Genomic DNA, 227,849 nt, shown 5'->3' with positions numbered 1-227,849 from the left:
CAGGAATCTAGCCCCGCCACCCGCAAAGTGGCCTGCTCACTCCTGCGGCCGGGCCTGCACGCCTGAAAAGTGCCCCCGGCGCCGCGAACCCGCCCACGGAGCCCCGCCCCTATCGCGCCTCCACCGCCTCGTACGCCTGCCACATCGCCGCGTACCGGCCGCCGGCGGCGATGAGCTCGTCGTGCGGACCCACCTCCGCTAGGCGTCCGCCCGACAGCACCCCGATGCGATCCGCGGCCCGGGCCGTCTGCAACCGGTGCGCGATCACGATCGTCGTGCGCCCCGACGCCACCCGCTGCATGGCCCGCGTCACGTGCGCCTCCGTCAGCAGATCGAGGTTCGATGTCGCCTCGTCGAGCAGCAGCACCGCCGGGTCAACCAGCTCGGCCCGCGCCAGGGCGATCAGCTGCTTGTGGCCCGCCGCCAATGATCGTCCACGCTCGGTCAGGCGGTGGTCGTAGCCGCCGGGAAGGTCGCGCACGAACTCGTCCGCTCCGACCGCGGTCGCCGCCGCGATCACTTCGTCGCGCGTGGCGTCGACCCGGCCGAACGCGATGTTGTCGTGCACCGTTCCACTGAACAGGAACGCCTCCTGCGGCACGTAGCCGAGCTGGGTGCGGAAGGCGTGCAGGTCGAGATCGCGCAGATCGTGCCCGTCGATCGTGACGGCCCCCTCGTCGGGGTCGTAGAAGCGAGCGAGCAGCTTCATGATCGTCGACTTGCCGGCGCCCGTCTCGCCGACCAGCGCGACGGTTTCACCTGCTGCGATGTCGAGCGTGATGCCGTGGATCGCCTCGGGCGGCTTGACCCGGATCGGGCCGGTCGCCATCAGAGAACGAGGATCCGCGGGCCCCCGCCGCTCGACCACCCGCTCCGCCGCCTGCGGGTACGAGAACCGCACTCCGTCCAGCCGGAGGGCTCCCGTGAGGCGGCCCGGCGTCACGGCGGCCTCACGCTCCGGGGTCAGCGTGTCGAGTGCCATCAGGTCGCCGATGCGCGCGACCGACACACGCGTCTGCTGCCAGGCGTCGAAGACCTGCGACAGCTGCTGGATTGGCGAGAAGAACATCGTGATGTAGAGCAGGAACGCGATCAGGTCGCCGGGGGTCAATTGGCCGTCGGCGATCAGCACAGCCCCCACACCGAGCACGATCACGTCAGCGACGCCCGATAAGAACTGCACGAAGGGGAAATAGAGGGCGACCAGGCGCTGCGCGGCCATCCTCGACTCCAAGAACCTCCGCCCGAGCGCATGGAAGCGCGTGACAGTGGCGGCCTCGTGCACGAACGCCTGCGACTCACGAATGCCCGACAGGCTCTCCTGGAAGTCGGCGTTGACGATGGCGATGCGCTCGCGGGCCACGTCGTAGAGCTTCGTCGACCGCGAACGGAACACCACCGTCGCGGCGGCCAGCGGAACGACGACGCTGAGGGTAACGAGGCCGAGCTCGGCGTCGATCAGCACGAGCGCGACGCCGACGCCGACGAAGGTGACGATCGAGACCAGGGCGGAGAGCAGTCCGTTCTGAATGAGCCCTTCGAACTGATCGACGTCGGTCGTCATCCGCGTCATCACGCGACCGGCCATCTCGCGTTCGTAGAAGTCGAGAGACAGCCGCTGCAGCTGCGCGAAGATGCGCACGCGCAGGCTGAGCATGATGCGCTGCGCGGCGCGACCACTGACCAGCGTCTGGGCCATCCCGTTGGCGAGATCGGCGAGAGTCACGACGAGGAACGCGCCGGCTGCGACGAACAGCACCGTCTCGGATCCTTGCTGAACCCCCGAGTCGATCCCGGTCTTGACCAGGTACGGCCCGATCAGCCCAGCAATCGCGTCGAGAATGACGAAGACGAGCGCCAGCAGCAGCGGCTTGCGGAATTCCCGCAGCAGCGTGCCGAGCGAGAACGATCGATCTTGGAGGGTCTCGCGTTCGAGGTCGAGGGTCGGCACGTCGCGGACCGGGCCTAGGGCCTTCACCTTGGCGAGCAGCTCCGGTGTGGCCTGGCCGAACGTGTTCAAATCGGCGCCTGACGCCGCGCGAGACGCCGGTTTGGGCACGCTCGCGGCCGAGACGCCTGCGGCAGCAGTAGCGCCAGCAGCAGCAGCACCTGCCCCGGCCCCGGCCGCAACGCCAGCGAGCGCGTCGATCTCGTCGTCGTCATCCCCGAGCCCGCTGATCAAGGCTCGGTACAGCGCGCTCGACTCCTGCAGCTCGTCGTGGGTGCCCTCCGCCGCGACCCGCCCGTGCTCGAGCACGACGATCCGGTCGGCCAGATGCAGCGTCGACTCGCGGTGGGCGATCAGCAACACCGTTCGCCCGGTGAGCTCATCGCGCAGAGCGTCGTGGATTGACTGCTCGGTGGTCGCGTCGATCGCGCTGGTTGCGTCGTCGAGAATCAGAATCCGAGGATCCGCCACCACCGCCCTCGCCAACGCGATCCTCTGGCGCTGACCGCCCGAGAGGCTCAGCCCGCGCTCGCCGACGACGGTGTCGAATCCGCGCGGTAACTCGTCGATGAATCCTGCGGCGTGAGCGACCTCCGCCGCATGACGGATCTCGGCGTCGCTCGCCTCCGGCCTCCCGTAGGCGATGTTCGCCCGGATCGTGTCAGAAAACAGGAAGCTCTCTTCGAAGACCATGCCGATCGACGATCGCAGTGACGCCAGTGAGACGGTGCGGACGTCGTAGCCGTCGACGCTCACGGCGCCGGACTCGGGATCATGGAACCGAGCGACGAGCGACGCCACCGTCGACTTGCCGCTGCCACTCGGGCCGACGAGCGCGACGCGTTCGCCGGCACGGAGGTGCAGCGAGAAGTCGTCGAGGGCGGGGCGCCCGGACTGGTACGAGAACGTGACACCGCTGAAGGCGATGTCGCCGGTGACGGGGGTGAGGTCTGTCGGATCCTCGGGGTCGGTGATCGTCGGCTCGCGGTCGAGGAGCTGGAAGATGCGCTCGATGCCCACCTGCGCCTGCTGGCCGATCGCCAGCACTCCGGCGAGCTGCCTCGCGGGTGCCATGAGCGCGGCGATGTACGAGGTGAAGGCGAGGAACGTGCCGATCGTCAGCTGGCCCTGAAGGGCGAGCCAGCCGCCGAGCGCCAGGATCGCGACCTGGGCGAGCGTCGGAATCGCCTCGAGCACCGGCTGGAACCGGGACTGTATGCGCACCGACCGCATCTGCGCCCCGTAGACACCCGTCGCGACGCGCGACATCGTCTCGACCTCGTGCTTCTCGCGACCGAACGCCTTGACGACCCGCACCCCGCCGACCGCCTCGTCGACGATTTGGGCGACTTCGCCCTCGCGCTGCTGGGCGTCCCAGGTGGCGGGGAGCACCTTGGCGCGCATGCGGTAGCCGACGATCACGAGCGCCGGAAGCATCACCAGGCTGATCACGGCCAGCAGCGGCGACAGCGTGAACATCACGACGAGCGACAGCACCATCAACATGACGTTGCCGCTCATGATCGGCAGCATCATCAGGAGGCTCTGCACGAGGGCAGCGTCTCCATTGGCGCGGCTGACGAGCTGACCCGTCGACATGCGGTCGAGCGAGGCCTGGTCAAGACGCTGCAGGTGATCGTGCATATCGTTGCGCAGGTCGTTCTGCACCTCGAGTGCGACCTTGCCACCCCGATAGCGCCGCAGATACGTGAAGAAGAACGTTGCGAGCGCGAGCGCGAGCATCAGCGCGAGCCACGGGCCGAGCGGCGAGGTCTTCTCGACGATGACGTCGTCGACGATCTCGCGGGCGACGAGAGGCACCAGCACCTGGCAGAGGCTTCCGAGCACAGCGGCTGCCAGCGAGATGACGAGGCTCCTGCGGTGACGGAGGAGGTAACGCCAGAGACGGTGGATCCAGCCCTCCGGGGGCTGGGTGGTTGCGGCGGGCGGGGTCGTCGGGGCGCTTGAGTTGGCCGGGGCGCTTGAGTTCGCTGGGGTGCTCACGCGTTCTCTTTCGTGCGTCGCTCTTCGATGGCCAGATCGACGGCGTCGCCCAGGGAGGCCAGGGCGGCAATTAGGGCTTCGGGTGCGTCGGCCCGGTCGGCCAGCAGTTCGAGCTGGCGCGCCATCCGCCCCTCCATCCGCTCGAACACATCGCGGCCGTCGTCGGTCAGCGCCAGCGAGCTCGCGCGGGCGTCGCCCACCACGGCGTCTCTGCGGATCAGGCCCCGCCGGTGCAGCGAGTCGACCGTTGCGCTGATCGCGGGTTTGCCGATCTCGAGGCGTTGCGACAGGCGGGACGCACGCTCCTCACCGCCGTCGATCGTGGCGAGCACGCGGTAGTCGGCGAAGCTGAGGTCGTCGCTTGCGCGCTCCACGATGCGGGAGGCCCGGGCCAGAGCGCGAACGGCCCGGACGAGATCGGTGGGCGCGCCCGGGGTGGAGGCTGCGGGGGAGGTCGTGGGGGGAAGCACGCGCTCACTCTACGCCGATGGTTCGAGTGGCGAACTATCTAGGTGTGGGTGGGATGGGGCGCTGAGCGCTCATCAGGAGATGGGGTGCGTTGCCGCGGCGCTTGGGCGTGATTGCGGCGTGGGGGGCCCTGCATTCCTGTTCTGTGCATGGGTACGGGCGGCGCGGGTGGGGCGCATGCGGGTGCGTCACGGGCGCGGTGCGCGTGCGGTGGGCTAGCCATGCTCGCGAATCAGGAGACGTGGCGCGGTACTGCGGGAGATTGGCGTGAATGCGGCCTGGAGTGCCCTGCATTCCTGTTCTGTGCACGGGTACGGGCGGCGCGGGTGGGGTGCATGCGGGTGCGGGTGCGGGTGAGGGCGCATGCGGGTGCGGCAGGTGCGAGTTCAGGGCAGTGGTGGCCTTGCGGCGCTCGCGAATCAGGAGATGGGCGCGTTGCCGCGGCGGATCGGCGTCTGCGCGGCGCGGCGAGGCCTGCATTCCTGTTTTGCGAGCGCAGACGAGCGCAGCCACCACCCACGACGCCACCACCCACGACACCACCCCTCACGACACAACCCCTCACGCGACGAGGCGTGCCACCGTCTTCACGATGACGACACCCAGCAGTGCGAACCCCGTGAACGCCTGGACACCCGTCAGGATCCGCGCCCGAAGCGTCCGCGACCTCGGCCCGGAGGCGGTGACGGCGAATGCCGTCCGCAGCGACAGCACGAGGTAGTCGCCGAAAGAAGGGGCCCACGACGGGTCGATGTAGCGTCCCGGCCCGGTGAAGTCGAAGTCGGCGGTGGGCAGCTCCTCGATCGGGCGATACCGCCGAACGAACGGCCCGCCGCGGTCAACCAACCAGAAGACGAGCGCGAAAGCCAAGATCTGAGCGACACCGACCTGGGCTGCGGCGATCAGGAGACGGATGAGCCCCGAGGATCCCGGCTCACCGAACACGATCATGACGTCGACGCCGGCTCCGACGTTTGCCGACACCAGCAGCGCCGCGATGATCTGGGCCACGACGCCTGACCACCGCGCCGGGCGTTCGATCTGCATCCAGTGCGCGATCGCGACCGACAGTGTGCCGACCACGAGCAGCCCGGCGATCGGCAGGCGGTGATCCACAGGGAACGTCTCGGGCACGGCCAGGTAGAGGAGCACCGCGACGCCGAGGGCCACCAGGGGCGGAGCCGTCGGCTCCGCTGGGGATCGGCGTCGATTGGGGCTCACGACGAGTCAGTGTAGGTGGCGGACGGCGTCGGGCTCGGGAAGCCGCCCCGCCCGAGCGGTGCCCGTCAGGGGGCGGGAACGAAGACGAGGCTGCCGTTGTGGCCGCCGAACCCGAAGCTGTTCGAGAGGACGGGCCCCGGCTGCCACGGTCGAGCCTCGACGGGGATGTCAAGGTCGATCTCGGGATCCTGGTGCTCGAGGTTCGCTGTCGGGGGGATGGTCTTCGTGGCGATCGTCAGCGCGACGGCGACCGCCTCGACGGCGCCCGCGGCTCCGAACGAGTGGCCCGTCACGCCTTTGATGCTTGTGACGACGGGTCGGGTGGTGCCGAAGACGCGGCTGACGGCCTCGCTTTCGGCCTTGTCGTTGAGACCGGTCGACGTGCCGTGGGCGTTGATGTGCGCGACCTGCTCGGGCGCGATGCCGGCGTCGTCGAGGGCGAGGCGCATGGTGCGCTCGGCGCCGGTGCCGCCGGGTGCGGGAGCGGTCACGTGATACGCGTCGGCGGTCGATGCGGCACCGTCGATCGTCATGTAGATGCGGGCACCGCGCGCGACGGCGTCGTCGTAGGGCTCGAGGACGAGCATGCCGGCCGCCTCCGACGCGGCAAGCCCGTCGCGATCGCGGTCGAAGGGGCGCGCGATTCCGGTCTTTGAGAGGGCGCGCATGTTGGCGAACCCGGCGATGCAGACGGGAGTGAGGCTGGAGTCGGACCCGCCGGCGACGACGAGGTCGGCGGTGCCCTGGGCGATCATCCGCGCTCCGGCCGCGATGCCGTCGGTGCCGGCGGCGCAGGCGGTCGTGATGGTCGTGGCGACACCGCGAAGGCCGTAGCGGATGCTGATGGCACCGGCCGGCGCATTCGGCATGACCATCGGTACGGTGTGCGGCGAGACGAGACGCTCGCCTTTCTTGTCGAGGAGCAGAATCTGCTCGGCCAGCGTCTGAACGCCGCCCATGCCGGTGCCCAGAGAGACGGCGGCCCGATCGTGATCGATGGTGTCGATGAGCTCAGCAGTGTCGGTGGTGGAGGGATTCGACGCCTCCGGGTCGACCTTGACGAGGCCGGCATCGCGGAGGGCCTCATCGGCCGCGACGACCGCCATGCGCGTGACGATGTCGGAGTTCTTCGCGTTTTTGTGACTCATGAGACGGCGGGCATCGAGCTCCGTCTCGTCGACGCGACGCACGGCCAACGGAGCCACCGGTTCGAACAGGCTCTTCCAGAACGCATCGACGCCGATGCCGCCGGGGGTGACGACACCGATTCCGGTAACGGCGACTCTTCGATTCTGGACCGGCTTCATGCGTGTGGCTCTCCTTCACTGGTGACTGCGATCTCGTCGGGTCGCTCACTATTCAACACGGTCGGCCTCCGTCGCCGAGAGCGGAGTCGTCCAAGATTCGGCGCAGGGATTTGTATCGTCGGCGAGTGGTCAGGTGCCCTCGAAGCGCGATGACAGGCCCTGGGGGTGCAAGATGTTTCTATGCACGTGTCACTCTCCGGTCTGCGAACCCGCTGATGGTCGCCTCGTTCGTCAAAGCGGTCGGCGCCCTCGTCGTCGGGGCACCCGTCGCGGTGCTGCTGGGGCTGACGGCCCGATCGGTCGCAAAACAGGAAGACGCCGCCGTGCCGGTGGTCGTCGCCTCCGAATCGCCGATCGTGATCACCGTGTTCAGCAACTGGCTCGACAAGCGCAGCCATGAGCACCTCGCGCCGACCTCCTTCAAACCCGGCTACTCGGCCTACGACCTCCGCGTCGAGAACCGCAGCGGCCAGCCCGTCAGGGGAGTGCACGTCGAACTCGTCGAGACGGACGGCTCCGTGATCGGAGCTTCCAAGATCGGCGAAGTCGCAGCGAAGGGCAGCTCCGTGTTCACCGCGAGCAAGCCCTGGAAGCGCGCCCTCGACGCCGATCGCTCGCAGCCCACCCCGACCCTGCGCGCCGTCGTGACCTGGCGCGGGCCGAGTGGCCGCCTCCGCGCCGCCCTGCCTCTTCCCATGCGTCGCGTGCTCGGTGAGAAGCCCGCCGACATCCGCCGCCGCCACCGCGAGAAGGCGATCATTACCGGGCATGTGATGAGCTGATTTCTGCCTCACCGTGCTCGGCATGGCAGTTCCAGCGGGCCTCAGGCATTGTTCTATTGCCACATCAGGCTGCGCCTCTGCCTCACCGTGCTCGGCATGGCAGTTCCAGCGGGCCTCAGGCGTTGTTCTATTGCCTCGCCCGGCTGCGCCTCTGCCTCGCCGGGCTCGGCATAAGGGTTCCAGGGGGCCTCAGGCGTTGTTCTATTGCCACATCAGGCTGCGCCGCCGAGGGACGGCTACTTCCGGCGCAGCGAGGCCAACCAGGTCAAGCTCAGAATGAGGATTACAGCGACCCCGACCAGCCACGGCGCCGCAGCACCGGTCAGCAGATCTATGGCCGCGCCTGCCGCCAAGACGCCGGCCGCGACGATGGCGAGAGCGATCGGGACGATGAACGCCGGCCGACGAGAACGTCTCCGTGAATCTGACACATGCTCATTGTGGCGGGGTCACAGGAGTGTCGGTAGACGGCAGAAGAGAGGACATGCGGCGCGGTCGGGCGGGTGCTAGCGCCAGGCTGAGGATCCGAGGTGGGCGGGGTGGGAGGGCGCCGGTTCCTGCGCCGTGGAGGCCCCGCGGGAGCGCGGCGCTGAGGTTCGCGCGTCAGGAACCCTGCTTTGAATCGTCCCAAGGGTGGCCAGGTCTCGTGAGGTCGCGAGCACATTTCCTGACTCATGAGCACCAGGCGACACCGACGGGCCAAGCCTCACCCGCACATGTCAGCGCAGGCGCGCCCCAAGAGACCGGATCAGCTCGACGGCCCTGACCCGCACGACGTCGGCGGGCTCGGGCGCACCGTTGTCGACCCACTCGTGGATCGCCGAGCGCACCGCTCCGCTGCAGGTCGTAAGCAGCACTTCCGCCTCTGCCCGCGATACGGCAGCACCCGCACTGCCCATCTCGAGAATGGTCGTGGTCGCGTTGACGAGCCCGTCGATCATTCGCGTCATCTGGATCATGTGCCTCGAGAACAGCTGCGGGTACCGCCGAAGCACCTCAAGGCGCTGATCGTGCAAGGCCTGCCCCTGGATCGACGGTCGAATCAGACCGATCAACAGCATCACGGTCGACTCGATCGGGTCGGCTCCGTCGGTGGCGCGGACGTGCTCGGCGATGTCGTCGGGGGTGAGTTCGGCATCGTGGATGCCGAGGATCGCGTCCTCTTTGGTGTCGAAGTAGTTGAAGAATGTGCGCGACGACACGTCGGCCAATGCGCTGATCTCGTCGACGGTCGCTCGTTCTAGCCCGTTACGGAGCACGAGGTCGACGGCAGCCGTCTCGAGTCGGCGTCGCGTCTCTTCACGTTTGCGATCGCGCAGGCCCGGTTTCACCGAAATCATGCCCACCATCTTGCCGTGTCTGCATTTTTTCGCAACTGAAAGACTGCAGTCGTGCAGACGAGCCGGGAACGGCTTCAGGATCCGGCGCCCACCCCGCTCGGAACAGCGTCGGGCGCGGTGCGAGCCCTGCGCGCGGCCCGCGCCCACCGAGCAGCCGTCGGCCAGTGCCTACCGAGCAGCCGCCGACCCGCGCCCACCGAGCAGCCGTCGGCCAGTGCCTACCGGGCAGCCGCTGTCGGCGCAAACGCCGCAGCCGACGCGACGTTCAGCTCGCCGAGCCCGGTGACCGCGTCGTAGCCCGTGCGCGTGACGAGGCTCGTGTCTTTGTCGAGGGTGACGGCGTAGGTGGCGTTCCAGCTGGAGTAGGCGAGGGTCGTGGCCCGGCCGCGCGGGGCGATGTCGCGGAAGGCCGCGGGCGTCGTCTTCGCAACCGAGTAGAGCGTCGGGTTGGCGAAGCCGATCTGCGCGCCTGTCCGCTGCTGGATAACCGCCATCTGCGCCGCGACGAGGGGAGCTGCCAACGAGGTGCCGCCCGAGACGCCCATGTCGAACGCGCCGGTCGAGAGGGTCCGCTCGTTCGTGATCGAGCGGTAGCCGATCAGGAACCCGGTGAAAGGATCCGCGAGCGCGGCCACGTCGGGCGAGGTGCGCTGGCCGTGCGCCACCGACGACGGGACGCTCGACGCCTGGTAGCTCGGCTGGGTGAACGACGCGATCCGGCTCGGGCCGCCGCCGGCTCCACCGACGAAGAGCGTGCCGGGCAGCTTCTTCTTGTAGTAGAGGGTGCCGTTCTTCTTCGAGACGGCGTTCAACCGGTTGCCCCAGCCGACGGAGAAGATGCGCGAGCTCGTCTTCGACAGGCCGATGCTGGTGCCGCCCACGGCGGTGACCCAGGGTGAGGAGGCCGGGAAGTCGGGGGCGGTGTAGGTGAGGTTCGCCTTCTCGTCTCCGTCGTCACCCGACGAGAAGTAGAGGCCGATGCCCTGGCCCGCGGCCTGCAGCTGCAGGTTCACCTCGCCGTTGATGTAGGCGGTCGATCCTGCACCGGTGGGCTCGCCGACGTTGCCGTAGCTGTTGCTCACGATGGTCGCGAGGCCGCGGTCGAGCACCTTCGACAGTGCGAGGTCGAGGCCGCCGGCGCAGTTGAAACCGCCCGCGTAGGCGATGTTCGCCTTCGGTGCCAGCGCATGGACCGCCAGGACGTCGAGCGTTTGCTCGCCCTGCCAGCCGCTCGGCAGCCCGCACGCGGTCTTGTCGCTGAACGAGGCCTTCGGAGCCGAGTAGTCGGTGTACTGGCCGGAGGTGAAGGCCGCCTCGCCCGTCTTCTTCGCGTAGCTGGCGACGTCGGTCTTGATGGTCGGCGAGGCGTAGGCGTCGATGATCGCGACGGTCTGGCCCGCGCCGTCGGAGGAGCCGGTGCCGTAGGCCCTGCGGATCTGCTTCGGCGAATAGCCGCAGTTCGCAGTGGCGACGCCGGTCTTGCCGTAGGTCGTCGGGAACTTCACGTAGCGCTGCCCGATGTAGGAGGAGCAGGGGGTCGTGACGGTAACCGCTTTGGGCGTCGCGAGGGTCTCGCGGAGCGACGACAGGGTCTCGGTCGGGGCGATCCCGGTGCCGGTTTTGGTGCCGGCGCCCGTTTCGGTGCCGGCGGCGCCCGTGCGGTTGACGCTCGAGGGTCGGGTGCGCAGGCGCCCCTGATCGAGGCTGAGTCCGGCGATGCCGCTCGCCTCGGGGGCGCTGAGCGTCGGGGTGGTCGAGGGGGCGAGCAGGTTGACGCCATCCACCCGGTAGGTCGCCAAAGTCGTGTTGAAGGCCTTGTTGATCGCGGTGACCGATCCGCGGAACACGATGTACTGCCGGCTCTTCGGCGATCCCGTGATCGTCAGCTTCTTCGCCTTGAGGGCCTTCACCTTCGCGTCGAAGACGGTCTGCGTGGGCGCGTAGCTGTCGATCCACTGCTGCGGAGTGACGTACTGGCGGTACGAAGGGCTCCGAGGATCCGAGACTGCCGCGGCCAGCGCCTTCGCCCCGGCCCGGTCGCGGAGTGCGAGGTAGAGCTGCCCCTCGACGATGGTGGTCTTCGACGCGGTGCCGGCGAGGTTCGCCTTCTTCGCCCAGGTCGGCACGGCCGACGAGAACGGCACGGACGTGGCGGCCGAAGCCGAGCCGGCGAGACCGAGACCGGCGACAGTCGCGACGGCCGCGGTGATGGCGACGGCGGTGCGGAATGCGCGATGCCGCGACGAGTTGGTGATCACAGACGGGTCCTTCCCCCAGAACAGGCGGAGCGGAGCCCCGAGGTCAATCTAGGGGCAGTCCGGGCGAACCACACGACCCCCGCTCGGGGAAGAGGGCGCGCTCTCCTCCCCGTGGATGAAAAAGGCGCCGCCGGGCGGTGGGGCACGCCGTGCGGCTCTACCGTCGAACAATGCAGACACCCAGCCGCGTTCTCGGACGCACGACGACTCGGATCCTCGTGGTCGTCCGGCAGCTCGTCGCGCCGCTCGCGGGAGCGCTCTTCTTCGTCCTGTGGTTCGTGGCGGAGTACAACCGCCACGGCGACCACCCGTCGCCCGAGCTCTTCGCCCTCCTCGCCGTCGTGATCGCGCTATCGGTGTGGATGCCGGTCGTCGCGATGGGGTTTGCCGTCGTGGTCGGCGTGCTCCAACTGGTGGGCCTCGTCGCCGCGCCGAATGAGAACACCTGGCCCGCCGAAGCTGCCGTCGCCTTCGCGGTCTTCTTCATCGCCGTGTTTCACCGGGGCCTGACGCGCTCGCTGGCGCTGCCGGCGCTCGCCGTCTGCAGCATTCTGTTCGGAGTGGTCACGGGCGTGCCGACCGATGCGCGACCGTCGGCCTGGGGATCGTGGACGGGCTCGACCGGTCATCCCCGGCAAGACGCCCTGCTGCTCGCGCTCGGTGGTTTCGGGGTCGGGGTGGCGGCCTGGCTGCTCGGGGTGCTGGCGGCGTGGATCCTCAGCCTGGTCGGGCGCGACGTCGAGCGCACCGGCGACGAGCTCGATCGCATCGACGTCGAGCTGCGGCTGTCGGAGGATCGGGCTCGCATCTCGCGCGACGTACACGACGCCTTGGCGCACTCGCTCGCCGTGATCGTGTCTCAGGCGCAGGGTGCTGCCGCCCTCAGTGCCACACGGCCCGCCGTCGCGGGGGAGGCGCTCGCGACCGTCACCGACGTCGCACGGACGGCTCTCGTCGACGTGCGCAGCCTCGTCGAGCGGATCACGGGCGACGACGACACCACCGCACCCCGGGTCTCCCTCGACGACGTGCCCGCGCTGGTCGAGTCGACGCGTCAGGTGGGCATGGGTATCACCCTCGCGGAGACCGGCGATGCGGCCGCGCCGCTGACCGAGGCGCAGGAGGTGGCGGTCTACCGCATCGTGCAGGAGAGCCTGACGAATGCCCTCAAGCACGCAGGATCCGACGCGGCCGTGCGGGTAGACGTGGCGCGCGACGACACCGGGCTCCGCCTCGAGGTCGAGTCGTCCGGTGCCGGCCCCCTCGTGGCGTCCACGGGTCGCGGGATCGGCATCGCCGGGATGACGGAGCGCGCCCGCCTCGCCGGCGGCTGGCTGAGCGCGGTGCGCGAATCAGGAACCGGGTCGTTTGTCGTCACGGCCTTCGTGCCCGCGGCGCGCGGGGGAGAGCAGAATGCCTGAGTTGCGCACAAGCCCCCCGTCCACACGAGTGCTCGTCGTCGACGATCAACGTCTCTTCTCGTCGGGAATGGCGATGCTGCTGGAGGCCCAGCCCGACCTGGTCTGCGTGGGCACCGCCGCGGACGGACGCGAAGCCGTCGAGGCCGTCCGGCGTGAGCGGCCCGACGTGGTGCTCATGGACCTGCGGATGCCCGTGCTCGGTGGCATCGATGCGACGCGCCGGATCCTTGAAGAGGCCCCTGTCGACGGCCCGCCCCAGATCATCGCGCTGACCACCATCCGCCGCGACGAGGCCGTCTTCGCCGCGCTCGCCGCGGGGGCCTACGCGTTCCTGACGAAGGACGCCGCGCCGGAGGTCGTCCTCGGCACCATCCGGGCGGCTGCCGTCGGGGCGCCCGCCCCCACCGACGACGAAGCGGTCGAGATCGTGCGCCAGTTCGCTGCAGCGCGCGGCGTCCACGAGTCGTTCGATCCGCTCCGCGAGCTCACCGCCCGCGAGACGGAGATCTTTCACCTCGTCGCACGGGGTCTCAGCAACCTCGAGATCGCTGCGCACCAGTTCGTCAGCGAGGCGACCGTTAAATCGCACGTGCGGTCGGTGCTCGCGAAGCTCGGCCTTCGAGGACGCATTCAGGTCGTCGTCTTCGCCTACGAACACGCCCTCGTGCAGAACGGAATGACCCCGTGAAGAATCCTCTCCGACTGTTCGGCGACCAGTGGATCGCCAAAACTGTCGTGCTCGCGGTCGTCCTGGCCGGCACAGCGGGCATCGCCGTCCGCAATCTGCCCGAGCCGGCAGATCAGACCCTTCCTGCACTCGCCTCGCCCGACGTGGCGAACTGGACCATGCCGCTCGATCGGTACATCGAGGTCAACGACTTCTCGCACAACTATGCCGAGTTGCTGCTCACCTCCGAGTGCATGGCGAAGCGCGGGGTGGACTGGTCGATTCCCTGGCAGGATCCCTCCAGCCTCGCTGCGCAATTCGCCGGACCCGAAGCAGACGTGTTCCGGCCCACCGACGCGACTGCTGCCGCGTCGCGCGCCTACCGGGCCGTGCGGTCGGATGGCTACTCGGCCTATCTCTGGTCGGAGTTCTTCTCCGGCGCAGGATCCCGCCTCTCCGACAGCGAATCGACCGTCGAGAGCGAGTGCCTGTCGAAGATCCGCCGCACAGTGCTGCCCTCCGCCGAGTCCGATGGCCGGGCGCAAGCCGCCTCGGATTTGGCCATCAGGCTCGGCACCGAGGCGTACAGGGGCGCGATTCAGGATCCAGAAGTGGTTGCCACCCTGCCCGCCTGGCGGTCGTGTCTCGCTGCCGCCGGTGTGCCGACGAGAACCGTCGAGCGGCTCCCGCCGGCCACCGACGGCGTGATCACCGCCGCCCTCCGCCGGGTGTTCGGCCCAGACGAGACCGGCGCCGTCATCACCACGCGCGAGACGCGAACCGCCACGGCCGACGTCGCGTGCCAGACGTCGTCGGGCTACCGGACTGCGCTCTACGCCGCCGAGACCGCGCGGCAGCGGAAGGTGACGGCCTCGGATCTCGCTGTCCTCCGGGCGGCACCGGTTGATCAGCGAGAGGTGCAGCACGAGGTCGACCGGATCGTTCGCGAGCACCTGCCGAAGGAGCCGGCGCACTGGTGACCAGACGGCGCCCACCCCGAGGGGTGAGCGCCGTCTGTGTGAGGTTGCGTCGAGCTGCTTATGCGGCGAACGACAGTTCGCGCAGCTGCACGTCGTGCGCCTGCACGATCGTGCGGCTGGGCTCGTCGCGCCAGGCACGGCCGGGAACAACCCAGCCCTCGGCGCCGGTCGCCGACACCTGAGCACCGGGCGTGACGTGCATGCCGAGCTCGGTGCGGGGAAGGCGGACGAGGAACTCGCGGGCGAAGCCGTCGACGACGACGAACTCCACGAGGTTGTCGTGAGTGAGGGAGGGGGCCGTGGTGACGGTCCCGTCGATTCGGATGAGTGTGATGGTGCTGTTCACGATGCGTTCTTTCGATGCTGGGTGGCGACGTGCCCTCGCGTGCCGAGCCAGCGGATCCTGGTGAAGAATCGGGCCCGGGGAGGGTGGTGTCGCACACGCCGAGTGTCGGCGTGCTGGTGACTTCGCGCTTCGACTTCGCAAGAAGACGACTTCATAGGTCGGTGACTTGCTGTGCCTGTCGCGAGGACGGGGTGGATTCGGTGGAATGCGTCTCGGGAGAGGCGGTACGAATCAGTGGGTGCGAGCGAGATAGATAGTCTCGACTCAGAACACCGACGGCAACGATACCAGGGGTACACCTGCTAATCAAATCTGGAATGCCACCAAAGCGGGGGGTGTTCGATAGAGGCATGACTGACGAAACAGTTCCCACGATCACCCTGAACAACGGCAACACGATCCCGCAGCTCGGGTTCGGCGTGTACCAGATCGACCCCGCCGAGACGAAAGAGGCCACGCTCAAGGCGCTCGAGGTCGGCTACCGTCACATCGACACTGCCGAGATGTACGGCAACGAGAAAGAGGTCGGCGAGGCGGTCGCCGCGTCGGGCATCGCTCGAGAAGACATCTTCGTCACCTCCAAGCTGAACAACGGCTTCCACGACCACGACGACGCCCTCAAGGCCTTCGACGGAACTCTGGAGGCGCTCGGCTTCGACTACATCGACCTGTTCCTCATTCACTGGCCCCTGCCCAAGGTGGGCGACTACGTCGAGACCTGGAAGGCGCTCGAAGAGATCTATGCCTCGGGTCGCGCCCGTGCCATCGGTGTCTCGAACTTCCAGGAGCACCACCTGCGTCGCCTTGCGCAGGAGGCCACTGTGACCCCGGCCGTCAACCAGATCGAGGTGCACCCGTTCCTCACGCAGGAGCCCCTGCGAGCCTTCGGCGCCGAGCACGGCATCGCCACCGAGGCCTGGTCGCCCATCGCCCAGGGCAAGGTGCTCGACGACGAGACCATCGTCCGCATCGCCGAGCGCGTGGGCAAGTCGCCCGCGCAGGTGACCCTCCGCTGGCACATCCAGCGCGGCGACATCGTCTTCCCGAAGTCGGTGACCGCCTCGCGCGTCAAGGAGAACTTCGAGCTGTTCGACTTCGAGCTGACCGACGGCGACATGACCGACATCTCCATGCGCAACAAAGACGAGCGCACCGGCCCCAACCCGGACGAGTTCAACTACATCCCCAGCTAGTCACTCCATCTAGCTCGAACGCCCCGTCGACTTCGGTCGGCGGGGCGTTCTCGTGTGTGCGGGGCGTGTTCGTCCGGTCCGACAGAACCAAGGATCCGACGGCTCGGCTGACCGGGCCGGCTCACGTCTCCGTGCGCTCTGATACCCGGGCGGGCGGCTGCGACGCCGCTTTCGCTCTTCAGGAAAGAGAGCTCGCGGACGCCGTGGGCACTGGGCAGTGGAGCCCGCCCGCGCCTGGAATCCTGATGCGCGAACCGCTTCTCGCCTCGGGCCTTCAGAATGTCGGCGGCAGGGGGAATACTGACCAAACCACCACGTTCGATCCTTGACGCGTTCAGCGCCACGCGTCTCTCTCCCCCCTCTTCACCGCGCCCGCCACGATCACTGGAATGCTCTTGACGAACGACACTGTCTCCACGCCGGCCGCCTCGCGCGGCACCTCACCTGGCGCCCCCTCCGCCGGTGCCACCACACCTGCCGGGGGCACTGCGCCCGCCGGAGGCGCCTCTTCCGCCCCTGCCGACGACAGCGCCCGCAACCGCCTCGTCATCGGGCTGCTCATCGTCTCTGCCTTCGTGGTCATCCTCAACGAGACGATCATGAGCGTCGCCCTGCCGACCCTGATCATCGACCTGAAGGTCACGGCCGCGACCGCCCAGTGGCTCACGACCGGCTTCCTCCTCACGATGGCCGTAGTCATCCCGGTGACAGGTTTCCTGCTTCAGAGATTCCACACCAGGCAGGTCTTCCTGCTGGCGATGTCCCTGTTCAGCGTCGGCACCCTCATCGCGGCGATCGCGCCCGGGTTCTCCGTGCTGCTGATCGCCCGCGTCGTCCAGGCGAGTGGCACCGCGATCATGCTGCCGCTGCTCATGACCACGGCCATGACCCTGGTTGCGCCCGCAGCTCGCGGTCGCACCATGGGCAACATCTCGATCGTCATCTCGGTTGCGCCGGCCATCGGCCCGACTATCTCCGGCATCATTCTCAGCGCGCTCAGCTGGCGCTTCATGTTCATCATCGTGCTGCCGATCGCGGTCGCCGCCTTGATCCTCGGTGCCGTCAAGATGAAGAACGTCACCGTTCCTCGCAAGGTGCCCCTCGACGTCCTCTCGGTAATACTGTCGGCCTTCGCTTTCGCCGGTCTGCTCTACGGTCTCGCGGGCGTCGGTGAAGCGGCTTCCGGTTCGCCGCAGCCGGTTCCTCCGCTCGTGCCCGTCGTCGTCGGCGTCGTAGCTCTCGCTCTGTTCATCCTTCGTCAGACGCGTCTCGCACGCGTATCGTCGCCCCTTCTCGACCTGCGCACGTTCCTGACGCGAAACTTCTCGATTTCCATCGCGATGATCGCCGTCTCGAGCATCGCGCTGTTCGGCACGCTCATCATCCTGCCCATCTACATGCAGTCGGTCCTCGGCCTCACGACGCTCACGACCGGCCTGCTGCTGCTGCCGGGCGGGCTCATCATGGGTGTCCTCTCGCCCTTCGTCGGTCGTTTCTACGATCGATTCGGTCCGTCGACCCTGCTCATCGTCGGCTCGATCCTGGTCAGCGGAGCGCTCTGGACGATGGCGATGTTCTTGCACGCGGGCACTCCGGCGTTCATGATCCCGGTCACGCACGTGATCTTGAGCATCGGGCTGGCCATGACGTTCACGCCGCTGTTCTCGTCGTCGCTCGGCTCGCTCAAGCCCGAGCTCTACTCGCACGGGAGCGCGATCCTGAATACCGTTCAGCAGGTGATGGCCGGCGTCGGCACAGCTCTTTTCGTCACCCTGCTCTCGACAGGAGCCGCCTCCAAGATCGCCTCGGGTGCGAGCGAGGTCGACGCCACCGCGGCCGGAGTCCAGATGGCGTTCCTCGCCGGGGCATTCGTGTCGCTGCTGGCCATCGTCGCGAGCTTCTTCGTGCGCAAGCCGCCGGTGGTCGAGGGCGCTCCGACACCGATGGCGCACTGACGCCACTCCTCAGGGGCTAGCGTCGCCCGTATGGAATTTACGTTCGACGCTGTGATTCTCGCGGGCGGTCGGGCTTCCCGTCTCGGCGGCATCGACAAGACGGCGCTCGTTGTCGATGGCTCGACATTGCTCGAACGTGCCGTCCAGGCCGCTGCGGGGGCGGAGCAAATCGTCGTCGTCAGCGCGCGACCCGGGCAGGTCGCGCAATCGGGCGTTCTCTCCGTCAGGGAAGAGCCACCATTTTCCGGCCCGGCAGCTGGCCTCGCCGCGGGGCTCGCTGCCCTGTCGCTTGATCCGCACGGCTCCTCGTTGCGGTCGTCGACGTGGGTGCTGGTTCTCGCGGCTGACGTTCCAAGGGCCGTGGAAGCCGTGGTCACTCTTCGCGAAGGGGTTGTCGAACGATCCGGGCAGGACGACCCGGACGGATATGCGGCGGTCGACGATTCCGGTCACAGGCAGCCACTGCTCGCGCTGTACCGGACAGGCAGCCTCCGCGCTGTGGTTCGTGAGCACGAGGCCGCGGGTGATCTCGACGGGCTCTCGCTGCGGCGGCTCCTCGGCCCTCTCCGGGTCGTGGACGTGCCCGTGGCGACAGCCCTGAGCGCTGACGTGGACTCACCGGACGACGCGCGGCGACTCGGTGTCAACCCTGTGGAAAACGCCGACGGCGATCTCGGGTGGGCTGATTGACTAGCTCCATGACCGACCACGACGTTCTCACCACCTGGGTCGCGAGGCTCTCCAAAGCCCTCCGGCTCCCCGCCGACTTTGAGCTCGATCTCGACGAGGTGCTCGACCTCGCTCGCGATGCGGCCCACGGCGTCGCGCGGCCTGCCGCCCCGGTGACGACGTTCCTCGTGGGTTATGCGGCCGGGCTGCAGGGCGGGGGCGCCACCGACGTGACCACCGCGGTCGGCGTCGCCACCCAGCTCGCGACCGACGAGGCCGGCACCGCCTCGCGATGAGTCAGACGCTTCCCGGCTGGCTCGCTGCCCGTGCACTGGCCTACGAGGCCGGTGCCGGTCAGCCGATGCGCGTCGAAACCATCTCCCTGGCTACTGCCGTCGGCCGCACCTTGGCAGACGATCTCTTCGCTCCGACCGACGTTCCCGCGCACGACGGCTCGGCCATGGACGGCTGGGCCGTCTCCGGAGACGGGCCGTGGGCGATAGGAGCACCCATCGTGGCGGGCGACGTGCCCGCAGGAGTTCCTCTGGTGCGGGGCGCGGCTCGGCCGGTGACGACGGGAGCCCCGGTTCCCGTCGGGGCCACTCGGGTCGTTCGAGCCGAAGACGGAGAGGTCGACAGTGGCGGCCGACTCGTGCTCCGCGCCACGCTTGGGGGCGGTGCACCGCGACGACGCCACATCCGGCCGGCGGGGGAGGAGGTCCGGGCGGGCGAGCTCCTGTTCACGGCCGGAACGATCCTCTCGCCGCCCCGCGCGGCACTCGCCGCCGCCGCCGGGGTCGACAGCGTCGAGGTGGCGGAGGCGCCCGTGGTCGCCGTGCGAGTGCTGGGCGACGAGATCGTGGGGTCGGGGTCACCCCGGGCAGGGCAGGTGCGCGATGTCTTCACTCACGTGTTTCCGGGGATCCTTCGCTCGGTCGGGGCTGATCCTCGAAGCGCCGAACGCGTTCCCGACGACCTCTCGTCGACGGTCGCGGCATTGGATGTCGAGGCGAAGCTCGTTGTGACGACGGGCGGCACTGCGGCGGGCAGCACAGATCACATTCGTGCCGCCCTGAGTGCACTCGGCGCCGAGTTCGTCATCGATCGCACAGCCATGCGGCCGGGGCACCCGGTTCTGCTGGCGAAGCAGGCCGACCGCCTCTACCTCTGTCTTCCCGGTAACCCCATGGCAGCGATGGTCTGCCTCGTGAGTCTCGGGCTCCCTCTCGTCGCGAGCCTCCTCGGGCGGCCGCTGCCGGCAACCGGTCGAGTCGCAACCGGGGTCGACATCGACAACAACCGCGACGACGACCTCGTTCTCGCCTACGCGATGGGGGAGGGCGGGGCTGTGCCGGCCTCTCAGCAGTCATCCGCCATGCTGCGGGGTCTGACCGAATCCGAGGGGCTCATGGTGGCCCCTCCGGGCGGTTCTCGACGCGGAGACATGCTCGACACCGTGCGACTGCCCTGGTGATCCTCTCCTTCGAATGATAGGCCTGCACTTATGAACCGCATCACGTCACGTGCCCCGGTCACTCGGGTGACCGTCGGCAAGGCCCCGACGCTGACCATCGACACACTTGCCGTCGAAGAGCCGCTCGAGATTCGCGTCGGCGGTACCGCTCTCGCCATCACGATGCGGACTCCCGGCAACGACTTCGATCTGGCGGCCGGATTCCTGGTCTCCGAGGGGGTCATCGCGCGAGGCGACGAGTTCATGCGGGCCATGTACTGCGCCGGCGCGACCGACGAGGGGCTCAACACCTACAACGTGCTCGACGTGATCCTGGCTCCGGGAGTCGCGCCACCCGATCCGAGTCTCCAGCGAGCCTTCTACACCACCAGCTCCTGCGGGCTCTGCGGCAAAGCCTCTATCGATGCCGTGCGGACGAGCTCCCAGCATGCTGTCGAACACGACGAACTCGTCGTCGATCCTGCCGTTCTCGCGACGTTCCCCGACGCCCTGAGAGAGGCGCAGGCCGTGTTCGAGAAGACCGGTGGGCTGCACGCGGCCGCGCTCTTCGACGGCGCCACCGGCGAGATGCTCGTGATCCGCGAAGACGTCGGGCGGCACAACGCCGTCGACAAGGTGGTCGGCTGGGCAGTGAAAGAAGACCGCCTGCCGCTCACCGGCACCGTGCTCATGGTGTCGGGTCGGGCTAGCTTCGAGCTGACCCAGAAGGCGTCCATGGCGGGGATCCCCGTGATGGCCGCTGTGTCGGCTCCCTCCTCGCTTGCCATCGACCTGGCGACGGAGCTCGGTGTCACGATCGTCGGGTTTCTGCGGGGGCAGAGCATGGTCGTGTACTCGCGCCCGGATCGGATCCTGGGCGCTGTTCCCTCCCCGTCGGCCCCCGAGCCCTCGCCTGACGGGCGGGCCACACTGCAACTCACGAACGAACTGACGATCTCCGAGAAGACTGCGAGCGCGCGATGACCGAAAAGCCTCCCGTCCACGATGTGAACGACGACGACCTCACCGTGGGGCCGCCCCGCGAGTGGGCGGCCGGTGTGCCGGGCGTCTTGCATTCGATGGAGCCCGCGATCAAGCAGCTCGGCCTCGCCCGCACCGTCAAGCTGATGACGTCGTTGAATCAGAAAGACGGCTTCGACTGCATGAGCTGCGCATGGCCCGACCCGGATCACCGCAAGGTCGCGGAGTTCTGCGAGAACGGCGCCAAGGCGGTCACCTGGGAGGCCAACCCGGTGCTCGTGCCACGCACGTTCTGGGCCGAGCACCCGATCAGCGACCTCCTCGATAAGAGCGAGTACTGGCTGGGCATGCAGGGGCGCCTCACCGAACCGGTCTACAAGCGAGAGGGCTCTGAGTTCTACGAGCCGGTCACGTGGGAGCGCGCGTTCGAGATCATCGGGTCGAAGCTCAACTCGCTCGACTCTCCCGACGAAGCGTCTTTCTACACGTCTGGCCGCACCTCCAACGAGGCGGCGTTCATTTACCAGCTCTTCGTGCGTGCTTTCGGCACGAACAACCTGCCCGACTGCTCGAACATGTGTCACGAATCGACCGGTATGGCGATGTCCGAGACCGTCGGCATCGGCAAGTCGACGATCGCGTACGACGACTTCGAGAACACCGACCTCATCATCGTGATGGGGCAGAACCCGGGCACGAACCACCCGCGGATGCTGACCGCCCTCGAAGACGCAAAGAAGAACGGCGCCAAGATCGTCGCGGTCAACCCTCTGCCCGAGGCCGGCCTGCGTCGATACAAGAACCCCCAGCGTGTTCGCGGCGTCGTCGGGCACGGCACCGAGATCGCCGACCAGTTTCTGCAGATTCGCCTGGGGGGCGACATGGCGTTGCTCCAGGCCGTGTCGAAAAGGGTGCTCGCGGCCGAAGACGCTGCACCGGGCACCGTGCTCGACCACGCCTTCCTCGAGGAGCACTGCGCGGGGCTCGCGGAGTTCCGCGCGCACGTCGCCGAGATCGACGACGACGAGGTGCTGCTGGCGACGGGTTTGAGCACGGCCGAGATCGACGAACTCGCCGAGCGCTACATCTCGGCCGATCGGGTCATCATCACCTGGGCGATGGGTATCACCCAGCACCGCAAAGCCGTCGACACGATCAAAGAGATCATCAACCTGCTCCTGCTGCGGGGCAACATGGGCAAGCCCGGAGCGGGTGCGTCGCCGATCCGAGGTCACAGCAACGTGCAGGGTGACCGCACGATGGGCATCTGGGAGCAGATGTCCGACACCTTCCTCGACGCTGTGCAGCAGGAGTTTCACTTCGACCCGCCGCGCAAGCACGGGGTCGACGCGCTCAAAGGCATCAAGGCGATGCAGAAGGGCGACATCAAATTCTGGATGGGCATGGGCGGCAACCTCGTCGCCGCCATCTCCGACACGCAGGCCGCTGAGAAGGCATTCCGCGGCACCGAGATGACCGTGCAGGTCTCGACGAAGCTCAACCGATCGCACGCGGTCGTCGGGGCGGAGGCACTTATCCTGCCCACGATGGGGCGGACCGAGATCGACATTCAGAAGGCCGGTCCGCAGTTCGTCTCGGTCGAAGACACGGTCTGCTCGGTTCACGGCAGCCACGGGCAGGTGCCTCCGGTCGCACCGGGCCTCCTCTCCGAGATCGCCATCGTCGCTCGGCTCGCGAAAGCGACGCTCGGCGACAGCGTTCCCGTCGACTGGACGGCAATGGAAGACGACTACGACGTCATCCGCGATCACATCAGCCGGGTCGTCCCCGGGTTCGACGATTACAGCGCGCGGGCCGGAAGCCGCGAGGGGTTCGTTCTGCCGAACGGGCCGCGCGACTCCCGCACCTTCGATACCGCGACGGGCAAGGCCATGATCACGGTCAACGACCTCGAGCACGTCGAACGGCCCGAGGGGCGACTCCTTCTGCAGACCCTGCGCTCTCACGACCAGTACAACACCACCATCTACAGCCTCAACGATCGCTACCGCGGCATCAAGAAGGGTCGCGAGGTGGTCTTCATCAATCCCGACGACCTCGACGAACTCGGTCTCGTCGACGGGCAGTCGGTCGACGTCTTCACCGACTGGACTGACGACGTCGAGCGCGCCCTGCGGGGTTATCGCGTGGTGTCGTATCCGACGGCGAAGGGATGCGCCGCCGCCTACTTCCCCGAGGCGAATTTGCTCGTGCCCCTCGACAGCGCATCGATCGCCAGCAATACGCCCGTGTCGAAGGCCGTGCTGGTGAGAGTCGTGCCGGCTGCGGTTCCGGCGGTGGTGTGAGCGGCGGTAGTTGTTTCGGCGGTGACGGCGCCGGTGTGGTCGGCGGCAGGTGATGGGTGCGGTGTCGGGCCAATACCCTGGGAGCATGAGCACACCGACCGCCGGCACCATGACGGAGGACTACGTCAAGGTCATCTGGAAGGCCCACGAGTGGTCCGGTAAAGGGCTCACGACAAACGAGCTCGCTTCGACTTTGGGTGTCGTCGCGTCAAGTGTCTCCGGCAACCTGAAGAAACTCGCCCGCGAGGGGTACCTCGAGTACGAGCCCTACGGTCGCGCCACGCTCAGCCCGACCGGCCGTGCTCTGGCCATTCAGGTGGTCCGGCGTCACCGGCTCATCGAGACCTACCTCGTAGAACATCACGGCTACGGCTGGGACGAAGTGCACGACGAAGCCGAGATCCTGGAGCACGCCGTCTCGGATCGCCTCCTCGCCAAGATCGACGCCGAGCTCGGTTTTCCTGACCACGACCCCCACGGCGATCCGATTCCTCGCGCTGACGGAACAATCACCCACCCGCGCGGTCGGCGCCTGACCGAAATCGGCGACGGATCGTGTGCGGGGGTCGTGCGCGTCAGCGACCACGATCCTGCACTGCTGCGCTTTCTCGGAGGGCTCGCCATCACGGTCGGGTCGCACGTCCGCCTCGCAGAGCGGCACGCTTTCGCCGGGAGTCTCGGGCTCGAGATCCTCCAGGCGGGCGACCTGACCGTCGTCGCGACGACCGAGCTCGCGACCGTCGCGGCCGAGGCGATCTGGGTGACGAGCGAGGCCGAGGGGCACGCGCACTAGCCAGCGCTCTCGCGAGGTGGCTTGATCGACGGGTGCGCGGCGGTGGGGCGCAGTTTCGGCCATCTCGCGAGCGGCGCGGGGTGCACGGCGCCGAGCCTGGTGGCGTCGGGGCCCGCGGGAGCGCGGTGCTCGGGTGCCCGCGAGTCAGGAACCCTGATTCGTTCCGTCGTCGATGCACCCGGCTCAGGAAAACCAGGGGGACCTCAGCGCGATCGGCTCAGCGCGGCACTCCCGCGGGCCCTGGCGTCTGCCCTCGCAGCGCCCTGCCCACCGTGCGGGCATCAGGAAGTCTGCATCCGCTCGGCCGCGTAGCGGGGTGAGCGCTGCCGGGCGCGCCTGCATGCCTAAAATGCGCACCCGCACCCGCAGCCGCACCGTGCACTGCGAGCCCGGCGTCCTGCAACCCCGAGCCCGCGCTGCTAGCGCGCCGAACCCGCCAGCTCCCGCTCGCCCGGGCCCGCCGCGATCGACGACTGCCGCCGGAACGGCGCCGTGATCGTCGGCAGGATGTCGCGCCGCTGCAGCCACAGCGCCACGAGCGCGACCGCGATGTGCACGGCGCTCAGCACGTAGCGCCCGGTCTCGCCGGTGACGACGAACTGCAGGGCGAACAGGGCGACCAGCGCGATGGCGGCCCACCGGTGGAAGCGCAGCGCGACGATGATCGCGACCCCCATCACGGTCTGAGACGCGGTCAGGACGAACTCCTCGACCTGGCGCCCGTCGAGGGGGAGGTCGGTGCCGCCGCCACCCAGGAGGTGGGCGATGGGGAGCGATCCGACGAGGAGGGTCCACTGGTTGATCTTCGAGGCGATCAGCGTTCCGATGGCGGCGGCACCCTGGCCGCGCAGGGCGAACAGCACCGCGACGATGAACTCCGGCGCCTCGGTGGCCAACGGTGCGAGCCACTGCACGAGGAAGTAGCTGTCGATGCCGAGCGACGATCCCGACTGCACGAGGGCATCGGCGAAGGGTTCCGCCGACGAGAGGATCACGGCCGCCGCGACGACGAACATCGCCACGAACGTGATCTTGCGAAGGCGCGCGGGCAGGCCTGCGATGTGCGCTGCCGTTCCGACGAACTCGTCGTCGTCGTCATCGTTCGCGGCGTTGCCGGCCCGCCACAGGTAGGCGGCGAAGATGGCGATCAGGATGATGCCGAACCACAGGGCGATCTGACCGGTAAGGGGGATCACGAACGCGATGACGGCCACGATCGCGAGCACACCGACATCGAGACGCGAGGATCCCGGCAGGTCGAGTGCCCGGGGAACCGCGCGGCCGGATGCTCCTCGAGCCGCGGCGGCGCGGCGGGCGATGAAGAGCGCGACGAATACGACGAGCGGCCAACCGAAGCCGAGGAGCAGACGGTTCGAGCCGGTCATGTTCGCGGCGGCGAACTGCTCGTAGGCCGGATCGGAGCCGGATCGGAACGCGTAGTACAGGTCGACGGCGTATTCGGGCAGCACGGCGATGAGAGCGAGGATCGCAATGGCGAGCGCCCCCGAGATGTCTTTCTGCGCGGCCTCGGCAGCCCAGGCGAGCAAGAACGACGCCGCGACGACGGCGGCCCCGAACACGACCAGATCGACGACGGGGTTCGGCGCGAAACCGGTGATGCGGAACACCACGGCGGGCACGGCGATGGCGAGGCAGAGCAGGATCCGACGCACCAGTGGCGCAGGAAGAGAACGAGTGATCATGGCGGGCTTTCGGTCGCGGCCGAGCGCTTCCGGGCAGGGAGGAGCTTCGGCCTGAATGGCCGAAGGTCTCGTTCGCCTCGCTCAGCCGCCGGGAGCGGCTGTCACGAGGAGGTACGCCGGGCTGGTCGTCGTGACCGCCAGTATGTCGACGCACCGTTGGAGGAACTACTCCCCTTCGATTCGTCCACCCTGGCATGGGGTGTCGCCGTCGCACCAGCTTTTCGGATCGCCGAAATCGACATCACGCGTCGGCTAATTCGTGACCGCGGGAATACGAGCGCGGTCAGCCGAATTGGGCGGTTTGTATCTGTTTGCCACCAAAGGAGAAAACATGTCCGATTCCTCGATCCTCGTCCTCGTGGGCAGCCTCCGCGCTGCCAGCACCAACCGCCAGCTCGCCGAAGCGGCCGCCCAGGTCGCTCCCGAGGGCGTCACGCTGACGATCCACGAGGGCCTCGGCCACATCCCCTTCTACAACGAAGACATCGACGTCGAGGGTGCCGTGCCGGAGGGAGCCGCCAAGCTGCGCGCGGCCATCGGTGCGTCGGACGGGATCCTCGTGGTCACCCCCGAGCACAACGGCACCATCCCGGCCAGCCTGAAGAACGCCATCGACTGGGCGTCGCGCCCCTACGGCGAGTCGAACCTCGTGGGCAAGCCCACGGCAGTGATCGGCTCCGCGTTCGGCCAGTTCGGCGGAGTGTGGGCGCAGGACGAGACCCGCAAGGCCTTCGGCATCACCGGTGCCAAGGTGCTCGACGACGTCAAGCTCGCGATCCCCGGCTCGGTCGTCCGCTTCGCTGAGACGCACCCGAAGGACGACGCCGAGGTCGTCGGCCAGCTGAGCGACGTCGTTGAGAAGCTCGTCGCCGCTACCTCCGAGGCCGCAGCTGCTTAGAGCTGCGCTTGTAGCGCAGTTCGAACGCTGAACCCCCGCGGGGCGGCGTGCGTGGTGGTTCCCCGACCACCTGCTCGCCGACCGCGGGGGTTTCGACGTCTCGACGTGTGTGGCGCGCACGATGCATAGCAGGCGTATCGACGCCTCATAGAAAGCCGAAAGCCGCGCCAGCGATCCTCGAAGTCCGCCAACCCGGAGGACTATCCATGACCGCACACGCCGGACCTCTCACCGGAAGCACCGCGACCAGACCGTCGCCCGGTGCCGCCGGAGAACGCCGACTCGCCGCCCGAGTGCTCCTCGGCAGCCGCGCCGACCCCGCCTGGGTGAGGCCGAGCCTCTGGGGGCTCCTCGTCGCCACGGGCCTCCTCTACATCGTCGGGCTGTCGGCCAGCGGCACGGCGAACTCGTTCTACGCCGCCGCCGTGCAGGCGGGGAGTCAGAGCTGGAAAGCTCTCTTCTTCGGATCCTTGGATTCGTCGAACTTCATCACCGTCGACAAGCCGCCGGCGTCGCTGTGGGTGATGGGCATCTCGGCTCGGATCTTCGGCTTCAACGCGTGGAGCCTCCTCGTTCCGCAGGCGTTGATGGGCGTGGGCAGTGTCGCGCTGGTCTTCGCCATCGTGCGGCGCAGCCTCGCCGCGCTCGGCCCGCGCCTCTCGGCCGCCGGTGCCCTCGTCGGTGGCCTCGCGCTCGCCTGCACCCCGGCCGCCGCGCTGATGTTCCGCTTCGACAACCCCGACGCGCTCCTCGTCCTGCTCATGACGCTGGCCGCCTACTTCGTGGTGCGCGCTCTGCCCAGGGCGAGCTGGAAGTGGCTGGCCGCAGCCGGGCTCGTGCTGGGCTTCGCCTTCTTGACAAAGATGCTGCAGGGCCTTCTCGTGGCCCCGGCCTTCGTGCTCGTCTATCTACTCGCAGGTAACACAACGATCTGGAGGCGCCTTCTGCACGTGCTCGGCGCGCTCGTCGGAGTCGTCGTCGGTGCCGGCTGGTGGGTCGCGATCGTCGCCATCTGGCCGGCCGACTCCCGCCCCTATATTGGCGGCTCGACCAACAACTCTGTGCTGGAGCTCGCCTTCGGCTACAACGGGCTCGGCCGCTTCTTCGGCTCGGGGTCGGGTAACGGCGGCGGTGGCGGCGCCGGAGGGGGAACCGCAGGCGGATCCTTCGGCGGTTCGACCGGCCTCACCCGCCTCTTCTCGAGCGAGATGGGACTCGAGATCTCGTGGCTGCTGCCTGCCGCACTGCTGTTGCTCGTGCTGGGTCTCTTCATTGCCGGCCGTCGAACTCGCCTCGACCCACTCCGCGCCGGCCTCGTGATGTGGGGCGGCTGGCTGATCGTCACCGCTCTCGTCTTCAGCTTCACCAGCGGCACGATCCACCCGTACTACACGGTCGCTCTGGCACCGGCGATCGCTGGACTCATCGGCATCGGCGGCGCCCTCCTCTGGCGCATGCGCACCACCTGGCTCGGACGCCTCGGCCTGGCAGTCGCCATCGCCGGAACGGGCGCGTGGTCGTTCCACCTCCTCTCGGAGAACGCGACCTGGATGCCCTGGCTCAAGTGGGTCGTGCTCATCGGCTCGGTGCTCGCGGCAATCGGCTTCGTGATCGGTTCGATCGCGGCCTTCCGTCGCATGACCCTCGCGGCCGTGCTGGTCGGCACTCTGTTCGCCTTCGGGGGATCGGGAGCGTATGCCGTGGCGACGGCGTCGGTCGGGCACTCGGGGTCGATTCCGAGCGTGGGATCGTCGTCGAGCTCGTCCGGTATGGGTGGCGGCGGCGGCATGGGCGGTGGCACGGGTGGCCCTGGCGGTGGTGGAACCCCGCCGTCCGGCACCGGCGGGTTCGGCGGCAGCGGGAGCGGCGAGATGCCCTCGGGCGGCTCCGGTTCGGGTGACGCGCCCACCGGCGAGATGCCGAGCGGCACTGCGCCGGGCGGCACCGCGCCGGGCGGATCGGACTCGAGCTCTGCCGGCACATCGGATGACTCGGCGTCGGGCGGATCCTCGTCTTCGTCGTCTTCCTCCTCTGCAGGAATGGGTGGCACGACCTCCTCCACTGCTCTCGACACCCTCCTGAAGAAGAGCACCGCGCGCTGGGCGGCAGCGGTCAACAACGACCAGTCGGCGGCGACGCTCGAGCTCTCGAGCGGCACCGCGGTGATGGCGATCGGCGGCTGGAGCGACGACCCGACGCCGACCCTCGCCGAGTTCAAGGCCTACGTGGCCGCGGGCGACATCGGCTACTACGTGTCGAGTGGCTCCGGAGGCGGGATGGGCGGCGGCTCATCGTCGACCTCCTCGGCGATCAAGACCTGGGTGGAGGCGAACTTCACCGCGACGACCGTGGGCGGGAGCACGGTGTACGACCTGTCCTCTGCGAAGTAGCTCACGCGGGCGAGCGGCCGCAGGATGCGAGGGCGTCCAGCGGCCGCTCTGTGCGTGCGGTCCGCTTTTCAGGCAACGAGGCGCGCGTGGGGCGATTGGCGCGGGTGTGGGGCGTGGCGGGGCCTGGATGCCTGAGTTGCGGGCGCGGTTGGGTTAGCGGCGACGGGCCGGATCCTGCGTGAGGTTCGCTTTTCAGGCGACGAGGCGCGTCTGGGGCGATTGGTACGGGGGGTGAGACCACGCGGGGCTTGGATGCCTGAGTTGCGGGCGGGGGTGGGGTGTGCGGCGATGGGCCGGATCCTGCGTGCGGTCCGCTTTTCAGGTGATGGGGCGCGTGACGGGCGATTTGCGCGGGTGTGGGGCTTGGCCGGGCCTGCATGCCTGAGTTGCGGGCGGGGGTGGGGTGTGCGGCGATGGGCCGGATCCTGCGTGCGGTCCGCTTTTCAGGCAGCGAGGCGCGTGACGGGTGATTTGCGCGGGCACAGGGCTTGGCCGGGCCTGCATGCCTGAGTTGCGGGCGGGGTGGGGGTGTGCGGGGTGGTGCAGGATCCTGCGTGCGGTCCGCTTTTGAGGCAACGGGGCGCGCGTGGGGCGATTCGCGCGGGTGCGGAGCCTCGCGGGGCCTGGACGCCTGAGTTGCGCACAGGGGAACAGAACCGGGAGTTCCTGAGGTGCTCAAACTGGCCAAGCGCTCCCGCGGGCCCTAGCGTCGGGTGGCTCTGCGGTGCGATCGCTCCGGCGCTGGTCGTACTTCAGGCGTTCTGTCGCTGCCTCGCCCCGCACCCCGCGTGCTCACGCCCACGCGCGACTGGTCTCCTGTTCTGCGAACGCGAACGCGAACGCGAACGCGAACGCGCACGCGACCGCGAACCCGCAGCACCCACCTACGCCGCCACCACCTGCTCCTCCTCGCGCATGACCACGCGCTCGTTCGCAATGCGCGTGCGGCGACGGCTCAGGAGGTGGGTGAGCAGCGTCAGGCCGAGGCCGACGGCGGCCCAGATGCCGAGGCGGAGGATGTCCCACCCGAAGGACTGGCCGGGGAAGTACTGCATGGTCTGCGCGGCGTCGAGCCAGGCGGCGCCGTTCCAGAAGCCGTGTAGAGCGGCGAAGAACGCGGGCATGAGGTGCACGGCGAAGATTCCGCCCGAAGAGGTGAAGTTGAACATGACGAAGAGCATGGTGAGGGCGGCGGTCGTCCAGTGGCGGAACACCGGGTGCAGGCCGACGCCGATCAGCACGATCGCCAGCGAGTAGAGCCAGCCGGCGAGCCAGGTGCCCCAGACGTGGCCGTCGACCACGTGGTAGACGGGTCCGGCGATGATCAGGGCGATGGCGGCGACGACGCCGGAGAGGACGGCGGCGGTCACGAGCGACCAGCGGATGCCGAGACGTGAGGCGAAGGCGGCGACTGCGGCAGCCGTGGCGTACGAGCCGACGCTGAGTCCGACGAGGAGGAAGAAGAGTCCCTGTCCGGTCGAGTCGTTGGCGGACGACGGCACGACGTCGACGACGGTGAACGGCAGCTTCGACTCGTAGGCGATCGGCAGGAACACCTTCTGAGCGACGTTGGCGCTCGTCTCGGACGCGGCCGACGAGACGAGGAGCGACGCGCTGCTGGCGGTGGGCTCGTACGCCGCGGTGATCTCGCGGTTGGTGATGAGCTGGCGAGCGACCGCGTCCGACGGGACGGTGCGAACGCTGAGCTGGCCGTCGGCCCCGTCGCTGAGCGTCTGCGCGAAGACCTTGACCTCGGCGCTGGTGCCCACGACTGCCACGGGGAGCTCGTGCGGCGTCGGCTGGTGGAAGGCGCCGAGGTAGGCGAGCGTCATTCCGAGGCCCAGGAAGAGCGGCACGAGGATCGCGGTGCCGAACGCCTTGAAGACGGAGACGGGCGTGCCCAAGAACATTCGCGGACCAGCGGGCGTCTCGCGGCCCGACGAGGACGACGGCAGCCGGTGGCTGTGGTCGTCACGACGCGGGGACTGGCGGATCGCGACCTCCTGGAGCGAGTGCGTATGCGTAGACATGCTGCCTTTCAAAGACGGGGGGAGTTATTGTTGCAGTATGCAACACAGAAAGACATTACACCCGATCGTTAAGCTCGACGACGTGACCACGAAACGCGACGACCGAATGCAGGCCGTCTACGCCGAACTGCAGGCCATCTCCCGCCGGGCGGCCGCGCGAAGCCGCCGCACGGCCGAGCCGCTCACCGTCGTGCAGCACACGCTCCTCAACTTCATCGCGGTCACCCCCGACTGCCGCGCCGTCGACATCGCGTCGGCCATGCGCCTCAACCGCTCCACCGTCTCGCGCCAGATCGGCGACCTCCAAGAGCTCGGGCTCGTCGAGGTCGGCGTCCAACCCATCACGAGTCAGGCGCGCGGCCAGCTGCTGCTCCTCTCCGACCGCGGGCGTGAATTGCTGCAGCGGTCGATTCGGGCCAACCATGCAGAGCTCGAGCGGCGCCTCGCCGACTGGAGCGACGACGACATCGACCGTCTCGCCGACGGGCTCGAGCGATTCAACGCCGTCGACGAGTAGGAGCTCGTTCTCATCGACTGCAGGCCCCGCGTCGAACCGGCCGGCCGTGACCAGGTGACCCCGTCGGATCCTTCGCTCGGTGCTCTCCCTGCCGCTCTCGGTACCCTCGGTCGGATGCAGACGCCGTGGACCTTCCGTGTCTCCGGCCTCCTGCGCCTCGCCGCGGCCGGCGTGGCCATCGCCGCGCTCGTCGCCAACTTCGAGTACGTCCTCGGGTTCTCGACCTTCGCGACCGCGAACTACTTCAGCTACTTCACGCAGCAGAGCAACATGGCGAACGTGGCCGTGCTGGTGGTCTCGGGCATCCTCACCTTCCGGGGCCGGAGCGACCCACCGTGGTTCGCCGCGGTGCACGCCATCGTCACCACCTACGTGATCGTCTCGGGAGTCGTCTTCGCCGTGCTCGTCACGCAGTCGGCCTCGCACCACTACGCGCTGGCGTTCCCCACCTCGAGCCAGGTGCTCCACTTCTGGATCTCCGCCTACGTGCTGCTCGACTGGATCCTCGCTCCGGGTCGCACGCCCGTCCGCTGGCGCACCCTCGCTCTGGTGCTGATCTTTCCGCTGATCTGGGGTCTTTACACGCTCGAGCGCGGCCGCGAGGTGCGCTGGTACCCGTACTTCTTCCTCGACCCGACGCAGGTGAGCCCCGAGCAGTTCCGGCTCTACAACGCCCTCGTGCTCGCGATCTTCGTCGGCGTGCTGACGGCGCTCATCGGCCTGAGCCATGTTCGGCCCGGGCACCTGGCGAGGCGGCGCCGCGTGTTCGCCTCGGGTGGCGACACGAACGCAGGATCCGACGGCTCACCCGAGCGGGCGGCCGCACCTCACGAGCTCGGGGTCGGCGACGGGGTGGGCGACGCGTCGTCTGCCACCCGGTCGAGATAGGGCGCGAGATCGGCCACCGCCGCAGCGACCGCTTCGGCATCGCTCAGCTTCTCGGCCGCCACCGCCGACTCGCCGCCGATCAGCGCAACCAGGATCGGGTAGCCCGTCGCCGGCTCGAGGTTGACCCACAGGCGATAGGTCGCGTCGTCGTCGAGGATCGCCCACACGGTGTCGTCGGTCGACCAGACGCGCTCGTCGAAGCGCAGCCAGAGCACATCCTGCACGCCCATGCCGAGCCGGTCGATGGCGCTGCGACGCACCGCCGACTGCTCCGGGACGAAGACGATGCGCTGCTTCTTGAACACGCCCAGCGGGATCGTCGACACGACCCGGTCGGCCGAGAGCGACTCGCCCGTCACCAGGCGGAGACCGACGCCCTCGTTGGCGTACGTGATCTGAGTGACGTTGCTGCCCCGCAGCACGTCGAGATCGGTCAGCAGCCCGGAGACGTAGGCGGCGAATCCCTTCGTGACGAGCTGGGCGTCGACCGGTGCGGCCCCGACGGAGAGTGCGCGAGACGACAGCACGTCGGCATCGGCGCCAAAACGCGCGGGGAGCGCCTCCGCGAGAACCCAGGCCAGACGGTCGGCATCGGAGACTCCCGACGCGTCGGGCGCACTCGACAGCTTCGACCGAGCACCGGAACCGTCGAGTGCGCCATCGACGCTGACCTCGGCGCTCTGACGGTCGGCCCAGGCGCGGGCCGAAGCGAGAGTGGCGGCGACGGTGGCGGTGGTCGGGAATCGGGTACGCGCGGATCCTCGAAGTGCTGTCGTCTCGGCCTCGAACGGCACCGTCACAACGCCAGCGCTCGTGAGCAGACTCTCCAGGTCGGCGGCTCCGTCGCCGAACAGCATCGAGACGCCGGTCTGCACCTCGATCGGCCAGTCATCGCCCTGGGACGAGGCGATCCGGCCGCCGACTCGCTGCCGCGCCTCGATCACAACCACGTCGAAACCCTGATCGGCGAGCGTGCGAGCGGCAGTCGCGCCCGCGATGCCCGCGCCGATCACGGCGATGCGCTCGCCCGGAGCCGCTACGGTGGCGACCTCGGCGGCCACGGCGACACCCGACAGGCGAGCACCCGTGAGGGTGCCGGGCGACGTCTCGGCCACGGCCTCGCCCGCGAAGAACACCTTGTCGTCGAGCGATGCTCGCAGGGTCTCGCGGTCGGCGGAGGTGGATTCGGTCGTCAGGACGCTGTTCGAGCCGTACGCGTAGGGGTCGTCGCCCCACGAACTGCGCCGGAATGCGGCCGGCGTCACACCGGAGGCGGTCGTCGTGGTGGGCGTCGGCGTACCGGTCGGCGCCGGACTGCTCGCCGTCGGAGCCGGAGACGGACTCGAGCAGGCCGACAGCGCCAGCACCCCGGCTCCGGTAAGGGATCCGGTCACGAAGACGCGGCGGCTGATCGGCATGGTCGTGCCATTGTGGCAGGATCCGGCCCACGTCACCGGGGAGGGCGTCCCGGTCGGTCTAGAGCCGCGGATCATACAACGGATTTATCGGGTAGAATGGTAAGACTGCCGAGACGACACGCAAAGAGAACAGAGGCACGACTAGATGATTTTCGAAGTAGGGGAGACCGTCGTGTATCCCCACCACGGCGCCGCCACCATCACCGCGGTCAAGACCCGCACCATCAAGGGCGCTGAGAAGAAATACATCACCCTGAACGTCCACGCCAGCGATCTCATGATCGAGTTGCCGGTCGATAACGTCGACCTGGTCGGCGTCCGCGACGTCATCGATGCCAAGGGTGTTGAGGCGGTGTTCGACGTACTCCGCAGCGATCACGTCGAAGAGCCCGGCAACTGGTCGCGTCGCTTCAAGGCGAACACCGAGAAGATGGGCAGCGGAAGCGTCTACAGCGTCAGCGAGGTCGTCCGCGACCTCTGGCGCCGCGACCAAGACAGCGGAGTGTCCGCCGGTGAGAAGCGCATGCTCCTCAAGGCGCGTCAGGTGCTGATCAGCGAGCTCGCTCTCGCCCAGAAATCCACCGACGAGGAGGCCTCGGCCGTCCTCGACGAGGTGCTCGCGACCGTCACGGTCTAGCGACTCCTCCTCCTTTTCGCAGTTGCTGCAGGCAGGCCTTCGGGTCTGCCTGCGGTGGTTAACGGGTGAGTGTGCGTGCATTTGTGCGCCTTTCAGGAATGCAGGCGCGGGGCAGCGCGGGTGCGGGGATCCCGGGGCTGAGCGCGCCCGGATGCCTGATGTGTGAGCGGGGTTGCGCAGGATCCTGGTCTGCCGCGGCAGGCGAACGCCACCGGACGCGCTCGCGGGTGCGCGTTTCAGGAATGCAGGCGCGCGGAGGCCGCAGGCATGGGGATCGCGGGGCGGAGCGCGCCCGGATGCCTGAAGTGTGAGCGGTGGCGAGCGGCACTGGGTGATGAATTCAGGAATGCAGGCGCGGGGGAAAGCAGGCATGGGGATCGCGGGGCGGAACACGCCCGGGTGCCTGACGTGTGAGCGGGGGCGCGCAGGATCCTGGTCTGCCGCAGGGAGGACGTGCAACGCAGCAGGCTGTAGGTGCATGCGTCAGGAATGCGAGCGCGATGGGGCGCCAGCACGGGGATCGCGGGGCGGAACGCGCCTGGATGCCTGATGTGTGAGCGGTGGCGTGCGGCGCGAGGTAATGAATTCAGAGAAGCAGGCGCGGGGAGACGCAGGAGTGGCGATCCCTAGGCGGAACGCGCCCGGATGCCTGATGTGTGAGCGGGGTTGCGCAGGATCCTTGTCTGCCGCGGGATGCGAACGCAGCCTGACGCGCTCGTGGTTGCGCGTTTCAGGAATGCAGGCGCGGGGAGTGCGGGCGCGGGGCTCGCGGGGCGGAGCGCGCCCGGATGCCTGACGTGTGAGCGGGGGCGCGCAGGATCCTGGTCTGCCGCAGCGAGGACGTGCAACGCAGCACGCTATAGGTGCATGCGTCAGGAATGCAAGCGGGACGGGGCGCCAGTATGGGGATCGCGGGGCGAAGTGGGCCCAGATGCCTGAAGCGTGGGCGGGGGTGCGGCGCGCTGGCTGCGCCCGTCAGGAATGCAGGCGCGCGACTTTGCGCCCATGGGATCGCGGGGCGAAACGGGCTCAGATGCCTGACGTGTGAGCAGGGGTGTGCGGCGCTAGGTGATGGATTCAGGAATGCGAGCGCGACGGGGCGCCAGCACGGGGATCACGGGGCGGAGCGCGCCTGGATGCCTGAAGTGTGGGCGGGGGGCGCAGGATCCTTGTCTGCCGCGGCACGCAAACGCCGCCGGACGCGATCGCAGGTGCGCCCATCAGGAATCCAGGCGCGCACGAGCGCGGGCCAGCGGGTGCGCGAGCCGGATCGTGCCCAACCGCCTGAGAAGTGACCCGCGCAGCCCCTTGACGCGCAAGTACAACGTTGTACAAACTGGGCGTTACAACGATGTACTGAAGGAGAACCAATGCCCAACGCCCGCCTCGCCCTCGACCCGTCCTTCGTGGTGGCTCCCGTCTCGCGCCGCACCTTCGGCACCTTCGTCGAACACCTCGGTCGCTGCGTGTACGGCGGCATCCACGATCCGGGTCACCCCACCGCCGACGCCGACGGGTTCCGCGGCGACGTGATCGACTTCGTGCGCGAGCTCGGCATCTCGACCGTGCGCTACCCGGGCGGCAACTTCGTCTCGGGCTACCGCTGGGAAGACGGCATCGGCCCGGTCGCCGACCGCCCCGTGCGCAAAGACTTGGCCTGGCACTCCACGGAGCCGAACCTGGTCGGCGTCGACGAGTTCATGCGCTGGGCCAAGAAGGCGGGTGTCGAGCCCATGATGGCGGTGAACCTCGGCACGCGCGGCGTTCAGGAGGCCATCGATCTGCTCGACTACACGAACGGTGCCGGCGGGTCGTTCCACTCCGACCTGCGCAAGAAGAACGGCTCGGCCGACCCCTACGACATCAAGATGTGGTGCCTCGGCAACGAGATGGACGGTCCATGGCAGATCGGCCACAAGACTGCCCGCGAGTACGGGCGCCTCGCCTCCGAGACGGCCCGCGCCATGCGCCTCATCGACAACGACCTCACGCTGGTCGCCTGCGGAAGCTCGGGCGCCGACATGCCCACGTTCGGCACCTGGGAGCGCGAGGTGCTCGAAGAGACCTACGACGAGGTCGACCTGATTTCGATGCACGCCTATTACTGGGAGAAAGATGGCGACCTCGCCAGCTTCCTCGCGGCGGGTGTCGAGATGGACCACTTCATCGACGACGTCGTTGCCAGCGTCGACCACGTGCGCGCAGCCCAGAAGAAGACCAAGCGCATCAACATCTCGTTCGACGAGTGGAACGTCTGGTACCTCGACGGCGAAGCGTCGAAGAACCCGACCGACTGGCCGGTCGCCCCGGTGCTGCTCGAAGACCAGTACAACGTCGCCGACGCGGTCGTGGTGGGCGGCCTGCTCATCTCGCTGCTGAAGCACTCTGACCGCGTGGCCAGTGCGAGCCTTGCGCAGCTCGTCAACGTGATCGCTCCGATCATGACCGAGACCGGTGGGCGCAGCTGGAAGCAGACCACGTTCCACCCGTTCGCGCAGGCGTCGAGCTTCGCGCGGGGCGACGTGCTGCGCGTCGAACTGCAGTCACCGGTTCACGAGACAGCGAAGTACGGGGCTGTTCCTGCCCTCGACGCCGTCGCCACCCACGACCCGGAGACCGGCGACGTGACCGTGTTCGCGATCAACCGATCGCTCACCGAAGAGCTCACCGTCGACGTCGACACCCGGGCCTTCGGTGGAGTGCGCCTCGTCCAGGCCACGACGCTGCACGACGCCGACCCCTACAAGACCGTCACGGTCGACAACGCCGACAGTGTCGCTCCGGTGGCGAACGACAAGACGAGCTGGGACGGCTCGGTGCTCAGCGTCGTGCTGCCGCCGCTGAGCTGGAACGTCGTGCGCCTGGCCAAGCAGTAGGAGTAGCGCAACGCCGCCGCGACCACACCGACGAGGAGGAGCCATGCCCATGCCCGCGACCATGAACGACGTGGCCCGCCTCGCCGGCGTCTCGCTCAAGACCGTGTCGAACTACTTCAACGACTACCCCTCGATGCGCCCCGAGACCCGGGCGCGCATCGGGGCAGCCGTCGACGAGCTCGGCTATCGGGTCAACCTGTCGGCGAGACGACTGCGCACCAGGCGAACGGGCATGATCTCTCTCATCGTTCCCGAGCTCGATCAGGCCTTCTTCGCCGAGCTCGCGCAGGAGGTGATCGCGGTGGCTCGCGAGCACGACCTGACGGTGCTAGTCGAGACGACGGGCGGCGATCGCGGCCGTGAACTCCAGGCGATCAGCGGGGAGCGCCGCCATCTGATCGACGGGGCGATCATCGACCCGCTGGCCATCGGCCCGAGCGATGCGCCGCAGCTCGCCGGAGAACCACTCGTCATCATCGGTGAGCGCCAGTTCGAGGGGCTCGCCGATCACGTGCTGATCGCGGATGAGGGGGTGGCGAAGCGCGCCACGGAACATCTGCTCGAGATCGGCAGGCGCAGGATCCTGGTGCTCGGCCCCGGGGGAGCGGTCGCGACCCACACGTCCGCTCTGCGCCTGCGGGGGTTCCAGGCCGCGATGGCCGAGGCCGGCCTCCCGCTGGTCGACGCACTCCTGGCGCCGACGGACGCGTGGAGTCGCGACGCGGGAGCCGCCGCGGCGGTGGCAGCACTCGAGGCTGGGGCGGGGGATCCTGCGGTGCGGTTCGACGCCGTTCTCGGCTTCAACGACGCGCTCGCGCTCGGGGCGCAGTGGGCGCTGCTGCAACGCGGTGTCGACGTGCCCGGAGACGTCGCCGTGATCGGCATCGACGACACCCGCGACGCCCGATTCGCCCACCCGACCCTCACGACGATGTCGCCGGGAAGCTCGCAGATCGCCCGGCGTGCGGTCGAATTGCTCGTGGCGAGGATCAAGGATCCGTCACCCGCGCTCGGATTCGCCTCGATCGTGGCCGATTACGAGCTCGTGGTCCGCCAGTCGACCGGCGTCGCTCGGCCGCCGCGACCTCTACCCTGAAGACCGAACCCTGACGAAAGACGACATTCGATGACGAATTCCCCGCTCTCCGGCGAGCAGACCACCATCACCCACGGCCCGTACAGCGCGACGATCGCCGCGGTCGGAGCGGCACTGCGCGTGCTCACGCACGACGGACGCGACCTGGTCGTGCCGTTCGAGGCGGACGAGATTCGTCCGGTGTTCCGCGGGGCGATCCTGGTGCCGTGGCCGAATCGCGTGGTCGACGGCACTTACACGTTCGATGGCGTCGACTACCAGCTGCCGCTAACCGAGCCGGCCCGCGGGCATGCGCTGCACGGCTTCCTGGCGTGGGCGCGCTACACGGTGATCGACCGGAGCGAATCGTCGGTCACGCTGACCGCCGACGTGGTGGCGAACGACGGTTACCCCTGGCCGATCACGATCGAGGTCATCTACGCGCTCGGCGACGATGGCCTGACGACGACGGTCGCTGCGACGAACACCGGCTCGTCCGACGCCCCGTATGGCACGGCGCCGCACCCATACCTCCGCGCGGGCGAGGGGCACGTCGACGACTGGACGCTCGAGCTGCCCGCCTCGCAAGTTGTCACGGTAACGGAAGAGCGCCTGCTGCCGGTCGCGGTCGAGCCGGTCGACGGCCCCGGGGCCGGTTCGCCACTGGGCGTCTTCGACTTCCGGGCACCCCGGGTGATCGGCGAGACGTTCATCGACCACGCGTTCACCGGGCTGACGCGAGACGACTCGGGTGTCGCGCGAGTGGTGCTGCGGGCTCCGGGCGAGGGAGGTGCGGGCGTGGGCTCGGGCGTATCGATGACCTGGGGCACCGAGCTGCCGTGGGTGCAGGTGCACACGGCCGACCGCCCGGAGGCCGCACTCAACCGCGTGGGCCTCGCCGTCGAGCCGATGACGTGCCCGCCCGACGCCTTCTCGACCGGTGACGACGTGGTGCGCCTCGCTCCGGGTGCGACGCACCGGGCCGCCTGGACGATCGCGGCGCTGTAGGGGGTTGCCCGCCGCGCTGACGCGCGCAGTTCAGGAATCGGAGCGGCGGGTGGGCGCGGATCCTTGTGTTTTGGGGTGACTCGGGACAGTGTTCCTGAGTCGTGCGCACCGACGGGAGCGCTCCCGCGGGCCCTCGCGCCGCACGTGCCCCGCGCCGTGCCTCCGCGCGTTCCGGCGCCGCACGTGCCCCGCGCCGCCCTGCCGCTCGTCCGGAAGGAATCTAGGCGCGCTCCGGCCTGCCCACGCGCGAGAACGCGCTCATCACGCCCACTTGCCTGAGTTGCGCGCTCGTCGCATTGCCCACGCGCGCCGCAACGCCAGACGCCGCCCGGGTCGTGCCCGAGCGGCGTCTGGTGTTCGTGGTGCGGGGTCTAGTTGTCGAAGACGCCGAGGCCCTTCGTGCCGGACTTCACGCCGATCGCCGCCGCGACATCATCGGGAATGCCCACCGCGACACCCAGCGCCGACTTGATCGCCGCGATCATGCTGGCGATCGGCAGGACCGCGGTGGTCTCGACGTTGTTCCAGCGCGATCCCTTGGCCTTGGCGAGAGCCTGGACCGAGTCGTACCGGGTCACCGTGCGGTTGTCGCCGCCACCCCAGCCGACCAGGGTCGACTGGGCGCCCGTCAGGCGCTGGTTGAAGAGATTGCCGGTGATGACCAGGTTCATGTTGTCGACCGGGATGTTCGTCACGCCGTCCAGGGCGTAGATCTGGAAGAGTCCGCCGGATCCGAACACGTTGTTCGAGACCGTGACGTTCTTCGTGATCCAGGTGAGAGTCGGGTCGGGAAGAGGGCGCCTCCGGTCATGGCCCGTGAGAGCCGTGTTCGCCTGGCGACGCTCGTCTTGAGCGAGCTTCACGCCGAACAGCCGGTTGCCACCAATGTCGTTGTTATAGATCTGCACGTTGGCCGTGTTGTAGACGATCACACCGATCTTGTTGCCGTTCAACTCGTTGTTCGCGACGATCACGTGGTCCGAGAGCTCGACGAGGATCCCGTCGACCGTGTTGTCGGTGGAACGACTGTTGACGACTGTGGCGTCGTACACCGACTCGTCGAGCCAGATGCCGTTTCCGACGTTGTCGCTCGCGTCGACGTTCGAGATATCGACGCCACGCGACCGGGTCACTTTGATTCCGCCGGCCACGGGCTGAGCGTTGAACTCCTGATCGTTGTTGTCGAGAACCAGGGAGTTCTGAACCTTGAGCCCGTACGCCGAGTTCGCACCGATGCCGAGAAGACCACTGCCGGTCACCGTGAGGTGATCGAGGGTCGTGTTGTCGCTCTCGACGTTGATGCCGATCATCGCGTTGTCTTCGACGGTGAGGTTGCGTGCCGTGATGCCGGTGTTGCTGAGTCGGACAGCACCGCGCTGAAGGTACGAGGTTCCATACCGGCGGACTCCAAAGCCCTGCAACACCGTGTTCGGCGACTGAACGACGAGCGCCTGCTGCTGATTGCTGATGCGCACCGAGTGGCCGGCCGGGTTGGAGCCCAGGACGATCTGACCGGAGCCGGCGTCGGGATAGAAGGTTCCGGCCGTCACAGCGGAGGCCGAGCCGACCTGCGTGAGCTCGGTGCCGTCGAGGAAGACCTGGTCCGGTCGCGCGGCGAGAGGCTTAGCGGAATTAACGAACCACGGGTTGTCGGAGATGCCGTCGATCTGCGACGACGGGAAGTAGCTCCACGGCGTCGTCCAGCGGGAGCCCGAGGCGTTCCAGTCGGTGACCTGCTTCGAACCGTCGAGCCAGACGGTCTCGCCGGGGTACGACTGGATGGTCAGGGTCTTCGACCGGGGCACCGTGACGGACTCGTTATAGACGCCCGCGCGGAGGACGATCGTCGCTCCGTTGCTTGCCTTCGCGACGGCAGCGGCCAGGGTGCGAACGGGGGCGTTCGAGTTGCCGTTGGCCGAGTCGTTGCCGGAGGGCGAAACCAGGATGGCGCCGGCTGGAACGACATAGCGGGTGCTGCCGACGGTCGCCGAACCTCGATCGCCGGAGGTCACCGGGGTGGAGACCGGCGGCGTGACCGGCTGCGCGGGGGTGGCCGGGGGTGTCGTGGGTGACGGGGTCGGCGCTGGCACTGGCGCGGGCGCCGGGGTGTTCGCGTTCGTTGCGGGGTTCTGTGTCAGCGACAGGTTGTCGAGGGTGGTGCTGGCCGCGTTGGTGTTGCTGCCGCTGGCGTACTCCCAGAAGGCGAGGCTCCCGGCGCCCGAGATGCGCGACGACGACGAATCCGTCAGAGACAGCTGCCACCCGGGCGCAACGGCTCCTGAGGGGTAGGCGCGGGCCCGGATCGCGACCTTGGCTGAGCCCGTCACCTGGAATTCGGCCGCGATGTCAGCACCAGGGGCGTATGTGCCGGGAAGTGTGAAGCGGCCCAGATTGACCTCGACCGTCTTGTTGAGTCGTGAGACAGCGAGAACGGCTGAGCCGGTCTTGCTGATCTCGACCCGGCCGCGATACGTGGAGTCGTCGCTCTGGCGCCGGATCTCAAAGGCGGTGTAGACCGTCGCTGACGCGGCGGGAAGACCGATGGTGGCCCGCACTCCGGTGTCGAGAGAGTTCGCCTGCTTGAGAGCGAGACGAGCGGAAGCGCCCGGCTTGAGCCCGGTGATCCGGCCCTCGCCCGAGGCGACCGCTGCGCTGGCGCCGGCGCCGAGACTGGCGGTCCAGGAACCGCCCTTGGCGGCGGAGCCCCAGCCGCTCGAGACGGTTCGTGCGAATGAGTCAGAGACGACGGTGGCGGGGGCCGCGGTCGCGAACTGGGCGGGAAGAGTGGCGGCGAGGAGCACACCGGCGGAGAGACCGGCGACGGCGGGGAGAGAGAATCGCCGCCGTCTCACAGCGTGGCGAGGCGCAGAGGAAGTCACCCTTGGGTGGTCCTTTCTTCGGAGGAGCGTCAGCGGGTGTCCCCAGAATGGGGGCCACAAGGGAACAATGCGTGTAACCCTATCCGTGCTGAAAGCTTCCTGGAACAGGCAATTTGCCAAAAGCCCCCGACAGAGTGTGGACGCTTTGGGGGACAGACCATACGTTTGCTCACGTTCGGGACTCGCTTAGAGTTGCGAAATGACTTCTCTCTCCGGCACCGTGGCTCGCAAACGGGCCACGACCGACGAGAGACCGAGGACGGCCGATGAGAGCCGGGACGAGGCTTCGACGCAATCGCCGCCCCTGTTTTCGAGGGGGATCGCGGCCGTCGCACTCATCCTGCTGGCGATGCGAATCACCCTGCCGCAGGGTGTCGAGGTCGGCTTCGTTGTCGCGGCCCTTCTCGCTCCCCTCTGGCTGCGGACAGTGCGCTACTACCGCTTCATGCCGCTGCTGCTCATTGTCGGAACGCTCGCTGCGGGTGCCGGAATCTGGCTGCAGATCGCGAACAGGGGCGACCACGCGGTGGATAGCGGCATCGCGACGAGCACCACGGTGCTCCTGATCGGTGCCCTGCTGTCGATCGGCCTCGTCCTGTGGGCCCGCACCGTCTTGTCGTTGCCGATGGTGGCGCTCTTCTTCGGAGTGGGGCTCCTGCTCGGAGTGGACCCCTCTGCGGCGCAGTTCGCGACGAACCCCTACAAGTTCGGCTTTGCTTTGCCCTTGGCGGTCATCGGACTTGCCGTCGCGAAACTCTCGCGCCGCTGGTGGGTGGAGCTTCTCGTCGTCCTGGTCTTGACCGGTCTGGCAGCGACCAATGACGCTCGATCGATTTTCGGGCTGCTGCTTTTGGCCGTCGTGCTTCTCGTCGCCCAGATTCCGTTCTTCCGAGCGGGCCACGGTGGTTCGGCCTTCCTGGTGTCGCTCGGGGTCGTCGTGGTCGGTATCGTCGTCTACATCGCCGGTCAGGCGCTTGTGCTCTCCGGAATCCTCGGTGAGTCGACGACGCGGAGGTCTCTCGCGCAGTACGACGCGTCCGGCTCCGTTCTGCTCGGAGGACGGCCGGAGCTCGGAGCGACCCTGGCGCTGATGACGCATTCGCCCTGGGGCTTCGGGGCTGGAATCGCCCCGAACCCCTCGGATATTCGGGTGGCGCAGCAGGGTATGAGCGCGATTGGTTACGACCCGAACAACGGCTACGTCACGCGGTTCATGTTCGGCGGCCACATCGAGTTGCACTCGGTGTTCGGCGATCTGTGGGCGCAGACGGGTGTTTTGGGACTAGCCCTGGTAGCCATAGCGGTGCTGGTGCTGGTGTACGGAATCACCAGGAACATCGCCGACGGGACGGCCGCCGCAGTCCTGCTCTATGTGGTCGCGAACTCCCTCTTCGACCTCTTCTTCAGCCCCTTCTACAGCGCCCAGCAGCTCTTCATGCTCGCGCTCGGGCTTGTCGCTGTCCCTGTGTCACGGGGAGCCTTCCGAACGGACCGCGGTCAGCGGGCGTATTCGAGAACGTCGTCCATGGGGCCCTCGAGGCGTGCTTTCGCGCGGAAGCCCGCCTTCTCCAGGGCCGCGTCGTCGAAGGCGGCGGACTTTCGGGCGTAGTCGCTCGGCCGGACGACCCAGACGCGCTTCACGTCGCTCAGCCGCTTCGAGCTGGCGTAGAGTCGTGCCGAGACGCCGCGCAGGCTGGCGTCCGTCGTCGGGGCGACGATGAGCGTGAGGTCACGCAGCCCGACGAAGTCGTCGGGGTAGCCCACAGCGATATTGCGAGTCGTCCGCTCGACTGTGGCCGCCGTCGTCGTGTCGAGCGGCGCGAAGTACACGCCGTCGCCGGGCTGCGCGTGGGATCCGATCCAGGCCGCTGTCGCTGACCAGTCCGTGCCGCTCTTGCCGGTTTCCTGGCGCTGCGAGAGGTAGATCGGAAGGGCCAGGAGGGCGACGAGCGCAACCGCGCCGAGCCGCAACCAGCGCCGGCCGAGAGAGGTGATGCCGACTCCGAGGAGAAGGGCGGCTGCTGGCGCGCAGAAGGTGAAGTATCGCGGGTTGTAAAGCGGTGAGACGGCCAGGGAGTAGGCGGCGACGATCGCGGTGGGAAGCAGCAGCCAGGTCAGCGCGACGACCACAGCGAGGCGATCGCGTCGCCGAACCAAAGCCACGACGGCGACCACGATGAGTGCCCAGCCGACCACTGCGAGAGCGAGCGCCGCGAGCGACCACAGCGACTGACCGTCGCTAGACGCCCCCACGCGCGTGGGTGTCTCGCCGAGGAACCACTGGTTGACGATCGCGCGGCGGATGAGAGCCGAGGCCGACACCGCGTTGTCGCCGAGCTGCCCGCGCTGGCCGAGAGAGGCCACCACGACGGGGGAGGCGATCGCGACCCCGAGCACCGCGCTGATCAACCACGCGGCGGCACGACGCACGCTGGCCGCCCGGGCGGCGAGGAGGGCTGCCACGGTGACGGCGTGGGCGACGACGAGCAGTGCGACGTAGATATTGAGTGCGCAGCCGGCGGCGACGAGGATCCCGTACCCGGCCCAGGCACGTGTCTTTCGTTCGCCTCGCAGTGCGACGACCAGGGCGACCGTCGCCCAGACCGCGATGGCGGCGCTGAGCCCAAACGACCGCGCCTCGATGCCCATCCAGGTGATCCGGGGCAGGACGATGGCGACGACGGCTGCTGTCAAGGCGGCATCCGGACGCCCGAGTCGTCGTGCCAGCGACCACACGCCGACGACGGTGGCCCCCGCGGCCAAGGCGCTCGGCAGTCGCAGCGCGAAGGCGCTCCAGCCGAATGCCCCTCCCCAGAAGTGGATGAGGAAGTAGTAGACGGCATGCACCGCGTCGATGTTGTGGACCAGCTGCCACAACTCGCCGGTGCTGCGTCTCGCGGCGGAGATCGTGGCTGCCTCGTCGGTCCAGAGCGACACGTTCCACGAACCCAGGAGCGCGACCACGGTCGCCACGACGAAGAGCGCGACGGCAATACCGGCGGGAGACAAGCGGAAGCGGCCGGTCGCGGTCGCCGAGTCGGCTCTTCGGGAAGCGACGCGCTGTGATGACGTGGTCAAGGTCCGGCGATAATAGCAGTCGGTCGCCGTAGCGCCCTTCGACCCGAGAGGACCAGGCATGAGCGTCTCCCGTCGCGCCGTCATCACCACAGCCAGCATCGTCGTGGGGGTCGCCCTCGTCGTCGTGCTCCTCGTCGTCTTGCTCACGAGTGCCGGCAACACACCCGTTGCCGGGCCCACGAACAGTGCGACTGCGACGTATTCCGACGCTCCGACCTCGAGAGCCAGCGCGACACCGGGCGCCGGCTCGGCGACGATCGAGCCGACGGAGAAGCCGGCCGCCGGCACTCAGAGCGTCCCCGGGTCGACGCCCTCGGCCACGGCCGAGCCCGGAACCTCCTCGGGTCTCGCGCAGGAGCCCGTCGATCTCGGCACACCGGCGAAGCTGACCTCGCAGGTGGGCGTGTCTCTCGACGGTGTTGCATCCGTCTCGGGCAAGGGAGATGGAGTCGGCGAGGTCTCCGGCCCGTCCGTCCGCTTCACCGTCTCCATCGACAACGGCTCGTCGAAGACGCTCGATCTGACGTCGACCGTCGTGAACGTCACCTACGGTTCTGACGACACCCCCTCGAACGAGCTCGTGTCGCAACGCAAGGCCTTCCCGAACTCGATCGCCGCTGGCAAGACGGCGACTGCGACGTACACGTTCCCGGTGCCAACCAAGGAGCAGGGTGACGTGCGGATCACCGTCGATTACGGGACGTCCGTTCCGGCCGTGGTTTTCCAGGGTGAGGCCGCCAAATAGGCTCGTCCGAGCCTGGACCGGAGCTGTCGGATCCTCGTTTTCCGTTCTGCGAACCGTTCCACCCCTATTTGGGGGTATGTAACCCGAGCGGGGGTCACCTATAGTCGGTTTACTGCTGTGAACCCGAAACTCGCGGCAGTCGTGAACCCGAAACTCACGCAGATCACACGTGGGAAACCCGACCCCACGGCTTACCCGAAGTGTTAGAGGCCTCCATGGAGCAATCCGTGTCGCCGCGCCTGCGCGTTGCCAGCATCGCCGCCGCCGCCGTCATCGTCCTGAGCAGTTTCGCCTTGGCAGCCCCCGCGCACGCGGATACGGCGCCCACGAACCCGGCGGATCCGAAGACTCCGACCACCGTGACCGCGGATTCCCTGCCGACGCCGCAGATCAACGGCGTCGTGTGGTCGCAGACCATCGTCGGCAACACCGTCTACGCGGGCGGTAACTTCACGACGGCACAGCCAGCGGGGTCCGCGTCGGGCGCGAACACGGTCTCTCGCCCGTATCTGCTCTCGTACAACCTGACCACCGGTATGCTCAACTCCGCCTTCGCTCCCGTGCTCAACGGCCAGGTGCGTGCGGTGACTGCCTCGCCGGACGGCTCCCGCCTCTACGTCGGCGGTGCGTTCACCACCGTGAACGGGGCGAACGCGTACCGGGTCGTAGCACTCGACCCCACGAGCGGCGCAGTTCTGCCGGGCTTCGCGCCGACGATCAACTCGACCGTCAACGCGATTGCGGTAAACGGCTCGTCCGTCTACATCGGCGGCGTCTTCTCGAGCGTCAACAAGGAGACCCACAACAAGGTGGCGGCTTTGACCACCGCCGGCAAGAACATCCCGTTCACGGCTTCCGCCGATGGCGGCGACGTGAACGCCCTCGCTGTGTCGCCGGACGGGCAGAAGATCGTGGTCGGTGGGGCCTTCACGACGCTGAACGGCTCGTCCAACCCCGGATTCGGCCTCGGCGCGGTCGACACCACCGGTGCGCTTCAGCCGTTCGCCGTGAACAACGTCGTCCGGAATGCCGGAACGCAGGCCGCGATCACGTCTCTCGCAAGCGATGCGAGCGGCGTCTACGGCTCCGGGTACACCTTCGGGCCGGGCACTCTCGAGGGCTCGTTCCGCGCCGACTGGGCGACGGGCAGCCTGAACTGGGTCGAGGACTGCCACGGCGACACCTACAGCGTCGCCGTGACCGACAACGCCGAGTACATCGCGGGCCACCCGCACTACTGCGGCAACATCGGCGGGTTCCCCCAGACCGATCCCGACTGGACCTTCCACCGCGCCATCGCCTTCTCGAAAGAGGCCACTCAGACGGCCACCGCCGACCCCTACGGCTACTACAACTGGGCCGGCAACCCAGCCCCGTCGCTGCTGAACTGGTACCCCGAGTTCAACACCGGAACCTTCACCGGTAAGACGCAGGGCCCCTGGAGCGTCGCGGCGAACTCGAAGTACGTCGTCTATGGCGGCGAGTTCACGACGGTCAACGGCGTGCGTCAGCAGGGCCTCGCCCGCTTCGCAGTGCCCTCGGTCGCGCCCAAGAAGATGGGCCCGCAGGCGAGCGGCGCGAAATTCGTGCCGAGCGGCGTCTCTCTCACCTCAGGGACCGTCCGTTTGAGCTGGCCCGCCAACTCCGACCCCGATAACTCGACCCTCTCGTACGAGCTTTACCGCGACAACAATCAGGCCACTCCCATCTACAAGGTCAAGGCCGACTCGTCGGTCTGGAACAAGCCCGCCATGGGCTTCACCGACACCGGTCTCACTCCGGGGCAGTCCTACAGCTACAGGCTGCGAGCGACTGATCCCGATGGCAACACGGTCATCGGCGACGGCGTCTCGGTCACCGTCACCGCGAAAGCCGCATCGACGTACACGAACACCGTCCTCGCGCAAGGTGCGTCGTCGTTCTGGCGGTTCGACGAGGCGAGCGGCACAACGGTCTTCGATGCCGCCGGCTACAACGACATGACGGCAGGATCCGGAGTGTCTCGCGGCGCAGCGGGAGCAACCGTCGACGGTGACACCGCGTCGACCTTCGATGGCACGGGCAACGGTCTCGCCGCGACCCGGACGGCCGTCGCAGGGCCCCAGACGTTCTCGGTCGAGGCGTGGGTGAAGACCACGTCGACCGACGGCGGCAAGATCGTCGGCTTCGGCAACTCGCCCACCGGCACATCGTCGTCGTACGACCGCCACCTCTACATGGACCAGTCCGGCAAGGTGAACTTCGGCGTCTACAACGGCAACACGCAGACCCTCACGAGCCCCTCGGCCCTGAATGACGGCGCGTGGCACCAGCTGGTCGGCACGCTCAGCAGCTCGGGAATGCAGCTCTTCGTCGACGGCAAGCGCGTCGGCACCCGCAGCGACGTGACGAACGCCCAGGACTACAGCGGCTACTGGAGAGTCGGCGGCGACTCGTCGTGGTCCGGAGCGAACTTCCTCAACGGCTCGATCGACGACGTGTCGGTCTACCCGACGGCTCTGACGCAGACGCAGGCGAACAACCAGTACGTCGCGGCCGGCTACGCCTCGCAGCTCAACTCGGCTCCGAGCGACAACTACGGCAGCCGGGTCTTCACCGACGACCCGTACCTCTACTACCGCCTCGGTGACGCCGCAGGCGCCTCCATGGCCAAGGACTCGAGCCTCTCGGGTGCATCCGGCAGCTATGCCGGTGGCGTGACGCAGGGCACGAAGGGCGCTCTCTCGGGAGTCTCCGACACGGCGGCGACGTTCGACGGCTCGAGCGGTCAGGTCAACAGCTCGCAGTCGTTCAACGACCCCGAGGTCTACACAATCGAATCGTGGTTCAAGACGACCACGACGTCGGGCGGCAAGATTGTCGGCTTCGGCTCCAGCCAGACGGGACAGTCGGGTTCGTACGACCGGCACATCTACATGCAGGACAACGGTCAGCTCGTCTTCGGCACCTACACGGGTCAGACGAACACGATCACGACCCCGGGCTCCTACAACGACGGCACCTGGCACCAGGTCGTCGCATCGCAGTCGTCGGACGGCCTCAAGCTGTACGTCGACGGCGTGCTCCAGGGCACGAACCCGACCCCGAACGCCCAGGCTTACACGGGGTACTGGAAGATCGGCGGCGACACCACGTGGGGCTCCTCGAGCGCCTACTTCGCCGGATCCATCGACGAGGTTTCCATCTACAGTCGGGCCCTCTCGGCCGCCACGGTGAGCGACCACTACGCACTGGGTGCCGGCACCTTCAACGTCGCACCGACGTCGTCGTTCACCTCCTCGGTGAAAGACCTCTCGGCCTCGTTCGACGCCTCGGCCTCGGCTGACACCGACGGAACCGTGGCGAGCTACGCCTGGGACTTCGGCGACAACGGCTCGGGCACCGGCAAGACGCCTGCGCACACCTATGACAAAGCCGGCACGTACACGGTCACCCTCACGGTGACCGACGACAAGGGAGCGGTCGGAACGTCGACCGGTCAGGTGACGGTGACGGCGCCGCGGGTCAACGTATCGCCCACGGCCTCGTTCACCTCGACGACCACCGACCTCTCGGCAGCGTTCGACGCGTCGGCGTCCTCCGACTCCGACGGGTCAGTCGCCTCCTCTGCCTGGGACTTCGGTGACGGGCAGACGGGCACGGGGAAGACCGTGACCCACGCCTACACCCAGGCGGGCACCTACTCGGTCAAGTTGACCGTGACCGACAACGAGGGGCTGTCGTCGACGTCGACCTCCTCGGTCACCGTCACGGCTCCGCGCGTCAACGCCCCGCCGACGGCTGCATTCACGGCGACCACGACGAACCTCGGCGTGAGCGTGAGTGGTGCCGCCTCCACCGACTCGGATGGCAGCATCTCGTCGTACGCCTGGGACTTCGGCGACGGATCGTCGGCGACCACGGCGACCGCCAGCCACACGTACATCGCGGCGGGCACCTACACCGTCACCCTGACGGTGAAAGACAACGAGGGGGCCAGCGGAACGACTAGCAAGACCGTCACGGTTGCTCCGCCAGCCAACGTGCCGCCGACCGCTGCGTTCTCCACGAGCTCGAACGCTCTCGTCCTCTCGGCGGATGCCGCGACGTCGAGTGACTCCGACGGCACCGTGGCCTCCTACGCCTGGGACTTCGGCGACACCAAGACCGCCACGGGCAAGACGGCGACGCACACCTACCAGTCGGCCGGCACCTACACGGTGACGCTGACGGTGACCGACAATCAGGGCGCCACCGGCGTCTCTACGAAGACCGTGACTGTGGACAGGGCGCCGAATGTCGCGCCGACAGCCTCGTTCACGTCGTCGGCCTCGGGTCTCGGTCTCAGCGTCGACGGGTCCACGTCGAGCGATCCCGACGGCACGGTCGTCTCGTACGGCTGGAGCTTCGGCGACGGCACGGCGACGTCGACCACCACGACGCCGAAGACAAGTCACACGTACACGGCGTCCGGCACGTACGCGGTCAAGCTGACCGTGACGGACGACTCCGGAGCCACTGCCGTGCAGACGCAGAACGTGACGATCACGGCCCCGGCAGTCAACCAGCCGCCGGTCGCGGCCTTCACCTCGACGGTGACCGATCTCATGGTCGCACTCGACGGCAGCGGGTCGACCGACGCCGACGGCAGCATCGCCTCGTACGCATGGAACTTCGGTGACGGCGCGACGGACACCGGAAAGACGACGAGTCACACCTACTCGACGGCCGGCACCTACACGGTCTCGCTCAAGGTGACGGACGACAAGGGCGCCACCACCACGAAGACCGCCACGGTCACCGTGACGGCTCCCGCGGCAGTTCCGTTCGCTCTCGATGCCTTCGGCCGCACGGTCAGCAACGGCTTCGGTACCGCCGACGTGGGTGGCGCATGGACCCGGATCGGGTCGGCTTCGGCTCTCTCAGTCTCGGGTGGCGCCGGCAAGGTGTCGCTCAGCGGACCCGGTGCGCAAGCCGGTGCCGAGCTCGCCTCCGTCAAGCAGACCGACACGGACTACCGACTGCAGTTCAGTCTCGACAAGGCGGCGACCGGCGGAGGAACGTACATCTCGGCCATCGGGCGCAAGATCTCGACGAACAACGAGTACCGGGCGGCAGTGCGACTGCTGAGCAACGGCACGGCGACGGTCGGCCTGAGCGCCTTCCCGAACTCGGCCACGGCGATCGCCCTCACGAAGGACACACCCGTCCCGGTGACGGTCTCGGCGGGAAGCTCGCTGAGCATGCGGGTGCAGGTCACGGGAACCAGTCCGACCCTGGTCCGCGCCAAAGTGTGGGCCACGGGCACCGCGGAGCCGACCGCCTGGACGGTCAGCGCCACCGATTCGTCGGCAACTCTGCAGACCGCCGGTGACGTCGGGGTCCTCGCCTACGAATCCGGGAGCGCCACGAACGGTGCTCAGGTGGTGAGCTTCCAGCAGGTGAGCGGCTTCAAGCCGTGAGTTCGACCGTCTCCAGTCGCCGGGGCCGGGGGAAGGGCAGCGCGTTCATCGTGCAGCAGTCCTTTCCCCGGCCTCGGCCGACGACGAACCCGTACCTGGTGATGCTCGGTGACGCGGTGTCGGCGCAGCCGGGTGTGACCCTCCGCACCTTCTCCTGGAAGTCGGCCCTGCTGACTCGCAGCGACGTCTTCCACGTGCACTGGCCCGAGATTCTCGTCTCGGGCCAGAGCCCGGTGAAGAAGCTCGTCCGACAGGCGCTCACTGTGGCGCTGGTGGCCAAGCTGGCCGTGACGCGCACCCCCATCGTCCGCACGCTGCACAATCTCGAGCGCCCGTCGGGCATCTCGCGCCGCGAGGTCGCGCTGCTGGCATTGATCGAGCGGCGGACCACCCTCTGGATCCGCTTGAACGACGAGACCCCGACCCCCTCGGGGCACGCATCCGAGCTCATCCCGCACGGCCACTACCGCGACTGGTTCGAGCGGTTCGACAAACCAGACGCCCTTCCCGGCCGCATCGGCTTCGTCGGGCTCATCCGCCGCTACAAGGGCGTAGAGCGACTCGTCGAGGTGTTCCGCTCGGTGCCCGGTGCGGCCAGCCTCCACGTGGCCGGCAAGCCGAGCACCGAAGAGCTGGCCGACCATCTGCGGGGTCTCGCCGACGACGACAGGCGCATCAGCCTCGATCTGCGGTTCCTCGACGAGGCCGATCTGGTCGAGAGCGTGCGCCGCTCCGAGCTCGTCGTCCTGCCCTATCGCGAGATGCACAACTCCGGGGGCGTCCTCACGGCCCTGTCGCTGGATCGCCCCGTACTCGTGCCCCAGAACGCGGTGACCGAGCGTCTCGCCGCCGAGGTCGGCCCCGGCTGGGTCCACCGCTACGAGGGCGACCTGTCGACCGACGACATCGTCACGGCGCTTCAGGATCCACGCCCCGCCGACTCCCACCCCGATCTCGCCGCGCGGGATTGGCGCGATGCGGGCGAGCGACACGTCGCGGCGTACCGCCGTGCGGTGGCGGTTCTCCGTTCCGGCCGTCGTTCGGGCGTCGAACAGTGACAAAGACCGACACCCCGGTCCGCTCCGGCGGAATGCGCCAGGTCGGCTCCACCGCGATGATCAAGATCTTCGTGATGGGCCTCTCCGGCGTTCTCGGTATTCTCACGAGCCGGGTCATCCTGCAGTCATTCGGCACAGAGGCGTACGCCCAGTACGGGCTGCTGTCGAGCTTCCCGACGTTGCTCCCCTTCGCCGACCTGGGAATCGCGGCCGTCGTCATCAACGAGGTGGCCGGCTCGAGGTCGCCTCGAACGGACGACGTGGTCCGGCGGACGATCGTGACCGCGCTCCGGATCCTGATGGTCTCGGGCGGCATCATGATCGTCGTCGCGACCGTCATCACCGTCTTCGGCTGGTGGCCGACCTTGCTCGGCTCGGGCCTAATGCCCGGCGGCAATCTGACGGCCGGCCTCTGTCTCGTGATCTTCGGAATCGCGGTGCCGCTCACGGTCGGTCAGCGGATCCTGGTCGGGTTAAAAAAGACCAACGTGCAGGTGGCGAGCCAGGCGATCGTCGCCCCGTTCATGCTGCTCGTCATCGGCGCCCTTGCCCTGCTGATGATTCCGGCCGGAACGTTTCTGTCGGTCGTCTCCTACATCGGCAACGCCCTCCTGTCGGTCCTGTGCCTCTGGATCGCCGCTCGAGCGCTGTCCCCCCAGATCGGGCAGGCGTTCCGTCTGATCTTCCGCGTCCGCGCCTATCGCGGCGTCGCGGTCCTCGGCCTCGCCTGGCCCATGCTCGTGCAGACACTCGCGCAGCCGATCGCGTTCCAGACCGACCGCATCCTGCTGAGCCACGTCGGCACATCGCAGGATCTCGCCGAGTACAACCTCTCGTCGCAGCTGTTCGGCCTGGTGCTCCAGACCATCGCCGCGGCCGGCGTCGCGCTGTGGCCGATCTATGCGGGCCACCGGGCTGCGGGCCGGATCGCGTCGCCGACGAAGCCGACGTTCTGGTTCCTCGGAGGTGGGCTCGTCGTCGGGGGAGCGCTGGCGCTTCTCTCGCCGTGGCTCGTTCACTTCATCGCGGGCGGCAGGATCCAGCTCTCGCCGATCCTGCTGGTGTCGTTCGTCGCCTACGTCGCCCTGCAGGCCGCGAAGTATCCGATCGGCATGTACATGACCGACAAGGCGGGCCTCAAGTTCCAGGTCGTGCCGAGCCTCGCGATGATCCCGCTCAACCTCGGTGTGTCGTGGCTGCTCATCGCGCCGTTCGGCGCTGCCGGGCCGATCATCGGCTCGGCCCTGACCGTGCTGCTGCTGCAGATCATCCCGAACCTCTGGTACGTCTCGAAGGACCTCGCCCGGCGGCGAGCCGAGCAGCGCGCCGCTCCCGTCGACGAGACGTCAGAGGCCGCGACGCGCTAATTCGGCGTCGACGAGCCGGAGCCCGGCGCGATGCGCCCGCCATCCGACGACGAGAGTCTGCGGCGAGGTGAGGAACTGGCGCCTGCCGCCCTGGAGCAGGATCTCCCAGGCGACCTTTCGCGAGACGGCCTGCCACGCCCGCAGGTCGGCGTCGGAGAGGTGCTTCGTCGCGTAGAGCAGCCGGTTGCGGATGTTGTGGAAGTAGTAGGTGGCGCTCTTGGCTTCGCCCGACTCGACGTGGCCTCCGCCCTTCTGCGTTCCTCCCTCGGCGTGGACGACGGTGACGTCGTCGAGCACGGCGAGGCGCCCGCCCGCGTCAATGACGCGCTGCGACAGGTCGACGTCTTCCCAGTACAGGAAGTAGTCCTCATCGAAGCCGCCCGCGCGTCGCCAGAGGTCGTCGGAGACCACGAGGCACGCGCCGCTCAGCCAGGGGCGCAGTCGCGCCTGCCGGTCGGTGCGTCGACGGGACGACCGGATCCTGCCGTCATCGAGGTAGAGGTCGGAGCCCCCGAACCACAGGGACCCGTCGGGGCGCAGGATCCGCGGAGCCGCCATCGTCTCGGGGTCGTCCCGCACCGCAGCGTGCAGCGCCCCGAGTGCGCGCTCGTCGACGACCGCGTCGGGGTTGACGAGCAGATGAAAGCGCGCGCCGAGCTCCGCCGCCCGTGCCACGCCCCGGTTCATCCCTCCGCCGAAGCCGTGGTTGCTCGCGGGCGTCAGGAGGTCCCAGCCCTCCTCCTCGGCGAGCTCGGTCATCACGTCGCGTTCCGCGGTCGTTGAGAAGTTGTCGACCACGACGACCCTCACCCCGTCGACCGCTCGGCTGAGCGGAGCGAGGTTGACGCGAAGCAGGTCGCTCGAACCGTAGTTCACGACCACGATGGACAGATCCTCGAACGAGCTCATGGGGTTCCTCCGCTGGTGCGGCCGAGACCGCGATAATGGGCAGTGTGACGACCGTTTCCAGCACGCCCTCTTCGAGCACGACCACTCCGACGCTCACGATCGCGGTGCTGACGTTCCGGCGCCCGGACGACCTGGGCGCGATCCTGCCGGCTCTCGTCGAGCAGGCCGCTTCGGTATCGGGGCAGGCGACGGCTCGCGTGCTCGTGGTCGACAATGATCCGGCTGCTTCCGCTCGCGATGCCGTCACGCTGGCTGGGGACGCTGCCGATCAGCGGGGCGTGCGCATCGACTACGTCTCCGAGACCGAGCCCGGTATCGCCGTCGCCCGCAACCGTGCTCTCGCCGAATCGAGTGAGTTCGACCTGCTGGTGTTCATCGACGACGACGAGCGTCCGTCGGCGACCTGGCTCGTCGATCTCCTCGCGCTTCAGCGAGAACGGGATGCTGCCGCCGTCGTCGGTCCGGTGGTGTCGGCCTTCGCCCACGAGCCCGATCCGTGGATCACGGCCGGCGAGTTCTTCGTCCGGCGTCGTCTTCCGACCGGGACCGCGGTCGAGGTCGCGGCGACGAACAACCTGCTCCTCGATCTCGCGTTCATCCGGCGCGAAGGTCTCCGGTTCGATGCCGAGCTGGCGGTCCACGGCGGCGAAGACACGCTCTTCACGCGACAGATCGTCGCGCGAGGCGGCCTCATGCTCTGGTGCGCGGAGGCGCTGGTCACCGACGTCGTACCGCCGTCGCGGCTCACCCGGCGCTGGGTGGTGCTGCGCGCCTTCTCGAGTGGAAACGGGTGGAGCCTGACGTCGGTGATGTTGGCGCCGGGGGCACTGGCACGAGGTCGGGTGCGAGCTCGACTGACGGCGCGCGGGCTCGTCCGGATTCTCGGCGGGGTCGCCAGGATCCTTCGCGGTACTCTTCTCGGTTCCGTCGCCCAGCGGGCCAAGGGCGTCCGCACTCTGGCTCGCGGCGCAGGGATGCTCGGCGGCGCCTGGGGCTACCGGTACCAGGAGTACCGCCGGGCGAAGTAGCGGGGTCGTCGTCACTCGGCCACCGGCCTGGTCAGCGACCCACGCTCGGTGCGGAGGCGGCCGACGTCGCGGGCGTCAGCGAAGGGGAGCCGGAAGGCGTCGAGTTACGGCGTCCGTCGAGTCTCGCCTCGGTGAGCACGATGCCGATCACGCTCGCCTTAACTCCGTCGAGAGCGGCCAAGCCCTCGTGGAGGTGTCGACGGTTGGTCGTCTGGCCCTGCACGGTCACGAGGGTGCCGTCCGTGAGGTGGGAGAGCGTGAGGGCGTCCGCGAAGTCGAGCACCGATGCGGTCTGCACGATGACGAAGTCATACGCGGCGGTCGCAGTCTGGACGAGTTGAGCCATTGCCGTCGAACCGAGTGCGAAGTGCGGGTTGGAATGGCCGCTTCCCGCGACCAGCAGATCGACGCCGTCCGCCCACGGGCGAGTGGCGTCAGCCAACGAGGCAGCCCCATCAAGGACGTCGGTGAGGCCGAATCCGGCGCCTTCGGCGGTGAGGTGGTCCAGCGACGGTGCTCGGAGGTTGGCGTCGATCACGAGCACTCGAAGAGATCGTTCGGACGTCGCCAGGGCGAGATCGAGAGCGACTTTGGGGCCCTGCTCGCCGTGCGACGCCGGGGTCAGCGTGACCGAGCGGACTGCGCGCCCATTGCCCGTGAAACGCAGGGTGGCGCCGATGCGACGGAAGTCTTCAGCCTGGGCGCTCTCTGGGTCGTCCCGAAGCGCGACGCGCCCGTGAGGACCTCGGCGCACGGCGCCGACGACCGGGACTTCCGAGATCGACTCGATGTCGTCAGCCGTGCGGAGGCGGGTGTCGAAGAGGAGCCGACCGATCGAGTAGAGGATGCCGAGCGCGAAACCGATCGCGGCGGCGGTGATCGTGATCAAGTGGCGGTTCGGGCCGGCGGGGCTCTGCGGCACGAGTGCGGGAGCGACGATGGAGATCGCGATGGGCGACCGTCCGGTCGTCGACGTCGGAGCGAGGTCGGTCGCGACAGTGCGGAGCGAGCGGGCGACGGCGTTGGCGATGTTCGTTGCGTTCTGGGCCGAGCCGTCGGTGACCGAGATGTTGACGAAGACGGTGTTGAGCGGTGTCTGCGCCGTGATCTGCCGAGCGAGGCGGGTCGGTGTCGTGTCGAGGTTCAGGTCGGCGATGACCGGCGTCAGCACGGCCGACGTCGTGGCGAGACCCGCGTACGACTGCACGACGTTCTGAGCGAACGTGGAGCCCTGAGAGAGGTCGCTGCCGTTCGAGTTGGTGCTCGACGCCACGAAGAGGCTGGTCTCGGCCCGGTACGAGTCGGCGAGAGTGGCGGCATAGCCGATTCCGATGAGCCCGCCAACGATCGTCAGCGCGACGATGACGATCCAGCTTTTGCGGAGTGCTTTCCAGTAGTCGTTCGGGTCCATCGACAGAGATTCCGTTCCTGATCAGGGTGGGCCGACATCAATGGGCGGAAGATTCGGGCTTCCGGGCCTTCGGCGACCGCGGCGAGTGCGGGCAACAGCACGGACCGCGACGGTTCCGCTCAGCCTACGGGGTGGCGGGGAGTACCCGCGAGCACGAGGCGAGCTCCGTGGTGCCCCCAGTCTGCGGGGCTGGTGACCAATCCGCCTTCTCGTCGGGTGGCCGACCTGATGCCGGCAGTAGAGCCCGGACGCGTGCGCCGCTAGTCTGAGCGGTGGATCACGGCACCCGAATTCCGAGATCATCCTCATCGGCCCGAATCTGGTGACTCATGTCCGCTGCACCCCGTACGACTCCCCGTGAGACGTGGATCGACATCGCCAAGGGCGTGGCGATCATTCTCGTCGCGCTCTTCCACTCGATCATCTTTCCCGCCGAGATCCACCTCGCCGGCCCGTGGGAGACCCCGGCGACGCTGCTCGATACCTTCCGGATGCCGCTCTTCTTCTTCACGGCGGGGATGTTCGCCCAGAAGGCCATCTCGCGCGACTTCTCGACGCTGTTCTGGTCTCGGATCGCCCGGCTCGTCTGGCTGTTCCTGCTCTGGTGCACGATCTGGTTCGTCGCGTTCCAGTTCATCCCCCTTGTCGGCGAGGGTCAATCAGCTCCGTCGGTCTCGTCGCTCCTGCTGTCGCTGGTCTGGCCGAACGAGAGCACCTGGTTCATCTACGGCCTGGCGATCTACTTCGCCCTGGCCTGGCTGATCAAGCCGCTGCCGCTCGTCGCCCAGCTCGCCATCGCACTCGTGATCGTCGAGCTCTTCGGAACGAAGCTGATCGACTCCCCGAACGGGGCACTCGACAAGATGGGCATGTACTTCCTGTACTTCCTCCTGGCCACGAAGGTGTCAGGGCGAGTTCGAGCGTGGGCTCCACGCGTCACCTGGAAGTTCACCGTCCTGGCTTTCGCCCTCTACGGTCTCACCGCGGTCACGAGTGCCAAGTTCGATTTCCTGACCTTTCCGATCGTGCGAGTCGTCGTCAGCATCCTGGCCATCGCGGCAGGCTGCTCGCTCGCGGTGCTCCTCTCGCGGCTACCGGCCTTCGACTGGCTGCGGCGGCTGGGACAGAACACCCTGCAGGTCTACCTCGTGCACTTCTACCCGATCCTGATCGGGGTTGCTGTGCTGGCGCCGTTCTCGGGGATCCTCAGCCCTCTGGCCCCGATCGTGCCGCTCGTCTTCACCGCGGTGGCGATCCTCGTCTCGCTCCTAGTTCATCGTCTGACCCGTCGCATCACCTGGCTCTGGGGGCTACCGACGCCGCTGGCGCGAGTCGCTGAGCGTGTCCGGTCGACGCCGACCGGGGTGGCAGCAGCCCCCACCGCCACGCAGCCCTAGCCCTCCTCGACGTCCGAGAACAGGATCCGCACGCCACCGGTCGCGAGCTCGAACACACTGGGGAACAGCGCGCCAGCCTCTTCGGTCGCCACAGCAGCACTGGCCGAGTCGTAGTCGGCGAAATAGAGGTCGACCGAACGGTAGGCCGGCGTCTCGCTTCCGTCCTCCTTGGGCCAGACCTTGCTGGTCTCGACCTTCGTGATGCCGGGGAGTGCCTTCGCCTTGGTGAGCGAGTCGGCGTAACCGGCCTCGAACGCCTCGGGGTCGGTGGGGTTGTCGTAGATGAAGGTGATTTTCGTGGGCATGAGACTCCAATCGATTGTCGTGACCGCGGATGTCTACACAAGTACACCGGCAACTGCGGTGGCGTCCAGGGAATCGTCACGAAGGATTCGCGGCACCAGACCCGCCCTCTCGAACAGAGCGCACGTGGCGTCGGCCTGCCGAACGCTCGTCTCGACCACGAGGGTTCCGCCCGGCGCGAGCCACCGGCTAGCGCCCTCGGCCACCCGCGCCTGCAGTGCCGTGCCATCGGGTCCGCCGTCGAGGGCGATGGCTGCCTCGTGCAGCCGCGCTTCCTGCGGCATGAACGCGATCTCGCCGGTCGGCACGTACGGGGCATTGGCGACGATCACGTCGAAGAGTCCGGCGTGCTCGGGCGGCACCGCGTCGTAGAGGTCTCCGACGAAGGCTCGGCTCGGGTCGCCGAGGTTGAGCCTCGCGCACTCCACGGCGCGCGGGTCGAGGTCGCTCGCCAGCACGATCGCGTCGGGGCGCGCTCTCTCGAGAGCGGTGGCGAGGGCTGCCGACCCGCAGCAGAGCTCGAGGATCCGCGGAGCCGCGATCGATGCCACGGTCTCGAGGCCGGTCTGGAGCAGCAGCACCGTCCGCAGCCGAGGCACGAACACGCCGTCGGTCACGCGCACGCGGATTCCGGCGAACTCGGCCCAGCCGAGCACGTACTCGAGTGGGCGCCCGGCGACGCGCTCGGTGACGAGGAGTCGCAGCTCGGCCTGGTCTGCGGCCGCCTCGACGAGTAGCTCTGCCTCGTCTTCGGCGAAGACGCAGCCCGCCAGGCGGAGTTCGTCGACGACCGTCCGCACCGTGGCGGGGAAGCGAGCGATCAGGCGCCGTCACCCGCAGCCGACGCCGCAGCGGCATCGGCGGCAGCCTGCATCTCGGCGACGACGATCTTGGTCATGCCCATCATCGCCACCATGGCCGCCTGCGCGCGCACCGGATCGGGGTCGCCCATCAGCGCACCCATCTGCTTCGGAATGATCTGCCATGCCAGGCCGAATCGGTCGCGAAGCCACCCGCACCGGCTCTCCGCACCGTCGGCGGTGAGGGCTTCCCAGAAGTGGTCGACCTCGGCCTGGTCGGCGCACGAGACCATGAACGACACGGCGTCGGTGAAGGCGACCTCGGGCCCGTTGATGAGGGTGAAGCGTTGGTTGGCGATCTCGATCGTGCCCGCGAGCAGTGTGCCCTCGGCGTACGGCCCCGTCGTGCCATAGCGGCTCTCGTCGACGATCGTGGATCCGGTGAAGATCGACGCGTAGTACCGCAGGGCCTCCTCGGCATTGCCGGGAAAGAGAAGTGCGGGGTTGATGGTCGTCATGGCGACCTCCTTCGTCACGGCAAGACTGCCACTCCCCGGGCCGGTGGCGCGAGGCCCGGTTACGATTCGAGCATGGCTGACGACGACCGGGGCGCTCTCGACGCGAGGGCCTATGGCCGAGCGGCCTCGGGCGACGAGCGCACAGCAGCCCAGCGCGAGTGGCTCGAGCGGCGCGCAGCCCGGCGGGAGGCAGCGGAGCGGACGGCTCGTCTGAGCGCGAGTGTCGCGGATCCTTCGGTCTTGGAGGCGCAGGACCCCATGGGGCTGAGCGATCGCGCCGACGCCCCCTCCGATCCCGACTCGGCGCCTGTCGAGGTGTCGCGTCGCCGCTTCTCGCGCGGCGTGGTCGCGGGCGTCGCCGCCCTCGCGCTGCTCGTCGGCGCGGGTGTCGGGGTGGGTGCCGCGCTGATGTTCGGAAATGGTTCAGCTGCGATCAACAACGACTCGGCCACAGAATCGGGCTCGACGTCCGACCTGCTGCCGGCGACTGGCGATCCGGCCGAGACTTCGCGTCTCGCCGCCGGAGATGCGGCTGTCGGCTCCGACAGTCTGCAGACGACGCTGGAGGCCGCCGATGCGCTACTCGCGCGTCGCGCTACCGCGGCCGACAAATACCCGCTGTCATTCGACGCCAACGACGTCTTCGAGACGACGTCGACTCGTCTGGTCACGGCAGCGGGAACGAGTGCCGACGTCTTCGTGGCCCGTGCCGCACAACCCGACGGAGGGTTCTGCCTCCTCATCTCCGGGCGGGTCCGCTCCGCGCAAGACAGCTCCGCCTCGGCAAGCTGCGCCACCCGGAGCGACTTCGCCCAGGGCGGGCTGACGTACATGACCCACGACTACACGATCTCGTGGTTCGGCGGACAGGTCAGCGTGACGGTCGGCCCGCAGTAGCGGTAGCTAGTCGAACTCGGGCCGGGCGAGGATCCGCGCCCACCATGTTCCCGGTGCGACCGCGGGCGCGTCCCTCTCGTCGAGCGCCCGGCGCAGACGACGCACGCGCTCCTCGCGGGGGATCGGCTCGGGAGTGGCCGGCGGCGCGAGAGTCTCACCGCGCTGGAGGGCCGCCAGTCGCGCGCGGGCCTCGTCGCGAGTCATCGGGGGAGCCACAGGTGGCCGATCGCCGAGGTAGAACACGCGAAAGGCCTCCAGGAACGCCTCCGTGTCGGCCAGGGAGCGGTTGAGCCCGGTTGCGTTGCGTCCGCTCGGGTCGATGATGAGCACGCGGCCGTCGGGAGTCTCGACGAGGCGCTCGGCGTCGGGGCTCCATACGTGGCCCACGATCAAGACGGACGCGCCGTCGACGGTCTGCCGGTCGGTTGGATCCTCGTAGAGTTCGATCCCGAACCGTGCGTCGCTCACCATCTGCGGAGCGTAGCGCGCTCGTGCCCGGCTGCGCTGGGCAGCACGCAGCACGCAGCACGCCGCTCGCCGGACGACGCGAGACGCTCGCGATTCGTGAGATGGCCTAATCGCCGGGCGCGGGGCGAGATCGCGGTAGATCGCGCCATCTCGCGGTGGTCGATGGCGGTGGGCGCGGATCCTGCGCTAGTCGATACGGACGAACCTCGGCCCGTCGTAGTCGTCGCGGTTGACCCGTGCGGTGAAGTCGGCGAGCGAGCGCACCCAGTGGCCGCGCTCACCGTAGAGCGCCTGGTAGACGACGACCGGCTGTTCGGTCTCGGTGTCGCGGGCCACGAGGATCACCTCGTAGTCGTTGCCCTTGAAGTGGCGGTAGCGGCCGGGGTGCACGTCGGTCATCTCACTGAGGGTAGCCGTGTGCCGAGTGCCGCCGAATGCCCTGCGCGGCCGGGTCGAGAGCGCATTCGGCGCCACTCGGCGAGCCAGGCGCTCTGCCAGACGGCGGATTACATGACAGCTGACGGATCCTCCCCTCTAGACTCGGGCGCTGTGGCGAACATCTTCGACGTGGCGACCGAGGCGGGTGTCTCGCACCAGACGGTCTCGCGGGTCGTCAACGGTGATCCGACCGTGCGACCGGCGACGAAAGCCCGCGTCGACGCGGCCGTATCGAAACTGAACTACCGGCCGAGCGCCGCCGCCCGAGCGCTGGCGAGCCGCAAGACGCGCACGCTCGGGCTCATCTCGACCGGCGGCCCTCTCTTCGGCCCGTCGAGCATCATGCAGGGCTTTGACGGCGCTGCCCGGCAAGCCGGTTACCAGGTGTCGATCGCCAGCCTGCCCACCGACGACGTCACCACGTTCGCGGCCGGGATGCGGAGCGCCGTCGATGCGCTCCTCGGCCAGAACGTCGAGGCGATCGTGCTCATCGCTCCCGACACCGCGGGAATCGACGCCATCCGGGCCGTCGACGTCGGCCGGCCGCTGGTCGCCGCCGACTCGACCGCGAGTGAGGGCCTGGTCTCCGTCTCGCTCGACCAGTACGCCGGAGCCGTTCTCGCCACCCGCCACCTCGTCGAGCTCGGCCACCGTCGCATTGTGCACGTCGGCGGGCTCTCGACCTGGACCGACGCCCGCGAGCGCGAGCGCGGCTGGCGCGATGTCGTCACCGCGGCCGGAGTCGAGCCGCTCCCGGTCGTTCGCGGCGACTGGTCGCCCGAGAGCGGCTATCGCATCGGCCTCGATCTCGCCGACCGTGCCAAACGCGGCGAGATCACCGCTGTCTTCTGCGCCAACGACCAGATGGCGCTCGGCATTCTGCACGCTTTGTCGGAGCGCAGGATCCGAGTGCCCGACCAGGTCAGCATCGTCGGCTTCGACGACGTGCCCGAGGCCGCTCACTACATCCCGCCGCTCACCACGGTGCGGCAGGACTTCGCGGCGCTCGGCCGGCAGATCATGTCGACGGTCGAGGCGCTGCTCGTGCCCCAGGGTGCGCCGCCGGTGGTGCAGGCCGCTCCGGCCCCCGCGCCGGCGCTCGTCGTCCGTGAGTCGACCGGCCCCGCTCCGGCCTAGCGTCGTTGCCCCGTCGCAAGCCTGTCGCGAGTGCGTCGCGAGTGACGCCAATTGCCGTCGGGCGCGACGCTCGGCCGGCATTTTGCGGCACTCGCGTTTCGGCCTCCCCAAGTGAGCGCTCACATGGCAGAATGGCTGTGCCCCTTTGACGAAGACAAGGATGTCTCCATGACCTCTCCCGCCCCGACCGACTCCGCTCGACTGATCAGCGACGGCCGCGCAACCCTCGGTATCGAGTTCGGCTCGACCCGCATCAAGGCCTGCCTGATCGGCGGCGATTTCGCCACGATCGCCTCGGGCAGCTTCGAATGGGAGAACGAGTTCGTCGACGGTCGCTGGAGCTACTCGATCGAGGCCGTCCGTGCCGGCCTGCAGGCCTCCTACGCCGCCCTCATCGCCGACGTGCAGGCGAAGTTCGACGTGGTCCCGACGACGTTCGCGGCCATCGGCATCTCGGCCATGATGCACGGCTACATCGCGCTCGACGCGGGCGGCGAGCTGCTGGTGCCCTTCCGCACCTGGCGCAACTCGTCGACCGGACCCGCCGCGGCCGAGCTCAGCGATGCGCTCGGGTTCAACATCCCGTTGCGCTGGTCGATCGCGCACCTCTATCAGGCGGTGCTCGACGACGAGCCCCACGTCTCCGAGATCGCCTCGCTCACCACTCTCGCGGGATACGTGCACCACCTGCTGACCGGCCGCAACGCGCTCGGCGTCGGCGACGCGTCCGGCATGTTTCCGATCGACCCCGCGACGTCGAGCTACGACGCCTCCATGCGCCAGATCGCCCAGGAGCGTCTCGACGCGCGCACCTCCGGCCTCGACCTCGCCGCGCTGCTTCCCGAGGTCCTGCCCGCCGGAGCCGACGCCGGCACCCTCACCGACGCGGGCGCCGCCCTGCTCGACCCCACCGGCATGCTTCGGTCGGGCATCCCGTTCTGCCCGCCCGAGGGCGACGCCGGCACCGGCATGGTCGCGACCAACTCGGTCGCGAAGCGCACCGGCAACGTCAGCGTCGGCACAAGCATCTTCGCGATGGTCGTGCTCGACGAGCCGCTCCGGGCCGTGCACGCCGAGCTCGACGTGGTCACGACGCCGGTCGGCGATGCGGTCGCCATGGTCCACTGCAATAACGGTGCGAGCGAGTTGGCGTCGTGGGCGCGGGTGTTCGGGCGATTCAGCGAGGCGTCGGGCGCGGCCACGCCCATGGACGACGTCTACACGACCCTCTTCGCCGAGGCTCTCGAGGGCGACGCCGACGCCGGTGGCCTGCTGTCGTTCAACTACCTCGCCGGTGAGCCCGTGACCGACGTCGAAGACGGCCGACCCCTGTTCGTCCGCACTCCCGGAAGCAGCTTCACTCTCGCCAACCTCATCCGCTCCGAGGTGTTCGGCGCTTTCGCGACGCTCAGCATCGGCATGGAGATCCTCGCCGACGAAGACGTGCGGGTCGATCGCCTCCTCGCCCACGGCGGCCTGTTCCGCACTCCCGGCGCCTCACAGCAGCTGCTGGCCGCGGCCCTCGGCGTGCCGATCACCGTCGAGACCACCGCGAGCGAGGGCGGCGCGTGGGGTATCGCCGTGCTCGCCGCCTACCTCGAGCGCGCGTCCGAGACCACGCTCGCCGAGTTCCTCGACGGCGAGGTCTTCGGCGGCAGCGAGGCCGTGACCGTCGAGCCGACACCGGCCGACGAGGCGGGCTTCGCCGCCTACCTGGAGCGCTACCGCACCGCGCTTCCGCTGCAGCGAGCAGCAGCGGCCGCCACCCCCACTCGTTCGAACCCGACCACCCCGAAAGAAGGCGCCGCCTCATGACCGAACCCCAAGGATCCTTCTCTCCCGCCGTCGAGCAGGCGATCCAGACGACACGAGAGCAGGTCGCGACGCTGCACTCCGAGCTGACGAAGTACGGCCTCGTCATCTGGACCGGCGGCAACGTCTCCGGCCGGGTGCCGGGCGCCGACCTCTTCGTGATCAAGCCGAGCGGTGTCGACTATGACGACCTCGCCCCCGAGAACCAGATCCTCTGCGACCTCGACGGCAACGTCATCGCCGGAAGCCCCGGCAGCGAGAAGTCACCGTCGTCCGACACCGCCGCCCACGCCTACGTCTACCGACACATGCCCGAGGTCGGGGGAGTGGTGCACACGCACTCGACCTACGCCACCGCCTGGGCCGCCCGGGGCGAAGAGATCCCCTGCGTGATCACGGCTATGGCCGACGAGTTCGGCGGGCCCATTCCGGTCGGGCCGTTCGCAATCATCGGCGACGAGTCGATCGGCGAGGGCATCGTCGCCAAGCTGACCGGCCACCGGTCGCGCGCCGTGCTCATGCAGAACCACGGTGTCTTCACCATCGGCAAGGACGCCCGCGACGCCGTCAAGGCCGCCGTCATGGCTGAAGACGTTGCCCGCACCGTGCATCTCTCCCGCCAGCTCGGCGAGCTCATTCCCATCCCGCAGGAGAGCATCGACGCTCTCTTCGACCGCTACCAGAACGTCTACGGCCAAGCGCCTGAAGGAGCCAAGAAATGACCCTGAACACCTCTCTCGACCAGTACGAGGTCTGGTTCCTCACCGGGTCGCAGGGCCTCTACGGCGAAGAGACGCTCCGCCAGGTCGCCGACCAGTCGCGCGAGATCGCTGATGCCCTCGGCGCGGCCGCCGGGGTTCCGGTCAAGGTCGTCTGGAAGCCCGTGCTAACTGACTCCGACGCGATCCGCAAGCTCGCCCTCGAGGTCAATGCCCGCGATGAGGTCATCGGCGTCACCGCCTGGATGCACACCTTCAGCCCCGCCAAGATGTGGATCGCCGGCCTCGACGCGCTCCGCAAGCCGCTGCTGCACTTCCACACGCAGGCGAACGTCGAGCTGCCCTGGGCCGAGATCGACTTCGACTTCATGAACCTCAACCAGGCCGCGCACGGCGACCGGGAGTTCGGCTACATCCAGTCGCGTCTCGGCGTCGCGCGCAAGACCGTCGTCGGCCATGTCTCGGATCCTCGTGTCGTCTCTCAGATCTCGACCTGGATGCGTGCCGCCGCCGGCTGGGCCGCGACCCGCTCGATGAAGCTCGCGCGCTTCGGCGACAACATGCGCAACGTCGCCGTCACCGAGGGCGACAAGACCGAGGCCGAGCACGTGTTCGGCGTCTCGGTGAACACGTGGGGCGTCAACGAGCTCGCCGCTGCGGTTGATGCCGCCACCGACGCCGATGTCGACGCGCTCGTGCAGGTCTACGTCGACTCGTACGACGTAGTGCCGGCGCTGCTCCCGGGCGGAGAGCGTCATCAGTCTCTCCGCGACGGCGCGGCCATCGAGCTCGGCCTCCGGTCGTTCCTCGAGGCCGGCGACTTCTCGGCGTTCACCACCAACTTCGAAGACCTCGGCTCGCTGAAGCAGCTGCCGGGTCTCGCCGTGCAGCGCCTCATGGCCGAGGGCTACGGCTTCGGCGCCGAGGGCGACTGGAAGACGGCCGTGCTGGTACGCGCCGCCAACGTGATGGGTGCCGGCCTCCCCGGCGGCGCCTCGCTCATGGAGGATTACACCTACAACCTCGTGCCCGGCGCCGAGAAGATCCTCGGGGCGCACATGCTCGAGGTCTCGCCGTCGCTCACCTCGTCGAAGCCGTCGCTCGAGATCCACGCCCTCGGCATCGGCGGCAAAGACGACCCGGTGCGCCTGGTCTTCACCGCCGACTCCGGCCCGGCCGTTGTGGTGGCGCTCAGCGACATGCGCGACCGCTTCCGCCTCACCGCGAACGTCGTCGACGTCGTCGCCCCCGACGCCGACCTGCCGAACCTCCCGGTCGGACGTGCCGTCTGGGAGCCCCGCCCCTCGTTCGCGGTCTCGGCCGAGGCATGGCTCACCGCCGGTGCCGCGCACCACACGGTCATGTCGAACGCCGTCGGGCTCGAGGCTTTCGAAGACTTTGCGCTCATGGCCGGCACAGAGCTGTTGATCATCGACGAGTCGACGACGCTGCGCGAGTTCCGCCGCGAGGTGCAGTGGAACGCGGCGTACTTCCGCCTGGCTCGCGGCCTGTAGCTCGCCTCTGCGCCTGACGCCACCTTTCGGGCACGGCACCGTCTTTCGGCGGTGTCGTGCCCGTTTTCTGGTGTCGGGGCCGACTGGCGGTGTCGGGGCTGCTGCCGGCCTGCGGCGGCCGCGACATCGACGCCGAGCCCGGCGAGACGGGCCCAGGGCAGCCCGCCCCGAACCCGACCGCAGCCGCAAGCACCTACACTCGGATGGTGCTTCTCGCTCGCGCCTCCCGATCGCCCCTGCTGATCTGGATCGTCTTCGCGGCGGTGCATATCGCCGTGTTCGTCGGCACGCTGCCCTTCACGTTCCGGGGCACGGCCGGCGGCGACGTGTCGGTGTACCAGGGCTGGATGCATCACGCGATCTTCACGGGCGACTGGCCCGTCTTCGACCACGACTGGGTGTACCCGGCCGGGGCGTTGGTACCCATGCTGATCCCGGCGGTGCTCGGGTTCGGGCTGTACCAGGTCGTGTGGCTCGTGCTCATGGCGGTCGTGAACGGTGTCGCGCTGTGGCTGCTGCTCGACAAGTCGAAGCGGCGCCACGACCTCACTGCTCCGTGGTTCTGGGTGGCGACGATCGCGATCCTGGCACCGGTCGCGCTCATGCGGCTGGAGGGGCTCGTCGGGCCGGCGGTCGTGGTGGCGCTTCTCGTCGTCACCGCTCGGCCTCGAGTGGCAGGGTTTCTGCTGGCCGCGGCCACCTGGATCAAGGTGTGGCCCGCCGCGGTCGTGCTCGCGATGGTCATCGCCTCGTCGAAACGGTGGATCGCTCTCGTCACCGGGATCCTGACCAGCGCGGTCGTCGTCGGTGTGGTCCTCGCCGCGGGAGGAGCCCGTTACCTCACGAGCTTCGTCGGCGAACAGGGCTCACGCGGCTTGCAGATCGAGGCGCCGTTCGCGGCCCCGTGGCTGTGGATGACGGTCGCCGGCGTTCCCGGCGCCCACATCTACCACGACCACAAGCTGGTCACCGAGGAGGTCACCGGCCCGGGCGACTCCTGGCTCATCTCGAACGGCACGCTCATCATGGTCGTGGTCATGGCGGCCCTGCTCGTCCTGCTCGCGCTTGCCACGCGTCGTCTCTCGGCGTTCGCGAAGCCGCTGGGCCGGGAGCTCGATCTCGTTCTGCTCGGTGCGCTCGGTCTTGCCGCGGCCTTCATCGTCTTCAACAAGGTCGGATCGCCGCAGTACGTCCTGTGGCTCACCCCGATCGTCGCCGTCGGGCTGATGACGAAGCGATCGGAGTGGCGTTTTCCCGGTGCGGTTCTCGTCATCGTCTGCGTGCTAACGACGCTCGTCTACCCGGTGCTGTACGACGATCTGCTCGCCGGGGGTGTCGGCACGGCGCTGTTGCTCACCCTTCGCAACCTGCTGCTGATCGTGATCTTCGTGTGGGCGACGTATCGTCTCGCGCGGGCCGCGTTCGTGCCCGTCACCCTGCCGCTGTCGACGCGGCCGTTCGGGTCCGAGGTACGGACCACGAGCTACTAGACGCTGAGCCTCAGGCGGCGTCAGCCGCCGGATCCTGCTCGTCGTCGACCTGCGAAGCCTGGCCCTGCGAGCCCTGACCCTGCGAAGCCTCGCCCTGCCCCGCGACGACCACGCGGACGGCCTCGAGGGCCCGCTCCAGTTCGTGTCGCAGGTCGCGCACGCTCTCGAGCCCGACCGACAGCCGGATGGTGCCCGGTGTGATGCCGCGGCCGAGGCGCTCTTCTTCGGTCAGGTGCCCGTGGATCGTCGACCCGGTGTGGATCGCGAGCGTCCGCACGTCGCCCAGGTGCGTCATCTTGCTGATCAGCTCGAGCGAATCGATGAATGCCTTCGACCCCTCGATGCCGCCCACGAGATCGAACGTGACCACGGCGCCCTGGCCCTGCGGAAGATAGCGCTGGGCCCTGGCGTAGTACGGGCTGCCGACGAGACCCGGGTAGTCGACGTTCGTGACGAGATCGTGGTGCTCGAGCCACTGCGCGAGCGCCAGAGAGTTCGCCACGTGGCGGTCCATGCGCAGCGAGAGCGTCTCGATGCCCTGCAGCAGCATGAACGCGCTGGTGGCGGGCAGCGTGGGGCCGTAGTCGAGGGCCGTGACGCTGCGGAGGTAGGTCAAGAAGGCCAAGGATCCGAAGCGGTCGACAAACGAGGCGACCCCCCGGGCACTCGGGCTCGCGATCTGCGGAAAGCGCGACGCCTGCGACACCCAGTCGAACGTGCCCGAGTCGACGACGACGCCGCCGAGAACGGCCCCGTGGCCGGACAGCCACTTCGAGGTGGAGTGGATCACGAGGTCGGCGCCGTGTTCGATCGGACGGTTGAGGTAGGGCGTCGCGACGGTGTTGTCGACGATGAGCGGGAAGCCGCCCTCGTGCGCGATGCGCGAGAGACGTTCCAGGTCGACGACGTCGTTCTTCGGGTTGGGGATCGTCTCGGTGAACAGCGCCTTGGTAGTCGGCCGGATCGCGTTCTGCCAGACCTCGTCGGGAGCGTCGGCGTCGATCAACTCGATCTCGATGCCCTGGCGGGCGAAGCTGTTCGAGAAGAGGGTGCGGGTGCCCTCGTAGAGGCTGGCGGTCGCGAGCACGTGGTCGCCCGAGACGGCAAGGGCGTTGAGCGTGAGGGCGATCGCCGCGGTGCCGCTCGCGGTGAGGAGGGCGCCGGCGCCGCCCTCGAGGTCGGCCAGGCGCCTCGCCACAGCCGCGTTGGTGGGGTTGTCGGTGCGGGCGTAGGCCGCCGCGCGCACCGACCCGTCGAAGCGTCCGCGACCGTCGTCGAACGAGTCGAAGACGAACCCGGCCGACTGGTACATCGGGGGGAGCCGAGCGCCGAAGTCGCTGTCGAGTGCGGTGCCCGCGTGGATCTGCCGGGTCTCGAAGTCGAAGGTCGGGCTGGTCATGGGCTACTCGGCTCTCTGGCGTGGGTCGGCGTGCTGGTGGGCTTGTCGCGTCTTGGCAGGCTAGCCGAACCGCCTCGGGAGCTCACGGGAGGCGTCACACGCGTACACAATCGGCCTCGCGCGGGCCCCATCTGCAAATTGGAAGGAAAAACCCACGGCCGGGAGCCGGTTCATGCCGATCGGCGGGGGTCTGCCCTGCGTTTCTCCTTCCAATTCGAAGGAGAGGCGTCAGGCGCCAGCGAACTCGGGGAGCTCGCGGATCCGCCGGTGGAAGTCGCCGAGTGCCTCCTCCAGGAAGAGGTGCACCCCCAGGGTGGCGGCTTCGGCGTCACGGGCGGCGGCACCCTCGACGGCGCAACGGAAGGCGGTGTCGATCGTCTCAGCCGGGAGGAACTCGGAGAACAGCCCGAACATGCGCTCGAGGTGCGGGCGGAGTCGCGCCAGCGTCCGGTCGAGAGGACCGTTGTCTAGCGTGTCGAGGAACACCCGGAAGAATCCCTCGAACACGGCGCCGGTGAAGACCGTCTCGCGGTCGATGACCCGGGGGTCGGTGCGGGTGCTGCCGAGTTGCGCGACCCAGGTCTGGAGTCGGTGGATGCTCTCGTCCGAGAGGATGGGCGTGGCGAAGCGGACGGCGAAGAGGTAGAGGGCCGACGCGGTGTCTTGCGTGTCGAGATACCGCCGGAGGTCGAGGGGCGTGACCCGCGTGTAGAGATTCGGCACCGCTTCGACGAGGCCGACGTGCTTCAGGCGCAGGAGGGCTGTTCGGACGGTCGCGCGCGAGAGGCCGAGCCGGGCCGCGAGCTCCTGATCGTGCAGGCGCTGGCCGGGTTCGAGGCGGCCCCGGACGATGTCGTCGCGGAGGCGCTCGAAGACGTCATCGGTCAGGAGGCGACGCGGGGACGGCGCGGCGGGGTCAGCGGAGGGTACCGGCATTGCGGTCCTTCTCGTACTCGTCGGCGTCGTCGTACCCGGAGACCCGGGCCATGAAGCTCGTCATCGGCCCGTCGAGGAACACGCGCATGTCTGACTCGAAGCCCTCGACGTCGTGGTCGCGGCATCGACGGATCAACCCGACGAAGAAGGCGTGGATGGGGGCGGCGTCCATCGAATCCTTGAAGCGGTTGACCCCGAGTGCGAGCAGGGGGTCGTGAGCGCGGATGCTCTCGAGGAGCACCTGGTTGTCGCAGTGCTTCAGTACTGCGGCGACGAAGCGGTCGACCGGGGTCGGGCCGGGCGGGAAGTCGGCCGGTACAGCGTGAGCGAGCTCGGCATTGATCGCCTCGACTTCGGGCAGGTGGCCTGCGGGAAATCGGAGAATGCCCCAGTACATTCCGCGCGTGACCATGGCTGACCAGACGGCCGCACTCTCGGCGTACAGGCGCGGCGAAATCACGGCGACCTTCGTGAACCGGTTGGGCGCCATCTCGACCAGGCCGATGTCGGCCAGTTGATCGAGGGCCTCCCGAATGGGTGCGCGGCTGGTGCCGAGCCAGGCGGTCAACTCGTCGTCGCGGAGGCGCTCACCGGGCAGCAGGGTTCCGTCGAGAATGGCGGTGCTGATCGTGACGAGGACTTGCTCGCGCAGCAGGGTCCGCGAGATCTTGTCGTCGGCCATGGCGTCCTTCAGTCGAATGCCCTCAGAGCCGACGTCGTCGGGCGGGATGGACGTGGGCGTTCCAGACAGTACATGCGGCGCCGATCGGCGTGTTCTCGCGGCGCCCGACGGTGCAGACGCGATGGCTTACCGGTGCAAAGAGAAAGGCGGGAGTCTCTTACCCGAATAAAAGAGCTCCCGCCACCGCCGGATCAGTGGCGTCCTCCGATGGTAATCAGATTACCGTACCACTGCAACATACCTGGCTAAACATTCTGCTCGGTATGTGAGCGTTCACACCTTTTCTGCGACGGTCGCGAGCAGCAGGATCGGCCGGTGATCCGACTTGCCCTGGGGCAGAGAGAGCACGCCGGCGATCTGCATCCCCATCGTCGTGGCGAAGTCGAAGTGGCCGCTGAAGCCCGACCGCGCGTAGGTCGGTTCATCGGTGATCGAGAGCTCGTACCCGGTCTTCTGGAGATGCTTCCGCAGCCCCTTGCGAAACCAGGGGTAGTTGAAGTCGCCGACCATCACCGTCGGCACGCCGTCGGCGAGCTCCTTGAGCTTCTCGTGAGCCAGGCCGATCTGCTTGCGGCGCAGGCCGTTCGACGCGGTGAGTGGCGCGGCATGAAAGTCGGCCACCACGATCTCTTCGCCGGTGTGCAGATCGCGCAGTCGTGCGGCAAGAAGGCGCTCGTGGGCCGGCGCCATGACGCGGTCGTGCATCGACTTCATCAGGGCGAAGAGACTCGTGCCGAGCAGTTCGAAGCGGCTCTCGCGGTAGTAGAGGGCAAGCCCCAGGCGGTTCGTCTTCGTCGACGCGGCAAGTTTCAGGCCGAGGATCTCGTCGGGGATGTCGGTGCTGTCGCACTCCTGCAGGCAGAGCACATCCATCGAGTGAGCCTCGACGAGTGCTGTCAGCTCACCGATCGCGAGGTGCTCGCGGAGGTTGTAGCTGACGATTCTCAAATCGGGTTCCATTCCGACATTCTCGCCTCTCACGAGGGGTGTGGCGTTCAGGAACCCGCCGCGTTCACAGGAACGTCATCCGGTGTGACTCACCGTGCCGTGCCCGGACCGGCCATTTCGAGCACGACCCCGCATTTGTCCGCGAAGGCGACCTGCATGAGTTCGTCGGCATCCGGATCCTGCCCGAACGCCGCGGGCAGCTCGATGCCGAGCAGCACGCTGAAGAGCATTCCCTGCGAGAGGAACACCTCGACCTCCGCCGGGGTGAACTTCGCCTCGTCGCGCAGGAAGCGGTAGATGTCGACGAAGCCCCGTCGAGCGGCGGCACCGATGACGGGATCGTTGCCCGACACGAACGCGTGCAGCAGAGTGCGGTGGACCCCGCGCGTGCCCAAGAGGTCGACGTAGCCGCTGCCGAGTCGTGCCTGCATCGGGCGATCGTCGTCGCCCGCGGGGGACTCCAGGATCCGGCGGAACGTCTGCAATAGCAGCCCCAGGGCGCGGTCGAGCACCTCGAGGAACAGCCTCTCTTTCGTGCCGAACATGCGCACGACGTAGGGCTGGCTGATGCCGGCGGCCTGCGCGACCTGGTCGGTGGTCGTTCCGTGGAAGCCGCGATCGCCGAAAAGCCCGGTTGCGACGTCGAGGATCTGCTCGCGGCGATCCGCGGCAGACATGCGCGTCTCAGTCGTGGGGGCTGCCGACGTCGAATTCATACTTGACAGGTTATCAGTCGATTACTTAGTGTCTAGGCATCAGCCGATTAGTAATCATCCGATTACAACCTCCCGGCCTATAGCTCCCCAGGAGAACGTCGTGACCACTCTGCCCGGCACCCGCCGCATTCCCCTCTGGCTCGCGCTCGTCGCCGCCTCCCTGCCGATGTTCATGGCCACCCTCGACAACCTCGTGGTGACCAGCGCCCTGCCCGCCATTCACGAAAAGCTCGGCTCCTCGGTCGAGAGCCTGCAGTGGATCACAAACGCCTACACGCTCTCGTTCGCTGCTCTCATGCTCCTGGCCGTCAGCCTCGGCGACCGGTTCGGTCGACGGCACCTCTTCGTCGGAGGCATCGTCGTCTTCACCGTGGCGTCGGCGCTCGCCGCTCTCAGCACCTCCTCCGAAATGCTCATCGCCTGGCGCGCCCTCGAAGGGGCCGGAGCCGCCGCCGTCATGCCGCTCTCGCTCACCCTCCTCGTCGGTTCCGTGTCCGACAAGGCGCGGCCGGTGGCCATCGGCATCTGGAGCGGCGTCTCGGGCCTCGGAGTCGCCCTCGGCCCGTTGATCGGCGGTGCCGTGGTCGAGAGCTGGAGCTGGGAGTCGATCTTCTGGCTGAACGTGCCGATCGGCATCATCGCCGTGCCACTCGCCCTCTACGCGCTGCCGAACACGGTGGGGGAGCGGGTTCGAGCCGACGTCGTGGGTGTGCTGCTCGCGGGTGCCGGGATCCTCGGGGTCGTCTACGGGGTCGTCCGCGGCAACGACGCGGGCTGGTCGAGCACCGAGGTGCTGGCAGCCCTCATCGCCGGCGCCGCACTGCTCATCGGCTTCGTGGTGTGGGAGTCGAGGGTCGAGGCTCCGCTGCTTCCGCTCCGCCTCTTCCGCGACCGTAGCTTCACCCTCGCGAACCTGGTGGCCATGACCTTCAGCTTCGGGGCCTTCGGCGCGGTCTTCATCCTGATCCAGTTCTTGCAGGTGGTGCAGGGCAAGTCGCCGCTCGAGGCCGGAATCGCGACGATGCCCTGGACCCTGGCGCCGATGGTGGTCGCCCCGCTGACCGGAATCATCGCACCGCGCGTCGGCACGCGGCTCTTGATCGTGGTGGGGCTGCTGTTCCTCTCGGCGGGCCTCTTCGAGATCGGTCTCACGATGAACGCCGACGTCGCCTACCTCACCCTCTTGCCTGGATTCGTGCTCGCCGGAATCGGCATGGGCCTCGTCTTCGCGCCCATCTCGACGGCCGTGCTCGTCAACATGGCCCCGGCCGATCACGCCAAGGCCACCGGAACGAACTCTACACTGCGCGAGATCGGCGTGGCGCTCGGCATCGCGGTGCTCACCGCGGTGTTCGTCGGGGCGGGCGGGGAGCTGACCCCGACCGGCTATGTGTCGGCGGCTGTGCCTGCCGTGCTGGTCGGCGCGAGCGTGCTACTCGGATCGGCGCTGCTGGCGGCGCTGCTGCCCTCGGGCATCGTGCGTCGGGAGCAGGCGCCGGTCGAGGTCGGGGTGGCCGCGGATCCTGAGTTGGTCTCTGCCCGCTAGGGCCTAGCGACTCCGAACGGACTACCAGGCCTGCCGCGGAGGGTCGGGTAGTCCGTTCGGCGTCTGCGTGGGGGAGCGCCTCGACAGGAGGCGGCAGAATAGTCGGGTGAGTAATGCCGCACAGAACCCCGCCCCCGCCGCCTCCGGCTCGTTGCTTCGGGTCGAGCACGTCGAGTGGAACGATCCCCGCGCCGAACGCCTCCGCGCCGACATGGACGCCGAGATGAGCATCCGGTACGCCGGCCGCGACGCCGGGAAAACACCCGAGCAGGAGGCCGCGCTGCACCGGGCGCTGTCGGTCGATCCGGCCGGCGTCTTCGTCACCATCCTGATCAGCGACGCCGACGGTGTTCCTGTCGGGCACGCTGCGCTCCGTGATCTGCGCGGCGACTGGGAGATGAAGCGAGTCATCGTCGACTCGTCACGCCGCGGCTCCGGCATCGGCGCGCGCCTCATGGCCGAACTCGAGGCGGCCGCGCGGGCCGGTGGGGCGTCGCGCATCATCCTGCAGACCGGCGACATGCAGCCCGACGCCGTGCGGCTGTACGAGCGCTCCGGGTACACACCGATCCCCACCTACGACCCTTACATCACGACGATCCCGTTCAGCATCTGCTTCGAGAAGGTGCTGTAGCTCCGCCCTCTCTTGCTTCTGTTTGCAAAATCGAAGGAGATCCGCGTTCGCAACCCCGCCGGATCCTTGATTTTGCGTCTCTGCGTGCGTGTTTCTCCTTCGAATTTGCAGCCGCAGCCGCAGCAGGGGCTCAGGATCCGCGCCCGGCGTTCGCGCATCAGGAGTTCAGTCGCGTGCGCCACGTACTTTCACGTGAGCGCGCTCGCCCTGCGCCTGCATGCCTGAAGTGTGAGCGGCGGTCGCGCGTCAGGAGTGTGGGCGCGTGCGCCTCGTACTTTCACGTGAGTGTGCGGGCCCTGCGCCTGCATGCCTGAAGCGCGAGCGGCGTTCGCGCATCAGGAGTGTGGGCGCGCACCCCACGGAGTCCCGCACCGCCACGCACGCCCGCGCCTGCATGCCTGAAAACCGGGCAGGCCACGAGGATCCGCGCCCGGCGTTCGCACGTCAGGAGTTGAGTCGCGGGTGCTCCACACTCTCGCCCCGGCGCGCTCGCCCTGCGCCTGCATGCCTGATGAGTGCGCGGCGTTCGTGGGTCAGGAGTGTGAGCGCGAGCGCCACGTACTTCCGCGTGGGCGTGCTGGCCTGCGCCTGCATGCCTGACGAGTGCGCGGCGTTCGTGGGTCAGGAGTGTGAGCGCGAGCGCCACGTACTTCCGCGTGAGCGTGCGGGCTCCTCGCCTGCATGCCTGAAAACCGGGCAGGCCACGAGGATCCGCGCCCGACGTTTGCGCATCAGGAGTATGGGCGCGCACCCCACGGAGTCCCGCACCGCCACGCACGCCCGCGCCTGCATGCCTGAAAACCGGGCACGCACCCGCGCGCGCGCACCCGCACCCGCACCCGCACGCACGCGCACGCAACCGCACCCCTACCCCAGCGCCGGCAACGCCTCCCGCGCCAACCACGCGTCGAACAGCCCCGCGAGCGGCTCGCCCGCCGTGGCCGACGCCAGCGCCACGAAGTCGCTCGTGGTCGCGGTGCCGTGGCGGTGGGTGTCTGTCCAGGCGCGCAGGATCGCGAAGAAACGGGAGTCGCCGACGACCCCGCGCAGAGCGGCGAGCGTCAGGGCACCGCGCTTGTAGACGCGGTCGTCAAACATGAGTGCTGGGCCGGGGTCGCCCACCACGATGTCCTGGGGCAGGCGCGACAGGCGCGCGTGAGTGGACGCAGCGAGCGACGCCGCCGTCGCGCGCCCCGACTCCTCCGACCAGAGCCACTCGGCGTAGCAGGCGAAGCCCTCGTTGAGCCAGATCTCGCCCCAGGAGGCGACGCCGACGCTGTTGCCGAACCACTGGTGGGCGAGCTCGTGCGCGATGAGGCGGTCGGAGCCGGAGCGGCCGTCGGCGTGGTTCGCGCCGAAGATGGCGAGGCCCTGGGCTTCGAGCGGGATCTCGAGCTCGTCGTCGGTGACCACGACCGTGTAGGAGGGGAACGGGTAGGGCCCGAAGCGCGACGTGAAGAGCGTCATCATGTCGCCGACGGGGCCGAAATCGTGGCCGATCCTCGAGCGGAGAGCGGGCGGCCCGGCGAGTACACCCGGAACTCCGCCCCACGTCACCGGCACGAGCTCGTAGCGACCGATCTGCACGGTCGCGAGGTAGGTGGAGGTGGGCTCGTCTTGCCGGTACTCCCACGTGGTCTTGCCGGAGCGCGTCGTGCGCCCCTGCAGTTCGCCGTTACAGACGGCGATGTACGACTGCTCGGTGGTGATCCGGATCCTGAAGGTGGCCTTGTCGGCGGGGTCGTCGTTGCAGGGGAACCAGGTGGGCGCGCCGCTCGGCTGCGACGCCACGATGACGCCGTCGGTGAGCTCCTCCCAGCCGACAGTGCCCCAGGTGCTCGAGCGGGGCGCGGGGGCTCCGGCGTAGTCGACGGTGACCACGAACTCTTCCCCCGCGGCAATAGGCGAGGTGGGCACGACGGCGAGCTTCGCGGTCGTCTGCGAGTGGCGAGCCCGCGAGCCGTCGATCTTGACCTTGGAGGCGCGCAGGCGCACGAAGTCGAAGGTGACGCGTCGCAGGTCGGTCAGGGCCACGGCGCGAATGGTGGCTGTTGCCTCGAGCCGGTTCGTGGCGACCCTGTATGACAGGTCGAGGTCGTACGAGATCGTCCGATACCCCGGGTTTCCGCTGTCAGGAAGGTAGGTGTGCGAAAGGCTCACTGGGTGGCTGCGTGGTAGTCGGCGAAGCGGACCTCGCGCCACGGGCCGATCGGGTTGCCCGACCAGCGGCTGCCCACGGGCACACCCTCGCCGCGCATCACGAGGGAGGCCGGGCCGACGGTGGCGTCGGCTCCGATGCGGGCGGCGGGCAGCACGACGCTGTGCGGCCCGAGGGTCGCTCCGGCGTCGAGGGTGACGGTGTCCATGCTCATGATTCGATCATGAAAGAGGTGCGTCTGCACAACGCAGCCGCGATTCACGGTGCTTCCGTCGCCGAGGCGCACGAGGTCGGCCTCGGGAAGCCAGTAGCTGTCAGTCCAGACGCCCCTGCCGATCGAGGCTCCGAGCGATCGCAGCCACCAGACGAGAGCGGGTGTGCCCGCGGCGGGCTGGGCGAACCAGGGGGCAGCGCACAGCTCGACGAACACGTCGGCCACCTCGCTCCGCCACACAAAACTCGACCAGAGCGGCTTCTCGGAGACGCGGATGCGGCCGACGAGAGCCCATTTCGCCGCGGTCGCGATCAGAGCGGCGACGGCCCCGGTCGCGAGCATGACCGCACCCGAGAGCGCGACGGTCCAGCCGACCCCGAGGGCGTCGACCAGGCCCAGCAGCGCGAAGAGGAGTGCCAGGCCGACGAGGCAGGTGAGGATCACGGGAACCACGCGGCCGAGCTCCCACAGCACGCGCGCGGCCCGGATGCGAGCGGGCGGCCGGAACGTGCGCGCCTCGTCGACGACGGCGACGGTGCGGCGGAGGCGGACGGCGGGTGAGCCGAGCCACGACGAACCGGCCTTCGACTTGCGGGGCGCCGCCGAGAGCACGGCGACCAGGCCGTCTTTCGGCACCCGGTGCCCTGGGCCGGTCATGCCCGAGTTGCCGAGGAACGCGCGCTCGCCGATCTCGGCGCGGGCGACCCGCAGGTAGCCGCCGCCGAGTTCGTACGAGGCGACGAGGGTGTCGTCGGCCAAGAAGGCCCCGTCGCGGATCGTCGTCATCGCGGGCAGCAGCAGCACGGTCGAGGCCTCGACGTCGCGGCCGACCCGGGCGCCGAGCAGTCGCAGCCAGACGGGCGTGAACAGGCTCGAATAGAGCGGGAAGAGGAACGTGCGGGCGAGGTCGAGCAGCCGCTCGGTGCTCCAGACCTGCCAGCCGACGCGCGAGCGCACCGGGAACGACCCCTCCGAGATGCCGAGACCGAGCAGCCGCACGAGCCCGACGACGAGCACCGCGGCCGTGAAGCCGGCGAGCAGCGTGGCTGGCACGAGCCAGGCGAGAGCGCGCCAGAAGGCATCGGAGAGAGACGAGGATCCGGCGACACCAATTGCCAACACAGCCCCGCCGGCCGCGAGTGACGCCACCGGCAACAACGACAGCACGAGTGATGACAGCCCGTACGCGGCGAACCAGCGCTTCGGCGCGGACGGCCGGTCGGCGGGCCACCAGGCACGGTTCTTGCCGACGCGGGCTGCGGGGGAGCCGGCCCACTCCTGGCCGGAGGGCACGCGGCCGAAGACGGCGGAGCCGGGCGCCACCGAGGCGTTCTTGCCGATGCGCGTGCCGGGCAGCAGGGTGGAGCGCATTCCGACGGTCGACCCGGCACCGATCCTGATGGCGCCGATCCGCACGACGTCGCCGTCGATCCAGTAGCCCGAGAGGTCGACCTCGGGTTCGATGGAGGCGCCCCGGCCGACACGCAGCAGGCCGGTGACGGGTGGCAGTGCGTGCAGGTCGACGTCGGGCGCGATCCTCGCGCCGAGGGCTCTCGCGTAGTAGCTGATCCACGGCGCTCCGGCGAGGCCGACGGCGCCGATCTGATGCGCGACCTGCTCGGCCAGCCACAACCGCAGGTGCACGCCGCCGCCGCGCGGGTGATCGCCCGCCTGCACTCCGCGCAGCAGCAGCCTCGCCGCGATGACCGAGATCGCCATGCGCCCGAGCGGGGTGACGAACACGAGCAGCAGCACCGCGACGACGATCCAGCTCACGCCAGGCGGCCAGGCGAATCCGGCGGGGTCGGACGAGCGCAGCACGGTCGACGCGGTCAGCGCATACGTGAGCCAGCGGATGCCGCTCAGAATGTGCAGCGGAAGACCAAGCACCGTCTGCACCCACTGCATGCGCAGGGGCGTCGGCGCAGGCCGGTGGTAGTCGTCGTTCACGGCCGCGCTCCCGCCGCGCTGAGCGAGCTCGTCGGCCATCGCGCCGAACCGGGGCAGCGCGTAGATCTCGGCGACGGTGAACTCCGGATCGCGCTCGCGAATGCGGGCGACGAGCTGCGCGGCAGCCAAGGATCCGCCCCCGAGGTCGAAGAAGTTCACGTCACGGTCGGTCACGTCGAGCCCCAGCACGGCCTGCCAGTCGGCGGCCAGCAGCTGCTCGTCGGGCGTCAACCCCCCGCTCGACCCGTCGGTGGCTCCGGCCGTGCCTGTTGCCGTCGTGCCCGTCGCCGGCAGCGGCCACGGCAGCGCGTCGCGGTCGATCTTGCCGGACGTCTTGGTCGGGAGGTCACCCTCGACCAGGGCGAGCAACGGCACGAGGGCCCCGGGCAGCTCGTCGCGCAGGCGGTCGAGAGCTGCCGTGCGGTCGAACCCCGTGGGATCCTGAACCGCGAGATACCCGACGAGTATCCGATTGCCGGCGTCGGTGGTGCGCACGGCCGCGGCCGCTCCGCCCACACCCGAAAGGGCGAGTAGCGCGGCTTCGATCTCGCCGAGCTCGATGCGGCGACCGCCGACCTTGACCTGATCGTCGGCGCGACCCTGGAACACCAGACCCGCTCGCTCGAACCGGACCAGGTCGCCGGAGCGGTAGGCGCGCTCCCAGCCGAGCGCCTCGTGGCGGGCGTACTTCTCGGCGTCCTTCGTCGGGTCGAGGTAACGAGCGAGCCCGACCCCGCCGATGATCAGCTCGCCGACCTCGCCCTCCGCGACGGGCCTGCCGTCGATGTCGACGACCGCGGCGTCCCAGCCGTCCAGGGGTAGGCCGATGCGCACGACCTCGCCCGGCAGCACGAGCGAGCCGGTCGTGACGACGGTGGCCTCGGTCGGGCCGTAGGTGTTCCAGACCTCGCGACCGTCGCCGGCGACCCGGTCCACGATGTCGGGCGGCAACGCCTCGCCGCCGAAGATCAGCAGCCGCACGCTCTCGAGCGCCTCGGCGGGCCAGAGCCCGGCGAGCGTCGGCACGGTCGAGACAACGGTGATTCCGTGCAGCACGAGCCAGGGCCCGAGGTCGGCTCCGGTGCGGACGAGCGAGCGCGGCGCGGGCACGAGGCAGGCGCCGCTCCGCCAGGCGAGCCACATCTCTTCGCAGGAGGCGTCGAAGGCGACGCTCAACCCGGCGAGCACACGGTCGCCCGGTCCGAGCGGGTCGACGCCGTCGCCCGCGAGGAACATGCGGGCCTCGGCGTCCGCGAACGCGGCGGCCGACCGATGGCTCGCCGCGACACCCTTGGGGGTTCCGGTCGAGCCCGAGGTGAAGATGATCCACGCGTCATCGTCGGGCGTCGGTGCCTGCGCGGCAAGCGCCGGATCGGTCACGTCGGCCGTGCTGCGGTGCGGGGGGTCCTGCGCGAAGATCGCCGCGGGGCGAGCCCCTCCCGGTATCTCCGCGCCCTGACCGGTCGGTTCGAACCGGCCCCCGGCGCCGATCACTCCGACCACGCCGGCCTCGCCGAAGACGAGAGTGGCGCGTTCCTCCGGGTCGTCGGCATCGACCGGCACGTAGGCGGCACCGGCCGTCAGCACCGCGAGGATCGCGATGTACAGGAAACGGTCGCCCGACGGCATGCGCACGCCGACCCGGTCGCCTCGCACGACTCCGGCCGCCGTCAGCACGCCGGCCGCGGCCCGCACCTGGGCCGCGAGCTCGCGGTAGCTCAGAGCGCCGCGGTCGTCTTCGAGCGCCGATGCTTCGGGAAAAGCAGCGACGGTCTGCCGCAGCACGGCGATCAGGGTGCGGGTCGGTGGGGTGCGCGCGGTGCCCAGCAGAAGACCCGGGCCGCCTTCGAAGGTGTTCATCGGTGTCGCACCCTAGTGGTCGCGGGTGTCTCGCTCGTGAACCAGACCGCGCCCACCAGCCCGTGAGGCAACACGAGGTCGACCACACGGGGGTCGACCGAGAACGACGCCATCGACTGTGTGAGTCCGTCGCCGGACGCTTTGAGCTGCGCCTCCTTACGCACCCAGACGCGGAGCAGGTCGTCGGGGGTGCCGCTCGTCGTCTCACCCGGCGCAAGGACGTCGGCGCGGATCGAGTCGAGGCGCCCCGGATCCTGCGGTTCTTCGACATCGACGCCGACCGGCTCGTCGGCGATCGCGATCAGTGCCCACCGACCCGATCGCGACAGGTTGAAGTAGGGTCCGCCGTCGACGAACGGCTTGCCGTGGTCCTGTTCGAGGCAGACGACGCAGGGCGCGCGCAGGATCCGAACGCTCGCCAGGTCGCACCCTCGCGCCTCGCCGAGAAGCTCTCGCAGAGCGATGTGCGCCGCGATGTACCGCCGCCGGTCGCGCTCGTCGCGGAATCGCCCCGCTCGTTCTCGTTCTGCCGCGTCGAGCGGGATCGACGCACCATCCGGTGGCGTGCTCGCGGCGTCGAGGTCGATCACGTACACGTCCGCCATGGCTCGACGCTACCCATTCGCCGCAGCGGCCCACCCGCGGCGCGCCACCCACGCGCCGTTCACCCGCAGGGGGCATCCTGGTCGGCATGCCACTGATCGACAACGGTGTGTACGTCGCCGGGAAACGTACCCAGACCCCCGCGAGCCTCGAAGAGACCTACCGGCTCATGCACGAGGGCGGCGGCATGGGCTGGATCGGCCTCTATCGGCCGAGTCCGCAAGAGATCCGCTCGGTTGCGGCCGAGTTCGACCTGCACCCGCTGGCCGTCGAGGATGCCCTGCTCGGCCATCAGCGCGCGAAACTCGAGCGGTACGACGACATCCTCTTCGCCGTGCTCCGCCCCGCCCGCTATATCGACAGCGAAGAGACCGTCGAGTTCGGCGAGCTGCACATCTTCCTCGGCCCGGAGTTCGTGGTCACGATCCGTCACGCCGAGTCGCCCGACCTGATGAAGGTGCGCCACCGCATGGAGGCGTCGCCGGAGTTGCTGGCGCTCGGCCCCGAAGCGGTGCTCTACGCGATCCTCGACCAGGTGGTGGACGAGTACGAACCCGTTATCGCTGGTCTCGAGAACGACATCGACGAGATCGAGAACGACCTCTTCAACGAAGAGAGCACCGGCCTCTCGGAGCGCATCTACAACCTGTCTCGCGAGGTCATCAACTTTCAGCGCGCCGTCGTTCCGCTCGTGAAGATGCTCGACGGGCTGCAGCGCGGCAGCGAGAAGTACGGCGTCGACGTCGAGTTGCAGCGCTCGCTCCGCGACGTGCAAGACCACACGCTGCTCATCGTCGAGCGGGTCTCGTCGTTCCGGGCGATCCTCGACAACGCGCTGACCGTGCACGCGACCATCGTCACGCGTCGGCAGACCGATCAGAGCATCCAGCAGAACGAAGAGGTCAAGAAGATCTCGTCGTGGGCGGCCATCCTGTTCACGCCGACGCTGATCGCCTCGATCTACGGCATGAACTTCACGCACATGCCCGAGCTGAGCTGGCGCTTCGGCTACCCGTTCGCGCTGCTGCTGATGGTCGCCGCCGGGTTCGGCCTCTACTGGGTGTTCCGGTCCCGGCGCTGGCTCTGAGGCTGGGCCCGGGCGACCTCGTCCGAATTTGAAGGAGAAACCGCGGCCTGCTGACGAGAACATGCGGATCGGCGGCCCTCGCCGGCAGGTTTCTCCTTCAAATTCGGCAGCCGAGTCGCGCCGAGCCACCTGCCGCAACAGCAGAGCGTGGACGCCCACCCGCCTAGAGTGGTCGGATGCCCACACGCCGCGACGCCGCCCTCCGCCTCGACATCCCCCTCGAGATGGCGACGCGCCACGGCATCCCGGCTCGCCTCAGCGAGACCGAGCTGGCAGCCATCGAGCAGGATCCGCCGGCGTGGCTCGTGCAGTCCCGTGCCAACCGCACGGGTAAGAAGCCCGTCTGGGCCCACCTCGAGTGCGTCGTCTGCGGCTTCTCGGAAGACGTGCGCCCCAAGAAGTGGTGGCCGGAGTGGACGTACCTCTCGTGCGACTTCCACGGGGCCGACGAGGTCCCGGCGCCGGCCGAGGGGTACTCGCGCACCGAGGTCGACGACATCGGCAGCCGCTTCGTCGCGATGGTCGACTGGACGCTGTAGCGCCGCAGCCGCCGCCGCAGCCACAGCCACAGCCACCGTCGACTAGGCGCTACTCGCCGTCGGCGGCTTTCGCCTCAGCGGCGTCGGACTTCTTCTCCGACTTCTTCTGCGCGTCGTCTTCGGCCGCCTTGTGGGCGACGATGAGCTCGCGCTCTTTCGACAGCGAGGCGATCGTCGCCGGGTCGAGGAAGTCGATGAACGGGTTCGTCTGGCCGGTCTTCGCCTCGACGATGTTCGCGTAGGCGGCTGCCGCGCTGCGCAGTTCGGCGGCGGCTCGGCCCGCCTTCTTGCGCGGGACGGGCTTGAGGCCGACGATCTGCGCGTGCTTCTCGAGGGCTTTGGTCAGATCTTTCAGGGCTGTGTCGATCTTCTTGGTCACGAGCACATTGTGGCCTACGAAGGTGAACACGCAACTCCGGGCTGTCGGCGGCACCTGTTGTGCTTCCGACAGCCCGCAACCCCTAGAAGGCGGCCACTCCGTCGCGGTCGATGAAGGTGCCGCTCGGCGCGCCGGCACCCCGGGTGGCGAGCTCGACGATGGCGTCGGTGCCCTCGGTGACGGTCTGGTGCCCCGAGTTGCCGTTGAGGTCGGTCGCCGTATAGCCGGGGTCGGCTGCGTTCACCGCGATACCGGGCAGCGCCTTGGCGTACTGCACCGTCAGCATCGTCACGGCCGACTTCGAGGCCGTGTAGAGCGGCGCGATGACGGTCGACTCGATGCGGTCGGGGTCGTGCACCGAAGCGAAGGATCCGAGACCGCTGGTCACGTTCACGATGGTCGGCGCCGCGGAGGCCGTCAGCAGCGGGAGGAAGGCGTGCGTCAGCCGCACGATCCCGACGACATTCGTTCCGAAGACGAGAGCGGCGTCGTCGCCGGCGATGTCGGCAGCGTCTTTCTGCGGTCCGGTGATACCGGCGTTGTTGATGAGCACGTCGAGACCGCCGGCGGCCTTCACCGTCTCGACGGCGGCATCGACCGAGGCGTCGGAGGTGACGTCGAGCTGCACGAAGTGGGCGCCGAGAGCATCGGCGGCGGCCTGTCCGCGGGCGGTGTCGCGGGCGCCGATCCAGACGGTGTGGCCGGCCTCGATGAGGCGGCGGGCGGTCTCGTAGCCGAGACCCTTGTTGGCTCCTGAGATGAGTGTCGTTGTCATGGTTCGAGTCTGCGCCCCGCACCGAGCGTCGCCCAGGCTCCGGTCAGGGGACGGATCGGCGGTACCACCCAGTCGGTGCCGGGCGGGGAGACAATGGTGACCATGTCGGATCCTCACGGCGATCTCGCCGGCCTGCTCAAGTCATGGCGCGATCGACTCTCACCGGCCGATGTCGGCCTGCCAGCGGGCCCCAACCGCCGGGCCGCCGGTCTGCGCCGCGAGGAGCTCGCCGCCCTCGCCGGGCTGAGCGTTGACTACGTCGTGCGGCTGGAGCAGGGGCGGTCTCGCAACCCGTCCGATCAGGTCGTCGCATCGATCGCCCGTGTCCTTCAGCTGACCAGCGAGGAGCGCGATCACCTCTTCGTCGTCGCCGGCCTGCTGCCGCCGTCGCGGGGCGAGTTGCCGCGACACATCCCGCCCGGGGTGCAGCGCCTCGTCGCCCGCCTCGGAGCCACCCCCGTGGCGGTCTTCACCGCGTCGTGGGAGCTACTCACCTGGAGTCCGCTCTGGGCGGCCCTGCTCGGCAACCCCTCCACCCTGGCGGCGGGCGAGCGCAACCTGCTGCGCGCGTCGTTCGGCGGCACTCTCCTGGCCGGGCCGGAGGGGCATCCCGTGCGGTCGGCGAGCGGAGACCCCGAGCATCTGCAACGCTCGCTGGTGGCCGACCTGCGCGGGGTGCACGGTCGGTACCCGAACGACCAGTCGGTGCGACGGCTGGTCGACGACCTGCTCGCTTCGAGCCCCCGCTTCGCCGCCATGTGGGCGACCGCCGCCGTCTCCGAGCACCAGTCGGAGCGCAAGACGATCCTGCACCCGCTCGTCGGTGACATCGAGCTCGACTGCGACGTGTTCAGCGCCGCCGGGTCAGACCTCCGGATCGTCGCTTACACGGCCGCGGTGGGATCGTCCGCGGCCGACAAGCTCGACTTCCTGCGCGTGTCGGCGGTGGCAGCGGTGTCGGCGCTCGAGGCGCAGCCCTCTGCATCGGCGGGGTCGGGGTCGGTGTAGCGGATCCTGCGCCCTTGTCGCGGCTTCGCTTCGCTGGCGTCAGGCGGGGAGGTTCGCCTCGACCAGAGCAACGAACTTGTCGGCCGCGGGGCTCTCTTGCGGGCGAACGCGGGCGACGACCCGGCCGCCGGGGGCGACGAGGTACTTCTCGAAGTTCCAGGCCACGTCGCCGGCCTCGCCCGTCGCGTCTGCGACCTGCGTCAGCTCGCCGTAGACCGGGTGCTGATCGGCACCGTTGACGTCGACCTTCGCGAAGACCGGAAAGTCGACGCCGTAGGTCGCGACACAGAACTCTTGGATCTCGGCGTTCGTGCCGGGCTCCTGGCCGTTGAACTGGTTGCTCGGAAACCCGACCACCTGCAGGCCGCGCTCGCGATACTTCTCCTGGAGCTGCTGGAGGTCTCCGTATTGAGGGGTCAGCCCGCAGCGGCTGGCGACGTTGACGACCAGCAGCAGCTTGTCGTCGTAGGCGCCGAGCGTCGTGGTGTCGCCGGATGCGGTGTCGACGGGGATGTCGTAGAGGCTCATGCGTCCAGCCTACGACCGACACCTGTCGCGCTCGCCGCGTGCCTCAACGCCGAGATCGCACCTGTCGTCGGGTGTCCCCGACCACAGGTGCGATCTCGCTAATCAGCCGTGAGGCGTAGGCGCTAGGCGTCGCGGCGCTTCACCAGGATCACGGCGAGGATGCCCGTGAGAATCACCCAGCCGACCATCACCAGGAACCCGAAGAACTGATCGAGGGTGACGATCCCGTCGACGACCTTCGCCTCGCCGGCGCTGTAGCCGAACATGAGTCCGCCCGCATTCGACGGCAGGAACGACGCGATGTTCGCCGCCCACTTCGCATTCGTCAGGCCGGTGAAGATCTGGAGCACGATCGGCATGACGAACAGGAGGCCGATGCCCGCCGCGATACCACCGGCGCTCGCCCGGATGATCGCGCCGAGGAACAGTGAGATCAGCCCCGCGAGAGCCAAGAACCCGGCCCCGCCGACGAGGGCGAGCCAGAAGCTGCCGTCAGACCAATCGATCGAGATGTTGCTCTCCGAGTCGAGCAGGGGAGTGGCGACGAGTGTCGCGATGACGAGCGACACGAGGCCGACGACGAAGGTCACGACGCCGAACACGATCGCCTTGCCGAAGAGCGCACCGAGGCGACGCGGGTCGGCGGCGAAAGTCGACTTAATCATGCCGGTGCCGTATTCGCCGGTGATCATGAGCGCGCCGAGCACGGCGGCGATGAGCACAGTGAAGTTGATTCCGAGAGTGACCGCGACCGTGGCGTTGGCCATGCCGGATCCTGCCGCCGTCGATGTCGTCGAGCCGTCACCCGGCCCGCCGCCGCTTCCGACACCGACCGACGCCACCAGCGCGGCGAAGCCGATATTCAGCACCAGGATCAGCAGATAGCACCAGAAGGTGGAGCGCAGCGAGCGGAGCTTGATCCATTCGGAGCGCAGGATCCCGCCGAACGTCAATCGAGACAGCGTCGAGTGCGTCGACGAGCGGCTGGGTGCAGGAGCGGTAGCGGTGCTCATCGCACGACCTCCGAGTTCTTGGTGGCGGTCGAGGGGGCGGCCGCGGTGTCGCGGTACTCCACCTCGTCGGCGGTGAGCGCCATGTAGGCGTCTTCGAGGGAGCCGGCGAGCGGCGTGAGCTCGTGCAGCACGAGGCCCTGCGAGGCGGCGATCTCGCCGATGCGCGACGACGGGAGGCCGTGCACCTCGAGGAGGTCGGCGGCGGTTCCGGTCACGGTGACCCCGGCCGTGTTGAGGAGGGGAGTGAGTTCGGCGACCTGGGGCGTCCGGACGCGGACGCCGTCGCCCTTGGCACGGGCGAGCACCTTGTCGACCGACTCGTCGGCGATGACGCGGCCACGACCGAGCACGATGATGTGGTCGGCGGTCTGAGCCATCTCGCTCATGAGGTGCGACGACAGGAACACCGTGCGACCCTCGCGAGCGAGGTGCTTGGCGAGGTTACGCACCCAGACGACGCCCTCGGGGTCGAGACCGTTGACCGGTTCGTCGAGGATCAGCGTCGCCGGGTCGCCGAGCAGTGCTGCCGCGATGCCGAGGCGCTGCCCCATGCCGAGCGAGAACCCGCCTACACGCTTCTTGGCGACCGACTCGAGGCCGGTCAACGCGATGACCTCGTCGACGCGCTTCTTGCCGATGCCGTGGGTGGCACCCATCGCGAGGAGGTGGTCGAAGGCGCTGCGCCCACGGTGGACGGCCTTCGCGTCGAGCAGGACGCCGACCTCGCGAAGAGGGGCGCGGTGCTCCGAGTAGTGCTTGCCGTTGACGGTCACATCGCCTTCGGAAGCGCGGTCGAGGCCGACGATCAGGCGCATCGTCGTCGACTTGCCGGCGCCGTTCGGCCCGAGGAACCCGGTGACCATACCGGGCTTCACGTCGAACGACACGTGGTCGAGTGCGACCCGGTCGCCGTAGCGCTTGGTGAGATTCTGTGCGTGGATCATGCTGTTTGCTCCATGGCTCTGACGCTATTGGCGATCGGTCGCGGCCACATCGTCCTGCGGTACCACGCCCTGAGGCACCTTGCGTGAGACCTCAAAAATGACCACGAGGATCCGCGGATCCTGGTCGATTTTGAGGTGTGAGGCGGCTCAGCGCTTGATACATTAAAGATCAATTTCAGCGTCACGTCGAATTAAAGGAGATTAATCTTGGACTTTTCGTCACCGACAGCGACCGGAATAGGCGTGGTCGCGGGTCTCGTCTTGCTCGGCTACGCGGCCTTTACAGTCGTGGCCTTCGCAGAGGTATGGAGATCGCGCACAGTCGGTGAGTGGGCTCGTATCGCTTGGTTTGGGGCGATCATCTGCGTGCCGCTGATCGGATCACTCGCCTGGTACCTCGTTGGGTCGCAGACGTCGCGAGCGGAACGCGCGATCGCCGCCGTACGCCGGTAGTCCGGCCTTGGTGAGCGGCGGGTGCGCCGCCGAAGCGTGACGCACCCCCGGATGGCCAAAGGACCCCCGGTTGCCAGCCCGGAATTGGCCAGACGGGGGTGCGTCAGCGGCTTTGCGGCGCGGCGCGGGGGCTCGCGGGCGCGGCGGCAAGGGAGAGGAAGCGCGAGCTAGCCGGCCTGGGTGGGGAGCTCGTCGGTGCCGGGCTCGGACTCGAGCTCGAGGAAGTCCTCGTACGACGGGCCCTGATCGGCCGACGGCCTCACGGGCGAGACTTCTTCTGCCGCCTGCGGAGAAGGCCTGCGGCGCTTGCCGAGATGCTCGACGTGCACCGGCGGCACGCGCGGATCGCTCGAGTAGCTACTCGTCATGGCCGCGACCGCTCCAGCTCACCGTGAACCGCCCCCACAGGCTCCCGTATAGCATCATGCAAACGAATATGACAGATGGTCGAGTCGGCATCAAGTGGAGCGCGGAGGCTTGACGCGTGTGCGTTCGTGCGAGTAGTAAAGACGACGCCTATGCAAACCTCCGCACGTGCGGGAGGCCTACTCAGTCGCGGCCGCGGAAGAACGCGCCGGCCGCAGCAGCCAGCGACACGAGATCCTCGACCCCCGCGAGTTCGCGGGCGGAGTGCATCGACAGCAGGGGCACGCCGACGTCGATGGTGCGGATGCCGAGGCGCGTCGCGGTCAGCGGTCCGATCGTCGACCCGCAGGGAACGGCGTTGTTCGACACGAACGGCTGGAACGGCACCCCGGCGCGCTCGCACGCGGCGGCGAACTCCGCGCTGCCCGGGCCGTCGGTGGCGTACCGCTGCTTCGCGTTGATCTTGAGCAACGGGCCGCCGTTCGCAACGGGTCGGTTGCCGGCGTCGTGGCGCTCCGGGTAGTTCGGGTGCACGGCATGGCCGGCGTCCGACGAAAGACACCAGGATCCGGCGAGAGCGCGAATCCGGTCGGCCTCGTCGGCGCCGAGCCTCGCCGATACCCGAGCCACCACGTTCGCGAGGAACGGCCCGCTGGCACCCGAGGTGCTCTCCGAGCCGACCTCCTCGTGGTCGAACGCCGCGAAGACGGCGATCGAATCGGAGTCGGCGAGGGCGTCGGCGTCGCGCAGCAGCGCGGTGAGCCCGGCGTGGACGCTGGTCAGATTGTCCATGCGGCCCGCAGCCAGGAGCTCGCCGCCGAATCCGAGGCGGGCGGGAGCCGCGGTGTCCGCGACGAGCACGTCGTGCCCGCGAACGTCGGAGGCCGAGATGCCGGCGAGAGCGGCGAGCTCGGCGAGGATGTCGGCTCCTGGTCCTGTGCTGCCGCTGTCGCCCACGCCGACGACCGGGTGCAGGTGCCGCTGGGGGTCAAGGGTCAGTACGTCGTTCACCCCGCGGTCGAGGTGGATCGCGAGTTGGGGGATCCTGAGCACCGGACCGGAACGCACGAGGTGCACCGAACCGTCACGGGTGACGAGACGACCGGCGAACTCGAGATCGCGGTCGAGCCACGAGTTGTACAGAGGACCGCCGTAGACCTCGACGCCCGCCTGCAACCAGCCGTGGCTGCCCGTGTCGGGGTTCGGCTTGAGCTTGAACGAGGGGGAGTCGGTGTGCGCGCCGACGATGCGGAACGGGGTGGTCTGCGTCGCGTTGGTCGGCTGGATCCACGCGATGACGGCGCCGTCGCGCACGACGAAGCGGCGGCCGGGGCTTGCCGGCCAGGCGTCGCGCTCTTCGAGCCTGTCGAAGCCGGCCTCGGTCAGACGCCGGGCGGCCTCGGCTGCAGCGTGGTACGACGACGGCGAGGCCTGGATGAACGAGGCGAAGTCGGCGACGTGGGTATCGAGGGCGTGGGTGTCGTGCGAGGTGTTGCCGTGATTGGAGGTGTCGGGCGCGGTAGTCACGCCGTCAAGACTGCCTCAGATGCGCCCCGCCGCCGAATTTGAAGGAGAAACACCTTCGGCTGAACGCAGTCATGCCGATCGGCGGGGGTCGCCGGGCGGTTTCTCCTTCAAATTTGCACGCACGGGCTACGCGGCGCCCTGCAGTTCGACGTAGGTGCGGATCAGGTCGCACACTTCGTCGACGGGCATCAGCGACGAACTATGATCCTGGCCGATCAGCTCGAAGAAGCTGGCGGTCGCCATGCGCTTGGCGGCCTCGCGCGACTGGCGGAAGCGGTCGGGGTCGTCGGTACCGGCCAGCAGTAGGGTCGGCACGGTGATCGCCGCGGCCCCGTCGAGGCCGAGCGGCTCGGCGGCCTCGATGCCGTCAAAGTACGCGCGCAACGCCACGGGGTCGTTCTGCCGAAAGGCGAGAGCCGTCGAAGCGTCGATCGCCTGGCCACGGTGGGCGCCCCACGCCTCGACGAAGGCGTCCATGCCCCCGGTGTCGAGCGCCTCGCGCCAGGTCGGGAAGAACGTGAGCGCGATCTTGTCGGTCATCGCCTCGAACGATCCGCCGATCGTCGTGAGGGTGCGGAGGCGCTCGGGGTTCGCCGCGGCGATCCGGAGGCCGATGCGGGCACCGATCGAATAGCCGACGAAGTGCACCGGGCCGAGGCCGGTGGCGTCGAGCACCGCGAACACGTCGGAGATAAATGCCTCCGGCTGGTACGACGCCGCGTCGTGCGGCTTGCCACTGCGCCCGTGGCCGCGGAGGTCGACGGCGATGACCGTGAAATCACGTTCGAGGTCGCGGAGGTAGCCGAGGCCGCGCCAGGTTCCCTTCGACAGGCCCGAGCCGTGCACGAGGAGCAGAGGGTCGCCGGATCCTGACACTTCGTAGGCGATTTCGGTGCCGTCGGTCGGGTTTCGGGTGGTCGCACGCATCAGACCATTCTGGCGTGCGCCGGAGCGCTGCAGCGACCGCGGTGCCAGCATGGCCGGATGACTTCTGGATACTCGTCCGACCAGATCCGCGCCGCTGAGAAACCTCTGCTCGACCGCGGTGAGCCGCTGATGGCGCGTGCCGCCGCCGGCCTTGCGGCCGAGATCGAGCGGGTGCTCGCCACGCGAGGAACGACACCGGGCGTGGTGCTGGTGATTGCAGGATCCGGCGACAACGGCGGAGACGCGCTCTACGCCGGGGGCGCGCTCGCCGAAGCGGGGCACGACGTGCGTATTCTCACCACCGGCTCGCGCGTCCACGACTCAGGGCTCGCCGCCGCGGTTGCTGCGGGCGCGTCGGCTTCCGCGCGCGACGCCTCGGTCGGTTCGGACGCCTTCGCGGCTGTGCTGAGCGGCGTGGATGTGGTGGTGGACGGGATCCTCGGGATCGGCGCCGCCCCGGATCCTTCGCTTCGTGGTCGCGCCCGCGACGTCGTCGAGGCCGTTCGCCCGCGGGTGCTGATGCGGATGGCCGGTGCGCCCGTGGTGGTGGCGGTCGACGTGCCCTCGGGAGTGGGGCCGGACGACGGCAGCGTGCCCGATCGGCTGGTGCTGCCGGCGCTCGTGACCGTAACGTTCGGCGCCGTCAAGGCCGGGCTGCTGCTGCCGCCGGCTTCCGGTCTCGCCGGTCGGGTGCACCTGGTCGAGATCGGGCTCGACCTGTCGGGCGTGGAGCCCGCTGTCGTGGCGTAGCCGCCCGACACCCGTAGCCGCCCAACACCACAAGGCCGCCCGACACCACAAATCGGGCATGACACCGCCCATCGACGGTGTCATGCCCGAAAAGTGGTGCCAGGCGCTCCGGCCCTAGGGCTTCACGACGCTCAGCGGCTGCGTGATCGACTCCAGGCCCTTGCGCTCGGCGTCGACGCCGAAGATCGCGGCGACCACGGCTCCGACGATCATGATGCCTGCGCCGAGGAAGTAGCCGATGGTCAGCGGGCCGCGGTCGGTTCCCTCGCCCACCAGCGCACCGTAGACGACGGGCGCGATAGCCCCGAAGATCTGCGCGATCGCGAAGAAGTACGAGATGGCCTGGCTGCGGATCTCGAGCGGGAAGATCTCCGACACGGTGAGATAGGCACTCGACGCACCCGCCGAGGCGAAGAAGAACGCGACGCACCAGAAGATGGTCTGCGTGGTGGCGGTCAGCAGGTCGGCGCTGAACAGCGCCGCCGAGACAGCGAGCACGGCACCCGAGATGAAGTAGGTGCTGAAGATCATCTTGCGGCGGCCGATCGAGTCGAAGAGCGGCCCGAGCACGAGCGGCCCGACCAGGTTGCCGATGGCGAAGGGGAAGAAGTACAGCTGTGCGTTGCTGTCGCTGAGACCGTAGAAGTTCGTGAGCACGAGCGCGTATGTGAAGAAGATCGCGTTGTAAAGGAACGACTGCGTGATCATCATTGTGGCACCGACGAGGGTCCGCTTCGGGTACACCTTGAACAGCACGTGCATGATCGTCGTGAACGGGATGCTGTCGGTCGATTTGACCTCCATGGCGAGCTTGTCGTCGACCGGCTCGAGGTGGCCGCCCTCGCGAGTCACGCGTGCCTCGATGTCGTCGACGGTGGCCTCGGCCTCTTTCTCGTAGCCGTGCGTCATGAGCCACCGCGGGCTTTCCGGGATGTTGCGGCGCAAGAAGATGATCAGGATCCCGAGCACCGGCCCAATGAAGAACGCCAGCCGCCAACCGACATTGACGTCGAAGATCGCGCGGTTCAGGAAGAAGTAGTTGGTGGCCGCACCGAGGGCAGCGCCGCCCCAGTAGGTGCCATTGATGGCGATGTCGACCCGGCCGCGGTATTTCGCGGGGATCAGTTCGTCGATGGCCGAGTTGATCGCGGCGTACTCGCCGCCGATGCCGAGACCCGCGACGAACCGCATCGCGAACAGGAACCAGACGGCGGGAGAGAGGCCGGCGAGACCGGAGCCGACGAGGTAGATCACCAGCGTGAGGATGAAGAGCTTCTTGCGGCCGAGCTTGTCGGAGAGGCGGCCGAAGACGATTGCGCCGACCACCTGGCCGAGGAGGTAGGTCGTGCCGAGGGCACCGATCTGCCCGGACGTCATGTTGAACTCGTCAGAGAACCCGTTCGAGGCGACGATCTGGATCTCGAGCCCGTCGAGCACCCAGGAGATACCGAGGCCCACGATGATCGACCAGTGGAATCGCGTCCAGGGCAGGCGGTCCATTCGGGCCGGAACGAGGCTCCTCACCGGCCCTCCGGTGTTCGTCGCAGTCGACATCCGTCTCTCCCTCTCGCGGTGGGCGCACCGCCGATGGGTGGTGCAACTCGAGGTGACGATAGTCGCGGGGCAAGCCGCTGTCCGGAAAATCCTGCGGGGTGTGCAAAAGCCTTCGCAGCGACGAAAACCCTCGCGGGCGGCCGTCGAGGTGGTCGTGGGACCACCTCGCAGGCCTCCCCGCGAGGGTTCGGGCGCGGTTGACGAGCTCAGCCCGCCAGGGCTCAGTCGGCGAGAATCGTGTAGAGCGCGCGACGCAGCTCGTCGATCTTCTCCTTGCCGGCGGTGCGCTGCTCCGGCGTGGCATCGAAGGCGAACTGCTTGATGACCCCGGCGAGCTTCACGGCAGAGCCGATGAATTCGTCGTGGTGGGCGTCGGTCTCGGTCGCGTCGCCCCAGGCCTTGGCGATCTCGTCGCCGTGCTGGCTGACATAGACGTGGCCCTCGTCGGTGAGCTCGTAGACCGACTGGCGGCCCTCGCCCGAGACCGTGATGAGGCCCTCGTCGACGAGCTGCTGCAGGGTCGGGTAGACGGAGCCGGGGCTCGGGCGCCATGCGCCGTCGGTGCGCTCGCCGATGGCCTTCATGAGGCCGTAGCCGTTGGCCGGAGCGTCGGCGAGCAGCGACAGGATCGCGAGACGCACGTCGCCCTTGCGGGCACGACCGCGGCCACCGCGACCGGGGCCGCCGAAGCCGAAGCCGGGGCCGCCGGGGCCGAAGCCAAAGCCGGGGCCCATGCCCATGCCCATCGCGCCGCCGCCGAAGCCGCGACCACGGCCGCGGAAGGGCCCGAAATCGCTGCGCCCGGTGGGGCGGTCGTCGTGGTGGCGGCGCTGGGGGCCGTCGTGGCTGTCGTTGTGATTGCTGTGGTTTTTGTAGTGGGTACCCATGGGGTACTCCTTTCGTGAAGAGTAAAAAAGTGGGGGGCGGGGCGAATGATCGAGCCGCTCGCGCCGGTTCGTTCCGGCGATAGCTCAAAGATATATCGCGATAGTTCGCTAAGTCAACACCCATGGGGAGAAAAGCCAGGATCCGACGGCTCGCCGCACCGCCCTGCCAGACTGGGCCGATGGCTCACCGCAATTTCACCGACGTCACCGTGTCTCGCGTCGAGACGACGCTGAATGGCGGCGACGACGTCTACGTCCGGGTGTCGACGATCGGCGACTCCGGCACCAGGCCCTTCGTGCTCGTGCCGGGAATCGGCGTCGCCAGCAACTACTTCGAACGCCTCGCCCCGAACCTCAACCAGTTCGGCCCCGTGCACGCGCTCGACCTGCCCGGCTTCGCCGGCGTGCCGCACCCCGACAGCGCCCTCACCATTCGCCAGTACGCCGACCTGGTCGGTCGCGTCATTGACGAGATGCAGCTCGACGACCCGGTCGTCGTCGGCCACTCGATGGGAACGCAGGTCGTCACCGACCTCGTCGCCCGCCGGCCCGATCTCTCGACCGTCGTGCTAATCGGCCCCGTCATCAACCCGAACGAGCGACGCCTCCTGACGCAGGCGATCCGGTTCGTGCAGGCGGCCTTGCACGAGCCCGGCCGAGTGAAAGCGCTTGCTTTCTCTGCCTACCTCTTCTGCGGGGTGAAGTGGTTCTCTCGGATCCTGCCCAAGATGATGACCTTTCCGCTCGAACGAGCCCTGCCCCACGTCAAGGCCGACACCCTCGTGATTCGTGGCGAGTTCGACGCCGTCGCCCCGAGTGACTGGGTCAAGCGGGTCGGCGAGCTGCTGCCGTCGTCGCGGCTCTGGGAGATCCCGGGGGCGGCGCACTCGGTGATGCACGCCAACGCCGAGGAGGTCGCGCGGCTCTGTGTCGAGCACGCCCAGCAGCCGATCGAATACGACGAGGGCGGCACCCTGCGGGTGTTCGATCACAAGGCCGCCGGAATCCAGCGGCCGTCGATCGAGGAATCCCCGGCGACGTTCGTAAAAGGGGTGCGCGGGCGGATCCTCGAGGCCCTCGGGATGCTCAAGCGCGACGATGCGCTGATCGCCGAGGGGAAGACCGAGCACGCCGAGGCGATGCACGAGGCGCACGAGCGCGCCGAAGAATAAGGCGTCGGGTGTCGCGGCACGGTTCTAGTCGGGCGCGAGGCGACTAGCGGTAGTTGCCGGGCCAGTCGAACGCCGACGTTGGGCGGGCCGTCGTGCCGGCGGGAGCCACCACGAGATCGATGGTGTCGAGGTTGTGAAGCACGATCGACGCGGGGTTGCCGGCGCGACGCTGTCCGTCGACGAAGACCGTCAGTACCTCGCCGATGTCGCCACCCCGTGCGCCGACGTGACGCGCGTCGAGCCGCACGTTCCATTCGGTGAAGAACTGCCCGAGTGTGAGGTCGCGCCGGTCGGGCGACTCGACGTGAATGATGCCGGAGGTGTCGTGCGTATGGAGCGCCGTCGCGTAGCGGTTGTCTTCGTCGAGTCCGATCTGCCCGGGCACGGTAGCGGCGACCCCGTCGATCGTGATCGACAGATGCGTGTGGATGTGCTGCTGAAGTTTCACGCCGTAGACGTTCGGCAGGTCGGCGGCGGCCGCGCGCTCGCGCCGCTCGCTGACCGGAGGAGCGGGCCAGGGCGGCTGGGCCGATTCGCCGTGAGCGAGGCTTGTCGACGTCGCTCGGTCGTGGGCGACGCCGATGCCGGCGATCAGGCCGACGACCGCGAGGGCGGCGATCAGAGCGAGAGGCGAGCTGAGGATCCGACGGCGGGTCGCCATGGAGTCATTCCCCGGCCATGATCAGAGGTGCGAGCAACCCGACGATCCACACGCCCAGGAGCGCCCCGGACAGGAGGAACACGACGACCATGCGCCTCCGTGCGGGATTGCCCGGCGCCGAGCCCCACATCGAGCTGCGCTGGACGACCACGTGTGCTTCGCGGACGACGCGCTCGACGCTCTCGTCGGAGCGATCGAGCGCGCCGTCGTGCGCGAGGGCGACGATGCGCTCCGCCTCGGGCAGCGTCATGCGCGTCACGCTGCGACGGGGGTGACCAGGCATGAGCCCAGCGTGCCACGTCGGGCTGTGACTCGCTCGGCGGTGCTTCCCGGTGTGGCACCGGGGTGCTGCGGTCGAGACGGCACCCCGTCGGGGCGCGGTTAGTTGGGGAGCACGCCGAAGGCGCGAGCGAGACGATCGATCTTCTGTGCCCGGCCGAGACGCGGTAGATCGCTCCCGTCGCGGATCTCGCGGCCCCGGCTCTCGAAGTCGGCGAGGAAGTCGCGCGCCCACGCCGTGTCGGACGACGTCGGGCTGATGACCTCGTTGATCACCGGCAGCTGATCGACGTCGAGACAGAGCTTGCCGGTCAGGCCGAGAGCCACAGCGATCGACGACTGCTCACGGAGCACGGGGTGGCTCGATCCGACCGTGGGGCCGTCGATGGGGCCGGGTAGCTCGCCGATGCGCGACGCGACGACCAGCCGGGAGCGCGGGTAGGCCATCGCCATGTCGTCCGCACTGGTGCCGGTGTCGCGGCGGTAGTCGCCCGAGCCGAACGCCAGACGGAACGCGCCGCGCGCGCTCGCGATCGACGGAGAGAGCTCGATACCGACCGCCGACTCGACCAGGGCCAGCACCCGCTTCACGCCGTGCAGGCGGTCGAAGGTCTCGGTGACGTGCTCGGCGGCCTCGGTCTTCGCGAGCATGACCCCGAGAAGCCCGGGGAGGCCGACCAGGGCGTCGACGTCGTCCGACCAGAAATCACTGGAGCGGTCGTTGATGCGCACCCACGCCTCGCCGCCGCCTTCGAGCCAGGCGACCACGTCGTCGCGGGCCGCGGGCTTGCGCTTCGGGTCGACGGCATCTTCGATGTCGAGCACGATCTGATCGGCTCGCGACTTGGCGGCTGAGTCGAAGCGCTCCGGCTTGGTGCCCGGAACGAGCAGCCACGATCGTGCGATCTCGGCATCGGGTCGCTGGCGGGCCGGCGCGGGGCTGGCAGAAGTCTCGTTCATGGCACCTCGTGATGTTCGTCGTCGATACGTCGATAACACGGTACCGGGCCGTGGCAGAGGCTCGCCCGGACGCGCCGGTTCCGCCGGGAGCGGCGGGGGAGCCGCTTCGAGAGCTCCACTCGGGGTACTGTCCGCGTGACTACCGATCACGAGGAGCAATCATGACGGATCCGAACACGCCCGCCCCGAAGGGTGAGCACGACGGCGACGAGCCCGTGACAGCACAGTCCGAAGCCGTTCCGAACCACCAGACCGAGACCGGCCAGACCACCGAGCACGACGCGCCGCTGGAGCCCGCGGTGGCCCCGGAAGACCGGGCGACCGAGCCCGAGGGGCACGAGACAGCAGCGCAGGATCCGGCAGCCGCCGCTGACTCCGCCGCCGCCACGGCCGCGGAGCCCGCTGGTGCCGAGCCCGCCGCCGAGCACTCCGCAGTCGCTGCGCCGTCCGAGCCAGCCGAGCCCGCCGTCGCACCCGAAGACCGCCCGGTACCGCCGCTGAGCGAGCCGACCAGCCAGGTGTCGACGAGTGCCCCCGCGACGGGAGTCCTCCACGACGACAGTGCTCTGCGTGCAGCGGAGGCCGCTCGCTCGGACGAGCCGTCGGATCCTTCGCCTTCTGCCCCGGTCGCACCGGGCTCCGCTCCGGCTCCCGAGTCGGACGACCTCGGCGACACGCGCCTGACCGCCGCCGGTGCCGGCGCGGGCGCGGGTGCCGCGGCGACCAGCTCGACCGCCGCGTGGACCCCGCCGCCGGCCCCGGCGTCGCCGAGCGAGTATGCGGCCCCGACATCGGTCATCACGCCGACTCCGTACGCGCCTCCGACGCAGGCGATGCCCGCGCAGACGAGCACGACGCCCATCTCGAACCTCGGCACCTCGCCCGCCGAGAGCCTCGGATTCACCGACGGCATCGCCGGCGACAACGGATTCACGCCCGAGGAGATCGCGCAGCGTCGGCAGTTCCGCGACGAGTTGGCGTTCCAGCAGAAGCAGGAATTCGGTGGCATCAACTTCGGCGCCGGCTTCTTCGGCTGGCTCGCCGCCGTGGGCCTCGCCGGTCTGCTCTATGTCATCGTCGGTGGCATCGCCGGCGTCTCGGGCTTCGCGCAGCCCTCTCTGCTGACGGGGGAGCAGGCGACGGTCAAGTCGTTCGGCTCCGAGCTCAGCGCGCAGACGCTGCAGATCACCGCGCTGGTGATCGTGCTGGTCGTGCTGTTCCTGTCGTACTTTATCGGCGGGTTCGTGGCCGGGCGGATGGCACGGTTCTCCGGGGTCAAGCAGGGTCTCGCCGTCTGGCTGTGGGGCGTCTTCATGACGGTCATCGCCGCGGTCGTGCTGATCGTCGTCGCCAGCCAGAGCACCACGGTCTCGACGCTGCAAGACCAGATGGATCCCGTCACCCTGCAGACCTTCACCTCGGTCGAGGCCCTCATCGCCGAAGGGCTGATCGTCGTCCTGTCGATCGGCGGTGCTCTTCTCGGTGGTCTCGCGGGCATGAGATTCCACAAGAAGGTCGATCGCTTCGCCGTCGAAGAGGCCTAGCTAGACCTGACGCTGCCGCCCCCGCCCGCGCCGAGAGTGCACAAATCGCCCTCTGCGTGGTCGGTAGGCGGCAGTTTCTGCACTCTCGGCGCGAGCGTCAGCTGAAGTAGACCACGTCGGCCGGCGCCTCGAGCCCGGCCAGCAGGTGCACGCACACCTGCCACACGTCGTCGAACAGCACTTCTCGCACGATGTGCTCGTCGTACCAGTCAGCGAGGTCGTCTCTCGTGACGCCGTCGGACAGCGGCTCGAACGCCGACTCGGCATCGTCGTGGGCGCTGACGCGGCGCCCCAGCTCGGTGCCACTTGCCCGGTCGACGAACCGGAGTTCACGTACCGAAGGATCCAACGGCGCACCGACAGGGCCCGTGACGTCGACGATCGGGTACCGCGCGCCGGGCGTCGGGCCCGCGGCCCGGGTGCCGACGTGCGCCGAGACCACGTGCCCCATCGCGTCGCCGACTCCGACCGCGCGCGGTTCGCTCCGGTCGAGGCCGCTCGACGCATCGCGGACGGCTCGCTCGGCCGTCGCACGGACCCGATCGCGGTGAGCATGGCAGACCGAGGCGACGTCGCGCATCCACGTCTCGAGGCGTGCGATCTCGGCGGTGGTGAACGTATCCGCCGGCCACGACGTCGCCGAGAAGATGCCGATCTCAGGCAGGGTCTCCCATTCGAGCACCAGGCGCGAGAACGTGCCGAGTCTCGGCATCAGCACGAGTCGGCTGGTGGGGGCTCCAGTGGCAAAGTGCAGGTCGGGATCGCTGAGCAGGTCGTCGACATCGACGGCGGCGCCGAACGCGGCTGGGGGCAGCTCGATCGCGACGGTCAGGTCGCGCCACCGGGAGGCTGAGCCCCCCGGAGACGCTGGGCCCCCCGGAGACACTGGGCCCCCCGGAGACACTGGGCTCTCGGGCGACACGCTCACTTCTTGAGCACGAGGGGCAACACGAACACGGCGAACAGGAAGAAGGCGGCAGCGAGGCCGAAGACGATCCAGGTGCTGCGCGGCAAGGTGGTCTGGCCCGCCTCTTCGCGCCGAACGAGGCGGCGGTGGCGGGAGACGCCCTGCACGACGAGCAGCAGTACGAGGGCTGCCCCGAGCACGGACACGATCAGGATGGTCACGCTCTCCACTATCGCAGGTGAGACCGGGTGGTCGCTTTCGACGTCGAGCGAGTTCGCCGGTCTGGCTATACGTGTTGCGCAACGGGCTCCCTCTTACCGGAGGGATTCGCTACTGTGTACGAGCGAGCCGGCTGGTTACCGGTCGCCCGTGTCGATGACGACAAGTTCCCGTTCTTCTCCTGATCCGAGTTGCGGGTGGCTTGCGTTCCTCTCGACACCCGCATGCCCTCGGCTTCGGCCGGGGGCATGTCGCGTGTCGGCCTGCTTGCCCTGTGTGCAATTTCGGCAGGATGATCGTCCTGCTAACACGGATACTGCTAACGTGAGAGTGTCTCGCGTAGTCGGATCAGGTATGCGAGCCAGACGAGCGGGTCCCTCGCCGGGGGTGAGCCGCTTTGTCATGCCGGCCTCCTCGTGCCGGGTCGCCGTGATCGCTGCCAGGCGGTGTCGATTGTTACTGCCACGAGGGCACCCGCCGCGTAGCCCAGCAGGTCGGTCGCGACGAACGTGCTGCCGAGCACCCATCGAGACAGGGGCGCCACCCGCGCTACGGCGTCGGGCAGGCCGGAGAGCTGCAACACCTCGACGATCGACGATACGACGAACGCGACAACTGCGAGGCCGACGCCGGGCGACCGCGGCAGCACGAGCGCCGCCAACACGAAGAGGAGGGCGGTGTAACAGGCCGACCCGAGCAGATCCCCGGGCAGCCCCGGCACGATCAGCTTCGCGAAAACCCCGACAATCACGACGAGGATCCCTGCCGTCACCATCCCCAGCCGCGATCGAGATGTCATACCCCGATCGTCCCGTCCCGCCGCACGGTTCGCGTCGTGCGCCGGGTTGATAGATGACCGACGTCAGTATCGATCTGCGATCGTTGCGATCGGCACTACAGCCGGTTTGCCCGCGGGGTTGAAGACGACACCGGCTTGACCGTCCTCCCGCGCAGACCGGGCGATGTTTGCAAAACCGGTCGGTTGAGCGTCGAGGTCGGGCGCCCAGGCCCAGACTTCCGCGGGAGACGTGAACGCCGGGTGGTAGATGCTGCCGTCAGGGCCCTTGAGGGCCGGGACCGTGATGGTCTCGACCTCGCCCTTGTCGTCTCTCCGTGCGGAGAGACCGACGAAGACCACCGGAGCGGCTTCAGCACGGTCGATAATCTCCTCGACCGGGCTGCCCGCCACAATGGCGGTCTTCAAGATCTCGTTGACGCCGGCTTCATCGGTGAGTCCGCGGCGGATCTCGTCGGCATACGCGATGAAGACCGTCTCGGGCGAACCTGGGTCGATCGCGATCCCGTCGTACGTGGTCGCAGCCATCTGGAGTGTGGCCGATGCGGGCTGACCGAGCGAAAGCGGAGGGGTGGTCGCTCCTCCGTTCTGCCGGTACACCGCCAAGCGGTCGTTGTCCGTGAACGCCACAAGAAGCCGCTTGCCCGCGTTGTCGACTTGCGTTCCGATGGCGAGGGTGTCGCCTTTCGCGAACGGGGCTGCTTTATCGGCGATCTCCGACCCCGAGGCGTCGAGGAGTAGATCGCCGGTGGCGCACTGACGCAATACGGCGTACATCGTCTGCGCATTTTGGCTGGTACTCCACGGCCGGAGCGCGTCTTGCACCAAGCGGTTGACGACCAAGCTGCTTCCCCCGGAAGTCACGCTCGGCTGCGTGCTGTCCGCCGCCCCCGCGTCGTTCGTTGTTACGTCGTCCTTCTTGCTTTTCCTCGAAAAGATCCCCATATTTCGACGCTACCAGCGGGTGTTCACTCTGACGCTCGACGTGCGTCTGTTTCGTGTGCCTGACATGTGGCCCAAGACCGGGCGAACGCAGCGGCGTGGCTGAATGCTCGTTCCACGGCCGGTCGTCCGTGCCGAAACGCCGATCACTGACGTTGATGCATAGACAGGCTCCACGTGGCGATCAGAGCGATCGCGGACGCGAAGGCGTCGAGGTGCGGTCGATTGAGAAACGCGTGGTGCGTGCCCGGAAGTACGTGGTGCTCGACGTCGACTCCGGTGCTGCGGAGCTCGCGAGCAAAGAGGTCGCCTGATGCGCGCATGTTGTCGTGTTCCGCGTTGATCACGAGGGTCGGCGGAAAGCCGGTCAGGTCATGGCCACCCGCGAAAGCCAGTCGGTTCGCCAGCGCATCCCTCGAGCCGGCGTAGTTGCGATTCATGAGGTCCAACGCCCACGGTGCGTGCGTGATCCGGCGGTGCCCCTGAGATCGCGCCCGGTCATCTTGTGGGCGCTCATGGGTGGCGTGGAAGAAGCCGTAGGCGAAGACGGCGCCTGCCGGACGAAACCCCTCATCGAGGGTCTGGAGGGTTGCAGCCGCCGCGAGGCAGGCACCCGCGCTGGCTCCACCGAGGATCACCCCCGACGGCGACGCACAAGCCACTGCGCGGTAGGCGGTGACGACATCGTTGAGAGCGTCGGGGAATCGGCCGCGTGCCCGCCCAGCGCCCGATTTCGCCCAAGTCATCCCGGGAGGCGGCGAGAGGCGGTACCCCGTGGTAGCGACAGTCAGCCCGTGTCTCGCGAGCGAGTCCGCGACATCGTGGGCCTCCGGTTGCGCGGGGCTTCCTCGAAAGAATCCGCCGCCGTGCAGCCAGAGCAAGCTGGGTCCAGCTGAAGCGTCGCCGTCCGACGGCGTGTACCAGCGGAGCGAGGTGGCGTCAGGTCGCATGGTCACACTTGACCGTGATGCATGGGGGCAGCGCCGCGCGTCCATCTAGAGAGTGAACCGTAAGGCGGTTCACGTGGGCATCCGGGCAGGGCTCTCGCTCGCGCCGACTCCGCCTAAAAGTTCAGACCCGTGTTCGCTCCGCGACCGCGCGCGACGTCAGCGGACTCGTCCGCATCGGGCGATTCATCCCCGGCGCGGCGCCCACGCCCGGGTTCGGCTGCGAGGTCGACTTGCGCCTGCCGGCGTCGGCGCATGCCGAGGAAAAGAACCACGACGATGGCTGCCGCGAGGATCACCAGGACAGCCAGAACGATGAGTGCAGAGAGCATTCTGTGACAGTAGAACCGACCCGGTAGTTGCGAAAGATAGCGAGTGTCCGGTTTGTCAGAAATTCACCCACGTCGCCACCAACTAGCTCAGAGAGCGTGGGCGACGGCCGGTCGCCACATAGCCATCGGTTGACCCGAGGGGAGCCCTCGAATGGTGCCGAACTCGACAAAGCCGAACCGGCGGTAGAGAGCACGGTTCCTCTCCGTCGATGACTCGAGGTACGCGCCGAATGGACCGCCGCGGCGAACATACGGTGGTCGGCTCCGACCGTTCAGGTCGCATCGTTGCTGATCGCCGTGGCTGACGGCATCAGCACGTCATGGCTCGCCGATCGCGACGACCAGGCGGCCCGTGACGCCGTCACCCTCGGGGCCAGGGCAATCGCCTCTCTTGTTGATACGGCTGAGCAGTAAGGGAGCGAATGGACCAGAAGGCTTCGGTTTCGTCTACTCGAGGCCGAAGTGGTGTAAGTAGTCACTTGGGCTGCCAGCCCCACCGAAAAAAATGACCTGGCTGAGGGCGCCGATGTCTCTCTGAAGGGCCCCGGCCGCCCTGAGCCCGTCAGACCTCGTTTCGGCATCGCCGAACGGCGAGCCAACGCGCTCCGTCAAATTGCGCCATCTGATGATGGCCCTGGCTGTTCTCTCCCGACCGCCGGCTGACGCTGTTGTGATGCTCCGTGCGCGGCCACCGGTGTACTGCTCCAGCGATGTTCCGGGAGAACCAGAGGCCACCACGAGCGCGTCGCTCAGGTTGGGGAACAGGTCGACGCCTTCTCCGGCACCGCACCAGACGTGGGTCTCGTCTCCGAGTTCGTCCTGGACTCGAGCCGCGAGGTCGAAAGCCTCGGCGCGATGGTGGTCGTGTATCTCGGCGGAGGGAAAGCGGAATCCCGATCCGGCGATGGCGTCGAAGACGTCGTTCCAGACTTCGAGGTCACGGCGAAGGCCCGCGCTGAGCCCTAGCTCCCCTGCGTCGGCTAGCCCGATTTTGTCGTTTGAGAGGCGAAACCACAGGGGCGAGTCTTCGACCTAGTACTCCGCCATTACGAGAATGACGTGGCTCACCATGGATCGACATTAGCGTCGCTGGCACTTATCCAGGGCTGAGGCGGAGTCTCCACGGTTGGCGGGTGCAACCCGTCAGGCCGCGGCCTGGCGAAGACGCCGACCCAGCACGACAGCCCGAGCTGTCGCGAGGATGACGACGACGGATCCGACGATTCCCACGACGAGGGCGGCCGTCGCTCCGATCGCCGGGCCGGTCGTGCACGAGCTCTCGCCCTGACCCGGGGCGGCGTCGAGGCACGAGCCTCCCTGTAAGACAAAAGCGAAGAAGACCGTGACGAGAGCCACGAGGACTGCCACGCTGATCCAACCGACGACCCTAGACATTCCCCCGGAAGTGTTCATGCCCGATCGTAGCTCTGGAGGGCAACGAACGGGAGGGGGAGTGCGGTGCCCCGGATCCTGGGTTAGTTGCTGATTCGTTCCTGTGAAGCGCGACGAACGTGGCCGAGCGCCGCATCGATGAGTTCGCCGGCAGCTGTGGCGTCGACCCGGACGATAGCCATCGCGGCGAAGACGAGGCCGGTGCAGGTGGTGGCAAGAGTCTTCTGCTCGGCGGCGTCGAGATCGGTGCGACGGGCGGCGACCCCGGTCGTGATCGCCGAGCGGAGGCTGTCGCAGTAGGCAGCCACGACGGTCTGCAGGGCCTCCTCGCGGCCGAGGGGAGAGCCGGTCGCATTGAGCAGCAGGCAGCCGTTGGCAGCGAGGGCTGTGTGCCCCTCCGTCATCGCGGCGCGGAGGCCGAGGAGGTAGGTCTCAAGAGCTCCAACCTCGACGACGTCCGCACGCAATGGAACAAGGCGAGGCCGAATGACCTCGTCGAGATAGCTCTCGACTGCCGCGTCGAACAGGCCGCGCTTGCTGCCGAACGAGTGGTAGATGCTCGACCGGTTGAGGCCGGTGGCGCGCTCGAGGTCGGGCAGGGCGGTGTCTTCATAACCGTGATCCCAGAAGACCTGGCGTGCTGAACGAGCGACCTCGGCTTCGGTGAAGGTTCGAGTGCGACCCATGCTCTGCTCCTCGGGGTTGATCTGGACTGACCGTTTCAGTATATAGTGAAACGGTCAGTTCAATTCAGGAGGCTCTCGTGCTCGTCGTATCCATCGTGTTCGCGGCCCTGGCCGCTGCCCTGCACGTCTACATCTTCTGGATGGAGTCGCTCGCGTGGCGTGGTCCCCGAGCTCGCGCGACCTTCGGCCCGGCCACAGAGGCCGAGGTCGAAACGACGGCACCGCTCGCCTTCCACCAGGGCTTCTACAACCTGTTCCTCGCCGCGACCACCGTGATCGGCATCGTGTTCGCTCTCGCGTCGTCGTCGGCGATCGGCGAGGCGCTGATCCTGGTCGGCACCGGCTCGATGCTCGCGGCAGCGCTCGTCCTGTTCGTCTCGACACCCGGCAAGCGCCGGGCGGCCGTCACCCAGGGCGCCTTCCCGCTAATCGCCGTCGTCACAACCGTGATCGCCCTGAACGGCTAAAAGCCCGACCCACCGTCCCACGAACACCCCACAGAAAGTCGAGAACGCCATGCGCGCAGTCATACACCCCACATTTGGAGAGCCCTCCGAGATCCTCACGGTCGAAGAGGTCCCGACGCCTCAGCCCGGCCCCGGCGAGGTGCGCGTCCGCACCCTCCTGTCGCCCATCCACAACCACGACCTCTGGACGATCCGCGGTACCTACGGCTTCAAGCCCGAGCTCCCGGCCCGCACCGGCACCGAGGCCGTCGGCGTGATCGACGCGCTCGGCGAGGGCGTCACCGGCGTCGAGGTCGGCCAGCGAGTCGCGACCGGCGGCACCTTCGGCGTGTGGGCCGAGTACTTCGTCGCCAAGGCGGCAGCGCTTCTGCCCGTCTCGGACGACATGTCCGACGAGGTCGCGGCACAGCTCGTCTCCATGCCCTTCAGTGCGATCAGCCTGCTCGAGTCGCTCGACCTCGCCGAGGGTGACTGGCTCGTGCAGAACGCCGCCAATGGCGCAGTCGGCCGCCTCGTCGCCCAGCTCGGAGCGGCCCGCGGCATCAACGTGATCGGCCTTGTCCGCCGTGCCGAGGGCGTCGACGAGCTGAAGGCCCAGGGCATCGGCAATGTCGTGGCAACGGATTCGGCCGACTGGCGCGACCGCGTGAAGGCGATCGTCGGCGACGCCCGGATCCTTGCCGGTGTCGACTCAGTCGGTGGCCCCGCGAGTGGCGAGGTGCTGTCGCTGCTCAGCGAGAACGGCACCCTCGTCGTGTTCGGCGCGATGCAGTCGCCCGTCATGCAGATTTCGTCGGGCGACGTGATCTTCAAGCAGGCGACGGTCAAGGGCTTCTGGGGCAGCACGGTCAGCACGAGCATGCCCGCCGCCCAGCGCGGTGCGCTCCTCGCAGAGCTGGTGCGCAGGATCCAGGACTCCACGATCACCCTCCCCGTCGAGGCCACCTACTCGTTCGAGGAGGCCCGCCAGGCCGCCGCCGCGAACTTCACTCCCGGTCGCGCCGGCAAGATCCTGCTGCGTCCGTAGTCTGCTGCGCCATTGAGTATGGGCGCCGCGAAAGCCGAACGGCCCGGGTCGATGAGACCCGGGCCGTTTCGCTTTTGTGTGGTGTCAGTCGTCGGAGACGGTGATCGTCACGTCGATGTTGCCGCGGGTGGCGTTCGAGTACGGGCACACCTGGTGGGCTGCGTCGGCGAGAGCCTGTGCCTCGTCGTGCGGGAGCTCGGGAATGACGACCTCGAGGGTGACGGAGAGGACGAAGCCGCCCTCGCCGTTCGGGTGCACGCTGACCTGGCTGCCGACGGAGGTGTCGGAGATCGCGACCTTGCGCATGCGGGCGACGCTCTGCAGAGCAGAGTGGAAGCAGGCGGCGTAGCCGGCGGCGAAGAGCTCTTCGGGGTTGGCAGCACCACCGGCGCCGCCCATCTCTTTGGGGATCGCGAGATCGAGGTCGACGGTGCCGCTGACCGTGGCGACGTGGCCGTTGCGGCCGGCGCCGGTCGAGAGTGCTTCGGCGGTGTAGATGCTGTCCATCAGGAGAGCCTTTCTGTGGGTGGTCGTGTTGCTCGGGTTGGCCGAACTCCGTTGTCCTCCACCCACCAGAGTGCCACGTGCACCACGTCACAATAGACGGGTAGTTCGAAGGAAAGGCGAGACGACGTGACTCGAATCCTGGTGGTCGACGACGATCCGCACATCGCTCTGGGCCTCGAGACGGCGCTGGAGGCGGAAGGGTACGAGGTCGCGGTCGCTGTGACCGGCCCGGAGGCTTTGTCGATGACGGCCTCGGCCGATCCCGATGCGCTGATTCTCGACCTGGGCCTGCCCGGCCTCGACGGTCTCGCCGTCTGCCGTACCCTGCGAGCAGCCGGCGACCGTCTGCCGATTCTCGTGCTGACCGCCCGCGACGATCCGCACGACCGGGTCGCGGGGCTCGATGCCGGGGCCGACGACTACCTCGGCAAGCCGTTCGACCTCGACGAGCTGCTGGCACGGGTGCGGGCTCTCGTGCGCCGCGTGACGCCGGAACCGCGAACCGCCCTCGTCGTCGGAACCCTGCGTCTCGACGAGCTCGACCGGGTGCTCGTCGACGGCGACTCACGCCTGCCGCTGACCCGCATCGAGACGGCGCTGCTGGCGCTGCTCTTCGACGATCCGCACCGCACCTTCGAACGCGAGCAGATCCTCGACCGGGTGTGGGAGCCCGGAGAGAGACCCCGATCGAACGCCCTCGACGTCTACATCAGCGGCCTGCGGCGAAAGCTCGAGGCCCTTGGTATGCCGAGGCTGGTGCACACGGTCCGGGGCATCGGCTACCGGCTGCTGCCGTGAGCGGCGTCGCGCGGCGGCTGCGTCGCCCCGGAACACTCCGTGCCCGTCTAGCCGGTGTGCTCGCCGTCACCGTCGCGCTCTTCGTGCTCGTGGTCGCCGGCGTCACCTACCTGCTCGTGGTGCACCAGCTGGAGCGCGGCCAAGACGTCGCGCTGCTACGTGAGGCGACGAGGATTCAACGGCTCGTCGACAGCAATGCCTCCGACCTGGCATCCGGCTCGGCGACCTGCCAATTCGCGAGCGAGCCGGCCTGTTCGCGAGTGGTCGACCCGGGTGCGCCCGTCGAGAGCGGCACGTCGCCCATGCGCGTCACCGACGAGGCTCGTGCCGTCGCCTCCGGCCAGAGCGGGGCGGAGTACTACACCGTGGCGGCGCCGACCGGGGGTGTGCGAGTCGTCGCCCTGCCAATCCGCGAGAGCGTTGCGGCGCCCGGTGGCGGGGCCGTTCTGGTCGGGGTGCCGACGAGCATGGTCGACCGGACGGCGGCCCGCGTCGGAACAGCGCTGCTCGTGCTCGGCCTCGTCGGCGTCGTGCTCTCGGGCGGCATCGGCTTCGCGGTCGCGACTGTCGGGCTCCGGCCTGTCCGGGCGCTCGCCGCCTCAGTCGACCGGGTGACAAAAAGCCGCAACCCGCGTGACGGCACTCTCCACAGCGACCGCGACGACGAGCTCGGTCGGCTGTCGCGCTCGTTCGACTCGATGCTCGACCAGCTCGCCGACGCACAGACCGCTCAGACGCAGCTCATCGCCGACGCGTCGCACGAGCTCCGGTCTCCGCTTACGTCGCTGCGCACGAACCTCGCTCTGCTCAACCGCGGCGACGCGATCGCCCCTGAGCGCCGTGAGCTGCTCCGCCGGTCGGTGCGCGACGAGCTGCTGTCGCTGCAGCTGCTCGTCGACGACCTCGTCGATCTCGCCCGGGGAGTCGAGCGCGAGACGGACGTGCACGACGTCGACGTCGCCGAGGTGTTCCGCACGGCTGCCGTGACGGCCGGGCGGCACTGGCCCAGCGCCCGCTTCGAGCTCGACGCGCCTGTACCCGTCGTCGTCGAGGGGGCGGAGGAGCGACTCGGCCGGCTGGCGAGCGTGCTGCTTGACAACGCGGGCAAATACGGCGGGGCGGGCGACGTCGAAGTGGAGGTTCGCGCCGAGCAGAGCGGCGGGGCCAGGATCCTGGTGTCCGATCGAGGCCCGGGAATCGCCGAGGCCGACCGCCGCCGGGTCTTCGACCGCTTCTTCCGGTCGGGCGCCGCACGCTCCCACCCCGGGTCGGGGCTCGGGCTCGCGATTGCGCACCAGATCGTCGTCGCGCACGGGGGAGCGATCGTGGCCGAGCCCCGGCGGGGCGCGGGCACGCGGATCGTGGTGTCGCTGCCGGGGACACCGGCTTCGCGCCGGGGCCCGGCCACTTAATTCTGGCCTCATGCGGGGCCTTCACCCTTGGGGGCGTGAGCCACTCCACCCTTCTCCGCGTCGTGATCGGCGCCGGCGGCACCGGCGGTCACATCTACCCCGGCCTCGCCACGGCCGACGCCCTCTGTCGCCTGTCGCCCGGCGCACGCGTCTCGTTTTCAGGAACCGCCCGCGGTCTCGAGACGACACTCGTGCCGGCGGCGGGCTACGACCTCGACCTCGTGCCGATGAAGCCGTTCGCGCGATGCTCCGACGCCCACCTCGCCGCGTTCCCGCTCCACCTCGGGCGCAGCGTCGCCCGAGCGGCCGCTCATCTTCGGCGCGAGCGGGTAGACGTGGTGGTCGGCATGGGCGGGTATGCGAGCGTCCCGGTGGTGCTGGCCGCCCGGATCCTCGGGATTCCTGCGATCGTGCACGAGTCGAACGCCGTGCCTGGGCGGGCCAACGTGCTCGCGGCGCGGTTCGTGCGGTCCATCGCGACCGGCTTCGACCCGCGCGACGCCCGCTGGTGCCGAGGTCGCGACGTGCGGCACATCGGCATCCCGGTCGCTCACGCGCTCGAATCCGTCGATGCGACGTCTCTTCGACCTCGGGCGCGCCGCGCGTTCGACGTGAGCGCCGATCAAAATCTCTTCATCGTGAGCGGAGGCAGCCTCGGAGCAAGCCGGCTCAACCGGGCCGCGGTTGAACTGGCCGGGCGGTGGGCGGCGCGCGACGACGTCCGCTTCGTGATCAAGGCGCGCCCCGACGACCGCGCCGAACTCGAGGCGACTCTCGCCCGCTCGGGTGGTTCCCGTATCGCGAGCATCGTCGCCCATATCGACGACATGGACCTCGCCTACGCCGCCGCCGACGCGATGGTGCTGCGCGCCGGCTCGGCCACGATTGCCGAACTCGAACTGCTCGGCACACCCGCCGTGCTCGTGCCCTACCCGCACGCTCCCGGTGATCATCAGACCCACAACGCCCGGGCTCTCGCCGAGACCGGTCGGGCCGTCGTCGTCGCCGACCGGGACCTCGACGCGCCGGCCCTCGCCGCGAGTCTCGACGCCCTGCCCGCGGCGTCGTCCGCTCGAGGTGCCGGTTCCGCCCCTGGCGCCGGCTCCGTTTCGGGTGCGGGTTCCGTTTCGGGCGCACGCCCCCTCCACGCCACCGCCGCCGAGTCACTCGCGCGGTGGGCCCTCGACCTCGCCGGACGCCCCGCCGAGACAGCCCCCTTCCACGCCCTCCAGAAAGCAGTCGCACGATGAACTACCTCGACCACTACGCCGGCATGACCGTCGTAGTCACCGGAGCCGAAGGCTTCATCGGATCCACGCTCGTCGACGAGCTCCTCTCGGCCGGCGCTCGGGTTCGCGCTCTCGTGCACTACAAGCCCTATGCCGAACGGGGGTTTCTGGCGCCGTACGCCGACGACGACCGCGTCGAGATCGTCGCGGGTGACGTGCGCGATCCCGGGCTCGTCGACTCGGTCGTCGCCGGCAGCTCGATCGTGTTCCACCTCGCGGCGCTGATCGGCATCCCGTACAGCTACGTGGCGCCCGACTCGTACGTGCAGACCAACGTCGTCGGCACTCACAACGTGCTCACGGCCTGCCGTCGCCACGGTGCGCGCCTCGTGCACACGTCGACCTCGGAGGTCTACGGCAGCGCCCGCGTCGCGCCGATCTCGGAGGAGCACGTGCTCCAACCGCAGTCGCCGTACTCGGCGTCGAAGATCGCGGCCGACGCGCTGGTGCTGTCGTACTGGCACAGCTTCGAGACGCCGGTAGCGATCTGCCGCCCCTTCAACACGTACGGGCCGCGCCAGTCGACGCGGGCTGTCATCCCGGCGATCCTCTCGCAGCTTCGAGCTGGTGCCGAAGAGATCCGTCTCGGATCCTTGTCTCCGACCCGCGATTTCACCTTCTCGACCGATACCGCTCGAGGGTTCCTCGCCGTCGGCGCCTCCGACGCGGCTCTCGGCCGCGCCATCAACCTCGGCACCGGCACCGAGGTGAGCATCGGCGACCTCGCGGCCCGGCTGATCACGGCTTCAGGATCCGACGCACGGATCGTCGCAGACGACACCCGCGTCCGCCCGAAAGGAAGCGAGGTCGATCGGCTGCTGTCCGACAACGCCCTCGCCCGCGAGCTTTGCGGCTGGGAACCGCTCGTGGGGCTGGACGAAGGCCTCGAACGCACGTGGGAGTGGACGACGGGTCGGCCGCCGGTGTCCGGGGCGTACGCGGTGTGATGGTCGGGGTGGCCTGCGAGGCCGGCGCTGGTCTCGGGGCGGCGGTCCGCTGGGGCTGTGGCAGCTGGGGTCGGGCATCTCGGTGAAGTCGTTTTGCGCGGCATCGAAGTGCTTACGGCCGAGCGAATCGAGTTTCATCCCAGCGGCTGATGGCCGGTGTCGGACGTCGGGTCTATCGTTTCGTCACGGGGGATTTACTCCACCAGGGCGAGCATGACCGGTGGCTCTGCAATACGGGCTACTGATGATCACTCTCCCGACACTGAGCCCGCCTCCTCGATGACGAGGGGGCGGGCTTTTTTTCTCGGTGGCGCGGCGGCGATCTCTGCTTTCGACCGCGTTTCCGTCACCCGACCGTGTTCTTTCGCGGTCTGGAGACGTTTTCTCGGTCGGTTCGATGACTCGGCCGGGGCCGACGCGTGCCCACCCGGACTCGGAACGCCCGTGGGGTCGCACCCTGCGCAAGTCACAGTTGATTCTGGAGTCAACGAAGCTTTTCGGAGGGGTACTTCCGTGAGCAGTGGCCAATTCGCCCTTCACGACCACGACCCGGTGGCACAAACCCCGAGGTGGTGGGCTTGTTCGCTTCCTGGCTGGATCTGCCCATGAGTCGGAGGTCGGGCACCGCTAACGGAGTACGGAAACGGCATGACCAGTAGCGGTAGCCGGGACTCCCTGTGGCGCAGTTGTGTCGGGAGGCCAGGGGCCCGGCAGGGGTCGATCGACGTTGGCTTGGGCGAGCCGCGAGCGGCGAGCCGCGAGCCGCTAGCGGGGCCGGTCGAAGCGCGCACCCTCGGGCTTCGAGGCGCTCGCGAGGTAGACGATCAGCAGAATGGGGCCGATCAGAGGGATGACGCCGAGAAAGAAGTACGGCCCGGGGTAGTTCGCATCGTGGAGGCGCCGCCAGGTGAGGGCGAGATACGGCAGGAAGAGCCCGAGACTGAGCACGACGAAAATGATCTGGAAGATGACCTTGACGGCCGTGAAGCCGGGGGGAGCCATCACGTTCTCGGCCATCGCCTGGTTGCCGAGCGAATTGGCGTTTATGACTCCGAAGATGATTCCGAGAATGCCGAAGATCGCGTAGAGCACCACGGCGACGAGCGAGTAGGCCAGAAAGAACCACCAGTATTCGCCCCGGCTGGCCCGCCCCGAGAAATCGGTGTACTTCGAGAACGGCCGCTTGACGGCGGCGAGAAGGCCGATTCCGTGCCAGGGAGCCCAGAGCGGCGGCTTCTCGCCCGGCTTCGACGGCTGCGGCTGCGGCTGCTGACCTGGCCGTTCGGGCTTCCGGGAGCCGCGAGGCGGCAAGTGCGACGACATGGTGTTCCCCTCGAACGTGTCTGTCTTTCGGGCCCCTGGCGACGGTGTCGGCGCTCAGAGGTCAATCGGAGCCTAGCGACAAACCAAATGTCGGAGGCCCGGAGTACTCCTGGAGCATGACCGATGCGACCGATCCTCTCGCGAACCTTCACCTCGTGCCCCTGGCAGGCAGCGAGCGACCGCCTGCCCCGGGCGTGCGTCCGGCGGCACTGTCTGCACGCACCGCCGACGAGATCGTCTGGGCGACACTCGTGCTGCGCCGTCGCACCGACGTTCCCGGCTCGCTGCTCAGCGGCGATCCGGTCGACCCCGCCACGTTCGCTGCCGAACACGGCGCCGATCCGGCCGACGTCGACCTCGTCGTGGCGACCCTCCAGCCTCTCGGTGTGACCATCCTCGCGGCCGACGCGCCGAGCCGACGCGTACGAGTGTTTGGGCCGTCGCGCGTGCTCCAGGCGGTCTTCGGCACGTCGCTCGAGATCGTCACGAGCGAGTCGCCCCAACTCGGCGGCGATCCGGCCGGCGTGGCGGCACCGCGGGTCGAACACCGCCAGCGGTTCGGCTCACTCAGCATTCCGGCCGCCCTCGACGGGATCGTCACAGCGGTGCTGGGGCTCGACGACAGGCCACAGGCACGGGCGCAGTTCCGGTTCAAGCCCGCGGCTGCTGCCGGATCCTCGTTCACACCCCTCGAGCTCGGCGATCTCTACAGTTTTCCCGAACAGACCGAAGGATCCCGCCAGACCATCGCCATCATCGAGCTCGGGGGCGGGTTCGCGCAGGCCGACCTCGACGCCTACTTCGCCGGGCTCGGCCTCGATGGGCCGAAGGTGACCGCGGTCGGAGTCGATGGCGCGACCAACGTGCCGGGCGGCGACCCGTCCGGCGCCGACGGCGAAGTGCTGCTCGACATCGAAGTCGCCGGGGCTCTCGCTCCGAAAGCCGACATCGTCGTCTACTTCGCGCCCAACACCGACGACGGCTTCGTCGACGCGGTGGCGACGGCCGCACACGCGACGCCGACTCCGACGGCCATGAGCATCAGCTGGGGCCAGAGCGAAGACCAGTGGACGGCGCAGGCGCGCGCCGCCTTCGACGACGCCCTCGTCGATGCGGCGGCACTCGGCGTGACCGTGACGGCCGCGGCGGGCGACAACGGCTCGAGCGACGGAGCGACCGATGGCGCCGACCACGTCGACTTCCCCGCAGCGAGCCCGCACGTGCTGGCCTGCGGCGGCACCAGCCTTCGCGCGACCGGTTCGACGATCGCCAGTGAGACCGTGTGGAACAACGGTGCTGGCCGCGGGGCCACCGGGGGCGGAGTCAGCCGAACGTTCGAGCGACCCGCCTGGCAGTCGGCGATCACTGCGCCCGGGGGAGGTCGGGGCGTGCCCGACGTCGCCGGCAATGCTGACCCGGCGACCGGGTACGAGGTGCTGGTCGACGGCGTCCGCTCGGTGATCGGCGGAACCAGTGCGGTCGCTCCGCTCTACGCTGCGCTCGCGGCCCGACTCGCCGAGTCTCTCGGTGCACCGCTCGGGCTCGTGCAGCCGAAGCTCTACGCGGCAGCCATGGCGTTCCGCGATATCACCGAGGGCGACAATGGCTCGTTCACCGCCACACCGGGTTGGGACGCCTGCACCGGGCTCGGGTCGCCGAACGGACGGGCACTCCTGCAGGCGCTCAGCCGGGGCCTCGGAGGGCGCGGGCACTCCGCCCGAGCGACGAATAGCATCGACGAATGACCGCCGCGAAGTCGTCTCTGCTCATCCTCGGTGCATCGGGCGACCTCGCCGCCCGGCTCCTCATGCCCGGTCTGGGGGAGCTGCTCACCCACGAGCCGTCACGCCGAGTGCAGCTGATCGGGTCGGGTGTCGAAGACCTGACCGACGCCGAATGGAAGAAGCGCGTGGGCGAATCGTTCGCGAGTTCAGGTGCTTCCGGCCCCTCCGTCGAAGCGGCCCTCGCGGCGACGACCTACATTCAGGCCGACGTGACGAGCGCCGACGGCCTGAAAACACTCCTCGCCGCCTGCGACCACACCACCGCGGTCTATTTCGCCCTCCCGCCGGCCATCACCGAGAAGGCCTGTCACCAGCTAGCCTCCCTAGAGCTGCCGAAGGGTCTCTCCCTGGCGCTCGAGAAGCCGTTCGGCACCGATGAGAAGAGCGCGATCGCACTCAACGCGCTGTTGCTCACCCTCGTACCCGAAGAGCGTATTCACCGCGTCGACCACTTCCTCGGTCGGGCCACCGTGCTCAACCTGCTCGGACTCCGGTTCGCCAACCGCCTCATCGAGCCAATGTTGACCAACCGCGACGTCGAGAGCATCGAGATCGTGTACGACGAGCAGCTCGCCCTCGAGAACCGCGCCCGCTACTACGACCACGCTGGCGCTCTGGTCGACATGATCCAGAGCCACCTCCTGCAGGTCATGGCCGTGCTGGTCATGGAGGCACCGGCGACTCTCGGCGCAGCCGACCTCCGCGATCAGAAGCAGCTCGCGCTCCGGGCCACCCACCTCTGGCACGACGACCCGACCACGAGCCGCCGCGCCCGCTACTCGGCCGGCACCATCGACGGTCGCAAGCTCCCCGCCTACAAAAACGAGGAGGGCGTCGACCCGTCGCTCGAGACCGAGACTCTCGCCGAGGTCGTCGTCGAGGTGCGCACCATGCGCTGGGCCGGCGTGCCGATCCGCCTCCGCTCCGGCAAGGCCCTCGCGTCGCATCGGCGCGAAATTTTGATTACGTTCAAGGCACCCGCCCACGTGCCGCCGGAGTTCCACACGCTCAAGACGGCCGACCGGCTCCGCATCTGTATCGCCCCCGACGTCATGAGCCTCGAGTTGAACGTGAACGGACCGGGCGACCCGTATGTCATCGACCGCGCCAGCCTCGAGGTCGACTTCAACCCCGGCGACCTGCCGGCCTACGGCGAAGTGCTCCAGGGAATCCTCGACGGCGACGCCTCGCTGTCGGTGCGAGGCGACGCGGCGGTCGAGGGCTGGCGGATCGTGGAGCCCGTGCTCGCGGCATGGCGCGATGGCTCGGTGCCTCTCGACGAGTACCGCGCCGGCAGCGACGGGCCGAAGGCGTGGCGCGCCTGACGGGTTGCCCTCGAGCTCCTTTGCAAATTTGAAGGAGATTTTCGCCGCGAGGCCCGCCGATCCGCCTCACTTGTCGGTTTCAGCCCCGCTTCTCCTTCAAATTCGAAGGAGTGCAGCTGCCGTTGCTCGGGCGACGAAGCAAGCACCACAATGGTCAGATGGTCTTTGACAGCACCCCCTCCGCGCACGAATCCGCCCCGCTTCCGATTGCCCTCGTCACCGGCGCGTCGCGGGGGATCGGCCGCGCGGTCGCCTTCGACCTGGGGCGAACGCACCACGTGATCGTGCAGGGGCGTGATCCCCGGGTGCTCGAGGAGTTGGCGGCCGAGCTGCCCTCCGCCTCCGTCTGGGCAGCCGCTCTCGACGGCGACGAATCACTCGACGGGTTTCTGGCCGCCGGGCCGACCGGCTCGCTCGAGTCGCTCGACGTGCTGGTTCACTCGGCCGGCGTCATCGGCGGTTCGACGGTCGAGCTCACACCGCGCGACGAGTGGCGCCGCATCCTCGAGGTCAACGTGGTCGCCGTCGCCGAGATCACGCGCCTCGCTCTTCCCGCCCTCCGTGCTGCGCAGGGAACGGTGATCGTCATCAACTCCGGGGCCGGATTCCGCTCGCAGGCGGCCGGCAGCCTGTACGCCGCGAGCAAGTTCGCCGTCCGGGCCTTCGCCGACGGGCTTCGTGAGGAGGAGCGATCGAACGGGGTGCGCGTCAGTTCGGTGCATCCCGGGGCGGTCGACACCGACATGCAGCGCGAGATGCAGCAGTCCAAGGGCAACTCCTACGACGCAGAGAGCTACCTCGCGGTCAGCGACATCGCCGACGCGGTTCGTCTCGTGGTCGACCTGCCACAGCGGGCCGTGGCCGAGACGGTCTCTGTCCGTCCGCTCGGACGAGGTTGACGCGTGGCGGAGACGTCGATGCCGACCACGACCCCGACCCCCGTGCCAGTGCCGACCCCGGTGCCCGCGCCCGTGCCGTCGAGCTTCCTCCTCCTGCACGGCTACGAGAACCACCGCCCGCCGAGCCACTGGCAACGCTGGCTGTCGCTCGAGCTGACCGCGCGGGGCCACGACGTTCGCTACCCGCAGCTTCCTGATCCCGATGCTCCCGACTTCGAGCGCTGGCGAGACGTCGCCCTGGCCAACCTCGCGACCCTCACCGAGGGCACGATCACGGTGGTCACCCACAGCGCGTCGACGATGCTCTGGCTGCGCGAGCAGACATCCGGGACGGCCCCGCAGATCGACCGAGTCGCGCTGGTGTCACCGGTGTCGGCGGACTTCTTAGAATCAGTACCCGAGCTCGCTGCCTTCGCCTGGCGCCCACCTGAAGGCGAGCACGAGGATCCTTCGGCTCGTCAGAGCGTCGGAGCCCCCGACGCGATCATCGTCGCGGGCGACGACGATCCGTACCGCCCCGAGGCGCTCGGCGCCGTTGCCGACGGGCTCGACGCTCGGCAGATCGTTCTCGCGGGTGCGGGCCACGTGGTGCCCGCGACCGGTTTCGGGCCCTGGCCGGAAATGCTGGCCTGGTGCCTCGGAGAGCCTGCTTTCGACTGACTCGTCGCCGATGAGGGCGTGCGGGGCCGAGAGTGCCCGAATCGGGCTCGGGCTCGACGCGAGGCGTCCATTCGAGCACGCTCGGCCCGGCACGCCTGCGCCGAATCGGCAGAACCGAAGGATCCGGCCGCCCCGCCGCTCAGCTCACGTGCACGTCGGGCCGTCGACCCCGATCGGACTCGGCCCGCCGCAACACCTCGCGCGTGACCGGTGCAACCTCGCCCACCCCCGTGATGAGGTAGCGCACCAGGTTGCGGAGCGGCGGAGCCTCGGTCCATTCGAAGTAGATATCGGGTACGACGCCGGTGACGTCGCGAATTTCGAGCAGGATCGTCGCGATCGTGTTCGGCACGTTGCCGCTCCGCACCTTGAGTACCCGGTAGCCGTGGAGGCTGTGCCCGTGCACCTCGAGGTCTTCTTCGAAGTTGGAGGAGTCGTCGGGGTAGACCTCGAGGAAGATGATGGGCGACCGCATCGGGATGCCGCTGGCCTTCCGCTCGTCGGCGAGTTTGGTCTTGTATTCGAGGCGACTTCCGTCGTCGGGTTCGTTGGCGACGATCCGGACGGCCCCGTATTCGTCGGCGTCTTCTTGCACGAACGACAGGGCGGCGTCGTCGAGCGACACGCTCGTGGCCCGCAGCTGGAACGAGCGGCGCACCCGCGAGAGCACGGATACGAGCAGCACGCCCACGATGAAGAGGGCGGCGATGCGCACACCCTCGGGCCGTTCGATCACGTTGAGCACGGTCGTGTAGGCGAAGACGGCCACGACCACGCCGAACCCGATGGCGCGTTTGCGCTGCTTCTTGTGGCGAGCAGAGAGGAATACCGCCACCGAGGCGGAGGTGATCAGCACGAGCACGCCGGTCGCGTAGGCGCCACCCTGCGCGTCGACGTTCGCCTCAAAGACGATCGTGATGAGGAACGCGATCGCCGTGAACACGAGCACGAGGGGCCGCACGGCAGCTGCCCACTGCGGTGCCATGCCGTAGCGAGGGAGGTAGCGCGGCACGAGGTTGAGGAGGCCGGCCAGCGCCGAGGCCCCGGCGAACCACAGGATCGTGATCGTCGAGATGTCGTAGACCGTGCCGAAGCCGTTGCCGAGGTAGTCGTGGGCCAGGTAGGCAAGCGCACGCCCGTTGGCGTCGCCCCCCGCCTGGAACTCTTTTTGCGGGATCAGCAGCGTCGTGACGATGCTCGACGTGATGAGGAACGTGCTCATGATGATCGCCGCGGTCGTCAGGAGCCTCTTGGCACCCTTGATGCGGCCGAGGGGCCGCTCGGGGGTGTCGCCCGGCGCGCCCGAGATCTGCGGCATGACGGCGACGCCGGTCTCGAAACCGGAGAGGCCGAGCGCGAGCTTCGGGAACACGAGCAGCGAGATGCCGATGATCGCCAGGGGATTGGCGTGCTGCGTGGTCAGCGCCTGCCACCAGTTGTCGACCACCTGCGGGTTCTCGCCGATGTGCACGAACGAGACGATCACAACGACCGCGTTCAAGAGCAGGTAGATGGCGACGAGCACGACCGCGATACCGATGGCCTCTTTGAAGCCGCGCAGAAATACCGCCGCCAGCAGCACGATCAAGAACAGCGTCAGCGGCACCTCAGCGCCGTGGAACCACTGCGGCGCGTAGGGGTTCTCGACCGCGTGGGCGGTGGCATCGGCGGCCGAGAGCGTCACGGTGATCATGAAGTCGGTCGCGGCGAAGCCGAGGAGGACGAGCACGAACAGCTTGCCGCCCCACCAGGGCAGAAGTCGCTCGAGCATGGCGATGGACCCGGACCCCTTGAAGCTCTCGCGGGCGACCCGTCGATAGACGGGCAAAGCGCCGAGCAGCGTCAGGAGTACCAGCACGATGGTCGCGAAGGGCGAGAGGAGACCCGCTGCGACGGCGGCGATGGCCGGTTGATAGCCGAGTGTCGAGAAGTAGTCGACGCCGGTCAGGCACATGACCCGCCACCACGAGTGCGTCTTCTCCGGCTTCTCGGCGTGCGGGCCCGGGTGGCTGCCGGACTGCTGCGTCAGCCCGTCGAGCAGCCACGCTCGAAAGGAGTGTCGGGGAGCGTTTTTCAGAGCGTCGGGCTCGAGCGCGGAGCTCTGCCCGGTGCTGTCGGTGGTGGTCACGGATCAGGTCTACTCGACGTTGGTGGATTCGGGTGGTGACACGACCGGGGAACCCTCGGCCCAGACCCCCGACGACCCGCGCCGATGGCTGTCGAGCAGGTGTGTGTCGACGATGCCGACGGCCTCCATCAGTGCGAACATCGTCGTCGGCCCGACGAAGCGGAACCCCTTCTTCTTCAACGCCTTCGACAGGGCCACCGACTCGGGCGAGGTCGTCGGCACTTCGGAGAACGTCGACGGCCTCGGAGTCTCGCTCGGGCTGAACGACCAGATGAAAGCGCCGAGACCCCCCTCGTCTCGGAGGGCGAGCGTGGCCCGGGCGTTGTCGATGGTGGCGTCGATCTTCAGCCGGTTGCGCACGATGCCGGCATCGGCCATCAACCGGGCACGATCGTCGTCGTCGAACGCCGCGACGACCTCGGGGTCGAAGTCGCGAAAGGCGAGACGGAACGCGGGGCGCTTCTTGAGGATCGTCGCCCACGACAGCCCCGACTGGAAGGCCTCGAGGCTCAACCGTTCGAAGAGACCCTGCTCGTCGCGGATCGGCATGCCCCACTCGGTGTCGTAGTACGACTGCAGCAGCCCGTCGGTCGCGGCCCAGCGCGGCCGAGACAGCCCGTCGGCGCCCAGAATCACATCGGTCATGGCGCGAGTTTAGGGTCGACCACAGACGCCGCCCGATTTGCGCGGCCCTGCACTGCACGGTCTACTTGAGCCATGCGCGAATCGCCGCCCTCGGAGCTATCTGCTCCGGTGGCGAACCCGGTCGCACCGCGCCCCCTCAACCCGGTGGCGTCGAGGGTCGACCTGCACCAGCACCTCATGCCCCCGACCTTCGTCGAAGCGCTCCGCGCGCGTCAGGCCCTGCCCCGCCTCGTCGACGACTGGACCCTCCTCACCGAGGGCGAGTCGCCGTATTCGATCAATCCGTCCTCCCACGACGTCGAGAACCGAAGGATCCGCGAGCTCGCCGAGGGAAAAGGCGATGTGCTCGTGTCACTGCCCGGCAACCTCCGCATCGAAGAGCTCCCGCACGACGACGCTCGCGACCTCATCGCCATCTGGCACCGGTCGGCCATCGCCCTCGGCGATCCGTTTCGCGTCTGGGCGGCGACGCCGCTCGTCGAATTCGATCTCGCTGGGCTCGAAGCGGTTCTCGCCGAGCCGCGGGTCGTGGGCCTGCAGATTCCGGCGACCAGTCTCGGATCCTCGTCTGACCTCGCTCGGCTCGAGCCGGTCCTGCGGCTCGTGGAGGCGGCCGGGAAACCCGTTCTCGTGCACCCGCGGCACATCGTGGCCGCGCCCGTGCAGGGCGTCCCCGCTGCGTCGACCGCCCCTCGGGCCGAGCAGCTCAAGACGGCGTGGCAGGTCTGGTCGGACGGCGGTCACGAGCAGCACCCCGCACTGCGGATCGGCTTCATCGCCCTTGCCGGGCTTGCGCCGCTCGCGCAGGCGGCGGCGGCGACGCGAGGAGGCCGACCGCCCAAGGCCGACCCCAACGTCTTCTACGAGACGAGCGCCTACGACGAGCGCGCGATCGACGCGATGGCCCGCATCGTCGGGGTGACGCCGCTCGTGCACGGGTCGGATCGGCCGTTCCGCCAGCCGCGCGATCCCGAGCTCGGACGCCGGTTCAATCACGCCGTCTTCTCGCGCAATCCGCGGGCGTTCCTGACCGGGCAGCCCGGCTGACGGGCGGTACTGCTGGCGGGCGGGTTTGCTTGCGGGAGCCCCTCAGCGGGTCTCGAAGTCGGACGCTCCCGTGGGATCCTGCTCGTCGATCTCGACGCTGACGACCCGTGCGCCCGACGGACCACCGTCGCGGAGCCAGGTCAGCAGCTTCTCGACGTCGTGGGGCTCACCCTCGACCTCCACCTCGACCCGGCCGTCGGGGAGGTTGCGGACGAACCCTGCGACGCCGATGCGATCGGCTTCTCCTTCGGTCGAGAAGCGGAATCCCACGCCCTGGACGACGCCCGAGACGAGAGCGCGGCGACGAATGACATCGATCATTTCTCGACGGTAACCGACAGCCCGGCCGTTTGCCCGGCGGGCCGTCCGACATCCGGCCAGTCGAATGACAGGGGGTGCGGTTAGGCTTGGTGTGTTGGCGGTTGCCCCGCCAGCGCCCTGTGAGTGCTCATCGAGCACCTAGACAATCCGGGGCTGTGATGAGGCGGCTCCACCTTCACCCGAAGGAGTCGACTCTTGTCTGACACCGCATCCATCCGCCTTCCCCGCACCGGCTCGATCGGCATCCGGCCCGCAAAGGCCAAGGCCCGTCGCGCCGAGCGTGCGGCTCGGGCCGTTCGCGAACCTCGCTCACCCCGGGCGGCCTTCGTCGCCGGCACCTACGTGGTCGTCGACGCCGAGTACGCGGCACGCCCCGCCGGCACATTCACCGGCGTGGCAAGCGACGCGCGAGCCGACGGCACGTTCGTGTCGGCCGACCAGGCTTTCGCGGGCCGTGTCGCCGGGTCGTACATCGGCTAGCTGAGGCCCTGCCGGCCTAGTCGCTGGCGCCGGTGGCAGCGCCGTCTACTCGCTGGCGTTGCCCTCTCCTCGCGAGATGGCCGAACCTACCGCGGACCCACCGTCGCGGCCCGAGTTCAGGTCATCTCGCGAGACTGCGTGGGCGCGGCAGTTTCGCCGTGCGTCAATTCGACACGGCGCGAAACGCCCCTGCGGAGGTGCCAGCCCGCGCACGCGACCCCCACGGGCGGCGACCTCGCGTGAATCGGCCAAGGTCACAGCGCCGCGGCGCGCGAGGTTGGCCGATCCTCGTCGCCTCGCCCGCCCCGGGTATGCAGGTGGCCGACGCACCCCCGGTTGGCCAAACAACCCCCGGCTGCCAGGCCCGAACTGGCCATCCGAGGGTGCGTCACCAGCAGACGTGGCCCGGCCGGGCCCGGGCGGGCGAGGCCGAGCCCGAACCAGCCTAGGCCGGACCAACCAGCGACCCGGACAACCCGAGCGATCAGCCCCGGCGCGACCGGCGTCGGTTGTGAACCACAAGAGCCGCACCGCCGAGCAGCAGCAGCGCCCCAATGCCGAGGGGAACAGCGGCGTTGCTTCCGGTCTCAGCGAGCTCGGGCGCAGCAACCCCAGGATCCGCCCCAGCCCCGACCACAACCGGCGCCGCAGTGGCGGTCGGTGTGGGCGACGGCTGGGCGGTCGCGGGCGGCGTCGGTTCGATCGGCGGTGCGAGCGGATCCTCGATGGCTCCGCTCTGGGTCGGCGAAATGAAGTCGCGTGTGTTGGAGGCGTCGCCGTCGATCACGATGACGTACGGCTGGCCTGGGAGCAGGTCGGCCGTGAACGAACCGGCGTCGTCGGTGGTCGTGGTGGCCGTCGGCTCGTCGTCGCCCTCGCGAGTGATCTCGATCGGCGTGTTGGCGAGCGGTTCGCCGTCGTCAGACACGATCGTTCCGGTTGTCTCGACCGTCGGAATGGTGAACGCGAAGTCGAGGCCTGGCGTATCGGCGTCGAGCGTATCGAACGTGATCGGCTGGGCGGCGGTCGCACCCGGCGGCGTCTCGACCGAGACGGTGTAGCCGCTGGTCGATACGAGACCCGGAACGCTCCAGGATCCGTCGCCCCCGCTCGTCGTCGTCGCGACGATCGTGCCCGCGGCGTCGCGAATGGTCAGCGGTGCGTCGCCGTACGCAGTGCCGTTGACCGTGACCGTGCCGGAGGCCGCGAAGGTCTTCGTTGCAAACCAGGTTTGGTAGACGGGGAACCCGCTGCGCTGCTGGTAGTTGATCGTCAGCGTTTTGAGGGGCACGTTCGGGCTGAACCAGGCCGAGGCGCCCTCGGTGTCGGTCGCCGTCGCGTTGCCGATGAGCACGCCGGTCGCGGGGTTCCAGAACGGCACGTCGTTGAGGTTCGCGGAGTCGCACGACGGCCCCTGAGCGCGGTGGCAGTAGTTGTAGGTGCTCTGGAAACCGAGCCCGCTGAGGGGAACGGCGGCACCGGTCGCGTCGGTCGCCGTGATCGTCGCCTGGTCGGCATCGATGTCGCCGAGCACGAACGACCAGCCCGAGGCGGGCGTCGGCGTAGCGAAGGTGTAGGTCGTCACCGCGGGGGAGGTGGCGTTGTCGGCGCTCGGGCGCTGGTTGAGATACGTCTCGCCTCGGCTGGATCCGTAGACGGTACCGGGAGGTGTGGACGGCGCCTGCCAGGTGGAAGCACCCGAGACGGTCGTGGCCTGCCGAGACGTCGACGTGAACGTGGTGTCGGGGAATCCGCCCGCAAGCGTCATCGTGCCCGTGTAAGCGCGAGTCGAGCCGGCGACGGTGAAAGTGCCCCAGGTGTTTGCCTCGGCGGCCGAGGCCGGAGCTGCCCCGACGAGAGCGAGCGTGAGAGCTGTCGCTGTCGCCGTCGCGAAGGCGAGTATCCGCCCCGCCGACCTGCCAGGTGTCGCTGTGTTCATCGTATTTGCCTCCCCGTTGAACCAGATTTATCGAGGCTAAATCACATCGGCCACTCGTGTTGCGTGTTTTTCGCAGGGCAGACAAAGACGCCCGGTGCCAATAGGCTCCGGGCGTCGTCGAAATGGGTCGCTGTTCGGCGAGCCTCAGCGCTTCTTGACGTTCGAGACGGCGTCTTCGGAGTGCGACTTGCTCGAAGCCTTCTCCTTCTTGTCGAGACGCTTCTCTTTGAGGGAGCGAACGGCCGGCTTGGCCGTGCCTTTTTTCGCAGATTTCTCGGCCATGGTGGTGCCTCCTGTCGAAGCCGTGGCGGCTCCGTGGGCACCGAGGCTACGCGGTTTCCGGTTGGACTCCGGTCGGCGCAGGCCAATTGGCAGGTTGGGGGCCGACCGTGTCGCGGCCGTATCGCCGGGGGCTCAGGCGTGAAGCCCCGAGCGATGCGGCTTCGACGGCCACCAGAACGCATCGCGCAGCAGGAACACCAGCGCCGGCACGAGCACCGTGCGCACCACGAGAGTGTCGAGCAGCACGCCGATGCAGACGATCACGCCGATCTGGGTGAGCGCGACGACGGGCAGGACGCCCAGCACGGCGAAGACCGCCGCCAGCAGAATGCCCGCGCTCGTGATCACCGCACCGGTCGAGGCGAGAGCCCGAATCATTCCCTCCCTCGTGCCATGCCGGCCAGCCTCTTCTCGCGCTCTGGTCGTGAGGAAGATGTTGTAGTCGACGCCGAGAGCCACCAGGAAGAGGAAGGCAAAGAGGGTCACGTTCGAGTCAAGAGCATCGAAACCGAACACATGCGTGAACAGGAACATGGAGGCGCCGAGGCTCGCGAAGAACGTAGCCAACACGCTGGCGATCAGGATCACCGGGGCGACGAGCGAGCGGAGCAGGATCAGGAGCACCACGAAGACGATGGCCAGAATGATCGGAATCACGAGGTCTTGATCGTGCTTGGCCGCGTTGTTCGTGTCGAGCGCGGTCGCGTCGCTGCCGCCGACGAGGCTCCTCGCTACCTGCCCACCGGCATCGGCGTAGGCCGTGCGGAGGGCTTCGACGCTGCGGAAGGCGGCGTCGCTCTCGGGTTCGGAGCCTAGCGAGACGCTGATGCGAGTGAGACCGTCGTGTGCCTCGCCGAGCGTGGCCGATTCGACACCTCGAGCGCTTCGGGCGATGGTCTCGGCCTGTTCGGCCACGGCAGTCGGCGCGAGCACGGTCGTGCTGCTCGTGAGCCCCGCCGAGAACGACCGGTCGATCACGGTCTGCGCAGTGACGCTGTCGGGCCTCCCTAAAAGCTGCGCGGTCTGCGACAGGCCCACCGCGTAGCCCGAGAGGCCGAGGCTGAGGACGCCGAGGCCCACCACGGCAGACACGGTCACGATGAGGGGGCGGTGCGACACCCGCCGCCCGAGGCTGGCCCAGAAGCCGTGGGCCTCTCGAGTTGTCAGGCCGCTAGCACTAGCGCCAGCGCGGGCTCGGGACCCTTCGGCCGGGCCGGTCGTGTCTGCGCGGTCGTCGGCGTGCTCACCGGCACGCGGTACGAACGGCCAGAAGAGCCCGCGACCGCAGACCACGAGAGCGGCGGGCAGCGCGATGAGCGCAAAGAGGATCGCGACGACGACGCCGACCGCACAGGCAAAGCCCAAGGCCCGGTTGCTCGACAGGGAGGCGAGCAGCAGCGTGATCAAGCTGAGGGCGACGGTCCCGCCGGATGCCGCTATAGCGGGGCCGGCACTCGTGTACGCGGTCCGCATCGCGCGGAAGCGGTCGGGCGTGCGCGTGAGCTCTTCGCGGTAGCGGGCCACGAGCAGGAGGGCGTAGTTGGTGCCCGCTCCGAAGACGAGCACTGACAGGATTCCCGAGATCGAGGCGTCGACAGTCAGGCCGAGAGGCTCGGCAAGGGCCCGCACGACGACGCCGGCCAGCCCGTCGGCGGCACCCACGACGGCGAGCGGGATGATCCACAGCACGGGGCTTCGGTACGTCACGATGAGGAGGACGGCGACCACGACCACGGTGACGAGTAGGAGGCGGAAGTCGGCTCCCGCGAAGCTGTTCGCGATGTCGTCCTGGAAGCCCACGGGCCCGGTCAGCTGCGCCGTCAGGCCGTTCGGCAGCCCCCGGGTAGCTGTGTCTCGCAGTTCGGTTGCGGCCGCCGAGACGTCTTTTTCGACTGTCGCGCTCGAGAGGGGTACCGCGACGAGAGCGGCCGTCCCGTCGTCGCTGAATTGAGGCCGAACCGCGTCGGGCACGGTCGAGCCACTCGCGAGAGCTGTTGCGCTGTCGGCGATGGCGGCCCGCTCTGCGGTGGTCAGACTGGCCTCACTATGCGAGTAGACCAGGATGCCCACCGTGGTGTCGGCAGACGGGAAGCCCTTCAGCAGCTCTGCGATCTGGGCCGATTCGGCGGAGTCCGGGAGCCCGGAGGCGGGGAAGGAGTCGCTAGCCGGCTTCGGCAGGAAGGCGAACAGCAGCGCGACGGCCACGGCGGTCAGCGCGAGGACCAGCCACGAGGATCGGCGCGAACGGAAGGCGGAGGAGAGGCGACGGATGACTGTTCCTTAGATGAGTGAAGTCTTAGTAACTAAGAGTTATAGTCTAGTCGGCTAGATTGTGCAACGACGACGACGAAGAAAGGGGGCGGCGGTGCAAGGCCCACACGATCACAGCAGCACAAACGAGGGCAGTACTGAGCAGGGCAGCAGCCCGGCCGAGCGCGCGATGCGCCGCGAGATGGTGTCGCGGCTCCAAGCGCTCACGGCCGACTCCCGCACAGTCGCGACAAACTTCTCCTCCGAGCACGGCCTCTCGTCGAACGACTTCGACGCTCTTCTCTTCGTCATGCAGCAGGAGCAGTCCGGTACGCCTGCCACCCCGGGGCGGATCGCCGACAACCTCGGCCTCACCTCCGGGGCCGCGACCGGCGTCATCGATCGGCTCGCTAAGAGGGGTCACGTCGAGCGTCGACGGGACGCGGGGGATCGGCGCATCGTCCGGGTCCATTTCGCGCAGGCAGCTCGCGAGGTCGCCTCCGAGTTCTTCGCCCCGCTGGGCGTGCTGACCGACGACGTCATGTCGCACTACTCGGCCGACGAACTGGCCCTGGTGAGTCGGTTCCTCGGCGAGATGTCGGCGGCAATGCGCACGCATGCCGGGCGCGACGCCTGACGCAGATGCCTCCACCCCCGATCCGTCATGGCATTCACCACACTTCTACATCGCCGAAGCCGCGGTTTCGAGCCGTACCCGGTCGCCCCGAAACCGGTCGAACACCGTCTGGATCGGCTCTCCGTCAACGTCGTAGTAGGTCATCTCCCGTGAGATGAGCGGTGCATTTTCGCTGATGCCGAGCACTCGGGCGGTATGCACGTCGGCCGCGTCGCTGCCGATTGAGACCAGGACTTCGCCTGGGATGGCGCCGAAGAAGTCGTGCAGCACCGATGCCATCGACGCGGGGCCGCTGAGGATGTCGGGGTGGGAGTCGTACCGGGTGGAAAAGTACGCCGTGCGGAGACCGAGGGTCTCGTCGTCGCAGACGAATCGGGTCTCGATGAGCCGCACCGTCGGATCCTGTATTCGGAGTCGTTCGCGGACGAGCGGAAAATTCGGCACGACGCGTTGCTCGAGCGTCTCGAGATAGACGTGCTCGCTGTCCGTGAGGATGTCGGTGAGCGGAATGACCACGCCCAGGTGCGTCACCCGGGTGCCGACACGGCGGCGGCGCTCGACGAAGCCGGTTTCGCTGAGTTGGGTGAGGGCCGCCCGGACCGAGCCGCGGCTGGTGTCGAAGAGCTCCATCAGGTCTTCTTCGGCGAGGGGTGCATCGGGGGCGATGTAGCCGTCGCGGATGGAGGCGCTGATCAGGTCGCGCACTCGTCTCGCCGACACCTGTCGGCCGCGCGCTGAGCCGCCTTTCGATCGCGGATGGTCGGGAGGCGTAGCGGTCATCGTCACTCCTGTCGCACGTCGCCCGGGGGCGATCGAACCGGTTGAACAGTGGCCAGAGCGTAGCAGTCAGAAAGTCGCCACTGGCGTTACGGGAGGTACTCTCACCCTCTCATCAGCATTTTCGGGCGATCGGAGCGGCGATGAAACTCGCTTAATCGTTCGGTTACGTGATTCGTCCACGCCCGAAACGTCGGAGCGACAGCATTGTTTCTACTCGCGGAGGAGGCCTACCCCGAGGCCCCTGTTGTCTTCCCGTGACGACGTGCTGAGAGGCGGACGCATGACCGTGAGAGAGCCCGACGTCGTCGATGACGGCACCCGCGCCGAAGCCGAGCGCCTAGCCGCCCTCGACACCGCGCTGACGTCGAAAGGTCGCTCGCCGGCAGCTGCTCTCTGGTTCGTGCGTCCCATGCTGCTGACCGTCGTCAACATCCTGGTCTTTGTGCTGGTGGCCTTCTTCCTCGTGAAGCTGATCCCGGGCGACCCTGTCGTCTCGGCCACTGCAGGGCGGCTCAGCGGCAGCGCTCTTGAGGCGGCCCGCGAATCCTACGGTCTCACCGGCACCTGGATCCAGCAGCTCGGCACCTACCTCGGCCAGCTCGCCCACTTCGACCTTGGAACCTCGATCGCAACCGGCCGGCCCGTCGCGCAGGACTTCGCGACAAGGATCCCGGCCACGCTCGAACTGGTCTTGTCAGGGCTCGTTTTCGCCTGCATCGTCTCGCTCCTCGCCGCGCACTTCATCGTGACCCACCGTTCGAATCGCTTCGCGAGGATCCTCACCTCGTATGCCCGCTCCGCCGGGGCCCTGCCCGAGTACGTGATCGGCATCGCGTTCCTGTTCGTCTTCTACGCCGAGCTGCACATCGCTCCGGCTCCGTCGGGTCGGCTCGATCCGATCCTGATCGCGCCGCCCGTGGTGACGAACTTTCCGATCCTCGACTCGCTTCTGGCGGGTGATGGCGAGGCGTTCCAGTCGTACGTCGCGCACCTCGCCCTCCCGGTCATCGTCATGGTGGTCGCCCATTCGCCGCTGCTCATCAAGATGCTGATCCTCAGCCTTGACGAGGCGATCGACGATCCCGCCACGAAGTTCCGCGTCGCTTCCGGTGCCCCGAGGCGGACCATCCTCGCCAGCGTCTACCGCCGGGCGCTGCCCTCGGCGGTCGCCACCCTGGGAATGCTGTTCGGGCTGTTCCTCGGCGGAGCGGTCGTGCTCGAGTCGCTGTTCGGGCTCGGTGGCCTCGGCCAATACGCCGTCGACGCCGTCAACTCGTCGGATGTGTTCGCCCTCCGCTCGTTCCTCGTCGTGGTCGCCGCAATGTGCCTCGTGATCTACCTGATGACCGACCTCGTCACGATGCTCCTCGATTCGAGGCGACGCCCCGGCGTCGCCGAAAAGGACGCCTGATGTCTTTCGACAGCCCCGTCGCCGCCGACACCGAAGAAGAAGCGCCCGCCGCGCCCGCCAGCACGAGCAAGCCCGCCGGTACCCGCCGCAGCGAGTCGCGGTCGGGCTTCTGGCCCCGGCTCGTGCCGTTCGGCATCGTGCTCTTGCTGGCCGTCATCGGCCCGTTCCTCGCGACCCACTCGGCGACCGAGGTCGTCGGCGGCCAGTCGGAGGCGCCCTCGGGGGAGTTCTGGTTCGGCACCGACGCGAACGGGCTCGACATCTACTCGCGGGTCGTCACGGCCTTTCGCCTCGACATCGTCATCGCCCTCTGCATCACGATCATCGCGACGGTCGTCGCCATGGTGGTCGGACTCGTGTCGGGCATGTACCAGAGTAATCGCGGCGTGTCCGGGATCCTCGCTCGGCTTCTCGGTCGTGCCGTCGACCTCGTCCAGTCGATTCCCGTCATGATCGCCGGGCTCGTGATCGTGTCGTTCTTCGGTCGGAACGCGGTGGTGATCACGCTGTCGCTCGCCGTCGTGCTGATCCCGTTCCAGGCCCGGCTCATGCGTACGGAGGTGCTGCGCACCCGCATCGACGGCTACATCGACGCTGCGCGGATGTCGGGGGAGTCGGAGGGGCGACTGCTCGTGCGGCACGTCCTGCCGAACTCGTTCCGGCCGACGATCGAGAACACCTCGACGATCTTCGGTATGGCGATCATCTTCTGCGCGGCCCTCGGGTTTCTCGGTGTCGGTATTCCGACTCCGACGGCCGAGTGGGGCACGATGCTCGCCGCCGGAGCCCCGGACGCCGCTGTCGGACGGTGGTGGTCGGTGCTCTTCCCCGCGGCAGCGCTCGCGCTGTCGGTCTGGTCGGCGTCGCTCGTCGTCGCAGCGTTCGGGGGCAAGCGCCGTACCTCGCACTAGCCCGCTCGTCTTCACCTCCCACAGCGCCACACCCTCCCACCCCCTTCCATTGGAGTGCCCTGCCCATGAGAAACATCAGACGGATCCTCTCCGCCGCGGCCGTCGCCGTCGCCGGAGCCGTAGTCCTCGGAGCCTGCAGCTCTGGGGGCGCGAGCACCTCGGCCAGCACCTTCGTCATCGTCACCGCGGCGCAGCCTGCCAGCTTCTCCTACGAGACCAGCGCCACGGGTTACGAGGCCGCCGAGTTCTTCAAGAACACCGGCGCCTCGCTGCTGCGCAACAAGTACGTGGCGGGCACTGACGGCCAGGCCGAGCATGAGGACTACAACGCGTTCCAGGGGATCCTCGCCAAGAGCTACGACGTGTCGTCGGACGGCCTCACCTACACGTTCCACCTCGATACCGATGCGGAGTCCACGGCCGGCAACAAGCTCACGGCCGACGACGTCATCTGGTCGATGGAGCGCAAGTTCGCGGTCAAGACCAGCATCGTCTCGTTCATCAGCGCCCCCTTCATCACCAAGCCCGACCAGTTCACCAAGGTCGACGACTCCACGGTCACGATGACAGTCGCCAAGAAGAGCTACGGCTACACCGCGCTGTCGCTTCTCTCGAACGTCAGTTACAACGTCTACGACTACACCGAACTCAAGAAGCACATCACCTCGTCCGACCCGTATGCCGTCAAATGGTCGGAGACGAACGCCAACTTTGGCTTCGGCGCGTACGAGCTCACGACCTACACGCCCGGTGAGCAGATGATCTACACGGCCAACCCCGGCTACGCCGAGGGCGAGCCCAAGGTGAAGCGCATCGTCCAGCGCGTCGTCGCCGACGCCGGCCAGCGCTCCAACCTCGTGAAGTCGGGTGACGCGCAGATCGCGACACAGCTCCGCCCAGCCGACCAGGTCGCCCTTGCCGACGAGAAGAAGGCGCAGGTCTTTGACGTTCCAACCAATGCGTACGTCTATATGCCGCTTCTCACGACAGACGGTCCGTTCAAGGACGTCGCGGTTCGGCGGGCGCTCGCCTACGCCATCCCCTACGACAAGATCAACGAGAACGTCTATCACGGTCGTGCCGCGTCCATCTCCACGATTCTCTCGTCGGCCGACCCCGGGTTCGACGCCGACGGCCTGAAGGCGAACGAGACCGACGTGGCGAAGGCGAAGTCGATCCTCGCCGATGCCGGTTACACCTCCGACATCAAGTTCACCCTCACCGTCAACAATTCGGTGCCGGATCTGAACGAGACCGCCGTCCAGATCCAGACGGGTGCGAAGGCCGCCGGATTCGATGTCACCATCGACGCGGTCAACTCCTCGGCCTTCCAGGCGGGGCTCGCCGCGAAGTCGTTCGATGCGTCGCTCGGCCGCGACTACGCGGTCGTGCAGTCACCGCCTTACGTGCTCTCGCTCTTCTACACGGCGGGTTCGCCCATCAACTGGCCGAACTTCGAGTCGGACGCGCTCGACAAGGCGATCGCCGACGGAAACGCCGCAGGAGAAGCCACCGGGAGTAAGGCCGGCACTTACTGGAACGCCGCGCAGAAGGTCCTCCAGGATCAGCAGCCGACGATCTACATCAACTACGTGCAGCCCCTGAATGCCTTTGCGAACGATGTCGACGGGTATGTGTTCCGCTCCGACAACGTCATCGACTACTCGCAGCTGAGCGTCTCGTCCGACTAGGCGAGACACCCGGGTCGGCGTTGCATCCCCCCGTGCGGCGCCGGCCCACCCCCTCCACTTCTCTTCGACAGGAGACCACCGTGACCGAACCGACAGTCCTCCGGATCCGCGACCTGAGCGTCGCCTACGGCTCGAACATCGCCGTGAAGGAGGCGAACCTCGAGGTCCGACGCGGTGAGCGCGTCGCCATAGTCGGAGAATCAGGATCCGGCAAGACCAGCCTCGGCAACGCCATCGCGGGCTTCCTCGACACGTCCGTGGCCCGAGTCGACGTCGACACCCTCGAACTCGACGGCGTCAGCCTCCGGAGAGAAGGCGAGGCGTCGCGGATTCCGCAGCGCACGCCGGGCCTGTCGATGATCTTCCAAGACGCCATGTCGTCGCTCGACCCGGTGTGGACCATCGGCTCGCAGCTGATCGCCGTACTCCGCGCCACCGAGAAGGTCGGCAAGAGGCAGGCCCGCGTCGATGCGCTCGCCAAGCTCCGAAGCGTCGGCATCACCGACCCCGAGCGGGTCATGGGCGCGAAGTCGCACGAGCTCTCCGGCGGTATGCGGCAGCGGGTCATGATGGCGATCGCACTCTCGTCGAAGCCCGCCCTGCTCATCGCCGACGAGCCCACCAGCGCGCTCGACGCCTCTCTCGCCGTCGGCGCCATGCAGCTCATGGTCGACCTTGCCGAGCAGGAGGGAACCGCCGTGCTGATGATCACCCACGACATCGAGCTGTGCCGCAAGTTCACCGACTTCGTCATCGTGATGTACCACGGCGAGATCGTCGAGCAGATCGCCTCGAAAGACCTGCACAACGCAAAGAATCCTTATACCCGTGGCCTCCTCGAGTGCATCCCGACGCTCGCGTCGGCCCGTCTCGACGAGCTCCCGACCCTCGAGTCGGTCCGTGCTCGACTCGAAGGAGAAGCCGCATGAGCACCGTGATTAACGCCGAAGGATCCGGCGCGGCACGTTCCGTCACCGGCGTGCGGATCGAGGCGGTCGCCGTCCGCAAGAGCTACGGCCGCAAGACGGCCGTTCAGGATGTCTCGTTCGTGCTGGCTCCCGGGGAACGCGTCGGCATCGTCGGCGAATCAGGATCCGGCAAGTCCACGATGGCGAAGATCGTCACGGGCCTCTCGAGGTCGACCGCCGGCACCATCACGGTCGACGGAAAAGAGCTCAACTCGCTGCTCTCGACGCAGAAGGGGCGACTCGACTACCGCCGTCGCGTGCAGCTCGTCGCGCAGGACACCACGTCGACCTTCGATCCGCGCCACCGGATCCGCGAGTCGCTTCGCGTTCCGGCCCAGCTCCTCGCCGGGCACGACGTGAGAGACGCAGACGTCGCGATCGGCGAGATCACCGCTGAGCTCGGCATCGACCCGGCCTGGGTTGACCGCTATCCGGGAGAGCTCTCGGGCGGCCAGCGGCAACGCATGTCGATCGCCCGAGCCCTCATCGTCCGCCCCGACCTCCTGGTCTGCGACGAAGCCGTCTCGGCCCTCGATGTGTCGGTGCAGGGCGTCGTTCTCAACCTGCTTAGGCGCTACAGCGTCGAGCACGGGGCCGGGCTCATGTTCGTGTCGCACGGGCTACCCGCCACGGCGTTCATCACACGCGAGCTCGTCGTGATGAACGAGGGCCGCGTGGTCGAGTCCGGTCGCACCCTCGAGGTGCTCGAGCATGCCAAACACCCGTATACGCAGAAGCTCGTCGGAGCGTACGAGGCCGTCGAAGACGTCCCTGCCGCGTAGTCCGATTTCTCTCCCCCACCATGAAAGGCAGCACATGTTCCATCTCACCTGGTTCCTCGGCGACGGCTACGGCATCCACCCGTGGAGCGCCACGAACGGCGACGGCCCCTGGGTCGGGCGCAATGCCCACGACTGGACAGACCCCGCCATCTACATCGACATGGCCACCAGCCTCGAGCGCGCCGGCTTCGACTACATACTCATCGAAGACACGGCCATGGTCGAAGACAGCTACAACGGCAGTGCCGACACCTCGCTCCGCCGCGGCTTCATGGCACCGAAGAGCGACCCGATGCCTCTCGTGCCGCTCATGACGCAGGCCACGAAGCACATCGGCATCATCCCGACGGTCTCGACGATCCAGTACCCGCCCTACCTCGCGGCGCGGCTCTATACGACGCTCGACCATCTGACCAAGGGGCGCATCGGTATGAACGTCGTCACGAGCGTCACCGACCGGGTCGCCCAGAACTACGGCTACGAGAAACACCTCGATCACGACGAGCGATACGAGATGGCCATGGAGTGGACCGACGTCGTGCTGCAGCTGCAGCAGTCGTGGGAGGAGGGCGCTGTCATCGCCGATCCGGAGAAGGGCGTCTACGCCGACCACACGAAGGTGCACCCCATCGATTTCGAGGGCAAGTACTTCAAGTCGCGCGGCCCGCTCAACACCATTCCCGGCCCTCAGCGGACGCCCCCGATCTGCTCGGCCGGAAGCTCGGGCCCGGGTCGCGACCTCGCCGCCAAGTACGACGACACCATGATCTCGATGGTGCGCGACGGCGCAGGCGGTCGTGCGTATCGCGACGACATGCGGGAGCGCGTGGCCGCCTACGGCCGCAACCCCGACGACGTGAAGTTCATGTTCCTCGTGACACCGACCATCGCGGCGACCGACGAGGAGGCGTGGGCGCAGGTCGAGGCCGCGAGGTCCTATCGCGCCAGCGACAAGGGCATCGAGTACAACCTCTGGAACATGTCGTACACCTCCGGTGGTCGCATCGACTTCGGAGGCATCGACCCCGACACCCTCATCAAAGACATCGACCTGTCGAAGCAGAACGGCGAGCACACGTCGATCAAGAACCTCTTCGAAGGGCACGACGACAAGACTCTCCGCGAGGTCGTCGCGTCGTCGCACCAGGTGAGCGACATGGGTCTCTGGGGGTCGCCCGACACGGTAGCCGGCAAGATGGGCGATCTGATGGAAGAGATCGGCGGCGACGGATTCCTCATCTACATGCCGACCACGCGCATGAACTTCGCCATTGTGGCCGATGGGCTCGCACCGGCCCTCCGTCGACGGGGCCTGATCCGCGAGGAGTACACCGGGTCGACCCTGCGGGAGAACCTGCTGGCGTTCTGATCGAGCAGGGTCGGGTCGGATCCTTCGGCACGGGGAGCCGGCCCGACCCCTCGCGTACCCTCGAAGCATGAGCTCCACGCGGTACGTCTCGGCCCTCGACCTCTTCTCCGTGGGGATCGGCCCGTCGTCGTCGCACACGGTCGGTCCGATGCGGGCCGCGAGCCGCTTTGTCGCCGAACTCCTCGGATCCTTCGCTTCGAACGGTCAGCCACCCGAGCAGATCGCGAGCGTCGAGGTCGTCCTCTACGGGTCGCTCGCCGCCACGGGCCTCGGCCACGGCACCCTCGACGCAGTCCTCGCGGGCCTGCAGGGGCTTGAGCCGGAGACCTGCGACCCCGACGACGTGCGGGGGTTGCGCGACAGGATCGAGAGCGCAGGATCCCTCACCCTCGCCGGCCAGATCACCATTCCCTTCGGTCGCGACGACCTCCGCCTCGCGCCCCTGACCCGCTTGCCCGAGCACCCGAATGCCCTCTCGTTCGAGGCGCGCGATGCGGCTGGTGCGAGCCTCGGGCGCGACGTGTACTTCTCGGTCGGCGGTGGATTCGTGGTTCGCGAAGGAGAAGCGGATCGCCCCCTGCCGACTCGCGAAGCGCCGCTCGGCTTTGCCACGGCAGCCGAGCTGCTGGAGGTCTGTGATCGCGCCGGCCTCTCGATCGCCGATGTCGCCTGGCAGAACGAGGTTGCACTCCACGGGGTCGACGCCCTCGAGGCGGGCCTCGAGGAGCGCTGGTCGGCAATGGAGGAGTGCATCCATGCCGGACTCTCGACAACGGGCGTCATGCCCGGCTGGATGCAGGTGCCGCGTCGCGCTCATGACGTCGCGGCGCATCTCACCGCCGAGGAGGCCGGGGGAGCGGCTGTTCCCGACGCGCCGCACCGCTGGCTCCAGGCGTTTGCGCTCGCGGTCAATGAGGAGAACGCCGGCGGAGGGCGGGTCGTCACGGCGCCGACGAACGGCGCGGCCGGAATCATCCCGGCGATCGGCAAGTACGCGCTGACCTTCCTCGGCATCTCGCGAGAGTCGATCGTGCGCGACTACCTGCTGACCGCGGCCGTCGTCGGATCCTTGTACAAGCGCAACGCGTCGATCTCGGGCGCGGAGGCCGGATGCCAGGGCGAGGTCGGAACAGCCGCGTCGATGGCGGCGGCCGGGTTGTGCGCGGTGCTCGGGGGAACAGTGCGTCAAATCGAGAACGCCGCCGAGATCGCGATGGAGCACCACCTCGGCCTGACCTGCGACCCGGTCGGCGGCTTCGTGCAGGTGCCCTGCATCGAACGCAACGCCATCGCCTCAGGAACCGCCGTGTCGGCCGCCCGCCTGGCGCTGCTCGGTGACGGCTCGCACTTCATCAGCCTCGACACCGTGATCGAGACGATGCGGCAGACCGGGCGCGACATGTCGGCCAACTACAAAGAGACGAGCGCCGCGGGCCTCGCGGTCAACGTCATCGAGTGCTGACCCGGCCCGGCCAACTGGTCGCCCGCGCCCTTTTTGCAAATTCGAAGGAAAAACGCGCGCTCAGCCCGAAAGTGAGGCGGATCCGGGGCCCTCAGCCCAGAAATCTCCTTCAAATTTGCAGGGCGAGCACCCCGCAGATCAGCGCGCCAGCAGCCGGCCAACCGCAGCAGACGTGAACGCCGGATCCTGCGCAACTGCCTCGCCGTCGAGCGTCACCACCGGCGCGATCTGCCGACCCGACGATGCCAGCCACAGCGCCGACGCCGCCCGCAGCTCGTCGACCGTGATCGAGCGGTACTCCGTCGCTGCTCCTCGCCCCTCGGCATCCGCGAAGAACGCCGCCTGCGTCGTCCCTTCCAACACCCCGAGCGACGACGGCGTCGTCACGTAGACGCCATCGATGAGCGCGATGACCGTCGAGTTCGGCCCTTCGAGCACGATGCCGTCGGTCGAGATGAAGATGACGTCGTCGGCTCCGCGCCGGCCCGCCTCGCGAAGGGCGGCCTTGTTCACGGCGTACGAGAGGGTCTTCGCGCCCTGCAGCAGCCACGGTGACGTGGTCGCGACGTCGCTCCGGTAGCCGCGGTCGAGCGTCACCACCGAGATCCCGCCCTCGCGTTCGTGGTCGTAGGGGCCCGACGAGAACAGGTGGACCCACCCGGTCGCCGTGTCGTCCCCGCCCTCGATACCACGCGTGTAGATCAGTTTGACGAGGAGCTCCTCGCTGGCAGCATCGGGCCCGGCCAGCTCAATGCTCTGAAGCACGGCCGACTGCCAGACATCCAGCGGCGGCTCCGGCAGGTCGAGCATCGCCGCCGACTTCGCGAGTCGGTCGAGATGCGGTTCAAGCGCCTGCGGGCGTCCGCCGACCACGCCGATGCTCTCGAACACGCCGTCTCCGCGCGTCACTCCGAAGTCGAGCACCGACACCTGGGGAGCATCAGGATCCGCCGCCCGCACTTCGATATCACCCGACGAATCGGTGCGGAGCATCAGCAGAATCGGCTTCACTGTCATACCCCGACGGTACCGTTCTGTCATGGCCACTGCGCGACGACCGACGAAGAAATCCACCGGCGACGAGGTCGAGGCGCCCCGCGTCGACGATCCCGACCTGGATGCCGAATCATTGGTCTCCGGGTCGGCCGAAGACCTGGGGTCGCGCGAATCACACGACGGCGTGCGCTTCGACGGCGGCGACCTCACCGACTACGACCTCGAGGGCTCGAGCTTCAGGGAGTGCATCTTCGACGGCGTGAGCCTCGGGGGAGCGCGGCTCCGGGGAGGCCGGTTCGTCGAGTCGCGCTTCGTCGACTCGTTCGCGCCCGAGCTCAAGGCCGCTCGCACGACCTGGCGGGCCGTCCGACTCGATCGGCCGCGGTGGGGGTCCGCCGAGCTGTTCGACTCCGAGATCGAGTCGCTGCGCCTCTCGGGCGGCAAGATCGACTACCTCAACCTGCGCTCGTCGACGCTCACCGACGTGGTCATCGAGGGCTGCTCGATCGGTGAACTCGACCTGGGTGGGGCCGTCGCTACCCGGGTGTCGCTTGTCGACTGCCGCCTGGGCTCGCTCGATGTCACGGGCGCCCGGTTGGCATCGGTCGACCTCCGCGGTGCGACCTTCGACCGGGTCGACGGGCTCGAGGGGCTGTCGGGGGCCGTGATCGACGAGTTCCAGCTCAGCCTGCTCGCACCGCTGCTGGCCGCGCAGGTCGGGCTGATCGTCCGCTGAGAGGTACGTTCCTGCGGCGGAGGCGGCGGATCCTTGGTTTCCCGGTCTTTTTGGCCGTGCGCGGGCGGCGAAATGTCGACGGACGTAATGCGTAAGACAGCCGTAACAATCCGGTGCTAACTTGAGAATCAAGCAACGCGCTCCGGGGTCAGTGAGATTCTGAACCGGCGGTATAGTCCGCGACCCGCCTGTGAACCGCGATCATCACGATCGCGGCGACCAGTCGGCTGAACTGGTGTGATTCCAGTACCGACGGTGAAAGTCCGGATAGGAGGCAGCGCGTGCCCGTGCACACCTTTGTTTCCTGGTGCGCGGGTGGCGGCCATCGGTCGACCGTTCCCCGGAGTGCTCTGTCATCACCATCGACATCACTGACCGGAGGCCCCACGTGTTCACGGGAATCATCGAAGAGCTGGGCGAGATCGTCCAGGTCGACGCCGGAGACGACTCCGTCCGCCTGACCGTCCGCGGGCCGCTCGCCGTCGACGGCGTGCACCACGGCGACTCGATCGCCGTCAGCGGCGTGTGCCTCACTGTGGTCGCGTCGACCGACGAGACGTTCACGGCCGACGTCATGCGGCAGACCCTCGTCATGAGCACGATCGGAGACCTGACCGCAGGATCCCGCGTCAACCTCGAGCGGGCAGCGCGCGTCGGAGATCGACTCGGCGGCCACATCGTGCAGGGTCACGTCGACGGCACCTCCGAGCTCCTCGAGATCCACCCCGGCGACGCCTGGCGCCGACTGCGCTTCAGCCTGTCGCGAGAGCTCGCACCGCTTCTCGTCAACAAGGGCTCGGTCACCCTCGAGGGCGTGAGCCTGACCGTGAGCGACATCTCGGAGCCCGGAGCCGCCGACGGGTGGTTCGAGGTGTCGCTGATTCCCGAGACGCTCGCCGCGACGACGCTGGGGCAGAAGTCCATCGGCGATCGGGTCAATGTCGAGACCGACGTGCTGGCGCGTCACGTGCGTCGCATGCTGCGGATCGACGAGATCCAGACGGTGGGGACGGCTCTGTGACCGTGACCACCTCGCTCGACACCATCGATACCGCGCTGGAGCAACTGCGCCTGGGGCGTCCGGTGATCGTCGCCGACGACGAGTCGCGAGAGAACGAGGGCGACATCATCCTCTCGGCCGAGCTCGCCTCGAAGGAGTGGCTGGCCTGGCTGGTCCGCTACTCATCGGGATTCGTGTGTGCGCCGATGACGGCCGAGATCGCCGACCGGCTCGACCTGCCGCCGATGGTCGCCCACAACGAAGACGTTCGGGGCACGGCCTACACGATCAGCGTCGACGCGGCGTCGGGCGTGACGACCGGCATCTCGGCGCACGACCGAGCCCGGACCCTGCGGGTGTTGGCCGACCCCGAGTCGGTCCGCTCCGACCTGCACCGGCCCGGCCACATCCTGCCGCTCCGCGCGGTCGCGGGCGGTGTCCGGGTGCGCAACGGACACACCGAGGCGGCTGTCGACCTCATGATCGCCGCGGGGCTCCAGCCGGTCGGCGTGATCAGCGAGATCGTCGCCGACGACGGCGAGATGATGCGGTTGCCGGCCCTGCGCGAGTTCGGTGCTCGCGAGGGCGTGCCGGTCATCACGATCGCCCAGCTCGTCGACTGGCTCGACGCACCAGCCCAGACCACCACGTCCGACAGCACGTCAGAATTTGAAGGAGAAACCGCATGAGCGGCGAGGGAGCACCCACTACCAGCGACATCGACGGCACGGGAGTCCGTGTCACGGTCGTCTCAGGCACCTGGCACACGGTCATCGCCGAAGGCCTTCTCGCCGGAGCGCTCCGGTCGCTCAAGGCCATGAACGCCACGGTCTCGGTCGTGCGGGTGCCCGGCAGCTTCGAGCTTCCGGTCGTGGCGAAGGCCGCCCTCGAGAACGGTGCCGACGCGGTCGTCGCCCTCGGAGTCATCATCCGCGGCGGTACGCCCCACTTCGAATACGTCTCGGACGCCGCGACCTCTGGGCTTACCCGAGTGGCGATCGACACGGGCAAGCCCGTCGGCTTCGGGCTGCTCACCCTCGACGACGAGCAGCAGGGAATCGACCGGGCCGGTTACCCCGACTCGAAAGAAGACAAGGGTGCGGAGGCCGCTTCGGCCGCGGTCGAGACGGTTTTGACGCTGCGTCAGCTTGCGGCAGCGTCGGTCAACGTCGCCTGACCGCTGTTCCAACGGCACAGACCCGCGCGACCGGCACAGACCCGCATAGTCGGCCCAGACCCGCACGATCGGCCTAAACACCTGCCCTAGCCGGGCTGTTTATGCCGATCGTGCGGGTCTGTGCCGATCAGGCGTGTGCAGGCCCATCATGTGGGTGTAGATCGCACCCTCACGAGACGCCGGGCGCTCCGCTCGCCTACGCGAACACCTCGCCGAAGAAGGTCTGCATCGCGGCCCACGACCGGCGATTGGCAGTGGCCTGGAAGGCGGCGCCGTGCTCGGGCGCGTCGGCGTCCGGAACGGCGAACGCGTGAAGGGCGCCGGAGTAGGTGACGACCTGCCAGTCGTCGGATCCTGCGCTCTTCATCTCGTCTTCGAACGCGACCACGTCGCTCGGCGGAACAACCGGGTCGTCCGCCCCCGTCAGCACGAGGACCGGCGCGCTGACCGAGTCGGGCTCGGCAGGCGCGCCCGTCTTCAGGCCGCCGTGGAACGAGACCACGCCCGCCACATTCGCTCCGGCGCGCACCGCCTCGAGCGAGGCCGAGCCGCCGAAGCAGTAGCCCATGATCGCGATTCGCTCCGGATCGACGCCCGGGGTCGCGCGGAGCACGTCGAGGTTTGCCAGCACGCGCTCGCGAAAGAGGTCGGTGTCGCCATAGAACTTGCCGGCGAGGGCAGCCGCTTCATCGCCGTTGGCCGGGCGATCGTCGGCACCGTAGATATCGCCCGCGAGAGCGACGTAGCCGAGGCGGGCGAGCATCTCGGCGCGCACTTTCACGTGGTCGACGAGGCCGAACCAGTCGTGGATCACGAGCACGCCGGGGTGAAGGTCGCCACCCTCGGGGCGGGCGACGTAGCCCTCGATGTCGGTGTCACCGGCGGCGTTCATCACGCTTTCGGTGACGACGCCGGAGGTGTCGGGGACGCTGTCGAGCACGTCGCGGAGGGCAGGGGTCAGGGAGTCTCGGTCGAGGGTCACGAGGGGAGGCTACTCCCTGGCGGACGGGTGGTGTCAGTCGGTGACGGGGAGGGGATTGCCGGCGATGAGCCGGGTCACGGCCTGGTGGATGACGGCTGCGCGACGGTCGTCGTTGCGAAGGTGGAGGTTCGTCGTACCGGGTGTCACGAACCATGAGAGAACGAGTCCGAACACGAGGGTGAGCACCTCGTCGGGCCGCCAGTCCGGGCCAATGAGGCCTTCGTTCTGCGCGTCGAGCACGCTCTTTCGGCGGGCGTCGAGCTCTTCGTGGTTGATGACTCCAGGAGCGGCGAACGTCACGCCCTCGATCTGACCCCAGAGCAGAAGGCGCGCGTCGTCACGATGACCCGCGAAGTGCAGATAGAGGCGCGAAGCCCACCCGGGCAGATCGCGAGCGTCCATCGGCACAGCTGCGACCCAGCGGTCGAGCGAGTCGGCCAGGGCCGCATCGAATAGGTCGCGCTTCGTCTTGAAGTGCGCGTACAGCCGCTCTTTGCTGGCCTCGGCCTGACGGGCGATGGTGTCGATTCGCGCCCCGGCGAGCCCTCGCTCTGCGAATTCCGCGTGAGCGGCGAGAAGGAGTCGTTCACGGGGTGGTGTGTCGCGGCGTGCCATTTTTCGAGTGTATTACCCGGGAGGCATCTGATTGACAGGTTTCCGAGAAGAATGGTTCGGTCGAGCGACGGGGGCAGGATCCTGCGGTTCGTCTGCCAGGGTCAGCGTGCGGGGCGCGCCTTCGGGCTCAGCTTGCCGGACGCGCCATCGGGCTCAGCTCGCCGGGCGCGCCATCGGCACATGCACGATGTCGTCCTCGAGAAAATCAGCGCCGTCGCGCACGAACCCGAAGCGGCCGTACCAGCCCTCCAGGCGTGCCTGCGCATCGAGCCGCATCGCTTGCCCGCCGCTGGCATCGACCGCCTGCTGCATCAGCACGCCCGCGTGCCCCTGCCCGCGCGCGGCGACTGCGGTGGCGACGCGTCCGATCCGCCGGACGGAGTCGCCGTCGTCGAGAAGGCGCAGCGTCGCCGTCACCTCGCCGTCGACCTCGGCCCAGAATTGAACGGTGCCCTCTTCGAGGTCGCGCCCGTCAAGCTCCGGGTAAGCGCACTCCTGCTCGACCACGAAGACGTCGACCCGCAGCCGAAGGATCCGATACAGCACGACCGGATCGAGCTCAGCGGTGGGTGCGCGGTGATACGTGACGGTCATCCTCCGAGCGTACCGATCGCCCCTGCGCCCCGCTTTCGCCGCTGGGCTTCGAGACTCCAGTAGGTGCGGGTCGCCGGGCACCAAACCCGCATCTACTGGAGTCTCGCTGACGGGAGACGATCAGGCGTGCTCGGGGCGCACGGTCAGTGTTTGGATGCGCGGGGTTCCCTCGGGAGTGAGGCGGATCTCGACGCGAAGGGCGCCCCGGTCGCCGACGATCCGCCAGCGGAGGTGCGATGGGGCCTGGGACGATTCACCCGCTTCGGCGTCGAGCGTGAGGCGGTCGGGCAGCGAGGCCGGCTCGAGCTCTCCGACCGCGGCGATCGCCTCGGCCCAGACGCGCCGCCGATGGGTGAAGGGGATGTCGAGCTCGACGTTGGGTGAGACGAGGGCCGGATCGAGGGGGGAGCCCCCGCGCACAGCGGCGTCTACGGCCGCCTGCGCAACGCGGGTCTCGGGCCACACCTCGGCCGCGGGCACGGCGCCTACGTCGCTGAGGAGGGCGTGCAGGGTTGCCGCCGCAGGCACCGACACCTGCGCGTAGGTGGCGTTCTCGAAGGCGATGATTCCGATGCCGGATGCGGCGTGCCAGCGCATGTGCGCCGAAAAGCCGGGATACCCGCCCGAGTGCGACACGACCGGCCCGAGCCCGGGCACCTCCTCGACGAACAATCCGAACCCGTAACCGGTGGGGCTGCCGGTGGAGGCCGACACCGACGGTACGAATCGCTGAAGCTGCTGCATCTCGCGTCGCGACGATCTCGAAAGGATGCCGTCGTGGTCTGCCGAGCTGACAGATCGTGCGGCGTCGTCGACACCGGGATGGCGAGCCGCACCGTCGAAGGCCGACGCCAACCAGCGCGCCCACCGCGAAAGATCGGTCACCGTGCTGAAGAGGCCGCCGATCGACGAGAAGCCGCCCGGCCCGGAGAACGGCAGCGGTTGCCAGTCGTCGTCGAGCCGCCGGTGGCCGATCGCGAGCCGGGAGTCGTCGTCCGGTCGAACGAAACCGGTCGAGGTGAGGCCGAGGGGTCGGAGGATCGTGTCGGTGACGACATCGCGGTAGGGGCGTTCGGCGACGACGCTGATGATGCGACCGAGAAGGGCATAGCCGAGGTTGGAGTACGCGAAGGTCGTGCCGGGAATGCTGTCGAACCGGAGGCCCGTGCCGAGGAGCGCGTCGAGTTCGTCGTCAGTGATCGACTCCTGCCGGTCGCCCCAGGGGTCGTCGGTCGGGAAGCCCGCCGACATCGTCAGCAGCATCCGGATCGTCGGCACGGGGGAGTCGGCGGTCGGCAGACGTACTGCCTCGAACGCCGGGATGTACCGCGTGATCGCGTCGTCGAGGCCCACCTGCCCGGCGTCGCGAAGGGCAAGGACGACGGTCGCGGTAAAGCTTTTCGTACACGAGGCAATTCGGTAGATCGTGTCGGCGGTGGGCGAGGATCCGGCCGCAGCCCCGGTCGACCCGGTGTGCACCAGGCCGCCCGGCGTGAAGATCCCGTAAGACGCGCTCGGAGCCCGGGTCTCGGTGGACCGCTGCTCGAACAGCCGATCGACGCCGCGGAGTGCTTCGTCGAAGGGGGTCACTTCAGCCCTGCCTTGCTTCGCATGTCGGCGTAGGCCGCCAGGGCCTGAGCTCGGCTGGCCTTGAGGTCGACCATCGGCTCGGGGTAGTCGTCGGTGCCGTATTCGGGCACCCACTGGCGGATGTACTCGCCGTGCTTGTCGAACTTGTCGGCCTGCAGCACGGGATTGAACACGCGGAAGTACGGCGCAGCATCGGCGCCGGAGCCGGCGACCCACTGCCAGTTGCCGGGGTTGCTCGCCTCGTCGGCGTCGACCAGGCAATCCCAGAACCACTGCTCGCCGACCCGCCAGTCGATCAGGAGGTTCTTGATCAAGAAGCTCGCGGTCACCATGCGCACGCGGTTGTGCATGACTCCCGACGACCACAGCTCGCGCATGCCCGCGTCGACCAGGGGGATGCCCGTTTTGCCCTGCTGCCACGCCTCGACCTCACCGGGCTCGGGTGTCGCCCACTCGAACGCATCGAACTCGGGCCGGTAATTCGAGGTCGCGAGGTCGGGGTTCGCAAAGAGCACGGTGTAGTTGAACTCACGCCAGACGACCTCGCGGAGGAACCCGGCGGCCTGCGCACGCTGGGGGGCCGAGAGGTCGCCCCGCACCCGATGCCACACCTGGAACGGACTGATCTCACCGAATCGCAGATACGGCGAAAGATGGCTGGTGGTGTCGTCGGCCGGGAAGTCACGATCGTTGTACTGCGCGAGATCGTCGCCGATGAAGCGCTCGAGAGTGGCGTGTGCCTCGTGCTCACCGGGCACCCAGCGGTCGCGGAGCCCGGACGCCCAGTCGGGCTTCGTGGGCAGAAGACCCCAGGATCCGAGGTCGTCACTCTTCGGCTCCGGCTTCAGGCCGTCGAGCTGCTTCGGCGCCGGGTAGGGGTGCCGCGGCTCCGGTTGCTCGAGGCACGCGCGATAGAAGGGAGTGAAGACCTTGAACGGTGTGCCCGAACCCGTCTGGATCGTCCATGGTTCGAACATCAGGCTGCCCTGAAAGCTGTGGGCTTCGATGTCTTGCTCGTGAAGACCGCTCTTGATCGCGGTGTCGATCTCGCGAGCGGCTTTGCCGTACCGACGGTTCCAGTAGACGGCGCCCGCTCCGATCTCTTCGACCAGGTCGGGGATGACACTGACTGCATCACCCGTGCGCAACGTCAGTGCCGCGCCACGTTTCTCCAGGTCGTCGCCGAGGGCGGTGAGGCTCTGGTGCAGCCACCATCTCGAAGCGGCGCCGAGGGGACGAAGCCCGCGCGAGTCGTCTTCGAGCACGTAGACGACGACGATCGGCTCGCCGCGCTCGACTGCCTTGTGCAGTGCGGGGTTGTCGCCGATTCGCAGGTCGTCGCGCAACCAGACCAGGGTGGGGGAGCCCATTCAGCGACCCTCCGTCGTCGTCGTGGCCGTGCCGGGATCGGAAGGCCCGTCGAGCACGTCGGCCGCATCGCCGGGGAGGCAGACCCGGTCTTCGTCGGGAGTCTCGGCGATCTTCGGGCCCTGGCGGAGCTTCGTGCAGAGCGCCTGGAGCTGCATCAGTTCGTCGTGGTCGAGGGTGCCCCCGACACGTCGCGATATAGCGTCGGCATGCCGCACGGCTGTCGAGCGGAACACGTCGGCGCCGATAGTCGTCAGGGCCACGATGATGCCGCGACCGTCACCTGGATCGCTCTGCTTCTCGACGATGCCCTTGGCTGCTAGACGGTCGACCAGTCGACTGATGCTCGGCTGAGTAAGAAGCAGGTGCTGCGTGAGGTCTTTGATTCGTGCCCTGCGGTCGGGTTGGTTCGACAGGTTGAAGAGCACGTCGTACTCGTTGAACGAGATCTCGCCGGTCGGAAAGCAGGCGGTCAGTTCGCGCATGATCGTGACCTGGGCTCGGAACAGGGCCTCCCAGGCGCCGACAGCAAGTGCTTTGTCTCCTCTGGAGGGCGCAGTGCCCTTGGCGGTCGCGGTGCCCTTTGCGGGCGTGCTGCCGTCCGCGGGCACCGTGTCTGTCGGGGACGCCGTTGTCATGTACTGCTCCTTGCTGGCGAGAGCCACCAGTCTAGGGAGGAGTCGCTGACAGCGACCGGATCTTTCCACAGGCCTTAGGCGACCCCGGTTAACGGACTGAGGGTCGGTCTCAGAGGCTTGAGACCGACCCTCTCCCTTGCACCAAGAGTGTCCTGCAATCACATTCCACTGGAGCCGCCACAGCAAACGACTTCAGTGACATCAATCTATAACGGCTTGGTAACGGGGTCTAGTTACCGAATCGTTATTTTTCTGGGAATGGGCTTATAGGAGTGTTGCCGGGAGATAAACCGGGGTACGCACGGTGGGTCGATCGGGGGACGCCCGGATCCTGCGCTCTGCCCCGTCTGCAAATTCGAAGGAGATCCCGGCGCAGACCGCCCCCGATCGGCATGACTTCGGCGGCGGCCGCGGGTTTTTCCTTCAAATTTGCAGCCGAGCCGACGCAGAAGATTCAGAACACGTCGGGCGACGGAGTCGACGCCTGACGAATCGACACGTCGGCGTGACGGTCGAAGCGGTAGCCAACTCCGCGGACGGTGCGCACGATGTCTTCGAACGCCCCGAGCTTGGAGCGCAGGCGGCGCACATGCACGTCGATGGTGCGCTCGTTCGGCACCTCGTCGTCGGCGGCCGACCACAGGCTCGAGATGAGCTCGGCGCGGTCGATGGTGCGGCCCTCCCGCAGCACGAGGTACTGCAGCAGCTCGAACTCCTTGTAGGTCAGGGGAGCGGCGTCACCGTCGAGAAGAAGGCGCTTGCGCGAGATGTCGACGACCACGCCGCCTCGTGCGCCGGGCTCCTCGTCGATCTCGGTTCCGCGGTGCTTCGCGAGTGCTGCGGGGTCGTGCAGGGCGAGACGGACGACATCGACGTCCCGCCCGCCAGCGCCCTCGGGGGCCAGGGCGACGGCCGCGTGGGTTTCGGCGCTGGGCGCGAGCTGCTGGGTGAGGGCTTTCAGCTGCGAGACGATCTCGCCGAGGCTGGTGCCGGCCTCGAGGGCCTTGAGCTCGTCGATGCCGACGTAGAGCACGAAGCCGCGGGCCTCTGTCCCGTCGGGGACGGCCCGAAGGCGAGGAGCCGAAGCCGAAGCCGGGGCCGAAGCTGGGGCCGGAGCCGCGGGTGCCGCTTCCGGAACAGCGCTGAGGTGGCGGGTGGGGGTGGTGTCGAGTGCGAGAGACATGGTGGGGGCGTCCTTGGACTGGAGAAGGATCCGTTCGTCCGCTGATGCAGCCCCGTGAAGTGCAGGGGCGTGCGGAGAAGGAACGTGATGCCTTCGTGTGTGTGCCGCGAGGCGTCCACGTCGAGCGGAATGAGGCTCAAGATCGTGGAGCGGGAGGGGATGCGCCGCCGGGTGGGCGGGTGTGCATCCGGAGTCAACCTCGCGAGCGGATGTGCTCGCATTGAGGGTGCGGGTCGTGAGGCAGCTGTATCAGGCCTACGAACCCACGGAGACTCGGCGGGTCGACTGTCTTGTGAGACTTACAGGCGATTAAGCGTGCATTCGACAACACATAACTGCGGTCGGCATCATCATGCCGAGGTGCGCCAGGTGACCTCGGGAGGTCTGCGACTTCGAGAAGGCGCCTGCCTCTCGGGTGATCGGGGCGTACGCGTATGCAGTCATAGGGCGATTGTTTCGCAGTGCGACGGCGCGTGTCAACCGCGCCGCGCTGCGAAGGGGCAAAGGATCCGGGCGAACCGCCGCTCAGGCGAGGCCGTAGAGCCGATCGCCCGCGTCGCCGAGCCCCGGCACGATGTATCCGTTCTCGTTCAGCTTCTCGTCGACGGCGCCGAGCACGATCGTCACTTCGCGGCCGTGCATGGCCTTCTCGACGGCGGCCAGGCCTTCCGGCGAGGCCAGGATGCACACGGCGGTCACATCGACGGCTCCGCGGTCGAGCAGGAAGTCGATGGCCGCGATGAGGGATCCGCCGGTGGCGAGCATCGGGTCCAGCACGAAGCACTGGCGGTTCGACAGATCGTCAGGCAGGCGCTCGGCGTAGGTGGCCGGCTGCAGGGTCTCTTCGTCACGCACCATGCCGAGGAACCCGACCTCCGCCGACGGGATCAGCTTCATCATGCCCTCGAGCATGCCGAGCCCGGCGCGCAGGATCGGCACGATGAGCGGACGCGGCTTCGAAATGGCCAGCCCCTTGGCGGGGCCGACCGGGGTGGTGATGTCGATCGTCTCGGTGCGGACGTTCCGAGTGGCCTCGTAGGCCAGCAGTGTGACGAGCTCTTCGGTGAGGGCTCGGAACGTCGGCGACTTGGTCTCCCGGTCGCGCAGCACGGTCAGTTTGTGGGTGATGAGGGGGTGGTCTGCCACGTGCACTCGCATAGGCTCGAGGCTAGCGGAGTCGACGAGCGGAGGTGTCCATGACCGCTCTTCCCCAGCAGTTCGACGCCTGGATGGCTGACGCCCTCGACGAAGCCGCCCTCTGTGCCGAGTCAGGCGACGTGCCGGTGGGCGCGATCGTCGTCGATGCCGACGGTCGTGTGATCGGGCGAGGTCACAACGAGCGAGAAAAACTGCAGGATCCGACGGCCCACGCCGAGGTCACCGCCCTTCGTGCCGCCTCGGCCGTCACCGGCGACTGGCACCTCACCGGGTGCACCCTCGTGGTGACCCTGGAGCCGTGCCCGATGTGTGCCGGGGCGATCCTGGCCGCGCGGGTGCCGCGCGTGGTCTTCGGGGCGTGGGACGACAAGGCCGGTGCCGCGGGCAGCCTCTACGACGTGCTCCGAGACCGGCGGCTGCCGTTCCGCTCCGAGGTCTACGCCGGTGTGCGCGAGCACGAGTGCGCCGCTCTCCTGCTCGACTTCTTCGCGAGCCGGCGATGACTCACGCTGAGACACCGCTTTTCGGTCGCAACACCGTCGATGAGCGGTGTTCGCCCCGAAAGGTGGTGTCGATCGCAACCCGTCGAGCTCAGTCGGCGGCGCGGATCACGATCGCGTCGGTCGGCGGAGCGACGGCGTTCGGCTCGGCCCACACGTCGGGCTCGATGTAGATGACGCGGGCCACCGGGACGGCGGCGCGGATCCTGGTCTCGATCGCATTGATCGCCGCTGCCACGTCGGAGAGCAGCATTCGCCCGCCGAGGGCTACCTTCACGCCGACGAGCAGCTCGTCCGGGCCGAGGTAGAGGGTCTTCATATGGATGATCGTCTCGACCTCGGGGCCGGTCGTGATCGCCGAACGGATCGATGCGACGTCGGTCGCCGACGCGCCCTCGCCGACGAGCAGGCTCTTCGTCTCGATGCCGAGGATGATCGCCACGAGGATGAGCAGCGCGCCGATCAGAATGGTGCCGAGGGCGTCGAAGAAGCTGTTGCCGGTGATCACCGTGAGCCCGACGCCGAAGAACGCCAGGATGAGGCCGGTCAGTGCAGCAGTGTCTTCGAGGAGAAGAACAGGCAGCTCGGGCGCTTTGGCCCGGCGGATGAACTGGAACCAGCCCTGGTTGCCCTTGTGTGGGCGGGCCTCGCCGAGCGCGGTTCGCAGAGAGAAGCTCTCGAGGATCATGGCGATGACGAGCACGCCCATCGGCAGCCACCACACCTCGAGCTCGTGCGGGTGCTGCAGCTTCTCGATGCCCTCGTAAAGAGAGAAGACACCACCTACCGAGAACAGGATGATCGACACGACGAAGGCGTAGACGTAGCGCTCGCGACCGTATCCGAAGGGGTGCTCCTCGTCGGCGGCGCGCTTCGAGCGACGTCCGCCCAGCAGGAGGAGGAGCTGGTTGGCGGAGTCGGCGATCGAGTGGATGCCCTCGGCGAGCATCGAGGCCGATCCGGAGAAGGCCCAGGCGATCAGCTTGACGACGGCGATGCCGAGGTTGGCGCCGAGCGCAGCGAAGATCGCCTTCGTGCCGTGGCCGCCACCGTGGCCGGCCCCGGATTCGGTGGTCGCGGATCCTGATTCGCTCGCCATGGCTGTCTCGTTCCTTGTGCGCCCCGGGCCGCTGTCGCCCCTGTCGGTCTCGCCAATCCTAGGATGGGTCGCATGACGACGACCCTCCCCGCCACAGCGATTCTCGGAGCCGGTTCGATGGGCGGCGCGATCCTCGCCGGGCTCGTGCGGCCCGAGGTGACCGTCGAGGGTGGGCTCCGCGTCACCAACCGCACGGAGGCGAAGGCGGCATCGCTCCGCCACGGGGGAGTGCTGTCGCTCGCGACCGAGACCGATCCGTCGGCCAACGCGTCGGCGGTGACCGGGGCGAAGCTCGTTCTCATCGGCGTGAAGCCCTACATGGTGCTCGACCTGCTGCGCGAGATGGCGCCGGTCCTCGAGCGGGGCACGATCGTCGTGAGCCTCGCCGCCGGCATCACCATTGCCGCGATGGAGGCCGTCCTCCCCGACCACGTCGTCGTGCTCCGCTCGATGCCCAACACTCCCGCGGTCGTCGGGCTGGGCGTGACCGGCCTCGCGGGCGGCAGCCGGTCGAGCGACGCCGACGTGGCGCTCGCTCGAAGCCTTTTCGCCTGTGTCGGCGAGGTCGTCACCATCCCCGAAGACAAGATCGACGCCCTGTCGACGATCTCGGGATCAGGGCCCGCATACGTCTTCTACCTCATCGAAGAGTTGACCCGCGCAGCTGTCGACCTCGGCTTCACCGACCATCAGGCATCGGTGATGGTTCAGGGCACCTTCCGTGGGGCGTCCGAGTTGCTCGCTCACGACGTCACGCCGCCCGAGGAGCTCCGCCGTCGCGTCACCAGCCCGAACGGCACGACCGAGAAGGCGGTCGAGGTGCTCCAGGCGGGCGGCCTCAAAGACCTCTTCGACCGGGCGACGGCGGCGGCACTCGCCCGCGCGAAAGAGATCGCGGCCGAGTAGGCGTACGGCTCCGCGACGCGACACCGGGTTAGTGGGCTAGTGGGCCAGTGGGTCAGCGGGGCGAAGGATCCGCGGAGCCCCGCTCACCTCAGCTCTCGAGTGCGCTGAACCGCTCGAGATCGGACTCGGTGCCGCTGACGATGATGAGGTCGTGATCGCCGACCACCGTGTCGGGGCGCGCCTCCATGAAGGCGCCGCCGGGGCCCTTGACCCCGACGATCGTCACGCCGAACTTCGGCAGTACCTTGCACGAACCCAGGGTCTGCCCGCGCACCGATTTCGGCGGGTACATCTTGACGATCGCGAACTCGTCGTCGAATTCGATGTAGTCGAGCATCCGGCCCGAGACGAGGTGCGCGACGCGCTCGCCGGCCTCCGCCTCCGGGTAGATGACGTGGGTGGCCCCGATGCGGGTCAGGATCTTGCCGTGCGAGGTCGAGATGGCCTTCGCCCAGATCTGCGGGATGCCGAGGTCGACGAGGTTCGCCGTGATCAGCACGCTGGCCTCGATCGACGATCCGACGCCCACCACCGCGATCGAGAAGTCGGTCGCGCCGATCTGACGGAGCGCGTCGATGTCGCGGGCGTCTGCCTGGACCGCGTGCGTGACCCGGTCAGCCCACTTCTGCACGAGCGAGATACTCGTGTCGACGACCAGCACGTCGCGGTCCTGGCGCTCCAGCTGGCCCGCGGTCGCGGCGCCGAAGCGTCCGAGTCCGATCACGAGGACGGGTGCGTCGTGCGAGATCCGCTCAACCAACGATGGGCCTTTCTTCGGGGCGGGTGAAGAGCTGTCGACGCTGACTGTTGGCCAGGGCGACGGCGAGCGTCACTGTACCAACGCGTCCCATCCACATCGTGACCGCGAGCACGTACTTGGCGGCGTCCGGCAGGTTGTCGGTGAGACCGACCGAGAGTCCGCAGGTCGCGAACGCCGAGATCACCTCGAAGAGAACTTCGGAGAGGCTCGCCTTGGTGATCTGCAGAATCACGACGGTCGCGACGGCGACGATGGTCGCACCCCAGAGCGCCACGCTGACGGAGAGCCGGAGGACGTCGGAGGGGATCCTGCGACCGAAGACCTCGATGCTCCGGTTGCCGCGAGCCTCGGCTACGGCGGCGAGGAACAGCACGGCGAGCGTCGTCACCTTGAGTCCGCCGGCCGTCGAGGCGGAGCCTCCGCCGATGAACATGAGCATGTCGGTGACGATCAGGCTCGAGTCGTGCAGGTCGGAGATGTCGATGGTCGAGAACCCGCCCGACCTCGTCATCGTGCTCAAGAACAGCGACTGGAAGATCGTCGTGCCGGCGTCTTTGCTTCCGAACGTCAGCGGGTTGTCGAACTCGAGCACGATGTAGACGATCGTGCCGAGCACGAGCAGGATCAGCGTGGTGACGAGCGTCAGCTTGACGTGCAGCGACCAGCGCCTCGGATGCAGCGGGTTGCGGGTGATCGCGTAGATGACAGGAAACCCGATGCTGCCGAGGAAGACGGCGACCATCAGCAGTCCGAGAAAGTAGAAGTCGTCTTGGAAAGCCGACAGGCCCGCCTCGTTCGGCACGAATCCGGTGTTCGTGAACGCCATCGCCGCGTAGTAGAAGCTGTCGAGTACCGCCGTGCCGATGGGGATCCCGTCCACCAGCATGCGCGGAATGAGCAGCAGGCCGATCACGAATTCGATCGCGAGAGCGCTGATGGCGACCGTGGTGAGCAGCCCGCCGACCTCGCCGAGCCGCACCGCCTGCCCCTCGGGCACCGGGCCGGCGTGCCCGCGGAGGGGATTCGAGTCGCTCGCCGCGAGAAGCTTCGAGCGGAGCCCGAGCCGACGCGAGACGACGAGGCCGAGGATCGAGGCCACCGTCAGCACGCCGATCGCACCGATCTGCACGCCGACGAAGATCACGACGTGTCCGAAGGGCGACCAGTGCGTCGCCATGTCGACCGTGGCCAGTCCGGTGACGCAAATGACCGATACCGCGGTGAAGAGGGAGTCGGCGATCGGCGTCACCTCACCAGACGTGGAGGTGATCGGCAGCATGAAGATCGCCGTGAACAACAGGATGAGCGTGGTGAAGATCAGGATCGCGAACCGAGCGGGCGACTTTCGGCTGACGTCGTCGACACCCTCGCGGAACGCCTCCCAGGGGGTGCGCGACGGGCGGAGCGCCTTGGCCGAACCTCGCGAGAACGCGCCTCCGGCGGGCTGCGTCGACTCCGGATTCGTCGACGGCGGTGCTGTCGCCACCTGGCCTCCCACCCCGCCGAATTCACCCGAAAACCGTCATGGTACTCCCGGCCCCGCATCGATAGCCTGAGCAGCATGGCCGACATCTTCGCTGTGATCGCCGACCCGACTCGTCGTGAGCTGCTCCGCGTTCTCCGAGGGGAGCCACTGGCGGCAGACCCTCTTCGTGAGCTTTCTCTGCGAGGCGACCCGAAGGATCCTGCGCTCCGCCCCCTCCCCGGCGCCGCGGGGCAACCCGGCCTCGCGACCGAACCCGGCCCCGCTGTCGAGCACAGCGTCGGCGAGCTCGTCGTCGCGCTCGGCCTCAGCCAGCCCACCGTGTCGAAGCATTTGCGCGTGCTCCGCCTCGCCGGCCTGGTGCACGTACGTGAAGACGGTCAGCACCGCTACTACAGCCTCGACAGCAGGCCGCTCGAACGGGTCGACGCCTGGCTCGCGCCGTTCCTGCCCGAGGTCGATTTCGCCGCGGTCGTTCCGCTGCGCTCGGGCGTTGTCGGCGTGCCGGCGCCCCTCCGTCGCGCTGCCCAGAACCTCCCGGATGTGGGCGACGTGGGAGCGACCCTGGGGCGCGCTGTCGCCGGGGCGCGGAGCCGGATCCTTGACCCTGCCAAGAAGCGTCTCGGGCACCGCGAATAGGGGTGACGCTGCGGCTGGACAGCGAGTCACATGCGCCTCTAAGGTAGCCATGGGGCACACGAGAAACACTCAGGCGGCCCCGAGTCGCCGATCGTTCCCGCCGGGGGTGAGCCTCTCCGGGGCAGTCGGCCCGAAACCTTAGGCAGGAACATGTCGGACGACCTGACGGACGTGCGTTTTCTCACGGTGGCCGAAGTGGCCGACATGATGCGCGTGTCGAAAATGACCGTTTATCGGATGATCCATTCCGGCGAGCTGCCCGCCATTCGCTTCGGCCGCTCGTTCCGGGTGCCCGAGACGGCTGTCGCTGCCGTGCTTCGCGGTGGTATTCGCGACGTCGGCTGATCGGCCGCCTGCTCGCTCCGACGGCTCGGTTCGTTTTTCGCTGGCCTGGCGAGTAGACTGACGCGAAGTATTTTTCCGCGGTTCTTGCAAATGGGGCCCGGTACTGCACGGTCTTTGAATCCCAAAGGTCCCGTTTCAAGAAATCTGTGAGGTCCCCTATGGGTTCTGTTATCAAGAAACGCCGCAAGCGCATGGCGAAGAAGAAGCACCGCAAACTGCTTCGTAAGACTCGTCACCAGCGTCGCAACAAGAAGTAGAGCGCTGAGCACGTCTTAGAGCTTCGCTATTCGGTCGTCACCTTCGGGTGGCGGCCGTTTTGCGTGCCGGGCTCGGGTGCGGGCCATCTCCGCCCCGTGGTCGCATGGGCCGCGAGCCCCTTGCCGAGTGCCGCCTAATGCCGCCGGTGCCGGGCTGCAGCGTGCAATAGGCGGCACTTGGTGATCCGGGCACGGTGCTGGGGCTCGGCACTCGGTGCTCGGGGCACGTGCCGGGCTCGGCGGTACGCTGGGGGAGTGCCCGTTCCCCACGTCACTCTCCTCACGAAGCCCGGCTGTCATCTCTGCGATGACGCCCGGCTGGCCCTCGAGGCCGTTCTTGACGAGGTCGAGTTCCGTGGGGCCCGCGACTACGACGAACTGTCGATCCTCGACGATCCGTCACTGGCCGACGAGTACGCCGAAGAAATTCCGGTCGTGCTGATCGACGGCCGCGTCCACACCATCTGGCGGGTCGACCCCGAGCGGCTCCGTACCGCTCTTCGTGCCGCCGCACCCTCGTCTTCGTCTCCGGCGAACGGAAAGGCCGATTCATGAGTGTCAAGCACATCGTCATCTGGAGCATTGCCGCAACCGACGAGACGGAGAAGGCCGAAGCGATCGCGCGCATCACCTCGGCGCTCACCGGCCTGGTCGGGCGCATCGGGTCGATCCGGTCGCTGACAGTCGGGCTGAACGGCGCCTACCCCGACAAGAACGGCGACCTCGCGGTCGTCGCCGATTTCGACGACTTCGAGGGGCTCGACGAATACCAGAACCACCCCGATCATCTCGAGGTCGCTGCGCTCGTGCGCTCCCTCGTGTCGGGTCGGGCCGCGATCGACTACGAGTACTGAGCGGTGCCGGCCGCTGCGGGTGCCGGCCGCTGACGCCGCCAGCGCCGTTCCGAGATCGCACTTGGCGTCGGGTGCAGGCGACCTCTTCTGCGATCTCGGCGCAGGTTCAGCTCGGCGCGACCCGCGAAGTGGCCTGAACTACCGGCCGCGGGCTGTTTTCGCGGAGATTCGGCCATCTCGCGGCCCTGCAGCGCCGCGCAAGCCGCGGCACGCCAACCGAGAGGACGCAAAACGCCCCCGCGCCGAAGCGGGAGGGCGTTTTGTGCACTCTCGGCGTATGAGCCGCCGGCGACCTACGGCTCGAGCCGCGTCGGCCCGCGGAACAGGAACGTCGTCTCTCGCAGGTTCGGCAGGTGCAGCATCAGCATCAGCACGCGCGCGAGGCCCATGCCGAAGCCACCGTGCGAGGGCACGCCATAGCGGAAGAATTCGAGGTAGCCCGACAGCTCTTCGGGCTCGAGGCCCTTGGAGCGTGCCTGCTCTTCGAGCACGTCGATGCGGTGCTCGCGCTGGGCTCCCGTCGAGATTTCGGTGCCGTTGAAGATGAGGTCGTAGCTGTTGGTGAGCGACGCATCGCCCTCGTGCCGCATGTGATAGAACGGCCGGATGCTCGAGGCGTAGTCGGTAAGGAAGACGAACTCGTGCCCATACGTCTCTTTCACGTAGGCCGCGATCTGACGTTCGCCCTCGGGGTCCATGTCGTCGTCGGCGCGGGGCACCTCATAGCCGCGCGAGGCCACGATCTCTTTGGCCTCCGCCAGCGGGATGCGCGGGAACGGCACGGTCGGCACGACCAGGTCGATGTCGAACAGCTCTTTGATCGCGGCGCCGTGCTTGTCGGCGACAGCCTGGAAGCCAGCGACTATGAGCTCTTCGTGCAGCTTCATGACGTCTTCGTGCGACTCGATCCAGCTGACCTCGGCGTCGATCGAGGTGAACTCGGTGGCGTGGCGGCTGGTGAACGACGGGTCGGCGCGGAACGCGGGGCCGACCTCGAAGATCTTGCCGAAACCGGCCGACTGCGCCATCTGCTTGAAGAACTGGGGGCTCTGCGAGAGGAACGCGCTGCCCTCGAAGTACTCGACGCGGAAGAGTTCGGCCTTCGACTCGCTCGCCGAGGCCATGAGCTTGGGGGTCTGCACCTCGACGAAGTCGTGCTCGACCCAGTAGGTGCGGAGCGCGTGGAGGAAGGTGGTCTGAATCTTGAAGATCAGGGCGTTCTTCGGCACGCGGAGGTCGAGAAAACGCCAGTCCATACGCTTGTCGATGCCCGAGTCGTCGGCGATCGGGGTCTCGGGGATGGCGAGCGCGGCCACATCGAGACCGTCGAGCTTGACCTCGACCCCGCCGAGCTTGACGCGCTCGTCGTGCTTCAGCTCGCCGGTGGCCGTGAGGAAGGTGCCCTGCGAGAGCGAGGAGATGGTCTCGGAGACGGCGGTGGCGATGGCCGCGCCTTCGTCGTCGAACGAGCGGGGCGACACCAGCTGAACGGCGCCGGACTCATCGCGGAGGACGACGAACTGCACCTTCTTCTGATCGCGGACCGTCTCGACCCATCCGGACACCGACACGGGCCCGTCGGAGGAGGCAGCAAGGTCTTTGATAAGGGTGCGTTCAGTCACGAGCCCTGAGTTTACGGTAGGGCTGACTCTCTCGACGCCGAGCAAGGTCCTCCCTGTGGAAAACCCTGGTGGGAGGTGTGACGAGTCGCGCAATCTACACTGGATGCCGTGCCCGCGAACCAGATCCACCTCGTCCGTCATGGCGAGGTGTTCAACCCCGACGGCGTCCTCTACGGGCGCATCGAGGGCTTCGGGCTCTCCGAGCTCGGCCATCGAATGGCCGAGATGAGCGCCGAGGCGCTGAAGGTGGAGGGCGCCCCGGTCGCGGCGATCATCGCCAGCCCCCTGCAGCGCACGCAAGAGTCGGCGGCACCATGGGCTCGGCTCTTCGACCGTGAGATCCTGACCGACGAGCGCCTGATCGAGCCGACGAACAAATTCGAGGGGCGGGCGGGCGGCTTCACGAAGGCTCTTACGCGTCCGAGCGAGTGGCCCTGGATCGCGAATCCGCTCAAGCCCAGCTGGGGTGAGGCCTATGTGAGCATCGCCGCTCGCATGCTGGCGGCCGTCGACACGGCCTGGCGCAGTGTCGACTCCGGCGACGTCGTTCTCGTCAGCCACCAGCTGCCCATCTGGATGGTCCACCGAAGCCTTGCCGGCCAGAGACTCTTCCACGACCCTCGCCATCGCCGGTGCACCCTGTCGAGCATCACGACGCTCGAGCACCGCGACGACGCGTTCGTCGAGGTGGGCTATCGCGAGCCGGCCGCCGCCCTGCAGACTTCCGCCCTCGATTCTGGAGCCGTGTGATTCCGAAACGCCCCTCGACCCTCGTCCGTCTCTCCGCTGTGGCTGCTGCTCTCGCCCTCGGCCTGACCGGCTGCTCCTCGAGCAACCTGCTCTCGCAGTACCAGAGCGGCTCGAACAAGAACTACATCTCGGGCGACGGCACGATCACCGAGATCGAACCCGCCGACCGCAAGCAGCCCGTCGAGTTCACTGCCACGACCGACGAAGACGCCTCGATCTCGCGCTCGACCTACGAGGGCAAGGTGGTCGTGCTCAACTTCTGGTACGCCTCGTGCCCGCCGTGCCGGGTCGAGGCCCCCGACCTCGAGTCGCTCAGCAAGAAGTACGCCGATCAGGGCGTGCAGTTCATCGGCGTCAACGTGCGCGACGAGAAAGACACCGCTCGCGCCTTCGCCCGATCCTTCAAGATGACCTACCCGTCCGTCGTCGACTCGGGCAACGCCACGGTGCAGCTCGCGCTGGCCGGAGCCCGGGGCAGCGCCAACGCCACGCCCACGACGATCGTGCTCGACAAGAAGGGGCGTGTCGCGTCGAGCATCCTCGGCGAGGCCGACAAGGGCGTCTTGAACACCCTGATCAGCGACACGCTCGCAGAGAAGAACTAGGTGTATCAGGGCAACCCCTTCTTCGAGGCGGTCACGAGCGGCCAGCTGCTGGTAGCGCTTCCCGTGGCCGTGCTCGCGGGCATCATCTCGTTCGTGTCGCCGTGCGTGCTCCCGCTCGTGCCCGGTTACCTCGGCTACATCGGGGGTCTGCAGAGCGGAGCGCAGGATCCCACGGGTCGCCGAAAAGACCGAGGCCGTCTCGTGCTCGGGGTCGTCCTCTTCGTGCTGGGTTTCACGCTGGTGTTCGTGGCGTTCAATACCGCGGCGGGTGTGCTCGGATTCTGGTTTCTCGAGTGGCGGAACGTGATCACCCGGATCCTCGGTGTCGTCGTGATCGTCATGGGGCTCGTCTTTATCGGCAACTTCCCCTTCTTCCAGCGGACCGCGAAGCTTCGCATCAGCCCGAAGGTCGGCCTCGCGGGCGCCCCGTTGCTCGGTGTCGTCTTCGGCCTCGGCTGGAGCCCCTGCCTCGGCCCGACGCTCACGGCCATCACGGCTCTGTCGCTTAATTCCGGGTCGGCCGGGCAAGGGTTCCTGCTGGGGCTCTTCTACTGCTTGGGGCTTGGGCTCCCGTTCCTATTCGTCGCGCTCGGCCTCGGCTGGATGACGCGCACGATCGCATTCGTCAAAAGGCACGTTCGTGCCGTCAACCTTGTGGGAGGCACCCTTCTCGTGGTCATCGGAGTTCTCATGGTCGCCGGGGTCTGGAGTGACCTCATGTCGCGCCTCGGGGTGGTGATCTCCAGCTATGGCACGGTCGTCTGATTCGAACGGGCCGGTCGATCCCGCGGAGCCTCAGGTCGACGGCAACTCCGACCGCACCGACGAGCGGGCCGACCCGCTTCGGCCGAGCGACCACATCGACTCCGTCGAGCAGGTCGAGTCCGACTCCAGCATCACGCAGCCGAAGCTCGGATTGGTCGGTTATCTCCGCTTCTTCTGGCGACAGCTCACGAGCATGCGCACGGCGCTGCTCCTCCTCATGCTGCTCGCCCTGGCGGCCGTGCCGGGTTCGCTGGTGCCGCAGACGTCGTCCGACCCCAACGGCGTCGTCCAGTACAAGACCGACCACCCGCAGCTGTACCCGATCCTCGACAAGCTCGGGCTCTTCTCGACATTCACCACCCCGTGGTTCTCGGCCGTCTACCTGCTGCTGTTCATCTCGCTCGTCGGCTGCATCATCCCGCGCGTGAAGCACCACCTCGAGGCTCTCCGCTCGGCGCCGCCCAAGACTCCGGCGCGGTTGTCGCGCTTGGCCGGATTCCAGACGCACCAGGCTCCCACTGCCACCGGCGACGCGGCACCCGTCTCGGCCGAGATCGCGGTCGCCACGGCCCGCCAGCACCTTCGCCGCGCCGGCTACCGCACCCGCGTTTACGGCGACTCGGTCAGCGCCGAGCGCGGTTACCTGCGCGAAACCGGAAACCTGGTCTTCCACACGGCCCTGCTCGGAGTGCTCGTCACGGTCGGTATCGGCGGCGGCTTCGGCTACACCGGTCAGCGTGTGGTCGTCGAGGGGCAGACGTTCTCGAACGTCCTGGGCTCGTACGACTCCTTCAACCCGGGCCGCTTCTTCTCCGACTCTCAGCTCAAGCCGTTCAACATCGCGATCGACAAGTTCACCGTCAAGTACGAAGACAAGATCATCGACGCGATCGGCACGCCCACCGACTACACGACCTACGTCACGACCTCGCAGCCCGGCCAGGCGAGCAAGAAGACGACGATCAAGGTGAACGACCCCCTCTCTATCGGCGGATCGAACGTCTACCTGCTCGGCAACGGCTATGCGGTCGACGTGACGGTGCGCGACGGCGAGGGCAACATCGCCCTGAAAGACACGATCCCGTTCCTTCCGCAGGATTCCAACCTGACCTCGCTCGGTGTCATCAAAGTGCCGGACGCCAAACCGACTCAGCTCGGAATGATCGGGTTCTTCTACCCGAGCGCCACCAAACTCTCGAGTGGGGCGCTGGCCTCGAACTACCCCGACGACATCAACCCCAAGCTCACGCTCAGCGTCTATGCGGGCGACCTCGGCCTCGACGACGGGGTTCCGCGCTCGGTCTACGAACTCGACACGGTTGGGCTCAAGCCGATTGCCGCGACGGGCAGCAACGCCATCGAGAAACCACTCACTCTCGAGCCCGGCCAGACCGTCAAACTCCCGAACGGCCTCGGTTCGGTGCAGTTCAACGACGTCAAGCGGTTCGTGTCTCTCGACATCCACCACGACCCCACGCAGATCTACGTGCTCGTCTTTGCGATCCTCATCGTCCTCGGCCTGCTGACCGGCCTGTTCGTGCCGCGTCGGCGCGTCTGGGTCAAGGCCGTTCAGGGCGACGACGGGCTCCGAATTGAATACGCGGGTCTCGCCCGCGGAGAAGACCCGACGCTCGAGAGAGCAGTCGACGATCTCGCCAAGAAACATCTGGCCGCACTCACCCCGAAGACGGCCTCGGATCGACGTAAGGTGTCATCGTGACGTCAGCAGAATTCTCGACCCTGTGCCTCTACGCGGCCTACTCGGCGATCGCGATCTACGTGATCGCGTTCATCGCGTTCGCACTCGACCTCGCCAAGCGCTCGGGCGACGCTCAGATCGCTGCGACGGCGGCACTCAAGGCGCAGTCGCGTCAGTCGGCACTGGCCGGCGCTAGCGCTAGCGCAGGATCCACCGGCAGCGCCGGGGGCACTCTCCTCCTTGAGCGCACCGATGTCACCGAGCCCGGTGAGACGGCCCGCCGCTCGTCGAAGTTCGAGCGCATCGGCATCTCGATGATGGTGCTCGGGCTCGCCGTGCACATCGCCTCCGTCGTCTTCCGCGGTCTCGCCGCGGGTCGTGTGCCGTGGGCCAACATGTTCGAGTTCGGCCTCACCGGCACGGCTCTCATCGTTGGTGTCTTCCTGCTGGTCAACCTCTTCGTCGACCTTCGCTATCTGGGCGCCTACGTGATGGGCCTTAACCTGATCCTGCTGGGCGTCGCGGTGGTCAACTTCTACGTGACGGTCAGCCCGCTCGTGCCGGCCCTGCAGTCGTACTGGCTCGTCATCCACGTATTTGTCGCGTGTCTCGGCACGGCGTTCTTCGCCATCGCCGGTGGGCTCTCTGCGGCGCAGATCATCCAGGAGCGTCGCGAGGCGTCGAAGAACGCCGGCATCAAGCTGTTCGACACCCTCCCCGGGGCCGAGCGCCTCGAAGACCTGGCCTACCGCATCGCCCTCGTCGGCTTCGTGCTCTGGACCTTCACGCTCATCGCCGGCGCCGTCTGGGCCGAGAAGGCTTGGGGCCGATACTGGGGCTGGGATACAAAAGAGGTCTGGACCTTCATCATCTGGGTCATCTACGCCGGCTACATCCACGCCCGGGCTACTCGTGGCTGGCGCGGCGCTCGGTCGTCGTGGCTGTCGCTGGTCGGCTTCGCCGCGGTGATGTTCAACTTCTCGATCGTGAACCTGTTCTTCAAGGGTCTGCACGCCTACTCCGGGCTGTAGACCGAAGCCTTCGCGACCGGCACAGACCCGCACATTCGGCACAAACACCGCTCCTAGGGCAGATGTTTGTGCCGACTGTGCGGGTCTAGCGCGCCTCGAGCACCTCGTACGCCGCCCGCACCCGGTCGAGCCACCACGCCCGGCGCTCGACCGGAGCGGCGGAGGCCCGCAGCAGGTCGACATCGACGTCGACCCGTCGCACGTCGATGCCGCCGCTCTCCGGCAGCAGCGGCTCGCGCGAGACGTCGGCGGTGAGCATGGCCGCGGTGCCGAGCCCGCAGTCATGGTCGAGGGTCGGCACGGCAGCGGCGAGGTGGGCCCCCATCGACAGCCCGACCGACGTGTCGATCGCACTCGAGACGACGACGGGCAACCCGGCTTCCTCGACGATGCTCGACGCTGCGGTCACCCCGCCCAGCGGTTGCGCCTTGATCACGAGCAGGTCGGCGGCGCCGGCGCGAGCGACCGCGAGCGGGTCGGCAGCTTTGCGCACGCTCTCGTCGGCGGCGACCGGGACGCCCGTTTCTGCGGCACGCACGGCGGCCAACTCGGCGATGGTTCGGCACGGCTGCTCCACGTATTCCAGGTCGAACGGCGCGAGCGCCTCCAAGGCGCGAAGAGTCTCGTTTACCGTCCAGTGCATGTTGGCGTCGACGCGCACGCGCCCACCGGGCCCGACGAACTCGCGTGCTGCTGCGACCCGTGCGACGTCGTCGGCGAGGGTCTGGCCGGGTTCGGCTACCTTGACCTTCACGGTGCGGCAGCCGGGGTAGCGGGCGAGGATCGAGGGCACCAGGTCGGCCGCGACGGCGGGGAGAGTGGCGTTGACCGGGATCCTCGTCCGCAGCGGTTCAGGCAGGTGGCCCCAGCCGAAGTCGACGGTCGCGGCGAGCCACGACGAGGCCTCGTTGGCGTCGTACTCGACGAACGGGCTGAACTCGGTCCAGCCGTTCGGCCCCTCGACGAGAAGCGCCTCGCGCACGTCGACCCCGCGAAAGCGATTGCGGAGCGGCAGGGCGACCACGAAGGCGTCGCGGGTGAGGTCGCCGAGCGGGGGCAGCGGCGGAGGGGAGGGGAGCATGCCCCGAGTCTTCCACTCGGCCCCGGTCGATAGGCTGGCGGCATGAGCGACACCGTCTCCGACCTGTTCGATCCGACCGAGTGGCGAGAGGCGCCGGGAGCGGGTGAGCTCACCGACATCACGTACCACCACGACGTGAACGGCCAGGTCGCGCGCATCGCGTTCGACCGCCCCGAGGTGCGCAACGCCTTCCGGCCGCATACGGTCGACGAGCTCTACCGCGCTCTCGATGACGCGCGCATGAACCCGAAGATCGGCGTCGTACTGCTCACCGGCAATGGCCCCAGCGCGAAAGACGGCGGCTGGGCGTTCTGCTCGGGCGGCGACCAGAGGATCCGGGGGCGAGACGGTTACAAGTACGAAGGCGATGAGGCCCTCAAACCCGACCCCGCCCGCAACGGCCGCCTGCACATCCTCGAGGTGCAGCGGCTCATGCGCACCATGCCGAAGGTCGTCATCGCCGTCGTTCCGGGCTGGGCCGCGGGCGGCGGCCACTCCCTGCACGCTGTGGCCGACCTGACGATCGCCAGTCGCGAGCACGGTCGGTTCAAGCAGACCGACGCCGACGTCGGCTCGTTCGACGGCGGCTACGGCAGCGCCTACTACGCCCGGCAGATCGGCCAAAAGCTGGCCCGCGAGGTGTTCTTCCTGGCCCAGGAGTACTCGGCCCAGCGTGCCTACGAGATGGGTGCCGTCAACGCCGTCGTCGATCACAAAGACCTCGAAGTCGAGGCTCTCCGCTGGGCCCGGACCATCATGGGCAAGTCGCCGACGGCGATCCGCATGCTGAAGTTCTCGTTCAACGCCGTCGACGACGGCATGGTCGGCCAGCAGGTGTTCGCCGGCGAGGCCACGCGGTTGGCATACGGCACCGACGAGGCGGTCGAGGGGCGCGACGCGTTCCTTGAGAAGCGCTCGCCCGACTGGTCGCCCTACCCCTGGCAGTTCTGACGTGAGCGCGGTCGCGCTGTGACGCACGAGCTCCTGGCGATCGACGCGCGCTCACCACAGGCAGTGATGGTCGCGCTGCGTACCGCGCTGTCGGGCGGACCGGCGATCAACCCCCGCATCGACGACTCGGTGCCGGTCGACCTTCCGGCAAAGGTCGAGAAGCGCGTCGCGGTCGTCATCGAGACGAGCGGCTCCACCGGGCAGGCGAAGCGTGTAGCCCTCTCGGCCGGTGCCCTGCTCTCCGGCGCTGCGGCGGCCGATGCGGCTCTCAGTGGCCCGGGGCAGTGGGTCCTGGCTCTGCCAGGGCATTACGTCGCGGGGCTCAACGTGCTGGTCCGGTCGATCGCCGCCGACACCGAGCCGGCGCTCCTGCCGGTGGGGCACTTTGATCCGCAGGCGTTTCTCGACGCGGCGGCGAGTCTCACTCATACGGTCCGCTACACGTCGCTGGTGCCCGCTCAGCTCGGCCGTGTGCTCGATCTCGCCGAGGTCGATCGGGCGGGCCAGCGGATCCTCGGCCGCTTCGACGCGGTCCTCGTCGGTGGTCAGGCCACGCCCGCGGCGCTGCTGGCCCGTGCTGAAAAGGCCGGTGTGCGGGTCGTGCGTACCTACGGGTCGAGCGAGACCAGCGGCGGGTGCGTCTACGACGGCGTTCCGGTCGGCCAGACACGGGCCGCGGTGGTCGACGGCCAGCTCGAGCTCTCCGGGCCGACCCTCGCCGAGTACTACCTGCGCGATCCCGCTCGCACCGAGGCTGCCTTCGTCGAGCGCGAGGGGCGGCGGTGGTATCGCACCGGAGACGCAGGATCCGTCGGCCCCGACGGCAGGGTCAGCGTGATCGGCCGACTCGACGACGTGATCATCTCGGGCGGCGAGAAGGTCTCGCTCGGCGTGGTCGAGCGCGCCGTCCGCGAGTTGCCGGGGTTCGCCGACGCAGTCGTGGTCAGGGCGCCGTCGGAGCGCTGGGGCGAGGTGCCCGTCGTGGTCGCGGTCGCGCCTCCGATCGACCTCGCCGCTCTTCGGGCGGCCGTGACCTCGGTCGTAGGCCGATCGGCTGCACCCGATCGTCTCGTCGTCGTCGACTCCATTCCGCTGCTGCCGAGTGGCAAGCCTGACCGCGTACAGCTTGCGTTTTTCGCATGAGATAGGTGACATAATGCATACCCACTGAGCTGATCGAGCGCGAGGGGGATGGCATGCACCAGAGAGCGATGCGGCACGACATCACTGGCCTCCGCGCGCTCGCCATCGTCCCGGTCGTCGCCTTCCATGCCGGAGTGCCCGGGTTCACCGGCGGCTTCGTAGGAGTCGACGTCTTCTTCGTCATCTCGGGCTTTCTCATCACGGGGCAGCTCCTCCGCGAGCTCGAGACGACCGGCCGCCTCCACCTCGGCCGCTTCTGGGCTAAGCGACTCCGCCGCCTCGTGCCTGCGGCCGCGCTGATGATCGTCTTGACCCTGCCCCTGGCGCTGCTCTTTCTCCCGCCGGTCAATTGGCTGTCGGTCGGCAAGCAGGCGGGTGCGGGGCTGCTCTTCGTGTCGAACTTCTTCTTCGCCCGTCAGTCAGATGACTACTTCACCCACGACCTGATGGTGCCGCAGCCCTACCTCCACACCTGGTCGCTGAGCGTCGAAGAACAGTTCTACCTCGTGTGGCCCGTGCTGCTCCTCGCCGTGGTGGGCGTGGCCGTGCGGGCCGGATGCCGGCCACGAGTGGCTCTCGCGGCGGTGTTCGGGGTCGTCGGGGCCGGATCCTTTGCCCTGTCGGCTTTTGCGACGACCTCCCACCCGCAAGCGGCCTTTTACCTGCTCCCCACCCGCGCCTGGGAGTTCGCACTCGCCGGCCTCCTCGCGCTCGTTCCCGTCGGCCTGATCGGGTCGGGCGTGGTTCGCGCGGTCTGCGGCGGCGCCGGGGTGCTCGGCCTCGTGGCGATCGTTGTCGGGCTGCCGTCTGATGCTCCCTACCCGGGTGTGGCCGCGATTCTTCCCGTCGCGGCCACACTGCTGGTGATCGTTGGCGGTCTGGGTCCGCCCTTGCGCTCGACGGCTCTACCCACGCGGGTGCTCGAGGCGCGGCCGCTCCGTTTTCTCGGCACGGTGTCGTACTCCTGGTATCTCTGGCATTGGCCGCTCATCGTTCTCCTGCCCGTGGCCCTGCGCGCCGAATCGCCCTGGATTCCCGTCGCCGCGGGCCTTCTCGCTCTCGTCGTCGGCGCGTCGACCTATGCCTTCTTTGAGAACCCAGTCCGGTTCGCTCCGCCTCTCGCCCGCTCGGCGCGGCTCTCGTTCGTCGCAGCCGGCGCCTTCGTGCTGGTGGCGGGCGTCTTTTCGGGCGCCACCTGGTTTCAGGGGCGATCGGCCGCTGAGGCGGCAGAGCAACTCGCCGCGACTTCGTCGGTCGAGCTGCCGTCCGACGCGTGCCTCTCGACAGAGAAATCGGCGTCGGGGGTTCCTCTCTGCATCCTGGGCGATGTGACGAGCTCGACCGTGGTGGTCGTCGTCGGCGACTCCCATGCCGGCCATTTCGAGGCGGCTCTCGGCGAGGCGGCCCGGCGCGAGAGGATCCGCCTCGTCTACCGCTGGCAGAGCGCCTGTCCGGCGATCGACGTGACGACGGTCATGACGACCGGCAAGGCGCCCGCGGGGTGTCAGCAGTTCCGCGACGAGACGGCGCGTGTGGTCGCTGACCTGCACCCGACGGCGGTCGTGATCTCGCAGGCCGAGGCCTACCTCGGGCGGATTCGCTCGACGGAGGGCGCGGTGCTCTCCGAGTCTTCGCAGAAGAAGGTCTGGGTAGACGCCTACGAGAACTGGATCGACCAGACGTCGAGGTCGACCGGCGAGATCGCGGCGATCCGTGACAATCCCCGACTTCACTACGACCCCGGTGCGTGCCTGGAGGCGCCCGGCGGCTCGGCACGCTCCTGCGCCTCGCCCCGCGACGAGGCGCTCGACCAGATCGCGCCCCTGCAGGCGCTCTCGGCGCGAGTTCAGGCGCAGCGCGGCGTCGCGCCGATCTTCACCACGACCGACCGCCTCTGCGACTACGACGAGTGCAAGGTCGAGGTCGGTGGCGTTAAGGTCTACCGCGACTACAACCACCTCGCGCCGCAGTACACCGCGACGCTCGGGCCCGCGCTCGGCCTCTTTCTGCGCGAGGCGGTCGACCGGGCCGAGGCTCGGGCGGCGTCGGGCGGCTGACTCGTGTCGGGCCGCCGCCGAGCCTGAATTCAGCGGCACCCGTAACTTCTGCGGTGCTTGCCTGCTACCCCGCGACGGTAAACTTCCGGCGTGTCCCAGTCGAAGTCGAAGAGCAAGTCCACGCGCAAACCCGCCGGTCGTCCGGGCGGGCGACCGGGCCGCGTTCCGGTGCGAAAGGCGACGGCCAGCGATTGGATCGCGGGAGCCCGCCCCCGCACCCTCACGCTCGCCATCGCACCGGTCGCTCTCGGCAGTGCGGCCGCCAACCAGTCCAATGCGTTCGACTGGCCGCTCGCAGTCCTCTGCCTAGTGGTCGCGCTGTTCCTGCAGATCGGCGTCAACTACGCCAACGACTATTCCGACGGCATCCGCGGCACCGACAAGTATCGCGTGGGACCGGCCCGTCTCACCGGGGGTGGCGTCGCCAATCCCAGGCGTGTTCGCAACGTCGCGTTCGTCTCATTCGGCGTCGCCGCTCTCGCGGGAATCGCCATCGTGGTTGTCACCCAGTTCTGGTGGCTGCTCCTCGTGGGCGCGGTCTGTGTGATCGCCGCGTGGTTCTACACCGGGGGCAAGCGCCCCTACGGTTACAACGCGATGGGCGAGATCTTTGTGTTCGTCTTCTTCGGCCTGGTCGCGACTCTCGGCACCGAGTTTGTGCAACAACACCGTGTCACCGAGCTTGGGTGGGTCATGGCGGTGATGATCGGCCTCTTCTCGTGCGCCGTGCTGATGATCAACAACATCCGCGACATCCCCCAAGACGCCCAGGCCGGTAAGCGCACGCTAGCCGTACTCCTGGGTGCGCGCGGCGCACGGATCGTCTACGCGCTCTTCCTGCTGGTGCCTTACGTGCTGCTGACCTACTTCGTCGCACTCTACGTTGGTGGCGGCTATGTCTACTTCACGTTGATCCTGACGCTTCCCGCGCTCATCATCGGCGTGACAGCGAAGACGCCGAAAGAGATGATCCTCGCTCTGAAGCTGTCGTCGTTCTCAGCGCTGGCCTTCTCGCTCGCGCTGGCGGCCGTGATGTTCTTTTTGCAGCTCGGCTGACTCACAGCGCGACGCCGCTGCGCTAACCGATTCACGCAGTGCGTACTGATTTTTCGGTAAGTGGTGCGTGAAACGGTTAGCAAAGCCATACGGTCACAACCCGCGGCCGCTAGTCCTCTTCTGACGGCGCAGCGCGACGAGCCGGCTTGCGGTCGAGCCCGGCGTCTTCGGCGTCGGCGTCGTCGTCGCGTGCGGGAGCCTCACGGCGCTTGGCGAGGTTCTCGGCAACGCCCGCGCGAAGCCGGCCAAAGAAGATGTACGAGATCAACAGCGCGAGCACTGCGGCAACGCCCGCGGCGACGTAGACGGTGAACACCGGCACGAGGCTCAGAACGGCGAAGAGGACCGCGAACAGCCCGATGCGGGCACCCGTGTAGAGAAGAGCAGCTTTCACGTGGAGCAGTCTAGGTCAGGCGATTTTGCGCCCCCTTCGAGCGACTCTCTCAGGTGCCCCGCCTAGGCTCACGGCATGGTCAAAGGGCTGATCGTTCTTCTGGTGGCTGCGGTCGCCTTCATCGTCTATGCCCTGGTCGATTGCGCTTTCACCGAGCGACAGCGTATGCGTTCGCTGACCAAACCGATCTGGGCACTCCTCATCGTGGTTCTGCCGGTGATCGGCGCCGTCCTGTGGTTGTTGCTCGGCAAGGCGGGCCGCGCCGACAGCCCGCGCCTGATCGCCCCCGACGACGACCCCGACTTTCTCGGTCGGGCTGCGGCACCGGTGAGCGACCGTGAGCGGGAGTCGCTCGACGAACGCATCCGCAAGCTCGAAGAGGAGCTGGCCGAGCGCGATGATGACGGCCCGGGCAAGCCCACGCGCTGACCGTCCCTCCACCACCGGGTGGCACACTGATGACGTGCCCACCCTCCCTGCTCCGAGCGGCAGCCCCGCGACCGATTTCGCCGTCCTCCTTCTGGCTGAGCTCGAATCCGCTGGCGTTCGCGATGTCGTGCTCAGCCCCGGATCCCGGTCTCAGGCCCTGGCTCTCGCGGCCGCGGAGTTCGAGGCGGCGGGGCGTCTCCGCCTGCACGTGCGCATCGACGAGCGGTCGGCCGGTTTTCTCGCGTTGGGTCTCGCCATCGAGAGCGGAATCCCCACGGCCGTGGTGACGACGTCCGGCACCGCGGTGGCGAACCTGCATCCGGCCGTCCTCGAAGCTCACCACTCGGGGGTCCCCCTCCTGCTGCTGACGGCCGATCGCCCCACCGAGATGCGCGGAATCGGCTCGAACCAGACAACCCACCAGTCGGCCCTGTTCGGCGAGTCGCTGCGGTTGCTCCGTGACCTCGAGGCCCCGTCCGACACCGGTGTCGACGCCGACGCCGTCCGCCAGCTGGTGAGCGAGTCGATGTCGGCGGCCCTCGGGCGCTCCAGTTCGCCCGGTTACCCCGTCGCCCCCGGCCCCGTCCAGCTCAACATCGCCTTCCGCGAGCCGCTCTCCGCCCCGGTCACAACGCTTCCCGAGGCGCGAGAGCAGAGCCGAGCAAGCAACCAGACCCAGAAACACGGCCAGAACGCAGGATCCGCGCCCACCCTCCCCGCATCCCACACACCCTTCGCGCTCGAGGTCGATGCAGACCCGGCCACCGTCGTGGTGGCCGGCCACGCGGCCGGGCCCGTCGCCGAAGAGACCGCCCGCCTGCTCGGCGCTCCGCTCGTCGCCGAGGTCTCGAGCGGTGCACGATTCGGCCCGAACCTCGTGCCCGCCTACCGCCTGCTGCTCGACGACGTGGGCTTCGGCGGCGCCGTCCGGCGCGTGGTCGTCTTCGGGCATCCGACGCTGACGCGACAGATCCCGGCGCTGCTGAAGCGCGAGGGCGTCGAGGTGATCGTGGTGCGCGGCGGGGTGCCGGAGGCGTACGACCCGAGCAGGAGCGCGACGGTGATCGACGCCGTCGAGGTCACGAGCGGCGCGCACGACCCGGACGACCGTGCCCATCGCGGGTGGGTCGGATCCTGGGTTCACACCGGCCGGGCCCAGCTCGACGACGACGAGACCGCCCCCGACCTCGAGGCGGCTGTTGCCGAAGACAGCGCCTCCCGGGCGCAGTTCCTTCGGGGTGAGGTGGAGGCGATCCGGCGACCGGTCACGCGGCGTGCACTCGTCGAGGCGCTGTGGCGGCTCACCTGGCCGCACGACCGGCTCGTCCTCGGGGCGTCGCGACTGATCCGCGAGGCCGACGTGCACGTCGCCGGCAAGAGGATCGCCGTCCACGCGAACCGCGGCCTCGCAGGGATCGACGGCACCATCGCGACAGCCACCGGCATCGGTCTCGCGGCGCAGGCCGGCGGCACCAGTGGCGCCTCCGCTCAAGAGTGGGCAGATGGCGCGGGCGGGATCACGCGGGTGCTCGTTGGAGACCTGACGCTGCTGCACGATGCGGGGTCGCTCCTGTTCGGTGTCGGCGAGGCGAAGCCGAGGATCCAGGTGATCGTCGGAAACGACTCCGGCGGCACCATCTTCGACGGGCTCGAGGTCGCGGGCGTTGCCCCGGAAGCTCTGATGACCAGGGTGCAGCTGACGCCTCAGGTCGCCTCGTTCGACAAACTCGCCCAGGCCTACGGCTGGGAGTACGTGCGGGTATCCACCCGCGGCGAGCTGGAGCAGGCGCTGGCCGGGTCGCGCGGACCGGTGCTGATCGAGGTACCGCTCGCTCGGTGACGCTCATCGGATCCTGGTCTCTTCGTCGTTTGGGTTCGCGTGGGGTCGGGTCGGGGCGCGGTCGGGTGCCGGGCATAGAGTCGCCGCATGGCAAAGACATGGAAGACCGAGCCGGCCGAGTCTCTTCGAGTGGGCGCCGACGTGCGCCTCGCCGATATCGATCCGGGCTCGACCCCGGGATTCGACGGTGACAAGAAGTACGGAGTGCAGGCGCTCGAATCAGGGGCCGAGCAGCTGTCCCAGCTCCAGGAGAAGTTGTTCGCCGACTCGCGCGCGAGCGGCGGGAAGAGCGTGCTGCTGGTGCTGCAGGCAATGGATACCGCCGGCAAGGGCGGGATCGTCCGCCACGTGGTCGGAGCGGTCGACCCGCAGGGCGTCGCGCACCACGCATTCAAGCGTCCGACCGAGGAGGAGCTCGCGCACGACTTCCTCTGGCGCATGCGCAACCAGCTTCCCGATGCCGGAATGATCGGCGTCTTCGACCGCTCGCACTACGAAGACGTGCTCATCGGGCGGGTTAGCTCGCTCGTCGCCCCGGAGGTCATCGAGAGCCGCTACGAGGAGATCAACGCGTTCGAGGCGGAAGTGGCGGCGTCCGGGACGACGATCGTGAAGGTCATGCTGCACATCTCGTCCGATGAGCAGAAGGCTCGACTGGGGGAGCGGCTCGAGCGCCCCGACAAGTTCTGGAAATACAACCCGGGCGACGTCGACGAGCGGCTCGTCTGGAACGAGTATCAGGAGGCGTACGAGATCGCTCTGCGGAAGACGTCGACCGAGGTGGCACCCTGGTTCGTCGTGCCGGCTGATAAGAAGTGGTTCGCTCGGGTGGCCGTACAGCGGCTGCTGATCGGGGCTCTTCGCGGGCTCGACCTCGAGTGGCCGGCCGCCGACTTCGATATCGAGACCGAGAAGGTGCGGCTCGCGACGAGCTGGGGACGTGGCGCGTCGTCGATCACGTGTGACCGCTCCATAGTGGCGGACGGGGCGACCCGCTAACCGAGGGCGTCGGCGATCGGCATGAACTTCATCGTCGTCTCGGCGACCTCGCGGCCGGCCTCCGACTCCGCGACGATACCCGCACCGGCGAAGGCGCGAATCGTCGCCGTCTCGCCAGCGGGGGCGCGGACCACCTGGGCGCACCGCAGCGCGATTGCCCACTCACCGTCGCCGTCGGCGCCGACCCACCCGACGGGGCCGGCGTAGCGGCCGCGGTCGAAGGGCTCCAGCGCGGCGATCAGGCGCAGAGCATCGGCCGTCGGCGTACCGGCCACGGCGGCGGTGGGGTGCAGCGCGTCGATCAGGTCGAGGCTGCTCGAGTCGCCCGTCAACTGGCCGGTGACGTCGCTCGCCAGATGCCAGAGGTTCGGCAGCTTGAGGGTGAACGGCGATTCTCCGGTCAGGATCCGAGACGCGTATCCGTCGAGCGACATCAGCAGACTGCGGAGCGCGAATGCGTGCTCGTCGAGGTCTTTCTGTGAGGTTGCGAGGGCGAGGGCGGCGGCGGCGTCGGAGGCGGCGTCCGTTCCGCGGCCGGCGCTCCCGGCGAGAACTCGGGCGCTGAGCTCGCCCTTCTCGGAGCGGATGAGGGTCTCGGGGCTCGAGCCGATGAGGCCGTCGACGGCGAACGTGTAGGTGTCGGGGTAGGCGAAGGCCAGATCGCGGGCGATGCGACGCAGGTCGGCTCCCTCGGGTAGCTCGGCGTCGAGCGGTCGCGCGAGAACGACCTTGCTCACCTCGCCGCGCCCGATCGCCTCGACCGCCCTCTCGACGGACGCGGCGTACGCGTCGGCCGAGAACGACGGCTCGTCGAGCTGCAGGTGCACCTCGTCGCCGAGCGAGAAGCGCTCGCCGAAGTCGGCGCCGTCGACCCGGGTCAGCCAGTCGACGCCGTCGCGCCGCCCGAGGATGATTTGCGGCACGATGAGCACGCTCACCGCGCTCGAGTCGTCGGAGAAAGCGAAGGATCCGAACCCTACGAGGCCCGATCCCGCAAGGGCGACCTCGTCGTCGACACTCGCCTCGGCGGCGAGCCGCCTCCACGCCTCGGCCGCTTCACGCATCCGTTCCGGCCCGGAGAACTCGAGCCGGACGGCCTCGCCGATTCCGGCGATCCCTTCGCCCCGCCGGATGAATAGCAGGGGGTCGTGGGGGTCGATGTGGGCCAGGAAAGGGGCGATGTCGTCGATGCGGGTTGTCGACACGTGGAGCTTCACTCCCTCATCGTAACGACGCTCCCTCGGGCCGCTCGCGGAGTTCCGTCCGGTCGACCTGGGCGTTCGTCGTGCATCGGCCGTGCGCCACCTGCACTCGGCCCGGGTGCAGGCCCTGCCGGTAAGATCGCAGCCGTGACCAAGGCCGATATGAACAAGCAACCGCAGCAGGTTGCCTCCATGTTCGATGGGGTGGCTGCGCATTACGACGTGACCAACGACATCCTCTCCGCGGGCAACGCCGTGCTCTGGCGTATTGCCACCGTAAAGGCGATCGGTGCGGGTGCGGGCGAGAAGGTGCTCGACATCGCCGCTGGCACCGGCACGAGCTCTGCCGCGATCGCCAAATCCGGGGCCGAGGTCGTCGCTCTCGACTTCTCAGCTGGCATGGTCGAGGTCGGGCGCAAGCGTCAGCCGCACCTCGAGTTCATTGTCGGCGACGCTGAAGAGCTCCCCTTCGCCGACGAGACTTTCGACGCCGTGACGATCTCGTTCGGCCTTCGCAACGTCAACCGCCCCAAGACGGCGCTGGCCGAGATGTACCGTGTGCTCAAGCCGGGTGGCCGCCTGGTCATCTGCGAGTTCTCGACTCCGCCCCTCGCCGGCCTCCGCTTCGGCTACCAGGCGTACCTGCGGCACGTGCTGCCCGGCATCGCCAAAGTCACCTCCAGCAACTCGCCGGCCTACAGCTACCTCGCCGAGTCCATCGAGAAGTGGCCCGAGCAGCAGGTGCTGAGCCAGTGGCTTCGCGGCGCCGGCTTCACCCGCGTGGCGTACCGCAACCTCACGGCCGGCATCGTTGCCCTGCATCGCGGCCGCAAGCCTGCCTCCTCGACCCGTCGCCCGTCGTCGGCTCCCCACGCCTGATCGACCGAAGGTGAACCCGTGAAACCCAGTGCACCGGCGGCCCGCCGCACCGCCGGCTTGAGCTCGTCGTTGGGCCTCGCCGAAAAACTGTTCTCCTCCGCGTCGGAGCGCCGTTTCGTCGCGGCGATTGACGCTGGTCTCGAGCGAGTCGAAGAGGGCCTGCTCGTCGAGATGGCCTTTGGTGACGATCTCGCCGACGTGACCAGCCGGTACCTGCTCGCTGCCGGCGGCAAACGTATTCGCCCGACGCTCGCCCTTCTCATCTCGCAGCTCGGCGACGGCGCCACCGATTCGGTCGTGTCGGCCGCGCAGGCCGTCGAGATCACCCACCTCGCGTCGCTGTACCACGACGACGTCATGGACGAGGCGACAATGCGCCGCGGAGTTCCGAGCGCTCAGTCTCGCTGGGGCAACAACGTGGCGATCCTCACCGGAGACCTGCTGTTCGCTCGCGCATCGACCATCGTCGCCGACCTCGGCGAAGAGGCCATACGGCTTCAGGCCCAGACCTTCGAGCGCCTCTGTCTCGGTCAGCTCCACGAGACGATCGGCCCGCGCGTCGACGACGATCCCGTGGCCCATTACCTCGACGTGCTCTCCGACAAGACCGGGTCGCTCATCTCGATGGCCGCGAAGGTCGGCGTGCTGTTCTCGAATGCTCCCCGCGAGTACCTCGGTTCGGTCTCCGACTTCGGCGAGAAGATCGGCGTCGCCTTCCAGCTCATCGACGACGTCATCGACCTGTCGCCCCAGGCGGATACGACCGGCAAGCGCGCCGGCACAGACCTGCTCGCCGGCGTCGAGACACTGCCGCTCATGTACCTCCGCGTCGAGGCGCAGACCGACATCGACTCGTCGGCGCTCCTCAGCGAGATCGAGGCGAACGTCAAGGCCACCACGGCCGGGGGCGCGGTCAGTGAAGCCGATCTCGCCGACACGGTCCGCCAGCTTCGCGAGCACGACGTCACCCGTCGCACGCACGACGAGGCGAAGCGCTGGGCCGACGAGGCGGTCGCCGCACTCGCCCCGCTGCCCGAGGGGCCCGTCAAAAAGGCCCTGACACGGTTCGCTCAGCGCGTCGTGGAGCGGACCGCCTGAGCCGAGCCGTCGGATCCTCGGCTCCGAACGATCAGCGCCAGCGCTCACGCGCTTCAGCACGCACACCTTTTCACCACCACCGAAGGACTCAATTCGTGACGACCCTCCGTCTTGCCATCGTCGGAGCCGGCCCCGCCGGTATCTACGCCGCTGACATCATCCTGAAGGCCGAACGCCAGTTCGACGTGCAGATCGACCTGTTCGAGCAGCTGCCGGCCCCCTACGGTCTGGTGCGCTACGGCGTCGCCCCCGATCACCCGCGCATCAAGGGCATCATCAACGCGCTGCGCGACGTGCTCGACCGCGGCGACATCCGCATCTTCGGGAATGTGCGCTACGGCGTCGACATCAGCCTCGACGACCTCAAAAAGCACTACAACGCGGTGATCTTCTCCACCGGTGCGATCGCCGACGCCGACCTCGACATCCCCGGCATCGAGCTCGAGGGCAGCTACGGCGCCGCCGACTTCGTCTCGTGGTTCGACGGCCACCCCGACGTGCCGCGCACCTGGCCCCTCGACGCGCACTCGATCGGCGTCGTCGGCGTCGGCAACGTCGCTCTCGACGTCTCGCGCATGCTGGCGAAGCACGCCGACGACCTGCTGCCGACCGAGATCCCCGAGAACGTCTACGACGTGCTCAAGGCGTCTCCCGTCACCGACGTGCACATCTTCGGGCGTCGCGGCCCCGCGCAGGTGAAGTTCTCACCGCTCGAGCTCCGTGAGCTCGGTGAGCTGCGCGACGTCGACATGATCGTCTACGACGAAGACTTCGACTACGACGAGGCGTCCAAGACGGCGATCAAGACGAACAAGCAGGTCTTCGTGATCGACAAGGTGCTGAACCAGTGGCGCCAGCGCGAGACCGGCAGCGCTTCGCGTCGCCTGCACCTGCACTTCTACGCCAAGCCCGTGCGGGTCGAGGGCGCCGATGGCCGCGTGACCGGCTTCACCTACGAGCGCACCCGCCCCGACGGCGCCGGTGGCGTCGAGGGCACCGGAGAGATGCGCACCATTCCGATGCAGGCGATCTACCGTGCCGTCGGTTACTTCGGCTCACCACTCGACGGCATCCCGTTCGACGAGAAGCGCGGTGTGATCCCGAACCACGAGGGCCAGGTGCTCGACGACGACGACCAGCTCGTGCCCGGCGTCTACGCGACCGGCTGGATCAAGCGCGGCCCCATCGGGCTCATCGGCCACACGAAGAGCGACGCGATGGAGACCGTCGGCCACGTTCTCACCGACCAGGCGTCGTGGTGGACCCCGTCCGAGCCGTCGCTCGAGTCCGTCAACGAGCTGCTCGACTCGCGCGGGGTGAAGTACACCGACCTCGACGGCTGGCACCGTCTCGACGAGCACGAGATGGCGCTGGGCGAACCGCAGGGCCGCGCGCGCGTCAAGGTCGTGCCCCGCGACGACATGATCCAGGTGTCGCGCGGCGAGTAGCCGCCGTGACGGGGCCCGGACCATGACAGCGCAGGATCCGAACGCTCGCCCCGCGGTCGTGCCCACCGCACCTCGACCGACGTCCCGGCTCGTGGGCATCGACGCCGCTCGCGGCATCGCGCTCTTCGGCATGTTCGCCGCGCACCTCGTCTTCGTCGAGGAGCCGGTCGACTGGACAGAACCCACGACCTGGTGGTCGATCGTCGCCGGTCGGTCGTCGGTGCTGTTCGCCACGCTCGCGGGGGTCTCTCTGGCCCTCGTGACCGGCCGGAGCCATCGCTTCACGGGTGCGGCGCTGTCGACGGCCCGGAAGCGGGTCGCGGTCCGCGGGATCCTGATCTTCGTGCTCGGGATCCTGCTGATGCTTCTCGAGACTCCCGTCGCGGTGATCCTCTCCACGTACGGGCTGCTCTTCGTCGTGCTGTTGCCGGCGCTGTCCTGGCCGCGTCGGGCGCTGCTGCTCGTCGCTGCCGGCCTGGCCCTGGTGGCGATGCCGATCTCGTTCGCTTCGCTCACTCCGCTGTATGAGACGGGGCAGATTCGGCAACAGATCCTGCTGTACTACCCGCTCGCGACCTTCGCCGCCTACCTGCTCGTCGGCCTCGCCGTCGGGCGCTCCGATCTCTCGTCACCTCGCGTGCTGGGGCGACTGCTCGGCCTCGGCTTCGCCCTGGCGCTGATCGCCTACAGCGTGGGCGAGGCGGTTCTGCCCGGCGGACGGTTCTACCAGTCGGGCGCTGAAGTGCGACTTCGCGACTTCGTGTTCGCCAGCGAACCGCACTCGTCCACGCTCGTCGACATGGTTGGGTCGGCCGGGGTCGCGCTCGCGGTGATCGGCGTGTGCGGTCTGCTCGCCCGGCTCCGGCTCGCATCGTCGGCGATGCTGCCGTTCCGGCTGCTCGCCCGGGTCGGAGCCCTGCCGCTCACGATCTACTCGGTGCACCTCGTGGCGATCGCGTTCCTCTTTCACAGCGGTTTTCTCGACACGCTCACACGCACCGGAGACACCGTGGTCTGGGTGGGCTTCGTCGGCGGCAGCGCCCTCGTGGCCACGCTGTGGGGCGGTCGCACGGGCCCGTTCGAGCGCGCCATCGGGGGCATGGCTAAGCGCGTCGCGCCTGCTCCGCGTGAGGTGGCGGCCCGACAGTGGGCACCCCCAACCGGGCCGCCGGTGGCGTGAGCGGGGCCTAGTTCGCCTCAAGTGCCGCAGGGGAGGTCGGCTGGGCCGGATCCTCGGGTTCGTCTCGGTTGCTACCCGCTGACGCGCTCAGCGGAAGTTGACGAACTGCAGCGAGACGTCGAGGTCGGCGCCCTTGAGTAGAGCCATCGTCGCCTGAAGGTCGTCGCGGCTCTTGGAGGAGACGCGCAACTCGTCGCCCTGGATCTGGCTCTTGACGCCCTTCGGAGCCTCGTCGCGAATGAGCTTGTTGATCTTCTTCGCGGCCTCCTGGTCGATGCCGTCTTTCATAGAGACCTCGATGCGATACTCCTTGCCGCTCGCATAGGGGTCGCCAGCGTCGATGCTCTTGAGCGAGATGCCGCGCTTGATCAGCTTCGACTCGTAGACCTCGAGGACGGCCTTCGCGCGTTCCTCGGTGTTCGCCTTGATGAGCACCTTCTCGCCGCTCGTCTCGATCGAGGCACCGACGTTCTTGAAGTCGTAGCGCTGCTCGACCTCTTTGCGGGCCTGATTGAGGGCGTTGTCGGCCTCCATCGAGTCGACCTTGCTGACCACGTCGAAAGTACTGTCTGCCATGCCTGCCAGCCTAGCGAACCTCCGGTCGGTGGCGGGGAGGAGGTGGAGACCGCGGGCGACGAGGATCCCAGTGGTCGAGACCACCCCGAACGCCATGTATTGTAGGTGCGCGCCTTCGGTTGCCCGAGTGGCACGAGAAGCGCATCTGGCAAGTTACCCAAGCGGCCAAAGGGATCTGACTGTAAATCAGCCGGCGTAGCCTTCGGGGGTTCGAATCCCTCACTTGCCACGATCAGAACGACCACACCCCGCGAGCACCCGTGCCGCGGGGTGTCGTCTTGTGGAGGACGCCATGACCAACGCCACCAGCCCGACCAACGCCGATCTGCTGCAGACGGCCCGGTCGATCGCACGGGAGGCCGGAGCGCTCGCCGCCCGGCGCCGTGCCGAGGGCGTCGAGGTGGCGGCCAGCAAGTCGAGCGCCGTCGACATCGTCACCCACGCCGATCGCGAGGTCGAAGCGCTCATCAGGCGGCGTCTGGCGGCTGAGCGTCCGGGCGACGGTTTTCTCGGCGAAGAGAGCGGCGCCGAGCCGTCGACCACCGGCCTCACCTGGATCGTCGACCCGATCGACGGCACCGTCAATTTTCTCTACGGCATACCGATGTACGCGGTGAGCATCGCTGTGGTGTCGGGGGAGCCGGATCCTCGGCACTGGACCGCCCTGGCGGCGTGCGTCGTCAACCCCGTTCTCGACGAGGAGTACAGCGCCACCCGTAGTGGCGGTGCGGCACTGAACGGCGTCCCTCTGCAGGTCACGGGCCCGACCGATCTGTCGCAGTCGCTCGTCGGCACGGGCTTCTCGTACGATCCCGCCCGGCGCGTCGAGCAGGCGACTCGCCTCGTTCCTCTGCTCGGGCGTGTGCGCGACATCCGACGAATCGGGGCGGCATCGCTCGATCTCTGCGCGGTCGCTGTCGGGCGGCTCGACGCCTACATCGAGCGCGGACTCCAGCCCTGGGATCACGCTGCCGGAATCCTCATTGCCGAGGAGGCCGGCGCCTCGGTGCTGACCCCGGCCGGAGCTCCCGCGAGCCGCGACCTTACGGTCGTGTCGGCTCCGGGCATTCGGGCCGAGTTGGCGAGCGCTCTGGCCGACTGCGGTTTCTAGGGCGAAGGAGTCGAGCGGACGACCCCCAAGGATCCGCACCTCACTCGTGCACGCGCCAGCAGCCCCTCGGCGTGCTCAACCTGACAAATCACAGAATGTGAATATCAGCGTCTCGCCAAACCGTCGATCTCTCTGTATGGTGGTGAAGTCGTCGTCGAAGTGAGTGTGTCCGTTCCCGCTCAATCCGGCCGATTTGGTTTTATCTTGCCGGAGTCGACGTCACCGAACACCCGAAAACTACGCCGCCACTCGCTGCGCCAACTTCGATGGTTTTTCTCCCCGAAATCCGTCTGAGTGAGTCAGCGAGCGATGAAGGCACCGATCGAGTACGAGGAGAATCCACGCTGTGACGTCTCAGGGCCACGAAGCCAGTTCCTCGGCGACGCGACCCGTGACGGTCGACAACGAGGGTGGTGCTCTCACTCGACGCGAGCTGCGTGCCCGCGAGCGTGCCACCGGCTCGATTTCGGCCGTGACGCCTCTTCGCTCCGGCGCGGCCCCCGTCGAGTCTTCCGACGTCGCCACGGCGAGTGCACCTGCCGCTGCCGCAGCACCCGGCTCGCGCCGCGCGCTCCGAGAGGCACGTGAAGGGGCATCGTTCGTGCGGCCCTCGGCCGACCAGCCCGTTCAGGCTCCGCTCGCAGAGGCACCCGTTCTCACGGTGTCGCCCGCCGCGGCCGATGAGGTGCCCGTCGTCCCCACCGTGATGCCGACGGCCCCCCAGCCCGCCGCTCCTGCCCGCACGGCCCCCCGGGCTGCAGAGCCCCGTCTCGCGGCCCCACGCGCCTCCGTTCGTGCGACCGCTCGGGCTCGTCGTGCGGCAGCCGTGGCCGCGCCTGTCGTGGCACCCCGTCGCTCGCCGGCGCAGCTCCGAGGCCAGCGCACACGTCGCTTCGGAGTGCTCGGCGCGATGGTCTTCGTCGGCGCGACGATCGTCGCGACCTCCGTGCCGGCCAACGCCTACTTCGTCGATACCCCCGAGAACGTCGCTCTCAAGCTGACCGCGGCCGCGCAGTCAGGAACAACCGTCGGCGGAGTCGCTGCGACCGGCGGCCAGCAGTACGTCGCATCAGGAGCCGTCTCCGACGCCTCCGTCGGCCGCGACGGGTACTCGGTGACCAACCTCAACACGACCGTCTCGTCGGCGAACGCGGGTGCGTTCACCAACGACTCCACGGCTGCAGTCCAGTGGCCGTTCGCGACCGGAGTGCCGATCTCGAGTGGCTTCGGCGCCCGCCAGGTCGCGAACTGCGGTTTCTGCTCCACGTTCCACCAGGGTCTCGACTTCATCCCCGGCGCCGGAACCCCCATTCAGATCGTCGCAGACGGCGTTGTGTCGAAGGTCGAGCAGGGCGGCGGCGCCCTTGGCTACAACGTGTGGATCGAGCACACGATCAACGGCCAGCAGGTCACGAGCGTGTACGCGCACATGGTCGCCGGGTCGATCAAGGTGACCCAGGGCGAGACGGTCAAGGTCGGCCAGCAGGTCGGAAACGTCGGCTCGACCGGCAACAGCACGGGTGCCCACCTGCACTTCGAGATCCATCTCAACGGCGTTCCCGTCGACCCGTACCCGTGGCTCATGGCCAACGCCGGCGCCGCCTGAGCCGCTCTTGCCGGTGTGCCTGAGAGGCACTTCCTCCGTCTTACGGACAAAGCCACCTGCCGCGGCAGGTGGCTTTGTCCGTAAGACGTCTGGCGGATCAACGCCGGCGACGCCGGCCCGCGGCCACTACGACACGCGCAACCACACCGTCGCATCGGCAGGCAGCGCCGCTCCCTCGAGCTCGACAGTCGCGAGGAGCTCGTCGGCGACGGGGAGCTCGACCGGCACCGTACCGGTGTTCGCAATCACGGTGATCTGACCGTTGCGGAACGCGACCACGTCGGGGCCGTAACCCGGCAGCCACTCGACCGTGCCGGATCCTAAAGCGAATTCGTGACGCAGGGCCAGGGCCAGACGGTAGAACTCGAGAGTGGAGCCGGTGTCGCCCTCCTGAGCGTCTCGCGCGTAGGGCGCCCATGCCTCGGGCTGCGGGAGCCACGACTCGCCGGTGGTGTTGAACCCGAAGGCGGGCGATGCGGCCTCCCAGGGCAGCGGCACACGGCAGCCGTCGCGGCCGTAGCGCTCGCCGTCCGTGCGGAACCACGTGGGATCTTGCCGGGCTTCGTCGGGCAGCTCGATCGCCTCGGGAAGCCCGAGCTCTTCGCCCTGGTAGATGTAGGCCGAGCCGGGGAGGGCGAGCATCACGGCGGTGGCCGCGCGAGCCCGTGCCAGGCCGACGGCGGTGTCGGGCAGGCCCGAACTCTTCGGCCCGATGCCCGCACCCTGGGCGTTGTCGGCGGTGAGCGCGAGCCGGGAGGCGTGGCGCACGACGTCGTGGTTCGAGAGCACCCAGGTGCTGGGGGCGTCGACGCTGTCGAACACCTCAAGCGACGAGTCGATGACGCCCTTTATCGATGGTGCCGACCAGCCGCTCTCGAGGTACGAGAAGTTGAACGCCTGGTGCATCTCGTCGGGGCGAACCCAGTTGCTGAGCTTCGAGAGCGGCTCCACCCAGGCCTCGGCCACCAGGATCCGGTCGCCCGGGTAGGTCTCGAGAAGGGCGCGCCACGAGCGGTAGATGTCGTGCACTCCGTCTTGAGCCCAATACGGAGGCGTCTGGTCTTCGGCGAGGCCGCCGCCCATGCTGCCGGCGTCTTTCGGGGGCGTGTAGTCGGGAAGCCCCTCTTTCTTGATGAGACCGTGGGCGACGTCGATGCGGAACCCGTCGACACCGCGGTCCAGCCAGAATCGGAGCACGTCGAGGAACTGGTCGCGGACTTCGGGGTTCTCCCAGTCGAAGTCGGGCTGCGAGGAGTCGAAGAGGTGGAGGTACCACTGGCCGGGCGTGCCGTCTTTTTCGGTGACGCGGCTCCACGCGGCGCCGCCGAAGACCGACTGCCAGTTGTTCGGGGGAAGCTCGCCGTTCTCGCCCTGCCCGTCGCGGAACAGATAGCGGGCGCGCTCGGGGGAGCCCGGAGCTGCCGCCAGCGCGCGCTGGAACCAGTCGTGCGCGTCGGAGGAGTGGTTGGGGACGAGGTCGACGATCACTCGCAGGCCGAGCTCGGTAGCCCGGCGCCGGAGCGCGTCGAAGTCGTCGAGGGTGCCGAAGAGAGGGTCGACGTCGCAGTAGTCGGCGACGTCGTAACCGGCGTCTTTCTGCGGAGAAGTGAAGAACGGCGAGAGCCATACGGCATCGACGCCGAGGTCGGCCAACGCCGAGAGGCGCGAGGTGATGCCGGGGAGGTCGCCGATGCCGTCGCCGTTGCTATCGGCGAAGGAGCGCGGATAGACCTGGTAGATCACGGCCGTACGCCACCACTCGGCCCCATCGAGTCGGGGGCCGTCGGTCTGGATGGTCTCGTCGAGAGGCATGACAGCCACGATACGACAGGTGCGTCGCTCTCAGCCGCACGAGTCCACAGGGGAGTACCGGGTCCGTTATGGTGGTGCGAACCGACCGGATTGGCTACCTCCTGGACTCCTTGCCCGACCTCTTCCCGCCCGACGCGACTCCCTTCCCGCTCGCGCTCGGAACAAACGTGTTCGGCTGGACGGTGGGTGCACCGACCGCCCTCGAGATCCTCGACGTCTATGCCGACGCCGGCGGACGGGTGCTCGATACGGCCGACGTCTATTCGGCCTGGCTCCCGGGCAACACGGGCGGCGAGTCAGAGGCGATCATCGGCCGGTGGCTCGCGCGCCCCGGCAACCGCGATCGCGTCATCGTCAGTACGAAGGTGGGTCAGCACCCCGACGCTCCGGGCCTCACTCGCACCAGCATCCGCAAGGCCGTCGAGGCCTCGCTGGGTCGGCTGCGCACCGACCGTATCGATCTCTACTTCGCGCACTACGACGATGACGAGACTCCGCTCGACGAGACGGTCGCCGCCTTCAGCGAGCTGGTCGACGAGGGCAAGATCCGCTACCCCGCCGTGTCGAACTACACCGGCGCGAGGCTCCGGCAGGCGCTCGCGATTGCCGACCGTGACGGCCTCCACCCCTTCGCGGCGGTCCAGCCGGCCTGGAACCTCGTTCGTCGCAACGAGTACGAGTCCGACATGTCGCCGCTGGTGGACCACTTCGGGCTCGCCGTGCTGCCTCATTCGACGCTCGCGAGCGGGTTCCTCACGGGCAAGTACCGCAGCCGCGACAACATCGGCGACTCGCCCCGGGGCAGTCGAGCGATGGGTAACCTCACGCCCGGCAACTTGCGCACCCTCGACGTCGTCACCGATATCGCTTCGAGGCACGGGGTGACACCGGCCGCCGTGGCGATCCGCTGGGTGGTCCAGCAGCAGAACGTCGTCGGCGCCCTCGCCAGCGCTCGCTCGGTGATCCAGCTCGAGAACCTCCTCGGGGTGGCCCAGCTGACCCTCGACGACGCCGAGATGACCGAGCTCACGACCATCTCGCAGCACGCCGACGACTGAGGACGGGTCTGTCGGCTGCTTCGTCGAGGAGGAGCTCGACGCTGTGTATGCCTCGATCCGGGACCACCGGGATCCTCGGCTCTCAGAATTCCCGAGGCGAACGGGTGTTGCGTTAGAGAACATCCGATCTGAAGGAGTCACATGACCGACGCACCCCGCACCACTCTCGGGTCGAGCGACCTCAGCGTCTTCCCGCTCAATCTCGGCGGAAACGTCTTCGGCTGGACGGCCGACGAGGCGACGTCGTTCGAGATCCTCGACGCCTACGTCGCAGCCGGTGGAAACTTCATCGACACGGCCGACGTCTACTCGGCCTGGAAGCCGGGCAACTCGGGGGGAGAATCCGAGGTCATCATCGGCAAGTGGATGAAGGCGCGCGGCAACCGCGACGACATCGTCGTGGCCACCAAGGTGGGCATGCTCACCGGCCTCGAGGGCACCTCGCGCGAGATCGTCCGTCGCGCCGTCGACGACTCGCTCGAGCGCTTGGGCACCGACTACATCGACCTCTACTACGCCCACCGCGACTTCACCGACCGTCCCGTCGAAGAGGCCGTCGAGGCCCTCTCCGAGCAGGTCGAGCTCGGCAAGGTCCGCGCGATCGGAGCCTCGAACTTCTCGGGTCAGCGCCTCGAGCAGGCTCTGCGTTTCTCGGAGTCGGAGAACCTGCCGAAGTACGCGGCGATCCAGAACCAGTACAGCCTCGTCGAACGCGACAAAGTCGAAGGATCCGACGGCGGCCCGACGGTCGCTGGCGTCGCGGCTGCGGAGAACGTCACCGTGCTGCCCTACTCGTCGCTGGCCAGCGGGTTCCTCACCGGCAAGTACCGCGACGGAGTCGACGTCGACAGTCCCCGTGCCGGAGGCGCCAGTGCCTACCTCGACGAGCGGGGTCGGCGTGTGCTCGCCGAGCTCGACCGCATCTCGGAGTCGACCGGCGCATCGGTCGCCACCGTTTCGCTGGCCTGGCTGATTGCGCAGCCCGCGGTGGCCGGCCCGATCGCGTCAGCCCGCACCGTGGAGCAGCTGCCCGACCTCATCGCGGCGACGACGCTCGACCTCTCGGCCGACGATGTGGCCGCGCTCTCGGCGGCGTCGGCCTAGGCCGCACCGCGCTCTGCCGAGATCGCAGTAGTGGTCGACTTCACCCGACCACTCCTGCGATCTCGGCGGCGCGTCACGTGTCACGAGGCGGCTCGAACTCCTGCTATTCTCGTGTGGTGCCATTCGCGGGCCGGTAACCGGGTCGAATCAGAGTGGTCACGCCCCCTTAGCTCATTGGTAGAGCACTTCCTTGGTAAGGAAGAGGTAGTGGGTCCGATTCCCACAGGGGGCTCCACCGAACGCGAGTCCGGTGACGGCCCTCAGGTCGGCAGTGCGGCGGGGTAGCTCAGGTGGTTAGAGCACACGGCTCATAATCGTGGTGTCGCGGGTTCGAGTCCCGCCCTCGCTACAAGCAACAAAGGTCTTGCCCTCTCGGGGCGAGGCCTTTTTTGCATATTGGGGGTTGAGGTCGTGAGACCTCGAAATCGACGCCTCGAGTGCCCGCAGAGGCGTCGAATCTGAGGTCTCGGCCCGGCTCGGCGGGCCGAAAGCCTGGCGCGGTCGTACCATGACGCATGGCCGTCATCCGCTCGATCGAGACCGCGGTGCCCGCCGCAACAGTGCATCAGCCCGACTTGCGCGACCTCCTGCGAGAGCAACCCGGCTATGGGCGACTCGGCAAGCGCCTCGTCACCGCCGCCTTCGATGCCTCGGCCATCGACACGCGGCACTCCGTTCTCGCCGAGTTCGATCGCCGAAAGTCGGCGTCGGATCCTTCGGTTACCGCCGACCCGGGTCTCTTCGATATCGCCTCGGGCCTCGTCGCGAATCCCGGTACGGCAGCCCGCAACGATGCCTACACCCTTTACTCGAAGCCGTTGCTCGTGGAGGCGGCGCGAAAGGCGATCGCCGCGGTGCCCGACCTCACTGTCTCCGAGATCACGCACGTCGTGACCGTCTCGTGCACCGGCTTTTACGCGCCGGGACCCGATTACGTGCTCGTCCGCGAGCTCGGCCTTTCTCCGTCGGTGCAGCGCTTCCACCTGGGGTTCATGGGCTGCTACGCCGCGTTCCCCGCTCTCAAGATGGCCGCTCAGTTTTGCGACCTCGACCCGGAAGCCGTCGTGCTCGTGGTCTCGGTCGAGCTGTGCTCCCTCCACCTGCACGTCGACGACGACCCCGACGCCATCGTCGCGGCGTCGGTCTTTGGCGATGGGGCTGCCGCAGCGGTCGTCGTCGGGTCGGCGCACGCCGGGCCTGACGAGTCACCGCGCCTCGATCTCGACGCGTTCGAGAGCACGATTATCGCCGACGGCGCCGCCGACATGGCCTGGACCATCGGCGACCATGGTTTCGACATGGTGCTCTCGAGCTATGTTCCGCGGATCGTGGAGCAGAACATCGGCGCGGCGGTGGCCTCTCTTCTGGCGAGGTCGCCGGGGCTCGAGGTGGCCGACGTGCCCTTCTGGGCGATTCACCCCGGTGGCCGCAGCATTCTGGACCGCGTCGAGACGGCGCTTGCCCTCGACGAGCCGCAGGTCGCCGCCTCGCGAAAGGTGCTGCGCGATCACGGCAACATGTCGAGCGCGACCGTACTGTTCGTGCTGCGCGAGCTGCTGGTGGGGGCCGAAGCGCCGGTGACACGCGAGCTCGTGGCGGTCGGGGCCGAGGCCGGAGCGCGCGCGGCTGAATCGGGCGATCGGGGCAGTGCGTCCGCCAGCCGGGCCCGTCGGGTCTGCGCCATGGCGTTCGGGCCGGGTCTCACCGTCGAGACGGCTCTGCTGACCCTGCGGGGCGGCGAGTGAGCTCCTCTCCCTCCCTTCGCGCCCGCGAGACGAGTGCGCTCGAGCTCATGGACGATCCCGACTGCGACGTGGTCGCCCTCGACCGCACCTATCGGCACTTCGCCCTCGTCAACCGTGTCGTGTCGGGCTGGCGACGCATCTACGAGCGCAGGATCCGACCGCTCGCCACCGCGAGCCCCTCGCCCCTGACCGTCCTCGACATCGGTTCGGGTGGCGGCGACGTCGCTCGGGCTCTCGCGGCGTGGTCGCGTCGCGACGGCCACCCGATCTCGGTGACGGCCATCGACCCGGATCCTCGTGCCCACGCCTTCGCGCTGTCCCTCCCGTCTGACGACGGCGTCCGGTACGAGCGCACGGCGAGTCGTGCCCTCGTCGAGGAGGGTCGCGTATTCGATGTCGTCGTCTCGAACCATGTGCTGCACCACCTCGCCGGCGCCGAGCTGACCGCGCTCCTCGACGACAGCCGAGTCCTGGCCCGTCGGCTGGCGATCCACAACGACATCGCGAGGAGCCGCACCGCCTATGCCGCCTACTCCGCGGCTACCCGGGTGGGCTTTGCCGGGTCGTTCATCCGTCCGGACGGCCTGCTGTCCATCCGCCGCAGCTACACGCCCGCCGAGTTGCGGTCGCGCGTCGGCAGCGAATGGCGCGTCGAGCGACTCCAGCCCGCTCGACTGTTGCTCACGCTGAGTCCGGGAGGCGCCGATGCGTGACGTCGTGGTCGTCGGGGGAGGCCCGGTCGGGGTGTTCCTGGCCGCTCTGCTGGCCGAGGCCGGTCTCGACGTCGCAGTCTGGGAGAAGCGCACGCGGCCCGCACCGCTCTCCCGCGCCATCGGGATCCACCCGCCGTCGATGGAGGCGTTCGGCCGGATCGGGGTGGCTGACACCATCGCCGCGAAGGCCGTGCACATCCACCGTGGGATCGCTCGGAGTGGCGGTCGTACCCTCGGCACGGTGTCGTTCGACGCCGTCCATACCCAGTTCGACTACATCGCTTCTCTGCCCCAGCACGAGACCGAGGCGATTGTCGCAGATCGCCTGGCCGAGCTCGCCCCGAACTGCCTGCAGCGGGGGATGGAGCTCGTGGCCATCGACGACGTCGACCCGTATCACGTGCGGCTTCACGCGCGCCACGAGGGCCGTGATGTCTTCGACGTGGCCCGATTCGTCGTCGGGGCCGACGGAGCCCGGAGCGCCGTTCGAAAGCTCCTCGGCATCCCCGCGGCTCTCCGGGCGTACTCCGACGCGTTCGTCATGGGCGACTTCCGGGACGACACCGGCGAGGGCGACGACGCGGTCATCCACCTCGAGCGCGACGGGGTCGTCGAGTCGTTCCCCCTTCCCGGCGGACGACGACGGTTCGTCGCCCACACCGGAAAACCCCTCGACCGGCCGACGGCAGGCGACGTGGCCGCGCTCATCTGCGATCGGGTCGGCACGCGGGTCGACCCGGCGACGAACTCGATGCTGAGCGCATTCGTCACTCGCCGTCGACTTGCCGAGCGCCTCGTGCGGGGCAGGGTCGTTTTGATCGGCGACGCCGCCCACGAGATCAGCCCCATCGGCGGGCAGGGCATGAACCTCGGGTGGCTCGACGCCGCCGAGCTCGCACCGCTCCTCGTGAGCGGAGCCCGCCGCGAACTCGTCGACACCTCGCTGTTCGAAGCGCTGGAGGTGTTCGAACAGAACCGGCTCCGCAGCGCACGTCGAGCAGCGAGGCAGGCCGAGGTGAATATGGCCATGGGGCGGCCGTCAGCGGGAGTGCGGCGCACCGCCCGCGACGTCGGCCTCGGGATCCTGCTGGGCAGCCCCGCGAACCGAGTGCTGGCACGGACCTACGCGATGGCCTGGGCCTGAATTGCCCCTAAGCCACCGAAGCGACTCAGGCTGTCCGGCGAATCAGGCTGTCCCGCGACTCAGGCTGTGAGGCGACCGCCGCTCAGCACGAGCGAGACCGCGACGACGAGCGACATGACGATCACGAGCTGAAAGAGCAGACGGTCGGGCGGGATCGTCAGAACGCGCCGGATTCCGATCGCCGCGATCGCCAGCGAGATCACGAGGCCGAAGACGGCCGGGAGGGTGACACCCCGGTCGTTGTCGCCCGCGACCGGGCCGATCAGAACCAGGACGGACGCGACCACGAGCACCGCGAACGCCACGACGCCCGAAACCCGAGCTCCGAGTCGGTGCGGGAGGCCGCGGACGTCGGTCTCGGCATCGTCGGCGAGGTCGGGCAGCACGTTGGTGAAGTGGATGGCGACGCCGAAGAGAGCTCCGACCGCGGTCGCCCACCCCGCGGCGGGCACCCCCTCCTGACCGGAGAGCGTGACGACGTCGGGAAGTATCCCGAAGGCGACGACGAACGCCACGACTGAGAAGGGGGTGCGTTTGAGGCCGGCGTTGTAAGCCCAGCCGGAGGCGATCAGCACGAGATGACAGAGAGCTGCGGCGGGCCCGAGGGCGATCGAGACGGCGAGGGCGGCGACCAGGGTGACGATCGCGGCGCGGCGCACCATCGGCACACTGATGCGGCCCTGCGCGACCGGCTTGTCGTGCCGTCCGGTCGCCCGGTCGCGACCGGAGTCGATCCAGTCGTTCGAGAAACCGATCGAGAGCTGCCCGAGCAGGACCGCCACGGCGAGGACGAGGATCCGGGCGGTCGGGTAACCGAGCGAGGCCGCCAGCAGCGCCGACAGCACTGTCACGGCCGCGGTCGGCCCCGGGTGCGAGGAGAGCGCGAGATCCCTCGCCCTGGAAAGCATGGGGATAACACTAGGAGGCCCCATGGTCTCGGAAGGGACGCCCTGCCGCGCGGAGCAGATCCGGCCGGAACCAGGGTGCGCCCCGCCCGGGTAAACGGCGGCGCGCACCCTGTCGCATCCGGACGGTGTCGCAGCCCTAGCGGCTCGAAGTCGAGCCCACGGCGGATCAGCACCGAGGGAAACGCTGCGGCACCCTCAACGGGTGCTTGCGTCGAGTTACCATCCCAGACGTGACGTCACTGTACGCCTGACCCGCCACGGAAACCAGGGGTTCGACGATCGAATCCTCAAGCTTCGCGGGCGTCCATCCAGGCCGCCTAGAATTGACGTCGTGTCTGTGAACCCCGATCTCCAAGGGCGGAGTTTTCCGCCGGTGGCTCCGTACCTCGTCGGTCGCGAGAAGGTGCGAGAGTTCGCCCGCGTCACCGCCTCAACGAGCCGCCTCTCCCTCGACCCCGAGGCTGCCCGCGCGGCCGGCTACAGCGACGTCGTCGCTCCGCCGACCTTCGCCGTGGTCGTGCAGGAGCACACCCTGCAGCAGCTGCTCAGCGCGCCCGATGCCGGCATCGACTTCTCGCGGGTCGTGCACGGCGACCAGCGTTTCAGCTACACGAGGCCGATCGTCGCCGGCGACGAGCTGACGGCGACGCTGACGGTCGCGAGTGTCAAGTCGCTCGGGGGCCACTCGATGGTCACCGCCGAATCAGTCATGCTCGATGCGGCGGGCGAGCACGTCGTCACCGCCATCTCCACCCTCGTCGTCCGGGGCGACGAGTGAGCGCCGCGCTCGATGTGGGCCAGGTCGTCGCCGAACGCACCTACACGCTCACCCGCGACTCGCTCGTCCGGTACGCCGGCGCTTCCGGAGACTTCAACCCCATCCACTACCGCGACGACTTCGCCCAGTCGGTCGGGCTGCCCGGGGTCATCGCCCACGGCATGCTCACGATGGCCACCGCCATTCAGCCGGTCGTCGACTGGCTCGAGGGCGACAGCGGCCCCGGTGCGGGTGCCTGGGTGAGCGACTACCAGGTCCGCTTCACCCGCCCCGTCGCCGTCGATCCCGAGACGGGTGCCGAGCTCGTCGTGTCAGCGAAGATCGGCCAGCTCGACGCCGAGGCGAAGGCCGCCCGCGTCGACCTGACCGTGACGTTCGCGGGGCAGACCGTCCTCGGCAAGGCGCAGGTGCGCGTGGCCTGGGCGTGACCGCCTTCGCCGACCTCACCACGATGCAGGTCGGGGGAAGCCCCGACCGTCTCATCGTGGCGACCACCCACGACGAGCTGCTGGCGGCTGCCCGCGAGGCGTTCTCTTCTCTCGAGCCCTGGTTCGTGCTCGGCGGCGGTTCGAACCTCGTCGTCTCTGACGAGGGCTTCCCCGGAACGGTCATCCAGGTCGCCACCCGCGGCGTCGAGGTCGTCTCCGAGACCGCCGACACCGTCACGATCCGGGTCGCGGCCGGCGAACCCTGGGACGCCCTGGTCGAACAGGCCGTCTCGAACGGCTGGGCGGGCTTCGAAGCCCTGAGCGGCGTGCCCGGCTCGACCGGAGCCGCCCCGGTGCAGAACATCGGCGCCTACGGCCAGGAGGTCTCCGAGACGGTCGTCAGCGTCGACTTCCTCGACGCCGAGACCCTCGAATTCGTCAGGATCCCACGCGCCAACCTCGGTCTCGACTACCGCACGAGTGTCTTCAAGGCGTCCGGGCCGGATCCTCGTGCCGGTGTCGTCACCTCGGTCGAGTTCCAGCTGTCGCGGGGCGGCGGGCTCTCCGAGCCGATCGCCTTCCCGCAGCTCGCCCAGGCCCTCGGAGTCGAGCTGGGGGAGCGGGTTCCACTCGCCGACGTCCGGGCGCGAGTGCTCGAACTGCGGGCCTCGAAGGGGATGGTTCTCGACCCGACGGATCGTGACACGGCGTCGAGCGGATCCTTCTTCACGAATCCGATCGTGTCGCGCCGCGCCCTCGAAGCGATCCCGGCCGACGCACCGCGCTGGGAGACCGTCCCCGAGGCGCGCGACGTCGCCGTTCCCCTCGGGGAGCAGCCGGCGCCGCCGCCTCCCGTCGTCGACGGGGGCGTCAAGCTCAGCGCCGCCTGGCTGATCGAGCACGCGGGAGTGCCCCGCGGGTTCCGGCTGCCCGGCTCGGGAGCCGCCATCTCGTCGAAGCACACTCTTGCAATCACGAATCGCGGCGGTGCGACAGCCTCAGAGGTCGGCGAGCTCGCGCGATACGTGCAGAGCCGCGTCGCGGCCGAGTTCGGCGTGGTGCTGCAGCCGGAGCCCATCCTGCTAGGCTCGGGCCTCAGTCTCGCGTAATACATATCTGAAATACTTTCGTTGCCCCGTCAGGGGTTTTCCTCACGAAAGTTGATCTCTATGAATCGAACCAAGACGACCATCGCTGCAGCTGCGCTCGGTCTGTCCATCGTCCTCACGCCGGTTGCCGCTCAGGCCGCCTCCACGCCCGCCTCCGTCTCGTCCCAGACCCAGGCCCAGTCGGCCGTCCGCGGTTACACGACCGAGGTTCTCGGAGGCAAGAGCCAGTACAGCCAGGTGATGGTCATCATCGACCTAACTCGCTCGGCGCGAGTCGTGGTCACCGACAAGCACGGAGCCTCCGAGGTCTACTACGGCAACCAGAACACGCCCGTGCGCTTCTTCGCCGAGATCGACGGATCGGATGCCGTGACGTACAAGGTGGTCACGAGCGACTCGAACGGTCAGAACGCGACCGCGCCCGTCTCCGTCCGCGTCGACCTCGCCGGTGTGGCTCTCGACGCACCCCACGACTTGACGACCTACGACGAGCAGCGTCGATTCCAGGCCGCGGGTGTCCAGTTCCCCCTGCGATTCGAAGGCCTGCCTGGTGCCGACGTGACCTTGGTCTTCAATGGGAGCACCATGCACGCGACGGCCGACTCCGACGGCATCAGCACCTTCGACGTGACCTTCCTTCGAGCGAGTAACCGGCTCGCAGTTTCCCAGGTTCTCGACGGCAAGACGTCTGTCATCAACTCGCACGGCTACACCTTCAAGTAAGACCCGCACCGTCGTCCCGAACCGGGCGCACGGGGCACCACGAAACGCCACGCGACCGATTTCTCGAGTCGCGTGGCGTTTCTGCGTTCATGAGGGACCGCTGGAAAGCGCCCTGGCGGCTCTTACGCGAACAATTGCTGCAGCCGGTGCACTCCCTCGAGAAGGTCATCGTCACCGAGCGCGTACGACAGCCTGAGGTAGCCGCTCGGCCCGAACGCCTCGCCCGGAACGGTCGCGACCTCGGCCTGGTCGAGGATCAGATCGGCGAGCTCGAGCGAGGTCGTCGGCGTGACTCCGCCCCAGGTTCGCCCGAGGAGCCCAGAGACGTCGGGATACACGTAGAACGCGCCCTCGGGGGTGGGGGTCACGACGCCGTCGATCCTGTTGAGCTCGGTCACGATCGTCTGGCGGCGCACGTCGAACGCCTGCCGCATGGTCTCGACCGACTCCTGCGAGCCCGTTAGAGCCGCGAGGGCGGCACGCTGCGAGATGTTCGATACGTTCGACGACAGGTGCGACTGCAGGTTGGACGCCGCCTTGGTGACGTCGGCGGGAGCGATCATCCAGCCCACGCGCCAACCGGTCATGGCGTAGGTCTTGGCGACCCCGTTCACGAGGATCGTGGTGTCGGCCAGCTCGGGGACGGCCTCGGTGATCGACACGGCCTTGACCCCGTCGTAGACGAGGTTCTGGTAGATCTCGTCGGTGATGACCCAGATGCCGTGCTCAAGCGCCCACTCGCCGATGGCTCGGGTCTGCTCGCGCGAATAGACGGCGCCCGTCGGGTTGGAGGGTGAGACGAAGAGCAGCGCCTTGGTGCGGTCGGTGCGGGCGGCCTCGAGCTGCTCGACGGTGACCAGGTAGCCCTGCTCGGCACCCGCGAAGACCTCGACCGGCACACCGCCGGCGAGCTTGATCGCCTCGGGGTAGGTGGTCCAGTACGGGGCGGGGAGAAGCACCTCGTCGCCGTCGTCGACGATCGCGGCGAACGACTGGTAGACGGCCTGCTTGCCGCCGTTCGTGACGATGACCTGCGACGCCGTGACGTGGGTGCCGCTGTCGCGCAGCGTCTTCTCGGCGATCGCCTGACGGAGCTCGGGAAGACCCGCCGCAGGCGTGTAGCGGTGGTTCTTGGGATCGCGGGCCGCGACGACGGCCGCCTCGACGATGTGCTCAGGTGTGGCAAAGTTCGGCTCGCCGGCCGCGTAGCTGATGACGTGCTTGCCCTCGGCCTGAAGGCCCTTCGCCTTGGCATCGACCTTGAGAGTGGCCGATTCGGCGATCGCGGCGATGCGCGCGGAGAGACGAGGGAGGCTGGCGCTCTGGTCGGTGCTGTTCACGGCGTCCAGCCTACCGGGCGGCCTTTCGTCCATCGAGGGGGACATGCGCTGCCGCGAGACCGCAAGGCGGCTCAACTTTACTTGCCCAGGGTGGGTCGCCTACACTTGTCTGCGGTGGTGGAATCCACCAAGCTCTTTCGTGCCCACGGCAAGCAGGTCCCGCAGCAATCAGGTGGAGTTCTGATTCAGGGGTTGAAGGAGCGGAACCGGGTTCCCTTATCCAAAGGGCGGTGGCTCAATTGGTAGAGCAGCGGTCTCCAAAACCGCAGGTTGCAGGTTCAAGTCCTGTCCGCCCTGCAGCCCTACTCGTGCAGACGCACGGGTCGGACGAACGATCCGGGTCGTGACAACCCGGGCGATGCTTGAAAGGCAAGTACGACACGTGGCGAGAAGAGACGTAGACGTCCCCGACGAGGACGTAGTCGCGATCGCGAAGGCAGACAGCTCCGTGAGCCGTGGCCGTTTCGCGCGCATCGTGCTGTTCCTCCGCCAGGTCATCAGCGAGCTCAAGAAGGTCGTCACCCCGACCCGCAAAGAGCTGGTCAACTTCACCCTGGTCGTTCTGGCCTTCGTCGTCATCATGATGGCGCTCGTGTTCGGCCTCGACACGCTGTTCGGCTTCGCCGTCCAGTACGTGTTCGGCAACGGAGTCAATCCCACTTAGCCGGCTCGGGCGGCAGTGCGTCTGTGCACATCGCCCTCAGCGACATCCTCGCCAACCGACCTCATTTCACGATCCGGGCGTCTGTGCAATCCGAAGACAGCCCCGCACCATTCCAACGGAAGAAGAACCCTTGCCGAAGAACGAGCGCGACGACATCGACCTCGCCACCGCTGCCGAGCAGTCCTCCGAGGTCGAAGAGACCCAAGAGGGCTCGACCCAGACGGCTGACGAAGCGAGCGTCGACTCGGCCGAGCACGAGGCACTCTCGATCGACGACGAGTCCGGTTCGTCCGACGTGACCGAACTCGACGAGCTGCTCGACACCCTCGACGAGGCGAAAGACGAGCAGGCCGACGCCATCGTCGAAGACGCACTCCACATCGATTCGCTCGACGAGGCCGAGGCCGCCGTCGAGGCGACCGACGACGAGGCCGAGTTCGACGCAGAAGAGCTACAGGCCGAGGGCGACGCCGCGGGCGCGTTCAACGCCGTGACCGAATCCGAGCAGACCGTGCAAGACGCCGACGTCGAGGCCGCTTTCGGCGCCGACGAGAGCGACGTCGTCACCGAGGAGGTCGAAGACGAGGCCGAGGTCGATCCGTACGAGGCCTTCCGTTACGACCTGCGCGGCAAGCCGGGCAAGTGGTACGTCATCCACTCGTACGCCGGCTTCGAGCGTCGCGTGAAGCAGAACATCGAGAACCGCATGGTCTCGCTGACGATGGAAGACTTCATCTACCAGATCGAAGTCCCCATGGAAGACGTCGTCGAGATCAAGAACGGTCAGCGCAAGCTGGTCACCCGCGTTCGCATTCCCGGCTACGTGCTCGTCCGCATGGATCTGAACGAAGACTCCTGGTCGGTCGTCCGCCACACGCCGGGCGTCACCGGCTTCGTGGGCAACGCCCATAACCCCACCCCCCTACGTTTCGAAGAGGCCTTCAACATGTTGAAGAGCCTCGTGCAGGTGCAGGAGGTAGCTCCGGCCGCCAAGGGTTCCGGCAAGGCCGGCAAGGCAGCTCAGCGCGTCATCCCCGCCGAGGTCGACTTCGAGATCGGCGAGACCATCACGATCAAAGAGGGCTCGTTCGCGGGCCTCCCCGGAACGATCAACGAGATCAAGCCCGAATCGGGTAAGCTCACGGTGCTTGTTTCGCTCTTCGAGCGCGAGACGCCGGTCGAGCTCAGCTTCGACCAGGTGACCAAGCTCTAGAGCCGGTCACTCCCCAGATTTCTCAGCCACCGGATCCTGCACTCGCAGTTCCGGGAGAGCCCGATGCAACCGCACCGAGTTCGACACCCACAAGAAGGAAAAGAACATGGCACCGAAAAAGAAGGTCACAGGTCTGATCAAGCTTCAGATCAACGCCGGCGCCGCGAACCCCGCCCCGCCCATCGGCCCGGCTCTGGGTCAGCACGGCGTGAACATCATGGAGTTCTGCAAGGCGTACAACGCTCAGACCGAGTCGCAGCGCGGCAACGTCGTCCCCGTCGAGATCACCGTCTACGAAGACCGTTCGTTCACGTTCATCCTCAAGACGCCGCCGGCCGCCGAGCTCATCAAGAAGGCCGCTGGCCTCGCCAAGGGTTCCGCTACGCCGCACACCGTCAAGGTGGGCAAGCTCACTATGGAGCAGGTCCGCGAGATCGCGACGACCAAGCAGTCCGACCTCAACGCCAACGACATCGACGCCGCGGCGAAGATCATCGCCGGCACCGCCCGCTCCATGGGCATCACCGTCGACGCGTAAGCGTTCGGCCACCCCCAAGACATTCAGTGGGAGAGCCCGCCAGGCTCGTTACCACGCTCTCGAAATCAGGAGATTTCACAATGGCTCAGAAGTCCAAGGCGTACCGCGCCGCTGCCGAGAAGATCGAGGCAGGCAAGTTCTACTCCACGACCGAGGCTGTCGCAGTCGCTCGCGAGACCGGCTCGAAGAAGTTCGACTCGACCGTCGAGGTCGCCCTCAAGCTCGGTGTCGACCCGCGCAAGGCCGACCAGATGGTCCGTGGCACCGTCATCCTTCCGCACGGCACGGGCAAGACCGCCCGCGTCATCGTCTTCGCGACCGGTGCTGCTGCTGAGGCCGCTATCGCCGCCGGCGCCGACGAGGTCGGTGGCGACGAACTCATCGCCAAGGTCGCCGAGGGCTACACGGCTTTCGACTCCGCGGTCTCCACCCCGGAGCTCATGGGCAAGGTCGGTCGTCTCGGTAAGGTCCTCGGGCCCCGCGGCCTCATGCCGAACCCCAAGACCGGCACCGTCACCCCGAACGTCGCTCAGGCCGTGAACGACATCAAGGGCGGAAAGATCGAGTTCCGTGTCGACAAGCACTCCAACGTGCACTTCGTCATCGGCAAGGCCGGCTTCAGCGAGGAGCAGCTCAACGCCAACCTCGACACCGCCCTCGACGAGGTCGTTCGTCTTAAGCCGTCCTCCTCGAAGGGCCGCTACATCACCAAGGGCACCGTCTCGACCACCTTCGGTCCTGGCATCCCCCTCGACATCAACGCCTTCTAAGCGCTGAATCTCAGAAGGGCCCTCGCCGTATGGCGGGGGCCCTTCGTCGTGCTCGGTGCGCGCAGCATACTTAGCTCCATCCCGCCATCCGCGAGGGTGCCCATCTCGGGCTTCGGCCACCTGCCGGGCCCCAACCTGGACACGTTCGGCGAGAGCGGATTGGTGTTGCGCGCGGATCAGGAATGTTGGCGCGGGTGGGCGCCGGATCCTTGTGTTGTCGGCGTCGCTGGGCTGGATGCCTGATTCGCGAACCCAGGATCCGCAGCTCCATGCCCGGGCCACCCGCGAGAGTGCCCATCTCGGGCTTCAGCTGCTTGCCTGGCCCCAACCTGGACACGTTCGGCGAGAGCGGGTTGGTGTCGCGCGTCGATCAGGAATGTGGGCGCGGGTGGGCGCCGGATCCTTGTGTTCTCGTCGTCGCGGGGCTGGATGCCTGATTTGCGCACAGTATATGCGCGCCCGACGGTTGGTCCGGCGGGACCAGTAAAGCGCGTGCATCAGGAGTGTGAGCGCGGGTGGGTGCCGGATCCTTGTGTTTTCGGTTTCACGGGGCTGGATGCCTGATTCGCGAACGCAGGATCCGCAGCTCTGTGCCCGGGCCACCCGCGAGAGTGCCCATCTCGGGCATCGGCCGCCTGCAGGGCCCCAATATGGACACGTTTGGTGCGAGTGGGTTGGTGTCGCGCGTTGATCAGGAGTGTGAGCGCGGGTGGGCGCCGAATCCTTGTGTTCTGGTTGTCACGGGGATGGGTGCCTGATTCGCGAACGCAGGATCCGCAGCTCCGTGCCCGGGCCACCCGCGAGAGTGCGCATCTCGGGCTCCGGCTGCCTGCCGGGCCCCGCTTTGCGCACGCTCGCGGCCGACGACGCCACGGGCCTCAGAGCTCGCCCTCGCGCAACCGCAACCGCAACCGCTCAGTCGTCCTGCACCTTGAGCACGAGCTTGCCGCGCGTGTGTCCGCGCTCGAGCAGGCGGTGCGCGTCGGCGACTTCCTCGAGGTCGTAGACGTCGTCGACGTAGACCGACACGTCACCCGAGTCGAGGAGGCGGGCGATGATCGCGAGACAGGTCGCGTCGGGGGCCATCGAGTAGTCGGTGAAGCGCACTCCGGCGGCCGTTGCGCGACCGGCAAGGGCATCCCGCTTCGCTGTCGTACCGACGGGAACGTGCACGAGCAGGCCACCGGGCCGGACCACTCCCACCGTGCGGCTCGCGGTCGCGTCGTCGTCAACCAGGTTGATCGCAACATCGACAAGGGACACATGATCTTCGAAGTCGCCGGCCGTGTAGTCGATCGTCTGGGCGGCGCCGAGTTCGGTCAGCCAGGCGGTGTTGCGGGCGGAACTCGTCGTCACCACGTGAGCGCCGAAGTACGCCGCAAACTGCACGGCGAAATGGCCGACGCCGCCGGCCCCGGCGTGGATGAGAATGCGCTGCCCCTCGTGGGCCTTGGCCACGTCGACCACGAGGCCCCAGGCAGTCAGGGCCGCGAGCGGCACAGCGGACGCCTCGGTGTGCGAGAGCGACTTGGGTTTGCGAGCTACTTGGAGCGACGGCACGCTGACGTACTCGGCATAGGTTCCGGCCGACCGCGGCACGGAGGCGACACCGTAGACCTCGATGCCCGGTTGGAGTGTATGCCCGAGGTACGGGCTCTCGACGACGACGCCACTGAAGTCGCAGCCGAGCACGGCGGGGAGTTCGGGGGAGCCGCAGTGTCCGGCCAACCCCCGTCGGGCCTCGGCGTCGAACGGGTTTACCCCCGCCGCGATGACACGGACGAGCACCTCGGATCCTTGTCGCCCGGGTACCAGAATCTCTTTCGGAACGAGTACGTCCGGCCCGCCGTTCTCGGTAATCACCACCGCGCGCATCGTGCTCGTCACCACGGCCTCTTCCGTTGTCGTCGTCGTCATCGATGGCCTTTCTCGTCGGGGTCGTGCGGCGTCCCTGATGAGGCACCCCCTTGTCCCCTCAGTAAAGAGGCACGATGATTCCGCCGTGTTTCGAGAGTGTCACTGATGCGGAAACTATCGATACGCTCGGATGATGAAGGCTCTTTTCATCGTGCTGCGGCTCGCGGCAGCTCTCGCCGTCGTCGTCGCGGTGGTCGCTCAGCTGATCTCGTCGATGGCGGCACCCGATTTCTTCTTCTTCAACTTCTTCGGCTACTTCACGATTCAGAGCAACCTGCTGGTCGCGGTGACATTTGTTATTGGAGCCGGGTTCGTCGCGCGAGGCGGGACGCAGCCGCACTGGCTCGTCGTCTCTCGCGGCGCTACTGCCACGTATCTCGCGACCACCGGCGTCGTCTACAACCTCTTGCTCGCGAATGGCCCGGTCAGTGACTACAACGTGCCGTGGTCGAACGACATTCTGCACAAGTGGATCCCGCTGTTCGCGGTTCTCGAGTGGATCCTTTTCGGCGATCGAACCCGCATCGCGTGGGGGCGCCTCGGTCTGTTTCTCGTCTACCCGGTGATCTGGCTGGTCGCGACGCTCCTGCGCGGTCAAGGCTTCGTGCCCTACCCGTTCTTGAACGTCGAAGAACTGGGCTGGGGTGTGGTGCTGCTCTACTGTCTGGGCATCGCCGCGTTCATCGCCGGCATGTCGGCGCTGGTGATCTGGCTGAGTCGGTTCAGAGTCATCGAGCCCACGGGGGCGGATACGACGCGTCTCGATCGGGTCGGCGTAGCTCGCTGACGACCTGATCGGCGAGCGAGACGAGGCCGTGGATCTGGTCGTCGTCGCGTTCGACCCACTGACACTCGGGCGGCCCCGGCACGGGCACGAAGTCGACGTGGCGTTCCCAGACGACGAGGGTGCGCTCGGCGCCCAGCACGTACTGCTGCCACCACACCTGGCGGAGGTACGAGCGAGGGATGGTTCGCCAGGTCTTGCCGGTGGTCTTGATCTCGGCCAGGACGATCTCGCCGGACGACCGTTCGCCGACACCGTCGGGAGTCGCGAGATGGAGCGTCTCACCGCGCGCATGGAAGAGCTTGCTCGACGGTTCGATGCCGTGGTTTCGAGAGACCCAGCGGGCGATCACGGGTTCGCGCGCTCGGCCGTGATCGGTGAAGGCGTTGCCCGAGAAGCTGTTGCCGTAGAGCTTGTCGAGCACGACGGCCCGCACGGCTGCGGCGCTCGAGAGCCTCGCGACGTCGGTGGCGGTGATGCCGCGGGAGCGGGCGCGGAGCCAGCCGACGCGATCCGACGAGTCGGCGAGGATGCGGGCGGAGTGGTGGCGCGTGGGATCCTCGTCGTCCCAAAGGGAGAGGGGAGTCTGCACGAACGTCACCCAACTATTCTCCCTCGAATTCGAAGGAGAAACGGCCGACGCGCGACGAAGGCATCAGGATCCGACGCGGTCACCCGGGCAGATCTCCTTCGAATTTGAAGGGGGTGGGCGGCGCGATCAGTTGGCGGCCGCGAGCGTGTCGAGTGCCTCGGGAGAGAGCGCGTAGTGGATCGCGAGCATGCTCGCTCCCAGGATCGCCGCGCTGTCGGCGGCGCGCGACTGCACGATGGTGAGGTGCTCGGTGGCCAGCGGCATCGAGCGCGAGTAGACGACCTCGCGGACCCCGGCCAGCAGGTGCTCGCCGGCGTCGGCCATCGACCCGCCCAGCGCGATCACGGACGGGTTGATGAGGCTCACGCAGGTGGTGAGCACCTCGCCGATGTCGCGCCCGGCTTGCCGCACCGCTCGCACTGCGTCGAGGTCGCCGCTGCGGACGAGGTCGAGCACGTCGGATCCTGACGCCGTGTCGTGGCCGTCCCGCCGCATGGCCGCAGCGATCGCCGGGCCGGAGGCTATGGCTTCAAGGCATCCCTCGTTGCCGCAGCGGCAGAAGATGCCCGCGCCGCGGGCGACGGGGATGTGACCGATGTCTCCGGCGATTCCCTGGGCACCCCGCTGCAGCTGGCCGGCCGAGATAATGCCGGAGCCGATGCCGGTGGCGACCTTGAGGAAGAAGAGGTGGTCGACGTCGGGCCAGGAATGAGTCCGCTCCCCGAGCGCCATGATGTTGACATCGTTGTCGACATAGACGGGAAGGGGCGACCGACCCGGGCTCTCGGTGTGGCGTTTGACCCAGCCGGGAACGTCGAAGGCATCCCACCCCGGCATGATCGGCGGATTGACCGGTCGGCCGGTGCTGAACTCGACGGGGCCGGGCAGCCCGATGCCCGCAGCGATGAGATCGGCCCGGGTCTTGCCGAGACGTTCGAGGAGGGCGTCGGTGTGCTCGACCATCCAGCCGAGCACCGCCTCCGGGCCGAGGCTGATCTCGAGGTGCTCGGTGTGGCTGGCGAGCTCGGCACCCATCAGGTCGGTGATGGCGACGTGGGCGTGGCTCGCGCCGAGGTCGGCGGCGAGGACGACGCGGGCGCTCGGCAGGAGTGCCACGCGTGACGGGGGACGCCCGCCGGTCGAGATCGCGTCGGCGACGGGGCCGACGAGGCCGAGACTGGTGAGGGCGTCGAGGCGCAGGCCGATAGTGGAGCGGGCCAGACCGGTGATGGCAGCGAGCTCGGCACGAGTGCGCGGGCGACCGTCGCGGAGGAGCTGGAAGAGGTCGCCTGCCCCGGTCGAACCGAGGACGGACGTCCGCGCGGCGTCTGACATAACAGGAGTAAACCACAGGTTTCGAGCGGTCACGAGCAAAGATGTCGAATGGAAGACACCTTTTGCTTGACGCTCGACAAAAGTGACCCTAGTGTGAGTTCCGATCGAGGGAACGCCCATTTCAACCGGGCCCTCGAGATCAACTCCGCAGCGACAGATGCGGCGAAATTCGCCTCAAACCAGGCGAACACGTTTCGACGAGGAGACTCTTACGGTGACCAACGCACCCCTTTCGGTCCAGCTCTACACCGTCCGCTCGGCCATCGCCGACGACCTACCCGGCACCCTGGCCCGCGTCGCCGAGATCGGCTATACGCAGGTCGAGCCCTACTCGTTCGTCGAACGCGTCGACGAGTACGCCGAGCACCTCCCGGCCAACGGCCTGACCGCGCCGAGCGCCCACGTCAAGCTCATCGGCAGCGACCTCGAGCCAATCTTCGCCGCAGCCAAGCGGCTCGGAGTGACGACGATCATCGACCCGCACATCGACGAGACCCGCTGGATCACCCGCGAAGACGTCGAGGGCATCGCGAAAGAGCTCGGCGAGATCGCCGACAGGGCGGCCGCGCACGACCTCCGGGTCGGCTACCACAACCACGCGTTCGAGCTCGAGAACAAGATCGACGGCGTCCCGGCGCTCGAGGTCTTTGCCGCGGCCCTGCCGGCGAACGTCGTGCTCGAGGTCGACACCTACTGGGTCGAGGTCGGCGGCGTCGACGCGGCCGAGCTGCTCGCTCGCCTGGGCGACAAGGTGCAGTTCCTCCACATCAAAGACGGCCCGAAGAACTTCGACGACAAGAAGCAGGTCGCTGTCGGCCGGGGCGAGATGCCCGTCCGCGACATCCTGCGCGCGGCTCGTCAGGCCCTGCCCGTCGTCGAGCTCGACGACCACGAGGGCGACATCTTCACCGCCCTCGCCGACAGCCTCGACTACCTCGAAGGGGTCCGCGCATGAGCGACGCCACGACCACCACGCAGAAGCCGGTCGCCTCTGAGGGCAAGACCGGCCCCGTGGGCGTCGGCGTGATCGGCGCCGGCGTCATCAGCGACCAGTACCTCGAGAACCTCACGAGGTTCCCCGACCTCAAGGTGCTTTTCATCGCCGACCTCGACGAGCCCCGCGCGGCCGCCCAGGCCGCTAAGTGGGGCGTCGAGGGCTCCGGCTCCGTCGACGACCTACTCGCCCACGATGACGTCGAGATCGTCGTCAACCTCACCATCCCCAAGGCCCACGTCGAGGTGGCCCTGAGGGCCGTCGAGGCGGGCAAGCATGTCTGGGGTGAGAAGCCCTACGCACTCGACCGCGAGAGCGGAGCGCAGCTGATCAAGGCGGCGAAAGACCGCGGCGTGCGTGTCGCCGTCGCCCCCGACACGTTCCTCGGATCCGGAATCCAAACCGGTCTGCGGGTCGTCAAGCGCGGCGACATCGGCACGCCGCTCACCGGCCTCACCCTCTTCCAGGTCGCCGGCCCCGAGTCGTGGCACCCGAGCCCCGAGTTCCTCTTCGCCATCGGCGGAGGCCCGATGTTTGACGTGGGCCCTTACTACCTGACGACGCTGGTGCAGGTGTTCGGCCCCGTCGCCAAGGTCACCGCCACGGCGTCCAAGGCACGCGAGACCCGCGTGATCGGCTCGGGCCCCAAGGCCGGAACCGAGTTCCCGGTCGAGGTGCCGACGCACGTGTCGGCCTTGATCCAGTTCGAGTCGGGCGCCAGCGCCCAGAGCATCTTCTCGTTCGACTCGAAGCTGCCTCGCGCCGGCTTCGTCGAGATCGCAGGATCCCAGGGCACGGCCGTGTTCCCCGACCCGAACAACTTCGAGGGTGAGACGGTCGTCTACACCGGCGACGACGAGCCCACGGTGGTCCCCTCCGAGGGGTCGACCTTCACCCGCGGTACCGGGGTGGCCGAGCTCGCCCAGGCGATCCGCGAGGGTCGCCGAGAGCGCGTTCCCGGAGAGCTCGCCTTCCACGTTCTCGACATCATGGTCTCGCTCGCCGAGTCTGCCGAGAAGGGGGAGAGCGTTGTCGTCGAGTCGACGCTTGAGCCCACCGATGAGCTCCCGGCCGACTGGGATCCCTCTGTCCCGACCCTGACCTAATCTCTTCGGGCCGATCCGCCGCGAGCGGGTCGGCCCGCAATTCTCTTGACCCCCTTACTGCACTACCGAACTACCGTCCCTCAGCTGCACGGCACCACCGGAACGACAGGAACCATCCCACACAGCTCCAAGCTCCATCCCTCAACGAAGAGACACCAGGAGAAAAAATGCGCACCACAACGAAGTGGCTGGCGGCAGTTGCCGTCGGCGCCATGACTATCGGAGGCATGACGGCGTGCTCGTCGTCCTCCGGCGGCGACGCCAACTCGACCAAGACGCTGACCTACTGGGCCAGCAACCAGGCTCCGACGATCCAGGGCGATCAGAAGATCCTGAAGGCGGAGCTGGCGAAGTTCACCGAGGAGACCGGTATCAAGGTCAACATCGAAGTCATCCCGTGGACCAACCTCTACAACAAGATCCTCACCGCGGTCTCGTCGGGTGACGGGCCAGACGTGCTGTCGATCGGCAACACCTGGGCGACCTCACTCCAGTCGAGCGGCGCTTTCGTACCGTTCGAGGGCGATGCGCTGAAGGCCATCGGCGGCAAAGATAAGTTCGTCGCGTCGAGCTACGCCACCGGTGGTGCCGAGGGCAAGGCGCCTACGTCGGTGCCGCTCTACGGGTTGTCGTACTCGATGTACTACAACACGAAGATGTTCAAGGCCGCCGGCATCGACACACCGCCCGCGACCTGGGACGAGTTCGTGGCCGACGCCAAGAAGCTCACCAAAGACACCGACGGCGACGGGCAGATCGACCAGTGGGGTGTGACGATGGCCGGCTCGAGCGTCTCGAACAACGCGCACCAGGCGTTCGTCCGAGGCCTGCAGAACGGCGGAGCTCTCTACGACGCCGACGGCAAGCCGACCTTCGCCTCCGACGGCGAGGTCAAGGGCATCAAGCAGTGGGTCGATCTGATCGGCGCCGACAAGGTGGTCAACCCCTCCGACGCCGAGAGCGTGAACGGCTCCGACATGGCCGCCACCTTCGCCGACGGCAAGGCCGCGATGTTCTTCGACCAGGCGCCGGGGGCTTCGCTTGCAGCGCGTAACTTCACGGACTACGCCGCGGCGCCCGTCCCGATGGAGACCGCAGACGCAACCGGGCTGCTGGGTACCCAGAGCCACGTCGCCGGCATCAACCTGTCGATCTTCAAGAACACGGGCAACCTGTCCGGGTCCGAGAAGCTCGTCAAGTTCATGACCAGCGTTCCCGCGCAGCAGTCGCTCAACAAGTCGTTCGCGTCCATCCCCGTCGTCACTGACGCCTATGACGACCCGGCGTTCAAGACCGCGGCGATCAAGCTCAAGCAGGAGATCCTGAAGGATCACGCCCAGCCCATGCCGCTGCAGGTCAGCGAGGGCCAGATGGAGACGCTCGTCGGAACGGCCATCAAGAACCTGCTCGCACAGGCCGCGCAGGGCAAGGACGTCAGCGAATCCGACGTCAAGTCGGCTCTCGAAGACGCCAACAGCCAGATGACGGCAAGCCAGTGATCCCGATCCGACTGACAGACAAGCACTAGAAGGGAACCGTCATGACCCTCAACGTCCTGCCTCCCGCGTCGACCGAGAGTGGTCTGCCGGAAGAGCCGCAGCGGAGCGAATCCGCTCCGCTGCGGCCCGCCCGCAAGAAGAAGCGCCCCTCGCTCCTGCCCTACGGGCTCATCGCTCCGGCTGCATTGGCCGAGCTCCTCATCCACCTCCTGCCGATGGTGCTGGGCATCTGGATCGCGTTCATCACGCTCAACCAGCTCAGCATCGCCAACTGGGTCGATGCCCCGTTCGTCGGCTTCCAGAACTTCGTCAACGGGCTCAACCCGAATTCCTCGATCGGGGCCGAGTTCTACTCGGCTCTGGGGCGCACCATCGGGTTCACCATCATCGTGCTGGCGATCGCGTGGAGCATGGGAATGCTCGGCGCGGTACTCCTCACCACCTCGTTCCGAGGCCGCGGGATCCTGCGCACGCTGTTTCTCGTGCCCTACGCCCTGCCCTCGTACGTCGGCACCATCGCCTGGGCGTTCATGTTCAACCGCTCCGACGGCGCAATCAACCACTTCCTGGTCGATCAGCTCCACCTGTTCGGCGGCGGCCGGCCGTTCTGGCTGCTCGGCGGCAACTCCTTCTGGGCGATCGTCATCGTGACCGCCTGGCAGATGTGGCCGTTCGCCTTCCTGATGCTTCTGGCAGCACTCCAGAACATCCCCGGCGACGTCTATGAGGCGGCCGCTCTCGACGGGGCCAGCCTCTGGAAGCAGTTCACCCGCATCACGCTTCCGATGATCAAGCCGGCCAACGCCGTCCTGATGCTCATCATGGGCCTCTGGATCTTCAACCAGTTCAACGTGCCCTTCGTGCTGTTCGGCGCTGCTTCACCGAAGGAGGCGACTCTCATCTCGCCCCTCATCTACCAGCAGTCGTTCTCGAACTGGAACTTCGGTCTCGGCGGGGCAATGAGCGTGCTGCTGCTGATCGTGCTCCTGATCGCCTCCGCTTTCTACATCCGCATGGTGCTTCCGAAGCCGAAGCCCGGAGAAGAGGACTAAGCCATGATCGTCACTCCCGGATTCAAAGTCTTCCGATTCTTCGGACTCGCCTTCCTCTCCATCGTCGTCCTGGTCCCGCTCTACGTGGTGGTCACGACGTCGCTCAAGCCCCTCGCCGACGTGCAGGGCGCCTTCACCTGGATCCCCTCGAACTTCACCATCAAGCCGTACTTCGACATCTGGGAGACGGTCCCGCTGGCTCAGTACTTCAAGAACAGCCTGATCGTGACCTGCTCGGCGACGATCCTCAGCGTGATCATGGCCGTTCTCGCGGCCTACGCTCTGGCTCGCCTTCGGTTCAAGGGTCAGCGACCCTTTAGCCTGGTGGTCCTGTCGACGCAGATGTTCCCCGGCATCCTCTTCCTGCTGCCGCTGTTCCTGATCTTCGTGCAGATCCGCAACGCCTCCGGTCTTCAGCTGACGGGCTCGTATGCGGGCCTCATCATCACCTACATGACGTTCTCGCTCCCGTTCTCGATCTGGATGCTGACCGGCTATTTCGCCAGCATCCCGAAAGAGCTCGAGGAGGCGTCGATGATCGATGGCACCGGCCGGATGGGTGCGCTTTTCCGCGTCATCATCCCGGTCGCGAAGCCCGGCATCATCGCGGTTGCGGTCTACGCGTTCATCACGGCGTGGGGAGAGGTGCTCTTCGCCTCGGTGCTCACGTCGAACGACACCCGCACCCTGGCGATCGGCCTGCAGGCCTATTCGTCCCAGCAAGACGTCTACTGGAACCAGCTCATGGCCGCTTCGGTCGTCGTCTCGCTGCCCGTCCTGATCGGCTTCATGTTCGTGCAGAAGCACCTGATCACCGGCCTCTCCTCGGGTGCCGTCAAGTAGCACCCGGAGCGCCTGGCCGACGAGCACCAGACCGAAGGATCCCGCACAGCGTCGATCGACCCGGCCCAGAAGGGCAGACTGACACCATGCCACGCACACTCCTTCCGGGTCAGGTCTGTCAGATCCTGATCGTCGATGCCCTCACCGGTGAGGCCGAGGTCGTCTTCGAGAGCGGCGAGGTGCTCGTCGAGGCTCCCAACTGGAGCCCCGACGGGCGGTGGCTCGTCGTCAACGGCGACGGGCTCCTCTGGCGGCTAAGGGTCGACGGGGGCGCGGCACACAACGGGGGCGAGGCTGGCGACCGAGTGCTCGAGCCGGTCGAGATGGCCGGTGTGCCCGAAATCAACAACGACCACTGCATCGCGCCCGACGGATCGTCGATCGTGGTCAGTGCCAGAGACGGCCATCTCTACGAGGTGCCGTTCGACGGTGGCTCGGGCCGCCGGATCACCCGTGAGCACCCGGACGGCCGCGGCTACAAGAACTACCTGCACGGCATCTCACCCGACGGCTCGACGCTCGCCGTCATCGTGGGCGCGCGACCCACGACGACGTCGCCGCCGACGGACTGGCGCACGAACGTCGCCCTGGTGGCGGTGGCCGACGGTGCGACGACGTTCGTCACCGATGACGCCCACCCCGACGACGGCGCCGAGTTCTCGCCCGACGGCGCGTGGGTCTGGTTCAACACCGAACGGTTCACGACCGAGGCGGGGCACGCGCAGCTCGCGCGGATTCGGCCGGACGGATCGGACGTGTCGCGGATCCTCGTCTCTGACACGGTCGACTGGTTTCCGCACCCATCGCCCGACCAGTCGCGGCTGGTCTACGTCGCCTACGGTGCCGGCACGCTCGGCCACCCGGAGAACCATGACGTCGTGCTGCGCGTGATGGAACTCGACCGGGGCGAACCGCTGCCCGAGACGGCACGTGATCTGCTGCCCCTCTTCGGCGGCCAGGGCACGATCAACGTGGCCGGATGGGCGCCCGATTCGCGGCGGTTCGCTGCTGCCGCGTACCCCCTCGCTACGCGTCCCTGACCTGGCCGCCCTTGAGATAGAGCCGACGCTCGGCGCGACGGGCCACTGACGAGTCGTGGGTGACCATGATGAATGTCAACCCCCGGTCGCGCCAGACACCCTCGAGGAGCTCCATGATCTCGTCGCGGGTGGTCTCGTCGAGCGAGCCGGTCGGCTCGTCGGCGAGGAGCACCTGCGGCTCTTTGACCAGCGCGCGAGCGATCGCCACGCGCTGCTGCTGGCCGCCCGAGAGCTCGGCCGGGAGGTGGTCGCCGCGCTCGCCGAGTCCGACGGATTCGAGGGCCGCCGCCGATTTCGCCTTCTGCTCGTCGCGCGACATCGACGACCTCGCAAAGGCGGTCTCGACGTTCTCGAGCGCCGTCAGTGTCGGAATCAGGTTGAAGCTCTGAAACACGAATCCGATCTCCTGCGCGCGGACGTCGGCGAGCTTCGACTCCGCGAGGCCCGACACTTTCTTGTCGCCCAGCAGCACCTCGCCGGAGGTGGGCTTGTCGAGGGCTCCGAGCATCTGCAGCAGCGTCGACTTGCCGCCGCCGGTGGGGCCCTGGATCGCGACCATCTGACCGGTCGGGATCTCGAGGCTGACCTTGTTCAGGGCCGTGATGGTGCGCTTCTTCTGCACGTATGTCTTGGTGACGTCTTTCAGCGTGTACATGGGGTTCCGTTCGGTTGAAGAGAGATCAGGATCTGCGGCCTACGCCACACTGCGAAGCGCCTCGGCCGGTCGCAGGCGCGATGCCCGCCACCCGCCGATCGCGCCGGCGAGGAGTCCGCCGATCACCGCGAGGGCGACCGCCACGACGATGATCGTCACGGCGATTGGGGCGTGCAGGCTGACCTCGGTGGCCGTCGTCGCGACCTGGGCGCCGAAGGATCCCGCGCCGCCCGTGGTTCCGCCTTCGGTGCCCGTGCCGGTGCCGCCCGCCGTGCCGCCCGGGGGAGTGCCGCCGCCCATGCCGCCGGCGGTAGTAGATGCCGCACCGCCCGAGAGCGTCGGGGCGATGATGTTGATGACCACGACGCCGAGGATTCCGACGACGACGCCGACCACTCCGCCGATGAGGCCCTGCACGAGCGACTCGCCGGCCACCTGGCGCACGATGCGCCCGTTCGACCAGCCGATCGCCTTCAGAGTGCCGAACTCGCGGGTGCGGCGGGTGACGCCCGAGACGGTGAACAGGATCGCGATCAAGAAGGCCGCGGCCAGCACGATGATCGAGAGCCAGGTGCCGAGGCTCGAGACGAGGCTCGACGCGGTCGAGAGCGAGCCGGAGACGCTCGAGGCCAGGTCGGACTCCGTCGAGACGGTGGCCTTGGGCAGCGCCTTCTCGAGTGCCGTCTTGACGGCGGAGACGTCGGTCGACGACTCGGCGCTCACGTAGATGGTGCTGATCTTACCGTCGAGGTCGGCGACCTTCTGAGCGGTGTCGAGCGGCATGTACATGTCGGAGCCGGTGGTCGACGACGACGACGTCGAGGTGACGATGCCGACGACCTTGAAGGTCGTGTCGCCGATCTTCTTGGTGTCACCAACGGCGAGGCTCTCGGTCTTCGCGTAGGCGCTGTCGACGACGAGCACGTTCTTGCCGGCGTCGGAGGCCGCGAATGTCCGGCCCTTGGTCAGCTCGACGCTCGTGAGGGGGCCGACCGCGTCGGCGGTCACACTGACGCCCGAGACGGTGGTCTGGTCGAACGAGAACGAGCCTCCGCCGAAACCTCCGCCAGTGCCGCCACCGGGAGCACCGGTGGCCGTGCCCGTGGGCTCCTGCTGTGCGGCGCCGCTGCCGGATCCTTGGGTTCCCGTCGTGCCCGAATCCTGTTGCGTGGTGGTTCCCGAGAAGTCGTTGAGCTGCAGCGACAGCGTGGCGGCGGCGTTCTTGACACCGGTCGTCTTCTCGACGGTGGCGAGGGCGGTGTCGGCGAAGGTCGCCGTGCCGCGGGCGGCTGTCAAACTCGACTGCGAGAGCGACGTGCTGTTGCCCGAGGTCGTGCCCCCGCCCGAGCCGAAGTTGAAGGTGGGGCGCCCGCCGGTCGACGACGGGGTCTGGGTCTGGCTGATCGTGATGTCGGTGCCGACGCCGTAGACGGATTCGAGAACGGTCGACTGCGCGGCCTTAACGCCGCCCGCCACCGAGTTGACGATGATCACGAGCGCGATGGCGAGTGCCATGCCGGTCGCGATGATGGCCGTCTGCTTACGCCGGTTGCTCAGCTCCCGGAACAGATAGGTCAAGAACATGGGTCTCCTCTGGAGTGGTGCGGGGTCATGGTGATCGTGCGAAGGGGGCGCACTCGCTCGCTGTGCGAACGTCAGAACCGTAGGGAGACGCGTTATGCCCGGACTATCGAGGGCCTATCAATCCCTGATGAGGCAGATCGATTGCCTGTGTGGAAATTCCAGGGCTGGCTCATCAGGTCGTCACAGACGGCTCATAGAAAACCCCAGATACTTGAAAACGTGACCACTTCAGCCCCCATCACCGCACCCGCCGCTCCGCGCCTGACTCGCGCCGACGGCTCGCCCCTCCGCGTGCTCGTCGTCGACGACGAGAACAGCCTCACCGACCTGCTCTCCATGGCCCTCCGCTACGAGGGCTGGGAGGTCAAGGCCGCACCCGACGGGCAGACCGCCCTAAATCTTGCTCGCGAGTTCAAGCCCGATGCGATCGTGCTCGACGTCATGCTCCCCGACATCGACGGCCTCCAGGTGCTGGGCCGCCTCCGCAACGGCGGAGACGACACGCCGATCCTGTTCCTCACCGCGAAAGACGCCGTCGAGGATCGCGTCACGGGCCTGACCGCCGGGGGCGACGACTACGTCACGAAGCCGTTCAGCCTCGAAGAGGTCGTCGCCCGCCTCCGGGGCCTGATCCGCCGCTCCGCAGCCATGGTGTCGGAGGGTGGCGACTCGCGCATCGTCGTTGGCGACCTCGTGCTCGACGAAGAGAGCTATGAGGTGTCGCGCGCCGGTCGCGAGATCGAGCTCACCGCCACCGAGTTCGAGCTGCTCCGCTTTCTCATGCGCAACCCCCGCCGCGTGCTCTCGAAGGCTCAGATCCTCGACCGTGTCTGGAGCTACGACTTCGGCGGCAAATCCAGCGTCGTCGAGATCTACATCTCGTACCTGCGTAAAAAGATCGATGCCGGCGAAGAAGCCATGATCCACACCGTCCGCGGCGTGGGTTACGTGATCAAGCCCCTCTCGTGAGCTCGTTCCACCCCGCCAGTGCCGTCCGCGGGTGGGCTCGCTCGTGGCGCGGACCGCTGACGCTGCGGCGTCGGCTGGTGCTGAGCATTGTCGCGATCTCGGCGTTGCTGGCGATTCTGATCGGCGTGCTGTCCGTGCTCGTGTTGCAGAAGGTTCTGGAGTCGCAGCTCGACGCGAATGTGAAGTCGAGCCTTTCGCGGGCGCTTGTGCAGTCCGCTCCAACACAGCCCAGCGAAGGCTTTGGCTCGGAGGCGGGCCGCGGCCAGATCGTCGGGACCATCGCGATCGTCTCGCTCAAGGGGCAACTGCTGGACTCGCAGCAAGTTACTGAAGATGGGACGCCGGGTTCCGTAGGGGGGTCGGCTACAACCGCGCTGACCAACTTGGCCGTGAGTGAAACGCCTCGGACAATGGATCTGGGCGGCTCGTACGGGCGCTACCGCGTTGAGGCTACGAACGTGCCGCTCACGAACAGGACGACCAACGAGACGGTGGTCGTGCATGTTGCTGTTGCGCTGCCCATGGATAGCGTCACCGGCCCCGTCTCCAAACTGATCGCCGGCATCGCCATCATCGCCGCCGTCGGTATCGCCGTCGCCGTGTTCTTCGCGCTCGTCACCGTCCGCTACGCCCTTGCACCCCTCGAGCGCATCGCCAACACGGCGTCGCGCGTCTCTGAGATGCCGCTCGACCGAGGCGAGGTCGCCCTCGACGACCGCGTCCCCGACGAAGACACCGATACCCGCACCGAGGTCGGCCGTGTCGGCGCCGCCATGAACCGCATGCTCGGTCACGTCTCGCATGCGCTCACGGCCCGGCAGGAGTCCGAGAACAAGGTGCGGCAGTTCGTCGCCGACGCCTCGCATGAGCTCCGCACTCCGTTGGCCTCGGTCCGCGGGTATGCCGAGCTGACCCGTCGCATGGGCAAAGACCTGCCCGAAGACGTCGTCTACGCGATGAGTCGTATCGAATCGGAGTCGGTCCGGATGACGTCGCTGGTCGAAGAGCTGTTGCTGCTGGCCCGACTCGACGAGGGAACCGACCTGGTAAAGAAGGAGGCCGATCTCACGCGGATCGTCCTCGACGCCGTGCACGACACGCACGTCTCGTCGACCGGCCACACCTTCGACGTCTCGGTCGACGAGAAGCCGATCACCCTCCTCGGCGACCCGATGCGCCTCCATCAGGTGGTCGCCAACCTCCTGACCAACGCCCGAACTCACACACCCGAGGGAACCGAGATCTGGGTGAACCTGGAGCGCGACGACGAGTCGCACGAGGCGGTCATCACGGTGACCGACAACGGACCGGGCATCGACCCCGCCGTCATGCCGGTGCTGTTCGAGCGGTTCGCGAGGGCCGACAGCTCGCGTTCGCGCAAGGCCGGCTCGACCGGGCTCGGGCTCGCGATCGTGCAGGCCGTCGTCCAGTCGCACGGCGGCACGGTCACGGCGTCCAACGCCGACCCCGGAGCCGTCTTCACCGTGCGTCTGCCCCTGGAGCGCGCCCCTCAGGGCGCTCCGGCCCCGCTTCCCGCGCCGACCTCCGCTCCCGCTGTCTCGTAGCTGCTCCAAGCTGCTCGGTCTCCTAGCGCGGGGCGAGACTCCGCAAATGGCCCATCCCGCTCACGGTGACGGGCCATTTGTGGAGTCTCGCCGCCCCACCCCGGCGGGGCGCAGGATCCTGCGGGGTGCGTCGAGCGCGAGACTCCAGTAGGTGCGGGTGTGGTGGGCCTGCACCCACAACTACTGGAGTCTCGGCGGCCCGGGCGGGCGCCGGGGTGCAGGAGAGAGGGCGGCGTGAGCACGAGTTGCAGGATCCTGAACGGGCACCTATGCTTGTCGAAGCCCAAGACCGCTGGTTGTCGGTGCCCGCTGCAAAGCAGGCGTCGGCCGAAGGTTCTCTTACAAGAGACGTCCCGCGCAGGTGCAGAGTTCTTGAACGACACTGAAGAGTGCTTCCAAGCTCCGCGCGTCTGCGCGGAGCTTTTTTTGTGCGATAACCGGGATTCGTAAGAGTCCACAGGGGCTGCCAGCATTCACACGTTAGGAGCGACATGGCGAACAAGGAAGCTTCGGTCGCCGAGCTTACGGAACTCTTCCGTAGCTCGACCGCCGTCCTGCTCACCGAGTACCGCGGCCTCTCCGTTGCTCAGCTCAAAACGCTGCGCACCGGTATCCGTGAGGACGCCACCTACGCCGTCGTGAAGAACACGCTTACCAAGATTGCGGCGAACGCTGCGGGGATCTCGTCGTTCGACGACGAACTCGCCGGCCCGTCGGCTATCGCTTTCGTTCACGGAGACCCTGTCGCCGTGGCCAAGAGCATGCGTGAATTCGCGAAGGCGAACCCCGAGCTGATCGTGAAGGGTGGTTACTTCGACGGTAACGCTCTGACCGCAGCCGAGGTCAACCAGCTCGCCGACCTCGAGTCGCGGGAGGTGCTGCTGGGCAAACTGGCTGGCGCCTTCAAGGCTTCGCTGTTCGGCGCGGCGTACCTGTTCCAGGCCCCGCTCTCCAAGACCGTTCGCACGGTCGAGGCGCTGCGTGCCAAGCAGGACACCGCTGCGTAAGCAGCTCGGTACTCGTTACAAGCACTACCACCCCACTTTTTAGAAACGCAATAAGGAGAAAACAATGGCAAAGCTCAGCCAGGACGAACTGATCGAGGCTTTCAAGGAGCTCACGCTCATCGAGCTCAGCGACTTCGTCAAGAAGTTCGAAGAGGTCTTCGAGGTCACCGCTGCTGCCCCCGTCGCCGCTGCCGGTGCCGCTGGCCCCGCCGCCCCCGCTGAAGAGGTCGAGGAGAAGGACTCCTTCGACGTCGTCCTCGAGGCTGCTGGCGACAAGAAGATCCAGGTCATCAAGGAGGTCCGCGCGCTCACGAGCCTCGGACTCGGCGAGGCCAAGGCTGTCGTCGACGGTGCCCCCAGCACCGTCCTCGAGGGTGCCAACAAGGAGACCGCCGAGAAGGCCAAGGCTGCTCTCGAGGCCGCCGGCGCCACGATCACCCTCAAGTAACTCAGCTTCACCAGCACCATCGGGAAAGCCCCGGGCCGAGAGGTCCGGGGCTTTCTCGCGTCCTGCTGTCGACCGCGGGCTTCAGCCGTCGGCCAGCCCCAGCTGCACCGCGAGGGCGATCGCCTCGCGACGGTTCGTCGCCCCGAGCTTTCGGTAGATGCTGCGCACGTGGCTCTTGACGGTGTTGACCGAGATGAACAGCTCGTTGCCGATCTGGTTCAGGGTCGCTCCGGTTGCCAGGTGGCGCACAATCACGAGTTCGCGCTCGCTGAGGGGGTCGGCCAGCACTACGGTCTCGGCGGGGGTCGTGCCCTGCAGGCGTTCGAGCAGGGCTGCCACGCGAGCGGGTTGTTCACGGTCTGCGGCGCGCGTAAGCAGGCTGTCGAGCACCTCGTGGGGAAGCGGGCGATACGCCCAGGTCGTTCCGTTCGTCGCTGACATCAGCAGCGAGCGGTCGAAGGCGATGTTCGAGGCGACGCGATTGCCGAGGTCGTCCTGTGCGGCGGCGACGATGGCGAAGATCTGCGCTCGTACGCGGTCGGAGTGGAGGTCGCCGAGGGCGATGCAGTCGGCGAGGGTGTCGAGGGCCGCCTGCGGATCGCCCAGCAGGAACGAGGCGAGCGCCCCCACCCGGGCCGGGCATGTCACGTGGTGCTGCCCCGGCTCGAGATCTACCATCGCCCGCCGTGCTTCGACGACTTCGCCGAGCGTGCGGAGCACTTCGGAGCGAAGGATCCGAGACGCCGAGTCGAGCACCTGATCACCCGTGAAGGAGGCGAGAAGCCGCGTCACCCGGCCGAGCAGATCGAGCGCCTCGATCTCGCTGCCGGCCGCGTGCCGCGCGAGCGCCTCGGCGAACGCCGCGTGGGCTTCCCACTCGGTCCCGCGACTGGCGACGCGCACATCACGGAGCTGCGTCTCGAGGTCGTGGGGAACAGCGTCGCGCTCGATCAGCAGATGGAACCGCGTGATTTGGGCGAGCGCGCCGAAGCCGCTGCGCAGCAGCTCGGTGCCGTCGGCCTGCTGCGCGGCGAGTTCGATCTGCCTCTCGGCGCGGGCGAAGTCGCCGAACTGGAAGGCGACGTAGGCGAGTGCCGAGTGGCATTCGACGCGTTCGGCGGTCGGGAGGTGCTCGCTCGCCAGCCCCTCGGCGAGAGACAGGGCGAAAAGGGCTTCGTCGTAGGCGCCGAGGTGCACGCGCACGAGACCGAGTTGCAACGAGAACGAGGCGCTCAGGTCGATCCGTCGGCTGATCTCGAGCGAGGTGTCCTGCTCGATCATCGCCCGCGCGGTCTCGAGATGCGTGCGGGCGGCATTCACGTCGCCGAGGGTGCGGAGCGTCGCTGCGAAGTGGACGAGGTAGCCCGCCCGCACGTCGATGGGACTCTCCGGGTCGGCCTTGATGTTCTTGTCGACGGCGCGGAACCAGGGGAGCGCGGCGCTTCGGCTCGTCGACCCGATCGACCGGTGGCTGACCGCGAGCGCGAGCAGGATCCGGGCGCGACCGCGCCATTCGGATTCGGGCACGCTGCGCACGGCCTCGCGAAGCCTCGCCCCCTGGATCGGCGCGATCTGCGGCCACATCCTCTCAACGGTGTCGAGCATGGTGCGATTGTCGAGCTGGAGAGCCGTCGAGGTTTCGGGTTCGACGGTCGTGTCGTTTCGGGAATTCACGGGATTACCTCTGCCACATCGGGTAGTTCCCGCTCGGGACGGGGAATGCGGCGGTCGGGAGGAGAGCGGAAGGTCGATCGTCGGGCGGACCGGGTGTCGGGAGGTCTTCCGTGAGTCCCCCCTGGCTTCCGTGCCCCTACCCGATCAACATCATAAACTGAGATTTCTTTTTCGACCGGGGAATTCGCAAGTCGACCCCAACTGGGGTCAGGCCTCTGTCGCCGCCTCGCCTCGTTCGACAGGCCTACAGTGACGGAATGAGCAAGGGCACGCCGTGAGCAAGATGGATTCAGTCGCTTCGGGCGGAGGCATGCGGGGCGCTCGTGGCGGCGGCGGCGGTCGGCCGGGCGGGCCCGGAAGGGTATCCGGAGCCGACGCCAAGGCGCAGCGGGCCGCGAATGCCGAGGCCCCTCGAATCCCCGATCTCTTCGGGCGAATCCGGAGTTTGTTCTCGCCGTACCGTCGCGCGATCGTCGTCACCGTCGTTCTCGTGTTGATCTCAGCGGGCATCAGCGTGATTCCGCCCCTGCTGACCCAACAGGCGTTCGACCGCGGGCTCTTCCCCTCGGGCGGGCCCGACATCCCCGTGCTGACCAGGCTCGTCGGCGCGATGGTGGGGCTGTGGGTGCTGTCCGCCGGTATCGGCGTGTGGCAGACCTATCTGACGGCGACCGTCGGAAACAAGGTCATGGGAGCCCTCCGCATCCGCCTCTTCGGGCACCTGCAGCGGATGGAGCTCGCGTTCTTCACCCGGACGAAGACCGGCGTGATCCAGTCGAGGCTGCAGAACGACGTAGGCGGTGTCGCCAATGTGCTGAGCAACACGATCTCGAGCGTGCTCGGCAACACCGTCACCGTCATCGCGGCGTTCGTTGCCATGCTGCTGCTCTCGTGGCAGATGACCGTGGTCGCGGTCATCCTGCTTCCGCTTCTCGTCATCGCCCAGCGCCGGGTCGGTCAGGTGCGCGCGCGAATCGCGACGCAGACGCAGGAGTCGCTGTCGGATATGACCGCCATCACGCAGGAGACCCTCAGCGTCTCGGGGATCCTTCTCGCGAAGAGCTTCAACCAGCAGCGCACCGAGGTGGAACGGTACTCGGCCGAGAACCGCACCCAGATCGGTCTGCAGGTCCGGCAGACGATGAGCGGGCAGGGCTTCTTCGCCGTGGTGAGCATCTTCCTCACGATCATCCCGGCAGTCATCTACGTGGTCGCCGCGTATCTGATCCAGGGCGGCGTCGACGTGACGGCGGGCACGATCGTGGCGTTCACGACCGTTCAGTCGCGGCTGACGTTCCCGCTCATGGCCCTGCTCCGCGTCGCCCTCGACATCCAGACCTCGGGGGCGCTGTTCGCGCGCATCTTCGAGTACCTCGACCTGACCCCCGCCATTCGCGAGCCGGCCGACGCGAAGCGAGTCGACGAGGCGGGCCTCGGGCGAGTGGTGTTCGACGACGTCTCGTTCTCGTACCCCGACGCCGAGCCGGGGCAGGAGACCCTCGACGGTCTCACCTTCGACATCGAGCCGGGGCAGTTCGCGGCCTTCGTCGGGCCGTCCGGGGCGGGCAAGACCACGATCTCGTATCTGATCCCGCGGTTCTACGAGGCCTCGGGCGGGACGGTCCGTTTCGCCGGGTTAGACGTCCGCGACCTCGACCAGGAGTCACTCGTCGGCAACATCGGCATCGTGAGCCAGGAGACCTACCTGTTCCATGCCACGATCGCCGAGAACCTGCGGTACGCGCGGCCCGAGGCCTCCGACGAGCAGCTGATCGAGGCGGCGCGCCAGGCCAACATCCACGAGACGATCGCTTCGTTCCCTGACGGGTACGACACTGTGGTGGGGGAGCGGGGGTATCGGCTCTCCGGTGGCGAGAAACAGCGAATCGCCATCGCCCGGGTCCTCCTCAAGGATCCAGCGGTCCTCGTGCTCGACGAGGCCACGTCGGCGCTCGACTCCGTCTCGGAGCGCATCGTCCAGACCGCGCTCGACACGGCGACTCGGGGGCGGACGACGATCGCGATCGCCCACCGCCTCTCTACCGTGCGCAGCGCCGACGTGATCTTCGTCGTGCGGGCTGGTCGGATCGTCGAGCAGGGAACCCACGACGAGCTCGTCGCAGTCGGCGGCCTCTACTCCGAACTGTACGAGCAGCAGAGCAGCGCCATCGCCTGATCGGTCACTTGTGCCACTCGGAGCGTGCCCGCCCGACCGGCGTCATGCTCCGGCGACGCGGAGGTGCGATCTATAGACTCGATGAGTGAAGTACGCGGAAACCGTCATCGACCTCATCGGCAACACGCCTCTCGTCAAGTTGAACCGGGTCACGGAGGGGATCGCTGCGACCGTTCTCGTCAAGGTGGAATACCTCAACCCGGGCGGCTCGTCGAAGGATCGCATCGCGACCCGCATCCTGGATGCCGCCGAGCGCGACGGGCACCTCAAACCCGGTGGCACGATCGTCGAGCCGACGAGCGGCAACACCGGTGTCGGGCTCGCTCTCGTCGCCCAGCAACGCGGCTATCGCTGCATCTTCGTGCTGCCCGACAAGGTCGGCGAAGACAAGCGCAACGTGCTGACGGCCTACGGCGCCGAGATCGTCGTGACTCCGACGGCGGTCGCCCCCGACAGCCCCGAGTCGTACTACAGCGTCTCCGACCGTCTCGTGCGCGAGACGCCCGGTGCGTTCAAGCCGAACCAGTACGAGAACCAAAACGGCCCTCTCAGCCACTACGAGACCACCGGCCCCGAGATCTGGCGCGACACCGACGGAGCCCTCACCCACTTCGTCGCCGGTGTCGGCACCGGAGGCACCATCAGCGGCACCGGCCGATTCCTCAAGGAGGTGTCGGAGGGTCGCGTCACGATCGTCGGCGCCGACCCGGAGGGCAGCGTCTACTCAGGCGGCACCGGCCGCCCCTATCTCGTCGAGGGCGTCGGCGAAGACTTCTGGCCGGGTGCCTACGACGGGTCGGTCGTCGACCGGATCATCGCCGTCTCCGACGCCCAGTCGTTCGACATGACTCGCCGCCTCGCCCGCGAGGAGGGGCTGCTCGTCGGCGGATCGAGCGGCATGGCGGTCGTCGCTGCGCTGGAGGCCGCCCGCGACCTCGGCCCGGACGACACCGTGGTGGTGCTGCTGCCCGACAGCGGGCGCGGCTACCTGGGCAAGATCTTCAACGACCGCTGGATGCGCTCGTACGGCTTCAGCGACGAAGGAGCCGAGACGACCGTCGGCGACCTGATCGCGTCGAAGAGCGGCGCCCTGCCCGACCTGGTGCACGCCCACCCCTCCGACACCGTGCGCGACGTCGTGCAGATCATGGCGAAGTACGGCGTCTCGCAGATGCCTGTCCTCTCAGCCGAGCCCCCTGTCGTCATCGGCGAGGTCGTCGGAGCCGTCGACGAGCGGGCGCTCCTCGAGCAGGTGTTCTCCGGCGCCGCGCAGATGACGGATCCCGTGGCGAAGTTCATCGGCGCGCCCCTCGCCCTCGTCGGACTCAACGAGCCTGTGACCACGGCGCGCCGCGCCCTGGAAAAGAACGACGCCCTCCTGGTCACCTCCGACGGCAAGCCCGCCGCCGTCGTGACCCGCCACGACCTGCTCGCCTACCTGTCGGAATGACCGAGAAAGATCCCATGACCCACGACGCCTCAGCCCACGCCTTCGAGACCCGTGCGATCCACGCCGGGCAGGAGTTCGATCCGACCACCGGCGCGATCATCCCGCCGATCTACCAGACCTCGACGTTCGTCCAAGACGGCATCGGTGGCTTTCGAGGAGGCTACGAGTACGGGAGGTCGGCGAACCCGACCCGCGACTCGCTTCAGACGCTCCTCGCGAGTCTGGAACAGGGATCCTCGGCTTTCAGCTTCGCTTCCGGTCTCGCGGCCGAAGACGCCCTGCTGAGGTCGGTGCTCACGCCGGGGTCGCGCGTGCTGATGGGCAACGATGTCTATGGCGGTACCCACCGTCTCGTCAATCGAGTCTGGGCCCCCTGGGGCGTCACCCTCGAGACGGTCGACATGAGCGACCTCGACGCGGTGCGCGCCGCCGCCCGACCGGGCGAGACAACAGTGCTCTGGGTCGAGACCCCGTCGAACCCGCTGATGAAGATCACCGATATCGCCGGCCTCTCCGAGATCGGCCGGGCAGCTGGCGCGCTTGTCGTCGTCGACAACACGTTCGCGTCTCCGTACGTCCAGCAGCCGATCACGCTCGGCGCCGACGCGGTGGTGCATTCCACGACGAAGTACCTCGGCGGCCATTCCGACACCCTCGGCGGCGCCGTGGTCGTGAACGATGACGAGCTCGCCTCGAAGGTCGGGTTCATGCAGTTCGGCGCGGGAGCCATCTCGGCGCCCATGGAGGCGTGGCTCACTGTTCGAGGCATCAAGACCCTTGGCGTCCGCGTCGACCGCCACTCCGACAACGCACAACTCATCGCCGACGCTCTGGTCTCGCACCCGGCCGTCGAGACCGTCTACTACCCGGGTCTCGAGTCGCACCCCGGGCACGCTCTGGCAGCGCGCCAGATGAAGCGGTTCGGCGGCATGCTGTCGGTCGGGCTCGCAGGAGGGCCTGCCGCGGCCAAGACGTTCGCCGAGTCGACGGAGCTCTTCCAGCTCGCCGAATCTCTCGGAGGCGTGGAGTCGCTCATCGGCTACCCCTCCGAGATGACGCACGCGTCGGTCAAGGGCACCGAGCTCGAGGTTCCGGAGAACGTGATCCGGCTCTCGGTCGGCATCGAGTCGGGCAACGACCTCCTGGCCGACGTGCTGCAGGCGCTCGACCGTATCTGACCCACCGCCGTTCGGCCCGAGGCCCCGGTTCTTTCCCTTCGCACAGAGCGAAGCGGAAGGATCCCGGGGCCTTCGTCGTCCCCGAATGCCAAGGGGTATTTGACATAGTAATTCGGAACCTGACGTGTTAGAATAGAAATATTAGCTATTGGTGAGAGATGACGTTCTCTTCCATCAAACGCGCCTTTACGCCTCGCCCGAAAGCACACTATGGAATCCGAAACCTCCCCACTCGACAATCTCCTCCCCGAAAAAATGCACTCCGGCGACGCACAGAGTTTGCGCCGCGCACGCAGCCGCGCCAAGCGTCGCCGTCAAAAGGTGCGCCAGCGCGTCTTCATCGCAATCATCATCGCGGTGGCTCTCATCGGCGGTTCGGTCGGGGGTGGGGTACTCCTGTTTCATCAGGTGGTCGGAGGCAACATCACCGCCCTGGCCGACGAAAAGGTCTTCCCCGACGAAGCCGGCAGGCCGCCCGCCTCCTCGACGGGCGAGCGCAACATCCTCCTCCTGGGCTCCGACTCGCGCCAGAAGGGCACCGAGCACGACCTCGAAAAACCCGGCTCTCAGCGCGCCGACACGATGATGCTGGTGCACGTGGCGGCCGACCGGAAGGCCGTCACGGTGATGTCGATCATGCGCGACCTCTACGTGCCCGTGCCCGGGCACGGCGAGGCGAAGATCAACGCGGCGCTCGCCTGGGGCGGAACCCCGCTCGCCGTGCAGACCATCGAGGGGCTACTCGGCGCCCGTATCGACCACGTGGCGATCATCGACTTCGATGGCCTCGCGGCCATGACGACCGCGCTCGGGGGCGTCTGGGTCGACAACCCGCAACAATTCAACGCGAAACACGGTGCCGACACGTTCTTCGCGGCCGGGCCGATCAAGCTGCAGGGCGAGCAGGCTCTGACCTTCGCTCGCGAGCGCTATGCCTTCACCACCGGAGACTTCCAGCGGGTCGCCAACCAGCAACTGCTGCTCAAGGGGATGCTCAGCCGAATTCTCAGTCGCGACGTGCTCGGCGATCCGGCCGGATTCATCGACTTCGCAAGCGAGACTTCGAAGAATCTCAGCGTCGACGCCCGGTTCACGATGCGTGAGATGGCGGCGCTCGCCTACAGCCTTCGAGATATCGACCTCGGCGCCATCGACTTCTTCACCATGCCGACGGCGGGCACAGGCATGATCGGTACGGAGTCGGTTGTGAAGGTCGACGAGGGGCAGACGGCGGCGCTCAGAAAGGCTCTGGCCGACGACACCACGGCCAAGTTTGCGGCCGCGCTGGCCAAGAAGAAGGGCTAGGTCGGGTGCACGCCGCGCGAAAGTGCTCACACTGCGGCCTCGAGTGTCTGCCCGCCGCAAAGAGCTATTGGTCACTGTTGCGGGGGAGTTCGACAGGGGCGCAGTAGTGCTAGTGGCGAGCAGCATGGGCAGTGCGGGCAGTGCGAGCAATGCGCTCCGGTGGCGCTAATCCCACCAGGCAGGGATCACCAGCATGATGTTGTCGAGCAGCACCTTGCGGCTGGTGCGCTTGCCCGTCAACCAGTTCTCGATCAGACCGACAAGGCCGTGTGCGATGAAGCCCGCCGCGAGTGAGGGCGACAGCCCCTCGGGAATCCTTCCCGAGATGCGTTGCTCGAAATGCAACATCGACGACGTCTCGAAGTGGCGAGCCAGCACGCGGTGCGTCGACGCATCAAGGGGATCAGGCAGGGCCAAGCGGTAGATGTCGCGGTAGCGGACCACATGGTCGATGACGCGATCCATGCCCCTTCGCGTGATCTCGGGGGGCTGGTGCGTGCCCGCGGTCCGCAAAGCGAGGTCGGCTTCGCGGATGGCATCGAGTTCGGGCGTCAAGACGTCGGTCAGCAGTGCCCCGGGTGAGGTCGCGTGGCTATAGAAAGTGGCACGGTTGATGCCGGCCGCACGAGTCACGTCGGCAACGGTGATAGTCGAGACCGGTGCCGCTGACGCCAACTCGATGATCGCGGCGTGCAATGACTTCGTCGTCTGCACAATTCGGGCGTCGACCATGGTTCCTCCCCATCCGGTGGTGTGCCCCGAGCCTAGACGTCGCGGGACCCCTTCCGTCGCACGTCTCCGACCGCGACTTCGGCTAGGCGACACCTGCCGATCAGGGCTAGGGTGAAACGGTGTCGGCCGACGAGTCGACACCGATCACCCCTTGTCTCTGCGCGGCCTCGGCCCCGGGCCCGGTCTTCCGTTCTGCCCGGCACTGCCCTCTTCCGCGTCACCACACTCAATTCCGTCAAAGGAGCTCCGTGACCATCGTCGTGCACCCGGGCGACTTGCTCACCCGGCGACAGCGTCTCGTCTACATCGTCGTCCTCGGCGCCCTCACGGCGCTCGGCCCTGCCACCATCGACCTGTATCTTCCGGCGTTCCCCGAACTGCAGGCCGACTTCGGAGTCAGCAAGGCGGTCGTCCAATTGACCTTGACCGCGACGACCATCGGCTTCGGTCTGGGGCAGCTCCTCGTCGGTCCGTGGAGCGACAAGGTCGGTCGCCGTGTGCCGCTCATCGTGGCGAGTTTCGTCCACGTGCTGGCGAGCGTCGGCGCCGCCACGGCGGTCAACGTCGAGGTGCTCGGGCTCTTCCGCGTGCTCCAGGGTATGGGCGCCGCCGCCGGGGGTGTCGTCGCGATGGCACTCGTGCGCGATCTCTTCGGCGGTCGCCCTCTGGTCAAGATGCTGTCGCGTCTCGCTCTCGTGAACGGGCTCGCTCCGATCCTCGCTCCCGTCATCGGATCGCAGCTTCTCCGTGCGACGAGCTGGCGGGGCATCTTCGTCGTCCTCGCTGCCTACGGCGTCTTCGTCGTGCTCAGCGCGATCTTCTTCATCGTCGAGACGCTGCCCAAGGAGCGTCGTCACGAGGCCGGCCACACGACCCTCCGCCAGCGATACCGCGTGTTGTTCCACGACCGCATCTTCGTGGGAGTGGCACTGATCGGAGCGATGGTCTTTTCGGGCCTTTTCTCGTACCTCTCGTCGTCGTCGTTCCTGTTCCAAGATCTCTACGGCATGAACGCCCAGCAGTACGGGCTCCTCTTCGCGGTGAACTCGCTCGGCGTCGTGTTGGGCGTACAGATCAGCGCCCGTCTGGCTCAGCGGATCGGGCCTCAGTGGATCCTTGCCGGGTCGACCAGCGTGATGTTCCTGTGCGCCGTCGCGATCGTGTCGCTCGACCAGCTCGACCTCGGCATCGTCGGCCTGCTGGTGCCGCTGTGGCTGTTCATCTGCTCGTGCGGATTCTCGTTCCCGCAGGTGCAGGTGCTCGCCCTGGCGAACCACGGCAAAGAGGCGGGCACGGCTGCGTCGCTCCTCGGCGCACTCAACTTCGGCCTCGCCGGTCTCATCTCGCCGATCGTCGGGCTCATCGGCATCACGACCGCGGCCCCGATGGGAGCCGTGATGGTGTGCACGACGTCGGTCGCGATCCTCAGTCTCTGGTTCTTGGTCAGGCCCCGCACCGTGCCGGCGCTTGGGCACTGAATCGCCTGAGAGTTTAGGATCCGACGGATCGGTACCGTAGGCGCATGACACCGGATCCCAACCCACCCGGGCAGGGCGAGCAGCGACTCGCCCTCCGCGTTCAACGTCGCTGGCCCCTGGCGAGTGCCCTTGGAGGCGTCGGCCTCGCGCTCCTCCTGGGCTGGCTGATCATGACGCGGGGTGGCGCGACCTCCCTCGACGCCGAGTGGATGGAAGAACTCGTCGAGCATCGCTCGCCGCTCTGGGAGGTGCCGGCCCTCGTGATGGACTTCCTCGGCGGCGGATGGTTCGGCACGTTCGTCGTGCCTCTTGCGGTCCTTGCGGTGCTCCTGATCGCTCGCCGACGCTGGGGGGCGGTGTACTTCCTCGCCGCGACACTGCTCAGTGCCGGTCTCGTGCAGGTGCTGAAGCACACGTTCGGTCGTGCCCGGCCGCTCGAGATCCTCGTGCAGAGTGACTTCGGATCCTTTCCATCGGGCCATGTCGCGAACGCTGCGACGATGGCCGTGACGCTCGGCGTCATCATCCGCCTGCGAGGCGTGTGGATCGCCGGTGCCATGTACGTCGTCGCCATGCTGCTCAGCCGCACCTATCTCGGTGCGCACTGGCTGACCGACACCCTGGGCGGGTTTTTGGTCGGAGCGGGCGTCGCGGTGATCCTCTGGGCGCCCTTCGCTCACAGGCTGCTCCGCGAGCGACAGCGCCGCCGGGAGCAGTCGTCCGACACTGCGGTTTTGGCCGAATCACGCGCCTGAACGGTTCGGTGATTCTGCACAGTTTCGTGGCGGCAGCCACCGGCTGACCACCTCCGGGTGAAACATACCCGGTGGTCGGATACCACCCGAACTGGGCTGTTCGTAGGATCCTGGTCTCCCCTAAAGTGGCATGACGACGCAGTTCCTCCTCAGGGGTGAAGAGCACAGCGAAACCGACGTTCTAGGGGGAACGATTTGAGTACAACCACGCCCACAAGCGGCCGTCCACCGCGCGGTGGTCGAGACCGGGCGCGTGCCGACCTGGACGGCAACCCGATTCCGCGAAGTGCCCGCCTCGGCGCTCACGTCGTCGAAGTGTTCGCTCAGCCTCACGAGTCTCTCGGCCGAACGGCACTCCTGTCAGGAGCTTTCAGCCTGGCGCCCGTCTTCGCCGCGGTGCTGCTGCTGACGCTGACATCGTCGTTCTGGCCTGTCATCGTGCTCGGCGAGATCATCGTGGCCTGCCTCTTCTTCGCGGTGTACATCCGATTTCGGCTCGTCCACTCGGCGATCACCCCCGATCACTTCTTGAAACGGCGCATGCTCCTCTCGCCCGTGTCGGTCGATCTCGACCGAGTCGACCGAGTGCTGATCAACCGCGTGTACCGGACGTCGTCGACGGAAGCGCTCCTGCAACTGCTCGCCATCGACAATCGTGGGCACCGCCTGTTCGGCCTGAGCGCGCTCTTCTGGTCGGACGACGACATCCGACGAGTGGCCGATCACCTCGGCATTCCCACGACGGTCGACAACGCGCCGCTGTCGCGTACCGAGTACTACGCCGCTTTCCCAATGGCCCGGGGATGGTACGCGCGGCGTCCGGCACGGGCCGTGATGGTGCTTGCGGCGACGGCGCTTGTGGCGGTCGGCGCTGTGGTGGTCAACGGGTGGGTGCACCCCGCCTGACGGGTGTTGCCGGGCCGCCGAGTGCCGCCGTCTGCTGGTTTCCGGGGGCCGCGGCCGACATTTGGCGGCACTCGCGGGCCCGCCACGGTCGACCTAGTCAGTCGTCGGGGTGGGACAGCGCCTGCTCGCGGAGGCGGTCGATGTCGCGGCGGTCGCGCTTCGTGGGGCGGCCGGCTCCGGGGTCGCGGATGGGAACGAACGCGCGCTCTTCGCGCGGAGGTGGCGGGGGAGTGAGGTCGGTCAGTGCGGTGGCCGCGACGGGGGCGCCGACGCGCTTAAGGAGGAGCGTGCGGACCACGACGATTCGGTCGAAACCCTCGATGCGCGTGCGGATCTCGTCGCCGGGGCGTATGGCCTGAGCGGCTTTCACGCGCTCGCCGTTGACTCGCACGTGCCCGGCACGGCAGGCGGCGGTGGCGGCCGATCGCGTCTTGAATACGCGCACGGCCCACAGCCACACGTCGACTCGTGCGCTGCTGATCTCGGCCATGCTCCCACCCTACGTCCCGCCGAAACCTCAATTTCGACACTCCCCGCCTTTACAGACCCGTCATTTCCGAGGTCTCACCCCTGCAGCGACCCGCGGGAGCGAAGCGATCCGCCGGGAGCGGGAGCGACTCAGAGAAACTAGCGAGACCCCCGGCCGATTTCGCC

Annotated in this window: 208 protein-coding genes, 4 tRNA genes, 1 pseudogene and 1 riboswitch; of the genes and pseudogenes, 127 read left to right on the top strand and 86 right to left on the bottom strand. The window is 68.0% G+C overall.

Annotated elements, in window-relative coordinates:
• Positions 1-109: 109 nt before the first annotated feature.
• The 4 genes from ITJ49_RS08420 to ITJ49_RS08405 all read right to left on the bottom strand — a co-directional run bounded on the left by ITJ49_RS08420 (position 110) and on the right by ITJ49_RS08405 (position 6,948).
• Positions 110-3,952: an ABC transporter ATP-binding protein gene (locus tag ITJ49_RS08420; protein ID WP_194603900.1), complete on the bottom strand. Its 3,843-nt coding sequence runs from the start codon at positions 3,950-3,952 to the stop codon at positions 110-112.
• On the bottom strand, positions 3,949-4,422 hold the full coding sequence (locus ITJ49_RS08415; protein ID WP_194603898.1) for a MarR family transcriptional regulator: 474 nt from the start codon (positions 4,420-4,422) through the stop codon (positions 3,949-3,951). The genes ITJ49_RS08420 and ITJ49_RS08415 overlap by 4 nt, the downstream gene beginning before the upstream one ends.
• A gap of 559 nt (positions 4,423-4,981) precedes the next feature.
• Positions 4,982-5,641 carry a hypothetical protein gene (locus ITJ49_RS08410; protein ID WP_194603896.1) on the bottom strand — a complete coding sequence of 220 codons (660 nt, stop codon included), beginning with the start codon at positions 5,639-5,641 and terminating at the stop codon, positions 4,982-4,984.
• Between the two features lie 65 nt (positions 5,642-5,706).
• Positions 5,707-6,948: a beta-ketoacyl synthase gene (locus tag ITJ49_RS08405; RefSeq protein ID WP_123941627.1), complete on the bottom strand. Its 1,242-nt coding sequence runs from the start codon at positions 6,946-6,948 to the stop codon at positions 5,707-5,709.
• Between the two features lie 215 nt (positions 6,949-7,163).
• On the opposite strand from ITJ49_RS08405, the gene ITJ49_RS08400 reads away from it, so the two are divergent.
• Complete coding sequence (locus tag ITJ49_RS08400; protein WP_194603894.1) at positions 7,164-7,730, top strand: hypothetical protein; 567 nt, start codon at positions 7,164-7,166, stop codon at positions 7,728-7,730.
• A gap of 236 nt (positions 7,731-7,966) precedes the next feature.
• Here ITJ49_RS08400 and ITJ49_RS08395 read toward each other — a convergent pair whose 3' ends face one another.
• The 3 genes from ITJ49_RS08395 to ITJ49_RS08385 form a co-directional block, all read right to left on the bottom strand.
• The gene (locus ITJ49_RS08395; RefSeq protein ID WP_194603892.1) at positions 7,967-8,161 is read right to left on the bottom strand and encodes a hypothetical protein; all 195 of its coding nucleotides are present in this window, start codon (positions 8,159-8,161) and stop codon (positions 7,967-7,969) included.
• A gap of 288 nt (positions 8,162-8,449) precedes the next feature.
• Positions 8,450-9,070 carry a TetR/AcrR family transcriptional regulator gene (locus tag ITJ49_RS08390; RefSeq protein WP_194603890.1) on the bottom strand — a complete coding sequence of 207 codons (621 nt, stop codon included), beginning with the start codon at positions 9,068-9,070 and terminating at the stop codon, positions 8,450-8,452.
• A gap of 218 nt (positions 9,071-9,288) precedes the next feature.
• The gene (locus ITJ49_RS08385) at positions 9,289-11,328 is read right to left on the bottom strand and encodes a protease pro-enzyme activation domain-containing protein (RefSeq protein WP_370544425.1); all 2,040 of its coding nucleotides are present in this window, start codon (positions 11,326-11,328) and stop codon (positions 9,289-9,291) included.
• A 170-nt stretch (positions 11,329-11,498) separates the two neighbouring features.
• Here ITJ49_RS08385 and ITJ49_RS08380 point away from each other — a divergent pair, with 170 nt between their 5' ends.
• From ITJ49_RS08380 to ITJ49_RS08370, 3 genes are read left to right on the top strand one after another with little or no spacing between them, the layout of a single operon-like run.
• A complete protein-coding gene (locus ITJ49_RS08380; RefSeq protein WP_194603888.1) occupies positions 11,499-12,749 on the top strand; it encodes a sensor histidine kinase in 1,251 nt (416 codons plus the stop codon).
• 1 nt (position 12,750) lies between these two features.
• Positions 12,751-13,437, top strand: a complete 687-nt coding sequence (locus tag ITJ49_RS08375; RefSeq protein WP_228514199.1) for a response regulator transcription factor — start codon at positions 12,751-12,753, stop codon at positions 13,435-13,437.
• Complete coding sequence (locus tag ITJ49_RS08370) at positions 13,434-14,396, top strand: hypothetical protein (RefSeq protein ID WP_194603884.1); 963 nt, start codon at positions 13,434-13,436, stop codon at positions 14,394-14,396. Before ITJ49_RS08375 ends, ITJ49_RS08370 begins: the two co-directional genes overlap by 4 nt.
• A 58-nt stretch (positions 14,397-14,454) precedes the next feature.
• On the opposite strand, the gene ITJ49_RS08365 is transcribed toward ITJ49_RS08370, so the two are convergent.
• Positions 14,455-14,742, bottom strand: coding sequence for a hypothetical protein (locus ITJ49_RS08365; RefSeq protein WP_194603881.1), 288 nt, complete (start codon positions 14,740-14,742; stop codon positions 14,455-14,457).
• Positions 14,743-15,092: 350 nt separating this feature from the next.
• Between ITJ49_RS08365 and ITJ49_RS08360 the strand changes: the two genes are divergently transcribed.
• From ITJ49_RS08360 to ITJ49_RS08325, 8 genes are all read left to right on the top strand, one after another.
• Positions 15,093-15,935, top strand: coding sequence for an aldo/keto reductase (locus ITJ49_RS08360; protein ID WP_194603878.1), 843 nt, complete (start codon positions 15,093-15,095; stop codon positions 15,933-15,935).
• Positions 15,936-16,324: 389 nt separating this feature from the next.
• On the top strand, positions 16,325-17,890 hold the full coding sequence (locus ITJ49_RS08355; RefSeq protein WP_194603875.1) for a DHA2 family efflux MFS transporter permease subunit: 1,566 nt from the start codon (positions 16,325-16,327) through the stop codon (positions 17,888-17,890).
• Positions 17,891-17,920: 30 nt separating this feature from the next.
• On the top strand, positions 17,921-18,580 hold the full coding sequence (locus ITJ49_RS08350) for a molybdenum cofactor guanylyltransferase (protein WP_194603872.1): 660 nt from the start codon (positions 17,921-17,923) through the stop codon (positions 18,578-18,580).
• Between the two features lie 8 nt (positions 18,581-18,588).
• Positions 18,589-18,855 carry a DUF6457 domain-containing protein gene (locus ITJ49_RS08345; RefSeq protein WP_194603869.1) on the top strand — a complete coding sequence of 89 codons (267 nt, stop codon included), beginning with the start codon at positions 18,589-18,591 and terminating at the stop codon, positions 18,853-18,855.
• Complete coding sequence (locus tag ITJ49_RS08340) at positions 18,852-20,033, top strand: molybdopterin molybdotransferase MoeA (protein ID WP_194603866.1); 1,182 nt, start codon at positions 18,852-18,854, stop codon at positions 20,031-20,033. The genes ITJ49_RS08345 and ITJ49_RS08340 overlap by 4 nt, the downstream gene beginning before the upstream one ends.
• Positions 20,034-20,063: 30 nt before the next feature.
• The gene (gene fdhD, locus ITJ49_RS08335; RefSeq protein ID WP_194603863.1) at positions 20,064-20,996 is read left to right on the top strand and encodes a formate dehydrogenase accessory sulfurtransferase FdhD; all 933 of its coding nucleotides are present in this window, start codon (positions 20,064-20,066) and stop codon (positions 20,994-20,996) included.
• A complete protein-coding gene (locus tag ITJ49_RS08330; RefSeq protein ID WP_194603860.1) occupies positions 20,993-23,299 on the top strand; it encodes an FdhF/YdeP family oxidoreductase in 2,307 nt (768 codons plus the stop codon). The genes fdhD and ITJ49_RS08330 overlap by 4 nt, the downstream gene beginning before the upstream one ends.
• 85 nt (positions 23,300-23,384) lie before the next feature.
• Entirely contained in the window at positions 23,385-24,092 is a 708-nt protein-coding gene (locus tag ITJ49_RS08325) for a metal-dependent transcriptional regulator (RefSeq protein ID WP_194603857.1), read from the top strand.
• Between the two features lie 419 nt (positions 24,093-24,511).
• Here the strand turns inward: ITJ49_RS08325 and ITJ49_RS08320 are convergent, their stop codons facing one another.
• The gene (locus ITJ49_RS08320) at positions 24,512-25,795 is read right to left on the bottom strand and encodes a sodium:proton exchanger (protein WP_194603855.1); all 1,284 of its coding nucleotides are present in this window, start codon (positions 25,793-25,795) and stop codon (positions 24,512-24,514) included.
• A gap of 331 nt (positions 25,796-26,126) precedes the next feature.
• On the opposite strand from ITJ49_RS08320, the gene ITJ49_RS08315 reads away from it, so the two are divergent.
• Positions 26,127-26,693, top strand: a complete 567-nt coding sequence (locus ITJ49_RS08315; RefSeq protein WP_194603852.1) for an NAD(P)H-dependent oxidoreductase — start codon at positions 26,127-26,129, stop codon at positions 26,691-26,693.
• A gap of 206 nt (positions 26,694-26,899) precedes the next feature.
• Positions 26,900-29,083, top strand: a complete 2,184-nt coding sequence (locus ITJ49_RS08310; RefSeq protein WP_194603849.1) for a glycosyltransferase family 39 protein — start codon at positions 26,900-26,902, stop codon at positions 29,081-29,083.
• A gap of 884 nt (positions 29,084-29,967) precedes the next feature.
• On the opposite strand, the gene ITJ49_RS08305 is transcribed toward ITJ49_RS08310, so the two are convergent.
• The gene (locus ITJ49_RS08305) at positions 29,968-31,113 is read right to left on the bottom strand and encodes a hypothetical protein (protein WP_194603846.1); all 1,146 of its coding nucleotides are present in this window, start codon (positions 31,111-31,113) and stop codon (positions 29,968-29,970) included.
• A gap of 82 nt (positions 31,114-31,195) precedes the next feature.
• Between ITJ49_RS08305 and ITJ49_RS08300 the strand changes: the two genes are divergently transcribed.
• Together ITJ49_RS08300 and ITJ49_RS08295 are read left to right on the top strand one after the other, a co-directional pair.
• Entirely contained in the window at positions 31,196-31,630 is a 435-nt protein-coding gene (locus ITJ49_RS08300; RefSeq protein ID WP_158613180.1) for a MarR family winged helix-turn-helix transcriptional regulator, read from the top strand.
• Between the two features lie 114 nt (positions 31,631-31,744).
• Positions 31,745-32,518, top strand: a complete 774-nt coding sequence (locus ITJ49_RS08295; protein WP_194603843.1) for a Pr6Pr family membrane protein — start codon at positions 31,745-31,747, stop codon at positions 32,516-32,518.
• On the opposite strand, the gene ITJ49_RS08290 is transcribed toward ITJ49_RS08295, so the two are convergent.
• On the bottom strand, positions 32,458-33,936 hold the full coding sequence (locus ITJ49_RS08290; protein WP_194603840.1) for an FAD-dependent oxidoreductase: 1,479 nt from the start codon (positions 33,934-33,936) through the stop codon (positions 32,458-32,460). The genes ITJ49_RS08295 and ITJ49_RS08290 overlap by 61 nt on opposite strands.
• A gap of 145 nt (positions 33,937-34,081) precedes the next feature.
• Between ITJ49_RS08290 and ITJ49_RS08285 the strand changes: the two genes are divergently transcribed.
• The 4 genes from ITJ49_RS08285 to ITJ49_RS08270 all read left to right on the top strand — a co-directional run bounded on the left by ITJ49_RS08285 (position 34,082) and on the right by ITJ49_RS08270 (position 39,532).
• Positions 34,082-34,573 (top strand): CarD family transcriptional regulator, encoded by a 492-nt coding sequence (locus ITJ49_RS08285; protein WP_055959934.1) that lies wholly within the window; start codon positions 34,082-34,084, stop codon positions 34,571-34,573.
• Between the two features lie 1,370 nt (positions 34,574-35,943).
• Positions 35,944-37,449: an alpha-N-arabinofuranosidase gene (locus tag ITJ49_RS08280; protein WP_194603837.1), complete on the top strand. Its 1,506-nt coding sequence runs from the start codon at positions 35,944-35,946 to the stop codon at positions 37,447-37,449.
• Positions 37,450-37,492: 43 nt separating this feature from the next.
• Positions 37,493-38,545: a LacI family DNA-binding transcriptional regulator gene (locus ITJ49_RS08275; RefSeq protein WP_194603834.1), complete on the top strand. Its 1,053-nt coding sequence runs from the start codon at positions 37,493-37,495 to the stop codon at positions 38,543-38,545.
• 30 nt (positions 38,546-38,575) lie between these two features.
• Positions 38,576-39,532 (top strand): aldose 1-epimerase family protein, encoded by a 957-nt coding sequence (locus ITJ49_RS08270; protein ID WP_194603831.1) that lies wholly within the window; start codon positions 38,576-38,578, stop codon positions 39,530-39,532.
• A 371-nt stretch (positions 39,533-39,903) separates the two neighbouring features.
• On the opposite strand, the gene ITJ49_RS08265 is transcribed toward ITJ49_RS08270, so the two are convergent.
• Positions 39,904-42,384 carry a right-handed parallel beta-helix repeat-containing protein gene (locus tag ITJ49_RS08265; protein ID WP_370544424.1) on the bottom strand — a complete coding sequence of 827 codons (2,481 nt, stop codon included), beginning with the start codon at positions 42,382-42,384 and terminating at the stop codon, positions 39,904-39,906.
• Between the two features lie 226 nt (positions 42,385-42,610).
• On the opposite strand from ITJ49_RS08265, the gene ITJ49_RS08260 reads away from it, so the two are divergent.
• Entirely contained in the window at positions 42,611-44,020 is a 1,410-nt protein-coding gene (locus tag ITJ49_RS08260; protein ID WP_194603823.1) for a hypothetical protein, read from the top strand.
• On the opposite strand, the gene ITJ49_RS08255 is transcribed toward ITJ49_RS08260, so the two are convergent.
• Positions 43,909-45,489, bottom strand: a complete 1,581-nt coding sequence (locus tag ITJ49_RS08255) for a DUF6056 family protein (protein WP_194603820.1) — start codon at positions 45,487-45,489, stop codon at positions 43,909-43,911. The two genes, ITJ49_RS08260 and ITJ49_RS08255, sit on opposite strands and share 112 nt — an antisense overlap.
• A gap of 58 nt (positions 45,490-45,547) precedes the next feature.
• Between ITJ49_RS08255 and ITJ49_RS08250 the strand changes: the two genes are divergently transcribed.
• The 4 genes from ITJ49_RS08250 to ITJ49_RS08235 all read left to right on the top strand — a co-directional run bounded on the left by ITJ49_RS08250 (position 45,548) and on the right by ITJ49_RS08235 (position 54,100).
• Positions 45,548-46,234 (top strand): hypothetical protein, encoded by a 687-nt coding sequence (locus tag ITJ49_RS08250; protein ID WP_194603817.1) that lies wholly within the window; start codon positions 45,548-45,550, stop codon positions 46,232-46,234.
• A 215-nt stretch (positions 46,235-46,449) separates the two neighbouring features.
• Positions 46,450-51,675 (top strand): PKD domain-containing protein, encoded by a 5,226-nt coding sequence (locus ITJ49_RS08245; protein ID WP_194603815.1) that lies wholly within the window; start codon positions 46,450-46,452, stop codon positions 51,673-51,675.
• Positions 51,672-52,733, top strand: a complete 1,062-nt coding sequence (locus tag ITJ49_RS08240) for a glycosyl transferase (RefSeq protein WP_370544423.1) — start codon at positions 51,672-51,674, stop codon at positions 52,731-52,733. The genes ITJ49_RS08245 and ITJ49_RS08240 overlap by 4 nt, the downstream gene beginning before the upstream one ends.
• Entirely contained in the window at positions 52,730-54,100 is a 1,371-nt protein-coding gene (locus tag ITJ49_RS08235; protein ID WP_233572997.1) for a lipopolysaccharide biosynthesis protein, read from the top strand. Before ITJ49_RS08240 ends, ITJ49_RS08235 begins: the two co-directional genes overlap by 4 nt.
• Here the strand turns inward: ITJ49_RS08235 and ITJ49_RS08230 are convergent.
• Positions 54,080-55,009: a glycosyltransferase gene (locus ITJ49_RS08230; RefSeq protein WP_194603813.1), complete on the bottom strand. Its 930-nt coding sequence runs from the start codon at positions 55,007-55,009 to the stop codon at positions 54,080-54,082. The two genes, ITJ49_RS08235 and ITJ49_RS08230, sit on opposite strands and share 21 nt — an antisense overlap.
• Before the next feature lie 35 nt (positions 55,010-55,044).
• Between ITJ49_RS08230 and ITJ49_RS08225 the strand changes: the two genes are divergently transcribed.
• Positions 55,045-56,037, top strand: a complete 993-nt coding sequence (locus ITJ49_RS08225) for a glycosyltransferase family 2 protein (RefSeq protein ID WP_194603811.1) — start codon at positions 55,045-55,047, stop codon at positions 56,035-56,037.
• Positions 56,038-56,068: 31 nt separating this feature from the next.
• Here ITJ49_RS08225 and ITJ49_RS08220 read toward each other — a convergent pair whose 3' ends face one another.
• On the bottom strand, positions 56,069-57,448 hold the full coding sequence (locus ITJ49_RS08220) for a polysaccharide biosynthesis tyrosine autokinase (RefSeq protein ID WP_194603809.1): 1,380 nt from the start codon (positions 57,446-57,448) through the stop codon (positions 56,069-56,071).
• 329 nt (positions 57,449-57,777) lie between these two features.
• On the opposite strand from ITJ49_RS08220, the gene ITJ49_RS08215 reads away from it, so the two are divergent.
• Positions 57,778-58,845, top strand: a complete 1,068-nt coding sequence (locus tag ITJ49_RS08215) for an acyltransferase family protein (RefSeq protein ID WP_194603807.1) — start codon at positions 57,778-57,780, stop codon at positions 58,843-58,845.
• Here the strand turns inward: ITJ49_RS08215 and ITJ49_RS08210 are convergent.
• From ITJ49_RS08210 to ITJ49_RS08200, 3 genes are read right to left on the bottom strand one after another with little or no spacing between them, the layout of a single operon-like run.
• Positions 58,842-59,150: an EthD family reductase gene (locus tag ITJ49_RS08210; RefSeq protein WP_194603805.1), complete on the bottom strand. Its 309-nt coding sequence runs from the start codon at positions 59,148-59,150 to the stop codon at positions 58,842-58,844. The two genes, ITJ49_RS08215 and ITJ49_RS08210, sit on opposite strands and share 4 nt — an antisense overlap.
• Before the next feature lie 33 nt (positions 59,151-59,183).
• Positions 59,184-59,948: a putative protein N(5)-glutamine methyltransferase gene (locus ITJ49_RS08205; protein WP_370544422.1), complete on the bottom strand. Its 765-nt coding sequence runs from the start codon at positions 59,946-59,948 to the stop codon at positions 59,184-59,186.
• A 20-nt stretch (positions 59,949-59,968) separates the two neighbouring features.
• Positions 59,969-60,466 (bottom strand): VOC family protein, encoded by a 498-nt coding sequence (locus ITJ49_RS08200; protein WP_194603803.1) that lies wholly within the window; start codon positions 60,464-60,466, stop codon positions 59,969-59,971.
• A 72-nt stretch (positions 60,467-60,538) separates the two neighbouring features.
• On the opposite strand from ITJ49_RS08200, the gene ITJ49_RS08195 reads away from it, so the two are divergent.
• The gene (locus ITJ49_RS08195) at positions 60,539-61,363 is read left to right on the top strand and encodes a hypothetical protein (RefSeq protein ID WP_194603801.1); all 825 of its coding nucleotides are present in this window, start codon (positions 60,539-60,541) and stop codon (positions 61,361-61,363) included.
• Between the two features lie 6 nt (positions 61,364-61,369).
• Here the strand turns inward: ITJ49_RS08195 and ITJ49_RS08190 are convergent, their stop codons facing one another.
• Positions 61,370-61,834 (bottom strand): SUKH-4 family immunity protein, encoded by a 465-nt coding sequence (locus ITJ49_RS08190; RefSeq protein ID WP_194603799.1) that lies wholly within the window; start codon positions 61,832-61,834, stop codon positions 61,370-61,372.
• A 183-nt stretch (positions 61,835-62,017) separates the two neighbouring features.
• Complete coding sequence (locus ITJ49_RS08185; RefSeq protein WP_194603797.1) at positions 62,018-62,230, bottom strand: DUF1653 domain-containing protein; 213 nt, start codon at positions 62,228-62,230, stop codon at positions 62,018-62,020.
• 150 nt (positions 62,231-62,380) lie between these two features.
• On the opposite strand from ITJ49_RS08185, the gene ITJ49_RS08180 reads away from it, so the two are divergent.
• The 5 genes from ITJ49_RS08180 to ITJ49_RS08160 all read left to right on the top strand — a co-directional run bounded on the left by ITJ49_RS08180 (position 62,381) and on the right by ITJ49_RS08160 (position 68,941).
• Entirely contained in the window at positions 62,381-63,406 is a 1,026-nt protein-coding gene (locus tag ITJ49_RS08180) for a substrate-binding domain-containing protein (protein ID WP_370544421.1), read from the top strand.
• 168 nt (positions 63,407-63,574) lie between these two features.
• The gene (locus ITJ49_RS08175) at positions 63,575-65,221 is read left to right on the top strand and encodes a xylulokinase (protein ID WP_194603793.1); all 1,647 of its coding nucleotides are present in this window, start codon (positions 63,575-63,577) and stop codon (positions 65,219-65,221) included.
• The gene (locus ITJ49_RS08170; protein WP_194603790.1) at positions 65,218-65,940 is read left to right on the top strand and encodes an L-ribulose-5-phosphate 4-epimerase; all 723 of its coding nucleotides are present in this window, start codon (positions 65,218-65,220) and stop codon (positions 65,938-65,940) included. The genes ITJ49_RS08175 and ITJ49_RS08170 overlap by 4 nt, the downstream gene beginning before the upstream one ends.
• Positions 65,937-67,451, top strand: a complete 1,515-nt coding sequence (gene araA / locus ITJ49_RS08165) for an L-arabinose isomerase (protein ID WP_055959878.1) — start codon at positions 65,937-65,939, stop codon at positions 67,449-67,451. The genes ITJ49_RS08170 and araA overlap by 4 nt, the downstream gene beginning before the upstream one ends.
• Positions 67,452-67,507: 56 nt before the next feature.
• The gene (locus ITJ49_RS08160; protein ID WP_194603787.1) at positions 67,508-68,941 is read left to right on the top strand and encodes a glycosyltransferase family 87 protein; all 1,434 of its coding nucleotides are present in this window, start codon (positions 67,508-67,510) and stop codon (positions 68,939-68,941) included.
• Between the two features lie 10 nt (positions 68,942-68,951).
• Here the strand turns inward: ITJ49_RS08160 and ITJ49_RS08155 are convergent, their stop codons facing one another.
• From ITJ49_RS08155 to ITJ49_RS08135, 5 genes are all read right to left on the bottom strand, one after another.
• Entirely contained in the window at positions 68,952-70,340 is a 1,389-nt protein-coding gene (locus tag ITJ49_RS08155; RefSeq protein ID WP_228514197.1) for an O-acetylhomoserine aminocarboxypropyltransferase/cysteine synthase family protein, read from the bottom strand.
• Between the two features lie 228 nt (positions 70,341-70,568).
• Positions 70,569-71,276: a GntR family transcriptional regulator gene (locus ITJ49_RS08150; protein WP_194603784.1), complete on the bottom strand. Its 708-nt coding sequence runs from the start codon at positions 71,274-71,276 to the stop codon at positions 70,569-70,571.
• Positions 71,257-71,958, bottom strand: coding sequence for a GntR family transcriptional regulator (locus ITJ49_RS08145; RefSeq protein ID WP_194603781.1), 702 nt, complete (start codon positions 71,956-71,958; stop codon positions 71,257-71,259). Before ITJ49_RS08145 ends, ITJ49_RS08150 begins: the two co-directional genes overlap by 20 nt.
• Positions 71,959-72,231: 273 nt before the next feature.
• On the bottom strand, positions 72,232-72,918 hold the full coding sequence (locus tag ITJ49_RS08140) for an endonuclease/exonuclease/phosphatase family protein (RefSeq protein ID WP_228514196.1): 687 nt from the start codon (positions 72,916-72,918) through the stop codon (positions 72,232-72,234).
• A gap of 77 nt (positions 72,919-72,995) precedes the next feature.
• Positions 72,996-73,622 carry a TetR/AcrR family transcriptional regulator gene (locus ITJ49_RS08135; RefSeq protein WP_228514195.1) on the bottom strand — a complete coding sequence of 209 codons (627 nt, stop codon included), beginning with the start codon at positions 73,620-73,622 and terminating at the stop codon, positions 72,996-72,998.
• Positions 73,623-73,722: 100 nt separating this feature from the next.
• Here ITJ49_RS08135 and ITJ49_RS08130 point away from each other — a divergent pair, with 100 nt between their 5' ends.
• Together ITJ49_RS08130 and ITJ49_RS08125 are read left to right on the top strand one after the other, a co-directional pair.
• A complete protein-coding gene (locus ITJ49_RS08130; RefSeq protein ID WP_370544420.1) occupies positions 73,723-75,168 on the top strand; it encodes a DHA2 family efflux MFS transporter permease subunit in 1,446 nt (481 codons plus the stop codon).
• Between the two features lie 106 nt (positions 75,169-75,274).
• Positions 75,275-75,802 carry a GNAT family N-acetyltransferase gene (locus ITJ49_RS08125; protein WP_370544419.1) on the top strand — a complete coding sequence of 176 codons (528 nt, stop codon included), beginning with the start codon at positions 75,275-75,277 and terminating at the stop codon, positions 75,800-75,802.
• 867 nt (positions 75,803-76,669) lie between these two features.
• Here ITJ49_RS08125 and ITJ49_RS08120 read toward each other — a convergent pair.
• From ITJ49_RS08120 to ITJ49_RS08110, 3 genes are read right to left on the bottom strand one after another with little or no spacing between them, the layout of a single operon-like run.
• Positions 76,670-77,962, bottom strand: a complete 1,293-nt coding sequence (locus ITJ49_RS08120; protein ID WP_194603772.1) for a M1 family metallopeptidase — start codon at positions 77,960-77,962, stop codon at positions 76,670-76,672.
• On the bottom strand, positions 77,959-81,984 hold the full coding sequence (locus ITJ49_RS08115) for a Pls/PosA family non-ribosomal peptide synthetase (RefSeq protein ID WP_194603767.1): 4,026 nt from the start codon (positions 81,982-81,984) through the stop codon (positions 77,959-77,961). Before ITJ49_RS08115 ends, ITJ49_RS08120 begins: the two co-directional genes overlap by 4 nt.
• Positions 81,981-82,589 carry a 4'-phosphopantetheinyl transferase superfamily protein gene (locus ITJ49_RS08110; protein ID WP_194603764.1) on the bottom strand — a complete coding sequence of 203 codons (609 nt, stop codon included), beginning with the start codon at positions 82,587-82,589 and terminating at the stop codon, positions 81,981-81,983. The genes ITJ49_RS08115 and ITJ49_RS08110 overlap by 4 nt, the downstream gene beginning before the upstream one ends.
• 86 nt (positions 82,590-82,675) lie before the next feature.
• Here ITJ49_RS08110 and corA point away from each other — a divergent pair, with 86 nt between their 5' ends.
• Together corA and ITJ49_RS08100 are read left to right on the top strand one after the other, a co-directional pair.
• A complete protein-coding gene (gene corA, locus ITJ49_RS08105; RefSeq protein WP_194603761.1) occupies positions 82,676-83,674 on the top strand; it encodes a magnesium/cobalt transporter CorA in 999 nt (332 codons plus the stop codon).
• Between the two features lie 176 nt (positions 83,675-83,850).
• Positions 83,851-84,213 carry a hypothetical protein gene (locus ITJ49_RS08100; protein ID WP_194603758.1) on the top strand — a complete coding sequence of 121 codons (363 nt, stop codon included), beginning with the start codon at positions 83,851-83,853 and terminating at the stop codon, positions 84,211-84,213.
• 49 nt (positions 84,214-84,262) lie between these two features.
• On the opposite strand, the gene ITJ49_RS08095 is transcribed toward ITJ49_RS08100, so the two are convergent.
• Positions 84,263-84,592 carry a hypothetical protein gene (locus ITJ49_RS08095; RefSeq protein ID WP_194603755.1) on the bottom strand — a complete coding sequence of 110 codons (330 nt, stop codon included), beginning with the start codon at positions 84,590-84,592 and terminating at the stop codon, positions 84,263-84,265.
• Between the two features lie 82 nt (positions 84,593-84,674).
• Positions 84,675-85,367 carry an SDR family NAD(P)-dependent oxidoreductase gene (locus ITJ49_RS08090; RefSeq protein WP_194603752.1) on the bottom strand — a complete coding sequence of 231 codons (693 nt, stop codon included), beginning with the start codon at positions 85,365-85,367 and terminating at the stop codon, positions 84,675-84,677.
• 102 nt (positions 85,368-85,469) lie between these two features.
• Here ITJ49_RS08090 and ITJ49_RS08085 point away from each other — a divergent pair, with 102 nt between their 5' ends.
• Positions 85,470-86,375, top strand: a complete 906-nt coding sequence (locus ITJ49_RS08085) for a helix-turn-helix transcriptional regulator (protein WP_123941724.1) — start codon at positions 85,470-85,472, stop codon at positions 86,373-86,375.
• 39 nt (positions 86,376-86,414) lie between these two features.
• On the opposite strand, the gene ITJ49_RS08080 is transcribed toward ITJ49_RS08085, so the two are convergent.
• From ITJ49_RS08080 to ITJ49_RS08070, 3 genes are all read right to left on the bottom strand, one after another.
• Positions 86,415-86,903, bottom strand: a complete 489-nt coding sequence (locus ITJ49_RS08080; protein WP_194603749.1) for a glutathione peroxidase — start codon at positions 86,901-86,903, stop codon at positions 86,415-86,417.
• A gap of 122 nt (positions 86,904-87,025) precedes the next feature.
• Positions 87,026-87,916: an ABC transporter permease subunit gene (locus tag ITJ49_RS08075; RefSeq protein ID WP_194603746.1), complete on the bottom strand. Its 891-nt coding sequence runs from the start codon at positions 87,914-87,916 to the stop codon at positions 87,026-87,028.
• On the bottom strand, positions 87,913-88,860 hold the full coding sequence (locus tag ITJ49_RS08070; RefSeq protein WP_055959833.1) for an ABC transporter ATP-binding protein: 948 nt from the start codon (positions 88,858-88,860) through the stop codon (positions 87,913-87,915). The genes ITJ49_RS08075 and ITJ49_RS08070 overlap by 4 nt, the downstream gene beginning before the upstream one ends.
• A 243-nt stretch (positions 88,861-89,103) precedes the next feature.
• Between ITJ49_RS08070 and ITJ49_RS18195 the strand changes: the two genes are divergently transcribed.
• A complete protein-coding gene (locus tag ITJ49_RS18195; RefSeq protein ID WP_370544429.1) occupies positions 89,104-89,313 on the top strand; it encodes a PLDc N-terminal domain-containing protein in 210 nt (69 codons plus the stop codon).
• A 167-nt stretch (positions 89,314-89,480) separates the two neighbouring features.
• On the opposite strand, the gene ITJ49_RS08060 is transcribed toward ITJ49_RS18195, so the two are convergent.
• From ITJ49_RS08060 to ITJ49_RS08050, 3 genes are all read right to left on the bottom strand, one after another.
• The gene (locus ITJ49_RS08060; protein ID WP_194603740.1) at positions 89,481-89,681 is read right to left on the bottom strand and encodes a hypothetical protein; all 201 of its coding nucleotides are present in this window, start codon (positions 89,679-89,681) and stop codon (positions 89,481-89,483) included.
• A gap of 181 nt (positions 89,682-89,862) precedes the next feature.
• The gene (locus ITJ49_RS08055) at positions 89,863-91,206 is read right to left on the bottom strand and encodes a M18 family aminopeptidase (protein ID WP_194603736.1); all 1,344 of its coding nucleotides are present in this window, start codon (positions 91,204-91,206) and stop codon (positions 89,863-89,865) included.
• Between the two features lie 126 nt (positions 91,207-91,332).
• Positions 91,333-92,133, bottom strand: coding sequence for an alpha/beta fold hydrolase (locus ITJ49_RS08050; protein ID WP_194603733.1), 801 nt, complete (start codon positions 92,131-92,133; stop codon positions 91,333-91,335).
• A gap of 57 nt (positions 92,134-92,190) precedes the next feature.
• On the opposite strand from ITJ49_RS08050, the gene ITJ49_RS08045 reads away from it, so the two are divergent.
• Positions 92,191-92,883, top strand: a complete 693-nt coding sequence (locus tag ITJ49_RS08045) for an NAD(P)H-hydrate epimerase (protein ID WP_194603730.1) — start codon at positions 92,191-92,193, stop codon at positions 92,881-92,883.
• 114 nt (positions 92,884-92,997) lie between these two features.
• On the opposite strand, the gene ITJ49_RS08040 is transcribed toward ITJ49_RS08045, so the two are convergent.
• Positions 92,998-94,437, bottom strand: a complete 1,440-nt coding sequence (locus ITJ49_RS08040; RefSeq protein WP_194603727.1) for an MFS transporter — start codon at positions 94,435-94,437, stop codon at positions 92,998-93,000.
• Positions 94,438-94,658: 221 nt separating this feature from the next.
• The gene (locus ITJ49_RS08035) at positions 94,659-95,324 is read right to left on the bottom strand and encodes a PadR family transcriptional regulator (RefSeq protein ID WP_194603724.1); all 666 of its coding nucleotides are present in this window, start codon (positions 95,322-95,324) and stop codon (positions 94,659-94,661) included.
• Between the two features lie 179 nt (positions 95,325-95,503).
• Between ITJ49_RS08035 and ITJ49_RS08030 the strand changes: the two genes are divergently transcribed.
• Entirely contained in the window at positions 95,504-96,496 is a 993-nt protein-coding gene (locus tag ITJ49_RS08030; RefSeq protein WP_194603722.1) for an alpha/beta fold hydrolase, read from the top strand.
• 43 nt (positions 96,497-96,539) lie between these two features.
• Here ITJ49_RS08030 and ITJ49_RS08025 read toward each other — a convergent pair whose 3' ends face one another.
• The 3 genes from ITJ49_RS08025 to ITJ49_RS08015 all read right to left on the bottom strand — a co-directional run bounded on the left by ITJ49_RS08025 (position 96,540) and on the right by ITJ49_RS08015 (position 98,396).
• Positions 96,540-97,157 carry a hypothetical protein gene (locus tag ITJ49_RS08025; RefSeq protein ID WP_194603719.1) on the bottom strand — a complete coding sequence of 206 codons (618 nt, stop codon included), beginning with the start codon at positions 97,155-97,157 and terminating at the stop codon, positions 96,540-96,542.
• Between the two features lie 4 nt (positions 97,158-97,161).
• Entirely contained in the window at positions 97,162-97,440 is a 279-nt protein-coding gene (locus ITJ49_RS08020) for a hypothetical protein (protein WP_194603716.1), read from the bottom strand.
• 98 nt (positions 97,441-97,538) lie between these two features.
• Positions 97,539-98,396 carry a CoA ester lyase gene (locus ITJ49_RS08015; RefSeq protein WP_055959803.1) on the bottom strand — a complete coding sequence of 286 codons (858 nt, stop codon included), beginning with the start codon at positions 98,394-98,396 and terminating at the stop codon, positions 97,539-97,541.
• 161 nt (positions 98,397-98,557) lie between these two features.
• Between ITJ49_RS08015 and ITJ49_RS08010 the strand changes: the two genes are divergently transcribed.
• Complete coding sequence (locus ITJ49_RS08010) at positions 98,558-99,940, top strand: hypothetical protein (protein WP_194603713.1); 1,383 nt, start codon at positions 98,558-98,560, stop codon at positions 99,938-99,940.
• A 97-nt stretch (positions 99,941-100,037) separates the two neighbouring features.
• Here the strand turns inward: ITJ49_RS08010 and ITJ49_RS08005 are convergent, their stop codons facing one another.
• The 6 genes from ITJ49_RS08005 to ITJ49_RS07980 all read right to left on the bottom strand — a co-directional run bounded on the left by ITJ49_RS08005 (position 100,038) and on the right by ITJ49_RS07980 (position 104,083).
• Positions 100,038-100,826 (bottom strand): hypothetical protein, encoded by a 789-nt coding sequence (locus tag ITJ49_RS08005; protein ID WP_194603711.1) that lies wholly within the window; start codon positions 100,824-100,826, stop codon positions 100,038-100,040.
• A gap of 38 nt (positions 100,827-100,864) precedes the next feature.
• Positions 100,865-101,068, bottom strand: a complete 204-nt coding sequence (locus ITJ49_RS08000) for a hypothetical protein (protein WP_123941754.1) — start codon at positions 101,066-101,068, stop codon at positions 100,865-100,867.
• A gap of 398 nt (positions 101,069-101,466) precedes the next feature.
• Entirely contained in the window at positions 101,467-101,865 is a 399-nt protein-coding gene (locus ITJ49_RS07995; protein WP_194603707.1) for a DUF2809 domain-containing protein, read from the bottom strand.
• A gap of 63 nt (positions 101,866-101,928) precedes the next feature.
• On the bottom strand, positions 101,929-102,807 hold the full coding sequence (locus ITJ49_RS07990; protein WP_228514194.1) for an SseB family protein: 879 nt from the start codon (positions 102,805-102,807) through the stop codon (positions 101,929-101,931).
• 143 nt (positions 102,808-102,950) lie between these two features.
• Positions 102,951-103,754, bottom strand: a complete 804-nt coding sequence (locus ITJ49_RS07985; protein WP_194603702.1) for an alpha/beta hydrolase — start codon at positions 103,752-103,754, stop codon at positions 102,951-102,953.
• Positions 103,755-103,867: 113 nt separating this feature from the next.
• The gene (locus ITJ49_RS07980) at positions 103,868-104,083 is read right to left on the bottom strand and encodes a hypothetical protein (protein ID WP_194603698.1); all 216 of its coding nucleotides are present in this window, start codon (positions 104,081-104,083) and stop codon (positions 103,868-103,870) included.
• A 795-nt stretch (positions 104,084-104,878) separates the two neighbouring features.
• Here ITJ49_RS07980 and ITJ49_RS07975 point away from each other — a divergent pair.
• Positions 104,879-105,049 (top strand): hypothetical protein, encoded by a 171-nt coding sequence (locus tag ITJ49_RS07975; protein ID WP_194603695.1) that lies wholly within the window; start codon positions 104,879-104,881, stop codon positions 105,047-105,049.
• A 177-nt stretch (positions 105,050-105,226) separates the two neighbouring features.
• Here ITJ49_RS07975 and ITJ49_RS07970 read toward each other — a convergent pair whose 3' ends face one another.
• Positions 105,227-105,496, bottom strand: coding sequence for a hypothetical protein (locus ITJ49_RS07970; RefSeq protein WP_194603692.1), 270 nt, complete (start codon positions 105,494-105,496; stop codon positions 105,227-105,229).
• A gap of 62 nt (positions 105,497-105,558) precedes the next feature.
• Positions 105,559-106,161 (bottom strand): TetR/AcrR family transcriptional regulator, encoded by a 603-nt coding sequence (locus tag ITJ49_RS07965; RefSeq protein ID WP_194603689.1) that lies wholly within the window; start codon positions 106,159-106,161, stop codon positions 105,559-105,561.
• 77 nt (positions 106,162-106,238) lie between these two features.
• Between ITJ49_RS07965 and ITJ49_RS07960 the strand changes: the two genes are divergently transcribed.
• Both ITJ49_RS07960 and ITJ49_RS07955 read left to right on the top strand, forming a co-directional pair.
• The gene (locus ITJ49_RS07960) at positions 106,239-106,628 is read left to right on the top strand and encodes a DUF1304 domain-containing protein (protein WP_194603686.1); all 390 of its coding nucleotides are present in this window, start codon (positions 106,239-106,241) and stop codon (positions 106,626-106,628) included.
• A gap of 49 nt (positions 106,629-106,677) precedes the next feature.
• Positions 106,678-107,655, top strand: coding sequence for a zinc-binding dehydrogenase (locus ITJ49_RS07955; RefSeq protein ID WP_194603683.1), 978 nt, complete (start codon positions 106,678-106,680; stop codon positions 107,653-107,655).
• A gap of 84 nt (positions 107,656-107,739) precedes the next feature.
• Here ITJ49_RS07955 and ITJ49_RS07950 read toward each other — a convergent pair whose 3' ends face one another.
• Positions 107,740-108,162: an organic hydroperoxide resistance protein gene (locus tag ITJ49_RS07950; RefSeq protein ID WP_055959764.1), complete on the bottom strand. Its 423-nt coding sequence runs from the start codon at positions 108,160-108,162 to the stop codon at positions 107,740-107,742.
• A gap of 126 nt (positions 108,163-108,288) precedes the next feature.
• Between ITJ49_RS07950 and ITJ49_RS07945 the strand changes: the two genes are divergently transcribed.
• The 4 genes from ITJ49_RS07945 to ITJ49_RS07930 are packed head-to-tail and all read left to right on the top strand — an operon-like array spanning position 108,289 to position 112,608.
• The gene (locus ITJ49_RS07945) at positions 108,289-108,960 is read left to right on the top strand and encodes a response regulator transcription factor (protein ID WP_194603680.1); all 672 of its coding nucleotides are present in this window, start codon (positions 108,289-108,291) and stop codon (positions 108,958-108,960) included.
• The gene (locus ITJ49_RS07940; RefSeq protein ID WP_194603677.1) at positions 108,957-110,372 is read left to right on the top strand and encodes a HAMP domain-containing sensor histidine kinase; all 1,416 of its coding nucleotides are present in this window, start codon (positions 108,957-108,959) and stop codon (positions 110,370-110,372) included. Before ITJ49_RS07945 ends, ITJ49_RS07940 begins: the two co-directional genes overlap by 4 nt.
• Before the next feature lie 35 nt (positions 110,373-110,407).
• Complete coding sequence (locus tag ITJ49_RS07935; RefSeq protein WP_370544418.1) at positions 110,408-111,622, top strand: glycosyltransferase; 1,215 nt, start codon at positions 110,408-110,410, stop codon at positions 111,620-111,622.
• Positions 111,619-112,608 carry a GDP-mannose 4,6-dehydratase gene (locus tag ITJ49_RS07930; RefSeq protein WP_194603673.1) on the top strand — a complete coding sequence of 330 codons (990 nt, stop codon included), beginning with the start codon at positions 111,619-111,621 and terminating at the stop codon, positions 112,606-112,608. The genes ITJ49_RS07935 and ITJ49_RS07930 overlap by 4 nt, the downstream gene beginning before the upstream one ends.
• Positions 112,609-113,373: 765 nt before the next feature.
• On the opposite strand, the gene ITJ49_RS07925 is transcribed toward ITJ49_RS07930, so the two are convergent.
• Positions 113,374-113,931, bottom strand: coding sequence for a DUF805 domain-containing protein (locus ITJ49_RS07925; RefSeq protein WP_194603670.1), 558 nt, complete (start codon positions 113,929-113,931; stop codon positions 113,374-113,376).
• Between the two features lie 116 nt (positions 113,932-114,047).
• Here ITJ49_RS07925 and ITJ49_RS07920 point away from each other — a divergent pair, with 116 nt between their 5' ends.
• The 4 genes from ITJ49_RS07920 to ITJ49_RS07905 all read left to right on the top strand — a co-directional run bounded on the left by ITJ49_RS07920 (position 114,048) and on the right by ITJ49_RS07905 (position 118,599).
• Entirely contained in the window at positions 114,048-115,676 is a 1,629-nt protein-coding gene (locus ITJ49_RS07920) for a S53 family peptidase (protein ID WP_194603667.1), read from the top strand.
• On the top strand, positions 115,673-117,040 hold the full coding sequence (locus ITJ49_RS07915) for a glucose-6-phosphate dehydrogenase (RefSeq protein ID WP_194603664.1): 1,368 nt from the start codon (positions 115,673-115,675) through the stop codon (positions 117,038-117,040). Before ITJ49_RS07920 ends, ITJ49_RS07915 begins: the two co-directional genes overlap by 4 nt.
• Positions 117,041-117,198: 158 nt before the next feature.
• Positions 117,199-117,939, top strand: a complete 741-nt coding sequence (locus ITJ49_RS07910; RefSeq protein WP_194603661.1) for an SDR family oxidoreductase — start codon at positions 117,199-117,201, stop codon at positions 117,937-117,939.
• An 18-nt stretch (positions 117,940-117,957) separates the two neighbouring features.
• A complete protein-coding gene (locus tag ITJ49_RS07905) occupies positions 117,958-118,599 on the top strand; it encodes an alpha/beta hydrolase (RefSeq protein ID WP_194603657.1) in 642 nt (213 codons plus the stop codon).
• Positions 118,600-118,738: 139 nt separating this feature from the next.
• Here the strand turns inward: ITJ49_RS07905 and ITJ49_RS07900 are convergent, their stop codons facing one another.
• On the bottom strand, positions 118,739-120,727 hold the full coding sequence (locus ITJ49_RS07900; RefSeq protein ID WP_370544417.1) for an amino acid transporter: 1,989 nt from the start codon (positions 120,725-120,727) through the stop codon (positions 118,739-118,741).
• Positions 120,728-120,736: 9 nt separating this feature from the next.
• Positions 120,737-121,372 carry a DNA-3-methyladenine glycosylase I gene (locus ITJ49_RS07895; RefSeq protein ID WP_194603654.1) on the bottom strand — a complete coding sequence of 212 codons (636 nt, stop codon included), beginning with the start codon at positions 121,370-121,372 and terminating at the stop codon, positions 120,737-120,739.
• A gap of 72 nt (positions 121,373-121,444) precedes the next feature.
• On the opposite strand from ITJ49_RS07895, the gene ITJ49_RS07890 reads away from it, so the two are divergent.
• On the top strand, positions 121,445-122,419 hold the full coding sequence (locus ITJ49_RS07890) for an amidohydrolase (protein WP_228514193.1): 975 nt from the start codon (positions 121,445-121,447) through the stop codon (positions 122,417-122,419).
• A 42-nt stretch (positions 122,420-122,461) separates the two neighbouring features.
• Here ITJ49_RS07890 and yccX read toward each other — a convergent pair whose 3' ends face one another.
• Positions 122,462-122,740, bottom strand: a complete 279-nt coding sequence (gene yccX / locus ITJ49_RS07885) for an acylphosphatase (RefSeq protein ID WP_194603651.1) — start codon at positions 122,738-122,740, stop codon at positions 122,462-122,464.
• Between the two features lie 195 nt (positions 122,741-122,935).
• Here yccX and ITJ49_RS07880 point away from each other — a divergent pair, with 195 nt between their 5' ends.
• A complete protein-coding gene (locus ITJ49_RS07880; RefSeq protein ID WP_194603648.1) occupies positions 122,936-123,220 on the top strand; it encodes a hypothetical protein in 285 nt (94 codons plus the stop codon).
• A gap of 484 nt (positions 123,221-123,704) precedes the next feature.
• On the opposite strand, the gene ITJ49_RS07875 is transcribed toward ITJ49_RS07880, so the two are convergent.
• The 3 genes from ITJ49_RS07875 to ITJ49_RS07865 all read right to left on the bottom strand — a co-directional run bounded on the left by ITJ49_RS07875 (position 123,705) and on the right by ITJ49_RS07865 (position 127,646).
• Entirely contained in the window at positions 123,705-125,159 is a 1,455-nt protein-coding gene (locus ITJ49_RS07875) for a carboxypeptidase regulatory-like domain-containing protein (RefSeq protein WP_194603646.1), read from the bottom strand.
• Positions 125,160-125,303: 144 nt separating this feature from the next.
• The gene (locus ITJ49_RS07870) at positions 125,304-125,441 is read right to left on the bottom strand and encodes a hypothetical protein (protein WP_194603644.1); all 138 of its coding nucleotides are present in this window, start codon (positions 125,439-125,441) and stop codon (positions 125,304-125,306) included.
• A 132-nt stretch (positions 125,442-125,573) separates the two neighbouring features.
• Positions 125,574-127,646, bottom strand: coding sequence for an MMPL family transporter (locus ITJ49_RS07865; RefSeq protein WP_370544416.1), 2,073 nt, complete (start codon positions 127,644-127,646; stop codon positions 125,574-125,576).
• Between the two features lie 160 nt (positions 127,647-127,806).
• On the opposite strand from ITJ49_RS07865, the gene ITJ49_RS07860 reads away from it, so the two are divergent.
• Positions 127,807-128,328: a MarR family transcriptional regulator gene (locus ITJ49_RS07860; RefSeq protein WP_194603642.1), complete on the top strand. Its 522-nt coding sequence runs from the start codon at positions 127,807-127,809 to the stop codon at positions 128,326-128,328.
• A gap of 45 nt (positions 128,329-128,373) precedes the next feature.
• Here ITJ49_RS07860 and ITJ49_RS07855 read toward each other — a convergent pair whose 3' ends face one another.
• On the bottom strand, positions 128,374-129,108 hold the full coding sequence (locus ITJ49_RS07855; RefSeq protein WP_194603639.1) for a GntR family transcriptional regulator: 735 nt from the start codon (positions 129,106-129,108) through the stop codon (positions 128,374-128,376).
• Between the two features lie 280 nt (positions 129,109-129,388).
• Between ITJ49_RS07855 and ITJ49_RS07850 the strand changes: the two genes are divergently transcribed.
• The 7 genes from ITJ49_RS07850 to ITJ49_RS07820 all read left to right on the top strand — a co-directional run bounded on the left by ITJ49_RS07850 (position 129,389) and on the right by ITJ49_RS07820 (position 137,702).
• Complete coding sequence (locus ITJ49_RS07850; RefSeq protein ID WP_194603638.1) at positions 129,389-130,519, top strand: ABC transporter permease; 1,131 nt, start codon at positions 129,389-129,391, stop codon at positions 130,517-130,519.
• A complete protein-coding gene (locus ITJ49_RS07845) occupies positions 130,519-131,430 on the top strand; it encodes an ABC transporter permease (protein ID WP_194603636.1) in 912 nt (303 codons plus the stop codon). Before ITJ49_RS07850 ends, ITJ49_RS07845 begins: the two co-directional genes overlap by 1 nt.
• 65 nt (positions 131,431-131,495) lie before the next feature.
• On the top strand, positions 131,496-133,121 hold the full coding sequence (locus ITJ49_RS07840; protein WP_194603634.1) for an ABC transporter substrate-binding protein: 1,626 nt from the start codon (positions 131,496-131,498) through the stop codon (positions 133,119-133,121).
• A gap of 80 nt (positions 133,122-133,201) precedes the next feature.
• Entirely contained in the window at positions 133,202-134,050 is an 849-nt protein-coding gene (locus ITJ49_RS07835; protein WP_194603631.1) for an ABC transporter ATP-binding protein, read from the top strand.
• Positions 134,047-134,871 carry an ABC transporter ATP-binding protein gene (locus tag ITJ49_RS07830; RefSeq protein ID WP_194603627.1) on the top strand — a complete coding sequence of 275 codons (825 nt, stop codon included), beginning with the start codon at positions 134,047-134,049 and terminating at the stop codon, positions 134,869-134,871. Before ITJ49_RS07835 ends, ITJ49_RS07830 begins: the two co-directional genes overlap by 4 nt.
• A 34-nt stretch (positions 134,872-134,905) precedes the next feature.
• Complete coding sequence (locus ITJ49_RS07825) at positions 134,906-136,240, top strand: NtaA/DmoA family FMN-dependent monooxygenase (protein ID WP_194603624.1); 1,335 nt, start codon at positions 134,906-134,908, stop codon at positions 136,238-136,240.
• A 67-nt stretch (positions 136,241-136,307) separates the two neighbouring features.
• A complete protein-coding gene (locus ITJ49_RS07820; RefSeq protein WP_194603620.1) occupies positions 136,308-137,702 on the top strand; it encodes an L-serine ammonia-lyase in 1,395 nt (464 codons plus the stop codon).
• 138 nt (positions 137,703-137,840) lie between these two features.
• On the opposite strand, the gene ITJ49_RS07815 is transcribed toward ITJ49_RS07820, so the two are convergent.
• The gene (locus ITJ49_RS07815) at positions 137,841-138,719 is read right to left on the bottom strand and encodes an aminodeoxychorismate lyase (RefSeq protein ID WP_194603617.1); all 879 of its coding nucleotides are present in this window, start codon (positions 138,717-138,719) and stop codon (positions 137,841-137,843) included.
• Between the two features lie 22 nt (positions 138,720-138,741).
• On the opposite strand from ITJ49_RS07815, the gene ITJ49_RS07810 reads away from it, so the two are divergent.
• From ITJ49_RS07810 to ribH, 4 genes and pseudogenes are all read left to right on the top strand, one after another.
• A complete protein-coding gene (locus tag ITJ49_RS07810) occupies positions 138,742-139,434 on the top strand; it encodes a pentapeptide repeat-containing protein (protein ID WP_194603614.1) in 693 nt (230 codons plus the stop codon).
• A 133-nt stretch (positions 139,435-139,567) separates the two neighbouring features.
• A riboswitch (FMN riboswitch) is annotated at positions 139,568-139,719 on the top strand.
• Between the two features lie 103 nt (positions 139,720-139,822).
• A complete protein-coding gene (locus ITJ49_RS07805) occupies positions 139,823-140,455 on the top strand; it encodes a riboflavin synthase (protein ID WP_194603611.1) in 633 nt (210 codons plus the stop codon).
• Positions 140,456-140,457: 2 nt separating this feature from the next.
• Positions 140,458-141,063: pseudogene (gene ribB, locus ITJ49_RS07800) on the top strand (3,4-dihydroxy-2-butanone-4-phosphate synthase); the annotation flags it as partial.
• 56 nt (positions 141,064-141,119) lie between these two features.
• Positions 141,120-141,611, top strand: a complete 492-nt coding sequence (gene ribH, locus ITJ49_RS07795) for a 6,7-dimethyl-8-ribityllumazine synthase (protein ID WP_194603608.1) — start codon at positions 141,120-141,122, stop codon at positions 141,609-141,611.
• A gap of 196 nt (positions 141,612-141,807) precedes the next feature.
• Here ribH and ITJ49_RS07790 read toward each other — a convergent pair whose 3' ends face one another.
• From ITJ49_RS07790 to upp, 8 genes are all read right to left on the bottom strand, one after another.
• Positions 141,808-142,593: a dienelactone hydrolase family protein gene (locus ITJ49_RS07790; RefSeq protein ID WP_370544415.1), complete on the bottom strand. Its 786-nt coding sequence runs from the start codon at positions 142,591-142,593 to the stop codon at positions 141,808-141,810.
• A gap of 33 nt (positions 142,594-142,626) precedes the next feature.
• Positions 142,627-143,208 (bottom strand): TetR family transcriptional regulator, encoded by a 582-nt coding sequence (locus tag ITJ49_RS07785; RefSeq protein WP_194603606.1) that lies wholly within the window; start codon positions 143,206-143,208, stop codon positions 142,627-142,629.
• A gap of 153 nt (positions 143,209-143,361) precedes the next feature.
• Entirely contained in the window at positions 143,362-143,802 is a 441-nt protein-coding gene (locus tag ITJ49_RS07780) for a GNAT family N-acetyltransferase (protein ID WP_194603603.1), read from the bottom strand.
• A gap of 120 nt (positions 143,803-143,922) precedes the next feature.
• The gene (locus ITJ49_RS07775; protein WP_194603600.1) at positions 143,923-145,392 is read right to left on the bottom strand and encodes a serine hydrolase domain-containing protein; all 1,470 of its coding nucleotides are present in this window, start codon (positions 145,390-145,392) and stop codon (positions 143,923-143,925) included.
• On the bottom strand, positions 145,389-146,762 hold the full coding sequence (locus ITJ49_RS07770) for a deoxyribodipyrimidine photo-lyase (protein WP_194603597.1): 1,374 nt from the start codon (positions 146,760-146,762) through the stop codon (positions 145,389-145,391). Before ITJ49_RS07770 ends, ITJ49_RS07775 begins: the two co-directional genes overlap by 4 nt.
• On the bottom strand, positions 146,763-147,398 hold the full coding sequence (locus ITJ49_RS07765; RefSeq protein ID WP_194603594.1) for a MarR family winged helix-turn-helix transcriptional regulator: 636 nt from the start codon (positions 147,396-147,398) through the stop codon (positions 146,763-146,765).
• Positions 147,399-147,852: 454 nt separating this feature from the next.
• A complete protein-coding gene (locus ITJ49_RS07760) occupies positions 147,853-148,581 on the bottom strand; it encodes a winged helix-turn-helix domain-containing protein (RefSeq protein WP_194603591.1) in 729 nt (242 codons plus the stop codon).
• A gap of 525 nt (positions 148,582-149,106) precedes the next feature.
• On the bottom strand, positions 149,107-149,739 hold the full coding sequence (gene upp / locus ITJ49_RS07755) for a uracil phosphoribosyltransferase (RefSeq protein WP_055959705.1): 633 nt from the start codon (positions 149,737-149,739) through the stop codon (positions 149,107-149,109).
• Positions 149,740-149,810: 71 nt separating this feature from the next.
• Between upp and ITJ49_RS07750 the strand changes: the two genes are divergently transcribed.
• Positions 149,811-150,242: a nucleoside deaminase gene (locus tag ITJ49_RS07750; RefSeq protein WP_194604024.1), complete on the top strand. Its 432-nt coding sequence runs from the start codon at positions 149,811-149,813 to the stop codon at positions 150,240-150,242.
• An 88-nt stretch (positions 150,243-150,330) separates the two neighbouring features.
• Here the strand turns inward: ITJ49_RS07750 and ITJ49_RS07745 are convergent, their stop codons facing one another.
• Positions 150,331-151,338, bottom strand: a complete 1,008-nt coding sequence (locus ITJ49_RS07745) for a cation diffusion facilitator family transporter (protein WP_194603588.1) — start codon at positions 151,336-151,338, stop codon at positions 150,331-150,333.
• Positions 151,339-151,410: 72 nt separating this feature from the next.
• Here ITJ49_RS07745 and proC point away from each other — a divergent pair, with 72 nt between their 5' ends.
• Positions 151,411-152,244 (top strand): pyrroline-5-carboxylate reductase, encoded by an 834-nt coding sequence (proC, locus tag ITJ49_RS07740; protein ID WP_194603585.1) that lies wholly within the window; start codon positions 151,411-151,413, stop codon positions 152,242-152,244.
• 88 nt (positions 152,245-152,332) lie between these two features.
• Here proC and ITJ49_RS07735 read toward each other — a convergent pair whose 3' ends face one another.
• Together ITJ49_RS07735 and ITJ49_RS07730 are read right to left on the bottom strand one after the other, a co-directional pair.
• The gene (locus tag ITJ49_RS07735; RefSeq protein ID WP_194603582.1) at positions 152,333-153,004 is read right to left on the bottom strand and encodes a TrkA family potassium uptake protein; all 672 of its coding nucleotides are present in this window, start codon (positions 153,002-153,004) and stop codon (positions 152,333-152,335) included.
• The gene (locus ITJ49_RS07730) at positions 152,997-154,328 is read right to left on the bottom strand and encodes a TrkH family potassium uptake protein (RefSeq protein WP_370544428.1); all 1,332 of its coding nucleotides are present in this window, start codon (positions 154,326-154,328) and stop codon (positions 152,997-152,999) included. Before ITJ49_RS07730 ends, ITJ49_RS07735 begins: the two co-directional genes overlap by 8 nt.
• Before the next feature lie 237 nt (positions 154,329-154,565).
• Between ITJ49_RS07730 and ITJ49_RS07725 the strand changes: the two genes are divergently transcribed.
• The 5 genes from ITJ49_RS07725 (at position 154,566) to ITJ49_RS07705 (ending at position 156,582) form a co-directional block, all read left to right on the top strand.
• A complete protein-coding gene (locus ITJ49_RS07725) occupies positions 154,566-155,126 on the top strand; it encodes a helix-turn-helix transcriptional regulator (RefSeq protein ID WP_194603576.1) in 561 nt (186 codons plus the stop codon).
• Positions 155,127-155,276: 150 nt separating this feature from the next.
• Positions 155,277-155,471 carry a helix-turn-helix domain-containing protein gene (locus ITJ49_RS07720; RefSeq protein WP_194603573.1) on the top strand — a complete coding sequence of 65 codons (195 nt, stop codon included), beginning with the start codon at positions 155,277-155,279 and terminating at the stop codon, positions 155,469-155,471.
• A gap of 158 nt (positions 155,472-155,629) precedes the next feature.
• Complete coding sequence (locus tag ITJ49_RS07715; RefSeq protein WP_003792170.1) at positions 155,630-155,728, top strand: 30S ribosomal protein bS22; 99 nt, start codon at positions 155,630-155,632, stop codon at positions 155,726-155,728.
• 255 nt (positions 155,729-155,983) lie between these two features.
• Positions 155,984-156,283, top strand: coding sequence for a glutaredoxin family protein (locus ITJ49_RS07710; RefSeq protein ID WP_194603570.1), 300 nt, complete (start codon positions 155,984-155,986; stop codon positions 156,281-156,283).
• Positions 156,280-156,582: a Dabb family protein gene (locus tag ITJ49_RS07705; RefSeq protein WP_055959692.1), complete on the top strand. Its 303-nt coding sequence runs from the start codon at positions 156,280-156,282 to the stop codon at positions 156,580-156,582. The genes ITJ49_RS07710 and ITJ49_RS07705 overlap by 4 nt, the downstream gene beginning before the upstream one ends.
• A gap of 293 nt (positions 156,583-156,875) precedes the next feature.
• Here ITJ49_RS07705 and aspS read toward each other — a convergent pair whose 3' ends face one another.
• Complete coding sequence (gene aspS, locus ITJ49_RS07700; protein ID WP_370544414.1) at positions 156,876-158,204, bottom strand: aspartate--tRNA(Asn) ligase; 1,329 nt, start codon at positions 158,202-158,204, stop codon at positions 156,876-156,878.
• Positions 158,205-158,312: 108 nt separating this feature from the next.
• Here aspS and ITJ49_RS07695 point away from each other — a divergent pair, with 108 nt between their 5' ends.
• The 5 genes from ITJ49_RS07695 to ccsB are packed head-to-tail and all read left to right on the top strand — an operon-like array spanning position 158,313 to position 163,054.
• A complete protein-coding gene (locus ITJ49_RS07695) occupies positions 158,313-158,954 on the top strand; it encodes a histidine phosphatase family protein (protein ID WP_194603564.1) in 642 nt (213 codons plus the stop codon).
• Entirely contained in the window at positions 158,951-159,559 is a 609-nt protein-coding gene (locus ITJ49_RS07690) for a TlpA disulfide reductase family protein (protein ID WP_194603562.1), read from the top strand. The genes ITJ49_RS07695 and ITJ49_RS07690 overlap by 4 nt, the downstream gene beginning before the upstream one ends.
• Positions 159,560-160,324, top strand: a complete 765-nt coding sequence (locus tag ITJ49_RS07685; RefSeq protein WP_194603559.1) for a cytochrome c biogenesis protein CcdA — start codon at positions 159,560-159,562, stop codon at positions 160,322-160,324.
• Complete coding sequence (locus ITJ49_RS07680) at positions 160,308-162,044, top strand: cytochrome c biogenesis protein ResB (RefSeq protein ID WP_194603555.1); 1,737 nt, start codon at positions 160,308-160,310, stop codon at positions 162,042-162,044. Before ITJ49_RS07685 ends, ITJ49_RS07680 begins: the two co-directional genes overlap by 17 nt.
• A complete protein-coding gene (gene ccsB / locus ITJ49_RS07675) occupies positions 162,041-163,054 on the top strand; it encodes a c-type cytochrome biogenesis protein CcsB (RefSeq protein WP_370275163.1) in 1,014 nt (337 codons plus the stop codon). The genes ITJ49_RS07680 and ccsB overlap by 4 nt, the downstream gene beginning before the upstream one ends.
• 85 nt (positions 163,055-163,139) lie before the next feature.
• On the opposite strand, the gene ITJ49_RS07670 is transcribed toward ccsB, so the two are convergent.
• Positions 163,140-164,135, bottom strand: a complete 996-nt coding sequence (locus ITJ49_RS07670) for an o-succinylbenzoate synthase (RefSeq protein ID WP_194603552.1) — start codon at positions 164,133-164,135, stop codon at positions 163,140-163,142.
• Between the two features lie 42 nt (positions 164,136-164,177).
• Here ITJ49_RS07670 and ITJ49_RS07665 point away from each other — a divergent pair, with 42 nt between their 5' ends.
• The 4 genes from ITJ49_RS07665 to ITJ49_RS07650 all read left to right on the top strand — a co-directional run bounded on the left by ITJ49_RS07665 (position 164,178) and on the right by ITJ49_RS07650 (position 169,342).
• Positions 164,178-165,086 carry a 1,4-dihydroxy-2-naphthoyl-CoA synthase gene (locus tag ITJ49_RS07665; RefSeq protein WP_194603549.1) on the top strand — a complete coding sequence of 303 codons (909 nt, stop codon included), beginning with the start codon at positions 164,178-164,180 and terminating at the stop codon, positions 165,084-165,086.
• Between the two features lie 18 nt (positions 165,087-165,104).
• Positions 165,105-166,229, top strand: a complete 1,125-nt coding sequence (locus ITJ49_RS07660; RefSeq protein ID WP_370544413.1) for an AMP-binding protein — start codon at positions 165,105-165,107, stop codon at positions 166,227-166,229.
• Between the two features lie 53 nt (positions 166,230-166,282).
• Positions 166,283-168,286: an acyltransferase family protein gene (locus ITJ49_RS07655; RefSeq protein WP_194603546.1), complete on the top strand. Its 2,004-nt coding sequence runs from the start codon at positions 166,283-166,285 to the stop codon at positions 168,284-168,286.
• A 90-nt stretch (positions 168,287-168,376) separates the two neighbouring features.
• Positions 168,377-169,342 (top strand): 1,4-dihydroxy-2-naphthoate polyprenyltransferase, encoded by a 966-nt coding sequence (locus tag ITJ49_RS07650; RefSeq protein ID WP_370544412.1) that lies wholly within the window; start codon positions 168,377-168,379, stop codon positions 169,340-169,342.
• Between the two features lie 109 nt (positions 169,343-169,451).
• Here ITJ49_RS07650 and ITJ49_RS07645 read toward each other — a convergent pair whose 3' ends face one another.
• A complete protein-coding gene (locus ITJ49_RS07645) occupies positions 169,452-169,736 on the bottom strand; it encodes a DUF4229 domain-containing protein (RefSeq protein WP_158613187.1) in 285 nt (94 codons plus the stop codon).
• Between the two features lie 75 nt (positions 169,737-169,811).
• Here ITJ49_RS07645 and ITJ49_RS07640 point away from each other — a divergent pair, with 75 nt between their 5' ends.
• From ITJ49_RS07640 to ITJ49_RS07630, 3 genes are all read left to right on the top strand, one after another.
• Positions 169,812-170,165 carry a PLD nuclease N-terminal domain-containing protein gene (locus tag ITJ49_RS07640; protein WP_194603543.1) on the top strand — a complete coding sequence of 118 codons (354 nt, stop codon included), beginning with the start codon at positions 169,812-169,814 and terminating at the stop codon, positions 170,163-170,165.
• Positions 170,137-172,005, top strand: coding sequence for a 2-succinyl-5-enolpyruvyl-6-hydroxy-3-cyclohexene-1-carboxylic-acid synthase (gene menD, locus ITJ49_RS07635; protein ID WP_370544411.1), 1,869 nt, complete (start codon positions 170,137-170,139; stop codon positions 172,003-172,005). Before ITJ49_RS07640 ends, menD begins: the two co-directional genes overlap by 29 nt.
• Before the next feature lie 87 nt (positions 172,006-172,092).
• Complete coding sequence (locus tag ITJ49_RS07630) at positions 172,093-173,004, top strand: PPK2 family polyphosphate kinase (RefSeq protein WP_194603537.1); 912 nt, start codon at positions 172,093-172,095, stop codon at positions 173,002-173,004.
• On the opposite strand, the gene ITJ49_RS07625 is transcribed toward ITJ49_RS07630, so the two are convergent.
• The gene (locus ITJ49_RS07625; protein WP_370544410.1) at positions 173,001-174,221 is read right to left on the bottom strand and encodes an isochorismate synthase MenF; all 1,221 of its coding nucleotides are present in this window, start codon (positions 174,219-174,221) and stop codon (positions 173,001-173,003) included. The genes ITJ49_RS07630 and ITJ49_RS07625 overlap by 4 nt on opposite strands.
• 132 nt (positions 174,222-174,353) lie before the next feature.
• Here ITJ49_RS07625 and ITJ49_RS07620 point away from each other — a divergent pair, with 132 nt between their 5' ends.
• The 4 genes from ITJ49_RS07620 (at position 174,354) to ITJ49_RS07605 (ending at position 178,811) form a co-directional block, all read left to right on the top strand.
• Positions 174,354-175,085 (top strand): demethylmenaquinone methyltransferase, encoded by a 732-nt coding sequence (locus tag ITJ49_RS07620; protein WP_199726158.1) that lies wholly within the window; start codon positions 174,354-174,356, stop codon positions 175,083-175,085.
• 18 nt (positions 175,086-175,103) lie between these two features.
• Positions 175,104-176,183, top strand: a complete 1,080-nt coding sequence (locus ITJ49_RS07615) for a polyprenyl synthetase family protein (protein ID WP_194603529.1) — start codon at positions 175,104-175,106, stop codon at positions 176,181-176,183.
• A 95-nt stretch (positions 176,184-176,278) separates the two neighbouring features.
• Positions 176,279-177,631 (top strand): pyridine nucleotide-disulfide oxidoreductase, encoded by a 1,353-nt coding sequence (locus tag ITJ49_RS07610; RefSeq protein ID WP_194603526.1) that lies wholly within the window; start codon positions 176,279-176,281, stop codon positions 177,629-177,631.
• A 22-nt stretch (positions 177,632-177,653) separates the two neighbouring features.
• Entirely contained in the window at positions 177,654-178,811 is a 1,158-nt protein-coding gene (locus ITJ49_RS07605) for a heparan-alpha-glucosaminide N-acetyltransferase domain-containing protein (protein ID WP_194603523.1), read from the top strand.
• Positions 178,812-178,898: 87 nt separating this feature from the next.
• Here the strand turns inward: ITJ49_RS07605 and ITJ49_RS07600 are convergent, their stop codons facing one another.
• Positions 178,899-179,387 carry a YajQ family cyclic di-GMP-binding protein gene (locus ITJ49_RS07600; protein WP_055959655.1) on the bottom strand — a complete coding sequence of 163 codons (489 nt, stop codon included), beginning with the start codon at positions 179,385-179,387 and terminating at the stop codon, positions 178,899-178,901.
• 147 nt (positions 179,388-179,534) lie between these two features.
• On the opposite strand from ITJ49_RS07600, the gene ITJ49_RS07595 reads away from it, so the two are divergent.
• The 3 genes from ITJ49_RS07595 (at position 179,535) to ITJ49_RS18190 (ending at position 182,104) form a co-directional block, all read left to right on the top strand.
• Positions 179,535-179,616, top strand: a tRNA-Tyr gene (locus ITJ49_RS07595).
• A gap of 63 nt (positions 179,617-179,679) precedes the next feature.
• Positions 179,680-180,498, top strand: a complete 819-nt coding sequence (locus ITJ49_RS07590; protein WP_194603520.1) for an inositol monophosphatase family protein — start codon at positions 179,680-179,682, stop codon at positions 180,496-180,498.
• A 346-nt stretch (positions 180,499-180,844) separates the two neighbouring features.
• Positions 180,845-182,104: a M23 family metallopeptidase gene (locus tag ITJ49_RS18190; RefSeq protein WP_194603517.1), complete on the top strand. Its 1,260-nt coding sequence runs from the start codon at positions 180,845-180,847 to the stop codon at positions 182,102-182,104.
• Between the two features lie 126 nt (positions 182,105-182,230).
• Here the strand turns inward: ITJ49_RS18190 and ITJ49_RS07580 are convergent, their stop codons facing one another.
• Positions 182,231-183,916, bottom strand: coding sequence for an alpha-amylase family glycosyl hydrolase (locus tag ITJ49_RS07580; RefSeq protein WP_194603514.1), 1,686 nt, complete (start codon positions 183,914-183,916; stop codon positions 182,231-182,233).
• Positions 183,917-183,984: 68 nt separating this feature from the next.
• Between ITJ49_RS07580 and ITJ49_RS07575 the strand changes: the two genes are divergently transcribed.
• The 7 genes from ITJ49_RS07575 (at position 183,985) to ITJ49_RS07545 (ending at position 189,680) form a co-directional block, all read left to right on the top strand.
• On the top strand, positions 183,985-184,974 hold the full coding sequence (locus ITJ49_RS07575; protein WP_194603512.1) for an aldo/keto reductase: 990 nt from the start codon (positions 183,985-183,987) through the stop codon (positions 184,972-184,974).
• A 141-nt stretch (positions 184,975-185,115) separates the two neighbouring features.
• Entirely contained in the window at positions 185,116-186,078 is a 963-nt protein-coding gene (locus ITJ49_RS07570; protein ID WP_194603509.1) for an aldo/keto reductase, read from the top strand.
• A 160-nt stretch (positions 186,079-186,238) separates the two neighbouring features.
• A tRNA-Thr gene (locus ITJ49_RS07565) sits at positions 186,239-186,313 on the top strand.
• Positions 186,314-186,353: 40 nt separating this feature from the next.
• Positions 186,354-186,427, top strand: a tRNA-Met gene (locus tag ITJ49_RS07560).
• A 166-nt stretch (positions 186,428-186,593) separates the two neighbouring features.
• Positions 186,594-187,823, top strand: a complete 1,230-nt coding sequence (locus tag ITJ49_RS07555; protein ID WP_194603505.1) for a type III polyketide synthase — start codon at positions 186,594-186,596, stop codon at positions 187,821-187,823.
• Positions 187,820-188,536 carry a methyltransferase domain-containing protein gene (locus tag ITJ49_RS07550; protein WP_370544409.1) on the top strand — a complete coding sequence of 239 codons (717 nt, stop codon included), beginning with the start codon at positions 187,820-187,822 and terminating at the stop codon, positions 188,534-188,536. The genes ITJ49_RS07555 and ITJ49_RS07550 overlap by 4 nt, the downstream gene beginning before the upstream one ends.
• The gene (locus ITJ49_RS07545; protein WP_194603502.1) at positions 188,529-189,680 is read left to right on the top strand and encodes an NAD(P)/FAD-dependent oxidoreductase; all 1,152 of its coding nucleotides are present in this window, start codon (positions 188,529-188,531) and stop codon (positions 189,678-189,680) included. The genes ITJ49_RS07550 and ITJ49_RS07545 overlap by 8 nt, the downstream gene beginning before the upstream one ends.
• 59 nt (positions 189,681-189,739) lie before the next feature.
• On the opposite strand, the gene ITJ49_RS07540 is transcribed toward ITJ49_RS07545, so the two are convergent.
• Positions 189,740-190,588: a UbiA family prenyltransferase gene (locus ITJ49_RS07540; RefSeq protein ID WP_194603499.1), complete on the bottom strand. Its 849-nt coding sequence runs from the start codon at positions 190,586-190,588 to the stop codon at positions 189,740-189,742.
• A 331-nt stretch (positions 190,589-190,919) separates the two neighbouring features.
• Between ITJ49_RS07540 and ITJ49_RS07535 the strand changes: the two genes are divergently transcribed.
• Genes ITJ49_RS07535 through ITJ49_RS07525 form a run of 4 tightly spaced genes read left to right on the top strand, consistent with a single transcriptional unit; the run spans position 190,920 to position 193,626 of the window.
• Positions 190,920-191,366: a MaoC family dehydratase N-terminal domain-containing protein gene (locus tag ITJ49_RS07535; RefSeq protein WP_194603496.1), complete on the top strand. Its 447-nt coding sequence runs from the start codon at positions 190,920-190,922 to the stop codon at positions 191,364-191,366.
• Positions 191,363-191,794, top strand: coding sequence for a MaoC family dehydratase (locus tag ITJ49_RS17575; protein ID WP_370544408.1), 432 nt, complete (start codon positions 191,363-191,365; stop codon positions 191,792-191,794). Before ITJ49_RS07535 ends, ITJ49_RS17575 begins: the two co-directional genes overlap by 4 nt.
• Positions 191,785-192,903: a UDP-N-acetylmuramate dehydrogenase gene (locus tag ITJ49_RS07530; protein WP_228514254.1), complete on the top strand. Its 1,119-nt coding sequence runs from the start codon at positions 191,785-191,787 to the stop codon at positions 192,901-192,903. Before ITJ49_RS17575 ends, ITJ49_RS07530 begins: the two co-directional genes overlap by 10 nt.
• Positions 192,904-192,963: 60 nt before the next feature.
• On the top strand, positions 192,964-193,626 hold the full coding sequence (locus tag ITJ49_RS07525; RefSeq protein ID WP_194603490.1) for a hypothetical protein: 663 nt from the start codon (positions 192,964-192,966) through the stop codon (positions 193,624-193,626).
• A gap of 122 nt (positions 193,627-193,748) precedes the next feature.
• Here ITJ49_RS07525 and ITJ49_RS07520 read toward each other — a convergent pair whose 3' ends face one another.
• Positions 193,749-194,999 (bottom strand): pyridoxal phosphate-dependent aminotransferase, encoded by a 1,251-nt coding sequence (locus ITJ49_RS07520; protein ID WP_194604012.1) that lies wholly within the window; start codon positions 194,997-194,999, stop codon positions 193,749-193,751.
• 191 nt (positions 195,000-195,190) lie between these two features.
• Between ITJ49_RS07520 and ITJ49_RS07515 the strand changes: the two genes are divergently transcribed.
• The 5 genes from ITJ49_RS07515 (at position 195,191) to rplA (ending at position 198,151) form a co-directional block, all read left to right on the top strand.
• Positions 195,191-195,263: transfer RNA gene (locus ITJ49_RS07515), tRNA-Trp, on the top strand.
• Positions 195,264-195,348: 85 nt separating this feature from the next.
• On the top strand, positions 195,349-195,630 hold the full coding sequence (gene secE, locus ITJ49_RS07510; RefSeq protein WP_194603487.1) for a preprotein translocase subunit SecE: 282 nt from the start codon (positions 195,349-195,351) through the stop codon (positions 195,628-195,630).
• Between the two features lie 130 nt (positions 195,631-195,760).
• Complete coding sequence (nusG, locus tag ITJ49_RS07505; protein WP_194603484.1) at positions 195,761-196,843, top strand: transcription termination/antitermination protein NusG; 1,083 nt, start codon at positions 195,761-195,763, stop codon at positions 196,841-196,843.
• A gap of 106 nt (positions 196,844-196,949) precedes the next feature.
• Positions 196,950-197,381, top strand: coding sequence for a 50S ribosomal protein L11 (gene rplK / locus ITJ49_RS07500; protein WP_055959629.1), 432 nt, complete (start codon positions 196,950-196,952; stop codon positions 197,379-197,381).
• 80 nt (positions 197,382-197,461) lie between these two features.
• Positions 197,462-198,151 carry a 50S ribosomal protein L1 gene (rplA, locus tag ITJ49_RS07495; protein ID WP_194603481.1) on the top strand — a complete coding sequence of 230 codons (690 nt, stop codon included), beginning with the start codon at positions 197,462-197,464 and terminating at the stop codon, positions 198,149-198,151.
• A 915-nt stretch (positions 198,152-199,066) separates the two neighbouring features.
• Here the strand turns inward: rplA and ITJ49_RS07490 are convergent.
• Entirely contained in the window at positions 199,067-200,068 is a 1,002-nt protein-coding gene (locus ITJ49_RS07490; RefSeq protein ID WP_228514190.1) for an NADP-dependent oxidoreductase, read from the bottom strand.
• Positions 200,069-200,201: 133 nt separating this feature from the next.
• On the opposite strand from ITJ49_RS07490, the gene ITJ49_RS07485 reads away from it, so the two are divergent.
• Entirely contained in the window at positions 200,202-200,855 is a 654-nt protein-coding gene (locus tag ITJ49_RS07485; protein WP_194603478.1) for a Pr6Pr family membrane protein, read from the top strand.
• Here ITJ49_RS07485 and ITJ49_RS07480 read toward each other — a convergent pair.
• Both ITJ49_RS07480 and ITJ49_RS07475 read right to left on the bottom strand, forming a co-directional pair.
• The gene (locus ITJ49_RS07480) at positions 200,797-201,444 is read right to left on the bottom strand and encodes a YqaJ viral recombinase family protein (protein ID WP_370544427.1); all 648 of its coding nucleotides are present in this window, start codon (positions 201,442-201,444) and stop codon (positions 200,797-200,799) included. The two genes, ITJ49_RS07485 and ITJ49_RS07480, sit on opposite strands and share 59 nt — an antisense overlap.
• A gap of 126 nt (positions 201,445-201,570) precedes the next feature.
• Positions 201,571-202,779 (bottom strand): ROK family transcriptional regulator, encoded by a 1,209-nt coding sequence (locus tag ITJ49_RS07475; protein ID WP_194603471.1) that lies wholly within the window; start codon positions 202,777-202,779, stop codon positions 201,571-201,573.
• 214 nt (positions 202,780-202,993) lie between these two features.
• On the opposite strand from ITJ49_RS07475, the gene ITJ49_RS07470 reads away from it, so the two are divergent.
• From ITJ49_RS07470 to ITJ49_RS07445, 6 genes are all read left to right on the top strand, one after another.
• A complete protein-coding gene (locus ITJ49_RS07470) occupies positions 202,994-203,734 on the top strand; it encodes a sugar phosphate isomerase/epimerase family protein (RefSeq protein WP_370544407.1) in 741 nt (246 codons plus the stop codon).
• Positions 203,731-204,879 (top strand): Gfo/Idh/MocA family protein, encoded by a 1,149-nt coding sequence (locus ITJ49_RS07465; RefSeq protein WP_194603464.1) that lies wholly within the window; start codon positions 203,731-203,733, stop codon positions 204,877-204,879. The genes ITJ49_RS07470 and ITJ49_RS07465 overlap by 4 nt, the downstream gene beginning before the upstream one ends.
• 167 nt (positions 204,880-205,046) lie before the next feature.
• The gene (locus ITJ49_RS07460) at positions 205,047-206,378 is read left to right on the top strand and encodes a sugar ABC transporter substrate-binding protein (RefSeq protein ID WP_194603461.1); all 1,332 of its coding nucleotides are present in this window, start codon (positions 205,047-205,049) and stop codon (positions 206,376-206,378) included.
• Between the two features lie 41 nt (positions 206,379-206,419).
• The gene (locus ITJ49_RS07455; RefSeq protein ID WP_194603460.1) at positions 206,420-207,430 is read left to right on the top strand and encodes a carbohydrate ABC transporter permease; all 1,011 of its coding nucleotides are present in this window, start codon (positions 206,420-206,422) and stop codon (positions 207,428-207,430) included.
• A 3-nt stretch (positions 207,431-207,433) separates the two neighbouring features.
• The gene (locus tag ITJ49_RS07450) at positions 207,434-208,273 is read left to right on the top strand and encodes a carbohydrate ABC transporter permease (RefSeq protein ID WP_055959613.1); all 840 of its coding nucleotides are present in this window, start codon (positions 207,434-207,436) and stop codon (positions 208,271-208,273) included.
• An 86-nt stretch (positions 208,274-208,359) separates the two neighbouring features.
• Positions 208,360-209,313, top strand: coding sequence for a PD40 domain-containing protein (locus tag ITJ49_RS07445; RefSeq protein ID WP_194603457.1), 954 nt, complete (start codon positions 208,360-208,362; stop codon positions 209,311-209,313).
• On the opposite strand, the gene ITJ49_RS07440 is transcribed toward ITJ49_RS07445, so the two are convergent.
• Both ITJ49_RS07440 and ITJ49_RS07435 read right to left on the bottom strand, forming a co-directional pair.
• Positions 209,300-209,968: an ABC transporter ATP-binding protein gene (locus tag ITJ49_RS07440; protein ID WP_194603455.1), complete on the bottom strand. Its 669-nt coding sequence runs from the start codon at positions 209,966-209,968 to the stop codon at positions 209,300-209,302. The genes ITJ49_RS07445 and ITJ49_RS07440 overlap by 14 nt on opposite strands.
• Positions 209,969-210,007: 39 nt before the next feature.
• Positions 210,008-211,552 carry an ABC transporter permease gene (locus ITJ49_RS07435; protein WP_194603452.1) on the bottom strand — a complete coding sequence of 515 codons (1,545 nt, stop codon included), beginning with the start codon at positions 211,550-211,552 and terminating at the stop codon, positions 210,008-210,010.
• Between the two features lie 207 nt (positions 211,553-211,759).
• Here ITJ49_RS07435 and ITJ49_RS07430 point away from each other — a divergent pair, with 207 nt between their 5' ends.
• The 4 genes from ITJ49_RS07430 to rplL all read left to right on the top strand — a co-directional run bounded on the left by ITJ49_RS07430 (position 211,760) and on the right by rplL (position 215,541).
• Entirely contained in the window at positions 211,760-212,521 is a 762-nt protein-coding gene (locus ITJ49_RS07430) for a response regulator transcription factor (RefSeq protein ID WP_055962145.1), read from the top strand.
• Positions 212,518-214,086 carry a HAMP domain-containing sensor histidine kinase gene (locus tag ITJ49_RS07425; protein ID WP_194603449.1) on the top strand — a complete coding sequence of 523 codons (1,569 nt, stop codon included), beginning with the start codon at positions 212,518-212,520 and terminating at the stop codon, positions 214,084-214,086. Before ITJ49_RS07430 ends, ITJ49_RS07425 begins: the two co-directional genes overlap by 4 nt.
• Positions 214,087-214,577: 491 nt before the next feature.
• Positions 214,578-215,093, top strand: coding sequence for a 50S ribosomal protein L10 (rplJ, locus tag ITJ49_RS07420; protein ID WP_055959603.1), 516 nt, complete (start codon positions 214,578-214,580; stop codon positions 215,091-215,093).
• Between the two features lie 64 nt (positions 215,094-215,157).
• Complete coding sequence (gene rplL, locus ITJ49_RS07415) at positions 215,158-215,541, top strand: 50S ribosomal protein L7/L12 (protein WP_055959601.1); 384 nt, start codon at positions 215,158-215,160, stop codon at positions 215,539-215,541.
• An 81-nt stretch (positions 215,542-215,622) separates the two neighbouring features.
• On the opposite strand, the gene ITJ49_RS07410 is transcribed toward rplL, so the two are convergent.
• Complete coding sequence (locus tag ITJ49_RS07410; RefSeq protein WP_228514189.1) at positions 215,623-217,146, bottom strand: LuxR C-terminal-related transcriptional regulator; 1,524 nt, start codon at positions 217,144-217,146, stop codon at positions 215,623-215,625.
• Positions 217,147-217,498: 352 nt separating this feature from the next.
• On the opposite strand from ITJ49_RS07410, the gene ITJ49_RS07405 reads away from it, so the two are divergent.
• The 4 genes from ITJ49_RS07405 to ITJ49_RS07390 all read left to right on the top strand — a co-directional run bounded on the left by ITJ49_RS07405 (position 217,499) and on the right by ITJ49_RS07390 (position 223,324).
• Positions 217,499-219,391 (top strand): ABC transporter ATP-binding protein, encoded by a 1,893-nt coding sequence (locus tag ITJ49_RS07405; RefSeq protein WP_194604003.1) that lies wholly within the window; start codon positions 217,499-217,501, stop codon positions 219,389-219,391.
• An 85-nt stretch (positions 219,392-219,476) separates the two neighbouring features.
• Positions 219,477-220,841 carry a cystathionine beta-synthase gene (locus tag ITJ49_RS07400; RefSeq protein ID WP_194603442.1) on the top strand — a complete coding sequence of 455 codons (1,365 nt, stop codon included), beginning with the start codon at positions 219,477-219,479 and terminating at the stop codon, positions 220,839-220,841.
• A 14-nt stretch (positions 220,842-220,855) separates the two neighbouring features.
• On the top strand, positions 220,856-222,019 hold the full coding sequence (locus ITJ49_RS07395) for a cystathionine gamma-synthase (RefSeq protein WP_194603439.1): 1,164 nt from the start codon (positions 220,856-220,858) through the stop codon (positions 222,017-222,019).
• Between the two features lie 279 nt (positions 222,020-222,298).
• Positions 222,299-223,324: an LCP family protein gene (locus ITJ49_RS07390; RefSeq protein ID WP_194603436.1), complete on the top strand. Its 1,026-nt coding sequence runs from the start codon at positions 222,299-222,301 to the stop codon at positions 223,322-223,324.
• A gap of 165 nt (positions 223,325-223,489) precedes the next feature.
• On the opposite strand, the gene ITJ49_RS07385 is transcribed toward ITJ49_RS07390, so the two are convergent.
• Entirely contained in the window at positions 223,490-224,056 is a 567-nt protein-coding gene (locus ITJ49_RS07385) for a TetR/AcrR family transcriptional regulator (RefSeq protein WP_194603432.1), read from the bottom strand.
• Between the two features lie 248 nt (positions 224,057-224,304).
• Between ITJ49_RS07385 and ITJ49_RS07380 the strand changes: the two genes are divergently transcribed.
• From ITJ49_RS07380 to ITJ49_RS07370, 3 genes are all read left to right on the top strand, one after another.
• Positions 224,305-225,534 carry a multidrug effflux MFS transporter gene (locus ITJ49_RS07380; protein WP_194603429.1) on the top strand — a complete coding sequence of 410 codons (1,230 nt, stop codon included), beginning with the start codon at positions 224,305-224,307 and terminating at the stop codon, positions 225,532-225,534.
• 44 nt (positions 225,535-225,578) lie between these two features.
• Entirely contained in the window at positions 225,579-226,289 is a 711-nt protein-coding gene (locus ITJ49_RS07375; protein WP_194603426.1) for a phosphatase PAP2 family protein, read from the top strand.
• 195 nt (positions 226,290-226,484) lie between these two features.
• Positions 226,485-227,195: a hypothetical protein gene (locus ITJ49_RS07370; RefSeq protein ID WP_194603424.1), complete on the top strand. Its 711-nt coding sequence runs from the start codon at positions 226,485-226,487 to the stop codon at positions 227,193-227,195.
• A gap of 97 nt (positions 227,196-227,292) precedes the next feature.
• Here ITJ49_RS07370 and ITJ49_RS07365 read toward each other — a convergent pair whose 3' ends face one another.
• Positions 227,293-227,685, bottom strand: a complete 393-nt coding sequence (locus ITJ49_RS07365; RefSeq protein ID WP_194603421.1) for an RNA-binding S4 domain-containing protein — start codon at positions 227,683-227,685, stop codon at positions 227,293-227,295.
• Positions 227,686-227,849: the final 164 nt, after the last annotated feature.

The sequence above is a fragment of the Frondihabitans sp. VKM Ac-2883 genome (assembly GCF_015350875.1).
Taxonomy (GTDB): domain Bacteria; phylum Actinomycetota; class Actinomycetes; order Actinomycetales; family Microbacteriaceae; genus Frondihabitans.
The sequence above is the reverse complement of the archived record's forward strand: the minus strand, read 5'-3'. Positions and strand labels throughout refer to the sequence as shown.

Bases quoted from the DNA above. Each gene is read 5' to 3' on its own strand.
- ITJ49_RS08405 (WP_123941627.1), bottom strand. From the start codon at position 6,948: ATGAAGCCGGTCCAGAATCGAAGAGTCGCCGTTACCGGAATCGGTGTC.
- ITJ49_RS08400 (WP_194603894.1), top strand. From the start codon at position 7,164: ATGGTCGCCTCGTTCGTCAAAGCGGTCGGCGCCCTCGTCGTCGGGGCA.
- ITJ49_RS08390 (WP_194603890.1), bottom strand. From the start codon at position 9,070: ATGATTTCGGTGAAACCGGGCCTGCGCGATCGCAAACGTGAAGAGACG.
- ITJ49_RS08380 (WP_194603888.1), top strand. From the start codon at position 11,499: ATGCAGACACCCAGCCGCGTTCTCGGACGCACGACGACTCGGATCCTC.
- ITJ49_RS08360 (WP_194603878.1), top strand. From the start codon at position 15,093: ATGACTGACGAAACAGTTCCCACGATCACCCTGAACAACGGCAACACG.
- ITJ49_RS08355 (WP_194603875.1), top strand. From the start codon at position 16,325: ATGCTCTTGACGAACGACACTGTCTCCACGCCGGCCGCCTCGCGCGGC.
- ITJ49_RS08350 (WP_194603872.1), top strand. From the start codon at position 17,921: ATGGAATTTACGTTCGACGCTGTGATTCTCGCGGGCGGTCGGGCTTCC.
- ITJ49_RS08345 (WP_194603869.1), top strand. From the start codon at position 18,589: ATGACCGACCACGACGTTCTCACCACCTGGGTCGCGAGGCTCTCCAAA.
- ITJ49_RS08340 (WP_194603866.1), top strand. From the start codon at position 18,852: ATGAGTCAGACGCTTCCCGGCTGGCTCGCTGCCCGTGCACTGGCCTAC.
- fdhD (WP_194603863.1), top strand. From the start codon at position 20,064: ATGAACCGCATCACGTCACGTGCCCCGGTCACTCGGGTGACCGTCGGC.
- ITJ49_RS08330 (WP_194603860.1), top strand. From the start codon at position 20,993: ATGACCGAAAAGCCTCCCGTCCACGATGTGAACGACGACGACCTCACC.
- ITJ49_RS08325 (WP_194603857.1), top strand. From the start codon at position 23,385: ATGAGCACACCGACCGCCGGCACCATGACGGAGGACTACGTCAAGGTC.
- ITJ49_RS08320 (WP_194603855.1), bottom strand. From the start codon at position 25,795: ATGATCACTCGTTCTCTTCCTGCGCCACTGGTGCGTCGGATCCTGCTC.
- ITJ49_RS08315 (WP_194603852.1), top strand. From the start codon at position 26,127: ATGTCCGATTCCTCGATCCTCGTCCTCGTGGGCAGCCTCCGCGCTGCC.
- ITJ49_RS08310 (WP_194603849.1), top strand. From the start codon at position 26,900: ATGACCGCACACGCCGGACCTCTCACCGGAAGCACCGCGACCAGACCG.
- ITJ49_RS08305 (WP_194603846.1), bottom strand. From the start codon at position 31,113: ATGTCTACGCATACGCACTCGCTCCAGGAGGTCGCGATCCGCCAGTCC.
- ITJ49_RS08295 (WP_194603843.1), top strand. From the start codon at position 31,745: ATGCAGACGCCGTGGACCTTCCGTGTCTCCGGCCTCCTGCGCCTCGCC.
- ITJ49_RS08290 (WP_194603840.1), bottom strand. From the start codon at position 33,936: ATGCCGATCAGCCGCCGCGTCTTCGTGACCGGATCCCTTACCGGAGCC.
- ITJ49_RS08285 (WP_055959934.1), top strand. From the start codon at position 34,082: ATGATTTTCGAAGTAGGGGAGACCGTCGTGTATCCCCACCACGGCGCC.
- ITJ49_RS08280 (WP_194603837.1), top strand. From the start codon at position 35,944: ATGCCCAACGCCCGCCTCGCCCTCGACCCGTCCTTCGTGGTGGCTCCC.
- ITJ49_RS08275 (WP_194603834.1), top strand. From the start codon at position 37,493: ATGCCCATGCCCGCGACCATGAACGACGTGGCCCGCCTCGCCGGCGTC.
- ITJ49_RS08270 (WP_194603831.1), top strand. From the start codon at position 38,576: ATGACGAATTCCCCGCTCTCCGGCGAGCAGACCACCATCACCCACGGC.
- ITJ49_RS08260 (WP_194603823.1), top strand. From the start codon at position 42,611: ATGACTTCTCTCTCCGGCACCGTGGCTCGCAAACGGGCCACGACCGAC.
- ITJ49_RS08250 (WP_194603817.1), top strand. From the start codon at position 45,548: ATGAGCGTCTCCCGTCGCGCCGTCATCACCACAGCCAGCATCGTCGTG.
- ITJ49_RS08245 (WP_194603815.1), top strand. From the start codon at position 46,450: ATGGAGCAATCCGTGTCGCCGCGCCTGCGCGTTGCCAGCATCGCCGCC.
- ITJ49_RS08230 (WP_194603813.1), bottom strand. From the start codon at position 55,009: ATGAGCTCGTTCGAGGATCTGTCCATCGTGGTCGTGAACTACGGTTCG.
- ITJ49_RS08225 (WP_194603811.1), top strand. From the start codon at position 55,045: ATGGGCAGTGTGACGACCGTTTCCAGCACGCCCTCTTCGAGCACGACC.
- ITJ49_RS08220 (WP_194603809.1), bottom strand. From the start codon at position 57,448: ATGGACCCGAACGACTACTGGAAAGCACTCCGCAAAAGCTGGATCGTC.
- ITJ49_RS08215 (WP_194603807.1), top strand. From the start codon at position 57,778: ATGTCCGCTGCACCCCGTACGACTCCCCGTGAGACGTGGATCGACATC.
- ITJ49_RS08210 (WP_194603805.1), bottom strand. From the start codon at position 59,150: ATGCCCACGAAAATCACCTTCATCTACGACAACCCCACCGACCCCGAG.
- ITJ49_RS08200 (WP_194603803.1), bottom strand. From the start codon at position 60,466: ATGACGACCATCAACCCCGCACTTCTCTTTCCCGGCAATGCCGAGGAG.
- ITJ49_RS08195 (WP_194603801.1), top strand. From the start codon at position 60,539: ATGGCTGACGACGACCGGGGCGCTCTCGACGCGAGGGCCTATGGCCGA.
- ITJ49_RS08190 (WP_194603799.1), bottom strand. From the start codon at position 61,834: ATGGTGAGCGACGCACGGTTCGGGATCGAACTCTACGAGGATCCAACC.
- ITJ49_RS08185 (WP_194603797.1), bottom strand. From the start codon at position 62,230: ATGACCGACGTGCACCCCGGCCGCTACCGCCACTTCAAGGGCAACGAC.
- ITJ49_RS08175 (WP_194603793.1), top strand. From the start codon at position 63,575: ATGACCTCTCCCGCCCCGACCGACTCCGCTCGACTGATCAGCGACGGC.
- ITJ49_RS08170 (WP_194603790.1), top strand. From the start codon at position 65,218: ATGACCGAACCCCAAGGATCCTTCTCTCCCGCCGTCGAGCAGGCGATC.
- araA (WP_055959878.1), top strand. From the start codon at position 65,937: ATGACCCTGAACACCTCTCTCGACCAGTACGAGGTCTGGTTCCTCACC.
- ITJ49_RS08155 (WP_228514197.1), bottom strand. From the start codon at position 70,340: ATGACCAGCCCGACCTTCGACTTCGAGACCCGGCAGATCCACGCGGGC.
- ITJ49_RS08150 (WP_194603784.1), bottom strand. From the start codon at position 71,276: ATGCCGGTACCCTCCGCTGACCCCGCCGCGCCGTCCCCGCGTCGCCTC.
- ITJ49_RS08145 (WP_194603781.1), bottom strand. From the start codon at position 71,958: ATGGCCGACGACAAGATCTCGCGGACCCTGCTGCGCGAGCAAGTCCTC.
- ITJ49_RS08140 (WP_228514196.1), bottom strand. From the start codon at position 72,918: ATGGAACCCGATTTGAGAATCGTCAGCTACAACCTCCGCGAGCACCTC.
- ITJ49_RS08135 (WP_228514195.1), bottom strand. From the start codon at position 73,622: ATGAATTCGACGTCGGCAGCCCCCACGACTGAGACGCGCATGTCTGCC.
- ITJ49_RS08115 (WP_194603767.1), bottom strand. From the start codon at position 81,984: ATGAACACCTTCGAAGGCGGCCCGGGTCTTCTGCTGGGCACCGCGCGC.
- ITJ49_RS08110 (WP_194603764.1), bottom strand. From the start codon at position 82,589: ATGGCGGACGTGTACGTGATCGACCTCGACGCCGCGAGCACGCCACCG.
- corA (WP_194603761.1), top strand. From the start codon at position 82,676: ATGCCACTGATCGACAACGGTGTGTACGTCGCCGGGAAACGTACCCAG.
- ITJ49_RS08100 (WP_194603758.1), top strand. From the start codon at position 83,851: ATGCCCACACGCCGCGACGCCGCCCTCCGCCTCGACATCCCCCTCGAG.
- ITJ49_RS08090 (WP_194603752.1), bottom strand. From the start codon at position 85,367: ATGACAACGACACTCATCTCAGGAGCCAACAAGGGTCTCGGCTACGAG.
- ITJ49_RS08085 (WP_123941724.1), top strand. From the start codon at position 85,470: ATGTCGGATCCTCACGGCGATCTCGCCGGCCTGCTCAAGTCATGGCGC.
- ITJ49_RS08080 (WP_194603749.1), bottom strand. From the start codon at position 86,903: ATGAGCCTCTACGACATCCCCGTCGACACCGCATCCGGCGACACCACG.
- ITJ49_RS08075 (WP_194603746.1), bottom strand. From the start codon at position 87,916: ATGAGCACCGCTACCGCTCCTGCACCCAGCCGCTCGTCGACGCACTCG.
- ITJ49_RS08070 (WP_055959833.1), bottom strand. From the start codon at position 88,860: ATGATCCACGCACAGAATCTCACCAAGCGCTACGGCGACCGGGTCGCA.
- ITJ49_RS08060 (WP_194603740.1), bottom strand. From the start codon at position 89,681: ATGACGAGTAGCTACTCGAGCGATCCGCGCGTGCCGCCGGTGCACGTC.
- ITJ49_RS08050 (WP_194603733.1), bottom strand. From the start codon at position 92,133: ATGCGTGCGACCACCCGAAACCCGACCGACGGCACCGAAATCGCCTAC.
- ITJ49_RS08045 (WP_194603730.1), top strand. From the start codon at position 92,191: ATGACTTCTGGATACTCGTCCGACCAGATCCGCGCCGCTGAGAAACCT.
- ITJ49_RS08040 (WP_194603727.1), bottom strand. From the start codon at position 94,437: ATGTCGACTGCGACGAACACCGGAGGGCCGGTGAGGAGCCTCGTTCCG.
- ITJ49_RS08035 (WP_194603724.1), bottom strand. From the start codon at position 95,324: ATGGGTACCCACTACAAAAACCACAGCAATCACAACGACAGCCACGAC.
- ITJ49_RS08030 (WP_194603722.1), top strand. From the start codon at position 95,504: ATGGCTCACCGCAATTTCACCGACGTCACCGTGTCTCGCGTCGAGACG.
- ITJ49_RS08025 (WP_194603719.1), bottom strand. From the start codon at position 97,157: ATGGCGACCCGCCGTCGGATCCTCAGCTCGCCTCTCGCTCTGATCGCC.
- ITJ49_RS08020 (WP_194603716.1), bottom strand. From the start codon at position 97,440: ATGCCTGGTCACCCCCGTCGCAGCGTGACGCGCATGACGCTGCCCGAG.
- ITJ49_RS08015 (WP_055959803.1), bottom strand. From the start codon at position 98,396: ATGAACGAGACTTCTGCCAGCCCCGCGCCGGCCCGCCAGCGACCCGAT.
- ITJ49_RS08010 (WP_194603713.1), top strand. From the start codon at position 98,558: ATGACGGATCCGAACACGCCCGCCCCGAAGGGTGAGCACGACGGCGAC.
- ITJ49_RS07995 (WP_194603707.1), bottom strand. From the start codon at position 101,865: ATGACATCTCGATCGCGGCTGGGGATGGTGACGGCAGGGATCCTCGTC.
- ITJ49_RS07990 (WP_228514194.1), bottom strand. From the start codon at position 102,807: ATGGGGATCTTTTCGAGGAAAAGCAAGAAGGACGACGTAACAACGAAC.
- ITJ49_RS07985 (WP_194603702.1), bottom strand. From the start codon at position 103,754: ATGCGACCTGACGCCACCTCGCTCCGCTGGTACACGCCGTCGGACGGC.
- ITJ49_RS07980 (WP_194603698.1), bottom strand. From the start codon at position 104,083: ATGCTCTCTGCACTCATCGTTCTGGCTGTCCTGGTGATCCTCGCGGCA.
- ITJ49_RS07970 (WP_194603692.1), bottom strand. From the start codon at position 105,496: ATGAACACTTCCGGGGGAATGTCTAGGGTCGTCGGTTGGATCAGCGTG.
- ITJ49_RS07965 (WP_194603689.1), bottom strand. From the start codon at position 106,161: ATGGGTCGCACTCGAACCTTCACCGAAGCCGAGGTCGCTCGTTCAGCA.
- ITJ49_RS07955 (WP_194603683.1), top strand. From the start codon at position 106,678: ATGCGCGCAGTCATACACCCCACATTTGGAGAGCCCTCCGAGATCCTC.
- ITJ49_RS07950 (WP_055959764.1), bottom strand. From the start codon at position 108,162: ATGGACAGCATCTACACCGCCGAAGCACTCTCGACCGGCGCCGGCCGC.
- ITJ49_RS07930 (WP_194603673.1), top strand. From the start codon at position 111,619: ATGAACTACCTCGACCACTACGCCGGCATGACCGTCGTAGTCACCGGA.
- ITJ49_RS07925 (WP_194603670.1), bottom strand. From the start codon at position 113,931: ATGTCGTCGCACTTGCCGCCTCGCGGCTCCCGGAAGCCCGAACGGCCA.
- ITJ49_RS07920 (WP_194603667.1), top strand. From the start codon at position 114,048: ATGACCGATGCGACCGATCCTCTCGCGAACCTTCACCTCGTGCCCCTG.
- ITJ49_RS07915 (WP_194603664.1), top strand. From the start codon at position 115,673: ATGACCGCCGCGAAGTCGTCTCTGCTCATCCTCGGTGCATCGGGCGAC.
- ITJ49_RS07910 (WP_194603661.1), top strand. From the start codon at position 117,199: ATGGTCTTTGACAGCACCCCCTCCGCGCACGAATCCGCCCCGCTTCCG.
- ITJ49_RS07905 (WP_194603657.1), top strand. From the start codon at position 117,958: ATGCCGACCACGACCCCGACCCCCGTGCCAGTGCCGACCCCGGTGCCC.
- ITJ49_RS07895 (WP_194603654.1), bottom strand. From the start codon at position 121,372: ATGACCGATGTGATTCTGGGCGCCGACGGGCTGTCTCGGCCGCGCTGG.
- ITJ49_RS07890 (WP_228514193.1), top strand. From the start codon at position 121,445: ATGCGCGAATCGCCGCCCTCGGAGCTATCTGCTCCGGTGGCGAACCCG.
- yccX (WP_194603651.1), bottom strand. From the start codon at position 122,740: ATGATCGATGTCATTCGTCGCCGCGCTCTCGTCTCGGGCGTCGTCCAG.
- ITJ49_RS07875 (WP_194603646.1), bottom strand. From the start codon at position 125,159: ATGAACACAGCGACACCTGGCAGGTCGGCGGGGCGGATACTCGCCTTC.
- ITJ49_RS07870 (WP_194603644.1), bottom strand. From the start codon at position 125,441: ATGGCCGAGAAATCTGCGAAAAAAGGCACGGCCAAGCCGGCCGTTCGC.
- ITJ49_RS07855 (WP_194603639.1), bottom strand. From the start codon at position 129,108: ATGACCGCTACGCCTCCCGACCATCCGCGATCGAAAGGCGGCTCAGCG.
- ITJ49_RS07850 (WP_194603638.1), top strand. From the start codon at position 129,389: ATGACCGTGAGAGAGCCCGACGTCGTCGATGACGGCACCCGCGCCGAA.
- ITJ49_RS07845 (WP_194603636.1), top strand. From the start codon at position 130,519: ATGTCTTTCGACAGCCCCGTCGCCGCCGACACCGAAGAAGAAGCGCCC.
- ITJ49_RS07840 (WP_194603634.1), top strand. From the start codon at position 131,496: ATGAGAAACATCAGACGGATCCTCTCCGCCGCGGCCGTCGCCGTCGCC.
- ITJ49_RS07830 (WP_194603627.1), top strand. From the start codon at position 134,047: ATGAGCACCGTGATTAACGCCGAAGGATCCGGCGCGGCACGTTCCGTC.
- ITJ49_RS07825 (WP_194603624.1), top strand. From the start codon at position 134,906: ATGTTCCATCTCACCTGGTTCCTCGGCGACGGCTACGGCATCCACCCG.
- ITJ49_RS07820 (WP_194603620.1), top strand. From the start codon at position 136,308: ATGAGCTCCACGCGGTACGTCTCGGCCCTCGACCTCTTCTCCGTGGGG.
- ITJ49_RS07815 (WP_194603617.1), bottom strand. From the start codon at position 138,719: ATGACAGTGAAGCCGATTCTGCTGATGCTCCGCACCGATTCGTCGGGT.
- ITJ49_RS07810 (WP_194603614.1), top strand. From the start codon at position 138,742: ATGGCCACTGCGCGACGACCGACGAAGAAATCCACCGGCGACGAGGTC.
- ribH (WP_194603608.1), top strand. From the start codon at position 141,120: ATGAGCGGCGAGGGAGCACCCACTACCAGCGACATCGACGGCACGGGA.
- ITJ49_RS07785 (WP_194603606.1), bottom strand. From the start codon at position 143,208: ATGGCACGCCGCGACACACCACCCCGTGAACGACTCCTTCTCGCCGCT.
- ITJ49_RS07780 (WP_194603603.1), bottom strand. From the start codon at position 143,802: ATGACCGTCACGTATCACCGCGCACCCACCGCTGAGCTCGATCCGGTC.
- ITJ49_RS07770 (WP_194603597.1), bottom strand. From the start codon at position 146,762: ATGGGCTCCCCCACCCTGGTCTGGTTGCGCGACGACCTGCGAATCGGC.
- ITJ49_RS07765 (WP_194603594.1), bottom strand. From the start codon at position 147,398: ATGACAACGGCGTCCCCGACAGACACGGTGCCCGCGGACGGCAGCACG.
- ITJ49_RS07760 (WP_194603591.1), bottom strand. From the start codon at position 148,581: ATGTCTCTCGCACTCGACACCACCCCCACCCGCCACCTCAGCGCTGTT.
- upp (WP_055959705.1), bottom strand. From the start codon at position 149,739: ATGCGAGTGCACGTGGCAGACCACCCCCTCATCACCCACAAACTGACC.
- ITJ49_RS07750 (WP_194604024.1), top strand. From the start codon at position 149,811: ATGGCTGACGCCCTCGACGAAGCCGCCCTCTGTGCCGAGTCAGGCGAC.
- ITJ49_RS07745 (WP_194603588.1), bottom strand. From the start codon at position 151,338: ATGGCGAGCGAATCAGGATCCGCGACCACCGAATCCGGGGCCGGCCAC.
- proC (WP_194603585.1), top strand. From the start codon at position 151,411: ATGACGACGACCCTCCCCGCCACAGCGATTCTCGGAGCCGGTTCGATG.
- ITJ49_RS07725 (WP_194603576.1), top strand. From the start codon at position 154,566: ATGGCCGACATCTTCGCTGTGATCGCCGACCCGACTCGTCGTGAGCTG.
- ITJ49_RS07720 (WP_194603573.1), top strand. From the start codon at position 155,277: ATGTCGGACGACCTGACGGACGTGCGTTTTCTCACGGTGGCCGAAGTG.
- ITJ49_RS07715 (WP_003792170.1), top strand. From the start codon at position 155,630: ATGGGTTCTGTTATCAAGAAACGCCGCAAGCGCATGGCGAAGAAGAAG.
- ITJ49_RS07705 (WP_055959692.1), top strand. From the start codon at position 156,280: ATGAGTGTCAAGCACATCGTCATCTGGAGCATTGCCGCAACCGACGAG.
- ITJ49_RS07680 (WP_194603555.1), top strand. From the start codon at position 160,308: ATGGCACGGTCGTCTGATTCGAACGGGCCGGTCGATCCCGCGGAGCCT.
- ITJ49_RS07670 (WP_194603552.1), bottom strand. From the start codon at position 164,135: ATGCTCCCCTCCCCTCCGCCGCTGCCCCCGCTCGGCGACCTCACCCGC.
- ITJ49_RS07665 (WP_194603549.1), top strand. From the start codon at position 164,178: ATGAGCGACACCGTCTCCGACCTGTTCGATCCGACCGAGTGGCGAGAG.
- ITJ49_RS07655 (WP_194603546.1), top strand. From the start codon at position 166,283: ATGCACCAGAGAGCGATGCGGCACGACATCACTGGCCTCCGCGCGCTC.
- ITJ49_RS07640 (WP_194603543.1), top strand. From the start codon at position 169,812: ATGGTCAAAGGGCTGATCGTTCTTCTGGTGGCTGCGGTCGCCTTCATC.
- menD (WP_370544411.1), top strand. From the start codon at position 170,137: ATGACGGCCCGGGCAAGCCCACGCGCTGACCGTCCCTCCACCACCGGG.
- ITJ49_RS07630 (WP_194603537.1), top strand. From the start codon at position 172,093: ATGGCAAAGACATGGAAGACCGAGCCGGCCGAGTCTCTTCGAGTGGGC.
- ITJ49_RS07605 (WP_194603523.1), top strand. From the start codon at position 177,654: ATGACAGCGCAGGATCCGAACGCTCGCCCCGCGGTCGTGCCCACCGCA.
- ITJ49_RS07600 (WP_055959655.1), bottom strand. From the start codon at position 179,387: ATGGCAGACAGTACTTTCGACGTGGTCAGCAAGGTCGACTCGATGGAG.
- ITJ49_RS07590 (WP_194603520.1), top strand. From the start codon at position 179,680: ATGACCAACGCCACCAGCCCGACCAACGCCGATCTGCTGCAGACGGCC.
- ITJ49_RS07580 (WP_194603514.1), bottom strand. From the start codon at position 183,916: ATGCCTCTCGACGAGACCATCCAGACCGACGGCCCCCGACTCGATGGG.
- ITJ49_RS07575 (WP_194603512.1), top strand. From the start codon at position 183,985: ATGGTGGTGCGAACCGACCGGATTGGCTACCTCCTGGACTCCTTGCCC.
- ITJ49_RS07570 (WP_194603509.1), top strand. From the start codon at position 185,116: ATGACCGACGCACCCCGCACCACTCTCGGGTCGAGCGACCTCAGCGTC.
- ITJ49_RS07555 (WP_194603505.1), top strand. From the start codon at position 186,594: ATGGCCGTCATCCGCTCGATCGAGACCGCGGTGCCCGCCGCAACAGTG.
- ITJ49_RS07545 (WP_194603502.1), top strand. From the start codon at position 188,529: ATGCGTGACGTCGTGGTCGTCGGGGGAGGCCCGGTCGGGGTGTTCCTG.
- ITJ49_RS07540 (WP_194603499.1), bottom strand. From the start codon at position 190,588: ATGCTTTCCAGGGCGAGGGATCTCGCGCTCTCCTCGCACCCGGGGCCG.
- ITJ49_RS07525 (WP_194603490.1), top strand. From the start codon at position 192,964: ATGAATCGAACCAAGACGACCATCGCTGCAGCTGCGCTCGGTCTGTCC.
- ITJ49_RS07520 (WP_194604012.1), bottom strand. From the start codon at position 194,999: ATGGACGAAAGGCCGCCCGGTAGGCTGGACGCCGTGAACAGCACCGAC.
- rplK (WP_055959629.1), top strand. From the start codon at position 196,950: ATGGCACCGAAAAAGAAGGTCACAGGTCTGATCAAGCTTCAGATCAAC.
- rplA (WP_194603481.1), top strand. From the start codon at position 197,462: ATGGCTCAGAAGTCCAAGGCGTACCGCGCCGCTGCCGAGAAGATCGAG.
- ITJ49_RS07490 (WP_228514190.1), bottom strand. From the start codon at position 200,068: ATGACGACGACGACAACGGAAGAGGCCGTGGTGACGAGCACGATGCGC.
- ITJ49_RS07485 (WP_194603478.1), top strand. From the start codon at position 200,202: ATGAAGGCTCTTTTCATCGTGCTGCGGCTCGCGGCAGCTCTCGCCGTC.
- ITJ49_RS07475 (WP_194603471.1), bottom strand. From the start codon at position 202,779: ATGTCAGACGCCGCGCGGACGTCCGTCCTCGGTTCGACCGGGGCAGGC.
- ITJ49_RS07465 (WP_194603464.1), top strand. From the start codon at position 203,731: ATGAGCGACGCCACGACCACCACGCAGAAGCCGGTCGCCTCTGAGGGC.
- ITJ49_RS07460 (WP_194603461.1), top strand. From the start codon at position 205,047: ATGCGCACCACAACGAAGTGGCTGGCGGCAGTTGCCGTCGGCGCCATG.
- ITJ49_RS07455 (WP_194603460.1), top strand. From the start codon at position 206,420: ATGACCCTCAACGTCCTGCCTCCCGCGTCGACCGAGAGTGGTCTGCCG.
- ITJ49_RS07450 (WP_055959613.1), top strand. From the start codon at position 207,434: ATGATCGTCACTCCCGGATTCAAAGTCTTCCGATTCTTCGGACTCGCC.
- ITJ49_RS07445 (WP_194603457.1), top strand. From the start codon at position 208,360: ATGCCACGCACACTCCTTCCGGGTCAGGTCTGTCAGATCCTGATCGTC.
- ITJ49_RS07440 (WP_194603455.1), bottom strand. From the start codon at position 209,968: ATGTACACGCTGAAAGACGTCACCAAGACATACGTGCAGAAGAAGCGC.
- ITJ49_RS07435 (WP_194603452.1), bottom strand. From the start codon at position 211,552: ATGTTCTTGACCTATCTGTTCCGGGAGCTGAGCAACCGGCGTAAGCAG.
- rplJ (WP_055959603.1), top strand. From the start codon at position 214,578: ATGGCGAACAAGGAAGCTTCGGTCGCCGAGCTTACGGAACTCTTCCGT.
- rplL (WP_055959601.1), top strand. From the start codon at position 215,158: ATGGCAAAGCTCAGCCAGGACGAACTGATCGAGGCTTTCAAGGAGCTC.
- ITJ49_RS07410 (WP_228514189.1), bottom strand. From the start codon at position 217,146: ATGCTCGACACCGTTGAGAGGATGTGGCCGCAGATCGCGCCGATCCAG.
- ITJ49_RS07405 (WP_194604003.1), top strand. From the start codon at position 217,499: ATGGATTCAGTCGCTTCGGGCGGAGGCATGCGGGGCGCTCGTGGCGGC.
- ITJ49_RS07395 (WP_194603439.1), top strand. From the start codon at position 220,856: ATGACCCACGACGCCTCAGCCCACGCCTTCGAGACCCGTGCGATCCAC.
- ITJ49_RS07385 (WP_194603432.1), bottom strand. From the start codon at position 224,056: ATGGTCGACGCCCGAATTGTGCAGACGACGAAGTCATTGCACGCCGCG.
- ITJ49_RS07375 (WP_194603426.1), top strand. From the start codon at position 225,579: ATGACACCGGATCCCAACCCACCCGGGCAGGGCGAGCAGCGACTCGCC.
- ITJ49_RS07365 (WP_194603421.1), bottom strand. From the start codon at position 227,685: ATGGCCGAGATCAGCAGCGCACGAGTCGACGTGTGGCTGTGGGCCGTG.